Genomic DNA, 219,272 nt, shown 5'->3' on the forward strand with positions numbered 1-219,272 from the left:
CGCGGGGCTATGGAGGGGGGAGAGGCATCCCGGATCGCAGACCATGGCACGTTCCTTCGGCAGGTTGGCCCCGACCCACCATCGAGGCTATGGCCTCCGTCGCCGCGCTCGCGTCGGTCATGGCGTGTTAGATCGGGGCAGAAGATGTGACCAGGGAGGGTGAACGTGTGCGGCCGCTACGCCAGTACCACCACGGACAAGGAACTGCGCTCGATCTTCCACGTCGACGAGGTCGTCGGTGACGAGCTGCGCCCGTCCTACAACATCGCCCCGACCCAGCAGATCCGGGCGGTCCTCGAACGGGCACCCCGGGACGAGCCGGACGCGGCACCGGTCACACAGCTCAGGACGCTGACCTGGGGTTTGGTGCCCTCGTGGTCGAAAGAAGCCAAGCTCGGCCGCCTGATCAACGCACGCTCGGAGTCGGTGACCGAGCGCCCCTCGTTTCGGGCCGCGGCCTCGAAACGGCGGTGCTTAGTGCCCGCCGATGGGTACTTCGAGTGGGAGAAACGCGACGGCAAGAAGATCCCACATTATTTGCACGGCGACGGGGTGCTCGCGATGGCCGGCCTGTACGAGCTGTGGCGCGACCGTGCGCTGCCCGAGGACGACCCGAACGCCTGGCTGTGGACGGCGACCATCTTGACCCGGCCCGCCACCGATGCGCTCGGACGCATCCACGACCGCTGCCCGGTGGTGTTGCCGGCAACGTTCCAGGAGCACTGGCTCGACCCAACTCTTACCGACAAGGACGACGTCCAGGCGCTACTCGCGTCGGTGCCCGATCCGGTCCTGCAGACCTACGAGGTCAGTACCGCGGTGAATTCCCCGCGCAACAACGGCCCCCACCTGCTCGAGCCCGTGGCCTGACTCCTCAGCCGGATCGCGTTTCCCCGATCCGACGGGCGCCCCGACGACTTGCAACCTAACAATGTGAAATTGTAAAGTATGGGGCATGACGGAGGGCGCGCAGAGCAGCATCGGCAACCAGGCCGAGCCCACAGACACCGTGGTGTCGCAGCACACCGAGAACGGCTTCGGCACCTACGAGTGGGACCCCGAGCACGGCGTCGTGTTCCGCATGGACCTCGACCAGTTCGGCACGATCGGCGACGTCCCGATCAGCCAGTACACTCCGCCGCCCCCGCCCCCGTACGCACCGCTCAACCTCTCCTGAATCGGTCACACGCCCGCGCCAGCACCCACCCCCGGTGCTGGGGCGCACTGCATTTCGCAGCAACCGGCTCGCCGGGGCGCAGTGACCGATTGTGGTGGCGGTGGGTGCCGTGGGGTGCGAATCGAGGTCCCCGGACGTACCGGAACACTGGCCGGTGATGAGCGAGACGAACATGGGCCGGAAACACCTGCTCGCCAGACATGCCCGCCGTGAGCGGATTCGTCGGACAGGCCGCGGCAGCGGCAACTGACCTGGGAGAATGGGCGGTGGGTCGGGCCCCGCACCACCGGAGGGCCCATGTCTCGGTTTCTGCGCCTCGCCCTCGTCGCGTCCACCGCGGCCGCTGCCCTGTCCCTGACCGCGGCGCACGCACACGCCGCCCCAGCTCCGAGTGGGTGCGACATGCAGTTCTTCGCGGTCGGTGCCATGTCGACCTGTGCACCCGGATCGGTGAATACCCACCAATTGGAACTGGTGTGCGTCCCGTTTACCAATCTGACTTATCCCATCAACACCATCACCGTGTGGGGGCCGGAGGTGCCCACCTTCTTGCCCTCCATCGCACTGTGTCCGCCGCCCATCTACTTCGTGCTCGGCCCCCTGGGGGACACCCGGGTGCACACCCGATAGGACCAGCCCCCGGCTGCTCCTGCGCCCTACAACCGGCGAATGACCTGCGGAGATGACACGTCCCCGGAGTCGGTGCCCCCGATCGGCTGCGGCCGCCAGTAGGGTTCTGCCTGCTGTATCGAGACGTGAGAGATCGGGGAACTGTGGCGCGCAAGGTAGTTGTCGAACTGGTCGACGACATCGACGGAACCGTCTTCGGTGAGGACGGGGAGAGCATCACCTTTTCCGTCAACGGGGTGGACTACGAAATAGATTTGAAAGGCAAGCACGCCAGCAAATTTCACAAGCAGATCGGATTCTTCATCGAGCACGCCACCCGGGTCGGTGGCCGCAAACGACGCTCGGATCGTCCCGTCGCCCCGGACGCCCCGGTGCGGCGACGCGGGAACGGCAAGGAGATCCGCGCCTGGGCGGCCGAACAGGGCTACGAAATCTCCTCGCGCGGGCGCATTCCCGCCGAGGTGGAGCAGGCGTTCCAGGACGCCCACTGAACGCGAAGGAGCGTTGATGCGATCGCTGCGTAATCCCTGGTACCGGGCCTCGGTGCGCCGAGCGGCGAGCGAGCATTGGCTGACCACCGGCAGCCGGGGGTTACGTGGCATGACCGGTGAGCCGGTGGAACTCAGCGACACCGAGGCAGCTACCGTCCTCGCTGCCCTGGTCGAAACCACCGGTGGACGGTGGCCGGCCCACCCCGCGCGTATCGCCCGCACGCTCCGCCGGCTCGGCATCGACGGCAACACCGAGCAGATGGCCACTGCCATCACCGCTCTGGTAAGCGACCCGGACTGGTCCCACCGCGCCCGCGAGATCACGTCCAGCGCATCGGACTGGTAAGCCAGATTGGCTCAGTCACCTGGGGAGATGACATGTCCCCATCGACCGCAATCCGGGCCCGGCTATTGGCACAGGGAAGCTCTCTAGTCAGGCGTTCTCGCTCTGCTTGTTCGCCACTTCGCCGACTGCACTCTTGAGCCACCACCGGAGATTCCGCCTTCCGACCAATCGCGCGCCATCTCCGAACCGGCTTCGTTCCTGCGAAATGAACGGAACCGGATTGCCCTCGACCACAGGCTCTTGTGTCCAACGGTGCGGCGACCCGTAGATCGCATTGAGGGCGTCGCGGTCATTTCCCAGCTCTACCAGCTCATCTTCGGAGATTTCATGGTGATGGAGCGGATCGGGAGCACCCACAGTTCCTGCTCTACGATTGAGCTCCTCGTAGAGCCTGACCAGCTCGCCAGCAGCCTCTCCCACCTCGGAATGTCCGCGCAGACGTTCGATAAGGAAGGGCAGTACAGGGATGAGGGCCCTTCCTTCTGCGCGGTCGATCCAGTCATCTTCCCAACCGAGGGTTCCGTCGGGGCCTGTCTTTGGCTCCCCGAAGAGCTGACGTGCTCCATCGACCGTATATCCCTGGTCGTACAGTTCTTGGGCAGCGATCCACGACTGCTCGGGCATTTCACTCCTGTTCACTCTTGTTACGAGCTTCTCAGTCGGACAGTTGCGCGGTGTTTGGCGCGAAGCCAGTGAATCCGCTAGGTGACGGTTTCTCCAAGCACCCCCGCACGCGCTCGGGCGTGTCGCTCAGCCGGCGACGGACGGGCGGTGACGGCCGTGGGGTTGTCGCGATTCTGAAATCGGCGACGAGTTCGGCAAAATTGGGTTTGACCTGTGATGACGACAGGTCCCCGAGAAGGGATGAGGCGTTTACCGGAGTGCGCGCAGGTTCGATTGGGCGGTTGCATGCAGAATCCTCCGACTTCAGCTGGTCGCGGCGGTACATAGCGCCAAGTAGCCCGGCCCTCGATTTCGCACGAAACTAATGGATTCCATGAGTTATGCGTGCAATCCGCGAGTTTCTCGCAGATTCCGATACTTGCCGCCGTTGGGAGCGCATGTCTGCACCGTTTGACGCCCCAGTTCGGGATTCTTCACCGGACCACCTCTACGGGACTTCGCAGGTCAGCGAGTTCCAGTCATGGGACGACAATCGGAACGTGCCGGTGAGGGTTCCGCATCTGGCGCGGGCTCAGCGCCGGCTGACGTTACCCATGAGCAGTTCCAAGTCTGCGACTATCGACGCAGGGGAAGGCATTTTCTCGCTCTCGTCGCGCACACGTTTTGCGCCAGTCCTTAAGGAATCCGAGGCCAGGGTGCGGAGTGAGGCTGCCCCCTTGGAGTGGACACCCCTGACAATGGTTCCAGTAGAGCCAGGAGGGATGTCGAAGTGGGACGCCAGTCTCTGTACACGGAGGAATTCCGGAAAGACGCGATCGCGCTGTATCGCGCGGCCGACGGCCAGCGCACATACGCGGCGGTCGCCGCGGACCTGGGCATCAGTGGCGAAACGCTACGGACGTGGGTCCGCAAGGACACCGCCCGCAATGGACGCCCGGAGGCCCGCAGCACCGCCGGTGGGGAAACCCAAGCGGACGAGCTCGCGCGGCTGCGGGCAGAGAACGCCCGGCTACGCGGTGCCGAGAAGGAATGGCAGCTCGAACGCGACATCCTGCGCCGGGCAGCCGCGTATTTCGCGTCAATGTCATCCTGGAGAGGTCCGGTGGGATTCGCTCGGTATTTTGCTGCCCCGGTCCACGGCCTGGTGGCTTGTCTTGATGTGCGGTCCCACCGGGCCCGGAGGGTCGTTCGTGTGGCTTGATAGAAGCCTGCCGCTGATGCCCGATTGAGGCCTGCCCGCGAACGCACCGATCCGACGCCTACAGCCCGTCAACCGGATTGGAGTCGCCAGTTGATCGTGATCGGAGTCGACGCCCACAAATCCACCCACACCCTCGTCGCGGTCGACGACATCGGCCGTCAGGTCGGGCAGCGGACCGTCAAGGCCACCACCGAGGGTCATCTGTCGGCGATCGAGTGGGCCGCCCAGTGGCCGCAGGTGCAGTTCGCGCTCGAGGACTGCCGCCACGTGACTCGGCGGCTCGAATCGGATCTGCTGTCCCGGGGCCACGCGGTGGTCCGGGTCAAGACCCAGTTGATGGCCCTGCACCGGCGCAGCGCCCGCCAGCCGGGAAAATCCGACCCCATCGACGCCCACGCCGTGGCGATGGCCGCGCTGCGTGAGGAGAATCTGCCGATCGCCCAACTGGACGAATCCACCAGGGAGGTCAAGCTCCTGTCCGATCACCGACGCAACTTGGTCTGCGAGAGAACGAAACTCATCAACAGGCTTCGCTGGCACCTGCACGAACTGGACCCCGAATTGGTGATTCCCGTGCGGGGGATCCGGAGGTATCGCGTCATGGACGAGCTCGCCGAACGGTTGACCGCGTTCACCGGTGTGGTCGCCCAGATCGCGGGCGAACTCCTCGACCGGTGCCGGCAGCTGACCGGGCAGGTCAACGATCTCGAGCGCCAGATCCGTGACCGCGTTCGGCGGATCGCGCCGTCGCTGCTCGCGATACCCGGGTGCGGAGTCCTCTCCGCCGCGGTCATCATCGGCGAGACAGCCGACGCTCGACGGTTCCACTCGAAAGATGCCTACGCGAAGTTCAACGGCACCGCCCCGATCCCGGTCTGGTCGGCCCACGAGCGGGTCCGCCTCAATCGCGGTGGCAACCGTGCCGTGAACGCCGCGCTGCACGCGATCGCCACTACGCAGGTCGCCCGCGGCGGGCCGGGCAAGGACTACGTGGCCAAGTTGCAGGCAGCCGGGAAGACGAAGCGGGAAGCAGTGCGCCTGCTCCGCCGACGTGTTTCCGACCGGGTGTTTCAGGTCCTGCGCGTCCACGAGTCCGCGACCGGAAACGCCTCGGAATCATCGCTTTCGGCGGCGGCTTGACATAGAAGCATCAAAGAGGTGAAGTGAAGACCCGCCGCTGGGACTTCATCTCCGACCATCGCGCCGAGTTCGGCGTGCAGCGGCTGTGCCGGGTGCTGGGAACCTCCCGCTCCGGTTACTACCGGCACCTGCGCCGCAGCAAGCGCACGACCATCGCGGACACGTCGGCTCCGTCGGTGCCGGATCTGGTGATGCGAGACTTCACCGCTACGGCTGTCGATACCAAATGGTGTGGGGACATCACCTAATGGGTGAGTCGGACCAACGATCCGACACGCACAAGGCGACTGGCGGGAGGTCCCTGAGATTTTACCGATCCAGGCGCAGTCTGAGCAGTAAGCTGCTGGAAGGGGATCACTGCTGTGATGGCATCCGACTGTGTGAGAGGTCTGAATGTAGACGGTGACCCTGCCAGTCGCTGGGGCACGTGATCGGCTTGTGAGATGCCGCGCCGAAGAGCGCTTCTAGGTCGCCGCACAACCCCCGAGCTCACAGCAGAATACGCCGCTGGGCAGGAGGTTGTACATGAGCATCAACTGCGGGATCGATTGGGCCGAAGTGCATCACGATGTCGCCCTCGTCGACGAGAACGGCACCGTCGTCGCCCGGAAGCGCATCGACACCGGCACAGCGGGACTGACCGCGCTGCTGGAGGTAATCGCCGAGAGCGGAGGCGCACCCGGCACCACCCCTATCGCGATCGAAACCGACAAGAATCTACTCGTCGTGGCCCTGGTGGAAGCAGGATTCACCGTATACCCGATCAACCCCCGTGCGGTTGCCCGCTACCGCGAACGCCACGGACAGGCCGGCGGCAAGTCCGATCCGGGTGACGCCGCGATTCTGGCGAATATTCTGCGCACCGACCGAGCGATGCACCGTCCGATGCCGGCGATCAGCGAACACGGCCGGGCGATCAAGGCCCTCGCCCGTCAGCACCAGGAGGCGATCTGGGCGCTGTATCAGACCATCAGCCGACTACGTTCTGTATTGCTGGAGTTCTATCCTGGTGCACTGCAGGCATTTCCGAATTTGAAGCACCGCGCCGCGGTGGCGGTGCTCTCCGCGGCGCCCACCCCGGAATCGGGTCGAGCCCTGACCAGACGCAAAGTTGTGGCGCTCCTGCATCACAGTGGCCGACGCAACGACCCGAACCTGGTCGAGCGGATCCTGCGGGAGCTGAAGACGCCCGCGCTCCGGCAGCCGCCGCAGGTCGAGGAGGCACTCGGTCATGCTGTCACCGGCCTGCTCGCCGTCATCGCCTCGATGCAGCAGTCCGTGGACAGCCTGGAGAACGCGCTGGGTCGCGAATTCGACAGCCACCCCCTCGCACCGATCCTGCGGTCGGCTCCGGGTCTCGGTCCGATTCTCGCCGCCCGGGTCCTGGCCGAGGTCGGCGACGATCCTGCACGGTTCGCGACGGCGAACGGGTTGCGCGCGTTCGCCGGTACCGCGCCGATCACCCGCGCCTCGGGCCGATCGCACTACGTCAAGGCGCGAAAGGTCCGCAACAAGCGACTCGGCGACGCCTGCCACTGGTGGGCGTTCGTCACCCTCACCAAATCAGCGGGCGCACGTGCCCACTACGACAAACGGCGAGCCGCCGGCGACCACCACAACGCCGCGCTGCGCAACCTCGCCAACAAGCTCCTCGGACGCATGTGGTGGTGTCTGCAACACAACGAACCCTGGGACGACCACGCCGCCTGGCCCGACCATCAGATCACGTCTCAACCGGCGGCTGCTTGACATCTGACCCGCGTGGGATGTCTACATCCCCGTGGGATCCTCGTGGTTGTTCTTGGCCACGGTGATCGACATCTGCTCACGCCGGGTGGTGGGCTGGTCCATCGCCGACCACATGCGCACCGATCTCGTCACGGACGCGATCGAGATGGCGGTGCGCATCCGCGGCGGTGACGTCGGTGGCGTCATCTTCCACAGCGACCGCGGAACACAGTACACTGCAGCAGCTTTCGTCGATGTATGCCGCCGTCATGGGATCCAGCAGAGTCGGGGACGGGTCGGGTCAAGTTACGATAATGCTCTCGCCGAGTCGTTCTTCCAAGGACTCAAGAGGGAGTGGCTGCACGGACGGAGTTGGTCGTCGAAGTCGCAGGCACGGCTGGAGCTGTTCGAGTGGCTCTCGTACTTCAATCGACGTCGCCGTCACTCCGCCCTCGGATACCTCACCCCGGTGGAGTTCGAGCAACGACTGATCGCGTCGTCTACGCTGTCAGTCGCCGCATGAAATTCGGTGTCCACCTTCAAGGGGCAACCTCACACCGTCATGCCAGTGCCGGCCGGTGCGAGCGCACCACCGCAGGAACAACGCGATCCCGCCCGCATACGACCTGGTCGTCAACTCCGAGCCGTCGCGGCCGAACCGGACATGCCGCAAGAACGCATCCGCCTCGTCCACCACGGCCAGGTCCTCGTCGAGCACCGTCCAATACCGCACCCCGGACGGCAACCTCACCAGAAACGCCCACATCCTGATCTCCTCTCGTGGCAGGCATCTGTAGGACTACCAGCCACGAGCACCACAACCCGGGAGATCTGTTGCAAACCGGTCCGTGTCGCGGGACCTATGCAACGTCACACAACAACCCGGCTGACCCCAGAGAACTGTGCCGATGGTTGTGGTCATCCTTAAAGTCCTCGATCACCACCCGAGCTTCGAGCAGGCTTGTCCAGTGGTTCCGGTTCAGGCATTCCTTCCGCAAACGATTATTGAATGATTCGATGTGCCCGTTGTTCCACGGCGTCCCCGGTGGAATGTACGAAATCCCTACCCGATCCCTGCAGAACTGCTGCAGCACAGTTGAAATAAACTCCGGACCGTTGTCCATCCGCAGCACGACCGGTGGGCCGCCCCACAACGCGAATGCCTTGTCCAACTGGTCGGTCAACCGCTGCGCGGTGATCGAACGTTCGACGATGTTCAGCAGCGACTGCCTCGTGTGCTCGTCGATCATTGAGGCGATCTTGATCGCTTTCCCGTCGATGGTGGAGTCGAAGTGGAAATCCAAGCCCACACCACATGCGGGGCGTCGGCTTCGATCTGCGGGCACGAGCTGACACCGGACCGTTTGGTGGATGGTGAATCCGAACCTGAAGGCCTTCCTCCTTCCAGAGCCGGTGGACCTTCTTCTTGTTCACCACAGCGCCCTGATCGTGCCTCAGGTGCGCCCAGGCGCGATGGAAACCATGCAGCGGATGCGTGTGGGCGTATTCGCGTAGCGCCGCTCTCAGAGCGGCATCGGGGTCTGCTGGTGTCTGAGCGAGAGGTGTTCGGGCGTAAGTGGAGCGGGCGAGCCCAACCGCTCTGCATGCCAACCGCTTCGACATGCTCATCGTGGAGATGAGCATGTCGACCGCGCGGCGCTTGGCAGCTGGGCTCAGAATTTTCCCTTCGCTACCTCCCGCAGCGCGTGCTTCTCCAGCTCGGCTTCGGCGAGCAGCCGCTTGAGCTTGCTGTTCTGCTCGCGCGGCTCCTTGAGTTCCTTCGCTGCGTCGGTGTCCATACCGCCGTACTGGCGGCGCCAGTTGTACAGCGTCGCTGCCGACACCTCGAGCTCCGCAGCGATTTCCTCCTGCGCCTTACCAGCAGCAGTGAGCTCGTCGGCACGGCGCAGTTTGCGCAGGATGTCCTCTGCGGAGTTCCGCTTCCGTCCAGCCATGTTCTCCATCGTCCTATCCGCCCAGTTCACGGGCAACAAGACTCTAAAATAGAGTGGCCCCATTCACCGGGGACACGCCAATGGGACCGGACTCCGTTCTCGGTGTTACGGCGACGCGATCACCACCGTGTGGTGCACACACACTGCGGTTGCAGGGACGCCACCGCCGGACGCGGGGTGATGCCCTTGACCTGAGCCGACAGGGAGATCAGCTGACCGCCGACAGGGAGATCAGCTGTCCGCGCACCAGGAAACCACCTGTCCGCCTACAGGGATGCCCCCATGTCCCTTGACAACGGGTTCAACTAACGGGAGGGATCGATTATCGCCTTGATCGCAGAGCCTGATGCAACCGCATCCAGCGCTGACGCAGCTTCGTCGATCGAGTAGCGATGCGTGATAAGCCCGGTGAGCGGAAAGCGGTCTTGCATACGCGCCGCTAGTCGCATGGCCTGGTAATAGTGCTTCGGTTTGGGAAAGCTTGCAGCGCTGACCGTCATGTTCTTGACGACCAGCTCTCGCGGTGAAACCTCTCGTGTCCCGATAGCCCCCCACAGGCCCACAACGATGTAGCGGCCATGATTGCCAGTTAGGTCCAGGCCCTCGGGGAACGCTGGAAGCGCCCCGGCAGCTTCGACAACGATGTTTGGTCCCGATGGCCCGGATCGTTCCCAGATTTGATCGTGCCGCTGCTCAGGACTCAGGTCACTGAGCGACAGCGTAGTGGTGGCACCCATCGACTTGGCAACCTGAAGTCGTTCAGGGGATTGGTCGATGACGATAATCTCGCGAGCGCCGGCGACTGATGCGACCATACTGGCAGCAAGACCAACTGGTCCGGCTCCCTGAATTACTACTGTGTCCTCGATCCCGACCCCGCCACCTTGGTCGTAACCCATAATTGCAGTCGGAAGTGCACAACCGAGCGCGGCAAGCGCTTCGGGCTGAGCGCCGTCCGGGATTTTATAGAACGCCGTACCATTCGGTAGCCAAGAATACTGTTGGTAACTACCCCAGTTCGGCTTCTCGGCGTGCTCGAAAAAGGTTGAGTTTTGGCATGGTGTTTGCTCTAGTACCGAGCAGGAGTAGCAGCGATTACATAGCGCAATTGGTGCCCAGTAGACGAGATCGCCGACCTCGACGGGAACGCTCGCGTAGTCTGCGCTGACGCCAGCTCCGAGTTTGTAAATCCTTCCAACTCCCTCATGGCCGAGGATGATCGGGAAAGGCATCTCACCGGCTTCGCCAGTGACGATGTGGTTGTCACTGCCACACACGCCGCCGATCACGACCTCTACGAGAAGTCCACCCGGCTCTGGATCACTGACCGGCACCTCCCATGTCTCAATGCGATTAGTTTCGACCAGTACCGCTGCCTTGCCAGTAGCCATGATGTCTCCTGTCTCGGAATATATCGCCCGACGTCCCGGGCGTAAAGATGAATCGTTGAAGTAGTAATCATTCAGGGAGGGTCGATGACATCAGAACTTCGCCCATAACACGGCCACCGAGGTGTGTGCCGCGCCCCAAATGCTCGACGGCCCACTCCCTAGAGCTCAAAAACACCGGAGGATTCGTTACGATTGGATAATCGGGCATTCGGGTGCACAAGTATGTCCGGGAGTTAAGGTGCCATCAACTTTGTGATGGCGTTCGCGACCCGCTCCGCGTCGGTTACATGCGGCGAGTGTCCGCAATCCCACCGTTCGGAAGTCCATGCGGGATCCGCTTCAACTCGGGCAATAGTCGGTTCTCCATGGGCAATCATGAACCTCTCGCAACGAATGTAGTGCTTGCGGGCCACGGTCTCCCAAGCACCAGTCAGATTGACTGGATCGGTGAAGGCAGCCAGCGGGTGGGCGGTCATGCGCCGATTCACCCACGCAGCATCGTCCGGGTCGTCCACTCCGAAGCCAGCCGCATCGAACGGGGGACCTGCGGGCACGCGCCAACCATCTCCCAATTCGTTGGCCTGGGAAAGGAATAGGTCGGGGATGCCTTGCGTGTCACCCATAAAATCCAACATCGACTGTCCCGTTGTCGGAAGCGACGCGTCAAGGTAGAGGAGAGCCGCAATGCGAGCTGGTGCACGGTCGGCCACTGCGGTTATGACCGTCCCGCCCGCGCTGTGCCCGACCAGCACCACTTTTTCCAGTTCTTCGGCTGCCAGCAAACTCAAAACGTCTTTGACATGTGTATCAAACCTCACCTCAGGTGAAAGCAGATGCGCCCGGTCACCGAGACCAGTCAAGCTCGGCGTAAGAACGCGCCAACCTTGAGTACGAAGCGACTCCGCCACCCGCACCCAACACCATCCGCCTTGAAAGCCGCCGTGTACCAGAACCGCAACGGGCGTATGAGAACTCATAGGAAACCCTCCTCAACTTGATTGGATACTGAGCGCCGAACGCCTTCTGGGTCGAACACCAACGGCAGTGTCAACGGTCTCCGCGTCGACCCCTGTTGCACACCCATTTTTGCCTCGCTCGGCTGCACGGAAATCCCCGAACCGAAAGGTGGATATGTCATCGACAATCTCGAACTCTTTGCGTGCCAATGGCTGACCGTATCCGCCAGTCGAGGGGACCGTCGCGCAGATGTGTGGGTATTTCTTGACATCTGCCAGAGAAGCTCCATTGTCTTTCGCCTGCCATATTGTTGGAATTTGCGAGTCCTGATAAAGGACGAGAAACGGCGCATCCGGTAACAACCAGGAAGCGACTCATTTATGACCGTTGTACGATCCACTGGCAGCCACTTCCCACAGGAGACGTGCCCTTAGTCGGTGGTCCACCGCAGCGGAACCGAAGTCACGGAGCCCACGATGCCCGACTGATAACCCACCCTCGACGGATCGGCCACCTCGAATTCAGGAATATGCGCCAACCACTCTTCCAGCGTCACCTGAACCTCTACTCGAGCCAAATGCGCCCCCGCGCAATGATGCACTCCGTGCCCGAATGTCATGTGCTCGATTTTCTCACGCCCGAAGTCGACATCCATAGGGCACTGGTTATTCTGTTCCTCGAGTCCGTACAGCATGCTTGGCACCGCCACCATGTCGCCTGGTTTCAGGTCAACACCGTCAAGCTTGACGTCCTTTTTGATCAACCGGGCGTCGGTTACCAACGCGAAGCGCCGCAGCAACTCCTCGATAGCAGTCGGAATCAGCTGGGGGTCCTTCACGAGCGCGCGCCGCTTCTCGGGGTTCTCGGCCAAGAAGTGCATCATGAAACCAAGAAAATTCACCACTGTGTCCAGTCCGGCCAATACCAGAAGAGAACAGATCTTTAGGGCCTCGTCCTTCGTAATGGGACGGCCGTCGACCTTGCTTTGCACCACGATACTGATCGCGTCATTGCCAGGCTCAGCCGTGCGGGCATCGATGAAGGGGGACAGGTACTCGAAGAATTGATTCGTTGCCTCTGCCATGGTCATCGAGCCGTCAGGTCTGGTCATCTGATCCGCAATGTACTTCAGTCTCGGAGCATCGCTCGGCGGAAGGTCGATCATCGTGAGGAATACCTTGACGGGGAAGACTTCCGCGTACTCCTTTATGAAGTCGCAACTGCCGGCAGGTCGAATCTGTCGAACCAACTCCCTTGCTGACGACCGAATTTCGTCACCGATACCATCGACGATACGGGGGCCAATACTCGCGTTGAGAATTCGCCGGTAGGGGCGCTGTTCGGGCGGGTCCATCGACATGGGAATGAGAACATACTGTTCTCCCGCCTCGCGGGGCAGGAATGGGCATTTACTCGAAAAGTGCTCGTAGTCCGTGAGGATGTGCTTGACCAGCGATCCGCGCGTCGCGATCCAGTGTCCACCGTTATGGTGAGTCCACATCAGGTCATGCCCGCTGGATTCTTGCAGATGCTTCCACGCCTCTTGTAGACCCTGATCAATGTGGGGCGGATTGAACATGTCGAAATCAACGACACGTTCGGCCGGAACATTCGCCGGCAGGTCCTGTCCGGCTGCCGTAGTAATTGCTTCGGGTACTGTTCCCATTGTTCGCTCGCTTCCTGTGACTTCTAGCCTCTGATGTTGGACTGCTTCGCTTTTGTTGGTATGAGTAAAGTGTTCTACTTCAGCTGTTCTGTCGCGCTGGTCCATTTCTCTCAATGAGATTTGGATATGTTGGTACAGTGTCGCCACGGTTTCCGATGAAGGGCCGGGTTTTCACCCGATAAGCCATCTACCACTGGGTTGGCGCAATTTCCACGTTGATTCCGTCAAGATGCTCCTGCATTGCAATCTGACAGCTCAGCCGGCTGTTTTCTTCCACGGGAGATGATGCGCATTCGAGCATCTCACGTTCATTGGGATTCATTGGAGTGAGCTTGTCGAGAAACTGCGGATCCACGTAGACATGGCATGTTGCACAGGCGCCGCTGCCGCCGCAATCGCCGACGATCGAGCGGATTCCATGGCTGATCGCGGCTTGCATGAGTGTTGTTCCGGAGTCGATCGTCAGTTCATCCCGCTTTCCGTCAGGAGAGATGAAAGTTGCCTTTGCCATGACTGGTGTGCCTCCTATTTTCCAGCTGTGAAACTTGTGACTGGTGATGATGTCGAATTGGCGAGATCCCGCAATGAGAGATTGGGTTCTGCAAGAAGTTTTGCGGAGACGGGCACTCTTTCCGAGATGAGCTTTTTTGCGAAGTTGAAATCTGCAGGCCGGTTTATGGTGTCTACCGCCAAAATTCGGTCGCTAAGTAGGTAGAAAGCGCTGAAGGACCGATCTTCGGGTTTTCCGCGTAATACTAGAGAGTCGTATCCATCCGACAAACCGACCATTTTTAGATTTAAGTCGTATTGATCGGACCAGAACCATGGAGCGGCAATTGGACGAGTCGGTCTATTGCATAAGATTGCAGCGGCCTTACGCGCCTGCTCCAGGGCGTTGGGAACCGACTCTATACGAACGTAGCGTTCGTATAGATGGCTGTATTGGCGAACGCAATCTCCTACAGCCATGATGCTGGGATCCGTAGTACGAAGCTCATCGTCAACGATCACCCCGTCCTCCACCTCGAGCCCAGCTGTGTCCGCCAGCTCGCTATTTGGGATTAGACCAATGCCGACGATGACGAGATCCGCAGCTAGTCGTCTGCCGTCCGAACAGCGAACTGCTCTGATGTGGCCGCCTTCCCCAGGGGTGGTCTCCAATTCTTCCACCGCACAATTTGTCAGAATGTTGACTCCCGCCTCACGGTGAACGGCGGCATAGTAATCGGAGATAGGCTGCGCAGTGACGCGAGCAAGTACTCTGGACGCCGCCTCTATCGCAATCACATTCATACCGGCCCGTACGGCAGCCGCTGCGACTTCCAAACCGACGTATCCGGCGCCCACGATAACGACAGTCCGTCCGGGTCCCAACTTTCCTCGAAGTGCGTCAGCATCGGATCGAGTCCGGAGATAGTAGAGATTCTTCGGTTTTTCCGAAAGCGCTTCTGCGGCAGGTAGCGCCCGCGGCCGACCCCCTGTAGCGAGAACTAATCGGTCGTAGTCGATTTCGGTGCCGTCGGACATCGCGACTCTGCGTCTCTTGCGATCGATCTCCACCGCGCGATGGCCGGTGCGAAGAGTGACGTCGCTCTGCTCGTATGCCACCGCGCCACGCAGATGCAATGACGCGGCGGAAACCTCGCCCTTGAGGTACGCCTTCGAGAGAGGGGGGCGGTGGTACGGTTGGAAGTCCTCGTCACCCAAGAGCGTGATCGGACCGTCCCAACCGGCGCTGCGTGCAGCGAATGCAACTTCGGTCCCACCGCAGCCATTGCCGATGACAAGTAGGCGTTGGTTCGACATTTGGTGACCCTCTTATCTCGGTTCGGGGTGGTAGCAGACTGTGGCTTCTGGGATGTACCAGCCAATTGGGCGGGCTCACCGGAAGGGCTGTCCATCTTGTGACACACAACACTGTCTGCAAATAAGGTAACCATATTCATATTATCTTCGCAAGGGGTGCGTAGCTTCATGCACGATGTATGGGTAAGGCGTTGCCCTCTCGGAGTGTGCATGCGCGGTCTGCTGCCGGTTTATGTGTGGAGTGGGCGGCAGGCGCGGATGGACGGTCGATGAGTGAGGGTAGAGCCATGACCAAAGGCGAATGCAGCTCGCGATATATACGCCAGTACGCTGGCCACAGTGCGTGGGGCGAAAGTCGTTGGTGCAGAGGGAGTCCTGAGAATGGACGGACGGGTGCCGCAGCTGGGCGGTCGAAGCGCGACGGAACTGGATGTGACTCCCGAATTGGGGCCAGCTCCGATCGCATGGCAAGGCCCTACGGATGGCGGGTCGCCTCGGGAGCGGCAGGGTGGTCGCCACGGCGCCACGGGCGATGATGCGCAAGTGCATGTCGAACTGAATCTCGAGAGCTGGTCAACCAGACTACGAACTTGGTATAGCGTTCCGCGGCGACGGTTCGCAACTGCGGGTGCTCGTGGTTGGGATGTCGACGTCCTTGGTCCCGCGGCTCATCGTGCGTATCGCGGCTCACGACGCGTCCTCATCGGCGGGCGGACTCCAGACCAGGCTGAGGTCGAGGCTCAGAATGTAACAGTGTCATCGGACAGCTTCGACCGCTCTTCCTCGCAGACCAGGATGCGGATCGATGTGGGATCTTGGAAGGTTTCTCCGTCGGCTCGAATGACCTCTTTCACCTTCGGTTCCGCGAGGATGCTGAACAACACATTCAAGTCTTCCTTTGAGCGGAGTCGCATCTCGGTCACAACGTCGTACTCGAATTGTGATGGTTCGATGCCTGTTTCTGCTGACATGTAGGGGTGTTCTTTGACCGGATAGCTTCGCCTGTAGTCGATGAGCACGTCCTTGAGATAGTTCAAAGCTAGGGAAGCGTGGCGCTCGTAACGGTCCCTGAACTCCGCATGGGTGATATCGGGGCGGCGCTTGATCAGGATTATCAGTTTGACCATTGTATTTTCTCCCGTCCGAGACCCGCGGTCCGCGAGTGGTGTGGTGTGGCGCAAAGCACGTTCGAAATACTGTAAACATAATCATATTAGTTACGCAAGTGGGAAGCTGCCCGAGACCGCGGCGGGACCAGCCTGCATATGGACCCGAGTCCAAATACATGGCTGACTACGGGGGCGACCAACTCGGCTGTGCCCGGGCATCGCGGGGGAGTTTCGACGAACATCCGGAACGAAAACCGGAGGTCGTGTCGACTAGAGACCAGCGTGCTTGCCCTTTGAGCTACCCGGGAGACCGGGTGCAAGTCGAGATCGTTCTTGTTTCGTACGCCAGAGGATTGAGCACGGCTCAGACCTCTCAGGCGCTACGTTCAGGGGGTACTCCATGCGCGTTTCTCCGAAATCTATGGCGCGTCTACCTCGAGGAAGACCGTCTCGGGGATCGCTGACGAGGTGATCGAGAATAGGCAAGGACTGGCTGTCCGTCTGCCCGACGAAGGGTGTACACGACGCGATCTATGCTCTCATTGGTCTCGCTCTCGACGGACACGGTGGCATCCTCCGATTGTCGGCCGACACCGGCGAAGGGGCGGAGTTTGGAAGGAGCGCGCCGTCCATAGCCGGATGGTCGCCGCCCCAGATACCTCTCGCGTTGGCGACGGCACGTAAAACTGAACACGGTATGGCATCTCAAATTTGACCCTCTGTCCACCGATCCGGACTCGAGTCGAGCCAGGAGGGACGAAGGGATGTTGTCCGTGGAAGATGGGGCCGATATTCGCCGTCTGCATCGCAGCGAACGGTTGCCGATCAAGGCGATCGCCCGGATGATGGGGATCTCCCGCAACACGGTCCGATCGGCACTGGCCGCCGACGGACCACCGAAATATCGACGCGCCAAGTCAGGTTCGATCGTCGACGCGGTCGAACCCCGCATCCGGGAGCTGTTGAAAGAGTTCCCCACGATGCCGGCAACGGTAATCGCCGAACGGATCGGGTAGGAACACTCGATCCGGTCCTGCGCGGTCGGGTCGCCGAGCAGCGCCTGGTCTAACTGCCGCCGGATCCGGTTTCTCGTACCACCTACCTGCCCGGGTAGATCGCCAGTGCGATCTCTGGTTCCCTGCCTATCAGCCTCCCGGTCGACCATGGCCAGACCAGAACGCCGACGAAACTGCCGGTCTTGACGATCTGCGGGTCGAACGAGGCATTGAACCTCTTGGGTTTGATGTCGCCTCCGTTCTTGAGGGGTCGGCTTCGATTTTCTTCGCGAGGGAACTCGTCCCCCGCACGCGGGAGGTACCCCCACCTCGCCGCTGCTGACCTGCCAGTTCATCGACCGGATGCAGCACAAGGACACCGGGTCGAGTCGATCTGCGCCGTGCTCACCGAGCCTGGCATCAAGGTCGCCCCACGCACGTATCGGAACTGGCAAACCGCTACTCCGTCCCCTCGGACCGTCACCGATGCGCATCTGACGAACGCCCCGCGTGAGACTGCCGGCACCACCGAAGGGCCCTACGGTCGACGGACGATGACCGCACACTCGCGCAGGCTCGGCTACGAGGTTGCGGCATGCGCCGTCGATCGGTTGATGCGCGGTTAAGGGCTGTCCGGAGTCGTTCGGGGCCGCCCGCACCGCACCACCATCCCGCCGGAGCGAACAGCCGACGTGCCCCCGATCTGGTCGATCGCGACCTCACCGCCGAGGCCCACCGGAAATGGGTCACCGACTTCACGTATTGCCGCACGTGGGCAGGGTTCGTCTACGTCGCATTCGTGATCGACTGGTCCCGCGGGCGATCGTCGGCTGGCACGCCGCCACCGTCAAGGACACCGCGATGGTCCACCGCCTTGAAGGCGGCGCTGTGGCGACGTGACCACACCGGCCACCCGTCGGTGCAGGATTGATCCATCCTCCCCCGAGCACTTCGTGCCGGGCGGTACCCCAGCGATGCGGGCAGTCAGTACACGTCCATCTCTTTCGCGGAAACCCTTGTGCTGAAAAGGATCGCTGCATCTATCGGCAGTGTCGGAGATTGCCTGTAACTCGTTCAATCGCAGTCGTCTTGGATACGTCCTTCCGGACGAATTCGAGACGGTGTACCACGCTCACCTGTCGAGTCCACAACCGGAGCCGTCACCGATATAGGAGCGGCACGAAACCCGAGACGGTTCAATTCAGCGTTGACACCTGACAATGCTGCCGCGCTCTCTCGGCCACCGGACTGGTCATGACCACGACCACCCCGGGGTGTTCGCGCTGTCAACGACCCGGAATATTGGGTATGCAAAGTCGACACGCTCGCTTTATGACGGTCCCCTCAACCCGCTCGACCTATAGGCACTGCCCGGTCGAGTGCTTGGTGCGCTGATCTTGCGTTTGTGTCCATGGATCATGTCGGACAACGGGTAGATTTACTGTTGCTGATGTCGTATCGGTGATGGCACGACGGCCGCCGATGCATCGACGGAGTGCCGTCTCAGCGGAACGCGGGTGGTGAAGGTGTGATGGTTGAGGATGGTGGGTTGACGACACGGAGGGATGACGCTGCCATCGAGCGTGAGTTGAGTGGGGCTGGATTGACGGAGGCCTGCGAGATCGGCCGTGGCGGCTTCGGAGTGGTCTATCGATGTCTGCAACCGTCGTTGGACCGTACGGTCGCAGTCAAGGTCTTGACCGGAGCTATCGACGAGGAGAACAGGGCCCGGTTCTTCAGGGAACAGCGGGCTATGGGTCGCCTGACTGGCCACCCAAATATTGTCAATATTCTTCACGTGGGTTCCACGGCGAGTGGCCGACCGTACATCGTCATGCCGTACCACGCCTTGGACTCGCTCGACACGCTGATCCAGAACGACGGTCCCCTGAGCGCGGATCTAGTATTGAGACTCGGGGTCCGAGTATCGGGTGCTGTGGGGACCGCGCATCGACTCGGGATTCTCCACCGCGATATCAAGCCGGGCAATATCTTGCTCTCGAGCTACGGAGAACCGGCACTCACCGACTTCGGCATCGCACACATTGCGGGCGGTTTCGAGACAGCCAAGGACATGATTACGGCTTCGCCTGCCTTCACTGCTCCCGAGATCTTGAGAGGAGAATCACCGACCCCGGTCTCGGACATATACAGCATCGGCGCGACCCTCTTCTGTGCATTGACCGGGCACGCGGCCTTCGAGCGCCGGTCGGGTGAGCAGGTCGTCGCGCAATTCGTCCGAATCACGAAGAATCCGGCTCCCGACTTGAGGGAACACGGAGTCCCCGATGATGTGGCTGCCGCAATCGAACACGCCATGGCACGCGACCCCCGTGACCGTCCTGGAAGTGCTATCGAGTTCGGCGACGAGCTACGCGCCCTCCAAGCGCGGAACGGTCTCGACGTGGATGAGATGGCGCTGTTGAGGGAGGAGCAATCGGCGCCGCTCGGTCGACGCGACGCCGTGCCGACGGCGTCCAGCGAGGAGAGCTCAGGTCACCGAACCGCGCGTCAGAGTCGCGGGGGGAATCTCCCCTTGGAGTTGACCAGCTTCGTCGGCCGCCAGGGCGAGCTGTCCGAAGTGAAGCACATGTTCCACACCGCGCGTCTGGTGACGTTGACGGGTATCGGAGGTGTCGGGAAGACACGGCTCGCGTTGCGACTCGCCGCCGACATGCGAAGCGATTTTCCGCACGGTGTGTGGCTGGCGGAGTTCGGTGAAGTCTTGGACGAGTCGCTTCTCGTCGACGTGATCGCACGAGCCCTCGGCCTGAGAACTCGTCACGCTGAGCCTATGGACGAGGTTGTCGAGTTTCTGATCGACCGGAAGTTGCTGATCGTCCTGGATAACTGTGAGCACGTGGTTGCGCCGGTTGCGCGGTTCGTCGAGACCGTTCTTCGCACGTGCCCGGACATCAAGTTCTTGACCACGACTCGTGAGCCCTTGAACATTCCCGGCGAGTCCGTCTTGCGCGTGCCGTCCTTGAGCACCCCCGACGCCGATCACGAGCCCGCATTGATGGCATCGCCGCACTATGATGCGATCGCTCTGTTCGAGGAACGTGCCACCACAGCGGTGCCGGGTTTCGAGCTCTCCGACGACAATATCGACACCGTGGTGCGGATCTGCCGTCAGCTCGACGGCTTGCCGTTGCCCCTCGAATTGGCCGCAGCTCAATTGCGGGCGATGTCGCTCGATCAGATCGCTCAGCGGCTGAACGACCGATACAAGCTTCTCACCCATGGAAGCCGTGCGGCGCCGGCTCGTCAGCGCACCCTTCGGCTGTGTATCGAGTGGAGTTATGACCTCTGCACGCCGCTGGAACGGCAGATATGGATCAATCTGTCCGCATTCGTCGGTAACTTCGAACTTGATGCGGCGGAGTTCATTTGTGAGAAAATTGACCGAGATGAACTTCTCGACGGCGTATTCTCGTTGGTCGACAAATCGATCCTCATTCGGCAAGAGCACGGCCCTGCGGTGGGATTTCGGATGTTGGAGACGATCCGTGAATTCGGACAAATGAAAGCACGGGAGTCCGGCGACTATGCGACACTGCGGCGTCGTCATCATGACTGGTACCGACAATTAGTACTCGATGCCGAGCGCGATTGGATCAGTGTCCGTCAACTCGACTGGATCGCGCGACTTGGCAGGGAACAATCGAATCTCCGTGAAGCGATGGAGTTCGCGGTGTTCGAGCCCGACGAACGAGAGCAAGGGACCGCTCTCCAGATCGCGACGGCACTGTTTTCCTTCTGGCTCTCCCGAAACCTGTTTCGCGAGGGGAGGTATTGGCTCGATCGTGCCCTGGAAACGCGACCGGTGAGGAGGTCGGCGGACCGAGTCAAAGCTCTGTATGCCAACAGCGTGCTCGCAGACTTGCAGGGTGACGTGGCCGCTGGCTCGAATCTCATCGCCCAGGGCGAGATGCTGGTCGCCGAGATGTCGGACCCTGCCAGCGACGCTCGTATGGCCCACGCCAAGGGAATCCTTGCGCTCTACAGCGGCGACGTCGTGCAGGCCATCAACAGACTGGAAGACGCGCTCCCGGTGTTCTGTGAAAAGGATGACGTCGGCGTGCGAGTCTGGATTCTGATGTTGTTGGGATTGGCACACGAGTTGGGCGGCAACACGGAGCGGTCGATCGCGTGCCATCGTGAGGTGCTCGACATCACCGAATCGCATGGTGAGTCGGTCTTTCGCTCGTATTCACTATGGGGAATCGGCATTGCGGTCTTCCGGCAAGGAGATATTGTTCGCGCAAAACACTATCTGGAGGAGTGCCTGCGGTTGTGCCGTTTGATCGACGAGCCCCTCGTCACCGCCTTTTGCCTGGAGGGGTTCGCGTGGATAGCAAGTCGTAACCGAAACTTCGACCGAGCGGCGATGCTGTTAGGTGCCGCAGAGTCGTTGGGATCTGCGGTGGGAAGCTCCCCTCTACTATTTCAGGACCTTCATATCCACCACACCGAATGCGAGGCAGCGACCCGCAATAGCCTCGGCGAGACGGCCTTCAGTTCACGGCACCGTAAGGGATCACGGTTGGGTGCGGAAGACGCGATAACCTTGGCCATTACCGATTCCTGACCGGTATCGTCCACGCGGTTCGAGTACCCGCCGGCTGCAGGGCGCCGAGGACTGCCCGATACAGACGGAGTAAACCGGGCCCGGGCTTACTGACCGTACATTTCCCAAGTCAATGTCTGGTTCATGACCTTCGGGTGTTTACGCTCAAAAAAGGCGCGAGTCTCTTGCATGTGCTCGCTCATGGCATCACGTGCGCGATCACTGTCGCCGTCTTCGATTGCTTCACAGATTTGGTCGTGAATCACCGCAACGTGTTTGCGTGAGGCATGGCTGTAGACAACTCCCAACCGGGCGCCGTCGATGATCCAGTCGAGTGAGTTGAGAAAATAAGAGATCAGCGGATTCTGAGCCCCATCGGCGATCAGCTCGTGGAATCTGTGGTTCTCGTAGAGAAATGCGCTTTCGTCGGCGAGGCTCGCACGCATGGCGTCGACTGATTGGCGAAGTCCGTTGATCACCCGTTCGTCACCGTTCTGCGCGCAGAGGGCGGCGGCGATCGGCTCGATGTATTCACGAGTTTCCAGCACGGATCGAAAGGGGGTGTCCGAGAACTGCATCAGAAGGGCAAGCGTGCTCGCGAGGTGACGCGAGTCCGGTGATCCAACAGTAGGTCCGCCACCTCGACCCGGGCGGATGACGATCACGCCCTGCCGTTCCAAGATGCGCAGAGCCTCACGAAGTGTGCTTCGTGCGACCCCGAACATCTCGTACATGTCCGTTTCGATGGGGAGGGGGTCGCCGGCCTTCAGGCCCTGTTCTTGAATCATGTGCACGATGCGTTGAGTGATCATCTCAGCACGTTTCGGAGGCATTCCGGGCGGGCGTGTCAGAGGGGTGACGTCCCGGAAGAGTGGCAGGATCTGGGTGGCGGTCTCGTTGGAATCCACGGAGCGACTTCTGCGGGTGCGCGTGTCGGCCGTAGTCGTGGCCACCTTTTTACCTGCCATATGTTCATCATACATTTGGAACCCTGGTGTGCGTCGTTCGTGCCGCTCCGAGTCCCCACGCCGAAGGGTTGACGGGACGAATTCGCCGCTGTAAACATAGATATGTTATGCCTCTAACGGGTCCCGGTTGATCGCGGTGGACGTCAATAGACCCGCGGGCGTCAATCGAGCCGGGCAAATGATCAGAACCGACACATCGTCGCTGTCAGGTTCGAAAGGAGTCGGCATGTCAGGTTTTCGGCCGCATCCCCCACAATCGGGCCGGGACTGGGAGGTTGCCGACCCCAAGGTGCTGGCGCCGATGCTACTTGCGGGGAAGCACGCCGTGGTAACAGGTGCTGGAAGTGGAATCGGGCAGGGGATCTGCGTCCGCCTGGTCGAACTCGGTGCGACGGTGACGGGGATCGGTCGAACCGATTCCGCGCTCCAGAAGACAGCGGAACTGGCGGCGCATGCGCAGGGAAAGTTTCGATGGTTCACGGCCGATGTTCGAGACTGCGCCCGGGTGCGCTCAGTCATCGCCGAATCATCGGCCGAACTGGGCATGGATCTTCTCGTCAACAATGCGGGCGGCCAGTTTTACGCTGCGGCGGAAGAGATCTCCGACAACGGATTCAGATCCGTGGTCGACCTGAACCTCAACGCCGTCTTCACCGTGATCTCGGAAGCCAAGCAATTCCTCGCCCAGCGGGGTGGCAGCATCGTCAACATCTCCTTGTCCGGGATCGAGCGGGGGAGCGTGGGCCTCGCGCACTCGCTGGCGGCTCGCGCCGGTGTACTGGCGATGACGAAGACCCTTGCGCTCGAATGGGCTCACCTGGGCATCCGCGCCAACTGCGTGGCGCCGGGGGTGGTGATCTCGGACTCGTTGCCGGAGGCAGTGGCGGCATCCCTGCGTGATCGCGTGGTTCCCGAATCGGTGCCGGCCGGTCGGGCTACGCCGGTCGCGGACGTTGCCGAGCTCGTTGCTTTCATCGCAACCCCTGCTGGACGGATGATTACCGGTCAACTGTTGCAAATCGACGGTGCCGCTCATCTCGGGCGCGGACTACACATGATTGATGAATGGCCGCCGCGGGAGGGACGCGAATGAACCGCGACGCCGACCTCCTCGCCTTCGCCGTCAAGTGGCGACATTGGGGCGGGGGGAGTCGTTCCGACATCTTTGTCGAGTTCGGTATCTCGCCGGACCAGTACTTCAGGCGGCTTGCCCGCATACTCGACGGTGTCAAGGCACGCGAGTTGGCTCCCGATGTTCGAGAGGAGCTGCGGACAATCTGTCGGGCGCGCCGACCGGAGCGCGCTGCTCAACGAACTAGATGATTGATTCCTTGAACGGATCAGTGGTCGTAGGCGATCAATGATCGCTTGGCAGTGGCGCCGATGTTCCAGTTGTGCCAGATGCCGGCGGCCATCGCCAGCACACGCTGGGCGACGCGGGCGAACACCCCGTGCGTGGTACGGCCACCGTGTTCCTCCAGGCCAAGCTGCCCTTTCAACGTGTGGTTGACCGATTCGATCCACTGCCGTACCCCGCCGAGATTGCCGTTCTTGTACGTTTCGTCCTTACGGTCCGGGCGTAGCAGCTGCAGGCCCATCGCGGCGGTGGTGGCGGCGAACTGTGCGCCGGAAAAGCCTTTGTCGGCGAGCAAGATCTGCCCCGACCGAATCAGGTGATGATCGCGTTCGAGCAGCGCGGTCACCACCTCACGCTCACCGAGCTTCGGATTCGCCAGGCACCACATGATCGGCATCCCGTCGCCCGCACAGACCAGATACAGCTTCAGCCCCCAGTAGAAGCGCGAATGGGAAGCGCAATAGCCGTAGCCGGCGTGTCCGGCCAGGTCCGACCGTTTCACCGTTTCACGAGACATCCCGCAGGGCACCGGGGTGGCGTCGGTGATCCACAAATCGTCGAACCAGGATGGTGAGATCCGCGCCAGCGTCTGAATTGCCTTGCACAGCAACCCTCGTGCCGCCCTGACACGTTTGTTGTAGTCCGACTGTCCGGGAATGTAGGGAAACAGGGCACGCAACTCGACGCTGTGGTGGGCGTGCCGGATCCACCGGCGTTCACAATCGAACCCGAGCAGCATCTGTGCCACGGCCAGGGTGAGCAGTTCGGCATCGCTGAGCACGGGCCGCCGACCCCGACCGGAGCGAGGTTCGACGACATGATCGTCGATGAGCACATACAGTTCGGTCAGGAGGGTTTCCAGTTCTTTGGTCACGCTTTGATCTTGGAAACCCTCCGCCTACTCCTCCTCCGCGACACGCTTCAAGGAATCAACCATCTAGGTGACGACCCTGTCGGTGGGTTGATCCTGCACAGCCGGTTGTGCCGATACCGAACGCGGCACAACCGGCTGGCGGCGGCTCATCGCATCATGATGTCGACCACCCCCGTGACGGGGCGGCCCTCGGTGATCAGACTCCATGCATCATCCCGACCGGCGGCGACCGCGGTGCGGGTGAGCAACCGGTCCCACTGGTCGACAGATCCAAATTCCGAACGCCAGGCGAGCACCGGCAAGGTGTACCGGTGGAGGTCATGCTCGTGTGTCGTGCCGATGGCGCCGTGGACTTGATGGGCATTGCGGACCACGGTCGAGGCGGCATGCCCAGCGCAGGACTTGGCTACCGCGACGCTGAAAGCAGCGCTGGGTGTGTTCCATCCCTCTCGCTCGACTCGGGAGACCGCTGCGTCTGCGGCGGCGCGTGCGAGTGCTGTCTCGGTGGCGATTCCGGTGACGAGGCGTTGTACTGCCTGAAATTTGGACAGTGGCCGGCCGAACTGGACACGGCTGGACACGTGCTCGATCGACAGCTCGACGATCCGTTCCATCGCTCCGCACGTTTGCAAGACTCGGGCGAGAGCCCCTCGTAGGACGAAGGTTTCGGCGACGTGGTCCGGGACTGATGTCCAGGTTGCATTGTCGACATCGATTGTTACGCGGTCCCGGGGCTCGCCGGCAACATTCTGTACCGGGATGATGGTCGCCTGGTCTCTGGCTATGTCGGAAACCATCCACGTTGAGTCGGTACGGCGCAGGGCCACCAGGGATTCGGCGTCGCGTGCCCACGGAACCATGCTGGCCTTCCGCGTGTCGGTCAGCAGGAAGGCTGTTCGCAGGCGACCGTCGATGGGAAGGCCAGCCGTCTCCAGAAGCCAGCCGGCCAGCAGATCGTGCTCGGCGACGGGAACGTGCACGGCCGAGGCGGCTGCGGCTCCGAGCAGTATTGCGGCGGCGTGCCAGTCGGCGCCGCTTCCTCCATGGGACTCGCTGCCGGTCAAACGTGCCAGTCCGAGGTCGTCCAGTACTTTCCACAACTTGGGATCCAACACAGCGGCATCAGCCGAGGTGTGGATGGCGGTGCGGTGAGATATGAAGACCGATTCCATCATCTCGACGAGATCAGGATCGACCGTCGTGTGTGTATTCATCAGCGCAGTCCTAGCTCTCGTGCGACAACGCTCTCGAGAATTTCGTTGGTGCCGCCCCGCAGGGTGAAGCCTGGTCGTTGGACGATTGCCTGGTCGATGAGGTCGGCGAAACATCCGGTTTCGTAGGGGCTGACGTCGCGGTCTACGAGGACGTCCACGTAGTCTGCGATGTCGCCTTCGGCCGCGGTGCCCAACAGTTTGACCCCGGCGGCAGCGCTGTCCGCTCGCTCACCGCGGTGCAGGGCGCCGGCGACGGCGGAGGACATGTGGTGCAGTCCTGCGATTCGGGCGGTCAGACGCCCGAGGCCGCCGTTGCCCCGAATTGTCTGGGTGCGGACCTGTTCCAGCGTCTCGGCGAGCAAGCTGAAGGTCGACAGAAACCGCTCCGGACCGCTGCGTTCGTATGCGAGTTCGGACGTCACTTGCCGCCAGCCGTCCCCGATCCGGCCAAGCACCATGTCGTCGGGAACGAATACATCCTCGAGTAACACCTCGTTGAAGTGATGACTTCCCCCCATCGAGATGATGGGTCTGATTTCGACGCCGGGTGACCTCAGATCGATGATGAACTGGCTGAGACCGGCGTGGCGGGCGTCCGGATCCTTCGGCGAGGTCCGGGCGAGCGCGATGAACGCGTCCGCACGGTGGGCTCCGGACGTCCACACCTTGGTCCCGGTGACCATCCAGCCGCCGTCGACACGAACGGCTTTCGTGCGAACACTCGCCAGATCCGATCCGGAGTCGGGTTCACTCATGCCGATGCCGAAGAAGCACTCACCCCGCGTGATGGCAGGGAGGAAGCGGTGCTTCTGCTGCTCGGTGCCGAACTTCATCAGCGACGGAGCGATTTGCCGGTCCGCGATCCAGTGAGCCGCGACCGGGGCGCCCACAGCCAGTAGTTCTTCAGTCACGGCGAAGCGTTCCAGGTGCGACCGCCCGTGTCCTCCGTATTCGGTGGGAATGGTCATGCCGATCCATCCACGTTCGGCCAGCAAGCGCGTGAACTCGGGGTCCCATCCGGTGAGCCAGGTGTCGACTCCAGGTGTGAACACCGCGTCGTCGAGGCACTCACGGAGGAAGCCGCGCAGCTCGGCGCGAAGCGCAGCGTGGTCGTTCGGATCGTCGACGGCGGGCGGGATCAATCGAATCTTGCTCACCGGAGGCTCCTTCGGGAACGGGCCCGGCGCGCGCGGGGCCGGGCTGGCGACGATAGAACCTTCACGAGTGGCTCGCTGCCACCAGCGCGGTGAGACTGTTCAACCCGGCCTGGTACAAGCCGCCCACTGCCTGTGCCAACGCCGCGCCTTGCGCATCGTCGACAGCAGTGAACTGCGCGGACCACACGATCTTCGAACCGCCGTCGACTGTGGACTGCACCGCGAACCGCGCGGACATTGAACCGAGCACCAGCGGGCCGTCCAGGTAGTCATAGGTGTAGTAGTGCTCCGCGTCATCGTGCTGGGTGATTCGATCCCGGGCCTGGCCGGCTCCGGTGAGTTCGACGTACCGTACGTCGCCATCCATCCAAGACTTCCCCACTGAGGGAGACCAGTCAGCGATCGAGGCGGGGGCGCCACACAGCTCCCAGATCTCCCCGGCAGGCGTGGGGGAGAGGATGGTCTCCTCGACTGTCATCGGAACACTCATAGGTTTCATTTACCTTTCGTGACGGGTGATGGGGGCCATCGGCCACCGACTCGAGACCACTGCTCGCCTCTCGCGAGAGTGCAAAGGGGTCTGGCGCCGACACCGCTTGACGTTTAATATGACAAATATAATTAGAATATAGTTGCCTGGCAAGAGCGCGACGACGGTGTTACCCGTAGATGTGGTTACGCCGAGGCACTTCAGCACCGAAAGGAATGGGATCAATGGACCTCCAGCTTGACGGAAAGGTCGCGATCGTGACGGGCGCAAGCCGTGGACTAGGTAGGGCAGCGGCTCGAGCCCTGATAAGGGAAGGGGCGTCTGTACTGCTGGTGGCACGTTCGCGTGAGGCGCTGGAGGATCTGCACGGCCAATACCCCGACCACACGGCCGTGCAGACGTGCGACATGCGCGACATGGATGCCGTGGCGGCCCTCGCCGACACGGCAGTCGAGGTTTTCGGACGCCTCGACATCGTGGTAAACAATGCCGGTATCGCGCCGGCGGGGCGTTTCGAGGAGCAACCCCAGAAACTGTGGGATGAAGTTTTCGACGTCAACGTGCGTGCGCCCGCTGTACTGACCCGCGCGGCGGCACACCACCTCATTCCGCAGGGGTCCGGCAAGATCATCAACGTCGCCAGCACCTCCGGGATCAAGGGGAAGCCGACATTGGTGGCCTACTCCTCGTCCAAGGGCGCGCTCGTTCAGTTCACCAAGGCCCTCGCGGGTGAGTGGGCCAAAAAAGGTATCCAGGTCAACGCCATTGCTCCCGGCGCCTTCACCACGGACGCGCAGAGTGCCGTCACCGACTCGCCGGACGTGCTCGCCCGGCGGCTGAGAAAGATCCCGGCCGGCCGGATGGGTGACCCCGAAGAATTCGGTCCCCTTGTCGCATATCTGGCATCACCTCTGTCCGATTTTGTCACCGGTTCAGTCGCCGTCATCGACGGCGGCGAAGTCAGCCGGCTCTGAAAGGTCTCTGTCAATGATCATCGACGCTCATACCCACATGTGGCCGGATGCGGTGGCCAAACGCGCTCTGGCCGGATCGGTGCCGGATCTCGAACGCCGCGGTGACGGCACGGCGAACGGTCTCATGAAATCGATGGCCGCAGCGGGGATCGACCGCTCGGTCTGCCTCGCCGTCGCGAACGACGGTGCAGCCGTCGACAAGGCCAACAAGTTCTCCGGTTCGCTCGATCCCGACTACTTCATCGGATTCGGGTCCGTCCACCCCGACCTATCGGTCGAGGACAACATCAGCAGCCTCCGCAGGCACGGTCTGAAAGGGGTGAAGATCCACCCCTTCTTTCAGAAGTACGCTCTGGATGACCCGCGCATGGACCGCCTCTTCGACGCGATGCAGGGCGAGTTCGCCGTCATCATTCACATCGGTTCCATCTCGACCGCCAGCTCCGAGGGTGTCTGCAGTCCTGCGATGCTGGCAGCGCTGGTGCGCAAATTCCCCAGGCTCGACGTCATCGCCTGCCACTTCGGCGGCTACCGGCAGTTTCAGGCGGCGGTCGACACGGTCGTCGGGCTCCCGGTATACCTCGACACCTCGTGGCCACCGAGCCTCGCCGAGCTCAACCCGACCGATGTGCGGAAGGTGATCGAGTCACACGGTCCCGAGCGAATCATCTTCGCCTCGGATTGGCCGATGGCAGATCAAGGGCGGGAGATTCAGGCAGTCCGGCAGCTGGGCCTGCCCGAAAGCGATGTCGATAACATCCTGGGGTTGAATCTTGCGCGTTTGCTGAATATTTCGATCTGACCTGGGTCGAATCTCGACCTCTCGGTTCGAGCCCTGCCACCGGTACGAGGTGGGGCTCGGACCGAAGCCGTCTGGCGGGCGGGTGAATGGCCTCCGCGTCGGCTGCAGGCAGGAGTTGGCCATGTACAACCGATTTTCTTTGACCGGTCGGCAGGAGCCAAAGTGCCGACTCAGCTGAGGATTCCAACATCAAGTCTTTTCGGCAGGACCGCAGCCCTTGCGTAGATAATATGAATATGGTTACGTACTTTCAGTACGTGTTGTGCGTCACATAGCGAACTGTCCGGGCATGACTCAGAAGAGTCGGTCGGTCCTGATTTGGAGGTCATGGTGACAACCGCCACCGGTTTCGATCCGCTCGAATACCTGGTTCAGCAGAACCCTTACCCCTTCTACAAAGAACTGCGTCAGAACGCGCCGGTGCAGTACATCGAGTCGGTCGGTGCATGGGGAATCTTCCGGTATTCCGATGTGGAGAGCACCTTCAAGCATCCGGAAATCTATTCCGCCAAGGACTTCACTACCAACGCGTTCGGTGAGTTCGATCCCGTACCCGAAGTGAATTCCATCATCGCCACGGACCCGCCGGAGCATTCACGCGTTCGCCGCCTGGCCAACGCCGGCTTCCGCCCGGGTGCGATCAAGTCCATGGAGCCGAAGGTCGACGCTGTGGTCAACCGTCTGCTCGACAACCTGGAGGACAAGCGTTCGGACTTCGATCTTGTGTCGGATTTCGCCGCCTACGTTCCGGTCAACGTCACAGCCGACCTGCTCGGCGTCGAGGACCCGGACGTGCGGGAGAACTTCAAGCGCTGGACGATGGATCTGTTGAAGTCGCCCAGCCGCGGAGTCCTCCCCCAGGAGGAGATCGACCAGATCCGCAAGAGTGTCGCCGAGCTCCGTGCCTACTTCACCGAGCAGATCGAATACCGTCGAACCAATCCCGGGACCGACCTGGTCTCAGATCTTGTTCGCGCCGAGGAAGAAAGTCAGACTCTCACCGCTACCGAGATCCTGAGCCTGGTTGCCTTGATGCAGTTCGGTGGTTCCGAGACGCCGTCCCACCTGATCAGCTCGACGGTGTACAACCTGTTCACACACCCCGACATCCTGGCCGAGGTGCGGCGCGACCCGAGTAGAGCCCTGGCAGCAGTACAGGAAACTCTGCGTCAGAACTCGCCCGTGCAGATGGTCTTCCAGACCGCCGTGCGGGACGTCGAGGTCGCGGGTGTCACCATCCCGGCCGATTCCATGGTGTTCGCGTATATCGCGTCGGCCAACCACGACGACACGGTGTTCGACGAGCCGGAGCGGTTCATCCTCGACCGGCCCAATCTCAATAAGCATCTGTCCTTCGCCACCGGCGCCCACCACTGCATTGGTGCGCCGCTCGGCCGCATGATGTGCGCGAAGGCCGTCAGCGGGCTGCTGACACGCTTCCCTGATCTGCAGCCGCTCGAGTCGGATCCGCAGTGGATGCCGTCCTATTGGGTGCGGGGCCTGGCCGGGTACCGGTTCACTGCCTGAGTCGTCGGTCGCTGCAACAGCACTCATTTCATGCGTGCTGCTCGACTGCGGTCCACCGGCTCTGATCTCGTCGTCGAGGAAGTCCCGGACCCACCCCGGGGCCGGACCAGGTCGTGGTGAAGCTCGCTGCGTCCGGGGTGTGCCACTCAGGCGGCGCCGTTGACCGACGCCGGACTCACGGCCTACGGATCGATGCGTCGCCGTGACCGGCGCCGGAGGATTGGGTCAGTTCGCGATCAAGTACCCAAATGTCACCATCCAGAACGCTGGACCCGGGATGCCCTCCGCGCCGTACTTTCCGTGGACGCTCGGACACGACAACACCGGGCACGTGCAGGCGCTCGGGGACGGCGTGACCGGCCTCGACGTGGGGGATGCGGTCGCGGTATGGCCGGGGTGGGGTGATGGCACCTGCCGGATCTGCGGGACCGGCCATGAGCACATCTGCCCGAACGTCAGCTATGTCGGCGTGACCCCAGCCCAGGATGGGCGGACTACCTGCTCGTTCCCGCCGCCCGGCACCTCGTTCCGCTGGGAGACCTGGACCCCGTTGTCGGCTCTGACGCCGGCACGGATTGTCGCCGTCGACATCGACGCAAGCAAGCGTGAACACGCTGTCACGATCGGCGCCTCCATGGCGGTCGATTCCTCATCCGACGAGGCTGTCCGTCAGCTGTTGGACGTGTCCGGTGACGGCCTCGGTGTCGACGCGGTCATCGACTTCGTCGGAGTCGACAGCACACTCGCCCTCGCCCTCGCCGCTGGCGCCATCGCCCTCGTGGTGCCCTCGTTCTCGCCGGGATCGGCGGCGGCTATCTGTCGTTTGGCTACACGCGTCCGAACCAGGAAGTGCAGGTGAGTACGAGTTCGCTCGCGTCACACGCCGACCTGGCCGCGGTCATCAGCCTCTGGAAAGCACACGGAATCAACGCCGACGCCACGCGTTACAGTCTTGACGACGTCAACCAGGCCCTGCAGGACCTTGCCGAGCACAAGATCGCGGAGCGAGGAGTCCCCTGGTCATGTAAGCCGCCAGACGGAGGCTTCCGTCCTTCGTCGTCAGCGGCACTGGTCCGATCTCGCGCAGAGACGGACCGGGGCCGTTGCGATTTCAACGCGAGGTGCTTGCCGACCGAATCGTTCGGCAGCCGTACACAACCGGTCATCCGGAGGCAGCACGAAACGACCCGGGCTGGTGTTCACCGGCCCGGGTCGCGTGTCATCTGAGATCGTTCGGCGGTGTGCGCCCGTCGTTCGAGAGGTTCGCTGTCGACCACAGCGGACGACAGAATCGATCAGACGTAGAGCGCCAGTTCCTCGCCCTCGACGTCGACTTTGTAGACGCGGGCCCGGAGCTTGAGCTGCGGTGCGACGACTGACTTGCCGTCGGACAGGTTGAATTCGAACCCGTGCCAGGGGCACCTCACGATTTCGCCTTCGCGTCCCCAGTCGTAGACGTCGGGTGCGCTTTCGAGCATCATGCCGGTGGGGGCATTGGTGCACAGCGGCGCACCCTTGTGCGGGCAGGCGTTGCGCATCGCGTGAAAGGCGCCGCCGACATTGAAGACGGCGATGTCCACGCCGTCGATGTCGACGACGCGGCGGGTGTCGTCGGGAAATTCGTCCAGTTTGCCGATCACGTGGCGTGTCATTGTGGTGCTCCAGTCGTGCGGTGAGGCCGTTCCCGTCGACGGGAACGGTGGGAGGTAGGTGGTCAGATTCTCTCGATCAACGTGGCAGTGCCGAGGCCGCCGCCGCAGCACATCGTCACCAGTCCCCAGCGGGTGTCGGTGTTCTCCAACCGATTGACGATCGTGGTCAGCAGCCGAGCCCCGGTGGCACCCAGAGGATGTCCGATCGCGATGGCTCCGCCCCAGGCATTGACGCGGTCCATGTCGGGCCGGAATTCGCGCTGCCATGCCAACACCACCGATGCGAACGCTTCATTGATCTCGATCGCGTCGATGTCGTGGATGCTCAGATTGTTCCGGTCGAGGATTCGTGTGGTCGCCGGGATGGGGCCGGTCAACATGTCGACCGGGTCCACCCCGAGGACCACCTGGTCCACGACACGCGCACGCGGCCGGAGGCCGTGTTCCTGCGCGAAGTGAGCGCTGGTGAGCAGGACGGCGGCGGCACCATCCGAAATCTGCGACGAGTTGCCTGCCGTCACTTTTCCGTCGTCCGCGAAGACCGGTTTCAGTGCTGCGAGTGATTCGGTTGTGGCCCCTGCCCGGATGCCCTGGTCGGAGTCGATCTTGGTGCCGTTGACATCGATCGGGTGGATTTCCCGGGCGAGATGCCCGTCCCGGACGGCCGCGGCGGCGCGCTGGTGAGACCGGGCGGAGAATTCGTCCATTTCGGCGCGACTGATCTGATAGCGGTCGGCCAGACGCTCGGCGGCCACGCCCTGGGGAACTAGGGGGTACCGAGAGTGCAGTTCCTCGGTGAACGCCTGGCCCCACTGTTCCTGGGATCCCTGGTGCACGCGGAAACCGTTGCGGCCCATGTGCTCGATCCCGGCGGCGATCACTGCTCGATCGATGCCGGCCGTGATGGACGACGCCGCGTAGTGTGCGGCCTGTTGACCGGACCCGCAGCGGATGTCCACCGTCGTTGCGCCCGTCGTTGCCGGGAGACCCTTCTGCAACCATGCGGTTCGGGCAATGCCGGAGGACTGCTGCGCGATCTGGTTGGCGCATCCGGTGATCACGTTGTCGACGACAGCCGGGTCGATGCCCACACGGTGCAGGACGCCTTCGTAGCACTGCCCCAGCAGATCGGCGGGGTGGACGTCCCGCAGGACTCCCTTGTCGGCATGGCCACGGCCGACCGGGGACCGGACCGCATCGATGATGACGGCCTGATGCGCTGTGTCGCGGCTCATCGTCGCAGTCCTTCCTGCATCGTATCGCCGGCGAGGACGGTGCTCACGAGCGTCTTGGAGATACCGAGCCGGAGAATTTCCGAGGAACCCTCATAGATCCGCATCGGACGCGCCTGGCGGTAGAGTCGCTCGAGCTTGGAATCGCGAACCAGCCCGAAGCGGCCGGAAATTTGCACTGCGCGGTCGGTGATACGACCGGCGGTTTCACTGGCGACGAGTTTCGCCATGGAGCTGAAGTGCAGGGATGCGGCCGGGTCGACCCGGGCCATGTCGGCGGCCTTGTAGGTCAGCAGGCGGGCCGCTTCGAGTTCGGCCCAGGAGGCGCCGAGCATGTCGGCCACTGCGCCCAGCTTGGCCAGGGGACGCCCGAACTGCACGCGCGTCCCGGCGTGCCGGGCGGCCTCGTCCAAGGCGGCCTGGGCGAGACCGATCGATGCGCCGGCCACCGAGACACGGAACACCGCGAGTGTGGCGAGCACGTGCTCGAGTCCCTTGCCGATTTCCCCGATGCGGTTGCCCTCGTGGACTTCGACGTTGTCGAAGGCGAGCTCGGCAAGGATGTGGGGGGCGATGATCTCGGGCGTCGGGGTGAGGGTCAAACCGGGGGCGTCTGCCGGGACCAGGAACAAGCTCAGCCCCTGTCCCTCTTGTGCCAGAACGCAATAGAACCCCGCCGCACCGCCGTTGGAGATGAAGGACTTGTTGCCGTTCAGCACCAATCGTTCACCGTCTCGGTGTACCTCGGTGATGATGTTCTTCAGGTCCGAACCGGCCTCCTGCTCGGTGAGACCGAGGCCGGCGAGCACATCCCCGGAGGCAACCTTGGGCAGCCACTCGTCCCGGAGCGCGTCACTTCCCGCCCGCGCCAATCCGAAGCTCCCGATGCCCTGTAGTGCGAAGAGCGAATCCAGGTGCGCCGAGGTTCCCATGAGGACTTCACGCACGATGCACACGGCCAGGGGGTCGACCGAGTCGAATCGCCCACCCCAGCGGGCCGGTATGGTCAACCTCCACAGGCCGCTGTCGGCGAGAATCTTCCGCATGCCCTCGTGCACGGTGCTCATCGCGTCGGCTTCGATGGCGAATGGTTCGGCGGAGGCCGCGACCGCGATCGCCTCGTCACGTATCGCGAGATACTTCTGGTCTAGATCGAAAGACATAGTTTTCCTTGTCTGTCCGCCAACTACGGCGAGTACGTGCGGATCGTGATGCTCTCGTTGCTGTGCAACGACATTCACAGATCCAACTTGAGGCAACTGCCCTTGGCGCGTGAGACGCAAATCATCATGCACTCGCCGCTCTCACGCTCGCTCTCGGTCAGCACGACGTCATGGTGTTCCGGGATGCCCTCGAGTACGACGACTTCACAGGTCCCGCACGTGCCCTCTTCGCAGGAGGCGTCGACCATGACACCAGCGTCGGTCAACACCTCGAGAATGCTCTTATCGGACGGCACGGTCAGCGTCATGCCGGACTGAGCAAGTTCCACCTCGATCGCTCGGGCGTTCGCCAGATCCGGCAGATCGGCGCGGAATCGTTCCACATGTAATGCACCTGCAGGCCAGGTCGATTCGCAGAAGCTTTCGATCGCGGCCAGCAGCGGTTCGGGCCCGCAGCAGTACACCGCGGCCCCGGGAGCGGGGTTCGCCAGTTCGGTGGCCAGGTCGAGTAGCCCGTGAGTGTCCTGCGGGTGAAATGTGACCTTGTCGCCGTATCGGGCCAGCTCGTCCCGGAAGGCCATCGTCTCGAGTGAGCGACCACCGTATATCAGCGTCCACGGTGTACCCGACGCCTCCGCCGCTCGAATCATGGGCAGCATCGGAGTGATCCCGATACCGCCGGCCACGAACCGGTACGCGCTCGCAGGCTCGAGTGGGAAGTTGTTCCTCGGCCCCCGGCTCTTGACGCTGGTTCCTGTGGGCAGGTTGTCGTGGATGTAGTCGGAACCGCCCCGGCTGCTCGGCTCGCGCAGCACCGCAACAGTCCAGGTCTGCCGGTCGCCCGGATCCCCGCACAATGAATACTGTCTGGACAGTCCGTTGGCGAGATTCATCTCGACGTGTGCGCCGGGAGACCATGACGGAAGAAGTGCGCCGTCATTCGCCCGAAGATCCAACACCACGATGTCCGGCGTCAGTATCCGTCGGGTGTGGACAACGAGGTCGAGGTCGACTTCGGAGTCGTTCGCAGTCAGCATGACATTCATGGCTGTGGTATCCCACTCAGTTGATGCGGTCACCGTAGAACTCCCGTGGATTGTCGAACATGATCCGGCGCTGGAGATCCTCCGGCAGACCGGCGAGGGCATTTGTGGGGTCGTTGTAGTTCCAGTGCGGGTAGTCGGAACTGAACATCAGGACCTTCTCCGCGTTGATCATGTCCATCAGGGCAAGCAGGTGCTGCTTCTTGGGGGGCTCGACGAACGGCTGCGTCGTGAAACGCATGTTCTCGTTCAGGTACTCGCTGGGATGCCGCTTGACCCAGGGAATCTCGTCGCGCAGTCCGTACCAGTCGGCATCGAGCTTCCAGCTGAGTTCCGCGATCCAGGCGATACCACCTTCGGCGATGACGACCTTCAGCTCCGGGAAACGTTCGAAGACACCGTGACAGAGCAGGCTCGCGGTGTTGGCCTGATGGATCTGACCCAGCAGTGCGTGCCACTCGATGTAGTAGGTCGGGGTGCCGGCCATCCGGGGAGCGCGGGCGTAGACATTCTCGGTTCCGCTGGGGTGCACGCAGATGGGGAGTCCGTGCCGCTGTGCTGCCTCGTAGATCGGGTAGTAGTGCTTCTCGCCCATGAGGATGTCGTGCAGGGGCATGAAGATCTCGACGATCCCGGGTCGATCGGCCATCCGGTCGATCTCCTTGACGGCGAGCTCGGGGTCCTGGGGTGCGATGACGAGGCCGCCCCGGTACCTCTTGTCGAACTGGAGCCACCGCTCACACATCCAGTCGTTGTATGCCGACGCGATGGTGGCGGCGACCTGCGGATCGGGCATCGCTCCGATACCCAGCAGGTGTCCGGACAGGAGAATCGCCCGATCGATGCCGGCGCCGTCGAGTAGTTGCGCGGCGGTGAACGCCGGGTCGGTGGCCGGCGACATGCCGGGACGGGACGTGTCGCCGCGCATGCCTCCGGAGGAGTTGATGTAGAGGTAATCGAGAGGAAGGTGGAACTGCGACGCCACCGTGTGGCCGCCGCCCAGTCCGGCGCCGATGCGCTTCTGCCACGCCGTACTCATGTACGGCACCAGAGTCGCCAGCCCGTTCTCCATGTAGGGATGGACGTCGGAGTCGATGATCGCCAACGACTGCTTCTTCTCGGTGGCCTGTTGTGCTGCATACGCAGTGGTCATGGGCACTTTCCTCGCTTAGGCGGTGGGTCGTTAAATAGTGCTATGTTATCTACCTTACAGCCCGTCGATCGGGTTGTCGAGATCCGGGTCACAGCCGCAGGATGGGTAGCAGGGGATTGCGTATCGCACCGGCGCCACTGCGTCGTTGACTTTTAAAACATATCTATGTTAAATATGTTAAGTGTTACTTCCGTCACAGGAATGCACCTCATCTCACGCGAATCCGAGAGGTCCAGATGTCAACTACCGCCGCGACCGCTAACGAGTTCGACGTCACCGTTCCCGAACTCGACAAGGTGTTCATCGCCGGGGAGTGGGTAACGCCCACCGGTGCCGGGACCATCGACGTTGTCATGCCCTCGACCGAACAGGTCGTGGCCACGGTGCCCTCGCCCACCACGGCGGACGCCGACGCCGCGGTCGCGGCGGCGCGTGCGGCATTCGATCAGGGTCCCTGGCCGCACATGCCCGTCGAGGAGCGGGCGCGAATCTGCCGCACCTTCGCCGACGAGCTCGAGGCCCGGTTGGATGCGATGAACCGTGCCTGGATGTTCGAGTCCGGATACACCCGCGCGCACGGCGAGATGATCAACTCCGGTGCGGGCAGCGCGATCTGGGGACATGCGATCGACATCGCGCCTACCCTGCAATGGGAGGAGATCCGCAAGAACGCCACCAGTGAGGTGCTGGTCCAGCATCAGCCGATCGGCACGGTCCTGGCGATCCTGACCTACAACGGACCGGTGCCGCTGATGGGCATGAAAGTCATCCCGGCGCTGCTCGCCGGCTGCCCCGTGGTGGTGAAATTCGCGCCCGAGTCGCAGCTGACCTCGCGGCTGATCATGGACGCCGCCAAGGCCGCCGGGTTCCCGGTAGGGGTCATCAGTGGTCTCGCCGCGGAACTCGAGACCAGCAAGTACCTCGTTCAGCACCCCGGCATCGACATGGTCCACATGACCGGCGGCACCGCAGTGGCCAAGGAAGTGGTCCAGCAGACCTCGCAGCGCCTGGCGAGGACCGCCCTCGAACTCGGCGGCAAGTCACCGGCGATCATCGCCGACGACGTCGACATCGACGAGGTGCTGGCTACCCTCGTGCCCGGCGCCACCGGCGGCTGTGGGCAGGTGTGCGTCGCACTGTCGCGAATTCTTGTCTCCCGCAGCCGTTATGATGAGGTTGTGGCCAAGCTCGCCGAGGCGTTCGATGCGATCAAGGTCGGCGACCCCTTCGATTCGGACACCGATCTCGGTCCGCTGGCCAACAAGCGATCCGTCGAGCGGACCGAACGGATGCTGGCCAAGGCACTCGAACAGGGTGCGGTGGTTGCGGCCGGCGGTAAGAGGCCGGACGGTCTCGACCGCGGCTACTACTTCGCGCCGACTCTGCTGCGTGACGTCACCAGCGACATGCAGATCGCACAGGAAGAGGTCTTCGGCCCGATCACCGTCGTGATCGCCTACGATGACCTCGACGATGCGGTTCGGATCGCGAACGACACCCCGTTCGGACTTGCCGCGTCGGTCTATGCGCAGGACCGGGACAAGGCGCTCGAAATCGCGAAGCGCATCCGGTCGGGTGGAGTCGCGCTCAATCTCGCGGGTTGCTCGCTCACCGAACCCTTCGGCGGAGTCAAGCAGTCCGGATGGGGCCGCGAATGCGGCGCCGAGGGAATCCTCGAATTCACCGAGCTCAAGCAGATTCTGCTCAGCGGGGCCTACTCGGGATAGCGCCTCACACCAAAGAGAGTGGTGGGGAGAGTGGTGGGGAAGAGTCGGTGGACTCTTCCCCACCACTCTGGTGCGCCGTGGCCGGGACAGCCGGGACACCTGCCGCCGCAGGAAAAATCAACGCCCCGCATGAAAAGACCGTATCCATCCCGGGTGGGCGGATACGGTCTACTTGTGCCGGAGGAACGTCAGAGGCCGTAGAGTTCCCACGTCACCACCTGACGCATGACGGTCGGGAACTTCTTCTCGAAGTACTTCGCCGTCTCGACCATGTGGCGTTCCATTGCTTCCCCCGCTGCGGTCGGCTGGCCGGCTGCGATCGTCTGGCAGATCGCCTCGTGTACGGCGAGTACCGAACGACGAGCGGTCCTGGTGAACTGCACGCCCAGCGGCGCGCCGTCGAGAACCCAGTCGAGGGAGTTGGAAATGTACGTGATCAACGGGTTGTTGGCGCCGGTGGCCACGAGGGTGTGGAACTGGTGATTCTCGTGCAGGAACGTGGCCTCGTCGTCGATGTCGGCCCGCATGCTGGCCACCGACTCCTTCAGCGCGAGGACCGTCTGCTCGTCCCGGTGTACCGCGCACAGCGACGCGGCGATTGGCTCGATGTAACCCCGCAACTCTATGACAGAGCGAAACGTGGTCTCCGAGAACTGCATCAACAACGCCATGGTGCTCGCGAGATGGCGTGAATTGGGTGCGGCCACGATCGGCCCGCCACCGCGTCCGGGACGGATCTCGATCACGCCGAGAAGCTCGAGGATTCGCAGTCCCTCCCGGAGCGTGCTCCGGCCGACGCTGTGGGAGGCGCACATCTCCGTTTCCGTGGCCAGGGGATCACCGGGACGAAGACCGCGAGTCCGAATGTCCTTGACGATCCGCTGGGCGATCACCTCGGAGCGTTTCGGTGGCATCCGCGGCTCATAGGCCTGCGGTGTCATGTCTTTCACGTTGATGCCATTGCCATTGCCATTCGCTTCCAGCATCCGATGCTCCTTGGGCCTGGTGTCGCTGATGTAGCTGCGGGGCATCCGAGGGTCATTCCCTGCCATATACAGCTGACATATGCAGTGTTACTGCGATATTTTCCCGATTGGGGTACCTGTTGGTGCGCATGGCGCGGCCGGTCAGCGGCCGGTCCAGACTGGCCGCCGTTTCTCGGCGAAGGCCGTCGCGCCTTCGCGTGCGTCGGCGGAGTGACGAACCGGGTCGACAATGGCTTCTTGATGCTCGAATGCCTGATCGGTGGCCCAATTGCCGGACTCGATGATCACCTTCTTCGACGCCTGCACGGCCAGCGGTCCGTTGCCGCTGATCTCCTCGGCGAAATCGAGCGCAGTATCGAGGGCACGGCCCGGCGCTGCGATTCTGTTGACGAGGCCGTGTTCGGCGCACCACCGGGCGGTCAGACGCCGTCCGGTCAGGGCTGCCTCCATGGCAAGGTGATACGGGATGCGCGAGGGCAGTCGCAGCAGACCGCCGCCGGCGGCGGTGAGTCCGCGCTGCACCTCGGGGAGACCGAACACGGCGTCCTCGGCGGCTACGATGAGGTCGCATGACAAGGCGATCTCGAATCCTCCGCCCATGGCGGCACCCTCGACAGCGGCGATGAGCGGCGTATCGGGCGGTTTGCGCACCAGGCCGAATGGTCCACGCTTGTCGTCGACCGGGCGTTCGCCCGTGGCCCGGAAGGCTTTCAGGTCCATTCCCGCCGAGAAGTGGCCGCCCGCGCCGGTCAGCACGATGACACGGCAGTTCGGGTCGTCGTCGAGTGCGTCGAGGGCGCGGCTGATCGCCCGAGCGGTGGCCAGATCGACGGCGTTACGGGCCGCGGGCCGGTTGATCGTGAGGACGGCGACTCCGTCCATCGGGTTGTCGATCATCAGCGATGCGGGCGCCTCGGTGGTGCTCATCGCGGCGCCATCCGGATGGCGCCGTCGAGTCGAATCGTTTCACCGTTGATCATGGAATTCTCCATGATGTGGACGGCGAGTTCGCCGAATTCTGCCGGATCGCCGAGGCGGCTGGGGTGTGGGACGGACTGTCCGAGTTTGTCGCGCACGTTCTCGGGAAGCCGTGCGAGCAGCGGAGTGTCGAAGATTCCGGGTGCGATCGTGGCGACCCGGATCTGGTGGGTCGCGAGGTCCCGCGCGGCGACGATCGTCATGCCGACGACACCCGCCTTCGACGAAGCGTAGGGAATCTGCCCGACCTGACCCTCCCAGGCCGCGACCGATGCCGTCATCACGATCGCGCCGCGGTCGCCGTCGAGGGGTTCGTTGCTCACCATCCGGGCGGCACTGAGCCGCAGCACGTTATACGAGCCGATGAGATTGGTCTGGATGACTCCCGCATAGTTCCCGAGCGGGTTGGGTCGGCCTTCCTTGTCCAGGATGCGCATCGTATGACTACGTCCGGCGCAGTGCACCACCGCACGCAACGGGCCATGGGACTGCGCGGTGTCGAGCGCGGCCGACACCGTTTCCTCGTCGGTGACGTCGGCGGGTGCGAAGCTGGCCGCGCCACCGAAGCTCGCGGCCACCGCCTCACCGGCGGACGTGGGTAAGTCCAGGATGGTCACGTGCGCTCCCCGTTTGGCCAGTGCGCGCGCACTGGCCAAACCGAGGCCCGACGCGCCTCCGGTGACCAGCGCGGATGTCCCGTCAAGATTCATGAGATTCTCCTTCGTCTCGAAGCCCGGTCGACCCTGTTCGACAGAGTCAGAGACTTAACGTAGATAATATAAGCATCATTAAGACCGGTAGTCGAGACCCTGTTTGGTTACGAGGCAGTTCGGGCCGGCCGCGCGACCTACAAGCGTGCGAGGGGAATCGGTTTCCGAGAAGCTCTTCTCAACCACGATTAAATATGTCTATGATAACACCACATACTGTTTCAGGTGCATGACGTGTGCCGAACTGGCGAGGAGAAGTGACGTGGGCGAGACCCTGCTCGAGCGGGAGAAGGACCATCCCCAGGAAGTTGTCGCCGAACGCGACGGACGACGGATCATCATCATGGACTCCGCCCGCTGGGTCGACGGGCGGAACACCGACCGTGACGTCGTCCTGCCGGCGTCGTACATCGGCGTCCTTCCCGCACGCATGTGTGCCATCCACCGCCCCCGCGGCGTCATCGGGCACGACGCCTGCGTCGGCAAGGACGGGGCCGGGATCGCCGGACTCTGGTACCTGGAGGCACTGGGCATCCCCGCCGCCACCGCGGACGGCATGACCGTGGAAATGGGCAACGGACGCGACCTCTACGACAACGGCCTGATCTCCCATGTGAACTACCACGCCGAAAGCCTGGGCGTGGCAGTCGGGATGCCCGTTCGCGAAGCGGCCGAGCTCCTGCGCGACAAAGAGCTGACCGACACCACCGTCGGGAACAAGATCCGGCGCGAGATCGTCGAGGAGCTCGCGGACGGCCGCCGGATCGTCGTCACCGACTCCATCGTGTGGGCGCTGCCGGAGGACGCCGGCCGCAGCGTCATGGTGACCGCGGGCCACACAGGCCGCAGTGGCGCCAAGTTCTTGCTCGAGGCCGACCCATGGGCCTTCATCTGCCACGACGGAGGCATGTCGAAGAACGACTCCGGCATCGTCGGACTGCGCACCGCCGAGGACGCCGGACTGGCCGGCGCCTGCATCGACGGGCGCACGGCGCCGATCGGCGACGCCTTCCGCGGCTACCACGAAGGGCTGATCAGCGCCTGCAACGGCCACGCCCGCGACCGCGGCGTCACCATCGGCATGCCCGTCGCGGAAGCCGCGCACCTCCTGCTCGTCGGCGGCAGCTGATGGACATGCAACTCGAGCGGCCACTGCCCACCCCGAGCGAATTGACGGCGCCGTTCTGGGCAGCAGCCCGCGAGCATCGCCTGATCCGTCCCGTCTGCGACGACTGCTCCCGCAGCTTCTTCACACCCCAGTTGATCTGCCCCCACTGCCTCGGCGAAAAGTGGAGCTACCAGACCAGCACCGGCCGCGGAAGCGTCTACAGCAGCACCATCGTTCACCGCCCGCCGTCCCCGGCCCTCCCAGCACCCTACGAGCTCGCGATTGTCGACATGGACGAGGGCTGGCAGTTGCTCACGAACATCGTCACCACGCGGAACGAACCGACGCCGATCGGTGCACGCGTCGAGGTGACCTGGACCGAGATCGACGAGAACTGGACCTTCCCCGCCTTCCACACCACCGACACAGAGGACCTGCGATGAATATCGGACTCGCCTTCAGTAGAAACGCCCGCCGGGACCCACAGGCCCTCGCATGTTTCGCAGGCACCCGAGCACGCACCTGGGCGCAGGTCAACGATCGGGCCTGCCGCCTGGCGAATCTGCTCATCGACCGGTACGGGGTGGCCCGCGGTGACCGCGTCGCGGTGCTGGTCGCCAACCGCATGGAGGTGGTCGAACTCGTCGGTGGCTGCGCCAAGGCGGGCGCCGTCTACGTCGGTCTGAATTTTCGGCTGGGTGAGCCGGAGTACGCCGACATCTTCACCAACTGCACCCCGAAAGTCATTCTCGCCGACGCGGAGTTGGCCCCGATGGCGCGGCGGCTCACCGACGGCACCTCCGTCGTCGTGCTCGATATCGACGATCCGAGCCAGTACGACGAGCAGCTGAGCGCCTCGTCCGCCGCCGCACCACTCATCGAGCGGCAGGTGGGCCCCGGCGACGACTTCTGCATCGTCTACTCGAGCGGCACGACCGGTCGACCGAAGGGCATCCTCTTCAGCGTCGGCGCCACCCTGCAGCATGCCGCAGTGGCGGTAACCGAATACGAGCTGTCCGCGCAGACGCGGTGGATGATCGCCATTCCCCACAACTCCAGCATGCAGATCACCCTCGCTCCGCTCGCCCTCCTCGGCGGTGCGATCGGATTCGCGGACTCGCGGGGCTTCAAGCCCGCGCGGTTCGTCGACGACGTGCGAGCGAACGCGGTCACCCACACCTTCCTGGTGCCGACCATGCTGATTCGACTGCTCGAATCCGAGATCGACCGTGACGCGATCCCGACCCTACGGACGATCGGGTACGGATCCGCCCCCATCGCGCCGGACCGCGTCGCGGCCCTCGTCGAGCGGTTCGGCCCGATTTTCGTGCAGTTGTACGGCATGGCGGAAGTCGCCTCGATCGGCACCATGCTCCGCAAGAGCGACCACGCCGCTGCCGCGGCCGGTCGCCCGGAATTGTTCACCACCTGCGGAAAAGAGTCGATGGCGGTGATGGTGCGCCTGGTCGACGAGACCGGTGCCGACGTCCCCCCGGGCGAGCGCGGCGAGATCGTGTTCGGCACGCCGTACACCATGGTCGGCTACTACCGCGAACCCGAGCGGACCTCGGAGGTGCTCGTCGACGGATGGATGCATTCCGGTGACATCGGGCAGTGGACATCCGACGGTTATCTGAAGATCGTGGGCAGGAAGAAGGACCTCATCATCCGTGGTGGATTCAATATCGCGCCCACCGAGATCGAGAACGTGCTGACCCTGCACGAACAGGTGCGTGAGGCCGCCGTCGTCGGCCTCGACGATCCCGAATGGGGTGAGGCGATCGCCGCGGTCGTCGTCGCGAGTGGGGCGCAGGCACCGTCGGCGGACGAACTCATGCAGTGGTGCCGACAGCAGGGGCTCCCGAGCATCAAAGTTCCCGAACGGATCGAAGTGTGGCAGGATCTGCCGCGCAATGCGGTCGGCAAGATCACGAAAGCCCAAGTGCGAGAGAAGTTGGCTTCCCCGGCCGGTGTTGCATGACCACCGGCCATCCGTTCCACGACATCGCGGTCGTCGGCGTGGGAATGACCCAGCAGGCTCGGCGACTCGAGATGAACTCGCTGACCGCCAGTGTGCACGCCGCCAAGGCGGCCCTCGCGGACGCCGGGATAGACCGCACCGAGGTCGACGGCATCTGTGCCCGCTGGCCAGGACCCGGCGGCACAGTCTTCCAACCCGGATCGGCGGACTGGGCGGGACTGCTGGGAATCCCGGTGCGCTGGATCGGTGACACCTACCCGCAGGGCGTGCCTGCAGTCCTCGACGCCGCCGCGGCGATTGCGACGGGCCAATGCCACACCGTGCTGATCACCGGCGGACAGGCGGGGGTGATGACCGCCGAAGCCGGCCGTGTCGCCTCCTACACGCGTCCGGCGAACGAGTTCGTCGAGCCCTTCGGCTCGTTCACCACCGCACAGTTCGCGCTTGTGGCGCAGCGCTACCTGCACGAGTATCCGCATGCCCGGGAGGCGATGGCCGAAGTCGCCGCAACCATCCGCAACACCGGATCGGCCAATCCCGATGCCGTGATGGCCGGTCGCGGCCCGTACACCGCCGAGGACGTCCTCGCCGCCCCGAAGCTGGTGGATCCGTTCACCCGGCTGGAGGTATGCCTGGCCAACGAAGGCGCGGCCGCCCTGGTCGTGACCACGCTCGAGCGGGCCCGGGATTTGCCGTCGACGCCGGTGCGGATCCTCGGCGGCGGCGCCGAATGGATGCGCCAACAATATGTAGACCCACCCCGCTACGACGACGTGTGGATGATCGGCGCCGACGCCTCCCGCCGCGCCTACACCACCGCCGGCATCGAACCCCACGACCTCGACTTCGTCCAGTTGTACGACGTCAACTCCGCCGAGGTGCTCCGGCAGTACGAAGCCCTCGGCTTCTGCAAACAGGGCGAGGGCGGACCGTTCGCCCTCGACACCGGAATCGGCATCGACGGGGGACTGCCCACCTGCACCGACGGCGGCGTTCTGTCCTTCAGTCACATCGGCTGGGGCGCACCGACATTGAAGATCATCGAGGCCGTCCGGCAAATCCGCGGAGACGGCTGCAACAGGCAGGTACCCGGCGCACGAACCGGGTTGGTCGCCGGAGCCGGATCCGGCGCCCAGTACTACAACGTCCTCGTCCTCGGTGCCGCGGACTGACCGAAGACCGCGCGGACCGCCCCGTCGAGGTCGCCAGCCACGCCAGACCGAAGGAATCATCATGGCAGATATCGAATACGAGGTGGCAGATCACGTCGCCACCATCCGGCTCAACCGTCCACGGCGGAAGAACGCCTTCACCTTGGAGATGATCGACACCTGGGCGAACGCGCTGACCGAAGCCGAAGACGACCCGAATATCCGCGTCGTCGTCCTGACCGGGGCGGGCGGATCGTTCTGCTCCGGTGTCGATCTCGCGGTGCTCGACAGCATCGAACCGACACCCCTCGGCGCAAAGAACCTCCTGACCAAGCACGTGCACAAGGTTGCCCACGCGGCGGAGGCGCTCAGCAAGCCCTACCTGGCCGCGGTCTCCGGGGACGCGTTCGGTGCCGGGATGGACATGGCCCTGCTCGCCGATATCCGGCTGGCCTCCGAGTCGGCGAGGTTCTCCCAGGCATACATCCGGGTGGGTCTCGTTCCCGGCGACGGGGGATGCTACCTACTACCCCGGATCGTCGGCACCGCCACGGCCCTGCAGCTGATGTGGACCGGGAAGGTCGTCGCCGCACAGGAAGCGTTGTCCCTCGGACTGGTCAGCTCCGTCCACCCAGACGACCAGTTGGATGAGGCTGTACTCGCGTTTGCCACCGAGATAGCCCATCAGCCTCCGGTGGCGGTGCAGATGATCAAGCGCAGCGCGAAGCTGGGCGAGAAGCACGACCTGAGAACGGCTCTCGACCTCATCTCCTCACACCATGCCGTCGTCATATCGACCGAGGATTCCCGCGAAGCCCGGCGCGCCCTGGCCGAGAAGCGGCCGGCGTACTTCGTCGGAAGCTGACGACTTCGCGCCGAAAGTGTTCGAGGAGCCGCGGCGGTGTTCGGATGCGGAGGCGTCGGGACACGCGGGCGGGCAGAGCGCGATGCTCTGCCGGTTCCCGTATGTGTCCGGCGGTATCGCAGCTGACCCGAAGGTTCCGGCTGCAAGGGTTGACAACCCGGCCATCACAAGTAAATATAATTATATTAGATGTAGTTACGTGGATCACAGTCGGTCCGTCGGAAACACCGAAGACCCCTGAGCGCGGAACCCAACAGGAGGTTGGACATTGTCCGTCCAAGGCAGTCGTACTCACTCGAGTGCGGCTCGAACCGAGTCCCGCAAGAAACGCAAGGCACTGATCGCCGGATCGGTCGGTAACACCGTCGAATGGATCGACTGGGCGCTCTACAGTGCGCTCGCGCCGGTGTTTGCCACCCAGTTCTTCCCGCCTGCCGCACCTGGGGCGGGCCTGCTCGCGACGCTTGCCGTCTTCGCGGTCGGTTTCGTCATGCGCCCGGTCGGTGGTGCTGTCATCGGCGTCTTCACCGATCGCTACGGTCGCAAGAAGGGCCTGACGCTGACCATCGTGATGATGGCCGGCTGCGCCTTCGTGATCGCGCTGTGCCCGACCTACGAGCAGATCGGCGTGGCCGCACCGATCGTGCTTCTGCTGGCACGCCTGGTCCAGGGATTCTCTGCCGGAGGTGAATTCGGATCGTCCTCCGCACTACTCGTCGAATCCGCCACCGGGATGCGCCGCGCCTTCGCGGGGTCGTGGCAGCAGGTTTCGGCAGGACTCGGTGTGCTGATCGCTGCCGTGCTAGCCCTGGTGTTGACGTCCGCGCTGGAACCGGACGTCATGTCGTCCTGGGGTTGGCGGGCAGCCTTCATCGCGGGCGGACTCCTCGGCATGGTAGGTCTGTGGCTGCGTATCGGACTCGATGAGACCGACAGCTTCCGCACCGCGCAAGAAGAGGGCCGCATTCCGCGAAATCCCCTGACCGAAGTGTTCCGCAAGCACCCGGGTGCCGCGCTCCGCGTGATCGGGATGGCGGCCGCCGGCGTGCTGATCTACTACATCTGGATCAACTACATGCCGGGCTACGTCAGCGCGGTGATCGGCACAATGACACTGCAGACCGCACTGGTGGCGAACACGATCGCGTTGGCCTACTTCCTGTGCCTACTTCCCTTCGTCGGCATCATCGCCGACCGCATCGGGCGCAAACCGGTGATGTTGACCTTCGCAGTCGGCTTCCTGGTATTTGCATATCCGGCGTTCCGTCTGCTCGAGACCGGCGGCTTCTGGACACTGTTCGCCGTGGAGATCGTGGGCGTCACGCTGTTGGCCGGCTACGCCGGACTTATCGCGACGGTCATGGCCGAACAGTTCCCCGCCGAAGTGCGCACCACCGGAATCGGTTTTCCCTACGCCATCGCGGTGGCCGTGTTCGGCGGAACAGCCCCCTACACCACCACATGGTTGGCCACCAACGGTCTGCAGGACTGGGTATGGCTCTATGTCGCCGCGGCGGCACTGGTGGGCGTAATCGTGTACGCGCGGATGCCGGAAACCCGGGACCGCGTCCTGACATAGACCGAGGCCGCCCGGCAACTGGTCCGGGCAGTCCCCGCCGCACAGCACTGATCGGGCAGCTGCACGAGCACGACCCTTACCAGAGTGAGTTTTTCAGGACATGGGGAGCCGTCCCCACGTGTGAACGTGCCTGTAGACCGTGTCCGAAAGCCTTCCTTTTTCAGCGCGTCTCAGGTGGATGAAGTGGCGCGCGGGACATAATGTGACGTGTGGTAGATGAGTTGTCTCTGCGGTTGGTGTCGGATGCCTTGTGGGAGATCGCAATCGCCGAGACAGTGATCCCGCGAATCGGTGCGCCCCCGCAGGGCGGGGGCAGTGCACCGGTGGGTGATCGAGCGGTGTTCACCGCGAGCCGCCCTAACCCGACACAGATCAGCACACCCCCGACGCGGGCGGGGTGGGTGGTGCCGGACTGTGTGTTTCGCACCCCGAGGCCGCGGACCGCACACCGGAGCCCGCGGTCGACCGTCGGTGACACCCGGCCACGGCTGCGCGATGTCGGGAGCAGCCCTGGATCGGGCGGCGCTCGCGCCATTGCGCGGCAATATCTCGAGACTGTCGAGGGTCTCGCACGCCAATTTCAGCCACCGGACGAGATGGCGTTCGGCGTCCGTCCCGGCTGATTTCTCCTCTGCGAGGACGTTCACGGGCGACCAGGCTGTCAGGTCACGGCGGATCCGCCACCGCAGTTCAGCTTGATCGACAATGCAGGGCCTCCCGGTGGCCCGATCGTGGTCGGCGCCCGCCGAGTCGCCGGGGGCGGTGCGATGCCGCCGGGTATCCCTGCGCGGTATGGCCCCGAACATCTCGGGCCATTGGTGATAATCGAGGGCGCGGGCATCGGTGCAGGCGTCGCACAGTTCGGTGAGCGCGGGCAACGACGGCCGCCGGTGGGTGGCGAGGTGGGCGAGCATGTCGGCGCCGAGGTCTTCGGCGCGCGCGAAGACCTCGAGCCCATACCGGTAGCGCATGACCGCGGCGTTCTCCCCCGGTGGCCGGCGAGTGTGCGTTCGCGGCGGGGGAGCCCAGCGACAACTGCAAAGAATCGTTCCTCGGCTACGTGTGCTCTGCCCCTTGCTGCGGTGGCTGCGGCATCGCGGCGGTCGGGGGTGATGCCGTGCAGGGGAATCAGCGCTTCCCGGAACTCGTGCGCAGCGTAAGCGAGGTTCGAGGGGATCGAGGGGGTGGGCGCGCGTGCGCCTGGTTAGTCCAAGCGCCATGCCGGGCAGTCTAACCGGACCGGTAGGCCGCGATTGCGTTGCCGGCCGGCCGCGACCGTGCTTGCCGGTCGTGTGAGAACTCGCACCGCCGGCACCGGATTAACGTCAGCGCTGACGATGGTGGTGGTGGTGTCGTATCCGCCCCTTTGGATTGTCCTTTGACCAGCAGAATTGACACGTCCCGTGACTCAGGGCTTTCGGTGCGCTGGTAGTCTTGTCGCCGCGCTCCGACCCGGGAGATTCCTGAAGTCTGTCGTGGTCGGCTTCAGTAGTGGCAATGAGCTTGTGGCACAAGTGTATCCAAGTGTCACAGTCCTCCCCGGGTGGATCAACGGACTGGATTTCGCCCCCGGGCGCCGTTCTCGCGTTTGTGGGGCAACGGCGACCAGCTGTCTGTGGCAGGGGCCGGATGGAGACGGATGGAGGAACCCCAAGAGCGAGCAGCGTCGACGTGACTTCGAGGTCGCACCTGTCGGCGGGCGTGCAGACCGGACACCCACGGAAGCGGAACCCGCAGACAGTGGTCCGGCCTGGGGATCGCGGTCGCGCGTTCCCGCCGACGGGGCAGGGGCCCGAACCGAGCCTTCGAGGACCTAACGACGTGGGCTCTGCCCGCGCAGATGCTTGGCACCTCCCGGAGGTGCGAGTTCTTCTGGCGGGGAAGCTCCGCGCGACCGATACGGTGTTCCCCATGACTGACTGGGCGCAGCAAGCGCACACTCTCGTCGACGAGGTGCTGCGGTCGGCCGCAGCAAGCGCCGTTCGTGTCCGGATGGGGACTCGTCGACGTCATCGGCGTCACTGCCTACGATACCGGGGCACAGAGGACAGTCACCTTCCTGATGGATGCGGTGGACGGCCGGGGCGTTCGCGGACAGAGCATCGCGCTGGCCTCGGCCGACGCATCGAGCCCGGTCGAGCTGGTCTTCGACGGATGTGAGGTATCGCTGAACTCGGTGATGCACGTCGGGGGCACCGGAGGTTCCGGTCTCGCCCTCGCCGACCGGCTACTTCTGCGGATCAACGGCTCCCTTGGGCGGGGTCAGGCAGTGGTAGGAATGGTGATCTCAGCTCTGCCGTCGATGGCAGAGATTTAGGGGGTGGTCAACCCGTCGAGCACATGTCGGCGAAGCTGGCGCCGATCTGCTCGGCCGGAACACCACTATCGGGCTGGTACCAGCGATGCGACCAACTCACCATGCCCATCACCCCCTGAGCGATCACCGCCACCGGCAACTGCGAGGCGAACACACCGGACTCCATCCCGGCCCCGATCACATCCCGCACCGCCTGGAAATGCCGCCGACTCCACTCCTGCGTCCGGTCCCGCCACGCCTCGTCCTTGCTGGCCAACCGATCCGTGTCTTCTTGCAAGAACACGAAACTGCGGATAGTTCACCTCATACGAGCGCATCAACCCGATCAAGATCGCCCGCAACTTCGCCGCCGGCTCCCCCGCACTGTCACGAATCTGCTCGGCCATCTGCACATTCCCGAGGACCGCCTGCTCGACCACCATCTCGAACAGCTCTCTCTTGCTGCCCACGTAGTAGTACAGAGTCGCCCGGTCACTGCCGAACTCGGCGGCTATATCGGACACACTCGTGGCGTGAAACCCCTTCTCCCGAAACACATTCGCGGCAGCACGCAGCAATTGCTCGCGACGCACGTCGTAAACCTCCGACGACTCCTCGCGCGCGTTGCGGCGCCGAACGCCGATACCGCTGGGCTGGTCAGCCATTACGTACCCCTCCCCCAATGCCCTCGTTTGTAAATCAAAATTATAATAAATAGTTCGAGAGTTCGCACCCTACCGACGGCAAGATGAATCACCATTAGACGTTCCCCCCTTGATCGACTCCCGAAAGCTGCCCCGGCGGATCTCGGGCCACTTCGGTGCCGGGTCTGCTTACCGGTGATGTGTCGTCAGCCGGTCTGGCTGAGCGTCGAGCGGTGGTCGAGTGCGGTGGATGAGGGCTGTTCTGTGGCGTCTTTTCGCGAGGCTTTTGCAAGTCGATGCCTCGGCGACCCGGCGATTCTGCGGCACGGGGCGATGGGGACCGTCTTCGACCGCCCCTATGCACCGTCGACGATCGGATCTCTTCCGAGAATCACCTTCGGGCACGTCCGCCGGCTCGACGCCGTCGCGTCCCGCTTCCTGCGCGGACTCGCCGCTCGCGTCCCGGTGGTGGGGGCATCGACACTGGACGGGTGCTGGTCGATATCGACGATTTCATCATCGAAGTCCACGGTCACGCCAACAAGCGAACAAATCCACCTTCGACCCCACGCCGCTGGTCGCACCTGATGCAACCTCTAGCTTGAGTTTCCCCGCTATCTGATTGGTCGGCGTGTCTTCGACTGTGGTGCTTGCCTTTCGGTGCCATCGGCTGTATTACCTAGATATGGCTTCGATCGTGGGGAAGCGGCAGGGCGGGAAGACGTACTACTACCTGGTCGAATCGGCCCGTGTGGACGGCAAGCCGCGGATCGTCTCGCAGCAGTATTTGGGCAGCGCGGACGAGGTGATGGCGAAGCTGACCGGCGCCGAGCAGGGGCAGCCGGTCCGCACCCAGCACAAGGGGTTCGGGGATGTGGCGGCGGCATGGTCGATCCTCGACCGGCTCGGAGTGGCCGAGGTGATCGACGCGGTCGCGCCGCGCCGCTCGGATGCGGCGGTGTCGGTGGGCACCTACCTGGCGTTGGCCACCGTCAACCGGGTGGTGGCACCGCGATCGAAGGCGGCGTTCGCGCAGTGGTGGGCGGGCACCGCGGGCTCCCGGTGGGTCAAGGCGCCCGCCGCCGCGCTCGATCACCGCCGCTTCTGGAAGGCGATGGACCGCCTCGGCGAGGACGAACTCCGCCGGGTCGAGACCGAACTCGGCCGCCGCATGGTCACCGAGTTCGGGCTGGACCTGTCCGGGCTGGCCCTGGACATGACCAACTTCGCCACGTTCATCGACTCGGCCAACGAGGCGGCGCCGATCGCACAACGCGGCAGGGCCAAACAGAAACGCGTGGACCTGCGGCTGGTCGGGCTGGCGTTGGTGATCACCCGCGACGGCGGAGTCCCGATCGTCTCGCACCCGTACCCGGGCGATCGACCCGACGTCACCCAGTTCTCCGACGTCCTCGACGCACTGGTGACCCGCTACCGGGACCTGACCAACACGGTCGACTCGCTGACCGTGGTCTACGACGCCGGCCAGAACTCGACCGCCAACCACGCCCGCGTCGAGGACTCGGGCATCGGCTTCGTGGGCTCGCTGCCCCCGAGTGATCATCCCGAGCTGCTGGCCCTGGGCAAATCCCGCTACATCAGCGTCGACGAGGACCGCTATCCCGGCCTGACCTGTGTCGACACCGAAGTCCGCGCCCTCGGTGTCACCCGGCGGGCCGTGGTGACCCATTCGCCGAACCTGCACGCCAAACAATCCCGCGGATTCGACCAGACCCTGGCCAAGGTCCGCCGACAACTCGCCGAACTGCAGGCCACCCTCGCGCGCGGACGCACGCGCCGCGAGAAGGCCGCCGTGCAGGACGCGATCGACCGGATCTGCCGGCCCCGCTGGGTGCGCGAGGTACTCACCACCACCCTGACTGGGGACACTCCCGGCAGCCTGCGGCTGTCCTGGCGCACCGACACCAAGTCCCGGAAACGACTCGAACACCGGATCTTCGGCAAACGCATCCTGTTCACCAACCGTGAGCACTGGACCGCCGCCGAGGTCGTCGCCGCCTACCGGTCCCAATCCGAAGTCGAATCCGGCTTCCGGCAACTCAAAGATCCCGCCGTCGTCTCGTTCTCCCCGATGCACCACTGGACCGACTCCAAGATCCGCGTCCACGTCTTCTACTGCGTCCTCGCCCTCGCCGTGGCACACCTGATGCGCCGCCAGGCCGAACACGCCGGCCTGCACCTGTCCGTGCGCGCCCTGCTCACCGAACTCGCCGGCATCGAAGAAACCGTGCTGCTCTACCACGACGGCGGCAAGGGACGACCCCGCGCCAGCCGCATGCTCACCGACATGAACGACACCCAACACCGCCTCTACGAGGTGTTCGCACTCGACCGCTACGCCCCCACCCGATGATCCGAGACGACAGTTAGGTAATACAGCCACACCACCCCAAAATCCCTACTGGCCAGCACAAACGCCACCCAGGCGCGAGACAGCGGGGAAACTCCGGCTAGGGGACAGACCAGGTCTGCAGACCAAGAAGCTGATTAACTCGACAGAAACTTCACTGGCAGGGGCGCGCTGACCTGCTGCGTCAGGCTCTGGTGTGACCCGTTCGGCCTTACGAGAAACCTTGCGTGCGTGTACCACTCACAGATTTCAGGTCGACGGCGTGGGCCTTGCATCCCCGTCGGGAAGGCGGAGGCAATTCGTCAGCATCATGGCCATCACATCGGCCAGATCTTCGTCTGAGCGCGCCAGCGGACTGTCGGGAGCGGCGATGGCAAGGTAGACGCAGCGCTCGCATAAGGAGATCAGCGCGGCCGTGAGCATGTCGTCGCCGGGTTCCAGGGGACGCGCCTTGGCTAACCGTGCTGTCAGCGCGAGCCGAAAGCTTTCGTTGATCTCATTCCAGGTGTCGTGGATCTCTTGGTTGCTGTGCCATCCTTCGATCGTCGCCGAGAACAGGGTCGCGTGTTCGCGCCAACCTCGGAGTGTCTCCAGGCTCACGTGGCGCAGAGTGTCCTTCTCGATGGGGCCCTCCCCTTCGAAGAAGGGGTTCCAGCGCTCGTAGATCGTCCGGCCCATGTCGGCGATCAGGGCGGCGACGACCGAGTACTTCGTATCAAAGTGTGAGTAGAACGTGGGGCGGGACATCTGAGCGCGGTCGACGATTTCCTGGACGGTCAGGTCATCGAGTCGACGGATCGTTAGCAACTCGCGCACGGCGTCGATGATGGCCTGGCGCGAGGGTGCGGCCAACCGTCGCTGCCCGAGACGCTGGGGCAAAGTTCCGCTGTTGGCCTGGTTAATCACCTTATACACCCTATCCAATTGCGACATGACATGCGTCTCCACGAAGTAGAACACGAAACGGCAACCGGCCTGCGCATGAGTGCCGTCCACCGACGTTGAACAGGTTGGACGTCTTCCGCGGTTGCTCCGATGCGCCTGCATAACGTGTCTTTACGTGATCATTGACACATGACTTTACAGCTGTAAGGATTCACAGCAACGCGGGACTGCTCCCGCAACGACGCGGACGTGAGTGAGCTCAATGGGAAGTGTCGAGGTCGAGCAAGTCAGGGGAATCTGGCAGGGGCTGTTGACGGCGCTTGAGCCGGCGGAGATCCCGGACTGGTGCCGGGGCTACGAAGAGCTGTGTGACGGGTTCCCGTCCGGAGGAGTTCCTGCAATCAGTGCCAAATAGGGCTTGTGCTTCGCGTCACATCCGCTATATTCTAATTGAATCTACATTCGAAAAAAGCTCGCCGAGTCCGTCCCTGTGACACAACAACGCCGGTCGGCGCTCACCGCCTCCTCAAACCCACAGACAGAGAGGAACTCCGACTAATGACTGTTGCTTCTGCACAACGATCGCAGTCCGCCGAGTCCGCCCAGTCCGCACTCGACCGAGTCCCGCGTCAGCTCTACATCGACGGAAGATTCGTCGACGCCCAGTCAGGTAAGACTTTCGGAGTCGTTGATCCCGGTACGGGCCGCGAGTTGCTGCAGGTCGCCGAGGGTGATGCTGCTGATGTGGACCGTGCGGTGCTGGCTTCCCGTCGAGCCTTCGAGAGTGGGCCGTGGCGGGACATGACGACGATCGAACGGTCCCGGTTGATCTGGCGGCTGGGCGACCTCATCGAAGAGAACCTCGATACATTCGCCATCCTCGAGTCCTTGGATGTCGGAAAGCCACTGCAGGTTAGCCTCACCGGCGATATCCCCTTCGCGGCGAAGTGGTTCCATCACATGGCGGGGCTCGCCACTCGCATGGAGGGTACGACGGTGACGCCCTCGCTGCCGGGACGGTGGCAGGGGATGAGCCTGCGACAGCCTGTCGGTGTGGTGGGCGCGATCGTGCCATGGAATACCCCCCTGATCATCACCGCGTGGAAACTTGCGCCCGCTTTGGCTTGCGGCAACACCGTGGTTCTCAAGCCGGCGGAGGAAACGCCCCTCACGGCGCTCTTCTTCGCGTCATTGCTCGAGCAGGCCGGTCTCCCGGACGGCGTCGTGAATGTGGTGACCGGCTTCGGGCACACCGCGGGCGCGGCAATCGCGGCCCACGGAGGAATCGACAAGGTTTCGTTCACCGGGTCCACCGAGATCGGGAAGGAGATCGTCAAGGCTGCGACCGGAAACCTCAAGCGAGTCTCTCTCGAGCTGGGCGGCAAATCGGCCAACATCGTGATGCCTGATGCGGACCTGGAACTGGCGATACCGGGTGCTGCTACCGCGGTGTTCGCGAACTCGGGCCAGATCTGCACCGCAGGAACGCGGCTGTTCGTGCATTCGTCGATCTTCGACGAGGTCGTTTCCGGAGTAGCGGAACAGGCTCGCGCCATCAACGTCGGGCACAGTCTCGACCCCGACGTGACCATGGGCCCGGTGATCTCGGAGCGCCACCGCGACAGGGTGGTCAGCTACCTCGAATCCGGCTTCGAGGACGGTGCGGAAGCGGCAGCCGGCGGATCGGCCCGACCCGACGACGGTTACTTCATCGAGCCGACGATCCTGACCAATGTGCGACCGACCATGAAGGTGGTGCGAGAGGAGATCTTCGGTCCCGTCGTTGTTGCGCAGCGATTTGACACCCTCGCCGAAGTCATCGCGATGGCGAACGACACCGAGTACGGGCTCGCGGCCGGTGTCTGGACCACGAACCTCCACAGCGCTCACCGCTGCATTCAGGAGCTTCGCGCTGGCTCGGTCTACGTCAACACCTTCAACGTCGCAGACCCGAGCCTGCCCTTCGGAGGTATAGGGCAATCGGGCTGGGGGCGTGAGCACGGCGAGGGAGCGCTTGAACAGTACAGCGAGACCAAATCGGCGGTGATGTACCTCGGATGACCGGCGGCACCTGACAATACCCAGCGGGTGCGCGCCGCACACCCTGTAAAGCTGCTGTCGATTCACACACCATGAGCCACGGTAGCGGGCACCCACGAAAACTCATGTAAGGAAACCAAATGGCGGATCAGAACGGTATCGCAGACGGCGACCGGCGCACTATCGACTTCGACCATCACTCTCCGGAACTGACCGAGCGCGTCGAGGACCTCGGCGTCGGTCCGGCGCTCAGTGAGTTCCAAGCCAAGTGCCCGATCGCTTGGTCCACCGCACACGAGGGCTTCTGGCTCACCACCGGATACAAAGAGCTCAAGCGGGTGGCAATCGACGACAAGACCTTCTCCTCGGACTTCGACGTGAACCACGAACGTGGCGGCACGCCCGACAAGCCCGGATACCGTGGCGTCGGAGTCCCGCCGGTGAGCGTCGTGCCGTTCGGATTCCTCGAGATGGACGACCCCGATCACGCGCATATTCGGCGCGCCCTGACCCCCTGGCTTGGTCCTGAGGCGGCGGCGAACTGGGTGCCGGTCATCGAAGATCTGACCAACGCATTCATCGACGAGGTGATCGAGCGAGGTGAATGCGACTTCATCGACGACATCGCGTCCCCCATTCCCGCCGTGCTCACGATGATGATGCTCGGCACGCCGCTCGGGAAATGGAAGGAATGGGCCGAGGCGAACCACTTGCAGCAGTCTTCTTTCCCCGGCACCCCGCAGAAGCAGCGGTCCGAGGAACTGATGAACGACTTGGTCGCCGATCTGGCCGGCATCATCGCGGAGCGTCGGGCGAACCCGCCGGAAGGCGAGCCGAAGGATCTGCTGGGTGTGATGTGCCAGAATGAGATTGGTGGGCGGCTGCTCACCGAGCAGGAGATACTGCTGCACGCCGTGCTGATCGTCGGCGGCGGCGTCGACACCACCACCTCGGTCATGGGGGCCGCGATCAAGTGGCTGGCACAGCATCCGGGCGAGCGCACCAGATTGGCGGAGGACCCGGACCTGACCAAGACCGCTATCGAAGAGTTTCTCCGCGTCTTCCCCCCTGTCACGGGACTGGCCCGGACAGCGAAGTGCCCCGTGCAGGTCGGAGACCAGAAAGTTGACGAAGGCGATCGTGTGCTGCTGATGTACGCCGCGGCGAACTACGACCCGCAGATCTTCGACGAGCCACAAGAGGTCCAACTGGATCGGTGGCCTAACCGGCACACCACCTTTGGTCTGGGTGGCCACCGCTGCATCGGCCTGCACGTTGCGCGTGCGGTGTTCACGGTAGTGCTCCGGCAGGTGCTTGAACGTCTGCCCGACTACACCATCGACCACGAGAACGCCCAGATCTACCCTGACGTCGGCTTGAACCAGGGGTGGATCAGCCTTCCGATGAAGTTCACTCCGGGATCGAAGGTGGGCAGCGAGTTCAAGCCCTCCGATGCCGCTCCCACCGCGTCTGCCGTCAATGCTGCAGCTGGGATGAGCGACGCAATCGCAAATGCAGCGGATGAGGTGGTCCACTGATATGCGTATCGCGATCGACGACTCGCGCTGCCTGGGTCACACCATGTGCATAGTGGCAGCATCCGAACTGATTGAGATCGACCCGGTATCCGAGCACGCGAAGGTCAGGACTGCACATGTTCCCTCTGGACAAGAAGGCAGCGCGTGGATGGCAGCGAGCGGATGCCCGGAACAGGCGATCTCTGTGATCGAAGAGTAACGGCCCCACCAACTCACCGAGTGCTCAGTTTTAGGGTCGGCCCACCCTTGTAAGCCGACAAATGACCAATCGAAAACCTGATTCTGATCCAAATCGGGATCTTATAAGCCCCCGTTCGACAGATGGGTTCACCCGGTGGGTGCCCGAACGGCGGACGGGATTGAACGAAAGGGAAAGACAATGGGACGAGTGGAAAACAAGGTAGCCCTGGTCACCGGAGCCGGGCGAGGGCAGGGGCGCAATCACGCGCTCCGGCTGGCAGAACAGGGCGCGGACATCATTGCTCTCGATGCCTGCGTCGACTACGCCAGCATGAACTACGGCATGGCCACCGAACAGGACCTCGAGCAGACCGCGAAATTGGTCAAGGCGACCGGACGTAAGGTCATCACTCGACGCGTCGATACCCGCAACCTCGAGGGCCTCAAGCAGGTCGTGTCCGAGACCGTCGCCGAGCTCGGCAAGCTCGACATCGTGTGCGCCAACGCCGGCATCTTCTCCGCTCAGCCTTGGGACGCGGTGACACCCGAGGTGTGGCGCGACACGATCGATGTCAACCTCACGGGCACCTGGCACACCTGTGTGGCTGCCATCCCGCATCTGCTCGAGAACGGTTCGGGGTCGATCATCATCACCGGTTCGACTTCGGGCGTCAAGGGACAGCCGTACTTTCAGCCCTACGTCGCCGCAAAGCACGGTGTCGTGGGCCTTATGAAGTCTTTTGCGAACGAGCTGGCACCGAAGAATATTCGTGTCAACGTCATCCACCCCACCGGTGTGGATACCCCGGCCCTCGCTGGCGTGGGTGGACTCGACGGACTGTTGCAACTCGACCCCCATCAGGGGCCCTGTTTCGTGAACGCAATGCTCGTCGACATGGTCGAGGTCGACGACATCTCCAATGCCGTGCTGTACCTCGCTTCCGACGAGACCCGGTATGTCACGGGTACAGAACTTCGCGTGGATGCCGGCAACCTCGGTCGATAACCCGTTCGCTCATCCGGATTCGAATACTGTTGCAGCATTGACACCTTGGGTGCGAGTGCGTGGTATCCCTGTGCGCTCCCCGATGTACCGCGCATGCGCACTCCACACGCGCATGCGCGGTATTGACGGCATCTCTGGGTTCGGTCTTCATTCAGAACATCTTGATAGGAACTCCTGTGACCTACCTAATTACCCAAGCATGCTGCAACGACGCATCCTGCGTATCGGTCTGTCCGGTGAACTGCATCCACCCAACTCCCGACGAGCCGGCGTTCATGTCCGCCGAAATGCTGTACATCGACCCCGACACCTGCATCGAATGCGCCGCCTGCGTCGACGAGTGCCCCGTCGACGCCATCAAACTCGACACCGACCTCGCCGAGTCCGATTCGCGATACCTGACCATCAACGCGAGTTACTTCGAGCAGAACCCCATCGATCCGGACGACTTTCCCATGGAGCCGAAATCGCGGCGCGGCGACTTCTCGGGTCTGAGAGTCGCGATCGTCGGATCCGGTCCGGCGGCCAGCTACGCGGCGGCCGAGGTGCTGCGGCATCGCGGCGCCGAGGTCGACATGTATGAACGGCTCCTGACTCCCTACGGCCTGATTCGCTCGGGGGTCGCCCCCGACCACCAGGGGACGAAGGCCATCACCGCCTTGTACCGCGACACTATGAGCAAACCGTCCTTCCATCTGCACCTCGGGATCGAGATCGGCCGCGACCTGTCTCACCTCGAGCTGCTCGAACATCACAGTGCGGTGATTTACGCCGTGGGCGCATCGGGTGATCAACGCTTGCGAATCGACGGTGAGGATCTCCCGGGAAGCCATGCTGCCACTGAATTCGTGGCCTGGTACAACGGGCACCCCGACTACGCGGACGCGGAGTTCGACCTCTCCGGTGAACGTGCCGTCATCGTCGGTAACGGTAACGTGGCTCTCGACGTCGCCCGCATCCTGGTGAGCGATCCGGACGCTTTGGATCGGACCGATATCGCCGATCACGCTTTGTCGACGCTGAGGAACAGCAATATTTGTGAGGTGGTGATCCTGGGTCGGCGTGGTCCGGCGCAGGCCGCGTACACCAACTCGGAATTCCATGCACTTACCCAGCTGCCGGGCATCGATGTCGTTGTCGACCCGCGCGAGGTCACCCTCGATGAACACACCCGGGCGCTGATCGACGGAGGAGACGCCTCGGCGGCGGTCCGGCTGAAGGCCGAACTCGCCGCGGAACTAGGCCAGAGGGCGGTGGCCGACGACCGCAAGAGGATCGTGTTCCGTTACCTGGTGTCACCGACGGAAATCGTCGGCGACGCCCGGGCTACCGGCGTGCACGTGGTCCGAAACTCGTTGGTACTCGACGATGCTGGTGTTGCTCGGGCAGTTGCCGGTGAGGACGGCGAGTTCATCGAAGCCGGCCTGGTCCTGCGGTCCATCGGATACCGCGGAACCGGAATAGCGGACGTGCCGTTCGATCCGAAGCGCGGGGTGATTCCGAACGCGAACGGCCGGGTGATCGACCCCGGAAGCGGCGACGTGGTCGGCGGCGTATACACGACTGGTTGGATCAAGCGTGGGCCTTCCGGCGGGATCGGTACCAACAAAAAATGTGCGAGGGACACCGTTGATCTGCTGCTCGACGACTTCGGCAACGGAAGGCTCGGCCCCGTCACCGCACGCGGGGACCTCGAGACCCTGATCGCCGAGCGCCAACCCAAGGCGGTTGACTTTGCCGGCTGGAACCGGATCGATACCGCCGAGCGCCAGGCCGGTGGGGAACGCGGACGGCCTCGTGTCAAGTTCGTCAGCCTCGAGTCCATGGCGGAGGCGGCCCGCGCCATCGACTCTGCGAGTGCCCGATAGGACTACCGCACCGTGAGACGAATCCGTGCTGGCGACTACGCGAGGCTGAGACAGCGACGCACCACTGATACGGATGTGCGCGTCGCTGTTTGGCGAGTCGACCTGAGGGCGGCTCGGACGAACCTTGGTGTAACGCGCACCGGTGTTCTTTCACTTCCCACCCGTCCCGAAGTCGGCGAGAGTGCGCAGCGCCCCAGGGCCGCCGCCACAGCTCCCTATGACGTAACCTGCGCTGCCGCAGCGAGGCCGCCTCCGGTAGGTCTCCACGAACGGAGGCATCTCCGCCTTGTGGGGCACGTCTCACTTTGCTAAATTTCAAGAAATTGAAAATAGATTAATTTGATGTTGTGGCTCGCGACAAGCAGTCACCACCCCTCATCGCCGTTTGCCGCTTGTACGGCCTGCACCGACCAGGTGCAGTCGACACACAATCTCAGGAGGCCGCATGTCCGTGGATGAACCCACTATCGTGCGAGCAGATGGCCCGCTCGACGCGGGCAGTTCGACAGCCGGCTCCGTTAAGGCGAGGCGGGCAGTTATTGCAGGTGCACTGGGTACCCTGATGGAGTACTACGACTATGGCCTGTATGGATTCATGGCGGTCATCATTGCGCCGCTCTTCTTCCCGAGCTCGGATCCGACCGTTTCGCTGCTGGCGACATTGGCTGTGCTCGGAACCGGTTATGTCGTTCGTCCGCTGGGTGGAATTTTCTTCGGCATCCTCGGCGACCGGAGGGGCCGACGGCTTGCACTTGTCTGTACGGTTGTGGGAATCAGCGCAGCATCTGCTGCGATCGGAATGCTGCCGACGCATGCGCAGATCGGGATCTTCGCGCCGATTCTGCTCATCCTCGCGCGTCTGGTGCAGGGTTTCAGCGCGGGAGGAGAACTCGCCGGTTCTGCGACGTACATCTCCGAATCCGCGCCCCCGCGCCGGCGAGCTTTCTACGCTTCCTTTAACCTGTCCGGACTTGCACTAGGGTTCGCGACAGCTGCCACCACCGCCGGTGTCGTATCAGCACTGACAACCCCGGAACAAATGTCCTCTTGGGGATGGCGTATCCCCTTCCTGATCGCGGTGCCCCTCGGAATTCTGGCGATGTGGGCACGAAATAAGCTCGAGGACACCCCCGAGTTCCGCGAGATGGCCGAAAATGACGAAGTGGTCAAGTCACCTGTCCGCGAGGTCATTCGAAAGAATCCATTCGAGGTGCTCAAGGTGGCTGGAGTTTCCTTCGCCATGAACGGTGCAGGGAACATCGGTCTGATCTACATGTCGGTCTACCTCGTCAAGAACGTCGGATTCAATGCCGGGAGTGTCTATTGGCTGGCTGCGATCGTTATCGGATCGGTGGCGCTCATTGTTCCTTTGGCTGGCACGCTTGCGGACAGCTGGGGTCGGCGACCGGCAATGGCGATCGGTCTGATCGGCTTCCTTGTGCTGAGTTACCCGGTAATGCTTGTCATGGAGAAGACGTCGAGCCTCGTTGTCGCGGGTCTCGCGTATTTCGTTTTCATGGTGCCCTGGGCCTTTCTGCAGGCCCCTGCAATGCAGGCGTTCACCGAGATGTTCCCGCGCCGCTATCGGTACACCGGCGTCGCCTTGGGCTTCAACATCGGCACCGTGTTGGTGGGAGGCACTGCCCCGTATCTGGCGGCCCAGTTCGCCGAGTGGACAGGCAACCAGCAATCCGCGGCCTTCGTGGTGATGACCGTCTGTGGCATCGGGTTGATTGCGCTGTTGCGTATGCGCGAAACAGCTCGTGACAAGCTGCCCGTGTAGCACTACGAAAGAGCGGACCGGGTCCGGGCATCAAAGGGACCCGGTCCGCTCTATGTCGGCCGTCGGCGATGATGGGAACGCATCATCTGTGGCGCCCACAAGGAGTGGCCGCGAAAACCGCCGCGAGTGGGGGTGGACTGCGCCCGAATCGCGAGATCTGGCTGAAACTTATCCGAGGATTGGATGAAATGGAACGAGTCGACGTACGGACCGATCGGCCCTTCGGGGTCGGGATCGTCGGCCTGAGCGCACGCGGTGGCTGGGCGGCCACCGCACACGTGCCCGCGATCGAGAACGTGCCCGGCCTCGAACTTCGGGCACTGACGGCGAGCTCACCCGCATCGGCGGCACAGGCGGGGGAGAAGTTCGCCGTGCGACCCCACACCGACGTCTCGGCGCTCGCGCAGGACCCCGAGGTGGACCTTGTGGTGATCGCCGTCAAGGTATCCACCCATAAGCGGCTGGTCGAGCCCGCACTGTCGGCGGGCAAGATGGTCTTCTGCGAGTGGCCGCTGGGAAACGGAACCGCCGAAGCGAGAGGGTTGACCGAGCAGGCGGCGTCCTCGGGCGTCCGTACGTTCGTCGGGTTGCAGGCACGGGCGACCCCGGCGATCCGTTACCTGCGTGACCTGGTCGCAGACGGGTACGTCGGGCGGGTGCTGTCCACCACGCTCACCGCGTCCGGCATCTCCTGGGGCGACCAGACCCTACCTGGCAAGACCTACCTTCTCGATCGCAACGAAGGCGCCTCGATGTTGACCATTCCGGCCGCCCACACCCTCGACGCCCTCCAGTTCGTCCTCGGTGATTTCGAGAGCATTCAAGCGACCACCGCCATTCGTCGTCGGCAGGTCCGAATGGGCAACAATCCCGGCGAGCTGCACACCAAGACGGTGGCCGATCAGGTCGTGGTCCAGGGTCTGGTCGGCGACGGCGCGGTCGCCGTCACCCACTTCCGCGGCGGCCGAAGCCGAGGTACCAACTTTCGCTGGGAAATCAACGGCACCGACGGCGACATCGTCATTCACGGCGATGCCGGGGCATTCCTCGAGTACGGCCAGCTGCACCTGTTCGGTGCGCGTGGAGAAATGCCCGAGTTGGCGCCGTTGCCGACACCGTCCAGCTACATCGACGTTGCCGCACTCCCCGAACACGGGAGCGACGCCTTCACGGTGGCCCATGCCTACGCCCAGATAGCCGGCGACATCGCGAACGGAACATCACTTGTTCCCGATTTCGCGCACGCACTCCGGCTGCACCACTTCATCGACTCGATCGAGGGATCGGCCGAGCGCGGGGTGCGGTTGAGCCTGTAGGGAACGACACCGGCGCGCGGCGTCCGCACTCGCTTAAACCCCAAGTCAAAGGCGCACTGTGACGTGGGGTCAAACGCGGATACGACGAGTGCGTGCCGTCGGGGTCAGCGCGAACAGGCGACAGGGAAGCCACGTGCAAAGACTCAGAGGCCACCCATTGCCCGGAAGGATCGGCGGCCTGTTTCTAGGCGGACCGGCAACCTACGAGATCATCGAGTCCGACCACCGGAAGATCGTGCAACCTCGCGAAATTCAGCAAGTCCGAACCGTGGCTCATCGAGACAGACGGCGCCGAACCCACGATCTGCGCGGTCACCGCGACGGGCTCACGGCCTGCCAGAGCCAACAGCTGAAGCGAGGCTCGCTCGATCGTGTCCGGGAAGCCGAATGGGACATCCACGCAGAAAGGCACGACGTGGCCCGGTCTGGTGAACGAGGAGGGCGTGGACTTGGAACTCGCGAGCGCCCGCGCCGTGCAGGCCCGATCGGATGCCGAAATACCCGTGGTGGTTCCCTCCACGACGTCCACCGTGACCCGTTGGCCCGGGCCGTACGTTGCGGTTCCCTGCATGATCGGGATGTGTAACTCGTCGCACCGCGATTCGGTCAAGGCAACCTGCACAAATCCCGACGAATACCGGACCGCGAACGACATCGCCGCCGACGAGACGTCACCCGCGAAGATGACCAGGTCCCCCCGATTAGGCAGGCCGGCGCTGTCGCACACGATGACGAATCGGCCGGCCGCAAGTCTGTCCACAGCGCACTGGACACGAGCCTGCGAAACCCCGTCGAGAACCGGGACCAGGCCTCGGGGATCCTTTTCGATGCGCTCGTCTCTGTCGCCCTTCGATGCGGCAGAGCTCGCCACGAAGCCTGTTGGTGCAGCCACTGCGGACTCCTTCCCGTGCGATCGGTATCTGTAGGCCCCGTCAGCGACCACCTTGCGGATCGTCGACAACGGACTAATTTTTAATTCATCTTAAAGAATCCGACGATGCGACGCAAGGGTCGTTCACGGTTGCAAGTGTGGCCACCGATGGGCATTATGTGGGGATTCACGGCGGCAGCGAAGAAGCTGCGCCCATCGGCCCCGGCGCGGCACTGACCCGAGTTGCCGCGGTTGTGCGACCCGCGGCACGAGTGGGCCTGTTGCGCGCTGCATATTTTCATTTAAAATAAGCAGATGGCAAAGCGACGAACGAGCGGACGCGACGCGGAGCCGGATGGCGCGAAAGCCGTTCGGACGCGACGGCGGATTCTGGAAGCGGCGGCAGAGGTGTTGGCCGAGAAGGGGTTCGCCGGAACCCGTCTAATCGACATTGCCGAGGTGGCAGAGGTTCAAGCGCCCGCGATCTACTACTATTACGAGTCGCGTGAAGCGCTGATCGAGGCCGTCGTGATGGAAGGCACCAGGAACGCCACCATCCAGGTCGAAATAATCCTCGGCGAGTTGACGGACGCCGATCCGGTCGCCCGGCTGTTGGCCGCAGTCGAGGGGCATCTGCGCGTCGCGATGCACGGTTCCGCGTTCACCCTCGCCAGTATCCGCAACTCCGGCCAGCTTCCCGACGACATGCGCGCCCGCAAGCAGGTGGAGGAGACGAAGTACGGTCGAATCTGGCGAGGGCTCGTCGCTGATGTCGCGGACGCGGGGCTGCTCCGTGCCGACCTGAACCCGGTTGCCGCGCAGATGCTCATCATCGGGGCGATGAACTGGTCACCGGAATGGTGGACACCGAAGCTGGCCTCCCTTGACGAGGTGGTCGACACCGCCAAGGCGTTGATCACCGGCGGGCTGTTGACCGCGAAGAACGATCAACCGGCGTTGACACCCTCCCGCTGATACGCGGCCCCGGACTCTAGGGCCTCGGCGGCCGGGCCGACGCCCCATTCCTCGAGGACTTCTGCGGTGTCTGCGCCGGCCATCGGAGCCGACCGATGTACGTGGCCAGGGGTGACGGAAAAACGCGGACTAGGTGCAGGCTGAATCACTCCGTCCATCTCGATGAACGCCTGGCGGGCGTTCGCATGTTCGTCGTCGAAGGCTTCGCGCAGACTCAACACCGGCTCCACACAAGCGTCGGTGCCGCTGAATACCTCGGTCCACTCGGCCAAGGTGCGGGCTTTGATTCGTTGGGCGATCACCTCCCGGAGCTCGTCCCAGCGGTCCCGGTCGTGCTGCGCCGGCCGGTCCTCGGGAAGCTCGGCCAGGCGGGCGAACTCCGCGTAGAACTTTGGCTCGATCGGAGCCACCGTCAGATGACCGCCGTCGGCGGTCTGATAGACGTCGTAGAACGGCGCTCCTCCGTCGAGGAGATTCGCCGCGCGTTCGTCCCGCCAGCCACCCGCGGCGAGCATGCCGTAGATGAGCGTACCGAGATGCGCCGTCCCGTCACTGATCGCAGCGTCGACGACCTGTCCGGTACCGGTCTGTGTGACGTGATGCAAGGCGGCGAGGACACCTGTCACGAGATACATTGCGCCACCGGCGTAGTCGCCGAGTAGGTTGAGTGGGACGCTCGGGGCTCCGGCGCCGCCGATGGCGTGCAGCAGCCCGGTGCCGGCGATGTAGCCGAGGTCGTGGCCGGCGGTGTGCGCTTTCGGGCCGTGCTGGCCCCATCCGGTCATGCGGCCGTAGACGATGCGAGGGTTTCGCGCGAGGGCGCTCTCGGGTCCCAGCCCGAGCCGTTCGGTCACCCCGGGGCGGAAGCATTCCACCACGACGTCGGCTTGCTCGATGAGCCCGAGGGCGATCTCGATGCCGCGCGGATTCTTCAAGTCCAATACGAGAGAACGTTTGCCGCGGTTCACCACACTGCGGCCGTCGTCCTCCACGTCGGTCAGGTCGGCGACCCGGTCGATGCGCACCACATCGGCACCGAGGTCGGCCAGCAGCATGGTCGCGAAGGGCGCCGGCCCAATCCCGCCGAACTCGACGACTCGCACCCCCGCCAACGGGCCGGGGTGTGAGGATGTTTGCTTGCGAAGACTCATGATCGAGTCCTTTCAGTTGGAGGAGCGGGACTCAGACCTAGCTTTCATTCTTAATTCATGTTAGAAAAGATGCAAGTCATCCGATCGAAGGAAGGGGCGTCATGGGCGACGCACAGACCGAGAACTCCACCGTCGAGCAACTCGGCCAGACCAACGGCAATCACAGCGGCAAGGACGAGGGTCCTGATGTTCTCGTCGAGAAGGACGGCAAGGTCGGCAAGCTCATCCTGAACCGGCCGGAGCGGCTGAACGCCCTCAGCGTGTCGATGATGCGGGGAATCGAAGCCGGGCTCAAGGAATTCGATGCGGACGACAACATCTCCGTCGTGATCATCAAGGGCGCCGGCCGAGCCTTCTGCTCGGGCATGGACATCCGTGAGGTCGCCGACCAGCACCTGAACGTCACCGCACACGAGGATCGTCAGCACACCGACAAGCTCGGCCTGTGGTTCCACCACACCTTCTGGGAGTTCCGGAAGCCGGTCATCTTGCAGCTACACGGCTACTGCTACGCGGGAGCCTGTTACTTCCTCGGCGTCACTGACCTCGTGGTCGCCGCCGATGACGCGATGATCGGTGCGCCCGAGAGCAAGTCTTTCGGACTCGAACCCAGCCTGGGTATGTGGCCGCTGACGTTGGGCCCCCGCTGGACGAAGGCGCTGCTGTTCACCGGTGACGCGCTCGACGGCGCGACGGCGGAACGCATCGGCATGATCAACAAGGCAGTGCCCGAGGATGAACTGGACGAATACACGGACTGGCTGGCGAAGAAGATCGCGCTGACCGAGATGCCGATCCTGGCGCTGCATAAGCAGACCGTCAACATGGTCTACGACATCATCGGCTTCTACCCGATGCTCAAGGCAGGCATGATCTTCGACCATATGGAGCACCGCGAGGAAAAGTTCAACGAACTGCTCCGTCGAGTCAAGGAAGACGGCGTCAGGCCCGCCCTGGAATGGATCTACGGCCCCACCGGCGGCATCCTGACCAAGGGCGCACCATCGTTCCTCGACGGTCCCGAGGGGGAGCGGCGATGGCTGGAAAGTCAAGGGCGAGACGCGTGACCACGGCAGATTCCGCTCCACCGTTACTGATCGAGCGACGAGACGACGTCCTCTGGCTCACCTTCAACCGCCCCGACAAGCACAACGCCCAGAACGCCGCCATGCTCGAGGTGTTGCGCGATGTGCTGCGGGACGCCGCGCAGGACCGGGAACTGCGTGCTCTCGTCATTCGCGGCGCGGGCCGTTCCTTCACCGCCGGCCACGATCTGCGTGAAATGGTCGTCAACGAGGACTATGCCGCAGCCATCGAGACCGCCGAAGGCCGCCGCCAGTGGGAACTGCGCCTGTTCGTCGAACCGGTGCAGCTGCTGCAGGACCTGCCGGTCCCGACCATCTGTCAGGTCCAAGGGAATTGCCTCGCAGCCGGTTTGATGTTCGCAGCTGCCACGGACCTCGTCGTCGCCGCCGACGACGCCATCTTCGGATCCCCGATCATTTCCGCCATGGCACTCAACGACGCCGAGGTGCCGCACTTCGCGTGGCGACTGGGCGAGCGCCGGGCGAAGCAGGCGCTATGGCTCGACGAGCGGCTGACCGCCGAGCAGGCAGAGCGGATCGGCTTCGTCAACTGGGTCGTTCCCGTCGACGAACTGGACGCCAAGGTGCAGTCGGTCGTGGACCGGCTTGTCACCATTCCTCGGGAAACCCTGGAGCTGTCCAAGGCGAGCTTCACTTTCATGGAAGAGCGGCGCGGCCGCCGAGACTTCGCCGCCTATCACTTCGCCAGCCACTCCTTCAGCCACCAGACACACGTGGCTCGAGAGGTCGCGAAGAGCCGCGTCGAGACCGTCCGCTCGGGGGCATCGCCGGTGCAGGGCAGCCAGCGCGGACCCGGCATCACTTAACCGCACTGACAGCTCCGCGGATGGCGGGCAGATCGGGCCCGCCATCCGCACAGACTCTGCACACCGATGAAGCGAGTCGTGCCGAGACGACACCGTCCACCCAACACTGAAGGGATGAGATTTCTGTGAGCTCGATGACCAAGGAATTCATGGCGTTGCAGATGTACGCGGAATACGCGCATCGTGTCGACGACGGCCGGATCAAGGACTGGTCTCAGATCTTCGCCGCGGACGGCGTCATGGCGGTTCGGGGGGAGGAGCACGTCGGTCCGGACGGGATCTACGCGTATCTGACCAAGGCACGCGTGGACGGTGAGCCGAGCACGGCACGGCATCTGATCACCAACGTGCGTGTCGATGTCGACGGCGATACGGCCGACATGCGTGCCGATTTCACGCACGTCCGGGTGGCCGACGGATCCGCCACCACCGAAATGGTCGGTGCTTACCGAACCCGGATGAGGTGGGAGGACGAGGAGTGGAAGTTCGTCCGCCACGAGGTCAGTTTCCTGCTGGACTTGCCGACGAACTGAACATCACCGGCGTCTGTCCCGCCGGTAGTTCGCGCGCATTGTCGCGCCACCGCGGCGCCTCAGCCGGGCTTTCCGCGGCGGTTGTTGATGTGCGCTGGCGACTGTGCGTGTCGGACGATAGTGGCTGCGGCCGGGGGAGTGTCCGAACACACGAATTGGAGATTGTGGTGGATGAAGCTGGAACCATAGGCCTTCCCTTGGAGGGAATCGTCGTAGTCTCGGTCGAGCAGGCCGTCGCTGTGCCTTTCGCGTCCCGGCAGCTGGCCGACCTCGGGGCCGAAGTCATCAAAATCGAGCGTCCCGAGGGCGGCGACTTCGCCCGCGACTACGACGACGTGGTGGAGGGTCTTTCAGCACACTTTGTCTGGTTGAACCGCTCCAAGAAATCGGTCTGCCTCGATCTGAAGACCGCTCAGGGGCGGCAGGCCCTCGACCGCCTCCTGGACCGCGCGGACGTCTTCTTGCAGAATCTCGCCCCAGGGGCGATGGAGCGTCTGGGCTTCGGGCCGGCTGCAGTCCGTGCGAGTCGGCCCGGTCTGATTACCGGTGATCTGTCGGGTTTCGGTGCCGGTGGTCCCGACAGTGATCGCCGTGCCTACGACCTTCTGATCCAGTCCGAAGCGGGTCTGCTCGATGTGACCGGCAGCGCGACCAGCGTGGCCAAGGTCGGCATCCCGGTCGCGGATATCGCCGCCGGAATGTATTTGTTCAGCGGTGTTCTGACGGCCCTGTACGAGCGCACCCGTACAGGGGAGGGGCGGCAATTGAGCCTGTCGATGCTCGAGTCGCTAGGGGAGTGGATGGGATTTCCCTTCTACTACGGGCGGTATGCAGGCGCGGCACCGACGCGGGCGGGCGCCTCACATGCATCCATCGCTCCATACGGTCCGGTGCAGATCGGTGACGGGCAGCGCATGGTCATCGCCGTGCAAAACAACCGCGAGTGGGCCCGCTTCGCCGATATCGTCCTGGGCGCGGCGCCGCTGGCTGTCGACGACCGCTTCGCTACCAACTCGGCCCGGCTTACCCACCGGGACGAACTTCTCACCATTATCGAGGAACGGCTGGCGCAGCTGACCTCGGAGCAGGCAGCACGATTGCTGGACCAGGCGCAGATCGCGCACGCACAGCAAAGTCCGCCGCAGCGACTCGCCGACCATCCTCAGCTCCTCGCCCGCGACCGTGTGCGGCAGATCGACTCGGAGGCCGGCCCGTTGGTCGCCCTCGAGTCACCTACCGGCGCCGGTGTGTGGCCGACCAGAATGGGCCGAGTTCCAGCGCTCGGCGAAGACACCGAACAAGTTCTCTCCGGACTGGGACTCGTCTCCCAAGCGCCGTTCACCTCGTGAGTCGAAGGGCCCGGAAACTCGTTTCCCGCGAATCGCGGGTGACAATGGCGCAGCCGACGTCGTTGCCCCATACCCGACCTACCGACAAGTGCTGAGGACACGAGCACGCGGAGGTGTCTGGTCCTCAACAACACCGAATTCACCAGCGGCAGAGGAGGTAGACCTTGACATCTGCACCGCATATTGGCCGGACCATCCGAGGAATAGATGAGATGGAACGTGTCGACCCACATTCCAACAAGGCACGACCGATCGGAATCGGCATCGTCGGCCTCAGCGCACGCGGGGGCTGGGCGGCCCTCGCACACGCTCCCGCGATCGAGAACGTGCCCGGAGTCGAGCTACGAGCACTGACTGCGAGCTCGCCGGAATCGGCGGCGCAGGCGGGGAAGAGATTCGCCGTACCCCACCACACCGATGCCGCGGCGCTCGCACACGATCCCGACGTGGATCTGGTGGTGATTGCCGTCAAGGTTTCCAAACACAAGGACCTGATCGAGTCGGCGCTGGCTGCCGGAAAGATGGTGCTCTGCGAATGGCCGCTGGGTAACGGATCCACAGAGGCCAGGCAGCTGACCGAGCAGGCCTCGACCCTGGGGATCCGGACCTTCGTTGGAATGCAGGCCCGGGCGACGCCCGCGATCCGCTACTTGCGTGACTTGATCAGAGAAGGGTACGTGGGCGAGGTGCTGTCAACAACACTGACCGCGTCTGGCGTCTCCTGGGGAGATCTGACCTTTCCTGAGAAGACATACTTGCTCGACCGCGAGGAGGGCGCCTCGCTGCTGACGATTCCGGCAGCACATACTCTCGATGCGGTGCAATACGTCCTCGGCGACTTCGCGACCATCCAGGCGACTACCGCCATTCGCCGCAAGCAAGTCAGAATGCACCGCCGTCCTGACGAGCTGCATCTGAAGACTGTGGCCGACCAGATCGCCGTCCAGGGCGTGCTCGACAGCGGAGCTGTCGTCGCCACCCACTTCCGTGGGGGCACAAGTCGTGGCACTGACTTTCATTGGGAAATCAACGGCACCAAGGGCGACATCATCGTACGCGGGGATGGTTACGCCGGGGCATTCCTTCAGTACGGTCAGGTGCATCTTGTCGGTGCCCGCGGCGACGAATCCGAGCTGACTTCGCTGCCTACTCCGGACAAGTACATCAAGTTGACGTCGCTCCCCGAGCATGGAAGCCACGCGTTCACAGTCGCCCACGCGTATGCCCAGATAGTCGACGATGTCGCGCACGGAACATCAGTGGTTCCGGATTTCTCCCACGCACTGAGTTTGCATCACTTCATCGACTCGATCGAGGAATCCGCCGAGCGGGGTGTACGGGTGGAACTGTGATCTGCGGGCGCGCGCGGTTGAGGAAAGCTACGGTGCTGAGGGTCCCAGCCAGTGCAGTGGTCGTGGTGGCGACTGCATTTGCCGCCTTCTTTGCGCTCGACCTGAAATACGGCCCGCTCGGCCGTGCCAGTTCGGGCGACTGATATGCCGATCGGACCCGAATCCGATCGGCATATCGGCTCTCACGGACACAATCTGGGCTGCACTGAAGTTGGCCTTCGATGTTCACAAGCACCACGCCGTGATAGCGCTGTTGAGCTGGCTCGCCGCCTCCCATTGCACAAAGTGCCCGCAATCGCGCAGTAGGAATGGCCCGATGTGGTCGGGAAACACCAGCGCAGCCATTCGGTCGAAGTCGGGGTACATGACAACGTCGGAGGTGCCGAACAGAATCATCGTGGGCGTTTTGTTGGGGAACGGCATCAGCATCGGCTCGCTCAGCCGTCGTTCGTTGAGCAGGCTCTCGTAAAACCCGAAGCCGGCGCGCAATTGGTCCGCGTCAGCGAACGGCTCAGTCATGAAATCCACTGCCGCGGAATCGAACGCACCTGGGTGAGCCCACAGCCGTGACTCGTAAAAGGCGGCGATGTAGCGGCGACGCATCCGCGCAGTGCACAATTCGGTCACTAGTGCGTCCGCGTCCAGGGCCTGCCGCCGAAAATAATCGCCCACTTCGTGAGGCGGTCGCGTCGCCAAGTCCGACATATTGGCCTTGTCGTAGGGCAGCTTCGTGTTGAATATGATCGCCTTATCTACGAATCCTGGGTATCGCGCACTGAGGTCTTGAATGATCGGGCCGCCGAGATCACCGCCGACCGCCACCACCGAGTTGTGCCCGAGTTCGGTGACCAACGCGTGCAGGTCCCGGCTATGGCTGGGAACATCGTGAAACCCGTCCGGACCAGACTCTGAGGAGCCGTGACCTCTTAGGTCCGGAACTACCACCTCAAACCCAGCTCGTGCAAGCGGTTCAATGTTACGCCACCACACACGCTTGGTTTCCGGCCAACCGTGGATCAGAAGAAGCGGGGTGCCGCCGCGCCCTTCATGTATGAAGGTCTGGCGGAACCCGCGGACGCGGGTACACCGCTCGGTAAATTTGTTCGGATCGGTATCGCCCGAGTTCATGAACTCTCCTCTGCGACCCTTGGCCGGCGAGGTGGATGGACAAGTTCAAACTGCCAACTCTGAAATCGCCACTGTCCCTCAACTCTTAGGAACTGACCGGTGTAAAAGCCGAAGGCCAGATGGCGTCGACCCTCTGACCAAATCGCTGCGATGCCCTTGAATTCGCCGTGGGCGCGATCGCCGTTGAGCGTGATCGAGTCATTGGTCAGGTAGTGGATGACATGGGGCAGCGACGCTTGAAGGTCGGCAAATACGTCTCTGATCTCGTCTCTGCCCCGTGCTGGTTGTGAGCGTTGCGGAATCTTGTATGTCGCATCGTGACAGAAGAGGGAGGCGAGGTGGTCAGGGTCGGCATGGCTGGGCCCATCCCACCCGCCGTCACATCCTCGCTGGTAGGCCGCGGCCAACGCGCGGATGGTCTCCCTGTCCTGGTGTTCGCACACCCACTGCTCAACCGTAGCGAACCGGGCGTCGCTCATGACGCTGTCCCGGCTAGCAGGCCTTCCCTCACCGAATCAACATCGTCACCGGCGACGATCGCGGCTCGCAAACGCATGACCATCGGGGAATTCAATCCCAGTACGCCCACAAGCTTTGGGCCACTGCTATACAGTGCGACGAACTTGTCTCCACTGCCGATGATTTCGACATCATCGCTGCGCGTTCCGAGGAACTGGATCCGATTGCCATACCAGTCGGACCAGAAGTACGGCACGGTCTGGAATGACTCGGCCGTCTCGCGAGCAGCGTTGCATCCGGCCCAGATGCCCTGTTCGGCCGCGCTCGTCCAGTGCTCGAGCCTCATGAGCTCGTCACCGAACAGGGCATTCGGCCAGCGAGCGACGTCTCCGGCGGCGTACACGTTCGGCGCGGCCGATAACGTTGCGTCACAGACGACGCCGTTGTCCAAGGTCAGTCCGGAGCCCTCGAGCCACCCGGTCTGCGGACGCGACCCGACCCCGACGACTACGGTGTCGGCGGTGAGCCGGCTTCCGTCGGCGAGATCGATGTCGACACTGCCACCGCTCTCGGTGATCGCCGCCACCCGCACTCCCGTGGCGAGGGTGACCCCGTTCGCGGCGTGTACGCCGGCCAACGCACGCGCGACCGCGGTTCCCAGCGCCGGCACCAAGGGGGCCTCCGCGGCCTCGAGAAGTGTGACCTCGAGGCCACGTTTGACGGCAGCCGAGGCGATCTCGGCGCCGATGAAGCCTGCGCCGACCACGGCGAGTCGGCCGCCCTGGTTGAGGCGGCGGCGCAACGCGACGGCGTCGTGCCAGGTCCGCAAGGACAGAATGCGGTCGGAGAACTTAACACCGGGCAGCGGAATCGGACTCGAGCCAGTGGCGATGACCAGCCGGGAATAGGCGAGGGTCCGCTGGTTGGTTGTGATCACCGACCGATCGAGGTCCAGGCCGGTCGCCCGTTCGCCGAGCGCCAGGGTGACCCCGAGATCGGTGACCAATTCCGCTTCGGTCCGGAAGGGTTTGAACTCCACGGGGGCACCGTCCGCGAGGACCGCTTTGGACAGTGGGGGCCTGTCATAGGGCAGGACGGGTTCGGCACCCAACAGTGTGATCGGACCGCCCCACCCTTCGCGGCGTGCCGCTTCGACGGCACGCAGACCGGCCAATGACGCGCCCACCACGATCAGGGGGTGTTCGTGCTTCACTCGACTCTCCTTAGTCCGAAATGCTGAGAGCTTCGGTGGGGCACGCGTAGACGGCGTTCTGAACCGCTCCGCGCACATCTTCACCAGGCTCGGAGTCGGCGACGACCATGGTCCCGTCGTCGTCGAGTTCGAACACCAGGGGGACCAGTGAAGCGCAGATGCCCAGATTTTGGCACCGGCCGTGGTCGACGTTGACCTTCATGAGGTAGCTCCTGTTGCTGTGCTGTGCGGCACGGACTCGGCGAACCGGGCCATCAAATCGGTGATCGTGCTGTGAAAATGCACGAGTCCCGGCTCGTTGCGGCCGTAGACCAATGCGGCCAGCGCTCCGCTGGCGAGGGAATCCTGGCTCTGCTGAGCCTGGGGGAAATCCTCGTCATTGGTGATGTTGATCGCGAAGTCGAGGTTCTTACGCCAGTAGTTCCACGACTTCTCGGAGTGCGGCGGCTTCGGGGCGTAGAGGGTGGCGTCGAGGCGGCACTGGTCGGGGGTGGGCCCCGGGAACATCTTCCACAGCTCGATGTGGTCTTGCTGGTGGACCAGCACGGTGTTCGGTGGAAGCATGTGCAGCACGGTGGCGTGCGGCAGGATCGACCGGTCCTCCTCGGGTGTATCCACCAGCTTGGTGATGGTCGAGCGCACACCGCACACGCGTGCGGACGGGCCGAACGAGTCGAACAGGCCGGGCGAGGAGAAGTACCAGGGTCCGATGGAACCCTTGTGCAAGGCGAAGATGTGGTAGCTCTCCAGGAACGTGTCCATGACGAACTTCCAGTTCAGCGGAATCTGGAGGGTGCGTGATTCCACATGCGACCAACTACCGAGGTCGAAGTGGTCGAGTTCGGCCCCGATGCTGCCCAGGAGATCGTCTGGCGTCACTTTGACCGCTTCGTCTTCTGCGCTCAGCGGTGTGACGAACAGAAGGCCGTGCTTCTCTTCGACGGGGAGTGAGCGCAGACCGAGCAGGCCGTTGTCGCAGTCGGAGAATCCGTCGGCGGCCAGTGGCTGACCGAGCAGACGCCCGTACGCGTCGTAGGTCCAGGCGTGGAACGGACAGGTCACGTTGCGGCCACCGTGATGGCCTCGTCCTTCGGCGAATACGCGGGCACCGCGGTGGCGACACGCATTGACCAGCGCCCGCACGTTGCCGTCCTCGCCGCGGATGAGGATCAGGGGGATACCGGCCGCGTCGAAGCTGACATAGTCTCCAGGCCCCTTCAGATCGGCGGACAGTCCGGCGATCAGTGGCATTCCTCGGAACAGGGTGGCCCGCTCCCGCTCGGCTTCTGCCGGCGAGGTGTAGTGCGCGGCCGAGCCCCGGTAGGTCTTCTCCGCGAGATCGGTTGTCCGGCGGCGTTGTAGATCGAAGAAGCGATCCACCAGTGCTGCCTGTGTCGTTTTGTTCATAAGTTCTACCTCCCGGATTTATTTTAAGCTATATTAGAAGATGCGTCGAGGGGCGCGGTAAAAACATTCAAAGACACGGAGAGGTGGCAACATGACCGCCGCAAACAAAGGGGCCGTCGTCATCGGCGGCAGTGGTGGAATCGGAACCGCCATCTGCCGACGGCTGGCGAATGACGGCTACGACATCGGGCTGACCTTCCGGAGCCGCGAGGCTTCCGCGGCCACGGCCGCAGAGGAGGTGCGCGCGGCCGGCGCAACCGCCCACACACGCCAGCTCGACCTCGGTGACCACGCGGCCGTGCAGTCGACGCTCGATGATCTGGCCGAATCGTTGGACGGCATCGACCTCGTGGTCTACGCCGCCGGACCCTATCTGCCGCAGCTGCACGTCAGCCGGCTCGCCCCCAAGGAGTACCTCGCCCAGCTCGAGCAGGACGCCGGCGGCGCCTACGCCGTGGCGCACCATGGTCTGCCGCACCTGCGGCAGACGAAGGGATCGTTCCTGAGTATCTCGACTCCGGCGGTTCGCCGGCACGCCGCGAAAGACATTCTTTCCTCCGCCCCCAAGGCGGCGATCGAGGCGCTGGTCCGCGCAATCGCTGTCGAGGAAGGCCGATTCGGTGTCCGGGCCAACGCGGTGGGCGTCGGCGTGATCACCGCGGGAATGCACCAGAAGCTGATTGACAACGGCGATTTCAGCGCCGAGCTGCTCGAGGTCGCCCGCAAGAACATTCCCCTCGGTCGATTCGGCTCCGCCGACGACATCGCCGAAGCCATCGCCTTCCTCGCCTCCCCACGAGCGGCATGGATCACCGGTCAGGTCCTCGACGTCGACGGCGGGTGGTCCGCATGAGCACCGTCTCCTACCCCGACCTGCGTGACAAGGTCGCGATCGTCACCGGCGGCGCGTCGAACATCGGCCGCGGCATCGTGCTCGCGTTCGCCGACCAACAAGCGAAGATCGTGATCGTCGACCTCGATGTCGACCAGGCCGAACGGACCGCTCAAGAGGTCAAGGCGCGGGGCACCGAAGTGGTGATCGTCAGCGGGGACCTCAGCAAGCCCGAGGTCGTTCAGAACTCGATCGAGACCGCGCAGTCGACGTTCGGCCGGATCGATGTACTCGTCAACAATCTCGGGTGGCAGCGGCCAGCCTGGTTCACCGAGCTCGATTCGGCCACCATCGACCGAACGATCGCGCTGAATCTGCGCGCCACCATCGACATGTGCCACGCGGTGCTCCCGGTGATGATCGAACAGGGCGCCGGATCGTTGATCAACATCTCCTCGGATGCAGCCTTCAGTGATGTGAAACAGTCGGTCTACGGGGCAACGAAGGCCGCGATCATTTCGCTGACCAAATCCCTGGCGAAGGAGACCGGTCGATCGGGCATCCGAGCCAACGTCGTCGCACCGGGTCTTGTCACCCCGCCGGGGAACGAGTGGGTTGGTGACAACAGCCTGTGGGCCGGGGACAAGCCGGTCTTCGACGAACGCGGCTTGCAGGCCGTGCTCAAGGGCATCCCGTTGCGCCGGATGAGCGAACCGGGCGATATCGCCGCGGCGGTACTCTTCTTCGCCTCGGACCTCGCCGCCCGCCAACTCACCGGGCAGGTCCTCAGCGTCTCCGGTGGCTACGCCATGCCGTGCTGAGCTAGGCGCACCAGCAGCTACTCCGAAGCCAAAAAGGGAAGAATGATGACCTCGATCGAAGACCGTCGAGCAGCGATCGCGCAGCGGCATCCGGTGTGGGTGCCCAAGACGGTATCCGCGCACTTCGCCGATCTTGCAGCTCAATACCCGGACCGGCCTCTGGTCATGACCGCGGACCGGACCTGGACGTACGCCGAGACGGTGTACTGGGCACGCTCGATTGCCAAGGGTCTGATCGCTCTCGGACTCGAGCGTGGCGAACACGTCGCGGTGGTAATGGCCAACTACCCCGAACTCACTGCGCTTCGCCTGGGGATTGCTTTCGCGGGCGGTGTGACCGTGCCGATCAACACCATGCTCAAGCGGGATGAACTCGGATACCTACTGCGCCAGTCGGATTCGGCGCTGCTCATCACGATGGACACATTCCGTCAGGCTGACTACCTGGGCATGCTCGACGAACTCGGCGCCGGGTGGGAGCGCAACCCCGCGGTGTTGTCTCCGGCCCTGCGCAAGGTCGTGGTGTTCGGTTCCTCCGACCGGACGGTCACCAAGTTCGAAGAAGTCGCCGAGCTCGGACGGTCGGTCACCGACACCGAACTGGACCGGCGTCACGCGCAGGTGGGCGCCGACGATCTAGTCGACATCGTCTATACCTCGGGCACGACGGGACTGCCCAAGGGGGTCATGCTCACTCATGACAACGTGATGCGGTGCTCGTTCTCGGCGTGTCTGGCCCGGGCCATGGAAGACGGTCGCAGACTGGTATTCGCCCTTCCTCTGTATCACAACTATGCCCACATCGAGGGGTTCATGGCGATGAGCTGGGTGGCGGGTGCGATCGTGCCCCAGATCCAGTTCGACCCGGTGGCCACGCTCGAGGCGATCGAGCAGTTCGCGGTCAACGAGCCGCTCTTCGTGCCCACGATGACATTGGCCATCCTCGAACATCCCCGGTTCGGGGAGTTCGACCTCACCAGCCTGACGGCGGTCATGTCGGCGGCCGCGCCGGCGCCGGTGACTCTGTGGGAGGAGATCTGCCGTGCGTTCGGAGTGACCGAGGTGACCACCGCCTACGGTCAAACCGAGCTTGCGTCGTCGGCCGCCTACAAGCGCCCGGAAGATCCGCTGGTGCTCCTGACCGAGACGGTCGGCCGCCTCAAGCCCCGCAGCGTCGCTGGTTCCCCGGAGCTTGACGGCCGAGTGGCCGAGTACAAGACCATCGATCCCGCCACCTTGCAGTTCCTGCCCGACGGGCAGGAAGGTGAGTTCGTGGCCTGCGGGCCCGAGCGGATGCGGGGCTACTACAACATGCCCGACGAGACAGCGGAGGTGTTCCTGCCCGATGGTTGGATGCGGACCGGCGATCTCGGCTACATCCGCCCGGACGGCAACCTCGTCCTCACCGGTCGTAGCAAGGAGCTGTACAAATGCGGTGGTGAACTCGTGGCCCCGAAGGAGATCGAGGAACTACTCACCTCACGCAGTGACGTGAGTCAGGCGTACGTTGTCGGCGTCCCCGATGTGCGGATGGGCGAGGTCGGCTGCGCCTACGTCGTGCCCACGGCCGGTGCGACGTGGACCCCCGATGAACTGATCGAATTCTGCCGAGAACGCCTTGCCCGCTTCAAGGTCCCCCAGCAGGTCGTCAAGATCGGGGCCGCGGACCTGCCGACGACGGCGACCGGAAAGATTCAGAAGTTCCTCCTCGCCGATCGCGCTCGCAAAACCACCTTCGTGTAAATCGAAACAGGGAAGAGGCTGATGCGGTAATGCTCGATAAGGAACACCCGAGAGTGGACGTCGAGAATCTGATCGGCCGCCGAGCCACCGGCCGCTGGGAACGGACCTCCGTCGGAGACTTCTTCGAACGGGTGCGCTGGAGCGCTCCGGACAAGGAAGCGGTCGTCGGACGTCCGGGCAGTTACGCCTACCCAGGCAACGATCGCCTGACCTACCGGGCCGCCGACGAGCTCGCCAACCGGATCGCCAACGCCCTACTCGGCGCCGGTCTGCACGCGGGTGACCGAGTGCTCTTCTTCTGCGAGAACTCGGTGGAGGCCTATATCGCGAAGTTCGGCGTCGCCAAGGCCGGTCTGGTCTGCGCACCCGTCAACCCGCGCATCGCCCCCGATGTACAGGCACACATCATTGATGTGCTCAAGCCTGCCTTCGCCTTCGTCGATGCCGAGCTCTGGGCCACCGGTGAGGCGGCGCTGACCCAGGCCGGCATACCCGGTGCGGTTATTCCCATTGGCGGCAAGGACATCCCCCAGGGCTGGATCGAGTTCTCCGACTTCATCGCCGACGCCGCGGTAGACGAGCCCGACGCGGAGATTGCCGGCGACGACATCTGGGAAATCATCCCGACCTCGGGAACTACCTCGATGCCCAAGTGCGTGATGCTCTCCCACAACCTCGCCTACCTCAATGCCTACGCCCACGGCATGTCGCACACGCGTGGGCTCACCACCGAGAGCGACCTGAAGATCGTCAGTCTCCTGCCGGTGATCTACCATGCTGCCGACCACAGCCACAGCTTCCCTGCGTACCTCACCGGTGGCACCTTCATCCTCGGTCGAAAGGTCAACGCAGACGAGCACGCTGCGGCGGTTTCGCAGGAGAAGGCCACCGCGTTGTACGCCGGCTCCTCGCAGTTCCTCGACGAGTTGGTCGCGACCGTCCGCACGGATCCCCAACGCTACGACCTGACGTCGCTGACCTCCATTCTGTGGGCATGGGCGGCGATCTCGCCCGAAACGGCCGCCGAACTGAACCGGGTGTGCGACGGCGTACAACTGGTGGAGATCCTCGGCCAAACGGAGTCACTGTCCTCGACGCGGTTCCGGCCCAACCTGTGGCCGGAGGTGCATCGCGCCACCGCGCCGGCCGTCAACCATGTGGGCCTTCCCAACCCGTTGATGGCTGCTGCCCTGATGCTTCCCGATGGCGAACTGGTCCCGTTCGGTGAGTCCAATCGACCCGGCGAAATCGTCTACCGGTCACCGGTGATCTCAGCAGGCTACTACCAAGATCCCGACGCCACCCGGGAGTCCCTTCGGCACGGCTGGTTCCACTCCGGCGACGCGTGTGCCTACGACGAAAACGGACTGCTGGTGATGCTCGACCGGTACAAGGATGTCATCAAGTCCGGCGGAGAAAACGTCTCGAGTCTGCGGGTGGAATCGCTCATAGCAGCGTACCCAGCGGTAGACCGTGTCGCAGTGATCGGCCTCCCACACCCGCGATGGGTGGAGGCCGTCACCGCGGTGGTCGTTCCGACAGCGGGAGCGACCCTCGACGTCGACAAGCTGATGGCCTACTGCAGAGAGGTGCTCGCCGGCTACGAGCGGCCCAAACGGATCGTGCTGGTGGACACGCTCCCGGTGTCGGTCGGCAGCAAGATCAGAAAGAACGTCCTTCGCGAGCAATACGCCGACCTGTTCGCCGACGAAATATATGAAGGGGCCCGATGACCTCCCGATCCAGCAACGCAACAGTGGACATGCTCCGTTCCGGACTTCGGATCGCGGGCCATCTCGCCGAGGAGACCGTCCAACGACCCAAAGCGCACTCCGCCGAGGAGCTTCCGCGGTCGGTCGCCGGCATCACCACCGAGTGGCTGACATCGGTCCTATGTCAGAACGCCCCCGGCGCCGAGGTGATCGATTTCGGGTTCGCCGACGGCAGCCGCGGCACCCACGAACGCCGACGCATCCTGGTGATGTACAACGCGGAGGGCATACGTGCCGGTCTGCCGGCGAGCGTGTTCACCAAATCACTACCCTCGCTGGTGACCCGAATGCTGGTGGGGTTCATGGGACATGCCCGCTACGAGATGCTCTTCTACAAGAAGATCCGGCCCTCGCTCACCATCGAGACGCCGCAGTGCTTCTACTCCGCCTCGGACAAGAAGACACTGGCCGCGCTGCACGTGCTGGAGGACGTCGTCTACACCAAGGGCGCACGGTTCCTCGACGAGCGCACCTATATCGACAAGGCCATGGCCGAAGGCATGGTCGAACTCCTCGCCGGCCTGCACGCCACCTTCTACGACGATCCGAGGCTCGACACGGAGCTGAAGTGGCTGATCGACTTTCCGACCTGGATCGAGAAGGGCGTCGAGCGCGTCCATACCGACCACTTCAGCGACAAGGCGATCGCCAAGGCCAGACACGTCATCCCGGCCCGGCTGTACCAGCGACGCGACGAAATCTGGCCGGCCACCATGAAGGGGCTCGCGGTGCACCGCACCGAACCCGGCACGGTAATCCATTCCGACGTGCACATCGGCAACTGGTACGTCACCGACACCGGCCAGATGGGCCTGCTCGACTGGCAGGTCCTCACCCGCGGACACTGGTCGAGGGACCTGGCCTACGCGTTGTCGACGGCCCTGACCGTGGAGGACCGGCGCAACTGGGAACACTCACTGATCAGTCGCTACCTCGAGGTGTTCGAGGCACGCACCGGCACCAGACATTCCCCGGACCAGGCGTTCATCTGGTACCGCCAACAACTGTTCCACGCCCTGCACATGTGGACCCAGACGCTGTGCCACCCACGGCTGCAACCCAACTCGCAGCGTGACGAGATGACCTACGAACTGCTTCGGCGGATCACCACCGCCATCGACGACCTCGATGCGCTCGACGCATTCGAGTCCCCGATCGCCGCGGGACCGGCGTCGTGACCGGCGATCTCAGCGGGCGCGTCGCGCTGATCACCGGAGGCTCTCGCGGCATCGGAAAGGCGATTGCCGCCAAGCTCGCCGACGCCGGCGCGCAGGTAGTCATTGCCTCCCGCAAGGCGGAGGTGTGTGCCGCCGCAGCACAGGAGATCGGGCACGGCTGCGGGTGGATCGCCGCGAACGTGGGCTCTCCGGAGGACGCCGAACGCAGCGTGACCCAGGTCGTCGAGCAGTACGGCGCGGTCGACATCCTGATCAACAACGCGGCCACCAACCCCTATCTCGGCCACACGATCGAGATCGACCTGCCCCGGTGGCAGAAGGTCCTCCAAGTCAACCTCACCGCCCCTCTGGTGTGGACTCAGCTCGCCTGGCAACAGTCGATGCAACAGTCCGTGACGCAGTCGGCGGTGCTCAACGTCAGTTCCGTCGGAGGATATTGGACCAGTCCGGATCATGGCGCGTACGACGTCAGCAAGGCCGCTCTGATGCACCTCACCAAGCAGTTGGCAGCGGAGCTCGGCCCTGCAGCCAGGGTCAATGCACTCGCTCCCGGCCTGACCCGCACCGATTTCAACACGGGCCTGTTCGAACAGGACGGCGCCGAAGCTGCGATCGCAGCCAAGTACCCGCTGAAGCGACTCGGCACCGTCGCCGACATGGCCTCGGTCGCGCACTTCCTCGTCTCCGACGACGCCGGTTGGATCACCGGCCAGTCCCTGCTGGTCGACGGTGGCGGTATCTACGGGTTCGAACGCACCGGATAGCCCACAACCCACAGCAAACTCTTCGAGAAATGGTGATTCGATGACCAACACCCACACGCCGGCACCGGCCGGTACCCTCGCCCTGGAACATCGGTTCGACATCCAGCAGGTGCTCCACCTGTATGCGCACCTGATCGACGCAAAATCCTGGAACGAACTCGACCGGGTCTTCAGCGACGACGCGACCTACGACATGAGCACCGTCAAACTCGGTGTCTACGAAGGTCTCAGCGCGATCCGTGGACAACTCGCCTCGATGGACCACCCCGACGCACACTTCTCGCTCGACCACGTCATAGGGGAAGCCCGGCGCAACGGTCTGGTGCCCGTCCGCTCCAAGTACTTCGTCCGACTCAAAGACCGCACCATCATGGATGGCTTGTACGACGACCGGTGCATCCTAACTTCAACCGGCTGGCGAATCCGATCCCGGCAGATCCTCCGAACCGGGTCCTCCTGCCCGCTCTGACAGGCGTCCTCACCCTGGTCGACCACCGTCGCGGTCGTTTGATCCGTGTCATCTAAAGCGGGTTTGGTATCGCCCGCGCCAGATCGAGTTCCCTGCGGTCCTCGGCGAGCCGACACTCGATGGTCACCGCCGCCATCGACCGCAGCAGCGCAGCAGTCGCGCCATGGAGGCCGGCTTCACCGAGGCGACCCAAAGTCGGGACCAGGTCCCGAAGGATCGGCCGCCAGCCGTACCGGTCGACCGCGCCCACGCACGGTAGGCGCACCGCACACGCGCATTTCTCCTGTGAGGCAACGATCCTCTCCATGCGCGAATCTTTGATGAGTCGACGTAAAGGATTGACCAGTGAAATTACTTATTTTACAATAGATTTTATTGAAATTGGTCGCTGTCGAACGCGGCGACCAACAATCGCGGATGAGGACCTATGTGCGGCAAAATGATTGCAAGAACGATCTGCGGCGGGATTCGTACAGATTGCGGGCCAGTGGCCTGGTCTGGTCAGACGAGAGCGATGAGTCGATGACGAACACCGAGGCTTTAACGACCAAGCCTGTCGCAATCGTGACCGGTGGCGGTAGTGGGATTGGCCGAGCGACCGTGCTGCGCCTACTCGCCGATAACTACAGAGTTGTTGTTGCAGACCTCAACGTGGACGGCGCTTCGGAGACTGTCAAACTCGCCGATGCTGCCTTCGAATCGGGTCGTGTTATCGCGGTACGAACAGATGTGCGCTGCGAGGAGGACATCGCAGCAATGATTGCTGCGGCGACAGACGGTTTTGGTCGACTTGACACGCTGGTGAACAACGCAGGGGTCGGTGGAGCATTCGGTCCTGTCTCCGAGGTGCAGGCGCCGGACTGGGACTTCACCTTCGATGTGTTGGTGCGCGCCGTCTTCCTTGGCATCAAACATGCTTCAAAAGTGATGGAGGACGGCGCGAGTATTGTCAACGTCGCGTCTGCCGCGGCATACAGTGGCTGCTTTGCGCCGATGGCATACACCGCAGCGAAGGCAGCGGTCCTCAGCCTGACGCGGTCGGCGGCTGTCGAACTTGCACCTCGACTGATCCGGGTCAATGCTGTGTGCCCGGGCGCCGTGCGTACACCACTACTCGAGGCCGGTCGTGGCGAGGAGCTTGATGCTTTGCTTCCGTTGGCCCAGCCGCTTCCACGGTGGGGGCGCCCTGAAGATATCGCGGACGCAATTGTGTATCTCGCCGGACCTGGGGCGGCGTTCGTGACTGGTGAATCTTTGGTCGTTGACGGTGGATTGGTGGCAGCGGGTCCCGGACCCGACTTCCAGTCCCATTTGGGCACTGACCCACGCAAGCGTGGACTTACCGGCGTCAACCGGGGGACCTCGGGGGAGCGCAGCGTGGTTCACAGTCGAGCGCAATAGGAGCGTCTCATATGGGTGGCTCTGGCAGTCTGAAGTGACCCCGGTCGGGCGACGTTCGCTAGATTCCGCCTCCGACCAGGCGACCTCGTCGCCATCGGAGAGGCGACCGCGGAACCACGCAGCTTTACGTTGCCTTCGACAGCGCTAGACGATATGGAGTGACGCACGACTTGTCGTGAGCTCGCTCCCGTTGCGGCGGGATGTCCCTCGGTCCGATGAAAGGTGCGCCCGGCGCGGGGGACGATCTCAACGTCGTTCATGCTCGCTGCGCTGCGCGAGTTCACCCCGATTGTCCGCCGGATGTGTTGCCTGCGCGGGGTGAGCACCTTGACCGGTTTCGCGTTGGCGGTGGAAATCGGTGACTGGAATCGGTTCACCGGCAACACCATCGGCTCGTTCGTCGGATTGGTGCCCTCGGAGTACTCGTCCGGTTCGTCCGGGGTGCAGGGATCGATCACCAAGACCGGCAACACCCACGCCCGACGGCTCTTGGTGGAAGCTGCCTGGCATCACCGGCCGCGCTATCACATCGGGGCAGTGATGCGGTCCCGGTGGGATCAGGCACCGGCCGCGGCCCGCGCCCGAGGCGACGAGGGCAACCGTCGCCTGCACCAGCGGTGGGTGGGGTTTCTCGAACGCAGCAAACGCCCCGTGATAGCGAACGTGGCCATTGCCCGGGAACTGGCGGGCTGGTGCTGGTCTCTGGCGGTGATGGACTGCTGAGGTCACCCCCCCTGGTCTGCTTCGCCGACGAGCTCCAGTGGTGACGGCGCGTGGATCGACCCGCGACACAACTATGAGCAGGCCGTCGAGGCCGACGCTCGACCTTAGACACGCGGATGCGATCCAGCCGAAAAACCGTCCTGCGGTAACCAACCCGCGTATATCAGTCTGACCGCGCGTCGCATATCGACACGCTCACCACTGGGACTTGTCGATGAAGTGCAGAGGCGCCTCCAGGGTCGCTCCCCGGAGGCGCCTCACTCTGCCCTCTTGACAGACTTCTCTACATATCAGTTGTGGGGCCGGGTCAGCCCGTTGAGGACAGCGGTGTGGTCGCGTTCGATTCCCAGGGACGAATCGGTGCAGGTGCGGCAGATCGTCCGAGGAGACGGCCGCCATCCAGGAGCCCAGACGGTCGCCGTGGCGGCCGGTCAGCATCTCGGCAAACGAGGTGACGTGCGCGTCGGTGATCTCGAGGGGCTGGCAGATGGCGAGAACTTGTTTGAATCCGAGCCGCTCGTCGTCGGTGAGGTCCTCGGGTCCGGTGCAGCATCCACGAGATGACGCGCCGAACCTTCGGGATTTTCGGTGCGGCCGTCGGGGCGGCACCGACCTCGCGGAACGGGCGGAGGTAGTCGCGGACGGTGGCGTAGCTGCCGCGATAGCCCAAGGCCCGGATCTCGTCGAAGAGGGTGAGGGCGGTCGTGCATCCGTCGTTCCATCGCCCGTGCAGATGCTCGGTGAATTCGTCCAACACGGTGCGCCGGCCTGCCCGCGGTGTGGCCAGCCGTTCGTCGACGCTGCCGGCGCGGTAGTACCGGCGCCACGGTTTCGTTGGCGAGTCCGAGCCCGCGCTGGATCGGTTTGATCCCCTTGCCCTGGGCCTTGAGCGCGGCGACCGCCTCGTAGCGGCGCTGGGCGCGGACGACGAGGACGGATTGTTCTCGGCGTGCGGTGTGCGCCTGTTCGGCGGCCCGCCGAAGGTCCTCCGCGGCGGTGCGTTCGATGATGGGTTCGGGGTCGACTGCGGCGTTGGCGCGGAGGCAACCTGTGCCGTCGCAGGGCGAAGTCGTCCACACCGGGGACTTCCACCGGCCCCGATGCCGGGTCCGGAAGTGCACGGACCAGTCGTAGCAGGGTGCTGCGTCCGACATGCGCGCCCATCCGCTGTCGCCAGTCGGGCTCCGGCGCGGTCGGCGAGCGCCAGCCCGATCCTTTCGAGGATTCCCCGCAGCAGCGGGGTACGTCGTGCATATCGCGTGGTCACACCTTCGATCTGCTCCGCGAAGGTGTGGCGGTCACAGTCGGTGGTCAGGCACAAGGAAGCGCCGCACGCGTTCGTATCGGCTGTGCACCCATCGGAGGTGTCCGCAGGCCGGGCAGGACGCCGACAGTGCCAGTTGGGAAGCGCGAATGCTCACCCCGCACCAGTGACATCGATGGAATCGATCGCGACACACACCAGGTGGGGAAGCGGAACACGCAGGTCACAACAGCTTCCGGAACACCAGCAAGATCATCTCCCGCGCATTCCACGTCTCACCGGAACTACACGCCGCCACGATGGACCATCACGGAAAGTGGGCCAGAACCAGATCGAGTTGACAGAGCCACCGGTTGGGTCGTGGCCGGTATGAGGCGTGCCCGCAATCCCATCGAGCACCAGATCGATACCCAATGAGGGCAGCTCTTAGTCTGGACTGACAACCTCGGGATTCTTCCGATAGTCAGAGACGGTCACCCACGCCCTCACCGACATCGACGTGGTTTACCTCGGTCAGGCGACGGCATGGGAGCTGCATTGGCAGCACAGGACGATTGATAAGGAGATGCAATCGGTAGTCAGTATCGGGGCTGTACTGCCTGTGGGATGGAGGAGAGCATCTCAATGTCTGTGGTGGACAATCTAATATCCAACGCTGCGAAGTTTTCGTCGATGCGGTGACGCTTCGTGGTACCCGGGATGGGAATGACGCTGTCATCAATTGCAAGAAGCCAGGCGAGGGATATCTGGGCCGGGGTAGCGTTGTGGCTGCGAGCTACGTCAGCGATGACATCGACGATCCGCTGATTCTTCGACATCGCATCTTTCGAGAACCTGGGATTGCTCGAGCGAAAATCATCGTTACGAAATTCAGTTTTCGATGAGAATGTTCCGGTGCGGCGATGCATTGTTCGACCGAGACCTCGCACAGCCCGATATTGCGAGTCCGGGGTTCTTGCATTCGCGGCACCTTAGTTTTAATATGAATTAGAAATAAAAACGAAAGGGCGGTAATGCCATGCACGTAGGGAACGGCACTCATCGACGGGGATGGGATTTAATGGACGGACGTGGCGAGCGCACGGCAGGTGCTGCAGTCGTTACCGGCGCCGCGGGGGGAATTGGCCAGGCAATTGCGCATCAGCTTGCGAAGCAAGGACACCATGTACTTGTTGCAGACATCGATGCTGAGGGCGGGGCTTCCGTTGTCGACTCGATTGTGACGGGTGGGGGCACGGCGACCTTCGTTCGTGTGGACATGGGCGAACCGTCAGAAATCAGTGAGCTGATGGCATCGGCCGCCGATCTCGAGGGCGGACTGCGAGTCCTTGTCAATGGCGCCGCAGCGACGCGTGCTATTGATCTCTTCGATGTGACAGTTGAGGACTGGAATCAAATGCTGCAGCTCGACGCCCGCGGAACGTTTCTTGCGTTGCAGTCAGCGGCACGGCACATGCGAGACGGTGGTCAGGGTGGGTCCATCGTCAATATCGCATCCATCGGCGGCAAGGGTTGGAAGGAAACATCCAACATTGCTTATGCGAGTTCGAAGGGCGCGATAGTCGTGATGACGAGAGTTGCAGCGAATCGGCTCGGTAGACACGGCATCCGGGTCAACTCGGTCTGCCCTGGTATGACGCGAACGGCGATGATGGAGGGGTGGTTGCAGGGCCGCGCGGCACGTGAGGGACGCGACATCGATGACCTTTTGCGAGAACTAGCGCAGGGGGTCCCGTTGTTGCGCATCAACACCCCGGAGGACATCGCGGCGATTGTCGGGTTTCTTGCGTCTGAGGCTGCGCGTACGATCACCGGCCAGTCTGTCAATGTTGACGGTGGCCTAATGTGGGACTGACCGTTGGGTTTTAGGCGTAAGGGCTGCGGGACACTCCCTCGCCGGGATGCGTACGCAGCTGTATCGGCAGACCCTCGCGGGCGGCGCGAGATCACTCGTCCCCGGCCCCGCGTGGGGCACCACGCGAGGGCCGCGCTGTTCAACTGACTTTCCTGCTGCACGAAATGTCCGCAATCACGGAGCAGGGAGGGACCAACATGGTCCGGGCGTACCCTGGTGACAATCTTGTCGAAGTCAAAATGCGTTACCGCGTCCGACGTCCCGCGTCAGAAATTCGTGAGATTCAGCGAGGGAAGCGCCGTTCTCCTCGGCGGTCGTGTGCCGGACGAACGGCTTGGGTCGTCGTTCCAGGTCTTGATCTCGTTGCGAACGTCTTTCTCCAGTGCTGCAACGCTTTTGTGTACACCACGCGGAGCAGCTGATCGGTGAGGGCGCGGACGACCCGGTCGAGCTTCGTCGACAAAGCCGTCGAGGCATCGGTCGACGAAGCGCCCGCGCCATTTTTTGACCGTGTTGGCGGATATCCCCCTTGCGCCGTCGTCGACCACGAAATGCGCCGGCACCGCAGAGTCCGTCGCGATGCTGCTGCCCGTCAATCGCCGGCTCCGACACGGCAGCCGACCACATTGCCGTCGTACAGGACGCGGCGGCATAGCCGGCCGTCCGATCCCGGCTACGGGTCGGCAGTCCTGACCCTCGCCTAAGACGCCGACGGGACGGCCCGCGACGCCGCCTGTGTCGCCGAATTGACCGGCCTGCTCGATCTCTCGGGCCGGCCGAAAGGGATGCGGGTGATCGTACGGACGGAACGACCGCGGACTGGTGCGGAACTGTGGTTCATCGATACCGACGGGCTGCGCCTGACCGCGTTCGTCACGAACACCTCTCGTGGTCAGTTGCCGGATCTGGAGTTGCGGCACCACCGCGCGCCCGTTGCGAGAACCGCCTCCGAACCACGAAACGAACTGGCCTGCAGAACCTCCGCTGCGCGGTTTCGACCAGAACCGGATCTGGCTGGCGGTCGTGCAACTCGCGTGCGAGCTGACGGCGTGGACACAGATGCTCGACCTTCGACACCGATCCGGTGCGGCGGCCGGAACCCAAAAGCCTGCGGCTGCGGATCCTCTCGATCGCAGGGCGTATAGCCCGGCACGCCCGCCGAATCCACCTGAGGCTGTCCGCCTGCACCACCGGGGACTCGAACCGAACGCGTTACTGCGTTCCCGGCACCGACTTGATCTACCTCAACCCGACCCACCGACACGAAAGGGAAACCCACATTCGGGGCCGTGGACCACAGCGCCACTCGGCCGCGTCGGGCCGCTGTGCTCACGGCCGATCACCGGTTCCCGATCGAGGCTAATCGGCACCCACCCCAACCGGTATCGCTTTACAAGCGATATAAGAGACAATCGGTAGTCAGTATCGGGGCTGTACTGCCTGTGGGATGGAGGAGAGCATCTCAATGTCTGTGGTGGACAATCTAATATCCAACGCTGCGAAGTTTTCGTCGATGCGGTGACGCTTCGTGGTACCCGGGATGGGAATGACGCTGTCATCAATTGCAAGAAGCCAGGCGAGGGATATCTGGGCCGGGGTAGCGTTGTGGCTGCGAGCTACGTCAGCGATGACATCGACGATCCGCTGATTCTTCGACATCGCATCTTTCGAGAACCTGGGATTGCTCGAGCGAAAATCATCGTTACGAAATTCAGTTTTCGATGAGAATGTTCCGGTGAGAAAACCGCGACCTAGGGGGGAGAACGCAAGGAATGCCGCACCTGCACTATGGCACCATGGAAGTACCTCGTCGAGCGCGCCGCGTTCCCAGATAGAGAGCTCGCTCTGAACCGCGGCGACCGGATGGATTTCGGCTGCGGCGATGCATTGTTCGACCGAGACCTCGCACAGCCCGATATTGCGAACTTTGCCAGCGGCTACGAGCTCCGCCATCGCGCCCCACGTCTCTTCCAGTGGAACATCTGGATCCACCCGGTGCAGCATATAGAGGTCAATGTGGTCGATGCCGAGTCGCCGCAGCGATCCGTCGCAGGCATTTCGTATGTGTTCGGGTCGGCCGTCGTGTGCCGAGAAGGCGGTATCCGAGGGAACAAGTCCGCCCTTGGTGCTAATTACCGCATCGTCGCGTCGAGTGCGTAGAACCTTGCCTATCAGCTCTTCGTTCGTGAAGGGCCCGTAAAAATCGGAGGTGTCGAGTAGCTGGATCCCCGTGTCGAGTGCGTGGTGAAGTATCGCTTCTTGGTCCACGCTATGTTCGTCGGCCGACGTGTAGGCCCACGACAGGCCCATACATCCGAACCCGATCTCCGTTACTTCGCGGTCCCCAAGTTTCCTGGTCATGTGTGATTCCCCAATCGAGTTGTGTGTGGAGTGTTCCACTTTCGTAAGCTGTGGTCATTGAATGTTTCGGCGGGTGTCTTGCTGTGTGATCGGTGGATGTGGTCAGCACCGTTCCGTTCGTCGATCGCCGTCTGGGCTGCCTTCGCTTTGGTGGATGCCCCACGTCGCAGTGCCCTGCAGAAACCCGTGATCTTGCCGGCGGACCTTGGCCCGTCCGCGGCGTTGCGGCAGGAAGGCCACGAGGCCCGCGCTCAGCGCCAGGAGGGCGGCGCCGAGAAGCGCTACGCGGTACCCCCCGGCGATGTCTCCGCCGCTCAGCACTTGGGAGAACGCGGCCAGGAAACTGACCGCCAAACCGCCGCCGACCTGACAGCCGGCATTGAACAGCGCGCCCGCAAGCCCGGCTTCATCAGGACCTGCTACGGAGAGTGTAGCGACGTTCAGGGAGACAAAAGCTGCCGCCTGACCGGTCACTACCAGGGTTAGGACCACAACTACCACCCACGGTTGGGCAAGCGCCGGTATCGCGAGACAGGCAATGGACAGTGCGCACATCATGCAGCCGATGAGTATCAGCGTCGAGGGGCGGGCCAACCGCGGCAGCGCCACGCTCGCCGTACGCGATCCTATAGCGGCGCCGATCGCCAACGGCGCCATGACAAGAGCGGCCGTGGTCGCGCTCAGCCCGAGCACCTCTCGAAGCATGAGCGCGGCGAAGTAGTACGCGCTCACCCAGGCGCCGTACAGAAGAGTCGTTGATCCGACATTCACTGCGAAACCTGGGCGCGACCAGATCTCAATCGGCATGATCGGGGATCGGGATCGGGACTGACCCATGACGAACGCTGCCAAGACGCAAATCCCAGCGAGCCCTGCGCCCAGGGTCGACAGCTGAAAGCCCTGTTTGGCGCCGATGGTTACGGCATAGGCCAGCAACATCAATCCCGCCGCGCTGAGGACGCTCCCCCAAATGCTCACGCGGTGGAGAGAGCGCTTGCGGCGCTCTACCAGAGCGACGGTGAGGACAGTGAGAAGTGCAGAGATCCCGCCGAGCGCGGCGAACAGCCATCGCCAGCCGACAGTGTCTGCAGCGAGGCCGCCGAACGCCAAACCCAACCCGAAACCGACTGCACCGGAGCCGGCGAATGCCGCCAACGCACGTGAGCGAGCGGCAAGTTCCTGGTGTGTGGTCGCGATGATGCCCAACGCTGCCGGAACAGTGAGAGCCGCTCCGATCCCCTGCGCGATACGAGCACCGATCATGACGGTGCCCGTGGGAGAACACGCTGCGAGGAGCGCCGACACGGCTGCGACAGCGTAGCCGACCGCCAACATTCGTCCTCCGCCGAATACGTCGGTGAGTCGACCTCCCAGTAACACGAATCCGGCGAATGCGAGCGCGTATCCGGAGACCATCCAGGACTGACCGACCGCGCCGAAACCGAGATCGGCGGACAGTGGCGAAACCAGAAGGGGAGCGACTCCCATGTTGAGGGCACTCAAGAACTGGGCTGCACACGCCAGCAGAACTGCAGCTCCAGGAGCGCGAGACCAAGGTAGCGAGGCGGGGGTCATCACAAACACGTACTATTTCATTTAAAGTAGATTAAGGAAAGGTGGTTCGATGTCCATTCGGTTCCGTGGAAGCGAGGATCTCGCGCTGACAGCGGATGTCGACGGCCCCTGGGGTGGTCCGGCCGTACTGCTGCTGCACGGCGGAGGCCAGACCCGGCACGCCTGGCGGAAGGCGGCGAGCGCCCTGGCTGCCGCGGGTTTTCTGGCGGTCAGCGTCGATCAGCGCGGTCACGGCGACAGTGACTGGTCGCCCAGTGCCGACTACCGCATCGACGCCTACGCCGACGACGTCCGCGAGATCTGCCGTCAGGTCGGTCGCCCGGTCAGTCTCATCGGCGCCTCTCTCGGGGGACTGTGCTCGATTCTTGCTGCGGGAGAGGAGCCCGACATCGACTGTGCCGCACTGGTGCTCGTCGATGTGACTCCCCGGCTCAGCGTCGAGGGCCGCCGGAACGTCCTGGCCTTCATGGGAGCGCACATCGGCGGATTCGAATCCGTCGACGCGGCAGCGGCCGCGGTGTCCGGCTACCTCAAACATCGCCCCAAGCCGGCTGATGCCAGCGGACTCCGCAAGAATCTGCGCGAGGGTTCCGACGGGCGGCTCTATTGGCACTGGGATCCCTCCTTCATCGGCTCGAGGCGGATCGGCGTCGAGGATGCCGACGCCGATCGCCTCGAGCGCGCCTTGCTCGGTGCCCAGGTGCCCACGCTTCTCGTGCGCGGCGGAATCAGCGACTTGGTCTCGGAGGAGCATGTCGAGCATTTTCGCCGTGTCGTGCCGGAAGCGGAGTACGTGAATGTTCCCGGCGCTGCTCACATGGTCGCCGGTGACTCCAATGACGTCTTTGCCGCGAGTGTCGTGGAGTTCCTGACGCGCCGTGTCGGTGGTAGACGAGGGGTCTGATCGAAGTTGCGAGTCCGGGGTTCTTGCATTCGCGGCACCTTAGTTTTAATATGAATTAGAAATAAAAACGAAAGGGCGGTAATGCCATGCACGTAGGGATGGGAGTTTTCTTCCAGGGGTTGGATCAGAACCTCAACGACCAAGAGTTGGTCACCCAGCAGCTGAGTCTGGCGGACAACGCCGAGGGCCTCGGTTTCCAGTCGATCTGGACGGCCGAGCACCACTTCACGGACTACCACATGATGCCGAACCCGGCGCAGTTCCTCACCTACATGGCAGCGCGCACCAAGACGGTGAGGCTGGGCACCATGGTGATGGTGGTTCCGTGGCACGATCCCATTCGGGTTGCCGAAGAGCTTTCCTGGTTGGACGCCGTCTCCGGTGGGCGCACGGTGCTGGGCATGGGCCGAGGGCTCGGGTCGATCGAGTTCGACAACTTCCGGTTGGAGATGGGGGAGTCGCGGCAGCGTTTCGTCGAGTACGCGACCGCTATCTCCAACAGCCTCGAATCCGGCTGGATCGAAAGTGACGGCGAACTTTACAAGCAGCCCAAGGCTGCCATCAAGCCGGCGCCGTCGACGACCTTCCGCGGTCGCACCTACGCCTCGGCAGTCTCGCCGGAGTCGGCGAAGATCATGGCCAAGCTCGGCTACGGACTGATGCTCATCGCCCAAAAGCCGTGGAAGACAGTGGTCGAGGAGACCCAGCAGTACCGCGACCTCTTCGTCGAGATCAACGGCCACGAGCCGCCGCAGCCGGTGCTGGTCAACTACACGACCGTGCACGAGGACGCCGAGCGTGCGCAGGAGATGCACGACGAGTTCACCATGGCGTACGCCCGTTCGACGGTCGAGCACTACGAATTCACCAACCCGCGGCTGCAGACCGTCAACGGCTACGAGTACTACGCCGGCCTGTCGAAGAACATCGAGAAGCACGGGCTGGAGAAGTTCAACAAGTTCCTCGCAGATCTGCAGATCTCCGGCACCCCGGAGAGCGTTCTCGAGCAGACCGTCGAACGGGTGCGGGCACTCAACGCCGGCGGCGTGATCAATGTGCTCGCCTACGGCGGAATGTCACGTCAGGTCGCCGAGGAGCAGACCGCACTCTACGCAAGCAAGGTGCTGCCTCGCCTGCGGGAGATCGACACCCACCGCGACATCTGCGTCCCGTCGGTCCCCATGGCCACGGTCGGCGGCTGACCCGTCCATCACCTGGACACCCAGCGCGTGGGCCGCGTGGCACGCCTGCACCGCGCGGCCCACGCCGACGAGGAACCGAGGAGAGCAATGAGCGACATCGCAAACGCCACGGCGGCGTCGGAGATCGATCCGGGAACGTTCCGCAACGTCCTCGGCCATTTCCCCACCGGAGTCGTCGTCATCACGGCGATCGACGACGGTGAGCCAGTGGGGATGGCGGTCGGAAGCTTCACCTCGGTCTCCCTCGACCCTCCACTGGTCGCCTTCCTCCCAACGAAGTCCTCGACCAGCTTTCCCCGAATCCGTTCGGCCGGACGTTTTACGGTCAACGTCATCGGCGCCGCGGACCAAGAACTCGTCCGCAACTTCGCGATCTCGAGGGCGGACAAATTCGCCGGCGTCGAGTGGACACTCTCCGGCGGCGGGTCCCCGATCCTCGACCGAGCCGTCGCCTGGATCGACTGCGACATCGAGACCGTCGACGAGGCCGGTGACCATTTCATCGTGGTAGGCCGGGTCCTCGACCTCGCCATCGGCACCGGTGAAGGTCCACTGCTGTTCTTCCGCGGGGGCTACGGTCGATTCGATCAAGGCTTCCGAACCGCACCCGGGCGCTCCGATCTGCTGTCACCGCTCCGTTATGTCGACAAGATCAGAGATCTGCTCGTCACCACCGCGCAGGAACTCGGCGTCGAGTGCTTCGCCAACGCCGTCGTCGGTGAGGAACTGGTGATCGTCGGTAGCACCGGTGAGCCCACCCATCCGATCGGGCTGAGCCGAATAGGGCAACGCATGCCCCTCGTCGCACCCCTCGGCGCCGGTGCCATCGCCTGGAGCGAACCCGCTCAACAGGAGCTGTGGATCCAACAGGCTCGTCTGACTGCCGCGGACCGCACGGCCGCGACGGCGGCGCTGCACCGAGTTCGGCAACGGGGATGGTCCGTCGCACTGGCGACAGACGGGTTGCTGGCGCTCGAAGCCGCGGTCGGCCGTCAGGGCCCCGACATCCTCGACGGCCGGTGTGCCGACGAGGACGCGATGAAAGCCGCACGCAACATCGACATCAGCAGCCACGACCCCGAAACAATCGACGATTCGACCGTCTATCGAGTCCGCAACGTGAGTGCGCCCGTTCTCGGCTCTGATGGCCGCCTGCTGCTGCTTTTGAGCCTGTATGGACTCCCGCGAGAGGTCACCGGTGCCGAACTCCGTCAGTACCTCGATCGGTTGTGCGCGACAGCCGCCCAGTCGGCCGAACTGATCCGAGAGACCTCCGGGGGGCACGTCGAATAGTCGAGAACGCAGCAGCACCGCCGCGCAGTCTTTCCTCCGACACACCTTCTCACCTCCGGTCATCACCTGTGTTCTGCAGGTGATGGTCGACTTCGCTCGAGAAAGGCTCTTCCTCACATGCCCACTTCAGTGATCGTCGCCGGTGCCCGTACCCCGATCGGCCGACTGCAGGGCGCACTTGCCGGGTTCTCCGGCGCCGACCTCGGCGCCCTCGCCATCGCGGCGGCGCTCGGCAAGGCCGGTATCGCTCCCGACCGTGTGCAGTACGCGATCATGGGACAGGTCCTCACCGCCGGCGCCGGGCAGATGCCGGCCCGGCAGGCTGCCGCGAAGGCCGGGATCCCGATGAGTGTTCCGTCGCTGAACATCAACAAGGTGTGCCTGTCGGGGGTCGAGTCGATCATCCTCGCCGACCAGTTCATCCGGTCCGGCGCGTTCGACGTGATCGTCGCCGGCGGCATGGAGTCGATGAGCCAGGTACCGCATCTGCTGCCGAACTCCCGCAACGGGTTCAAGTACGGCGATGTCACCCTCGTCGACCACATGGCCCTCGACGGATTGCACGACGCGTTCACCGATCAGCCGATGGGACTGCTCACCGAGGCGGGCAACGACAAGGACGTCATCGCCCGCGAGGACCAGGACGCGTTCGCAGCCCGCTCGCACCAGCTGGCAGCCAAGGCCTGGGACAACGGCGTCTTCGACGACGAGGTCGTCCCCGTGGAGATCCCCGCCCGCAGGGGTGAGAGCACCTGGCTGCGCCGCGACGAAGGCATCCGCCCCGACACCACCGCCGAAACCCTGGCGCGGTTGCGTGGCGCGTTCCGGGACGGCGGCACCGTCACCGCGGGGAACGCGTCGACGATCAACGACGGCGCCGCCGCCGTGGTGGTGATGAGCAAGGAACGCGCCGAGGCCGAGGGGCTGACCTGGCTGGCCGAGATCGGCGAACACGGCATGGTCGCCGGACCGGATTCGGGTCTGCAGTTCCAGCCGTCCGGTGCCATCACGAAAGCCTGTGATGCGGCCGGTATCTCGCCGAACGAGCTGGATCTGATCGAGATCAACGAGGCGTTCGCCGCCGTGGGGATCGCCTCCACCCGCGAACTCGGCGTCGACCCAGACCGGGTCAACGTCAACGGCGGTGCGATCGCCCTCGGTCACCCCATCGGCATGTCCGGCGCCCGCATCACCCTGCACCTCGCGCTCGAACTGCAGCGCCGCGGCGGCGGCACCGGCGCCGTCGCCCTCTGCGGCGGCGGCGGACAGGGCGACGCCCTAATCCTGCGCGTCCCCTGACATTTCGCTCACCACACTGCCGTAACCATATTCGAGGAGAACCTGTGAAGATCCAAGGAGCCGTCGCTGTCGTCACCGGCGGAGCATCCGGACTCGGCAACGCCACCGCCCGGGCCCTGCACAAGCGCGGCGCACAGGTCGTGCTGCTCGACCTCCCGTCGTCCGACGGGGAAGTGGCCGCCAAGGAGATCGGGAAGGGCGCCTACTTCACGGCCGCCGACGTCACCTCCGCAGAGGACGTGGCCTCGGCGATCGACTTCGCCGCGTCGCTCGGCGACCTCCGCGTGGTGGTCAACTGCGCGGGTATTGCTACGCCCGGCAAGGTTCTCGGCAAGGCCGGCGCCATTCCCCTCGCGGACTTCGAACGCGTCGTCCGCATCAACCTCGTCGGCACGTTCAACGTCCTCCGCCTCGCCGCCGAGAAGATCGCCCAGACCGAACCCGTCGACGGGGAACGCGGCGTCATCATCGACACCGCCTCCGTCGCCGCATTCGACGGCCAGATAGGTCAACCCGCCTACGCCGCGTCGAAGGGCGGTGTCGCCGCGATGACACTGCCGATCGCCCGCGAACTGGCCCGCCACCTCATCCGCGTCGTCACCATCGCACCCGGAATCTTCGAAACGCCGATGGTGGCCGGGCTTCCCGAGGAGGCGCAGAAGTCCCTCGGACAGCAGGTGCCGCACCCCTCCCGGCTCGGCAAGGCCACCGAATACGCCGCCCTCGCCGCGCACATCATCGACAACGCCATGCTCAACGGCGAAACCATCCGCCTCGACGGCGCCATCCGCATGGGCCCCCGCTAGCCCATATCCCAGCCGAACACCTCGTCGCACGAAAGGGACGCCCTCTATGCCTGCCTCCGTGAACTATCAGGACAAGCTCGCCGTCCTCAACCTCGGTGACGGTGAAAATCGCTTCTCCCAGGCCTGGCTCGACACGGTCGAGGAACTACTCGACGATGTCGAGCGGACACGTGCACAGGCACTGGTGACCACCGCAACCGGGAAGTTCTACTCCTACGGCCTCGATCTGGACTGGATGACCGGCAATGCCGACCAGGTGGAAGGGTATTTTAAGCGTGCGCAGGAGTTGTTCAGTCGAATACTGACCTTCCCCATGCCCACGATCGCCGCCATCAACGGACATGCCTTCGGAGCCGGTGCAATGCTCGCGATCGCTCACGACTACCGGGTGATGCGCGCCGATCGTGGATACTTCTGTTTCCCAGAAGTGGACGTTCACGTCCCCTTCACCCCCGGAATGGCCGCGCTGATCCAAGCCAAGTCGACCCCGGCCGCCGCGATCACCGCGATGACCACCGGCCACAGGTACGGCGGAGCCGAAGCACACACCGTCGGCTATGTCTATGACACCGCGGATGAAGAACACCTCGTCGAAACCGCAATCGATCTGGTCAGGCCGCTTTCTGGGAAAGATCCGGGCACCCTCGGCGCGATCAAGTCCACCATGTTCGCCTCGGTGGTCGCCGCCCTCCACCAATAGCGGCACAGCTTCCGTTCGTACGCAACAAGGCTCAGGCCACCGCACGGCTTGACCTTGCCGGAAATGCGCGAGCAAGATCAATTGCCACTGTGGTCCACAGACGGCTCACACACCACTCCGGCGATGCTGAGCTCGAGTCACCGGCACGATATTCTGAGGGCAACATCAGGAGTGAGCGCATGTTCGTCCCACCCAGAGGTCCCGGGAGACGCCTCGAGCACCCCGACACCACCGGTGAAGCTGTCCGCACCATGGCCTGACACCGACCCGTTCGCAACTCAATGGGACCTGGCCACGGCGGTCACGAGCGAGCTCGAATCAGCCGGATTCGAGGACGCCCAGCCGATCGGACAGGGTGGGTTCGGAGTCGTCTACCGCTGCACGCAGCCCTCATTGGACCGTTCCGTGGCAGTCAAAGTCCTCACCGCTCCCCTCGATGAGGACAACACTGCACAATTCTTCCGGGAACCCCGCCGCTACCTCGGCCTCGACGTGCTGGCCCGGTCCCGCGGCACCCAAACAACACCCGAACCGACCGAGGAGGCGACGGCGTCAACCCCACCTCACCTCGGGGAGTCGCCGCGCAGATCACGAGGTCTTCGAGGTTGCGGGCGGACTGGTCGCGCACTCCCAGGGCTGCGGCTATTCAATTGCGACACCGCGCTACCACGGCTGAGTGGTGATCCGGGCGGCCTCGGCGGCTCAAGTGGCAACAAATCACTCAGCGTTCTCAAACCCGGTGGGAAGATCACCTCCATTTCCGGTCCGCCCGATCCCAGTTTCGCGAAAGAAGCCGGATTGAACTGGATCGTGCAACAGGCGATGCGCCTGCTGAGCTTCCGAATCAGAAGGGCAGCGAAACGACGCAAGGTGACCTATTCGTTCCTGTTCATGAAATCGAGTGGAGACCAACTCCGCCAGCTCGCGTCCCTCATCGATGCCGGCACCATACGCCCGGTCATCGATCAGATCTTTCCCCTCGAATCGACCAAAGACGCATTGACGTACGTCGAACAGGTCCGCGCCCAGGGCAAGGTCGTCGTCAAGGTCGGATGACGATGTCATCGGAGGCTGGTGACGGCCAACTTGCGGCGCTCATCGATTCGATCTCCGTCGCTGAGGACCAGGGACCTGTTTCCTCGATCACCGGGCTGTCCATCACCGCTCCGCGAGCTGATGGAACCCGGAGAGGCAACCTCCGATGGCGCCCTTCGGTGTCATTTGCAGGACGCGAGTTGGACGCCACCGCGGACTTCGAGTCCGGTCAGGGTGGTGACGAGCCGGTCGAGGACGTCGTCGTAGATGTCCGGTGCAGGAACAGGCGGGAGAGCCTGCGGTGCAGCTCTGGCCCTGCCGGTGTACGCGGTCGAGAGCAGTAGCTGGTCGATGAAGTCGTCGTTGATGTCGACGTCGGGGAAGACGATCGACGGGTTTGCCACCCAGTTCGAGGGATACGGTGTTTACGTACTCCACCTGCCAGTATAGGATTTCTTATAGGAGGTGGAGCGATGACAGTCACGATGAACGCCGACGAACTGGTTGCCGACCTGGGTCGCGAGAGGGCCCGCGAGGTGGCCGCCCACATCGCCTACCTACGGCGGCTCCGTCAGCTCCACGAGCGCGGCTACACGCAGATGAAGTTGGCGACGCTCGTCGGGGTCAGCCAGCCGACGATCAGCGAGATGCTCCGTCGGGCGCGAGTCAACGCACCAGACGTGCGCCCCGGCACACACGGCGGCACCCCTTATGAGATCGCGGCCCGCTACGCCGCCGGCGAGCTCGACCGGGACATCGCTCTGCGTGAGCTGACCACCTGGCGCTACGAGCGGCCCGCCGAACCCAACCCGATCCCCTGGGCCAACGACGGCGCACCGGTTGTCGAGGGCGGTTTCAACAACCAGGTCGGGCGCGCACTGCGCGACGGTCTGCTGACCGACGAGGACTACGACGCCGTGCTCGACGCCCTGGCGGACGACTGACCTGTGCTGACACCCGACGAGATCGAGCACCGCCGCGCGTTCCTCGCCTCACTGTCCACCGCGGACGGCCCGCTGCACCCGGACGCCGCGTACGCGTCGGTGAACAACCGGAGGTGGTTCCGCACGATCGACGGGGTACCCACCCCGACCGCCCGCCGAACGCAGCTGCACGAGCGGATCCTCGAACAGTGGCGGGCCGCGAACCCACATGTGGTGACCGAGCTGTCCGCGATCCTGCTCGCGGGGCCACCGGGGGCCGGCAAGTCCTCCACCCACGAACGGTTGTTCCACGGCCACGACCAGCGGCAATGGCGCGAACTCGATGCCGACGTATTCAAGCGCTACCTGCTCGAAGCAGCAGAGGAAGACGGCACCCTGCAGGCGTTGCTGCCGCCGGACCTGCGGGTCGCCCCGGGGCAAACGAGCAGGTTCTACCCACTCGAGTTATCCGCGCTCGTGCATCACGAGTCCACCAGGTTCCTGTTCACAGCCGCCGAGCGTGAGGCCGTCGACCGGGGAGAGAATCTCATCGTCGACGGCACCCTGGCGTGGAAGCCGCACGCCGAACGCCTCGTCGCCGGCCTGGCCGAGGCCGGGTACCGAATCCAGGTGGTCGACGTCGAAGCCCCGAAAGACGTGGCAGCCGAGCGGATCGTGGCTCGGTGGCGGCGCGGGTTCCTCCAGGCCCTCGACGCCCCAGCGGACCCCGAGCGCCGTCTCGGTGGGCGGTGGGTGCCCGTGACCGCCCTCGACAGACTGTTCACCGAGTTCCGGGCCCCGGACAACACGCCGCTGCACGGCAAGTCGGTGACCGAGGTCAACGCACGCGAGGTCAGCGAGGATCACACCGCCGTCACCCGGTACGACCTGTATCGCACCACGTCGGCCGATGCCGCCGCCGAACACGTCGAACGCCATGAACGGCTCGTCGAGGGCGGCGAACTCACCCCGGTCCCGTTGCCCGAAACATCCTCTCGGCCAACGAGCGTCAGCGCCGACATACCGGATGCCCACGAAACGCTGGCAGACCGCCCGCCGGGACGAGTCGGCCGGCCACCTACCGAAAACAGCAGCTCCGCTGCTCCCGATCCTGGCCAGGAAACCTCCCGAGACCTCGACCTCTAGGGGACCTATGGCCCATATGGGGTACCAGAACTTGTAGCGGCGCCGTGAGGCAGTGGACAAGGCTCGACCTGATGCCGATGGACCCGCGATCCCTCGACTCGGCCGCACTCACCATCGCCGAATCCAACGACGTGCTGACCGCCCCGGGCGCCTTCTACGAGGTAGTCAAGGTCCTCGACGAGGTCCACCACCTGAAATTCGTCGGTGCGGGCAGCGCCCGGCTCCAAAGGCACAGGTCAGGCATAGGTCGTTGCACCGTGGCGTGGAGGGGAAATCCACGAGGCTGTTGACACTGCCGGTAAGTCGATGCAGCGCGAAAACGACATCACACCTGAAGTAGGGCGGGAGAGCTACGATCCCATTCTGGCGAGGACTGCGACATCAACCGTGAAGTGTCATTCACGTGGATGACATTGCGGGGCATCATCGGTGGTCCGAGGCGCGTCCTCAAGTCCCACGCACGCGGCCGTGCGACCCGCGCAACCTGGGTCAGGCTGGCCGACAACGTCGCATGTAATGATTTCGTGGTCGCCGAGGATACTCGGATGGCTTTAATTCCATTGAGTACGTATGCCGACCACGCGGCACCGACAAGGGGATAACGAGATGGTCAGCCTTCACGAAGGGGTCGATCGGGGTCGACTGTGGCATTAACCGAACTACCCGCATTCGTTCCGGGTGCAGATGGGCACGAAGTCCTTCCGCCCGGACGCTGGACTTGCACGCCGGATGCGTTCAACCGTCGGTTCGTTCTCGGCCTAGCCGACAGCGCTCGCCGTAAGGAGATATTCGAGGACTTCGTGACGTACCGCGATATGCAGCTCGGGCACGGCCTCAAGGTGCTGTCGTACTGGATCGACGGCAGTTTCACATCATCGAAACTCAATCCTGGCGACATTGACATAACCGCACTGATCGATGGTGTCGCCTCCGCGCCAACCGCGGGATACGACGACTGGGTGAACCCTGCCGACAAGTGGAAGACTCTGGTTCATCCGCTCGTTGGCCGCACCATCAACGTCGATGGTTACGGGATCGTGAAGGCACCGGACGGTACGCCTGCAGCGAATACCTACCGCTCGATGCGCGGATACTGGGATGATTGGTGGCAGCGCTGCCGCTCAACCGGTGAAGAGATGTCCAAGGGTTACGTGGAGGTGGTGTTCTGATGGCCGCAGACCACGAACTCTTCGAGATTCAGCAAGGGCTCGTGGCTCTCGGGCGGGCAACACTCGCGTCCGATGACTGGATGCAGAAGTCCAACCTGGAGTCCGCTCGTAGTTTGCGAGCTCTCGTCCACGAGGCATGGATGCCGTACCGCACCGGTGTACTCGCGAGGTTCCACGACGGCGCGGTCTCTGGCCACACGGCCCCCGCCTATCAGGTTCTGCGTACAGCCTATGAGTTCAACGACGCTGTCATCGCAGTGTCGAACAAGATGCTCGACCAGCCATATCGTGAGATCAATGACGCAGTACGTAAGCGCTTGGGTCTTCTGATGCGTCCGGTTCTAGCCGGTTCTGTGCAGGTTGACTTGGTCTGTCCGATACCGGGAATCGACGAAGATGCTGAGTTGCCCAATGAGTCGACAGGGCAGGGCATGATGCCAGAACTTACAGACCTCGAATCAAAGGGGGCTGTTGCACTCCATCGTGTCCTTGAGGTCCTGCGCGCGTCGACCTCGATGTCCGACCGGTCCCAGCTCTCGGCATACTCGGACATCATCGGGTCGGATGGGTGGCGAAAGGTTGCGCGGCTGGCAAATCGCTGTGTCGAGGCTGATTTCACCATCGACTTCAGCTCGCGGACTGACCCCAACGATTGGTTCTCGTTCGCGCCCGCACACGCGGCTGCACTAAAGACTTTCATCAAGGAAAGGTCTCTCACGAAAGTAGAGGTCGAATACACCGGCCTCTGGCAAACGGCGAGCAGCGTGCGAAGTTGGTTCGACCTTGAGACAGACCTTAAGCAACGTATTAGCGGTACTGTTCCGCGAGACCTCGTCCCGGCGTCGATGCAGCTGTTGGATCAGCGGGTACGGGCGATCATTGCCGAAACGACCAACCCGGACGACGATCAAGAGGCACCGAAGGTGAAGCGGACACTCGTCCGACTCGAGCCAATGGACGGCGGCGACACCCCCGGGAGTGATAGGAGCAAGCCTCACATGTGGTGATGGGGCGTAGACCTCGATCACCGCTGATCAATGACGCTCCGCGCTTTCTTCATCACCCTCGAGCTGCCGGGCGAGGATGCCTATGTCGGCGCGCACTTCGATTCCTGGTCCAGCACCGGTAATCTGGCCGGGGAGGCGGACCGGTTGACCGCGGACGACCTGGTCGCGGAGGGTGTTCCTGTCCGTGCAGGTCGCCCCGACGGCGGCGCGGGCGATCCTGTACACCGAGGCGGAGGTGAACGCCCCTTCTGACGGCGATAGGCCCGGATCGGGACCTGGTTCGACGAACCGGCCCCGCTGACCCCGGGATGGCCCGCCTGGGACCTGGAAACGGCCCTATGGGCGCTGCCGGGGATCGGCCAGACGAAGGCAACCAAGCTGATCGCCCGCAAACGTCCCCGGCTGTACCCGATCTGGGACTCGGTGGTCAGTCAGGTCCTGGGCACCGAGCGAGCACATCTGAACCCTGTCCGGGAGGCCCTCCGCGCCGACGACCGGGCATTGCATCACCGGTTGCTGTCGATCCGGGAGGAGGCCGGCCTCCCCGAAGAGATCTCAGCGCTCCGCGTGTTCGATGTGATCGCGTGGATGGACGGCAAGAACCGCGGCCTGGGAGAGCGTTCTGACCAGGAAAGATGACACGTCCCGGTGGGATCTTCGAGAGGTGCACGAGGAAGATGCGCATGCGGATGAAGTTTCACGAGCAGCTCGACGAGCTGACAGACCGTCTGGCGTCGATGTGCCGCCTGGCCGGGGATGCGGTCCAGGTGGCGACCGAGGCCCTGGTGCTGGCTGACCTGCCCCTTGCCGAGCGGGTGTTCGACCTCAACGAGCAGATCGAGGAACTGCGCGGTCCGTGCGAGGACCTGGCGATGGCGCTGCTGGCGTTGCAGGGCCCGGTGGCGCGTGATCTCCGTCAGGTGGTCACCGGTGTGCACCTGGTGACGGATCTGAGCCGGATGGGCGGGCTGGTGCAGCATATGGCCGAAAGCGTCTGGGTGTGGTCACCTGAGTTGGCCCCAGTCAGGCCACTGATCGGAACGAATTCTGGCCCCGGCTGAGGATGCCGGTGGTCCGCGATCGGGTGGTGCGGCGTGTCGGCACGAATCTTGGCCCCACCCGGGTTCGGATCTCCTCGTTGGACGTGTTTCAGCGAGGAGGACCGGTGAAGAGATCGGGTACGCGGATGGAGTTGTTCGAGCAGATCCGCCGTGATCGGCGGGATTCGGAATTGTCGATTCGGGAGTTGGCCCAGCGGCACGGGGTGCATCGGCGCACGGTGCGGCAGGCGTTGGCCTCGGCGGTGCCGCCGCCGCGCAAACCGTATCGCCGCCGGGTGCGACCGGCGATCGACGACTGGGCCGAGCTGATCGATTCCTGGCTGGTCGCCGACCAGCAGGCACCGCGCAAGCAGCGGCATACCGCGCGGCGGGTGTGGCAGCGGTTGGTCGCCGAGCACGGGGCGACGATGTCGGAAGCGACGGTCACCTGGTATGTGCGCCGCCGCCGCAGCGAGTTGGGGCTGGTCGAGATCGAGATAATGGTGCCGCAGACCCATCTGCCGGCCGCCGAGGCGGAGGTCGACTTCGGGGAGGTCTACGCGGTCATCGGCGGGGAGATGACCAAGTGCTGGATGTTCGTGATGCGACTCTCGCACGCCGGACGAGCCTGCCACGTGGTGTTCGGCACCCAGGCGCAGGAGGCGTTCTTCGAGGGACACGTGCGGGCCTTCGACTGGTTCGGTGGTGTGCCGCACCGCATCCGCTACGATAACCTCAAACCCGCTGTGGTGCGGGTTCTTCGGGGCCGAGACCGGGTCGAGTCGGACCGATTCGTCGCCCTACGCAGCCACTACGGCTACGACTCGTTCTTTTGCATCCCCGGCCAGGGTGGCGCCCACGAGAAGGGCGGCGTCGAGGGCGAGATCGGTAGATTCCGGCGCCGGCACATGGTGCCGGTGCCGAAGGTGGCCTCACTGACCGAGCTCAACGAGAAGGTCGCCGCCGCGGACCTGATCGATGGCACCCGGGTCATCGGGGGCCGACCGGTCACGGTGGCGGCCGCGTTCGCCGACGAGCAACCCCTGCTGCTTCGGCTGCTTGCCGAGCCGTTCGACTGCGCTCGACTGTTGTATGCGCGGGTCGACACCCATGCCCGGGTGTCGGTGCGGCAGAACTTCTACTCCGTGCCCGCCCACTACGCGGGCCGCCGGTTGCCGCTGCGGCTGAGCGCTGGCCGGGTCGAGGTGCTCGACGGGTCCCGGGTGGTCGCCGGCCACGACCGTGCCTTCGGCCGGTTCACCGAGGTCCTCACCCTCGATCACTACCTCGAGGTGCTGATCCGCAAACCCGGTGCCCTGCCCGGGGCGACCGCGTTGACGCAGGCCAAGGCGGCCGGGGCGTTCACTGAACCATCCCGAGTCTGATGCACACAGTGTTATTTGTGTGCGACCGGTTGATCGGCACGGTGTGCAGCGTAGTATTTGGCCTCGTACTCGGTGGGCGGGATCCGCCCAAGCCGGTGCATCAGTCGGTCGGTGTTGTACCAGTGCACCCACGCCGAGGTGGCCTCCTCGACGTCGCTGACGGTGCGCAGCGGCCCGATGCGGAACGGGGAGTCGGCGGCGATGCACTCGGCCTTGTAGAGCCCGACCGTCGTCTCGGCGAGGGCGTTGTCGAAGGCGTCGGCCACCGACCCGATCGACGGCAGCAGTCCCTGCAGGAACAGGGTCTCCCCGAAGCGCAGAGCCGTATATTGCGACCCCGCGTCGCTGTGGTGAATAGTGCTTCCGCGCAATGGGTTACCTTGCATCGCCCGCAAGGTGCAGGCCTGGTTCACCGCCCGCTGCACGAACGCGGTCTCCTTCGACGTCGACACCTCCCAACCGACGATCGTGCCGGCGAACGCATCGATGACGAACGCCGTGTACGCGAAGCCGGACACCATCCGGACGTACGTGAAGTCCGCGACATAGAGCGCGTCGGGCCGATCGACCCGGAAGTTCCGGTCGACCAGATCCGGCGGCCGCGGCGCCGACGGCTCCGGCATGGTGGTGCGGACTCTCTTCGCCCTGCTGGCACCGCGCCACCCGTTGACGCGCATGAGCCGTTCGACGGTGCAGCGGGCCACCTCGATGCCCTGACGGCGCAGGTGGGCCCACATCTTCAAAGAGCCGTACAGCGACTCCGGCCTGCGTCGACCGTGCTCGTCACGCTCGACGTAGTACGAGGCCAGCACCGCGGTGATGGTGGCGTCCCACAATGCCCGTTTCGACAACGGCCGGCTGCGCCAGGCGTAGAAGGTTCTCGGGGCGATCGTGCACCCGTGCTCGGTGAGCACCCGGCAGATCGGTACGACCCCGAACTGATCGCGGTGTTCGGCGATGAACCGGCAGATCACTTGCGTGGCGGGTCGCACTCCCGCGCGAAGAAAGACGTTGCAGCCTTCAATATTTCGATGGTCTTCTCCAGCTCGGCGTTCTTCCTCCGTAAAGCCCGCAGTTCGGCCTCAGCCTCCGATGCCGACGTAGCCGGGGTGCCGCCGCCGGCCGCTTCGGCCTTACGGACCCACACCCGCACCGTTTCCGTCTTCAGTGACATCCGCTCGGCGATCGTACGGATCGCCTCGTACTCCGAGGCGTACTCGTCACGGTGTTCGAGGACCAGGCGCACGGCCTTCTCCCGCACCTCGGCTGGATAGACATTCGGCATAAGGATCACCTTCCCAAGAAAGAAGGTGTGCATCAAACTCGGGACGATTCACACCGCCAGCCACCAGGGGTACTGGGACATCGCCCGCAAGCTGCTCGGTGACCGCGCCGGCACCCGCGCCCTGATCGATGTGCTGCTCGCGCACCGCAGCCTGGCCCCCGAAATACTGCACCAGGCCCTCGACCGGGCCATCGAGTCCCGGTGCATCGATCCCCAACTCGTTCTCATCGACGCCCGCCGGCTGGCCCGCACCGATTCCTCGACCGCGGTCCCGATCGGCGTGCTCACCCGTTACGACCGGCCCGTTCCGTCGTTGACCGCCTACGACGCCCTGCTCACCGGAAGCTGAGTGCCCAAAAATGGTTTCTTCCGACACCGCAGCCCAGGCCGCGATCGGCGCGGCCACCCGCGAACTGCATCTGCCGACCATCCGGACCGAAGCGGTCCGGATCGCCGAAATCGCTGCCCGCGAACAACAATCACATCTGGCGTTTCTCGCCGAAGTGCTCTCCGCCGAGGTCGACGACCGCACCGAACGCCGCCGGGCGCGCCGGCTCAACGACGCGAAGTTTCCGCGGATCAAACGGCTCGCCGACTTCGATGTCGATGCCGTTCCGGGGATCTCCGCGGGCACACTCGGGCATCTCGCGGCCGGCGGATACCTGGACGCCGGGGAGCCGGTCGTGCTGCTCGGTGACTCCGGCACCGGCAAATCACACCTGCTGATCGGGCTCGGCCTGGCCGCCTGCGAGCAGGGCCGCCGAGTCCGCTACATCACCTGCGCTCAGCTGGTCAACGAACTCGTCGAGGCCGCAGACGAACGGATCCTCTCCCATGTCGTCGCCCGCTACGGGCGCCTGGATCTGCTGCTGCTCGACGAACTCGGCTACGTCCAAATCGACCCCCGCGGAGCGGAAATGCTGTTTCAGATCATCACTGAACGGGAGGAGCGTGCAAGTATCGGGATCGCGTCGAATCTGCCGTTCTCGGAGTGGGGCACCGTCTTTCCCGATCCTCGCCTGCCCGCGCCGCTCCATGTCATACCCACAGCATACCACCCCACCCCACACACGCCCAAAACAATCGAAAATCTTTGAAACGCCCAAATCTATTGATCGACAACAGATTACGAACCTTACAACCTTACGTTTGTGCATAACATACGTAAAAACTTATTCACCAATTGATTACCCAAATATGTTGTAAATCAACAGCTTTCAAAAACGGCTCAAAACGGGGCGAAACGGACACCGGCGCCCCCGCCGACACCCCGGCGCCGGCACTACCCCGACACGTCGCCGGCGCCCCCGCATCACAAACCGGGGACATGTCATCACACCAGGTCACAGCACCATTACGGCCCCGCACGGCACACGGCCCGACCCCGGAAATCGGGTGCGGGCCGTGCACGGAGAGAGGCGAACTAGGCTGCCGGGTCCAGCCAGGGCCGATCGTCACGGCCCTCCACATAGACCCCGCCGGGCGGACCCTCGAGCAGAGTGAGCAGCAACTCACGCGCCGCCGGAGAGGCACCGGCGAGCATCTCGTCCCGGTGCTCGGTCCAGTCGTCCCAGTCCCAGCCCGAACCGGCATCGATGCAGCTCTCGACTGCCTCGACAGGCTCACCGTCCACGAACACCCACACGCTGGTCGGCCCATCCGGATCGCGGACGATCACTGCCTCCACCGTCACGCCTGCGCCGCCCTCGTCACCGTGTAACCGAGCGACTCCGCCAACAAGTGCAACAGATCATCCGCCGACGGCAGGGCGGCCCGGTCCATCCGATCCCGAATCGCGTTGCACTCGTCCTTGTCCTCGCACATGCACTCACTGTTGCGGGCACCGTCCTCGAGGCCCGAGTCCAGCCCACAGCCGTCCACCGTCACCGGATCGAGCACCCACCGATCGATGCCGTCCCAGTCGCGCATCAAGTAGACCCAGATCGATTCCTCGATGTAGTGGGTGCCGCGATTGAGGGCGCGCTCGCCCTGACACATGTAGACCTCGGCAGGGGTGGGAATATTCGTGTTCGTCGTCGTTGTCATCGTGAGGTTTCCTTCCAACGTCAGTGGTTCACGGTGGGCGCGAACACCGCACCGGTCAGCAGGGCATCCTTCTGGGCGTCAGACAGACCCACCGTCGCTCCAGTGCCGTCATGGGCCGCGAACACCACAGCCCCGCAGAACGGCTGCCAGATCGCCCCGTGGGCGCGCGCAATCACCGTCGCCATCAGATTCACCTGGGCATCGGCCTGGATCGCGCCCTCGTCATCGACCCACATATCCAGATCCCGGCCCAGCCGCACCACGTCGAACCAACGACACCCGATCGCAGACCGGATCGCCGCCCCGGTGCTCACCCCCGCCCCGAGGTCGATCACCTCGGGACGGCCGTCCACACCGATCCGCACCGCCTGCGCGGTCAACGTGCTGGTGGCGCTCATGCCTGCACCCCCAGCACCGAGAAGCCGTCCAGCTCGAGGCCGTGGCGGCGGAACCCACCGATCCGGCGGCCCAACGCCCGCGCCACCATCTCCCGGTCCACCTCGTCTTCGGCGATCTCGCCGGACCGGGCCGACACCGTCACCGTCACCTTCGCGGTGATGGCTACCTCGCACTCCACCGTGAACTCCCGGCTGCGCGGCGGCAGACCGTGCTCCTCCATGAACCGATCGAACTCGCCGCACAGGTTGTTCTCATCGGCCCAGTTCCCCGCATCGCGTGCGACGTGTTCCACCCAGTCCGCGTGCGCCTTCTGGTTGGCCTGCAGGTGCTCACGCAGCCACGCCACCTCCCGGCGATCGCGCATCGCCTCCGCCAACGACGTGGCGATCCGCTCCCACCACACCGGCACCGGGCGCTGCAACGAGGCCACCACCACCTGATCCGGGCGCACCCGGCCCTGCCACACCGGCGCATCCGGCGAGAGCGGCACCAACGCCACCGACACCAGACGCTTGTCCTCGGCAACACCGTTCACCGACAACGCCGCCACGTCGGTGCGGTCCGCGACCAGCCAGCCAGCCGTCCACGCCTCACCCTCCCGCACCTCCACGAACACCCCATCCGCCGGGAACACCCCACCGGCAGGGGCGGCTACACCCGCCCCGCTCGTCACGTTCTCGACAACTGCAACGTCCACAGACATCACAACTCCAAACCCCCGGACAACACCCCGGGCTCACCGGAGCGGAAAGGTGGTCAACCCCCTCCGCCCCGCATCAATTGGGACACCGAAAACATAGCCCACCCCACCGACACAAACAACCCGAAACACACTGCACAACAAACGAATTCGAGCCGTACACCGCTCATAAAAACACTCCAGAATCAAGCCTCTAGAGCCCTAAAACGCCACCTACCCATCCCGTGCCGGGGCACGGGATGGGTAGGTGTTCGAATGCGAGCTCCGTGGGATTTCGGCGAGCCCGAATCCGGCAGCCGAGATCGACCACCTGGGTCCCCAACGGTCGAGGAGGCCAGGTCGGTAAGACTTAGCCGGAACACTGCGAATGGAGTGCTATGGACCTGACCGACCCTGAGTACGCACTGGCATGGCCACGCGAGGTTTTCGTCGCTGAGGCAAACGCCATGATGAAAGCTGAACGGGAACGTACATCGTTCCGCGCCAACTACGAGCTGCTTCTCGAAGAAGCGTTCGTGGGAAAGGCGCCGATGATGGACTATTCGGCCTCGCCGAAGTCGACGTTCGCTCGCAGACCGCAACCAGACCCCTGGGACGACCCGTGGTCGACCAAGACCACCCCCGACATCCCGATCGTGTCCGAGCTGGTTCGCCGTGCCGACGAATTGGTACATCCGCGAGCTAGGCGACCGTACTTCTCTCGCCGAAACGGGACCGCCCCGGCGACGGATCCGAGGCCCCCCGGAGAGCCCGATTGGGCTTCCGCGAAGGTCCGCTTCAGCGAGTTCATCACGCGGTGGCAAGCAATCGGATACTTCGGCGAGGTTTACCCGGATGGCTGCGACGACGTCCGAAGCGATCTGATTGTGAGTCTGGATGAGAAGCTCACTGACCTTTACGGAGAGCAGCCCCCACCGTTGAGGCACAGCGAAACCGATGGTTGGAGCGACGAAGAGCTTTGTGACCTCGTCGAACTACTCCACGATCTCGCGGCGCGGCCACGGGACCGCTGGTACCACGACTACGAAGACCACTTCCACTATTCCGACCACTCCATCCGCACAGGTCAGATGCTCTATCGAATCCGTGTGAACGACCTCTTGGCCGCCGCGAACTTGCGCTTCCGCCTGGCCAGCGATGGTGAAGACGTCGGCCGTCTGGTCACAATCACCGATGATTCGCGTGCCGAGTTGCTCGTTCGTGTCGCCGAACAGCCGACGAATCGCCTGACGGACCAGGTCGGCCATGCGATCGCGCTGTACAGGTCGCGCCAGTCCACACGCGAGGACAAGATCTCGGCGATCCGAGAATTGATGGCAGTGCTCGAACCCGACCGCTACACCGTTCTCAAGGGCACTGCTGCGGAGAAAGACAACGAGAGCTTGTTCCTGATTGCGAATCGCTACGCAATCCGCCACAACAAGGACGACCAGCTACGCGACTACAACCACGCGTTCCTCGATTGGGTGTTCTGGGCTGCGCTGGCGATGGTGCAGCTATGCAAGGAAATGAAAGCCGAATCCGCAGCACAACGTACGTAAACGCCCATTACCCCACCAGCGGCGCTCATCAGCTTCCGTACATCCCCGTAGACAACCACCCGCACCAGGAGACGCAATGACGGACAACACCGAGCAGGACGTGGACGATTTCACCGTGGCCCGAGCAACCAAGTTCATCTCGAAGATCGTGAACGATGAACTGGGACGCCGCCTAGATAGTCCATTCCAGGACTTCGCGCTGATGGACATGGGGACCGATGAGGAGTGGTCCGAGATCCTCGGCCTCGGTTTGGGCCCCTATCTGACCGAGCTGATCGCGAAAACCGGCGTGTCAGGGCTGGACGAGAAATACCCGGCAATGGCTGCGAGCAGGGCGCAGATGAGCGTCAGCAGCCTGCCGGCAGAGTATTTGAGTCTGGACTTCGACCCTGAGCCCGAGTATCTGGCTGTGGCGTCGGAGATGTTCGATGCAGCTTTGCAGGGCGGGGATACCGAGGCGGTCCAAGCGAAAATCGCGGTCCTCGACGGCGACGGTCAGGCCAACGTGATCCTCAACGCCATCGCGCTCTTCACAGTTCTCGCCAAGGTGTTCCACCAACTGGCAAGCGGGGTGGTGGCAGACGAGGATTCTTCGCCCAGCACGTCGCCCGGATCAGATCGCGGGTAGCAGAACTCGCGATCTGCGGGCCGGGTGCATGTACGGCGGCCGCAACCCCATCTCACCCTCGCCGCCGGTCCGCACGTCGCCGACGTCGTGCAGGCAGGCCGGTGGGGCGGTGCGGCCCAGGCTGCCGTCGGGGTGCAGGTGCGCGAACTCCCAGCGGTCGGCGGCCAACTCTTCGGTGATCTCCCAGGACAGGACGTGGCCGTGGCCGGCCCCGCGCTTCTTTCCGATCGAGACGATGGGCGCGAGCAGCTCGGCGACCGCGGCAGGGTCGCCGACCGCTCTCCACACCAGGTGCCGGCACACGGTCAGCGGCAGCGGCATCACCCGCGAGCGGTAGCGGCCCTGGCGTTCGGACACCAACGCCGGCAATTCCGCCGACATCTGGTCCAGGGCCTGCTGATCCGGGCGGGCGGACCAGTACTGCACGTGCGGACCGGGCACCTCGTCCTCCGGGTAGGCGAATGTCGCCGCCCAATGCCACCCGTCGGCGCCGTCGCCGGTGCAGCGGGCCAACGGCAGGCCCAGGTCCTCCGGCACGGTGTCGGGGCTGTAGGGCGGGTAGTCGGCGCCGGCCGCGCGTGCGGCGGCCTTGGTGTTCTCGCGGATCTCCGAGGCGAGGAGGCCGTCGAGGCTGATCCCCCACGGCACCGCGTGCGCGACACCTGCGGCCATCCGGGCACGGATGACCATCGGCATCATTCCCGCAGCGATCTGAAGGGTCATGCCGGGAGTGAGAGCAGGGTTTCCAGGGCCTCATCACGTCGTGCGGCGACGATCTCCCGCCAATCGACCACCGGGTCACCTCCGGTGCGGGCGGTGAGTGTGGTGGCGATCTGGCCGTGCCCGATCCCCGTGCGCCCACCAAGCCATCCGATGCGGGTGAACTCGTCCAGGACATCGGCGACGAACGCGTGGTCGAGATCGGAGCCGCGGACCAGTTGTACCCACGACTCGAACCGCGTCCCGGGGGCGAGGGTTTCAATGTCGTACCGCATCACCGGCGATCCCGACCGACCCGTCCCGGCATCGGGGTCGACGGTGGTGCCGGCATGGCCGGCGGTCACGTCGTCGAGGTGCGAGTAGGACTCGAGGGCTTCGATGTCGAACCGGGACGGGATCGGACCCTGATACTCGCGGCGCAGGATCGGGGCGGCTTCGGTGACGATCGGCACCACATGCCCGACGCGCAGGCAGCCGTCGATCGGCGCGGCGCCGACAGCGCCGCCGAACACGCTCAGCTGCGGGATCAGCTCCCGGAGTTGGTGCAGGCGGCGGCCGGTGACCGGTTCCGCCTGGGTTTTCACGATCGCGCCGCCGTTGCGGAGAGTGTGCGCGACCGCCAGCGGCAACTTTCCCTCGTAGCCCAGGACGTCGCGCAGCAGCTCCTCGCCGATCCGGCGCAGCACGCCGCGGAAGGAGTTGCCGGAGATCACCGGGACCAGCTCGACCGACCCGTCGGGCTGGATGATCTTCATCCTTCGGCCGATCGCGGTGGTGCCGATCAGCTCCCCGCGGTGCGAGATCGGCGACCGGGCGGTCATCTCGATCTCCCACACCCGAGACACGGTCACGACGCCAACCCGTGCTCGATGCGGGCGGCACGGACCGCGTCGGCCACGATCCGCGTCCGCAGCGTCAGCGCCGAGGTCTGATCGCGCATCACCTGCAGCACCGGCCGCGCCTCGCTCGTGAGCAGGATCGCCAGCTCGCCGCGTTGCTCGTCGCTGCGCGGGGCTGATCCGAGCCGGGCGGCCGAGGCGGTCCACCACTGGTGCAGGTTGATGCTGTTGTAGGTGGCCAACCGGATCCGGGTGGGCAGCAGGTTGTCCCAGTAATCGCCGCGGCGGGCGGCCACCCAGTTGCGGTCCGACCAGTCGATTCCGTAGTGCAGCAACAACACCAACCGTTCCGCCGTCACCGCAGCGGGGTCGGTCAGCGCCGGAAGTTGTGGAACCGCGGCCAGCCAGCGGTCGGTCACTGAAAGTTCGTTCTCCCCCGACATATTCATCACCGCAGATCCTAGAGAACTCGAGGTGTTTTCTCGAGTCCACCGGGCGCCGGTGGCCGGGGCTCTGGGGTCCCGGCCACCGCGACAGCGTGACCTGTGCGAGGTCTGCGGGGGTGCCCCTACTGCATCCAGATGAAGGCGGCCAGGAGGATCGTGTGCACCCCGACACCGATCAGGAACACCAAGTACTGGCCCCAGTACGCCCCCCGAAGCTCATGCTCGTTGATACTGAGCCACGCTGCTGAGCCGACGGGGAGCGCGTGATAGCGGGCGAGTGCGCGGCCGCACCGGTGTTCCTGAACGTAGAAGCCGAACGCAGCGGCGCCGAGGGCGGTGGACAGGACGAGTTCGAGCATGGGGAACTCCTCTGAGACTGGGTGATGCCGGGTTGCATCGCCCATACCTCAGCGGACGGGTTCTCCACCCCCGATCCCCACAGCGGCGTTTAATCCTCTGAGCTGCCGAAACAAGCCGTCCAGGTGGTGATCTATGCCTGTCGGGTGGCGCGCAGCCCGACCTCCCACCACGGGTCCGCACGGCGCCATGGGGTCAGTCGGGGCCAGTCGTCGAAAACCTGCGGCCACCGGTCGGCGGGGAGGCGGCGCAGCACCGCATAGGGCGGGGCATCGTCGCCGAGCATGGTCTCGGTGAACCCGTGGCCGCGGAGCCTGCTCATCACCTCAAGACGGGCGGCGTCGTCGGCCCGCCACTTCAAGTGGGCGTCATCGACCGTGACCATGCCCCAACGTGCGTCCGGGAGCAGGTGCTTGCGCCCTGGCCGCAGCGGCACGATCACCGCCGTGCCAGCGTCAATCGTGGTGGAGAGCACCTGGTGTAGCAGCGAGGGGTCCGCCGATCGCAGGGTCGGGGGCTTCTGGGTGACGATGTGGGCCTCGATACGCAGCGGCCGGTGCCGATACACCCACACGCACGCTTCGCACAGGCGGCGGCCGGCCAGGTTCGTCCACGACTCGTACCCGGTGAACCTCCGTGATACGACCTGCCCGACCGGACTCATCACCGCGGTGGTCAGGCCGCAGCGCGCGCACCCAGCCACGCGGGTATCAGGTGAGCCGGCCACGTCAGGGATCCCGACGGCGGCGGTGTACGCAGCCCACACCACATCGATGGGGGCGGCGATGGTCATGGGCGGCACCGTAACCTGCCAGCTGTGGTGAACGCACCGGACCCCGGCCTAGACCTGGCGATGCTCCGCGGTCTGCGGGCACCGTCGGCGAAAGCCTGCCCGAGCGCCGTCGCCGACATCCTGACCCGGATCGAGGCGCACCTCGCGCAGCATGACGGGTACGTCGCGTTCTCCGGCGGCAAGGACTCCCTCGTCGTCCTCGACCTTGCCCGGCGCGTCGAACCGGATGTGCCGGTGGTGTTCTTCGACTCCGGCCTCGACTACCCCGAAACCTACGACTACCTCACCGAACTCGCCCACACCTGGCAGCTGGACCTGCACCGCATCCCCACCGACCCACCGCTACTGCAGGTGCTCGCCGACTCCGGGCTCTGGGATCATTCCGCCCCCACCGACGGTGCGGCCGCGAGGGTGGATCTCCACCACGTCCTGATCGCTCAACCCGCCCGTCGCGCCCACTCATTGCTGGGGCCGGGTGAGCTGTGGGGTGTGCGGGCCGACGAATCCGCCGCCCGCCGGCACCTCTACACCCGAGGTGGCCGCCGAGACGGCATCACCACCCGCGGCGACGGCACCACCGCGTACGGGCCGATCTGGAACTGGACCACCGAGGACGTCTGGGCGCACGTCGCCCGACATCAGCTGCCCGTGAACCCCGTCTACGCCAAACTCCGTGAGCTGGGTGTCCCCGCGCAACAGCACCGCCTCTCCCACCTGGTCGACGGTAGCCACCTCGATCGCGGCCGGCTGACCTGGCTACGCCGCGGCTGGCCTCCGCTCTTCGAGGAACTCGCCGACGTGCTCCCCCGCATCCGTCAACTGGTGTGACTCTCTGTTGCTAGGCCCCGCCAGCATGCGCGACCCGCTATGGCGTATCGGCGCTGGCCACGGAATTCACGTCGAAGCCGGTGGGCCACTGTGTCGCATTGTCATGCTTGATTCCGGTCAGTTGGGCTGCACCGAGATCCGTGTGACGAAGATCCGCGCCGGAAAGGTCCGCGCGGGAAAGGTCCGCCGCCCCGATGTAGGCGTATCTCAGGTCGGCGTCAGACAGGTTCGCCCCAGCGAGGTTGACCGGCCCGATCACGGCGTACTTCAGGTGTGCCTTCGTCAAATTCGCCCCGTCCAACTTGGCATAGGAAAGATCGCCGTCAGCTGACCTGTCGCACATCACAGCGCCAACGAGTTTCGCCCTCACCAGGATTGCGTTCGACAGTTCTGCGGTGATCAGATTCGTTTGCGTCATGTCAGCGTCGGTCAGGTCGGCTTCCCACAGTCGAGCGTGGGCGAGATTGCAGCCAGGCAGTTGGGCACCGCGCATGTTGGCTTCCGTCAGATGGACACCTTCGAGCATCGGGCCGAGATACACGGTGTCCCCGCGAGGAGGTCGTGGAGGTGCATTCTTCGACCGCATGGAATCTTCGAGCTGATCGGTGAAGCTGTCACGCAACCGCACGTCGACACCCAGCACCGAGCGGGCCAGGTTCGCCCGCACGAGCGAGACGCCCATCAGGTCCATGTGGACCAGCTCGGCGCGGCTCAAATCCGCTTCCTCCATGTCCGTCCCGCTCAGGTCGAATCGATAGCGACGCCAGCTCGGCCGGCCCGAATCCCCGGAACGCAGCCGAGAATGGATCGCCGCGACAATCGCCGTTCGCACATCGAGTTCACGACGGTCCATGTGCACGTTCTCCGCACGTAGATAGGCGCACAGTAGATCTATGCAGACTTGCGTTTCGCCGTGCCGGCCTGCCGACTTCCAGTCGTCGGCGAGTGACGCGAGACCGTAAACTCCGGCGAGCCGAATCGCAGGGTTGTCGTGGCCGAGCTGTTCCGCGGCCGTGCTGTACCGCTCGTGCAACGCGCTGACACGCTCGTTGTCGAGGGTTTCTTCGGTCGAACGCTGCTTGCGATACGCAATCAGCGCCGCCCCTCCGAGACCGGAGACACCGAGAAGCGTCGCCGAGGTCCGCGCGGCGTTGAACAGCTGGTCGCCTGTGGCATCGTCCAGGAATCCGAACGGCGTATACGGCTGGCGAGTTTGCAGCCACAGCAGGTAATAGAAGACACCGATCACGGCGAACGCCCAGGCAGTGGTACCCCAGATCACAAGCGTACGTAGGCGCATGCCCCATATCGTGCCGGACAGCCCGACGTCGGTAGACGGTGGCACCCACCGGTCACGCCAACTCGGGTCGGCCCTTGTCGTTGGTGAACAGTCCCATCGCGTATCCCTCATTCCTCGGTGCTATCCCGAAGCTGCACGATCATCCGCTGGCCGATGCTGCTGTCCGCGCGACGATAGCGCCCCTCACCGGCCGAGATCACCTCGAACCGCATCCCGCGCGGCAACAGGTGCGCAGTGTCCTGTCACGCGCGAACGCTAGTCGGCGTCACCGGAATATTAGCGGGACTGACCTGCGGACATGGCATGTCCCCCAGGGGCAGTGACGGGAACTACGCGAAGCGGTCTGGGCGACCGCTCAGGGACGGAATCAGGTCGATGCCGCGCGGAGAATGGAAGCAGGCGTCTCGGGGTCGGAGAATGCCTCGTCCACCATGCGCAGTGCGGGGACGACGACCGTCGCCTCGATATGGTCGATGTGTTCGCACGTCCACCCGGTAATTCCCTCCGGACCCTCGGATTCCGGTCCGAAGAAGCGGTCGATCCCTGCATCGCTGTAGCCCCAGTCGATGAGATCGTTCCGCGTGCACCATCTGTCGCGCGGCTCGGTGACAGTGATCAGATAGGTGGTGGTACCGCCGACCACGTTCCCGTTCTCGTCGAACGCGCCGCCGCTATTGCTGGCGGTGAGTCCAGGGGCCTTGTCGCGGATTTCGTCCTCGGTCGCCGGCCGTTGATACACGTGCCACTCGCCTTTCTAGCGTTATCGCAATTTGTGGCTATAGTCGGATCACTGAATATGCACAGGATGAGCCGGAGGCGTCACCCCTTCTCGGGGTTGGTGTCTCCGGTTTCTTCTTTCGCGCGGAGCTCGGCGCCCAGTCGTAGTTTCAGCTCGCGGCGGGCACGCTGCTTCGGTGTCTCCTCCGGCTCGGGTTCATCGTCGACCGGCCGGAACGTCGCCCGTCCCAGCTTGATGTCCGGATGGACCACGAGCTCGGGGCGGCCCTTGTCGTCGGTGAACAGTCCCATCCTCATTCCCCTCATTCCTCGGTGATGTCCCGCAGCTGCACGATCATCCGCCGGCCGATACTGCCGTCAGGGCGACGGTATCGCCCCTCCCCGGCCGAGACCACCTCGAGCCGCATCCCTCGCGGCAGCAGGTGCGCGGTGTCGTCGACCGTATCCGAGCGGCCCAGATACATACCTCGGCCGGTTTCGATCTCGAACACCACATCCCGATCGCCCAGCGTTCCATCGAGCTCGTGAGCGGCGTGGGTGGCCATCGTGTGCCGGTCGAAATCCAAGCGGGATCCCGGCTGCAGGGTCGCGGGCAGATTCGCCGCCTGCTGCGGCACCGCGTGCGGGAGGGTCACCGCGCAGTACAGGATGTGGCCGCGGTCGTTGAACCGTTCGGCGGTCTGAATGGCCCGGTCCACCCGCTGGACCTGGGAACGCATCTTCTCGTCGAGTTGCTGCGCGTCACCGCGCGCCGCGGACAGTGCCTCGCCGACGGTCTTCCACCGGTCCGGGTCGCTGACCAGGTCCTGCACGCCGGTGTAGCCGACCTTCGGCAACTGCGACTGCGCCTTGTGCTTGTTCACCGACCGCACCTTGCGTTGGCGCGAACTCGGCGGCTGGCGAATCGAATCCGGGATCGGCAGCTCCCGGCGTTTACGCTCGGACACCTCGGGGACGGTCGCGCGGGGGAAGGCGCGCTCGAGGTCCTTGCGGGCCCGGGTGAACTCCGCGTCCTCGACCATCCGGTCCAGCTGGCGTGCACCGTCGCGCTCCTGGGCGCGGTCGTCGTAGGTGGTAGCCGACCGATAGCCGGCGGGCTTGGCCGCCGGCGTGGTGCTGGTGCCGGCCTCCGGATCCAGACGGGTCGGCGGCGCATCCGGGCTCACGTTGTACGCCACCAGATCCCCTCCCGCTGCGTCGAACACGCCCCAGATATGACGAAGCGTGGCAGGCATTAGTGTCCCAATTGACGGCCTGCCACGCTCGGACCCGACCACAAGGCGGGTCTACCGCGGAAGAAGCAAACCGGTGACCAACCAGCAACTCGCTCCCACGCGTGCTTTCGACGTTTCCGCCGAACACACACCAGCATACCGAAACGCACTGCGCTACTGCGGTCGACGGTGCATTGAGGGCCGCTACTTCGGCGGATCGGATTAGGCGTTCCGCTGGACGTGCCACCGGTTCGCTCCCACCACGCCGATAACATCGGTCCGTGAGTCTCACGGAAACGCCCTCGAACTACGCCGCGATCGCGCGACAACTCGTCAGTATCTGGGATGAATGCCTCGAGGACGGCTCGTTCACGGTGATCAGCGGCGGACCGTTCGATCCTGCGAAGGCTACCCGGGTGCTGTCGCTCGCCCATCACGTGCGCCGACTGGCAGTTGCTGCCCTCGATGACATTGACTCCGACGGCGTGCTGGTCTCGATACCGACTATCAGGGCGTGCTTCGAGTGCTCGATCACCGCCATGTGGATAGCCCAGTCCGCGGACGGAGTCCAGGCGTGGCTCGCGCAGGAACCTGCCACCCGACGAGCAATTCGAGCCTCTCTGCGCAAAGCGGACAGCCCGGAACTCCGCGAGGTGGCCGCCAAGGTCGCAAGTATCGAGCCCCTCGGGATCGAATCGTCGTCCGGCACGCAAGCCGACGCTTTTGCGGAGATGACCAACGATCTCGAACGGGGTCGCGATCTGTACGTGATCTACCGTTTCCTGTGTGGCTTCAACCATGCCTCACCAATGCTGACCGACCAGTACCTAGCGCTCGACGAGTCGCCCGGATCGAACGGTTACGAGTTCGTTCCTGAACCTGAGGAACCCGACCAGGCACCGTTCATCCATTTCATCGCTTGTTCGATGCTGTGGGCACTGTCCGCGGTTCGCTTCATCCAGAAGGACCGACGGTCGCTCCGGTCGCAGCTCCGCACCGCCGCGCAAGAGCTCGGGGCGCCCACCGAGTACCAACTCACTGCACAGGCCAGGGCCCGGCAGGACGGATTGAAGTGGGGTGGTCCGAAGAAACTCACCGCCAAAGACGTCCGATCCGCAGCAAAAGCGAAAGGACTCGAATACGCCCTCAGCCCAGGAACGGCCACCAGTACACCAGCGCATCATGTCTGGGCAGTTACGGACATCGGCACGACTATGGCGACATTCGCGACCATCGAGGACGCCGCTACGCACATCCGCAACCACTCGAACTGATCCACCAGGACGCTGGACCAAGGCCGCGCGTCGCATCAAAATCCTCGAAGACCGCTCCCGAGGCCGCATCGGCCCAGAACCACCCCGCGGCGAGCACGCCTTGCCAACGTGCCTATGCCCCCGCCCTGCGGTAAGGCGCACCATCGGGCGGGAGGTCGTCAAACCCTTCTTAGCTCGATCTCTGTGCCACCGGCCCCTGTCGATGGTGTCGCGCGATGCGGGGACGCCGTGGCCGGTGCACCCCGACGTCGCTCAATGTGTCGGGTATCCGCGCGGCCACCGCCTCTCGCAGCCCCCGTACCCCGAGCTCGGACAAACCGTCGAACGAATGCGCACGGACACCGCGGGATCGTAGTGCGCCCACGATCTCCGATTCGTCGTCGACGAACGCCGACAACCACCGCCCGACCGCCCGACAATGGCCAGCCTTGACCTCGACGGCCGGCCGGACATCATCACGTGAGCGGCACAACAACGCTCGCCCTTGCGGAAATCCGTGCTCGCCGAGCCACACCCGGGTCTGCCCCGCGCACGAGACCGGCCGGGTCGTCGAGTACACCGGAACAAATCCCAGACCGGCCACCGCCTCCACCAGGTCCCGTCCCGGCTCGACCACTGCCGCTTGCCCGACATGTTCAAAGAACCGCTGCCATGCCCGCCGGCGACTCCCCTCCGAGTCGCCGGCCAGGATGTGAGCGAATTCCGACAGGTCCGCCAGCCCACCATCGATGTCGAACATCACCACCCGCTCACTACCGCTCACCTCCCCGAGCCTAACCACCGCGTCGGCCAACACCCCGGCGCCACGCCCGGACCGACACAACCGCGCGTACGCGATCCACCGAATGGGTATCCGAATATTGTTGCTACAAAGGTTGATTCAGTCTTCGCGTTCGCTGTCGTACTACCACGCGCATCTGCTCGTTGCCGCTGTTCGACCCATTCGGTTCAGCCAAGGCCGCCGTGACGGCCTCGGCTCGGTGCGATCAGGACTGCCGGCCCTGCTTCTGCTCGATGATCCAGGCCGCGATTTGAGCACGGGAGGTAAATCCCAGCTTGGAGAATGTGTGCTCGACATGCCCCTGCGCGGTGAGTTGCGAAATGACGAGCCTGTCGGCGATCGACTTCTTGGTGAGGCCCTCGGCGACAAGTTCGACTACCTGCTGTTCCCGACGGGTCAGACTCGTAGGTCCCGATCCCGCGCAGTTGCTGACCGCGCCCGCCGACACCCCCACACCCCGGCGCGCCGACCCTCCGACAGTCGCCGGCACCCCCACATCACAAACCAGGACATGTCGTCACAGCAGGTCACAGCCCCCGATCGTCGCCACGAGCAGACGAGAAGAGCTCGGTCGCCATTAGCAACCAGCAGCCCGATTTTCGCGAAGACCAAGCCCCTCGGCCAACTTCCAAGGCGACAGACGGTGCGAGACCTACCGCAACAAGACCTCGCCCGCGGACCAAATGGCGTTCCAAGAGGCGGTCCTCACTCGATCCAGGTGCCGATTCCCTAATTTCGTAGTACAGAATCCCTATTTCTGTAGTACAGTATTGGTGTGGCGATCGAATGGACGAGCAGCGCAGACAAGCACGGCATCGACCGCGACGACGCGTTGCACGCGATCGAGAACGCCGTCTACGTCGAGCAAGAGTTCGACGAACCACGCGTTCCCGGCCACTCGAAGCCTTGGCTCTTCATCGGCCCTCCGCGCACACCTGGGGGTTCGTTGCTCGAAGTCATGGTGGAGATCGTTCCCCCGCGGGGGATGGTGGTTTTCCATGTGATGCAGGCGCGGCAGAAGCATCTCCACCGCATGAAGGACCAGCCGTGACCGCCCGATCCCCGGTTGCGCAGGCATCCGGTCCAACCACATTCGAAGAGGTGACATACCGATGAACAGCAACGATAAGAACTCCGATTACGACGAGCTCGCCGAGTGGGCCGAGCACGAGATGACGCTGCCGAAGAACTCGGCAACCGCCAAGCGGGGCGCCGAGGCCGCCGCAGCAGGGCGCGAACTGCTCGAAAGGGTGGGCGCCGGCCGTCCGTCCTTGGCCGGCGCCAGCGGCGAATCACCCAAGCGGCAAGTCCGACTGCCGGCGCCGCTGAGCAACAAGCTCGACGAACTCGCCGAACGCCAGCACCGCAAGCCCAGCGAACTGATGCGTGAGGCCGTCGAAGAGTACATCCAGAGGCACTCCGCCTGACCACAAACCAGGCCGCGACCGACCCGTAACAGCGGAGGCGGTCATGCGGGAGGTGAAAATTTCGATTCGCTCTGCCCTCGGCCCTCGCTTCGGTGAGCCACCGCGCAGCACACCGCGCGTCGCCACGGACACGAATCATCCACGGGGACAAGCTATCCCTCAGGTAACGGCGTTATACACTCGCGGCCGCTGCGGCGGTTTCATGCCAAGTGGCTTGGGCAGCCGTGACCATGTTCGACCAGGGCAGACGACACGTCCCTCCCGCCACAGCAGTGGTTTGCGCGACGCCCGACGGAGTTGCGTGTGCCATTCCCTCTATAGATGCACTCAAGGTAGCGTGCAGCCGAACGGGTCACATTAGGCAAAGAACGCTCGTGACGAGCAACACGCCCAGTGGAGAGGCTGCTGCGCCCAGTCACAGATTGGACATCAAGAACAATGGCGGTAGTTCACGAAGATCGGCCCGAATATCCAGACCCGGAGGGGGACTTCGATCGTGAACTGGATGAGAGGCAGAACGAGTCAACGCGCTTGCCTTCCGGAGAAGATGTCCAGCGCCGTGTGCTGCAGGTTTCCGAGTGCTACGTCGGTGGCGATCTAGATCGACTGGTCGAAGGATGCAAGGCACTCGACATCGAACCTGACAATCCGTTTGGCGGACCCGACATTTACGAATGGGCCGATTCGGTCAGACGCACTAGCAGCACAGGCGGTTGGGTAGTTGCCGCATCACTCTACCGGCGGGGAACTGAACGAAAGTGGATGGATGACATCGCTGCCGACCTGCCAGAGGATTTCGATCGGGTTCGGCTCAAAGCGATATCGCCGATCCCGAGCGTGGTAGTCCTCCTAGCTACGTTTACCCTCTCCGACGTATCGGCCAATGCCCTGAACGATGAGCTGAACACGAACAGATATTTGCGCATCGACACCGTCGGCAGAGGTCTTCGCCACCACACTGCGTTTCATCGCAAGCAAGCAGCGATTGCGCAAGAACGCACGCGTGTTCGCGAAGCGGCAAGCCAGTGGGTTGCCCGTGTCTTCCCTGGCACGATGATCGCCGACTTCAAAAAGGCATCGCTGCCTGCGATTGAAGTCATCACGACAAAGCTTGCGGCGCCTTTCACCCGACCTCAGTTGCCGGACGTACCGGTTGAGGAGATCAGCAGCCATCTCGAGGACTACCGATACTTGCTCTCCATTGATGTTGAGGGAGACGCCTATACCGGCTCTTCTACGCCCGACTGGAAGATTGCTACTTCCTTCAGACCCGATGACGATCCGTGGACGATAGTGTGCGGCCACAAGCTCACCGTCGATGAATCCCCACGCGACGGCGTTACCTTTGGCGGGCCCTACACCGACGACCACTTCATCGAGAACCGCTTCGGCGGACTCATGGTGCGATGGGCGATCAAGTGCCTCATCGAATGCTACGAAGGAACGATAGCGCAGCTTCGCGATGACTTGGCGCGCAATCCAACAAGAGAGAAAAGCAGGTGGAACTTCATCAAACAGGTCGGCCAGAACGCCTTGCGCACAGAGACCATCGACTCGTTGGAGCGCGCGAGCAAACTTTTGAGCAACACGATCTTTGATGCCACGATTGTCTCGAATGAGGTTGGCAAGTGGGTCTCCAACGATCGCCGCTGGACCTATGAGCTTGATGAATACAAACAGATTCATGACTGGGGTGACGGTCAGGTTGACGAGTTCTTCTTCGACAAGATGCTGAGGACGTCGCTCGAAGACCGCGCTGAATGGTTTGGCGAGACCATTCCGCTGCTCAGGTCAGAGCTGGAACTGCGAGCATCGATCGAGTCGACGGCCGCCAATTTCCGGCTGCAACAGATCGCAATGGTCTTGGCGATCCTTGCAATATTCATCTCGGTAGTCGCCATCGCTATGCCGAGTTAATTACCACACGACGGGCGCGGCACTTTCTCGCCGGGGCGGCACCCAGAGGCCCAGAGCGACAGTTTCGCATCCTCCTGCGACTCAGATGAGAAACGGACGGCGATGCGTGAAATCGACTACCGCGGCGGCGACGGAACCCGCTTGTTCGCCGCCGCATGCGGGAGCGGCCCGGTCGTCGCACTGCTGCACGGCGGTGGCCCGGATCATCACAGCTTGCTGCCGATGGCGAAGCGTCTCGAAGACCGGTTCACCGTTGTTGTCCCGGACGTGCGGGGATACGGCCGCTCGGTGTGCCGGGATCCGGCGCTGCACACGTGGAGTCGCTACGCCGACGACGTGATCGCCCTCCTCGACCACCTGGGCGCGTCGGAGGCGGTGGTCGGCGGGACCGGCCTGGGCGGCACCATCGCCTTACGCGCCGCTCTGGCCTTCCCCTCACGCGTGCGGGCGGTCGTGGTGATCAGCGCCGAGGATATCGAGGACGACGAGGCGAAACTGGCCGAAACCGCGTTGATGGACCGCTTCGCCGAGCGGGTGCGAGGCGACGGTATCGAAGCGGCGTGGGAGTTGTTCCTTCCCCACCTGCAACCGCTGATCGGGAACCTGGTGCGCTCGGCGATACCGCGTGCCGATCCGGGGAGCGTCGCCGCCGCGGCCGCCATTGGGCGTGACCGCTCGTTCCGCACGCTCGACGAACTCGGTGCGATCGACGTTCCGGTGCTCATCGTCCCCGGCGCCGACGAGCGCCATCCGGCCGAGCTCGCCGAACGGATGAGCGCGACAATCCCGCATGCGACACTCGCGCGGAACGTGTCGTTCGACGCGCTCGAGACGGCGGACGATCTCGCCGACGCCGTCGTCCCGCTGATCCGCCGATTCCTCGACAACTGAGGCCATTACCCGTCCCCGTGCGTGCCCGAGCCACGTTCGTCCGACAGGCGCACCCTGGGGCGTCGCGGCTCGGCACTGGCACCACCGCTCAGCGGTGCCCGGTCTGCGGGCCCGGGGTGGATCGGGCTTGCCGTGTCGTGGGTGGCCGTGTCCGGCCCTCATGCCTCGATGGCACTGGCTACCTGGTCCTGGACCACGAAGCTGGCGCGGGTGTGGATGGGTGCGCCCGGGCGCCGGATATAGGGCACGACGCGGAAGTCGTTGCGCCACAACCGGTGGTCCAGGTCGACGCGCACGTATCCACGCTGCGCGTTGAAGAACTTCATGTCGGGATTGGCGGCCAGCAGACGGCGCCCGGTGTCATTCATGTCGGCGCCGTCGCCGGCGGAGGTGATCGACGTTCCCGAGAATTCCGACGCGACGACCGATGATTGCGGGTCGGCGTAGTCCCGGCGCAGGTCGGCGACGATGTTCTGGTGACGGTCGCCGGTGATCACCACCAGGTTGCGGACGCCGCGATCGGCTGCGGCGCCGAGGACGGTGTTGCGATCGGCGACGTATCCGTCCCACGAGTCGGAGGACACGACGGTGTCCGGGCCGGGGTCGTTGTCGGTCTGGCCCATCGCCACCTGATTGCCGATGATCTGCCAACGGGCCGGGGAGCCGGTGAATCCGTTGAGCAGCCAGTTACGTTGCTGTGCACCCAGTATCGTGCGGTCGGTGTCGAGCCGGTCGGCGCAGTCCGCGGTGACGTTTCCCCCGCAGGCCTGCCGGTCCCGGTATTGCCGGGTATCGAGCGTGGTGAGCTCCGCGAGATCACCGAACCGGTAGCGGCGGTGCAGGCGCATCCCCTCCCCGGAAGGCAGTTGGGTGAGCCGTAGCGGCTGGTGCTCGTACAGCGCCTGGAAGGCGGCAGCGCGGCGGCGGCGGAACAGTGCGGAGATTCGGTAGATATCGAAGCCCAGTCCCGGTGAATCGGCGGCCCAGTTGTTGTCGACCTCGTGATCGTCCATGGTCACGATCCAGGGAAACGCTGCATGGGCGTCGCGCAGCGGCTGCTCGGCTTTGTACTGGGCGTAGTGCAGCCGGTAGCTGGGCAGATCGACGGCTTCGCCGCGGTCGACTCCCATCGACATTCCCTCGCGGCCGCGCCTCCACCCGCGCTCGTAGATGTAGTCGCCCAGATGGACGACCAGATCGAGGTCCTCGTCGCTCATGTGCTCGTATGCGGTGTAGAAGCCCGAACTCCACGACTGGCAGGAGGCGAACGCGAACCGCATCCGCGCGGTGGGCTGCCCCGGAGCCGGGGCCGTGCGGGTCCGGCCCACCGGGGAGATCGCCGAGCCGGCACGGAATCGGTAGAAGTACCAGCGAGCGGGCTCCAAGCCGTGGATCGCCGGGTGCACGCTGTGGGCGAGTTCGCGGGTCGCGACCGCCGTACCGCGCGTCACCAGCTGCCGGAAGCTCTCGTCGTGCGCGACTTCGTATTCGACGGTCACCGGATCCCACCCCATGCCGCCGCGCCCGCCGGGGGCAAGGGGATCCGGTGCCAGGCGGGTCCACAGGACGACACCATCGGGTGTCGGATCTCCCGATGCCACACCGAGTCCGAACGGGTCTCCTCGCCACTGCGGCGCGGGCAACGGGGCGCTGCTCACCGCGGACGTACCCACCAGCAGCGCAGCCGATCCGGCCACACCTACTCGCAACAACTGCCGACGGGAGAGGGCCATACACCACGGTATATCCAGGCTCCGATCGGCGAGCCGGGCCCGGCCGATGGGCGACCCGGACGGGGTGTGGCCACCCTCTCCACCCTGAGTCCGAGAGCACCCGAGACGGCGACGGTACGGGCCGCCGGTAAGCGCACGTCGCGCACTTTCAGAGTGTTCTGAAGACGCTGTGCTCGCCGGCCGCGGAAGCGACTGCCCCGGATCTGGTCGACCTGACCCGTGAGGGATCCGCCCTCACGGTGGAAGGATGTTCGACCTGCCGGAACCGCATGCGGGACGCGGCCTGCCGCGCCCCGCATCGTTTGGACCTGACTACCGCCGGGGCGAAGTCCTAGTCGGCTCCCCAGGTCGCCGAGACGCCGCGGTCGCGCAGCCACTGGCTCGGGTCGAGCCGGTTGCCGCCTGCGTCCGAGACCTCGAAGTGCAGGTGCGGACCGGTCGACTGACCCCGGTTGCCGACGGTGGCGATCTGCTGACCCGCCGCGACCCGCTGGCCGACGTTGACGATGAACTCGTTGATGTGGCCGTACACGGTGACGGCGCCGTCGTCGTGGCGTACCCGCACCCACAACCCGAACCCGGAGGCCGGGCCCGCGGAGATGACCTCACCGTCGGCCGCGGACTGGATCGGGGTGCCGATCGGGGCCGCGATGTCGATGCCGCCGTGGTGTGCGCCCCAGCGGGGGCCGTAACCGGAGGACAGCGTGCCGGACACCGGCTGCACGGCGCGGGCCTTGAGCGGAGCGGGGGTGCCCGGGTTGACCGGTCCGGGCGTGCCGGGTGCGGGCGGTGCGGCCGGGAGGTCGGGCAGCTCGATCGCGGGCAGCTGAACACCGGCGGGCAGCAGGCCCGGTGGGATCTCGAGCGGGCGGGCGGCAGCGGACCCGGCGCCGAACTGCGCGCCGCCGATCAGGATGGCACCGGTCGCCGCGGCGACGGTCGCGATCTTCACGCGGCTGGTGATGGAATTTGAACGATCTGCCGTCCTGCGGTGTTTCGCCACAGTGTCTTACCTCGTCTTCGTTGGCTGGCCCGCGCTCGTGAGATTCGCGGCCTCGGACCCCCGTCGAGAAGGAAAGTAACAAAACGATATCGACCGCACAATCGTGACCTAATCGATATCTAAATATGATCTTGCTCGAATAAGAGCACGTCAGGGATCCGAACCCGGCCAATCTCTCCATCACGGGCAGATAACGACACTGGGACCGCGTCTCGGACACCCCGTCGAGCGGCACCGCGCAGGGCCGAGAAAACCGGCGCTGACCTCGACATTCGAGGGGTCGGCGACGGCGCGCAAGGCCGGCGCGACGACATCCCGCGCCGCGACGCGGGCCGCTTCACGGCCCGCCGGCAGCCGACACGCCGCCGACCACGGCAGATGTGATGGACGCCACATAGCCGGTCGTGTCCAGCGGGGCACTCGGACGGACGAGGGACCGGCGCGGCGATCCCGTCACCACGGCACCGGCGCACATCGCCGCGTCACATCGCCCTCGTCATCGACGAGTGCACGAGGACTGGAACCGGCGTGGGGTGGGAGCCGGGCCTGCCGACTCCCACCCCACGGTGTGGTGTCAGTGCTGCTCGAGGACTGGTTCCACCGCCGTGTCCGGCTGGGCCGTGCGCATCGACACGGCGATGACGCCCGCACCGGCCAGGGCGATGACGGCGGCGCCGATGAAGGCGGCGGAGAATCCGTTCGTCAGCTCGGGGAGGTCGCCGATCTGGTTGGCCCCGAACGAGGCGGCGACGGCGGTCATGGCCGCCAGACCGAGCGCCGAGCCGACCTGGTAACTGACGTTGACGATGCCCGACGCCAACCCGCCCTCCTCCGGACGGGCGGCGGAGATCGCCGTGCCCAAGGAGGGAATGAAGGCGAGCGACATACCTGCCGCGGCGACCAGGGAAGCCGGCAACACGTCGACCCAGAAATTGCCGGTGGGCCGCACCAAGGCCATCCACCCGAGCCCGATCGCGAGCACGATCAAACCGGTCACGATCATCGGTTTCGCCCCGAACCTCTGCATCGCCCGCGGCGCGATGACGATCATGCCGAGCATGATCAATGTGGTCATCGGCAGTAGTGCTGCGCCGGCGGGGAAGGCGCTGTACCCCAGGACCTGCTGCAGGTACAGGTTCAGGAAGAACCACATCGGGATCCACGCCGCACCGAGCAGCAACTGGGCGACGTTCGCTGAGGCAAGGTTGGGGGCGGTGAAGATCCCCAAACGCATCAGGGGTTCGCGGCGCCTCGACTGGATCAGTACGAACGCGCCCAGCAGCACCGCGGAAACGGCGAGGTACCCCCAGGTTTGACCCGCATCCCAGCCGACCTCGGGGGCCCGGACGATGGAGTAGACGGCAAGCGCCAGGCCGGCAGTGACGGTCAGTGCGCCGATGATGTCGATCGAACCGGATCGGACGGGGGCGTTGGGCATCAGCAGCGGTGTCGCGGCGAGTGCGATGATCGCGATGGGGATGTTGATGTAAAACACCCACGGCCAGCTGAGGTATTCGGTGATCACCCCACCGAGGAACACACCGGCGGTGCCGCCCGCGGGCGCGGCGGCGCCGTAGACGGCGAGGGCTTTGGTCAATTCCTGCTGGGTGGAACCGAACAGCATCATCAGCAGAGTCAGCGCGGAGGGCGCGATCAGAGCGGCGCCGGCGCCTTGAACGGCGCGTCCGGCCAGCTCGGTGCCGACGTTGCCGGCGGCGCCGGCGGTGATCGATCCGACGAGCAGAACCAACCAGCCGGTGGCGAAGATGCGTCTGGCGCCCCACAGGTCGGACAGGCGACCGCCGAGCAGGAGTAGTCCACCGAAGGCGATGACGTAGGCGTTGAACACCCAGGTCAGGTTCTCCTGGGAGAAGCCGAGGTCGGTCTGCATTTTCGGTAGCGCAATGCCAATGATGGAGGTGTCCATGATGACCATGAACTGGGCTGCGGCGATCAGCGCCAGCGCCCACCACTTGCGTGTGGATGAAGCCTGAGTGGACATGACGATCCGTCCTTACGGGTAAGGGGTATCTATCGGGATGTGGGCCAAACGAAGTGCAGTGGCGCTGCCTACCCCCAACATCGAGGCCTCATCCCTTGGGGCACTGCAGGCATCATGGCGCCGCTGGATCTTTCGGGTCGATACCCGCCCTCTGTGCACATCGTTGCCCTCCTGGAGGCTGCTCGAACTCTCTGTGGATAATTCGATACCATAGGGGGGTATAGTAGAGGGCGCAAGAGGCACCCTGATGTCGCCGAAACCGTTTCGGCCGCAAGCCCGGCCGTGCCGCGGCAAGACGTCCGGTGGATGGCCGTTCGAGCCCCTTCTGATTTTCATCAGGGGTCCAAGGCGCACCATCGGGGGGTATGCAGCAAGGGGGCGGGTACGGCAACCCCTGGCATTGCATACCATAGGGGGGTATGGTAAATCTGTAGATGGGTCGCGACGACCTCGATCGAACTCCGAACGAACCGAAGAAAGAAGGACATCGATGAGCACCACCACCGTCACCGTCACCGGAATGACCTGCGGCCACTGCGTCTCCTCGGTCCGCGAGGAGATCGGCAACATCCCCGGCGTCACCGCCGTGGATGTCGACCTCGCCAGCGGCCGGGTCGATATCGACTCCGACACCCCGATCGAGCAGGCAGCGCTCGCCCAGGCCGTCGACGAGGCCGGCTACCAGCTCGCCGGCTGACCTGCCGAAACTCGAGACCCGGACAGGAGATTCCCCACGATGAACGCATCGTCGAAGTTCGCCGGATTCACCGTCGGCCTGGCCGCGGTCTTCGCCCTCGCCCTCGGGGCCGGGGCCGCCTTCGGTCCCGAGGACGCCGCACCGGCAGACACGCACGACACCTCAACTCACGACGCCGGATCCGTGTCCACCTCGGACGCACCGGCCGCCGATCAGACACCTGGAGGACTGATGGTCACCGACAGCGGTTACACCCTGGCACTGGACACCGCGCAGGTTCCCGCCGGCGCCGACGTGCCGCTGCGGTTCCGCATCCTCGGTGCCGACGGGCAGCCGGTCACCCGCTACGTCGACAGCCACGACAAGCAACTGCACCTGATCGCGGTGCGCCGCGACATGGCCGGCTTCCAGCACGTGCACCCGGCACTCGACGCCGCCGGAACCTGGAGCGTGCCGCTCGATCTGACCCGCGCCGGGGCGTACCGGGTGTTCGCCGACTTCACCCCCGCCGGCGGTGACGGCCTGACCCTGGGCGCCGATCTGCAGGTCGCCGGCGCCTACGATCCGCAGCCCCTGCCCCCGGCGGCGGCTTCGGCCGTGGTCGACGGTTACACCGTCACCTTGGGCGGCACCCTCACCCCAGGTCAGGCGTCGAAGGTCACGCTGTCGGTGAGCCGGGACGGGCAGCCCGTCACGGATCTGCAGCCCTACCTCGGGGCGTACGGGCACCTCGTTGCCCTGCGGGCCGCCGACCTCGGCTACCTGCACGTGCACCCGGACGGCCACCCCGGCGACGGGGTCACCACGCCCGGTCCGGGTATCGACTTCTTTGTCACCACCCCGAGCGCGGGCGACTACCGCCTGTTCCTGGACTTCCAGCACGATGGAGTGGTGCGGACCGCCGAGTTCACGCTGACCGGCGGGCAGACCCCCGCCGCGGTTCCCGCCGCCCCGGAGCCGATGCCCGCCGGGCACGGACACTGACCTACCACCACGCCCCGAGAGGAGGAACGATGAATCCCGTCACGCAGCACCCGACCGCCGACGGCCAGGTCGAGCTCGAAATTGGTGGCATGACCTGCGCCTCGTGCGCGAACCGGATCGAGAAGAAGCTCAACAAGCTCGACGGCGTCACCGCCACGGTGAACTACGCCACCGAAAAGGCACGCGTCAACTACGTCGGCGATGTGTCGACCGAGGATCTCGTGGCCACCGTCGAGCAGGCCGGCTACACCGCCAAGGTCCCCACGCCACCCTCCGCCTCCACCGGCACCGACGCCCCCGCCGCAGAGCAGGACCCGACCGCATCGTGGCGCCAGCGGCTGCTGATATCGCTGGTGCTGTCCGTGCCGGTGATCGCCATGGCCATGGTTCCGGCCCTGCAGTTCCCGAACTGGCAGTGGCTCTCACTGACCCTCGCCGCCCCCGTGGTGGTGTGGGGTGCGTGGCCGTTCCACAAGGCCGCCTTCACCAACCTGCGGCACGGCACCTCCACCATGGACACCCTCATCTCCATGGGCACCATCGCCGCCCTCGGCTGGTCGCTGTACGCCCTGTTCTGGGGCACCGCCGGAATGACCGGCATGACCCACCCGTTCGAGCTGACCATCTCCCGCAGCGACGGCGCCGGCAACATCTACCTCGAGGCCGCCGCCGGCGTCACCACCTTCATCCTCGCCGGCCGCTACTTCGAGGCCCGCTCCAAGCGGCGCGCCGGTGCCGCCCTGCGGGCCCTGCTCGAACTCGGCGCCAAAGAGGTCTCGGTGCTGCGGAACGGCGTCGAACAGCGCATCGGCATCGATCAGCTTGCCGTCGGGGACGAGTTCGTCGTCCGCCCCGGGGAGAAGATCGCCACCGACGGTGTCGTCACCGAAGGCTCCTCCGCGGTCGACGCGTCGATGCTGACCGGCGAATCCGTGCCCGTCGAGGTCGGACCCGACGACCAGGTCGTCGGCGCCACCGTCAACGTCGGCGGCCGGATCGTGGTCCGCGCCAACCGAATCGGATCGGACACCCAGCTTGCGCAGATGGCGAAACTCGTCGAGGACGCCCAGACCGGCAAGGCGCAGGCCCAACGGTTGGCCGACAAGATCTCCGGCGTCTTCGTCCCGATCGTCATCGCCCTGGCCGTTGCGACGCTCGGCTTCTGGATCGGCACCGGCGGCGGAGTCGCGGCCGCATTCACCGCCGCCGTCGCGGTGCTGATCATCGCCTGCCCCTGCGCCCTCGGGCTGGCCACCCCGACCGCGTTGATGGTCGGCACCGGCCGCGGCGCCCAGCTCGGCATCCTGATCAAGGGACCCGAGGTGCTCGAATCGACCCGCCGCGTCGACACCGTGGTGCTCGACAAGACCGGCACCGTCACCACCGGCAAGATGACCCTGCTCGATGTGATCACCGCCGACGGCGAAGACACCGCGCAGGTGCTGCGCCTGGCCGGGGCCCTCGAGGACTCCTCCGAGCACCCCATCGCCCAGGCCATCGCCAAGGGCGCACGCGACAGGGTCGGCACCCTGCCCCCGGTGGAGCAGTTCGCCAACATCGAGGGCCTCGGCGTGCAGGGCATGGTCGACGAGCACGCGGTGGTCGTCGGACGGGCCCGGTTGCTCGCCGACTGGGCGCAGCATCTGCCCGCCGGTCTCGACGCCGCCATGGCGGCGGCCGAATCGGAGGGCAAGACCGCCGTCGCGGTCGGCTGGGACGGGCGGGCCCGCGCGGTGCTCGTCGTCGCCGACGCGGTGAAGGCCACCTCGGCCGAGGCGATCACACAGCTGCGGAATCTGGGTCTGACGCCGATCATGCTCACCGGCGACAATGCGGCCGCTGCCCGGGCGATCGCCGATCAGGTCGGCATCGACGAGGTGATTGCCGAGGTGCTGCCCGCGGACAAGGTGGACGTGGTCAAGCGGCTCCAGGATCAGGGCAAGGTCGTCGCGATGGTCGGCGATGGTGTCAACGACGCCGCCGCCTTGGCGCAGGCCGACCTCGGTCTGGCTATGGGCACCGGCACCGACGTGGCGATCGAAGCGAGTGATCTGACGCTGGTCCGCGGTGACCTCCGTGCGGCGGCGGACGCGATTCGGTTGGCCCGCAAGACGCTGGGCACGATCAAGGGCAACCTGTTCTGGGCCTTCGCCTACAACGTGTCCGCCCTGCCCCTGGCCGCCGCCGGGTTGCTCAACCCGATGCTGGCCGGTGCGGCGATGGCGTTCTCGTCGGTGTTCGTGGTCAGCAACAGCCTGCGACTACGCCGGTTCAAATCCCTCGCCGGATAACCGCGGGCAGGAAAGCATCCAGGGTGTGGGGTGGGCGGCGCGTGCAGACGCCCACCCACCCCAAACCCCTTCACCCTGTGCAGTCCCGAAAGGAGAGGACCATGTCCTCGGTGACAACAACGCTGATGCGGTTCACCTGGCATCCCGCGACCCGGGCGGTGGCCAGGTGCGCGGTGATGTGCGCCGCGGCGGCGGTCGGCCGACGACTCGACGGCCCGACCCCGCCGCCACATACCCCGGGCGGGCATAATCGGGGGTGCTCGACATGATCGTCGGATACCAGGAGGACACCATGGCCACCACTCCCACCCCCGCGGCCACCCAGGCGCCCGCCGAGACCGACGGACACGACCACGCCGCGCACGGCTACATCACCGAAAAGGACGCCTACCTCAAGCGCCTCAAGCGCATCGAAGGCCAGGCCCGCGGACTGCAGCGGATGGTCGAGGAAGACAAGTACTGCATCGACATCCTCACCCAGGTCTCCGCGATGACCAAGGCATTGCAGGCCGTCGCCATGGGCTTGCTCGAGGACCACCTCAGTCACTGCGTGGTCGACGCCGCCGTCGCCGGCGGTCCCGAAGCCGAAGCGAAGATCAAAGAGGCCACCGACGCGATCGCCCGGCTCGTCCGCTCCTGAGACGAGCCGAGCTCACCCGTTGTAGTCCAGCCGGGACATCATGCCCGGTTCCTGATGATCCGTTGTGGCAGTAGATCATCCAGTGTCCGCGACCAGCCCCAGCTGTGTGAGAGCGTATCGGCCGAACGATGTGTCCGTGCCGGTGCATGGAATGCCCATCGTGGCCAAGTTCGTGAATGTCAGGTGGGGCCCGTCGACCTTCACGGATCGTCAATGGGGCTGGGTGTGATCGTAGGGGCGATCGTTGATGGTCCAGGCGTAGCCCTTTGCCCAGAGATCGGCCGCCAAGATGACCTCCTGTGAAGCCCCGTTCGTGTACCACCCATGACCACGCACGAACCCTCTGCTGGGGATCCCCAGACGTGCATGCTGAGCGTGGATCTTGGGCCATGGGGCGTGGCGGCCGCCTGGTGGGTGGGGCGAAGGTCGCGCACCGTAGCACCGTCGCGAAGCTCTGCGACACGACGAAGGCCCCTCCAAATGGGAGGGGCCGTTCGTGGGTCATGGGCGTGCAAAGCTGGAAACCGCTTGGCGGGGCTGCCTACAGGGGTCCTTACGCCCCGGAGACCTCCCGACCTCCTGCACGACCACTTCCCTCGGCTACTGCCTCGGGCACCACATCATGTCGGTCAGTGTTGTCAGCAAACGACATATGCGCCTGACGTGGCGCCTCAAACAGGTTGTTCACGGGCCGAGACGGCGCGCGCGACGGATGTGGCAGTTCTAGCCGAGTATCGCCTCACATGGGCGGCATAGTCATCATCGGCGGCATTATGCCCATCATGCGCATACACATCATCATCATGTCCATCATGGTCATTCCCATTCTCCTCACCTCCTTCTCGGATCGGGTGGCGGTGTCGTGGCTACATCGGGCGGTGGGTCTCGTCGAGAGATCAGTGCAGGGCCGATGACCGGTCACCGCCTCAACTGTCGTAGTCGAGGCGGGTCATCATCCCTGACTCCTGGTGGTAAGCGTTGTGGCAGTGCAGCATCCAGTCACCGGGATTGTCGGCGACCAGGTCCACCGCGACCGAACGCATCGGCGGCACGATGACGGTGTCCTTGCGCGGGCCTGGGGTGCCGTCGGGTTTGACGACCCGGAAGGTGTGCCCGTGCAGGTGCATCGGATGCCACATCATCGTCATGTTCGTGAAGGTCAGGCGGGCATATTGGCCTTGCCGGATCGTCAATGGCTCGGTCTGGTCGTAGGGGCGGCCGTTGATGGTCCAGTCGTAGCCCATCATGTTCCCGCCGAGATCCGCCGCGAGGTTCACCTCCGGTCGCCCCGGGGGGAGCAGGACGGTGTCGGCGGCGACGAAGGTGTCCACGGTCCCGACCCGGCCGTCGAGTTCGCGGGGCTGGAATGCCGGGTCGGGTGCGGCGCCGGCGCCGGTGCGCAGCAAGGCTAGGGCGTGCGCGTTCTTGCCTTCGGCCGCCGCGACAAGGGGGAAGATCCCGTCCCCGGCGGTGACGATCACGTCGTAGCGTTCACCCATGCCGAGCAGGAGGGCGTCGACGTCGACCGGGGTGATCGGGTAGCCGTCGGTGTGGGTGACGGTCATGGTGTGCCCGGCCAGGGCGATGCGGAAGGCGGTGTCGGCGCCGGCGTTGATGATGCGGACCCGCAGGCGCTGGCCGGGTGTGGCTGTGAACGTCGTCGGTGCGGTCGGGAGTCGCCCGTTGATCAGGTAGTGCGGGTAGACGATGTCGCCGGCGTCGCCGCCCAGGAGGCTGCTGGTGCCCACCCCGTTCGACGTCGCACTCGAGGTGGGGGCGCCGGATCGATCCGAGCCACCGCCCATTCCTCCCATCCCGGGCATGTTCCCCATGCCGCCTGGTCCGCCCATCGATCCCATCCCACCCGATTGCAGGTTCGAGAGGATCTGCCGGGGGCCGGGGCCGATACCGTCGGTCCAGTCGTCGAGGACGACGATCCATTCGGCGTCGTATTTTCCGGGTTCGTTCGGGTCGTCGACGATGACGGGCAGGTATAGCCCGTAGTCGGTGTCGAGGCCGACGTGCGGGTGCGCCCAGTAGGTGCCCGCATGCGGCACCGAGAAACGGTAGGTGAAGCGTTGACCCGGTCCGATGTCGGGGCTGGCGGGGCTGGCCCCGTCCATGTCGTTTCGCAGCGCAATGCCGTGCCAGTGCACCGAGGTCTCGTGGTCGAGGCCGTTGGTAAGGGCGACAGCGACCTCGTCGCCGACGTTGGCCCGAATCGTCTTCCCGGGAACGGTGTTGCCGTAGGCGAGGGTGCGCACCTGTATCCCGCCGAGGTCGATGTCGGTGGTCTGCGGGGCCAGTACGGCGTCGACGGTGCGGCCGGTGTGCGACCGTGCCGCCTCGGCCGCCGAGACGGCGTTCGCATCGACCGGATGAGGTCCGGAAAACGGTGATCCGCGGGTACAGGCAGACACTGCGAGGCCGCCCAGTCCTGCGGCGGCGGCGAGGAGGAAGGTGCGCCGACTCAGTCCGGCACCGTACTCAGGCACGTCCGCCCCCTATCCTTTCCAGGCCCTGAGCAGATCGCTCACGTGTCACTGCCGGGCGCGCAATTCGTCCCTACGGAGGCGGTATTCTCCGGCGTCGATCTCACCTCTAGCGAATCGTTCGTCGAGAATTTCCCGGGCCCGAGAGTCGGGATCGAAGGGCGCGGTGCGGTCCGTGCGCATGCTGCGGAACAGTGCCAACACCCCGGCCACAACCAACCCCCAGAACGCAACCATAACCACGACCATCAGTACCCAGCCGCCCCAGCCCATTCCGTCGTTCCACCACATCATGGCTGTTCACCTTTCGTTGCTCTCCAGCGTGGTGTCGGATCGCGGTGAATCGATGAGGGTTCTGTGTAGTTTTCCTGAAGATATGGGCAGTTCAGGGTGACCCGCACCGGACCGGGAGGACACCGGCGACGATGGAGACCATGAACCACACGCCACACCTCCCGCCCGACAGCGCCGCCGGATATCGGGCCTTGGTGGTCGACGACGAGCGCCCGCTGACCGCGGTCGTCGCCAGCTACCTCGAACGGGAGAACTTCGAGGTCGCCGTCGCCTACAACGGCGTCGATGCGCTCGCTCGCGCCCGGGAAATCGACCCCGACGTCGTGGTCCTCGACCTCGGGCTGCCGGGCATGGACGGAATCGAGGTGTGCCGGGCACTGCGGACGTTCTCCGATGCCTACGTGGTGATGCTGACCGCCCGCAACGCCGAAATGGACACCATCATCGGATTGTCCGTCGGCGCCGACGACTACGTCACCAAACCGTTCAGCCCCCGGGAGCTGGTGGCCCGCATCCGCGCCATGTTGCGACGGCCCCGGAAGGCCCCGGCATACGAGACGCCGCCCACCGCGCCGGGCGGGAGTGAGGCACCCCCGCGGGTATTCGGGGCGATGAGGATCGACGTCGCGGGCCGGGAGGTCCATCTCGGCGACCGCCCGGTGGTATTGACCCGCACCGAGTTCGACGTTTTGGCGGCGTTGTCGTCCCGGCCGGGTATGGCATTTAGCCGGCGCCAGTTGATCGAGGCCGTGTGGGGGGAGTCTTGGGTTGGTAACGAGCACCTCGTGGATGTGCATGTCGGCCACCTGCGCCGCAAATTGGGAGACGACCCCGCCGCGCCCCGGTACGTCACCACCGTCCGCGGCATCGGGTACCGGATGGGGACCGGGCAATGACCTCGCGTCAGGTTCGCCCGGGCACCGTCGGCCTCGGTCCGGTGCACAGCCGTGGCCCCGGCCTCGGCGTGCGGCTGCTGCTGGCGCAATCGCTGGTCCTGGTTGCGGGCGCCGCCACCTGTTGGGTGGTCGCGGTGTTCGCCGGCCCCCCACTGTTCCGCGAGCACCTGCACCGCGCCGGGGTACCGGCCTCGTCCGACGAGCAGTTCCACGCCGAGCAGGCGTACCGCTCCGCCACAGCCATTTCCCTGGCGGTCGCCCTCGGAGTGGCCTCCCTGGCCGCGTTGATGGTGACCTGGTATTTCAGTCGGCGCCTGCAACGGTCGTTGACCGAGGTGTCGTCCGCGGCGACCGCGGTGGCCAATGGGCGCTACGCCATTCGGGTGACTCCCCCGCACCTGGGGGACGACTTCGACGCACTCGCCGAGGCGTTCAACCGGATGGCCGCCGGGCTCGAATCGGTCGAGACCACCCGTCGCCAACTCCTCGGGGACCTCGCCCACGAAATCCGCACCCCGGTGTCGGTACTCGAGGCGTACATGGAGGCACTCGAGGACGGGGTCGAGACCTTGGATGCCGACACAATCATCATGCTGCGCGACCAGACCCGCAGGCTGGTCCGTTTCTCCGACGATGTCCGCAGTCTCTCCCATGCGGAAGAGAGCCGGACCTCGATCGAGCCCACCTCGGTGGACCCCGCCGCACTGCTCTCGACTGCGCTCGCCGCCGCGGCGGACCGCTACACCGCGAAGCAGGTGTCACTGACCTCTCGGGTTCCCGCGCACCTTCCCCGCCTGTGGGCCGACCCGGAGCGGCTCGGCCAGGTGCTGGGCAACCTGCTCGACAACGCCTTGCGGCACACCCCCCGGGGCGGCCGGGTGGAGGTGACCGCGCAACAGCGACCCGAGCTGCTGGTGATCGAGGTGACCGACACCGGCGACGGGATCTCCGCCGAGCACCTTCCGCACCTGTTCGAGCGGTTCTACCGTGTCGATGCGGCACGCGACCGCGAACACGGCGGCGCCGGGATCGGACTGGCGATCGCCAAGGCGCTCGTCGAGGCGCACGGCGGCCACATCACCGCCCGCAGTGACGGCCCCGGAACTGGCAGTACCTTTACCATCACCTTCCCCCTCCGCCCGGATCAGCGATGAGGAAATACTCGGTGCCCGCGATCGCCCGGCACCGGCTCGCGCACGCCCGCAGCGCGAGCCGAGCGGACGGAGCGCGGAAACTGTCTATGTGGTCACGAGCACCGGCTGCGCCGGACTCTCATCGCGCTCACCCCGGGCCGGCGATTAGCTATTAGCCGATGTTCCCATCCGCGGCGAGGCCGCCGTGTACATCATGTGCGGTCGGGTCCGGGCTGACGGCAGTGTCCGCCACGTCGATGCGGCGGCGGGCGATCTGGTGACGATCACCGCGGCGCGTCCTCCCCAGGTCGAGGCGGTGACCCGCGTCAGTCCTCGTGCTCACCGGCGCGAAACGTTCCTGATGCCCCGGGGAGGGCGCGCTGAGGGTGGATCAGGTGGGTGGGTCGGCCAGGGAGTATCCGGCCTCGTCGACGGCGTGACGTACCTGCTCGAGCGGCAGTGGCCGGCTGCTGGTGACCCTCACCCGTGAGTCGCCACCGGGAACCAGGTCGATGTCGACGTTCGTCACTGCATCGAGACGGTCGAGTTCCTCGGTGACCGCTTTCACGCAATGCGCGCAGGTCATGCCGGAGATGTGGTAGCTCGCGGTGGTGCTCACTGCGTTCTCCTCGGACGAGGTCATCGTCGGGTGTTCGACTCCACGAAGCCGGGGTGTCACAGCGAGGCCAGGATGTTCTGCATCGTGGTGATTTCCTGCTGTTGGGTGTCGGCGATGGTGCGTGCCATCGCGACGGCGTCGGGATATTGACCGGAGTCGATTTCGGTCTGCGCCATGGCGATCGCGCCCTGGTGATGGGTGATCATCTGTGTGAGGAAGAGCCGGCTGGCGTCCACGCCCTGAGCATTCTGCAGTGCGGACATGTCCTCGGCGGACATCATTCCGCTCATTCCCATCCCGCTATCGCCCGGCATCTCCATGCCCGGCATCGACATCGGCATGCTCTGACCCGGAGTCATCATCCCGGACGTGGACATCGGCATGCTCTGACCCGGAGTCATCATCCCGGACGTGGACATCGGCATGCTGGACTGTCCCCACTCGGTCAACCAGCCCTGCAGCCGCTCGATCTCCGGGCCTTGAGCTGCCTTGATCTGATTCGCCAGATCGGTCACCCGGGGGTCGATACCGTCCTTGGCAAGCACGACATCGCTCATCTCGATCGCCTGCGCGTGATGCGGAATCATCTGCTGCGCGAACGTCACGTCCGCCTGGTTGTGGGTCTCGGCGGAGGCCGTCGTGGCGGTGACGCTCGCCGCGGTATTGCTCTGCGTGGCCTGATCGTTGTTGGAGTTGCTACAGGCGGTCAACGCGACTAGAGCTGCAACCGTGGCTGCGCTGGCGGTGAGGGACTTCTTCTTCATGACAGGGGAATTCCTTTCTCACAGTGCACACACATGCTCATCACGCGAGACGTCGGGCAGTTGTGCAGTGGGGGCCAAGCGTTCACGCCCGCACTCGCCGGAAATCGCGCGAGGCCGTCGAGCTCCATGACCTTGGCGGCCTGACAGATTCCAAGCACCTGGGCGCGCGCCGGCTCGGCGGGCTGGCCGGGTCGCCAATTCTGCGCCATGCCCTTCGATGACAGATTTGCAGTCAGGACCGCACGAGACGTGCGATGGCGTTGGAGGCCTCTGCGATCTTCACGTCGGCCTCGACGCGATCGCCGGCCGCGGCGGCATCGGCCACACAGTGGCTGATGTGCTCCTCGAGCAGGCCCAGCGCCACGGCCTGGAGGGCCTTGGTCATCGCGGAGATCTGGGTGAGGATGTCGATGCAATACTTCTCTTCGTCGACCATCCGTTGAAGGCCGCGGGCCTGTCCTTCGATGCGCCGCAGGCGCGCGAGGTAGGCACCCTTGGACTGGATGTGGCGATGGCTGGCCTCGGGGGGTTCGGTGCTCACTGCCGACTCCTCTCGCCAGCCCGCGTTCTCCACCTCCCAATATACCCTCCTCCGGTATAATTGGTGATTGCGGCCGCAGGGGCCGATTCAGCGGCCGAGTCGCCGGTGGTGGATCGCTCACCGCACGCCGCGGGCGCACAATCCCGGTCGGTTTTCGTCGGCACTGCGACACATCCACTCCTTGCCTTATCCCACCTCGATCAACCCGACGGCGCCCTGCACCCGTCTCTCGTTCAAGACTGTCAGTTCATTGCCGGTTCAGGCCGAGGATTTCTGTGAAGATTCGCTGAAGAAGCTTTACCTCCATGGCGGGTGGTGGCGCGGCGACGCGCAAATACGAGCGGCTGGGCACCGACCGTCACGTCGTTCGATGCGAGGATTGGCACCTCACCTCGGACAAATTCATCCGAACGCTGTTCGGCGACAATCTCATCGGATTGGCGGCAGATCAGTGCGACGGGCAGACTCCTGCGGCCGACGTCATGTCGGTGGCCGTTCGGTATCAGAGCTCGCTGACACCGCGGGTGAGTAAGCAGACGCCCGGCCGTCCTGGATCGGTACGGTCGTGGCACAGAGATTCGGGGCCAATATCCGCGATCGCGGCAGCATCACCCGGTCATCCCTGCAGCCGACGACCCCCGGTAGTCACCAGTAATCACCGGAATCGGCGGTTCAAATCTTCCTCGGTGATCAAACGATAGATGACGTACAGCGAGAACCACGTGATGAGCAAAGCAGCGAAAACCAACAAAACCTCGTAGAAGAGGACCACGATCCCATCCTAGAACGTGGCCGCGGGCGACGAAATCGGCTGGCGCGTGCCTCCCGGATTGAAGTGCAGATGACCAGACCTCCAGGTCGGGTCGGGGCGGGCAAATCCTGCCCAATTCGACCGAGGAAGCGGTAGTGGTTTCGGCGTCTTCACCAACACTCGATGACCCAGACTATTGAGGTGGTGCGCGAACGAGTCCGGTTGGGCGGTGAGTTCGGGCGCGCAAGCTCGCCGCGCTGTCCTCGTCGACGCAATTACAGTGTCACTATGACAGCAGCGGCACGTGCCGGTCCTGCGGACAGCTCGGCTACCGGCTGTGACGGAGTTCTCTCGCGGTGCGACCGGTCTCGGCTGGCCCGAACCCGGCGTCGAGGTTGTGATGCTCACGGGTGACAACGACGCCACCGCGCGACGAATCCCCGGGCAGCCAGCCGAGACGGCCATCGACCAAGCACAGAGCGGCCGATCCTGGTGTGGAGGGGCGCAGCCGACCCCGCCGGGGAGCTGGAATCTGGTCTATGACCGGTTCGACCTCGCCCAGGAAGCAACCCGGGAGGCGCTGTGCACGCTGGGGAACGGGTATTGGGCCACCCGCGGCGCGGTACCCGGAAGCACCGCCGACGCAGTCCACTACCCGGGCACCTACCTGGCCGGAATCTACAATCGACTCACCACCGCCCTCGATGGGAACACCGTTGAGACCGAACATTTGGTCAATGCCCCGGACTGGACTTTCCTGACCGTCCGCGTCGGAGACGGTCCGGTTCTGTGTCCGGGATCGCCAGAGATGCTCAGCTACCGCCAGGATCTTGATCTGCGTACCGGTGTGCTGACTCGCACCCACCGGTACCGCGACACTGCGGGCCGCACGACCCGGGTCACCTCCCGGCAGTTTCAGTCTCTGACCGAAACCCATCTGGCCGCACTGGAGCTCATCCTCGAAGCCGAAGACTGGTCCGGTGAGATGACCGTCGAGTCCGCCGTGAACGGAGCGGTGGCAAACCGCAACGTGGCAGCGGACCGTGCGCTCGCCCACGAACATCTGGTCCCGGTTCGCTCCGTGGAACTGGACGGTGAAACGGTGCTGTACGAGGCGGTGACCAACCAGTCCCGGATCAGCATCGCGACTGCGGCACGGACCCGCGTGGGCGCCACAGACACGGTCGTCGACCGCCGGCTGATCGCCGAACGGGCCCGCGCAGGGCACACCATGACGCTCAGCCTCGGCCGCGGCATCCCGGTCACGCTGGAAAAGATTGTCGCCGTGGCGACTTCCCGGGATCGCGCCGCCTCCACGGCCGCCCTGGACGTCGGCAACCGGATCGGCCGGGCACCCGGATTCGGGGAGCTGCTCGGCGCCCAGGAAAACGCCTGGGCCGCACTGTGGGAGCGGTTCGGGGTCGACCTTGAGACGGGTACGCGGCAGTCGCTGGCGCTGAATCTGCACATCTTTCACGTACTGCAAACCGTCGCGGCAGCTGACACAGACCTCGATGCGGGCCTGCCCGCGCGGGGACTGCACGGTGAGGGCTACCGCGGCCACATCTTCTGGGATGAACTCTTCGTCTATCCCATGTTGACCTTGCGCCGGCCCGAACTGACGCGCTCCTTCCTGCTCTACCGGTACCGGCGCCTGGACGCGGCCCGCGCGGCCGCCCGCGCCGACGGCCTGAACGGTGCAATGTTTCCCTGGCAGTCCGGCAGCGACGGCCGGGAGGAAACCCCCGCCGAGCTCTTCAACGTCCGCAACGGGGTGTGGATGGCGGACAACTCCCGCAGGCAGCGGCACGTCGGATTGGCCGTGGCCTACAGCGTGTGGCAGTACTTTCAGGCCACGGCCGACACCGGGTTCCTCGCCGAGTACGGTGCCGAAATCCTCGTGGAGGTCGCCCGACTTTTCACCAGCCTGGCCGTTCACAATCCCGCGGATGACCGATTCGACATCAGTGGCGTGATGGGACCGGACGAGTACCACGACGGGTACCCGGACGCACCGGGTCAGGGTCTGCGCAACAACGCCTACACCAACGTGCTGGCCGCCTGGGTGCTCGCCCGGGCCGAGGACGCGGTGGACCTGCTGGCCTGTCGCGACTGCGACCCGCTCTGGCGCCGGTTGCAACTGAAGCCAGAGGAGCCCGCACACTGGAACCGCATCAGCAGGCGACTGCGCGTACCCTTCCACGACGGTGTCCTCAGCCAGTTCGAGGGCTACGAGGCGCTGGAGGAATTCGACTGGGACGCCTACCGGGCGCGCTACGGCAATATCGGCCGACTGGACCTGATCCTGCAGGCCGAAGACGACACCACCAACAGGTACCGGCTCTCCAAACAGGCCGATGTCCTGATGCTTTTCTACCTGTTCTCCGCCGAAGAACTCCGCACCGTGTTCGAACGCCTCGGGTACACGCTGCCGCCGGAACTCATCCCCCGTACGGTCCAGTACTATCTCGCGCGCACCAGCCACGGCTCGACCTTGAGCAGACTGACCCACGGCTGGGTTCTGGCCCGGACCGACCGGCCACGATCGTGGTCGCTGTTCGAGCAGGCTCTGGAGGCGGATCTGGCCGACACCCAGGGCGGGACCACTCATGAAGGTGTCCACCTCGGAGCCATGGCTGGAACCGCCGATATGGTGATCCGTTGTTACGGCGGGGTGGAAACCCGGCAGGACGCCCTCTGGCTTCATCCGGTCCTGCCCGCCGAACTGACCGAGGCGACGTTCCGGTTCAGTTATCGGGGACAACCGATCAGCATCGGCCTGACCCAGGACCGGGCGCGGATCCGACTGTATCCCTGCTCGGCCGGACCGGTCCGGCTCTGCGTCGAAGGAATCGAGAAGACGCTGACCCCCGGCGAGGTCTGGGAAGTAGACCTGCCGTCGGCGGCGGCCGCCCACGCACTGCCCGAACCTGGCGCCGACCCTACCGCTCCGATGTTGCGGGACTAACTGAGCCGACCCATGCGTCGCCGGCTACCTCCCCCGCCCTGGCCGTCACCACGGTGGTCCGGGAGCGTCGGGATCCTTTGCGGATGCCCGGTCGTGTCCGGAGCCGGACGGATGGATCGGCTCGGCGAGCAGGGTGAGCAGCATATCGATCACCATGGCGGTCATCGAGCCGAGGCCAGTCAGCTCCGGACTCGGCGGGTCCGGTACACCGTCTCGGTCATGACCTGGATGGGTGAGCTGTCGCAGCGGCACGTCATGGACCGAGGTGACTTCGGCGAGGTTGACCGGTCGGGTGTACTCCGGGCGAGCGGACCAACCGAGCACGGGGGTGACCAAGAACCTGGTCTCTGGCTCGGCGAGTGCGGGCAGCACGCCGAGGATCTGCACGCTGCCCGGGTCCAGTCCGATCTCCTCGCCGGCTTCCCGCAAGGCGGTAGCCACCGGGCCGTCATCCTGCGGGTCCCGGACGCCGCCGGGAAACACGCGCCGGCCAGGGTAGTCCCGCAGGTCCGGAGCACGCGTGGTGAGCAGTATCTGCGGGCCAGTAGGTCCATCGGTGAGCAGCACGAGCACCGCAGCGGGCCGGAGCGTGATCGGCTTCGGCGGCGGTGGCTCGTACTGCCGGTAGCGGCGGATTGCTGCCGCAAGCCGGGCGGCCCACTCCGGGAGGGTCTGCGAGGATGACGGTTGGTCACCGGGCGGGTCACCGGGCGAGTCCTGGCTGTCGGCGCTGGTCCAGCCGATCAGCCCGGACCGCACGTTGAGCGTCGCGATACCGGGAGCGGTGTCCGGCGAGGCGACCACCCGGGTCTGCTGCCCCAGACCGGGGTGACCGAACAGGGCGCGGGCCGAGCGGTGCGGGGCGGGGTCGCCGCTTCGGGCCCAGTCGGCGGGGTTGTTCGCCAGGGCGATGATGGCCTGTCCCGAGCCGACCAGGTGCGCGACCTGACCGGTGAAGGGCGCCAGGCTCTCGCTCATCGCCGGCACCAGCACCAGGTTGGCTCCGGTCTCGGCGAGGGTGTGCACCGCCTCCGGATTGAGCAGGTCCCGGCAGATTGCGATCACGAGATGCCATCCGTCGGCGGTGACGTACACGCGCAATTCCGGCCAACCCTGCGGCTGAATGTCCTCCAGGATCGGCTGCTCGGCGGGCGAATGTTTGTCGTGTGTCAACGGCTGGTCGTGCCCGCGGACCCAAGCGATGGCGGTATTGCGCCGCCGAGGCGGCGAACCATCGACGTGATGGTAGCTGCCGGCGACCAGGAGCCGGGGGCCGTCCTCGCGGCGGACCCAGTCCTGCAGGTGTCGGGCCAGCGACTCGGTGACGCACAGTTCGGGCAGCACGATGATGGAGGCACCAGCGGCGGCGGCCCGGCCGATGAGCTGATCGAGGTGGCGGCGCTGCCGATCGAGGTCTGTCGGCTGCACCGGGAAGGTCGGCTGCGTCGAGTCGCGGGGCAGAGTGAATTCGGTCAGGGCTCGGTTGGGGTGGCAGGTGGCAACGATCGTGTCGGCGGTGACCAGACCGGGCAGGGCGTCGAAGAGGCTGTAGTCGAACACGATCCGAAACTGTGTCACCCACCCTCCGGCCAGCCGGACCCGGCGAGTCTCATCCAGCCGGTTCGCCAGCCGCCAGGGTGGCGAGGTGGGCCGCATGTCCATCACTGCGCGGATGTCGGGGCCGCCCAGAGGAACTGGATCACCCACCCCGGGCTGGTAGGGGCTGCGTCTGCGGAACGACTCGGTGACGCACTGCCGATAGTGGTCGTCGAGGTACTGCGCGAGCGCGTGAGCGATCACCACCGGTGCCGCCCCGTCGACCGGTCGCAGCGCTTCGGCCAGGGTTTGGCGAACCGGCGCGTCCAAGGTCGCGGCAGCCGGGCCGGACCCGACTGCCGTACGGAGCGGGGCGAGCACGTTCGCGACCGTCGCCCGGATGCCCGGGGAGCCCGCCTGCGCCCACAGCACACGATGCTCATCACGACACAGGTGCAGCAGGTGGGTCAACGTCACCAGCGGATCCGGCTCGTGGTGGACCGCCTCGCGCAGAGCCGCCAGCCGCTCGGCGGGGGAATGCAGTTGAGCCACGCACGGTGTGCACGGCTCACCACCCGGGTCGAATCCATTTCCGATCCCTGCCGGTCCGGATCCGGCCGCGCGGGATCGGTCGCGGCGAGTCATGCCGATACCCGGAGCATGTGGACTACGACCACGCGCGGCGTGGTCACCGCGTCCGGTCGCGGACTGGCGAGCGTTGGCGAAGCCTGTTCCACAGTCGCCCTTTCTGATCAGAGGTGGCCGAGTCCCAGTTTGATGCAACAGGAAACATCTGCGGGCGACCGCGGACACGGCCGGCACGTGTACGCGGCCGTCAAAGTTCGACAGTCGGGATGCTATCGATGGTGCGACATGCCACCGAGATGTGCGCCGTGATCTGCGGAGGCAGTACTGCACCTGTCGCCATGGAGCGAGAAGATCGTGGTCTGTCACTCGTCGATATGCCTGCGGGCAAGCGAACCAGCCGCTGTTCTCCGATGACCTGTTGCCGGCGGGTGCTCGACGTGACTTCTACCTGACTGCAGGGGTTTCCCGTCCCGGTCGGACGATCAGTACCGGGCAGGTGGCGTGGTGGACGATCTGGGTGGACACCGACCCGAGAAGCAGTCCGGTGAACCCTCCCCGGCCGCGGGAGCCGACGACAAGCAGGTCCGCATCCTGGGCGGCCTCTAGTAGAACGGAGGCGGGAAGCCCCTGGAGGACCTCTCCGCTGATGTGGACGCCCTCGGTGGGAACACCTTTCAATGCTTCGCTCTGGGTCTGGTGTGCGACGCGCTCGAACGATTGGTGCTCCCAGATCAGTCCGTCCATGCCGGTCGCCGCGGTCGGATACTGCCACCCGGTCACCACTCGTACCTGGCCGTGGTGCAGACGGGCTTCGGTCACCGCCCATTCGAGGGCGGTCAGCGACTGGGTCGACCCATCCACGCCGACCACGACTTGAAATATGTCGTTGCTGCTCACCCGCTGCGCCTTTCTCTCGGTTCTAGGCATCGCGTCCTCGAGCATGGTGATTGCCTGCGAGCCGTCATCTCAGTGCGCGTTCGAGCGGGTTCTTCGTCACCTGAACGAACAGGGCGTTCGGCTCTCTCTCGTGCACCATGGTATCGACGTGTTTCCGCCACGGTCGGTCCTTTCCGTCGCCTCTCACTGCTCGGCGGTGGAGACCGGTCCGGGGCCACCGCCGGCAGGCGGTGCGGCCGGGGCCCATTGCCAGTGGGTGATCTCGGGCATGTCCTCCCCGTGGGTGCGGATGTACTGGCGATGTTCGATCAGCTTGTTCTTCAGGTGCTCACGCGGGTGCGCCGAGATGCGGTGGAGACGGGGGACGCGGTCGATGACGTCCATCGCCAGATCGAAGCGGTCGATCTGGTTGAGCACGCACATGTCGAACGGTGTCGTCGTGGTCCCCTCCTCCTTGTAGCCGCGCACATGGAAGTTGTGATGGTTGGTGCGGCGGTAGGTCAGTCGGTGGATCAACCACGGATACCCGTGGTAGGCGAAGATCACCGGCCTGTCCACGGTGAACAGCGCGTCGAAGTCCGCCTCCATCAGCCCGTGCGGGTGCTCCCGATGGTCCTGCAGCCGCATCAGATCGACCACATTGACCACCCGGATCCTCAGGTCGGGGAACCACTCCAGCAGGATCTGGACGGCGGCGAGCGTCTCCATCGTGGGCACGTCCCCGGCGCACCCGAGCACCACATCCGGTTCCACACCGCTGTCGGTGCTGGCCCAGTCCCAGATCCCGATTCCTTTGGTGCAGTGGGTAATCGCCGCGGCCATGTCGAGGTACTGCAGCTGCGGCTGTTTCCCGGCGACGATGACGTTGACGTATTGCCGGCTGCGCAGGCAGTGGTCGGCCACCGACAGCAGTGTGTTGGCGTCCGGCGGGAGATATACCCGGATCACGTCGGCCTTCTTGTTCACCACGTGATCGATGAATCCGGGATCCTGGTGTGAGAACCCGTTGTGGTCCTGGCGCCACACGTGCGAGGTGAGCAGGTAGTTCAGCGAGGGGATGGGCCGGCGCCACACGATGCCGTTGGTGGTGCGCAGCCACTTGGTGTGCTGGTTGAACATCGAGTCGACGATGTGGATGAACGCCTCGTAGCAGGAGAACACGCCATGCCTGCCGGTGAGTAGATACCCTTCGAGCCATCCCTGGCAGGTGTGCTCGGACAGGATCTCCATCACACGTCCGTCGGGGGCGAGGTGATCGTCATCGGGTTGGGTGCGTGCGTTCCAGGTGCGGTCGGTGACCTCGAGCACGGCACCGAGCCGATTCGAATTGGTCTCGTCCGGTGCGAACATCCGGAAGGTGGACATGTTCTCACGCATCACATCCCGCAGGAAGGTGCCCAGTATCCGGGTGGACTCGACATTGCCGGTGCCCGGCACTTCGACCGGCACCGCGTAGTTCCGGAAGTCGGGCATCGCGAGGTCGCGGATCAGTGGCCCGCCGTTGGCATGCGGGTTGGCGCTCATGCGTCGAGTGCCGAGCGGGTGCAGGTCCCGGATGTGGGCTGCGGGGGCGCCGGAGGTGTCGAACAGTTCCTCGGGCCGGTAGCTGCGTAGCCACTGCTCGAGGATCTTGCGGTGGCCGTCGTCGCGGGCGTTGGTGAACGGGACCTGGTGTGCGCGCCAGGAGCCCTCGACCTCGAGTCCGTCGACTTCCTTCGGGCCGGTCCAACCCTTGGGGGAGCGGAGCACGATCATTGGCCAGCGGGGGCGTTCGGTGTGGCCGTCGCGTCGGGCGCGCCGCTGGATTTCGGCGATCTCGTCGAGGCTGCGGTCCAGCGCTGCGGCGAATGCCTGGTGCATGTACTCGGGTTCGGTGCCTTCCACGAGGATCGGTGTGTGACCAAATCCGCGGAGCAGTTCGTCGAGTTCTTCGCGGTCGATCCGGTCGAGCACGGTGGGATTGGCGATCTTGTACCCGTTCAGATGCAGGATCGGCAGTACCGCGCCGTCACGTCGCGGATCGACGAACTTGGTGGAATGCCAGCTGGCGGCGAGCGGACCGGTCTCCGCCTCGCCGTCCCCGACCACCGCGGCGACGATCAGGTCCGGATTGTCGAACGCCGCCCCGTAGGCGTGGGACAAGGAGTATCCGAGCTCGCCGCCCTCGTGAATCGATCCCGGCGTCTCCGGTGCGACGTGGCTGGGAATGCCGCCGGGGAAGGAGAACTGGGTGAACAGCCTTTTCATCCCGTCCTCGTCCTGCGTGATGTCGGGGTAGACCTCGCTGTAGGTGCCCTCGAGCCACGCGGCGGCCACCGGTCCCGGGCCGCCATGACCGGGTCCCATCACGTACATCATGTTCAGATCGCGCGCAGTTATCGCCCGGTTGAGGTGGGCGTAGATGAAGTTCAGTCCCGGCGTGGTGCCCCAGTGGCCGAGAAGCCGGGGCTTGACGTGCTCGGGACGGAGCGGTTCGCGGAGAAGGGGATTGCCCATCAGGTAGATCTGACCCACCGACAGGTAGTTCGCCGCCCGCCACCACGCGTCGAGGTCGCCGAGCTCCTGATCGGTCAAGGAGTCTGCCGGAGCTGCTGATTCGCGTACGGCGTCCATGGCGCTCCTCGTCGTCGACGAATGATTCGCTCGAGGTCACCGCTCACCGCGGACCTGTTGGTGTGGGCTCGGGCGCCGGACGGGTCGCTGCGGGGTGTGGTTCCGGCGGGGTGGGCAACTTGAGTCGTTTGAGCATCAGGGCGTTGACCGCGACGATGAGGCTCGAGCCGGACATCGACAGGGCGGCGATCTCCGGGCGCAGCACCAGGCCCAGTGAGGGTTCGAAGACCCCGGCGGCGATCGGCAGGGCGATGACGTTGTAGCCGACCGCCCATCCGAGGTTCTGCCGCATCTTGCGGAGGGTGCCTCGCCCGATCCGCAGGGCTATCGGCACGTCGAGCGGGTCCGAGCGCATCAGCACCAGGTCGGCGGTTTCGATCGCGACGTCGGTGCCGGCACCGATCGCGATGCCCAGGTCCGCCTGGGCCAGGGCGGGGGCGTCGTTGACGCCGTCACCGACCATGGCGACCTTCTTGCCGGCACGCTGCAGTTCGGCGATCTTGGCGGCCTTGTCGCCGGGCAGCACCTCGGCGATGACGGTGTCGATGCCCAGCTGCCCGGCGATGCGCGCGGCGGTGGCCTCGTTGTCGCCGCTGAGCATGACCACCTCGACGCCCAGGTCGTGGAGGGCGGACACCGCGTCGGCGGAGGTTTCCCGGGCGGCATCGGCCAGCGCGATCACCCCGACCCCGCGGCCGTCGACGGCCACCAGCACCGCGGTACGCCCGGTCGAGGCCAGCGAGTCTCGCCGGTCCATCAGGACACCGAAATCGACGTCCTCGGCGACCATGAGCTTGCGGTTGCCGACCGCGACCCGGCGGCCCTGCACCTCGGCGGTGGCACCGTGCCCGGGCACGCTCGAGAACTCGGCCAAGGGCAGTTGTGGGATCGCGCGTTCGGCGGTGTAGCGGACGATCGCGCCGGCCAGCGGGTGCTCGGATTCGCGTTCGACCGCGGCGACGAGGGCGAGGAGTTCGTCCTCGCCGATACCGTCGGCGACCACGTCGGTGACCTCCGGCTCGCCCTTGGTCAGGGTGCCGGTCTTGTCCATCACCACGGTGTCGATGCGCGCCGAGGTTTCCAGTGCGGTGGCGTTCTTGAACAGCACCCCCCGCTGTGCACCGAGGCCGGTGCCGACCATGATCGCCGTCGGGGTGGCCAGGCCCAGCGCGTCGGGACAGGTGATGACCACGACGGTGATCGCGAACAGCAGTGCCATCTGCACGCTCTCACCCGCCAGGAGCCACACCAAGAACGTGCCGGTGCCGCCGATCAGGGCGACCAGGACCAGCCAGAACGCGGCCCGGTCGGCGAGTCTCTGCCCGGGCGCCTTGGAGTTCTGGGCCTCCTGGACCAGGGCGACGATCTGGGCGAGAACGGTGTCGGAGCCGACCTTGGTAGCGCGGGCCCGCAGGGTGCCGGTGGTGTTGATCGAGGCGCCGATCACCTGCGATCCGGGTGTCTTGGTCACCGGCAGACTCTCGCCGGTGACCATGGACTCGTCGACCTCCGAGCTTCCCTCCTCGACCGTGCCGTCGACCGGGATCTTCGCGCCCGGGCGGATGAGCAGCAGATCCCCGGCCATGACCTCGGCGGTGGGGATCTCGACCGGTTCCCCGTCGCGCAGCACCAGCGCCATCGGCGGGGCGAGCTCGAGTAGGGTACGGATCGCGTCGTTCGCGCCGCCGCGGGCGCGCATCTCGAACCAGTGCCCGAGTAGCACGAACGCGGTCAGCACCGTGGCGGCCTCGTAGAACACCTCACCGCCGCCGGTGAGGGTAATGACGGCGCTGTAGAGCCAGCCGGTCCCGACGGCCACCGCCACCAGCACCATCATGTCGAGGGTGCGCGCCTTGAGCGCCCGGTAGGCGCCGTCGAAGAAGATCCAGGCCGAGTAGAAGATCACCGGGATCGACAGGATGAAGGAGAAGACGTCGTCGCGCAGACCGAACGGTGCGGCCACCGTGAATCCGAGGACGTCGCGGCCGATCGGGGACCACAGCAAGATCGGGATCGACAGCACCGCGGCAACCAGGAAGCGGTTGCGCATGTCCCGGACCATGTCGTCCATCGACATCCCGGCATGACCACCGCCGTGGCCCATCGTCTCCTGCGGCGACCGTCCAGCATGGCCCTCATGGCCCTCATGGCCCGCCGGTGCGGCGGGCGGACCGGGCGGCGGGGCGTGGTGGAGGTGCGCGGCCAGGGCGGCCGGCTCGGACATCGGGTCGCACACGTGATCGGGCACCGACCGTCCCGCGCAGTGATAGCCGCAGTCACGCACCCACTTCGACAGTTCGACCACCGACGTCTTCGCCGGGTCGTAGGTGACGGTGGCGGTCTGGTTCACGGCATTCGCCTCGACGGAGGTGACTCCCGCGCGACGGCGCAGGGTGGCCTCGACGGACGCCGTCGAGCTCGCCCAGTTCAGTCCACCCACTTCGAGCACGGTGGTTCGGTTCATTCGCTGTGGCACCTTTCGTTGTCGCGGCACCGAGCCGTCATCGCCCCGCTCGAGCAGCACTGACTTCAGCTGGTCATGGTGTTGATCTACCGACCAACTGGGTTGATGGAGGGGGCGTCAAGGACGGTGTTCTCCGCCCATCGAAAACATCATCACCGCCATCATTCCCACGCACGCCAACGCGAACACGATGCCGCCGATTCCGACCGTTCCGGTGAGCACCAGCGCACCGGCGATAAGCAGCATCGGGACGCAGCAGGCGACCATCATCCAGCGGTGACGACTGTGACCACCTGCGCCGTGACGCTCGCCATGCTCGTCATGTCCGCTGTTGTCGCCGATATAGGGCTCACGCCGATCATCATCGGTCATGACGTTCCGCCCTTCAACGATGCCGGGACATGCCCCAGCCTCTGATACAGCGGGCAATGGCCGGTCGACCCGGTAACCACCAGATCCAGTCCGGCCAGGATCAACAGCACCGCTAGTACCATGACCACGGCCGTTGCCCCGCCCGCAATCAGGAAAACCCCGCCAACCACGCCGACCCCGCCGACGAGGATTCGGGCGATCCGCTCAGCCGGGGTGACATTGACACTCCATCTCTGCGTCATCACTGCTCCTCGATGTCTGATCAAACGCTTGCTGAAGCTCGGGATACACCTGCCAGCCACTGTTCGGTCAAGTCCGAGCCTGCCCCCACCCGGTATGGCTTGGCTGGTTGTTTGGTGAAGATTCGATGAAGAAGCCACGCGCAGAGACTCGAGCCGAGGCCCCTGTCGACGTGGCGACCTCAGGTTCCCGCCGATGCGACGGCCTCCATGTACGACGGAACTGTCAGCGCCCGTCCTGCCGACCACTGACCGAATTCCCCCAGCATGCGCGGATCTCGACAGCCACTCGCCACGCATGCAGCGAGCGAACCCTGGCCGTCTCTTCGCTGCTACGAACAGAGATCGCCGACGTCGGCGGCACAGTACCGCCCCACGTCGTCATCGGGACTCCCGCATTCTCCGTGTGGGACCTGTCCTTTGCGGTCATGTTCTCGTTGCCCGCGTTCGTCATCGGCCCTGCGCGCGCACCGGCGACACCGCTCCCGACAACCCGGCGCCGACCCAACAGCCAAGTCGCTTGGACTGGTTGCGCCCCGGCGAAACACGGCCAACACCATGGCGGTTGAGCCGACTACCGGCGGGGCGGGTACCTCCACCCGCGCCGCCGCCTCGTTCGTCAGCCGCAGCAGCAGCCGCCGGCATTGCCGACCAGGGGCAGTGCGTGACCGGCCGCCGCCTCGCGTTCCGCCGAGACGACTTCGTACCCTGCCTCCGAGATAGCCTTCGCGACAGCAGAATCGGTCGGCGTACCGGTGCTGGTGACGGTGCCCGCCTGCAGGTCCACCGCCACCCCGGTCACGCCGGGAACGGAACCGACCGCAGCCTTCACCGTCGACACGCAGTGCCCGCAGGTCATTCCCTGGACTGTGTATGTGGTGGTAGTCATCGATATTCACCTTTCTCGAACGCTTCGATGAGCGTTCCATACCTTAGGATATACCCATACGGTGTATTGGTAAGTTCAGACCAACGTGTGCTCATCGCGCCCTTCCGGTCCACCCCGCGTCCGGCTGGATCGTCAACAGCGGAACGGCCGTCCCCATTTCTCGCCTAACGCTCGGCGAGGGGGTGACGAGCACGATCGGAAACCTGCATCTGCAGCTCGGACCTGGAGCAATTCATGGTGAGCGGAATTAGATGCGTGTGGATTCGTGCCGCTGACGCGAGCCGTCGATAAGTTGCGTAGACAACGGCGCGCACGTGGGTGTGGGTGAACTCCGGAAATCGTCTAGACAGCACGCCCGCGATGGAATCCAGCTCGATCACTGCGACGGGAGGCAGCTGGGCGACCGTCGGCGTCGGCACCGCCTCCAACGCCGCGATGTTTGCATCCGAAGACGCCGGCGTTGCCATGATCAGCTCCTGAATCGAAACGCTGTTCCGTCCTGCCGCATTGTCGAGCTTCACCCAGCCACGCCGACCCCGCCGATGATGATTCGGGCGATCCGCTCGGCCGGGGTGACGTTGACACTCCACCTCTGCGTCATCACTCCTCCTCAAGGCCTGATGGACGGTGCGGAATTCCGGTTCACTCGATGCCACTGTCCGATCGAGTCCGAGCCTGCCTCCACCGGATATGGCTTGGCTAGTTGTTCGGTGAAGATTCAATGAAGAAGTCACGCGCAGAAGACTCAAGCCGAGGCCGCGGCGGTCACGCACCCAGCCGAAGGCGGAACACATTCGACGAAGCACTACCCCGTAGGGGTATAGTTGGGTGGTGGTATTCGAGTTGGGAAGGGATTGACGCATGACGACCCGGATCACGGAGCCCGGTGGTCGACAGCACGATGTCGTGCTGTCGATCGGGGGAATGACGTGCGCGTCGTGTGCGGCGCGGATCGAGAAGAAGCTCAACCGGATGGACGGCGTCACCGCCACCGTCAATTACGCGACCGAGAAGGCCAGGGTGACCTTCGCCGACCGGGTGGCCCCCGAAGATCTTGTGGCGACGGTGGAGGCGACCGGATACACCGCCACCCTCCCCGTTTCCCCCGCGGACGCCGCCGGGGGGACGGCGGCCGCCCCCACGGAACCGGACGAGGCCGCCGAGTGGCGGCAGCGGCTGATCGTTTCGACGGTGCTGACCGTGCCGGTCGTGCTGGTGTCGATGATCCCGGCGCTCCAATTCGACAACTGGCAGTGGCTGACCTTGACCCTCGCCTCCCCGGTGGTGGTGTGGGGCGCGCTGCCGTTCCACCGCGCCGCCTGGGCGAACCTGCGGCACGGGGCCGCCACGATGGACACCCTCATCTCCGTCGGTGTCACCGCCGCCTACCTGTGGTCGCTGTGGGCGCTGTTCTTCACCCACGCCGGGATGACCGGCATGCGGATGAACTTCGACCTGCTCACCACCGGCAGCACCGAACCGCACATCTACCTCGAGGTCGCCTCCGCGGTGACCACCTTCATCCTCGCCGGCCGCTACTTCGAGGCCCGCGCGAAACGGCAGTCCGGGGCCGCGCTGCGCGCCCTGCTCGACATGGGCGCCAAGGACGTCGCCGTGCTCCGCGGGGGATCCGAGATCCGCATCCCGATCGGCCAACTCGCCGTCGGCGATGTGTTCGTCGTCCGGCCCGGGGAGAAGATCGCCACCGACGGATTCGTCACCGCGGGCACCTCCGCGGTCGACGCGTCGATGCTGACCGGCGAACCGGTCCCCGTCGAGGTCGGGCCCGGCGACAGCGTCGTCGGTGCAACCGTCAACGCGGGCGGGCGGCTGGTCGTGCGCGCCACCCGGGTCGGCGCCGACACCCAACTGGCGCAGATGGCGCGGCTGGTGACCGAGGCGCAGAACGGGAAAGCGCAGGTCCAGCGCCTCGCCGACCGGGTGTCGGCGGTGTTCGTGCCCATCGTCATCGGGCTCGCACTGCTGACCCTCGCGGTATGGCTGCTGACCGGGAATACGGTGACGGCGGCGTTCACCGCCGCGGTCGCGGTGCTGATCATTGCGTGCCCGTGCGCGCTGGGGTTGGCGACGCCGACCGCGTTGCTCGTCGGCACCGGCCGCGGCGCCCAGCTCGGCATCTTGATCAAGGGTCCGCAGATCCTCGAATCGACCCGCCGCGTCGACACGATCGTCCTGGACAAGACGGGCACCGTCACCACCGGCCGGATGGCCGTCGTCTCGGTGCACGCCACCGAAGGGGTGTCCGACACCGAAGTCCTGCGTCTGGCGGGTGCTCTCGAGCATGCCTCCGAACACCCCATCGCCCGTGCGGTCGCCGCCCGCGCCGCCGAGGCAGGCCCGGTGCCGGCGGTCGAGGGCTTCGAAAACCACGGCGGCCGTGGGGTATCCGGTGTCGTCGAGGGGCACGCCATGCTGGCCGGCCGGGACAGCTGGCTGCGCGATGAGTGGGCGCTCACCGCCCCCACCGCGCTGCAGCTCGTTGTCGACGAGGCCGAAACGCAGGGACGCACCCCGGTGTGGATTGCGTGGGACGGGGCGATCCGCGCGGTGATCGTCGTCTCCGACACCGTCAAGGACACCTCCGCGGCGGCGATCGGTGAACTTCGTGAGCTCGGCCTCTCCCCCGTGCTGCTCACCGGGGACAATCACCGCGCTGCGCAGAGCGTCGCGAACCAGGTCGGGATCGAGGAGGTGATCTCCGAGGTCCTGCCCGCGGACAAGGTCGACGTGATCAAGAACCTGCAGGACCAGGGGCGGGTGGTGGCGATGGTCGGCGACGGCGTCAACGACGCCGCCGCCCTCGCCCAGGCCGACCTCGGCCTGGCCATGGGCACCGGCACCGACGTCGCGATCGAGGCCTCGGACCTGACGCTGGTGCGCGGTGACCTGCGGGCCGCCCCGGACGCGATCCGTCTGGCGCGCGCCACCCTGCGCACGATCAAGGGCAACCTGTTCTGGGCGTTCGCCTACAACGTCGCGGCCCTTCCGCTGGCGGCGCTGGGCCTGCTCAACCCCCTGATCGCTGGGGCCGCAATGGCCTTCAGCTCGGTGTTCGTGGTGAGCAACAGCCTGCGACTGCGCCGGTTCACCCCCACCCGGTAACAACACACGTGCCGATCGCCGGCGCCGAGCTACGCCGGGCGCGATCGACGCGATCACATGCCCAACCCGCCACGCACGGGGGTGGCGGGGGCCCGGTGGAACAACCACCCGGCCAGTGCGGTGAGCGCGAGCACCCATGCCAGCGCCGCCAGCAACGGCCCGACCTCGTCGAACCGTGCGGTCAGCCCGCCGTCGAGCAACACCCGCATCGCACCGTATCCCGGTAGGCCGTGTCCCCAGGTCGCCGGTTCCGGCCGCAGCATCGGACTCTGGCCGATCCCGATGTCGAGAAAGGGCACCAGAAAGGCGATGAACACCCCACCCACGCGCCCGAAGATCGGCCCCAGGCAAAACCCGAGCAGCCCGTAGGTCACGGCCATGAGCAGGTTCCCGCCGCCGTAGACACCCCATTGCCGGGCATCGAACACCGTCGCGGTCACCATCAACGACGAGACGGTCACCAGGGCGGCGGCGATCCCGATCATCGTCAACCGCACCCCGAGCAGGAGAGGAAAGGGGAACCCGGCCAGGGCCAGTCGCCGATCGCCGGCGCGGGCGTCGAGCCCGATGAACAGCCCGGCCAACGCCGCGAGCGAGGAGACCGCGATCGGGGTCATCGTCCCGGCATGCACGTCCGGCAGCCAGAACACCTGCATCACCGCTCGGCCGCCCTCGATGAGGGAGAACATGCCGGACTCCTGCGCGGTCATCGCCTTGGCCAGCACGATGAACACGATCGGCACGACGATCAGCAGCACCCACAGCACCGGGTTGCGGCGGTAGTCCCGCAGTCCCATCCGCAGCCCGGCCGAAAACTGAGCCCACCCGGAACCGGAGGCGGTTCGCCGCCGCGTCAACCGGACCGCACCGACGGTCGCGGTGATGACGGCGGTGCTGACGATCAGCGCCGCGAACATCCACACCAGTGCCCAGCCGAGGTCCCCTATCCGGCCGCCGTGCCGGGACGGAATGTCCACCATCCACAGCGTGACGAAATGCGTCGGGAACCACCGGGTTTCGATGCGATCGGCGGAGCCGACGGCGGGGCCGAAGAACACGTCCAGAATCCAGACGAACAAGATGAGGACGGTGCCGTTGACGGGGTTGCGCACCAGCGCCCCGACCAGGGCGCCGATCGCCAGATAGATCACGGCGAACATCAGGGTTCCGGCGATCGCCCGGCCGGGGTCGTCGATGCCGGTACGCGCGGCCAGGGCGAGCAAGGCTGTCAGGGAAACCAACGCTGCCAGGACCAGTCCGGTCCCGAGCCGGGCCGCGACCAACCGCATCGGCGCAAGGCCCGCCGACACCAGCCGCCGATCGGCGGCGCGAGCCGCGCTGATCTGGAAGAACATGGCGATACCGGCGAGGAATCCCGCCGCCCAGCCGGCGGTCGCGGTTTCCACCGCGGGCCCGCCCGCCCCGCCGAGCAGTTTCGCGGCATCGGCCATCGATCCGGCCGCAACGATCACGAACACGACCGGGACCAGCACCAGCACCAGCACGTTGACGGGGTTACGGGCGTAGTCGGTCAGGAATCGGTGGATGAGCAGTGAGACCGCGCCCGGCGCTCTCGGCAGGTGATCACCGGCTTTCATCTCGCCGCCGCCGTCCCGTTGTGCAGGTCGACGATGCGGTCGAATCGGTGCTCGTCGGTGACGAAGTGACTGATGATCAGCACCGAGCGCCCCGTTCGGCGGCGCTGCGCCACCAGTTCCCAGAACCGCAGGTAGGTGTCCCAGTCGAAACCGGAGTACGGCTCGTCGAGCAGCAGCACCTCCGGGTCCGCCAGCAACGCCAACCCGAGGTTGAGTTTCGCGAGGGTACCGCCGGACAACCGGTCGGCGCGGGTGTCCGCGTAGCGCTCGAAGCCGAGCGCGCTGTAGAGCGCCCGGCGGGCGCGTCGCTCCTCGGCCGGGGCCATCCGGTAGGCGCAGCCGAACAACTCGAAGTGTTCGTCGCAGGTCAACCTCTCGTAGACCACCGGCTGCTGCGGGCAGTATCCCAGCCGCACCGAACGGGTCACGGTGCCGGCGTCCGGCCGGTACTCGCCGACGAGAATCTTCATCAACGTCGACTTCCCCGAACCGTTCTCCCCGGTCAGCCCGACCACCTCACCCGGCTGCAGCACCAGATCCACGCCCCGCAGTACCCGGGAATCGCGGCGGGCTGGCCACCACCCCTGCCGGAAGCTCTTCTCGATTCCTTCGGCGGTCAGCACCGCGGTCACCGGCGTCGGCTCCGCGGATCCCGAACTGTTCATCTCGCTCCTCGGAACACGTGCGGTGATCAGCTGGACGTCAGCGCCACCGCGTCAGGCGTTGTGCACACCACCGGCGGCCGGCACCAGAAGGCGGCGGTGGGGGTGTCGAATCAGACGCCGTGACGTCGAGTTCGAGGTGGCCACCCCTTTCCGTCACACGACATCAACCCGGACGAGTGCGCCGCCTGATCGCACTCTCCTCGGGTTGTGACCCGCCGATTCCTCAACTCAATACTGTGCGGGCGCCGGGCGCACTCGACCGGTCTCCTTCTTCAACGAATCTTCACAAAACCCTCACCGATTTGCGGGGGTTCGCCGCCGACACTCGGCAACGAACCGACGCATAAACGGGTTAGGCCCGCGGAAGGGTCGCGGCCGACGCTGACTGCGCAAGACCGTTCGAGTGCACGTCCCCGCGCGCACGGCACCGAGGGTGTCCACCAGGGACCGAGCTGTGCAGGAAAGGAACGCAATGAGCCTGGGTAAACGTCTCGCGCTGATCTTCAAGGCGAAGGCCAGTAAGGCTCTCGACCGTGCCGAGGATCCGCGGGAAACGCTGGATTATTCGTATCAGAAGCAACTCGAGATGCTGCAGCAGGTGCGCCGTGGCCTGGCGGACGTGGCGACCAGCCGCAAACGCCTGGATCTGCAGGCCCAGCAGTTGCAATCCCGGGTCGGCACCTTGCAGCAGCAAGCGACGGCAGCGGTCGCTGCGGGCCGCGACGATCTGGCCCGGGAGGCTCTGACCCGCCGGTCCGCGGCGCAGCAGCAGCTGGCCGAACTCGCCCCGCAGCAGGCGGCGCTGCAGGCCGAACAGGACAAACTCGCCGCGGCCTCACAACGTCTGCAGGCGAAGGTGGAAGCGTTCCGCACCCGCAAGGAGACGATCAAGGCCAGCTACACCGCGGCCGAGGCCGAAACGAGGATCGGGGAGGCGGTCTCGGGGATCAGCGAAGAGATGAGCGACGTCGGACTGGCCATGCAACGCGCGGAGGACAAGACCGCCGAGTTGCAGGCCCGCGCCGGGGCCATCGACGAACTCCTCGCCTCGGGGGCCCTCGAAGACGCCACCGGCCCGGCCAAGGACGACATCGCGGCCGAACTGGAGAAGATGTCCTCTCAGTCCGACGTCGACGAGGAACTGGCGCACCTGAAACGAGCATTGCCCCCCGCCTCGCGAGCCGCGCTGCCGGGCAGCAGCGCGGACACCCCGTCGCCGTCGCCGCGCGAGGCCGGCCCCGGATCACCGAAGGAGGAACGGTCGTGATCGTGCGCATCCTGGGCGAGGGCCAGCTCGACGTGGCCGAAGACCACCTCGCGGAACTGAACGAATTGGACGCCGGCCTGTCCGAAGCGGTTACCGCTGGCGACGAACAACGATTCCAGCACGCCCTGAGCACCCTGCTGGACCGGGTGCGGGCCGCCGGCACGCCCGTCGCCGACGACTCGCTGTCCGTGTCCGACGTCATCCTCCCGGCCCAGGAAAGCAGCCTGGCGGAGGTGCGCGCCCTGCTCGGCGAGGAAGGTCTGATTCCCGGGTGAGACCATGAAGAGCCGTTTCCGGCCCGATCGCGGGCTGACCCGCCGCATGCTCTGGACGACATTCCTGCTGGGTCTGATCTATGTCGTGTTCACCGCCGTGCTCATCGCGCTGCTGCGAAGCGCATTTCTGGCGGTCGTGATCGCCGGCGGACTGTTGTTCGCCCAGTACTGGTTCTCCGACCGCATCGCGCTCTACGCGATGCATGGCAAGATCGTGACCCCCGATCAGGCGCCCGAACTCCACGGGGTCATCGACAGGTTGTGTTCGCTGGCGGACATGCCCAAACCGGCCGTGGCGATCGCCGAGGTCGATGTGCCCAACGCATTCGCAACAGGGCGCAGCCCCACCCGGGCGGTGGTCTGCGTGACCACGGGCATCCTGCGTCGCCTCGACACCGAGGAACTCGAAGGGGTACTCGCACACGAACTCTCCCACGTCGCGCACCGTGACGTGGCGGTGATGACCATCGCCTCCTTCCTGGGTGTGCTGGCCGGGCTGATCACCCGGTTCACCCTGTACGCCGGCTTCTTCGGCGGCTTCGGTGGCGGCCGCGGACGCAGCAACGGGGAAGGCGACAATACCGGCCTCATCCTGCTGGCAGTCGTGGTGGTTTCCGCGGTCGTCTACGCCGTCTCGTTCCTGCTCACCCGGGCGCTGTCTCGGTATCGGGAATTGTCGGCGGACCGGTCCGGCGCGCTGCTCACCGGCCAGCCGTCGGCGTTGGCGTCGGCCCTGACCAAGGTCAGCGGCGAGATGGCGGCCATCCCCACCCGGGACCTACGCCAGGCCGAGGCCTTCAACGCCTTCTTCTTCGCCCCCGCCCTCGCCAAGGGGTTCAGCCTCTCCTCGCTCTTCGCCACCCACCCGCCGCTCGATCGCCGGCTCGCACAGCTGGGCGACATCGCCCGCCAACTCGGACAGGAGTACTAGACCCCATGGGCTTCCTCGATGCGCTCCTCGGCCGCTCCACACCGGTGCCGCCCAATCTGGACCAACTCTTCGCACTGCCCGCTGCCGCGGTCACCCTGCAGGTCGGCACCCGGTTCCACCCCACCGGCACCGGCGCGGTCTGCTTCAAGGCCGCCGAAGGCGGCGGCTTCGCCCAACTACGGGAGGAGGTCGACGGGCTGCTCGCCCTCGACGGAGGCAAATACAGCGAGCAGACCGACACCTACGGATTCTCCTGGCTCATCCGCCGCACCGCCCCCGACGATCTCGAAGGCCTGGTGACCGATCTGCACACCGTCAACAGCACCCTCGTCGACGCCGGGTTCGGGCCGACACTGCTGTGTACCGTCATCGCGTTCACCGACGGCACCCGACCGCTCGGCCTCGTCTACCTCTACAAGCGGGGCAGCTGGTACCCCTTCGCCCCCGCCGAGGCCGATCGACGCGACAACAGCCTCGAGCTACAGATCACCTCGGCCATCGAGAACGATCTGCGGGTAGAGAAGGATCTCACTCGCTGGTTCCCGCTCTACAACGCGCCCGGGCTCTGACCCGGCACAAACCATGGAGCACATGGCATCAATCCCCCGCTGTACGCGCCTATCCCACAGAGTGTCGCCGGGGCATACAACGCTTCCATCCACGTACATGAGGAGAGGTCATCGTGATGTATTGGTACGGCAGTGATCCCGGCGGCTGGGGCTATTCGCTGATGATCATCGGAATGGTGTTGTTCTGGGGGCTACTGATCACCGGCATCGTAATGCTGGTCCGATATGTCGGGCGCGAGGCATCGTCGCCCACCCACCTGCCGGTGCTCCACACGGCGGAGCAGTTGCTCGCCGAACGATTCGCCCGCGGTGAACTCGACGAGACCGAGTACCGCAGCCGTTTGGCGACGCTGCGCGAACAGGCACCGCAATGACAGCAACCACGTCGAGCGGTGCTGTTTGCGCTCTCAAGAGCTCTTTGACGAGTCCGAGCCGGTGCTCACTTTCTGCCGCCCGGGGTCATCGTTCCCGCTAGCACGAGGTGTCGGCGTCGACCGAGCGCCGGGCCGAACCGGTGCGACCAGAACTCAATCCGTGGCATTCGACGGAGATCGTTACACCGGCCAGCCAGATACAGGACTCGTTGTATACACCGACGGTGATGGACGTTCGTGAAGGTCTCGAATCAGGCAAGACGGTGAGGAGGCAGGCGGTGAAGGCACAGGCTTGCATTCCAGGTCTCCCTCAGCATTTCCAAGGTTCGGTGCTGGTTCGTCATGATCGGGCTGATCACCACCTGCAGTGGCCACGATGACCGCCGGCACCGGTTCGGCGGGCGTTGCGGAGCTTCGGCGTGCGCCGAAGCCGTGGCGACTGTTGTGGATCACCGCCACGTGGGGAGCCTGTTTCGTGGCTATTCGCTGGGGGCTTCGGGACTCGTCGCTGTTGTGGTTCGCCGCCCTGCGCGCCTTGGTGGCAGGGGTGTGTCTGGTACTGGTCGCCGAAGTTCAGAGTCGGCCCAGGCCGCGTGGGTTCCACGCCTGGCTATTAATCACGGTGTTGGGCCTGGTCAACGTGACGGTCGCGTTCGCCGCAATGTTCGCCGGAGTATCAGGACTGGCGACCGGCACCGCAGCGGTGCTCGCCAACGCCCAACCATTGCTGATCTTGTTGCCGGCGTGGTGGTTGTACGGCGAAGCAGTGACCGTCCAGACGGCAGCGGCGTTAGCGATCGGGTTCTCTGGCCTGTTGGTGGTGGCGGTGCCTGGGGGCGGTGGCAGCGGAGCGCTGTTGTCACTGCTGGCCGCGGCCGCGATCACGGGCGGCACGCTGTTGTCGCGGCGCCTTGCGGGTTTGGATGTGCTCGCGGCCAGCGGTTGGCATTTCGTGATCGGCGGAGTTGCGTTGGCGGTATGGGCGGCAATGGTCGAGGGCCCCCCTGTAATCAACTGGACCCCCCGATTCATTGCGGTACTGGCGTTTCTGTCGTTGGTGGGTACGGCCGCCGCATTCGTGGCCTGGTTCACCGAAACCAGGCACTGCCGGCTGGACGCGCTGAGCGCGTGGACATTCTTGGCGCCGGTTGTCGGAATTATCCTGGGATCCTTACTCTTTGGAGAATGGCCTACGGGATGGTCCGCGGCGGGTTTGCTCGCCGTACTGGCATCGATGTGGATCGTTTTACGGCCACGACCGGAGCGTTCGGGAACGTGACACGGCTCCTCGGGTCAGTACGTTTCCGTCAGCATCGCCGGTACGCGCATGTTCTGTCATTTCGCGTGGACCGAACCCCTACGCTCATGGAACCTGACCCCGATATCTCTATCTGGATATCTGAACAGGTGAGCAGGTTCCGATCGATCCGGCGCCTCCATCCTGGCGTGGACCGTCGGCGGTGTCAGGGAACGCTGAATCGCAGTTGATCGAATCGACTGTGTCCGCCGAATAGCGCCCGACTCACCCACCCACCGTTGCGGGTTCAGCGCTGCACGATCATCACGCCACCGGTCGGCCGATGAACCTGCCCGCTCACGGATGTCATAGCGGGGCGAGTGCGCCGATCTGGGCTTCGATCGCCGCGTGAAAGTGCGGACAGGACGCGATGTCGTCGTGATCGCAGTCGAGCGCACAGTCGATCAGGGCGAGCGAGGCCTGCGCGCGGGCGATCCGCCGGGCCAAAGCGTCGCGGTGTCGCCCGAGAATGGCTGTGCGCCTCACCGGGTCGTCGGTGTCGAACATCTCCCGGATGTCGTCGAGACCGAAACCGGCCTCCTTCGCGCGCAAGATCATCGCCACCGCGTACACATCCGACTTCTCGTATCGGCGGCGCGAGCCACCTTCTCTCGCCGGGTGCAGCAACCCCACCGTTTCCCAGTGGCGCAGTACGTGCGTGGCGATCCCGAACCGCTCGGCGACCTCACCGATGCTCCAGGAGCGGCTGTCGTCGCTTGACTTCATGTCAACATGAAGTCGCATCCTGGCTGTCATGTCAACCACCAACACCGCCCCCGACCCCGAGGCCCTCGTCGCGCTCCTCGACGTCATCGACAACTACCCCGGTGCCGCGGCGCTGCGGGCACGATCGATCGAACTTTTGGCCGCCCCACCTGGGGCGGTGATTGTGGACGTGGGCTGCGGCGCCGGCCGCGCCGTCGCCGAGATGGCCGAGCAGGGATGGGATGGTCTCGGGATCGACCTGGACGAGCACATGCTGACCATCGCCCGCAGGCGGTGGCCGCACTGCCGATTCGAGAAAGCGGATGCAGCCGAGCTTCCGCTGGCCGATCACTCGGTGCAGGGATACCGGGCGGAGAAGGTCTTTCACGACATCGCCGATCCCACTGCGGCGCTCACCGAGGCGCACCGGGTGCTCGCTCCGGGCGGGCGCATCGTCCTGATCGGGCAGGACTGGGACGGATTCTTCATCGACTCCGATCACCCCGAGCTCACCCGAATCATCGTCCACGCCCGCGCCGACACCGTCGCCGCACCCCGCGCTGCCCGCCGTTACCGCAACCTCCTGCTCGACACCGGCTTCACCGACGCCCAGATCGAAGTTCACACCGGGGTGTTCACCAACCACACGCTGCTGCCGATGCTCACCGGCATCGCCCACGCCGCAGCCGCTGTCGGCGCGATCACGTCCGAGGAGTCCGAGGACTGGATCGGTGACCAGACTCGCCGCGGGCAGGCGGACCGAGGTTTCGTGGCGATTCCGCTGTTTCTCGCGCACGCCGCGCGGCCCTGAGATCACACCCCCACCGGCGGCGGGGTGCAGAGATCGCGGTCAGCGCTGCGGCCGCAATCCGGCCAGGATGATCGTGACGAGCCGGTGCACGGCGGCGGGTGAGTCGAGTCCTTCAGCCGCGGCGACCGCGTGCAGCACGTACCAGGTCAGCTCATCGGCGGTGGCGTCGTCGCGGACCTCGCCCACTCCCGCCGCGTCGGTGAGCAGGTCGCGGACGAACGCGTGCAAATGTTGCTGTGCGCGGGCCACGTGGTCGCCGCGGTGCAGCCCCGCCGCGATCGCACCGGTGTGATGATGCGCGAGGATCTGCGCGTACGCCTCGAGCACCGCCGCCAGGCGGGCGCCGGGGCCGGCGGTGCGGTCGCGGACCTCGGCGAGATGGTGCAGGTGGCCGGCGATCTGGCGCTCGTGCCAGGCGGTGAGGATGGCGTCGACGTCGGGGAAGTACTTGTACAGGGTGGCTCGCCCGATCCCGGTGCGCTCGGCGATCTTCGACATGGTCACCGCCGCGAGCCCGGATTCGGCCACCACTGCCGCGGCGGCGTCCATGGTCGCCTCTCGCACCGCCTGGCGATGCGAGGCGATGGTCTCGTTCCACAGCTTGGGCACCCTCGAAGTATACGCAACGCCGCGCTATCGACAACATGCCTTGGTATGTGACAGTGTGTATCACAAAAGTTGTCTTGTGTATGAGGGAGCTGCCGCCGATGACCGATCCCACTCCCACCCCGCCGCCCCCGCACCGCGGAGCCGGCGGCAGCCCCGAGCACCGGACGCCGCGCTGGGTGAAGGTGGTCGGCATCGTCGTCGGCCTGCTGCTCGTGCTGGTCGTCGCCGTGATGCTGTTCGGTAGCGGCAACCACGGTCCGGGCCGGCACATGTCCGCCCCCGCCACCGTGGTGCACCCGGCGACCGGCTTCGACGCCGGCCGCACCCTGCCGGAGGCGCTGACCGGGCCGATCGCACTGTGACGATGTCGCCGACGGTGCGCACGCTCGCGCGGACCGTGCACATCGGGGCCTCGGCGGGCTGGCTCGGTGCCATCGTCACGTACCTGGTGGTGGCCGCGGCCACGCTGATCAGCTCCGATCCGGACCAGGTGCGCGGGGGCTATCAGGTGATGGCGATGCTCGCCGACGCGGTGCTGGTGCCGTTGGCGCTGGCCTCGCTGGTCACCGGGTTGATCTGCTCGCTCGGCACAGCGTGGGGCTTGCTGCGCCATTACTGGGTGCTGTTCAAGCTGCTGCTGAACATGGCCGCCACCGTGGTCCTGGTGCTCTACACCCGCTCGATCGAGTACGCCGCGACCGTCGCGGCGCAGCCGAGCTGGTCGCAGGCCGACCGGGATCTGCTGCGGGACCCGACCCACCTCGTGCATGCCACCGCCGCCCTGATCGTGGTGCTCGCCGCGCTGGTGCTGGCGGTGTACAAGCCGCGCGGGATGACCGCATACGGGCACCGGAAGGCGCTGCGGAACCGGGCGGCGGCCAGTACGTCGACATAAAGTCGCGCCCTGCTCGAGACCGGGGGCGGTTACTCTGCGAGGGTTTCGAGTAATGCCTTGAGGTTTCGGAGGTTGGCGGCGAAGTCTCTGCGCAGGCTTGCGGCGACCACCCGGTCAGCGAGGGCGAACAGTCCCTTCTGCTCCATCCGCATGTGGCAGCTGAGCCGGGTTCCCTCGGCGGTCTCCTCGGTCCGGTACGTCACCTCGAAGCGGCTCGGTCCGGACGCACCGGTGAACGTGATCTCCGCGTTCGGCTCGTAGCGGGCGTATTCGTTGATCAGGTCCAGCTTCCGACCCAGAAACTTGCGGACGACAACATGTTTGGTGCCCACCCCGGGTGGTCCGTCGGTGATCCGGCGGACCTGCTCGAGTCCGTTCTGCCAGCGGGGTGCGTTGGTCTGGTCGGCAATGAAGGCGAAGACCTCGCCGATGGGGCGTTCGATGACGATGCTGCCCTCGACGTCGATCATCACGACCACCGTCCCTTTCCACCGCTGCTATGCAGCTGCACGCGCTCTGCCGATTGTCCGTCCGGTTGCGGAGAAGGAAGAACAGCGGTCAGCTCAGTCGAGTCCGACGATGGAGGCGCCGCGCTTGGCCAGCCACTTGACGGGGTCCACGATTTCCCCGTCCGGGTCTTCGATTTCGAAGTGCAGGTGCGGGCCGGTGGAATTGCCGCGGTTGCCGACGGTGGCGATCTGCTGTCCGGCCTTGACCCGCTCCCCCACCTCGACCAGGTTGTCGTTGTTGTGGCCGTAGGTGGTGATGGTGCCGTCATCATGCCGGATCCGGACCCACAGTCCGAAACCTTGGGCGGGTCCGGCGTCGATGACTTCACCGTCGGCGACGGCGACGATCGGTGCGCCGAGGGTGTTGGCGATGTCGATGCCTTCGTGGCCGCGTCCATCCCCCATGGTGGCGGTGACGGTTCCCGCGCTGGGTGCCACGAATTCTTTGGTGCCGGGGCGATTCCAGGTGCGCGGCTGCTGCGGAGCCGCGGCGCCGCCCTCGGTCTCGTCAGCACCGGTCTCGTCAGCACCGGTCTCGTCAGCACCGGTCGCGTCAGCACCGGTCGCGTCACCGGTCGCGTCGTCGGCGGTCCCGTCGGTGTCGGTGCCGTCGTGGGTGGGGGATCCGCCGGTGTCCGCCTCGGGTGAAGGGGCCTCGGTGTCCTCGGCGCCCTCGGGGTCGGGGTGCTCGCTCTGCGGACCGGCGGCGGCCTCGGCCTCACCGGTTTCGGCACCGGTGCCGGCGGTCTGCTCCTCGTCCGGGTTCGGAGCGGTGGCCTCGGCGAGCGCCGAGTCGGGTGCCGCCGCAGCCTCGGCCGGCTCGGTGGCGTGGTCGAAGGTGCCAGGACCGGAGGATTCGGAGACATCGCCCAGTTCGAGTGCGGCGAGCAACCTCGGCGCGATGCCGCCGTCGACGGTGCCGAGTTCATCGGCGCAGGCGCCGAGCACCTCCGCGGCGGCGGACCCGGTCGCGGAAAATCCGCTCAGGCATCCGGCGAGCAGGTGCTGGGCCTCGAAGGCGTCGGCGAGCGAGCCGTTGGCCTCGGCGTTTCTCAGGCTGGCGGCCGCGATGTTCGCGACGGTCTGCCAGCGGCTGGGATCGACCACCACCACGTCCGGCTGTGCCGCGTCGGCGACCATGGTGACCGCGTCGGCCAGCGCCGCGGCCAGCGCGGACGACGAATCCGCGTGGCCGGGATGGGCGGCCGAGGCGGGCGGGGCGGCGATGACCATCACGGCCGCCGCCGTGGAGGCGCCCAGCGCCAGGGTGGGCAGTCTTCTCGTGCAGGCGGTCAGCGTTGCTGTGGTGATGCCGCGCATCGCAGGTCCCTTCTGAGCAGTCACGCCGCGTATTCGGCGGTGAGGCAGATAAACGGACCGGCGCGACAAGTCAAGACGACACGCCGTAACGCTAATGCACTTCCTTCACTTCTGTGTCGCTATTCACTTGTTTCTCATCGTTCCCACCAGGGTCAGATGGGGAGGACGACGGCGGTGACGAACTCGTCGCGGATCCAGGCGACGAACACATCCCACGCCCCGGTGAGCAGGGCGAGCCCGACCACGACGAGGGTCAGGCCCCCCAGGATTTGGAGGGTGCGCGAGTGCCGCCGCAGCCAGCCGACACCGCGGACGGCGGCGGTGGAGCCGAAGGCGAGCAGGATGAAGGGCAGGCCCAGTCCCAGGCAGTAGGCGACGATCAGGGTGACACCGCGGGCGGCGGTGGCGCCCTCGGTGCCGGCGGCCACCGACAGCACCCCGGCGAGGGTGGGACCCAGGCACGGTGTCCAGCCCAGCCCGAACACGGCCCCGAGCAGTGGGGCGCCGGCGAGGTGGGAGATTCGCCGCGGATGCCGGCGGGTGTCTTTCTGCAGGGCCGGGATCGCGCCGAGGAAGGCCAGTCCCATCACGATGGTGACCACGCCGCCGAGGCGTTGGAGCAGTTCCCGGTTGAGCTGGAGCATGCTGATCGCCCCGAACACCGAGGCGGTGGCCAGGGCGAAGACGACGGTGAAGCCGGCGACGAACAGGATCGCGGCGCCGGTGACCCGCCAGCGGGTGGTCGTGCGTACCCCGGTCCCACCGCCGCGCGCGGACTCGGTTTCCGCGCCGGTGAGTCCGGCGAGATACGACAGGTAGCCGGGCACGAGGGGGATGCAGCACGGGGAGGCGAAGGAGATCAGTCCGGCCAGCGCGGCGGCGCCGAGGGCCAGCAGCATCGGCCCGGTGGCGGCGGCGGTCTGGAAGCTCGATCCGAGTTCCTGGGCGAGCACGCTCATGTCGGGTCTCCCGACTCCGCCGCGACGCGTTCGATGACCGGTTGCAGGTCCTCGGTGAGCAGCGCGCGCAGGAACACCGCGGCGACCCGGTGGTGGCGGTCGAGGACGAGGGTGGAGGGGATGACGCTGGTGGGATAGCTGCCGCCCAGGGCGAGCAGGGTGCGCATGGGTGGGTCGTAGAGGGAGGGGTAGGTGACGGCGTTGTCGACGACGAAGTCCTGCGCCTTGTCGCGTTGGGGGTCGCGGACGTTGATGCCGAGGAACGCCACCCCGAGTCCCGCGGTGGCGGTGTAGGCGCGTTCGAGGTCGTCGGCCTCGCTGCGGCACGGGGCGCACCATTGGCCCCACAGGTTGATCACCACGACCTTGCCGCCGTAGTCGGACAGTGACACCGGTTGGTCGGTCATCAGGTCCGGGCCGGACAGGGCGCCGATGGTGCCCCGGGTCTGGGGTGGGTCGTAGAAGATGTCCGTCTGCCCTCCCGGGGCGACGAAGTCGAACGTGCCACCCTGGGCGACGGCGTCCGCGCCGGTGCTACAGCCGGCCGCGGTGAGCAGAGCTGCGCAGACGGCGGCGAGGGCTGCTCTCCGGCGAATCGTGTGCCGCTGCGGCATCGGTGTGGTCATGGCATCAAGTCGCTGACGGCTCGGTGGAGCTGGGCGGGGTCGTCGAAGGTCGCGGGCGTGGTGATGCGCGCAATCGATCCATCCGGGCGGAGCAGGAAGCTCAGCGGCAGCACCGGCGGTGCGGCGAGTGCGGCGCGGAGGGCGGCGGCATCGGTGTCACCGAAGGACGGATAGTGCGCCCCCAATTCGGTGAGCAGCGCGAGCGCGGCGGTGGAGCTGTCTTCGACATCGATGCCGACCACCCGGATCGCGTCCGGGGTGTGTGCGTAGGCCTCGAGGACGGGGATCTCCTCCCGGCAGGGCCCACACCAGGAGGCCCACACATTGATCAAGGTCGGCTCACCGCTCAGGGCGGCACCGAGATCGACCTCGGTGGCCCCGCCGAGGCAGCGGGCGGTGATTCCTTCCAGCGCTCCGACGTCGGCGGTCTCCGGCATGGTCTCGGCCTTTGCGGTCGGACACGGCTGTAGCGCTGCTGCGGCGGCGAGTCGGCCCAGTTCGGCCTGGTCGCTTCCGCGGCCCGCCGCGATTGCGGTGGGCGGCCCGGTGGAGGGATCGTCATCGTTTTGGCGTGGCCAGAGCGCGACGATCAGAACAGCGATCACCGCCAGAACCGGCACAAGCCAGCGAACTCCGACCGGCATGGGGCGGCTCATCTCGCGATTCTCTGAATCCGGAAGACTCTCAATCGATTACGAGGGCATCATCATCGAGCACATGTCACACATCTGACACATCTGGCCGCTCATCATCATCATCTGACAGTCCCACCACGCCTGCAGATTGCTCATCATGTCCAGCATTGTTTTCACGTCTCCTCGTCGTCTCGCATCGGTTTCCGACTTCAATATACGTACTACGTACGTAGATAGTAGAAAAGGGTGTTCTGCGACGTCACCGCAGGTGAATGCCCGACGGAGGTGCGGGAAGCCTGGCCGGGACGTCGTACGCTGGGACGACGAAGACGGTGGGAGGGCGCGATGCGGGTGCGCGGGTTCGGAGAACTCGAAGCGGTAGTGATGGAACGGCTGTGGGATCGAGAGGGATCGACCACGGTCCGTGAGGTGTTCGACGACATGGCCCGGGGCCGCGAGATCGCCTACACCACCGTGATGTCGACGATGGACAACCTGCACCGCAAGGGATGGCTCGAACGCGAGCGCAGCGGCAAGGCCTTCCGGTACTGGCCCACCCTGACCAGGGAAGAGCACAGTGCCCGGCTGATGCGTGAGGCCTTCCACTCCGGCGGCAGGTCCGATGTGGTCTTGACCCACTTCTTCGAGCAGATGAGCGAGGAGGAGGCCGCCGGCCTACGGGTGGCGTTGCAACGCATGGCCACCGACGAGGACGCCGCCCAATGATGAGCGCAGCGGCCTGCTTCCTCCTGTTCATCGGGCTCGTCGCTGTCCTCGGCCCACCGGTGTTGCGGCGCCTCACCCATGGCGGCCTCGCGCCGCGTCTGGGTGTGATCGCCTGGTCGGCGGCCATCGCCGCCGTGGTGCTCTCGTGGGCGATGGCCGCACTGCTGGTGGTGGTCGACCTTCTCCGGTATCGGGCTCCCGGTGAGTCGATGCTCGGGGCCTGCCTTGCCCGCCTGCAGGAGAGCATCGGCGGTGTCGACACCGCATTCGAGGTGGCCGGAGTCGCGGCGGCCACCGCAGTGGTGTCGATCACCGCGTGGATCACCGGCCGACTCGCTATCGGGCTGATGCGGCTGCGTATCCGCACCCACGATCACGCCCGCCGGGCCCGCCTCATCGGCCACCAGGTGCGCGGTGTCGACGCCGTGGTCATCGACAACCCCGAGCGCGTCGCCTACTGCGCCTCCGGGCGACCGCACGCCGTGGTGATCACCACCGCCGCCCTCGCCGCACTCGATGACCGGCAGGTCCAGGCGGTCCTCGCCCACGAACGCGCCCATCTGGCCGGGCACCACGCTCAGATCCTGGCCGTCCTGCGCGTGCTCGCCGCCTCGTTGCCCGGGATGACCCTGTTCACCGCCGGTGCGGTGGAGGTCGGCCGCCTGCTGGAGATGTGCGCGGACGACCGTGCCGCCCGTGCGCACGGCTCGCGGGCCCTGCTCTCGGGGCTGCTCGCGTTGTGCGCTCCGGCCCAGGTTCCCGACGGGGCCCTCGGCGCCGGCAATATCGCCCTGCTGGACCGGGCCGGACGACTGGCGTCACCCCCGCGGCGGGCCGAGAAGGTGCGGGTGTGCCTGCTGTCGGCAGCCGTGGTCGCGATGGTGACCGCCGCCCCGCTCGCGTTGGCTGTCCTCGAGGTGACCGGAACCATGTGGTGCCTGCCGATGGCTTCCTGACCAGTGGATATCACCCTAGGGAGGCACTGGTGGCCGCCGATCACCTGGACCGGCGCCCAGGTACGCGCTGCTACAGTCGGGAAATTGTGACGGCCCTTGCGATACGCCCCCCGCGTATGCGGACGGTTATTGCGGTCGCCGCTGCCCTCTATCTGCTCGCCCACACGATCGCCCAGTGCGGGATCTTTCTGGCGCACGGTCACCAGGGTGAGGACGTGCACGTCTCCTCGTCCACGACCTCGCTGCCCGCCGAGGAATCCGCTCCCGGGCACGCGCACATCGATGACGGATCGACCCACCTGTCGCACGAGGCGCACAGCGTCGTCGCCATGCCCCGCTCCGACAATCCGCTGCGCCCGCTGACCGTCGCCGCGGTCGTCGCGATCGCCCTGGCCGTGGTGCTGGTGCTGATGTCGGTGCCGCTGACCCCGCGGGCGCCGCCGGATCTACCCATTCCCATCCGGCACGGCCGGACCGTTCTGAACGAACTCTGTATCAACAGGTGCTGATCAGCAGCCCGCAGGCCATCTGAGGACTTTGGTCCTCGTGGCCCAGCTCGTGCTGCCCACCACTCACTTACTGCCGTCGTCGCAGTCAGATACAGGGATTACTCATCATGAACAGTGCTGTTCCCTCCACCCTCGTTCCGCCGTCCGCCGGCCACCTGCTGACCACCGCCGGCCGTTGCCCGCAACCGAGCACCATGGTCGGCAACACTCCCGTCCTGTGGATCGGGGAACCGTTCGCCGACACAGGCCGGGGCTTCTGGGCGAAGCTCGAAGGCAGCAACCCCGGCGGGATGAAGGACCGCCCCGCCCTGCACATGGTCGAGAAGGCCAAGGCGCGCGGCGACCTCGCACCCGGGGCGATGATCATCGAATCCACCAGCGGAACCCTCGGGTTGGGTCTGGCCCTGGCCGGAATCACCCATCACCATCCCGTCACCCTGGTCACCGACCCCGGCCTGGAGCCGATCGTGCACAACATGCTCGCCGCCTACGGCGCCCACGTCGAGTTGGTCACCACACCGCATCCCACCGGCGGCTGGCAACAGGCCCGGCGGGAGAAGGTCCGCGAACTCCTGGGCGCCCATCCGGGGTCGTGGTGCCCGGATCAATACACCAACCCGGACAACGTCGACGCGTACGAGTCACTCGCCCTCGAGCTCGTCGCCCAGCTCGGCCGCGTCGACACCCTCGTCTGCTCGGTGGGCACCGGCGGACACTCCGCCGGCGTCGCCCGCGTGCTGCGCCAGTTCTGCCCCGACCTGAAACTGGTCGGCGTCGACACCGTCGGATCGACCATCTTCGGGCAACCCGCCAGTACCCGGCTCATGCGCGGGCTGGGCTCGAGCATCTACCCCGACAACATCGACTACCCCGCCTTCGACGAGGTGCACTGGGTGGCCCCCCACGAAGCGGTCTGGTCCTGCCGGACCCTGGCGGCCACGCACCACGCCAGCGGCGGCTGGAGTGTCGGTGCCGTCGCCCTGACGGCGGGCTGGATCGCCCGCACCAGCCCGCCGGAGACCCGGGTCGCGGCCATCTTCCCCGACGGCCCGCAGCGCTACTTCGACACCATCTACAACGACGACTACTGCTCCGAGCACGGCCTGCTCGACGCCAACCCGCCCACCGAACCGGCGACCATCGACCACCCGACCGACCACGTCGTCCAGTCCTGGACCCGGTGCGCCACCGTGGTCGACCCCACCGAGAGCGCTTCATGAAGAACCTTCTGACTCAGTTCCGCAGCTTCGACCGGCCCAGCCAGGTGCTGATGGTCAACCAGTTCTCCATCAACGTCGGCTTCTACATGCTGATGCCGTATCTGGCCGGGTACCTGGCCGGTCCACTGGGACTGGCGGCGTGGGCGGTCGGGCTGGTGCTGGGCATGCGGAACTTCTCCCAGCAGGGGATGTTCCTGCTCGGCGGCACCCTCGCCGACCGGCTCGGGTACAAACCCCTCATCGTCGCCGGTTGCCTGCTGCGGGTCGCCGGTTTCGTCCTGCTCGCGGCCGTGGAATCGTTGCCGGCGATCCTGCTGGCCTCGGTCGCCACCGGGTTCGCCGGGGCGCTGTTCAACCCGGCCGTGCGGGCCTATCTGGCCGCCGACGCCGGGCCCAGGCGGGTCGAGGCGTTCGCCACCTTCAACGTCTTCTATCAGGCCGGCATTCTGCTGGGCCCGCTGATCGGGCTCGCCCTGACCACCCTCGATTTCCGGGTCACCTCGCTGGCGGCGGCCGCGGTCTTCGCCGTGCTGACGATCGTGCAGATCTGGGCGCTGCCCGCGCATCGGGCCGAGACGGCCGCGGCCAAGACGTCAGTGCTCGAGGACTGGCGCGTGGTGGTGGCCAACCGGCCCTTCGTGCTGTTCGCAGTGGCGATGATCGGGTCCTACGTGCTCTCGTTCCAGATCTATCTGGCGCTGCCCCTACAGGCTGCGGTGGTGGTCGGGGACGACCGGTCCGACACCGCGCTGGTGACCTCGCTGTTCGTGGTGTCGGGGGTGGTGGCGATCGCCGGGCAGCTGCGGATCACCTCCTGGTTCTCTCACCGGTGGGGTTCGGCACGCAGCCTGGTCGTCGGGATGGCCATCATGGCGCTGGCCTTCCTTCCGCTGATCCTGCTGCCCAGCCCGGCCGCCCTCGGCGGGTGGGCCGCCGCCGGTGCCCTGGTGCTGACCGCCGCCCTGTTGGCCGTCGGCACGGCGGCGGTGTTTCCGTTCGAGATGGACACCGTTGTCGCCCTGTCCGGTGGCAGGCTGGTCGCCACCCACTACGGCTTCTACAACACGGTCGTCGGGGTCGGCATTCTGCTCGGCAACCTGGGCACCGGCGCCGTCTTCGGGATCCTTCGCGACGCGAACCTGGGGGCGCTGATCTGGGTTGCCCTGACCGTCGTCGGGGCGGTGTGCGTGACCGCCCTGTATCTACTCGACCGGTCCGACCGGCTCTCCCCACCCCCGGCCGAAACCGCGGTGCCCGAGGACGACGAGGTACCGGCCGCCAGCTGATAGCGAGAGCGTGCGGCCATCGCCGAGCCGGACGGGTCGGTGGGGACGAAGCTCGGCTGGTGCCGCGTGGTCTCCGGGACGGTTGGGTCGATCTCCCGCAGCTTCGTCATCTCCGTAGTGGAGCGGGGAGATGCGCCGTGAGCCGTGCCACCAGATCGACCACACGACAACCGGTGACAGTCCTGTCGCTGTAGCCGATCCTCGGCCCGGGTCGTACCGGCCGAGGATCGGCTCACGAGGTCAGGACGAGGAGCCAATCGTTGCGACCATCGGCATTCGCACCTGGCGTGGTGAAGGTTGCCGACATGGGGACGGGGCGCCTCCCGCCGGACGTCGGATCTATCCACGTTGCGCGAGCCCCGGGGGCCATCGCCGAGGTGGTCACCGAGATCGTGCGTTGGGTAGGCAGGTAGATGACTGCCAGGTGGCCGTCCGGAGTCCTTGCGGCTGTCACGTAGTCGTTCTCCAGGACGTCCTTCGCCTCGTCGGTCTGCAGTTCCGTGCCGCGTCCCGCGGTGACCAGCTCGTTCGCGGTGTCCGGCACCAGCTGCCACCACGCAAGCGTCGAGAACAGGGTTCGCAACTGCGTGATCTGGGTGAGCGCGCGGGTCGACAACCGCTGCTCCCACCCGTCGTGGAACTCCCAGTCGTCACTGCCGACGAACTCGCCGGCCGCGCCGGAGGTGAGCGCCCAGAGCACCTGCCGGCGAAGGGTCTCGTCCGTGGTCGGTGGTGTCTGCGGATGGTTGTTCTCGCCTTCGTAGTTGGCCTCGCCGAGGACTGCCGGGATCGCCGGCTGCCGTCGGTAGGCGTCCAGCATTGCTTCATAGGTCGGGGGGTAGGTGTACACGAAGTTCCAGTCGACACGCCGTGCCCAGTAGGGGTTCTGGGTGGAGATCGACTGGGGATTGAGCTGCATTGTGAACGGTCGGCCGTCCCCCGCCTCGCGGACGCCGCGCATCATCGCGTCGATGCAGTGGTCGACGTCGCTGCCGCGTGCCGGGTCCTCGCTGGACGAGACGTAGTCGCCCCCAGACATCCAGACGATGTTGGGCAGGTCACGAAAGCGCTGTGCCACCTTGACGCCATAGCTGTGGCATTGCGCGATCGACTTGGGGACGAAGGAATGTCCGATGGTCCAACCGTCGATCGGGTAGAGCATGACCGTGATGCCGTGGTCGGCGGCTATCCGCAGGTACGCGGTCACCCGCTCCCAGTACGGCTCCTGCCACTGGAGGATGTCGCCGTTCACGAAGGGGACCAACCCATCGAACGTTGCGCCGTCATCGCTGGGCGCGCCGTTGCCTGTCGCCCCGATCAACGAGACGATGGCCGCGTTGAAGCCCTGCCTCCGGCGGTCCGCGAACCACAGCTGGGCCTGCTGCGGCGACAGTCTGGTCATCAGAGTCCAGGGGGAGTCGCCTTGCAGCAGGATCGGGCTGCCGTACTGATCGAGGAAGTAGCGACGACTGGGACTCACGGAGGTCACGAACGGCGGTCCTTCCGGTCTTGCTTCGCTGCCGGGAGCGGGCGTCGGCCAGGGCTCGAGTGGACTGCTCGCCGTGCCGGGGATGCTCATGCGCTGGCCTTGGTTGAATTGCCCTTGGTGAAGATGCCGCCACAGCACGTACGAACCGCTCGCGCTCACCACGAGTACCACTGCCAGGAGTGCAGGCCCCAGGATTCGCCAACGGCGGCGTCGCGTCGATCGCGGTGGTGGCATTATGTCGTCGCACCCTTCGGAGCGTCCCGCTCACCCCGGACGCCGGCAGAGATCTCCGTCCAGCGCCCCGCACGCATCGCCGAAGCGGCCGTTACAACGCTATCTCCAGATCATCGTGATGTACATGCTGCTGGCTGCCGCCACCGTCGCCACGGCCCGCCCCGCCGAGCACGCGCTGTCCGACCCGACGGCGACCCCTGGCGTTGAACCCAACACTGTCCGGAATGACGTGGTGCCAGCTGCCGCGCCTCGGTTGGGTGATTGGGTAAGACGGAACGGAACAGTTTGTCGGTGCTGCTGTTGGCCGCAACCACGCTGTGCGGCTGCGATGGTTCGATTCGACGGCGCACATGCCGCGGGCGCCGACACGCTCGGCCGTGGTGGCGTTATGGTTCGCGGTCGGGCTCGCCTCGACTTCGGTCCGCGCCTACGCCGGTGTGATGATCTGGACGGCGTGGCGTCCTCGTCACCGCGCGGCATGTGCCGCACTTGTCGGCTAGGCCGCCACTAGCCGTGAGATTCCGCCGCGGGCTTCGGATCCCTGCATCAACGCGCTGGTCAGACCCCACCCCCACCCATCTACTATTTAACTACGTAGATTGGGGTGGGCTCTCGGCCAGGTCCCATGCCTCGTCGGCGCTCGAACAGGAGTTGTGCATGATCGAACAGTTCCCCTCCCCCGCCCGCCTGTCGCGTCGGAATTTTCTGGTGCTGGCAGGCCTGGGTGCGGCCGCGACTGTGACCGCGTGCAGCAGCGGCGGCACCCCACCGGCTACCCCGTACGTCAGCCCGGACTCGACGGCCGTGAAGGCGGCGGAGCAGGTCCGCCGAACCAACATCGGGACCGGGAACACGGTCACGGCGTCGCTGAAAGCCGGCCCTACCCGGATCGATCTGGGCGGTGTCCAGGTCGACACCTGGGCCTACGACGGCCGGATACCGGGCCGGGAAATCCGGCTGCGCCGTGGGGATCTGCTGCGCGCCGAGCTGACCAACGACCTGCCCGCCGAGTCCACCATCCACTGGCACGGTCTCGCGCTGCGCAATGACATGGACGGGGTACCCGGGCTGACCCAGTCCGCCATCGCCCCCAGCGCTCCGTTCACTTACGAATTCCTCGCCCCCGACGCCGGTACCCACTGGTTCCACCCGCATGTCGGGATGCAATTGGACCGGGGTCTGTACGCGCCGGTCATCGTCGAAGATCCCGCCGAGGGCGCCGACTACGACCTCGAGGCCGTCCTGGTCCTCGACGACTGGCTCGACGGGGTGGCCGGACGCACCCCCGACCAGCAACTGGACACCCTGCGCCGGGACGGGATGCCGATGAGCGGCATGGGAATGGACCATGGCGGCATGAACGGCATGGGCGCCGCGACCGATCCCGCCAACCCGCTGGGCGCCGACACCGGGGACGTGGACTACCCCTACTACCTGATCAACGGCACCCTCGGCGCCGACCCGTTCGCGGTGCGGGCCCGCCCCGGGCAACGCGTGCGGTTGCGGATCATCAACGCCGGGGCGGACACCCCGTTCCGCCTCGCGGTCGGGGGCCATCAACTGACTGTCACCCACAGCGACGGGTATCCGGTGCAGCCGGTTACCGGGTCGTCGCTGCTGATCGGCATGGGTGAACGCTTCGATGCGATCGTCACTCTCGGCGACGGGGTCTTCCCTATCGTCGCCTCGGCCGAGGGCAAGCAGGGTCAGGGTTTCGCGGTGATCCGTACCGGGGCCGGGCGGACACCGGACGCGGCCGTCCGCCCCCGCGAACTCGACGTCCCGCCGATCACGGGCCTGCAGTTGCGTTCGCGTGAGGAGGTTCGGCTCGACCGCCGTAACCCGGACCGGGTGCACGAGCTGATGCTGGGCATGGACATGTCCGGGTACCGGTGGACGATCAATGGCGCCACCTACGATCAGCACACCCCGCTCGAGATCGCCGAGGGGCAGCGGGTGCGGCTGCGATTTGTCAACCAGACCATGATGTTTCACCCCATGCACCTGCACGGGCACACCTTCCAGGTCGTCGACGACCACGGCGCCGGTGCCCGTAAGGACACCACGCTGGTGCTGCCGAATCAGACGGTCGAGGTGGACCTCGACGCGGACAACCCCGGTCAGTGGCTGGTGCACTGCCACAACCTCTATCACGGCGAGGCCGGGATGATGACCACCCTGTCCTACACCGAATAAACAACCGCCGCAACGATATCCGCCCCAGCACGCGGGCGGCCAGCTTCGCTGCGACCCTCCCCTCTTCTCATCCCACCGAGCACAGAACGAGACCCTCATGCCTGCCAATCGGATCACCCGCACCCTGCTGCCCGCCGGGATCGCCGCCCTGCTCGTCCTCGCCGGCTGCTCCTCGCGAGCCGAGGAGACAACGAAACCGGACGCCGCCGTCCCGGTGGTGGATTTCAGTTCCGAACTGTCCCACCTGCACGGACTGCACGTGGGCGCCGACGGCACCGTGCTCGCCGGCACCCACACGGGCATCTTCGCCATCGACACCTCCGGCGCGACATCCCGTGTCGGCGGGTCCGATGACGACTTCATGGGGCTGACCGGCGTACCGAACAGTGACAACGTCTACGCCTCCGGCCACCCCGGCCCCTCCAGTTTCGCCGCCAACCCACTGGGACTGCGCACCAGCACCGACGGGGGCACCAGCTGGGTGGACCGGTCCCTGGCGGGGCAGGTCGATTTTCACGCCCTCACCACGGACGGCAGGGTGCTCGTCGGGTTCGACGGCACCGACGGGCTGCTCGTCTCGACCGACGGAGGCACCACCTGGACACCGGGCGCGTCGCTGGTCGCCGCCGCACTGGCAATCAACGCCAGTGGGGTGTGGGCGGTGACCCCGGCGGGTCTGGAACACAGCACCACCGCCGCCCGCTCGTTCTCGCCCGTGCCGAACGCCCCACAACTGGTGATGATCGCCGGCGCCGGGGATGCGCTGTGGGGTATCGACGAGGACGGGTACGCCTGGCGCAGCCGCGACGGGCAGGACTGGCAGAAACGCTCCCAGGTCGGCACCGTCGACGCGATGACCGCAGCCAACTACGACACCGCCTACGCCGCCACCTCCCAGGCGCTCTACACACTGAACTGACCGGCATGTCCACCCTCGCTCGCCGGCTGATCCGTGGCCTCGTCCTGCTGCTGGTCTTGGCCGCGCTCGCGGGCGCCGGGGCGGGGGTGAGCAGTGCCCATCCCACCCTGCTGTTCACCGTCCCCGGATCCGACACCGCGGTCTCCGACCCACCGCAGGCGATCACGTTGATGTTCAACGAGCCGGTCACCCCCGGGGCGGCCGCGATCATCCTGCACGACAACGCCGGCCGCGAAATTCCCATGGGGACCGCCGAGACCGTCCGGGACGGGCGTGTGCTCACCGCCCGCCCGGTCGGCACCTTGGCGCAGGGCACCTACACCGTGCGCTGGCGGGTGACCGGTACCGACGGAGACCTGGTCGAGCAGGACTTCCGGTTCGCCGTCGGTCTCGCCTTGACCGGCGATGGTAGCGAGGTCGAGGGGCAGTCGACGTCCTGGACAGACACCGTACTGCGGTGGCTGCTGTTCCTCGGGCTCGCCATCGCGCTCGGCGGTCTGGCCGCCGAACGTGTCACCACCACGGCCCGGACCGAGAATCCGGCGCTCCCGGTGGTGCGGTCCCCGGTGGTGCCCGGTGCTCTCGTCGGCCTTGTCGGTGTCCTCGGTCTCGGCGCGGCACTCGCCGGATCCGCGGGCGAGGTGAGCGTGCTGTGGCAGGGACGGGCAGGTCTCGTATTGCTCACGGAGGCCGCCGGATTGGTCCTGGCCGTCGCGGTGGCAGCGGCCGGCCGCCGGGGGTGGGCGGCCGCTGCGCTGGTTCTGGTCGTGGCCGCGGAGGGGCTGCGCTCGCACGCCAACGTCGCCGCACCCGGGTGGGGCGGCGCCGTCACCGCGGTTCACCTGGCGGCCGCCGCGATCTGGGTGGGCGCGCTGCTGCACACGGTCCGCGCGGTGCTTCTCTGGTGGGGCGAGCGCGCCGCCGTGCGGTGGGTGTTGGCGGGATACACCCGGCTGGCGGTGTGGACCTTCCTGATCGTGGTGGCCACCGGCACCGTATCCGCCCTGCTGCTGATTCCGCTCGCCGCACTGTTTTCCACCACCTATGGTCAGCTGCTGGTGGTCAAGCTGGTGTTGGTCGCCGCCGCCTGCGGGTGGGCGCTGGCGGCGCGGCTGTCGCTGCGTACCCCGAAGCGAACTGCCCTGGTTCGGCCGAAGATTCGCGCCGAGAGCATCGTGTTGATCGCGGTCCTGGCGGTCAGCGCCACCCTGGTCTCCACCACCCCGTCCGGCAGCTCCCAGCAACCAGGCCCCCCACCGCCGGTGGGTCCGGTCCTGTCCCTGGGCGCGCTGGCCGGGCAGGTCGGAGTCTCCGTCGCCGCCAGCGACGGGCAACTGGTGGTGCGGCTGTCCACCCCGCGCCGCGGCGACTACTACGCCCCCGAACCGGACCAGGACTTCACCCTGACCGGGCGGATCGACACCGCCGAAACCGACGGCGCCGCACTCTCCTTGCTCGGATGCGGCCCGGGCTGCTTCGTCGCACCGGCCACCTGGCGGGGCGGCGACAACGTGCTCACCCTCGGCGCGACGGCGCAGGGCTGGCAGGGCGGCACGGTCAGCCTGCTCGTGCCCTGGCCCACCCGGCCCGGGGGCGACGACCTCGCCCGCGCCGTCGCCGCCACCCGCGCCGCGGGGGACCTGACGGTCTACGAGAGCGTCACCAGTGACACCACCGGCCCGGTGCCCGAGCCGCAGCGACTCGACCTGCCCGCCGACTTCTTCCTGGCGCAGGAACCGTACGCCGATGGCACCGCCCCGATCGCCGTCCGGCTGCCGCACCAGGGCGGGGCCGTCAGGCTGGCCCTCGGCTACCCGGCCGCCGGAATGAACGTGCTGCTCACCCTCGACAAAGCCGGACGCATCGGTGAGGAAACGCTCACCGACACCAAACATCTCGTCACCCGCAGATTCCTCTACCCGGAGCGCGGCGGTGGATGAGCGGCCAGGCGGCCCCGTTGTCTCGGGTTACCGCCCGAGCGAGCAGATGAAGCAGGTGTCGGTCCCCTCGAGAGGGCCCGTCAGATCTTTTCACCGGCGCCGGGTCAGTAACATCATGGCTGTGAAAGCGCTGGGTGCGACGCCGACGATGCAGCACCTGCTGCGGGTGGCCGCTGTCGTGGCGGTGCTGGTCGGTGTCCTCCTCATGCATTCCTCCCCACTCCTCGACCACACCGGGGGGCACGCCACCGAATCGGCGCACGATTCCGGTGGGCACGGCCACTCCCACGAGGCCGCGGAACCGATGGCCCTCGGTGATCTTCCCGTCGCACTGGCCGGGACAGGATGTGAGGGCACGGACTGTGACGACCATACGGGCCTGCATCTGTGCATGGCCGTGGTGACGATCGCCGCAGCGTTGGTCATCGCCCGGTGGTACGCCACTGCCGCCGCCGGCGAGGCCGCAGTGCACGGTCTGCGGGCACCGCTACCCATTCGGGCCGGCCGAGCGCCGCCGTGGACCACTCCGACCCTCGCACAGTTGTCGGTGTTGCGGGTGTGACAGGTGCCCCACTTCAGGTGGGTCACCTACGCAGACGTGTCTTGGGCACGCCTGCTTCACCTTTCACATACCGACCTTTCGAGGAGTCCTATCCATGTGGTCTTTGCGTTCCCCCCGTGCCAAGTTCGTTCTGTCGGCCGCGGCCGTGTCCGGAGTGCTGGTCCTCGCCGGCTGTAGCGACAACAGCGGCGGCGGACACGACATGAGCCAGATGTCGAACAACACCTCGGGCACCACGTCGAGCAGCTCCACCACCGCAGCGGCGGAGACGAGCGCCTTCAACAACGCCGACGTGATGTTCCTGCAGATGATGTACCCCCACCACGCGCAGGCCGTCGACATGGCGGACATGATCGAGGGCCGCTCCACCAATCCGCAGGTACTCGACCTCGCCAAAAACATTGCCGCAGCCCAGGGACCGGAAATGGAACAGATGACGGCGCTGCTCGCACGGCGGGGCATGGCTGTCCCCTCAACGGATGCCAGCGGCGGCATGAGCGGAATGAACCACGGCGCCGCGAGCGGCACGGCCAACGGCGCCATGAGCGGGATGATGACGCCGGAACAGATGACCGATCTGGCCGGCAAGAGCGGAGCCGACTTCGACACCGCCTGGCTGAACATGATGATCGAACACCACACCGGTGCCATCGAGATGGCTCAGACCGAACTCTCCGACGGAGAGAACGCCGACGCCAAGCAATTGGCCAACGCGATCATCGGCGCTCAGCAGGCGGAGATCACCACCATGAAGGCACTGCTGCCACAGAACTAGTCCGGTGAGGGTGGGACCGCTCCCCTCGCGGTCCCACCCTTCCCCACCGCCGCACGCACGGCGTGCACACCCCTTCTTCTCGACCCCGCTTCGCTGCCGCCTCGTCGGTATGGAGGAACTCATGAACACTCGCTCACCACGGCGAACTCCGATCCTGATCGCCCTGGCGATCCTGATCGCGGTGCTGGCCGCCTGCGCCCCGTCCGGAACCGGATCATCCTCGCCGAGCGGTGGCGCTAATCCGGCCACCGCGGCAGCCCCCACCATCACCCTCGTCCCTGCCGATGGAACCGACACGGTCAACCCCGCGGACCCGGTGTCGGTCGAAACCACCGGTGGCACCCTCGAATCGGTCACGATGACCAACAACGAAGGACGGGTCATCGATGGCATCTTCACCCCCGACCGCATCGCCTGGAAGCCCGGTGCCGCGCTGGGGTACGGCAAGACCTACACCATCACCGCGGCTGCGGTCGGGGACGACGGAACCCGCACCGAGCGAACCAGCACCTTCTCCACCGTGCAACCGGGCAACCTCACCAAACCGACCTTCGTCACCTCCGGCGGCAACCTCCTCACCGACGGCGGCACCTTCGGCATCGGCATCGTCCTCGTCACCCACTTCGACGAACCGATCACCGACCGGGCCGCCGCCGAGAAGACCCTGACCGTTGAGACCTCACCGCCGGTGCAGGGGTCCTGGTATTGGGCCGACGATCAGAACGTGCACTGGCGCCCGCAGAACTATTACACCCCCGGCACGACAGTGACCGCCCGCGCGAACGTCTACGGCGTCGACCTCGGCGGCGGCCTGTTCGGGCAGGAGGACGCGCAGACCTCGTTCACCATCGGCGACGCGCATATCTCCGTCGCCGACGACACCACCAAACAGATCACCGTCACCAACAACGGCGCCCTCGTGCGCACCATGCCCACCTCGATGGGCATGGGCGGCAGCGAAACCATCAACGGGCAAACCCTGACGTTCTGGACTCAGCGCGGCATCTACACCGTCATCGACAAGGCCAACCCCGTGATCATGGATTCCTCGACCTACGGGCTCCCGGTCAATTCCCGCCTGGGATACAAGGAAACCATCAACTACGCCACCCGTATCAGCAACGACGGCATCTACCTCCACGAACTCGCCGACACCATCTGGGCCCAGGGAAACACCAACGTCTCGCACGGGTGCCTGAACCTCAGCCCCGACAACGCCCGCTGGTTCTACGACTTCTCCGTCCCCGGCGACATCGTCGAGGTCCGAAACACCGGCGGGGAGCCGCTCGCGCAGTGGCAGAACGGGGATTGGAGCGTGCCGTGGGATCAGTGGCTGGCCGGAAGCGCGTTGGCGTGATCCCTCCGATCTGGCATCCGCGGACCTACACCGGCCACGCTGCCGCCGCGGTGGCGGGCTCGGACGATGAGCGCTCACGGCGTGAGGATGCCGACCCGAGCGCGCCCGCCGATGACATATCCCCCAGGTTCCCGCGTCGCGGCACCCGGCGGGTGCCGCTGATCCTGCGCGACCGGAGAGTCCTCGCCGCCGCGGCAGTGCTGACCGCGCTGGGGGTGGCAGCCGTCCTCCTTCCCCGCCCGTCGATCTCCCAGATGCGCGACTGGGCGGAGTCAGTGGGGCCGGCATTCGTGTTGGTGTTCTTCCTGACCCAAGCCTTGCTGACGATCGCCCCGGTTCCCCGAACGGTGTTCACCCTCAGCGCCGGACTGCTATTCGGTCCCGTAACCGGCATCACCTTCACGATCGCCGCAACGACGATCGCCGCCGTGCTGGCGCTGCTGCTGGTGCGCGCGCTCGGACGCACGGCGGTCGAGGCGCGACTGTCGCACCCCGCGGTCCAGGCGATCGATGCCCGCCTGGCCCGGCGCGGGTGGCTGGCGGTCGGGTCCCTACGGCTCATCGCGCCGGCGCCCTTCGCATTGGTGAACTACTGCTGTGCGCTCTCATCGGTGCGAGTGGTGCCGTACACCGTGGCCACAGTGGTGGGAATCCTGCCGGGCACCGTCGGGGTGGTGCTGCTCGGCGACGCGTTGACCGGGCAGACGAATCCGGCGCTGATGGTGGTCACCACGATCTGCATCGCCATGGGAGTGGCGGGATTGCTGGTCGACACCCGCTTCCCCGTGTCACCGGCCTCGGACGCACCGTAGGCGGTCCGGCCCACGGCGGCACGCGCGGAAACTGCGGATCGGTATACGGCGATGTGGCACAGGGATTTCGAGTCACCGCCCCGAATCGAGCTGGGCGCTCTCGCACACGGTCCGGCCATCTACATGCAGAGGATGGCGGAGTGCGGAATCACACCCGGACCCATATACCCCGAGGGGTATATGGAGAAACGTTCACGGAAGGACCCACCATGGTTGGCGACGACGAATCCATGGTTGCGCCATTGTCGATTCGAACACGGTGCGGCGTTGCCGAGGTGGGGTACGCGGATGCGATGTTCCCGGAGGGGTCGAGCCGGATCACGTCGGAGTCGTGCAGACGGGCGAGGACGTGTTCTGCGGAGCGGTCGAACTCGGCAGCGACAGCGGTGAGGTCCGCGGCTGTCGGCGCCCGACCGTGAGCGGCGAAGGCGCGCAGGATCGCGTGGTGGACCGCCTGCTCGGCCGGGTCGGCCCGGTCGCGCGGCACCACGCCACCCGCCGAGCCCGGCGGACGGCGCGCAACAGTCGGCCGTTGCCTGTGGGTCCGCGGCAGCGATGGGGGGCGGTTCGAGTCCGAGTGCGGCTCGCAGCGCAGCGACCGACGGCGACCCGTCAATGCCGCCGGCCTCGGTCCGGTAGAGGCGGCAGGACACGCCGGGGACCTGGCCGGGGGTGGCGAAGGGGTCGTGGCCGGCGACGAGCAGCGTGGGTGAGCCGGTCATCCCGGCCACCGATGCCGTGGCCTGGTCGTCGATCACTCGATGGGTGATCTCGACGTCGAGCGCCTGGCCGGCGGTGGCCTGCCGGATGCGTTCCACGAGAACAGGCACGTTGGGGCAGTCGGGGATCTGCAGAATTTCCAGTTTCATCGGTGATCTCCATCGTCGTCGTGCAGGGTGTGCAGCAGCGGGCAGCAGCGGTCGCTGCGGGGTCGTTCGCAGGTGTCGACCAGCTGGGACAAGGACCGTTGCATGCGTTGCAGGTCGGCGATCCGCTCGGCCAGCGCGGCCATCCTCGCTTCGGCCAGAGCGCGCGCCGCGTCACAGTCCTCGGGCCCGCCCTCGGCCAGGTGCAACAGCTCCTGGACCTCGTCGAGGCTGAACCCGTGGTCTTGGGCTCGTTTGATGAACCGGACCACCGCCGCCGCGTCGGGCGGGTAGGCCCGATACCCCGACGGTGACCGCGGTGGTTGCGCCAGCAGGCCCCGGCGTTCGTAGTACCGCAGCGTCTGGACGTTCACTCCGGCGCGGGTCGCCAGCTCACTACTGCGCATGCCGCCATTCTGGACCCTGTACCCAGGTACAGGGTCAAGTTAGCTTTCGATCACCGGGATCGTCGGTCCTACAGCTGCCGGCTTCTCGGGCGGCTGCCGCGTTCGAGATTGCGGTAGATGGTCTTGCGGTACCGAAGGTTTCGGTGATCTGCATCTCCCGTGCCTCGAGACCTGCAGCTCGGTCATGCTCGGCGCCCGGCCGCCGACCCGCCCGCGGGCCCGGGCTGATTCCAGGCCCTCGAGAGTGCCTTCGCTGATCAGGTCCGCGAACATCTCGTCCATCGTAACGATGACGTGGAACAGGAGTGGAACAGGAACCGCCGGGCGGGGGGGTGTCAATGCGCCCTGTTTGAGCACGATCAGGTCGGTGCCGCGCTCGTCGAGCTGGGCGGTGAGTTCGGTCATGTGCCGCACCGACCGAAATGGCCGCGACAGCCGGGTGATCACCAGTTCGTCGCCGCGGCGCAGGTACTCGAAGCACCTGTCCCACTCCGGGAGCCGGGCCAGTTTCCCCGAAACCTTGCCACCCAAATTCGTTCGCAGCCGGCCGCGGTGAGCGCATCGATCTGGGAGTAATTACTACCGGAACCCCTGGTCGCACGGCGATTGCCGCAGCTCGACGCGCGGCAGCCTGGTGATCAGATCGGTGTCACGAAGCTGCTGACGAACTCGGAGCGGTCTCCCGCCTGCCCGACCGGATCGGCCGGCGGTTCGCGCGGGCCCTCGACGCGACCACCCCGGTGTTCCACGAGATCAACTACCTCGGATCGTGCATGGCAGCGACCGTGTTCAACCGCCACCGGATGGGCTGGCACTGCGACCGCGTCATCGCCAAGCTGCAGCGCTCCCTGACGAAGGAATCGGACGCCGCATTGCGCCGCGGCATGCACTTCCCGCAGCGCTGGGATCCGTTCTTCGCCGACTTCATGACCCTCGAGCAGGTATACCGATACCCGGGCAAGCATTTCGATTTCCACCGCGACCAGCTCATCCTCGGCTGATGCCCCGTCCACGGACTGGAGGAGTAGACGCCGTTCACATCGCTCGCGGTCCCTTGATGGCGTGTCGGACAGCATCTCCTGGGTCGGCCGACGAGGGACTCGGTGTGGGGGTGGGGTGGCATGCGCCCTCGGAGGTGAAGGGGTAGCTCAGCTGGCGGAGGTAGCCGGTCGGGTAGTCGGGTTCGGCGGCCATCCCGAGATGGTCGCTGGTGAAGCGGCGGGCCGGGTCGTAGGAGTAGGTGCGCAGCAGGTGATCCCAGATCAGGGTGAACAGGCCGAAGTTGACGTCGCCGACGCCGGCCCATTTGAGGTGGTGGAAACGGTGGCCGGCGTTGAGGGCGAGGACATATCTGGCGGGCCCGACACGGTAGTCGGCGTTCGAATGCTGCAGCAGCAGTTGGATCGCGACGGCGAGCGCGAGGACGGAGGCGACGTCGACGGGCAGCCCGAGCAGGATCAGCGGGGCGACCCCGGCGGCCATTTCGACGGTTTGGTGCAGGGGATGTTTCATCAGCCCGTTGAGGCCGTAGAAGCGGGTGACGCTGTGGTGGACGGCGTGGAACCGCCACAACACCCCGATCTTGTGGCTGGCCAGGTGCACCAGGGTGATCCCGAGGTCGGCGATCAGGATCGCGGCGAGCACCTGCAGGAGCAGCGGCCACCGATCCGGCCAGATCCCGGGGGCAGGCACGATCGCGGCCAGCGCCGGGATCGCGGCGACGCTGGCCAGGATGAGGGTTTCGTTCACCGCGACGTGGATGCGGTCCCGGGTGGTGTCCTGGTGGTCGGTATTCCACTCCGGGTCGTAGGGAATGACCCGTTCGACGAGGAACGACGCGCCGATCGCGGTGGCCAGCACCAGCAGCAGCAGGATTTTCGGAGCACCGGCGGCGGTGAGGGCGAACCCGATGCCGTTGAGCCCGATCAGCAGGAACGGTGCGTACCCGTAGCGGGCCAGCTGGTGCACCGGGGTGTGGGTCGTGGTGGTGGGCATGGATTGATCGTGGCCGCCGAGACCGGGTGCGGGCTTGAACGATTCGGCTACCGGGGTGGGTCGGTGTCCCAGGTGACGGTGCGGCTCAGCGCCGAGGGGGGCAGCCCGAAGATGTCCCGGCAGGTGCGGGTCAGGTGGGCGCTGTCGGCGAATCCGGCGGCGTGCGCGGCGGTGGTGAGGTCGCGTCCGGCCCCGACCTCGGTGACGGCGATCATCAGGCGGGTCCAGAGCACGTAGCGGCGCAGCGGCAGCCCGACCTGCGCGCCGAACAGGTGGGTGAGCCGGCTGGTAGACAGACCCACCCGGGCGGCGAGGTCGGTGGTGGTGACCGGTCCGGCGGCGACGAGCGCGGGCAGCAGCGCCAATGCCGCGGTCACCGACGGGTGCCGGGCCGGTGGAGCGGGTGCGGAATCCGGGACCAGCGCGCCGACCACGGCGGCGACCAGGGCACCGAGATCGCCGTCGACGGTGGCGGGTGCGGGCAGTGGTGGTCCGCCGGCCCAGCCGTATCGGTGGGCCCGGTGACCGGCGGCGCGGCCGGCCGCGGAGTCCGGGTCGAGGAACACCACCACGCCGTGCGCGGCGCCGGTCTCGATGTGGTGCGCGGTGTCGGGTGGCACGACGACCTGGGTGCCGCAGTGCCGGGCCCCGGATCCGTCGGCGACGGTGAGCGGTGTGTCTGCGGTCATCACCTGCACGGCGTGGTGCGCGTGGCTTGTGGTGGTCCCGATCGACCCGGCGAACGCGAGGATCCCGGGCCGGATCAGGGCGCCGCCGCGCCAGCGGGTATCGGTCATGTCAGCGCCTCGAACAGGCGGCCGATCACCCCGGATTCGAGCAGGATGATCACGCCCAGGCCGATGAACACCGCGGGCACGAGCCAGTGCTCGACCCGCTCGAGGGTGGCGATGACCTTCTTGTGGGTACCGAGCAGTCTGCCGGCGGCGCACCAGAGCCCGACGCAGACCAGGAACACGGCGATGGTGACCGCGGTCTGCGGCGCACCGAGGGTGCGGAAGACCGGGGTGTAGACGGCGATGTTGTCGGCGCCGTTGGCGATGGTGATGGCGGCGACACTGGCCAGCCCGGTCGCCACCACCGCGGGTTCACCGTAGCCGTTGCCGCGCAGGCCCCGGATCAGTCCCCAGATCCCCAGCGACAGGGGCAGCAACCCCAGCAGCCCGACCCAGTCCTCGGGCACGATCACCAACCCCAGGGCGGCGACCACACTGATCGCGACGAGGGTGATCAGGCCGAGGTACTGGCCGGCGACGATCTGCCACGCCCGCGGCCGACCCTGGCTGGCGGAGGCGACGAACAGCACGGTCAGCACGACGATGTCGTCGATGTTGGTGCCGGCGAACATCGCCACCGCCGCGGCGACGGTGCCGATCACCCCCGCCCCCGGCGGCGGCCGCGGGGCGGCCGAATGTCGGCGGCCGTCATCGTGTTCCGGTGAGGCGGGCCAGGTCGGCGGGCATCGGCATCGGGGTTCTCAGTCCGGCGCGGGTGCGGCCGGTGTTGCCCTCGGGGTAGCGGCCCAGGGCGGAGTCGGGGGCGGCGACGATGATCCGCACCACCTGCCCCAGTGCCTCGCGGCGATCGCGTTGCCGCAACGCCAGGGTGAGCATGGCGATGTGGTTGCGGGTGTGCGGCCACGGGTAGGGCTGGGACAGGATGTGCGCCCGTTCGAGATGCGCCCACCGCGCGTTGTCGTCCGCCGTGTCGCGGGCGGCGGCCATCTCCGCGGTGTAGGCGGATCGGATGCGATCGGGCATGGCGGTCATGTCGCACTCTCCTTCGCGGGCGTGGGATCGGCGGGGGCGTGGGTGGACTCCCAGAGCAGTGATGCGATGAGCAACACGACACCGCAGGTGAGGTAGGTGTCGGCGAGGTTGAAGGTGGGCCACCAGCCGGTGTGGAAGTAGTCGGTGACCTTCCCGTCGACGGCGCGGTCGATCACGTTGGCGGCCGCTCCGGCGATGATCGCCGAGAAACCCACCGTCCCCACCAGCGAACTGGTGGGGACGGTGCGCCACGCGTAGATACCGACACCGAGGGTGAGGGTGGCGGTGACCGCGAGGACGATCCAGGCCGGCAGCTGGTCGCCGACGCTGAACGCGACACCGCTGTTGTACGCCAACTTCAGTTGCAGCAATCCCAGGTCGACGGTGCGATCATCGGAAAGTTCGCGGCGCGCAACGGGTTCGACCAGCAGTGCGGCGGCGGCGAGCGCGACACCGAGAACCGCAAGAACCCGCCGCGACCAACCCGTGCGGGTCGATCGAGCCGCTGTCTCGCTCATGTGCGGGCCTCGACCTTCCCCGCCGCCGGGGCGGGTACCGACCCGGTGGTGAGGGCCTGGGCGCGGCCAGCGCGGACACCGTTGGCGATGACCACGATCTCGGCGAGCTCGTGCACCAGGACCACGGCGGCCAGGCCGAGGACCCCGAACAGGGCCAGCGGCATCAGGACGGTGATGATCGCCAGCGACAACCCGACGTTCTGCAGCATGATGCGGCGTGAGCGGCGGGCGTGGGCCAGGGCCTGCGGCAGGTGCCGCAGGTCCTCACCCATCAGGGCGACGTCGGCGGTTTCGATGGCCACATCGGTGCCCATCGCGCCCATCGCGATACCGAGATCCGCGGTCGCCAGGGCGGGGGCGTCGTTGACACCGTCGCCGACCATCGCCGTCGACCGCCGGCCTTGCAGGTCGTCGATGATGCGGGCCTTGTCCTCCGGGCGCAGGTCCGCGTGCACCTCGTCGATCCCGACATCGGCGGCCAGGGCGCGGGCGGTGCGCTCGTTGTCGCCGGTCAGCATCGCCACGTGGTAGCCGTCGCGGTGTAGCCCGGCGACGACCTCGACGGCCTCGGGGCGTAGCTCGTCGCGGACCGCGATGGCACCGAGCACCAGGCCGTCGCGTTCGATGAGCACGGCGGTGGCTCCGGCGTGCTGCATCCGCTCCACCTGGTCGGCCAGGGGGCCGGGCTCGATCCAGCCCGGTCGTCCGAGACGGACGGCGGCGCCGTGCAGGCGCCCGGTCAGGCCGGCGCTGGTGACGGACTCCACGTCCTCGGCCGGGGCGTAGTCGTCGACGGCGGCGAGGATCGCGGCGGCGAGGGGGTGTTCGCTACGCGCCTCGAGCGCCGCGGCCACCGCGAGCACCTCGTCGCGGGTGGCACCGTTCGTGGTGGCGACGTCGATGACGACCGGCTTGTTGCGGGTGAGGGTGCCGGTCTTGTCCAGCGCGATCCCGCGGATGCGGCCGAGGGCCTCGAGGGCGGCGCCGCCCTTGACCAGGACACCGAGTTTGCTGGCGGCGCCGATCGCGGCGACGACGGTGACCGGGACGGCGATGGCCAGCGCGCACGGGGAGGCGGCCACGAGGACGACGAGCGCGCGTTCGATCCACACCCGCGGCTCACCGAGCAGGCTGCCCACCGCGGCGATGATCGCGGCGGCGACCATGATCGTCGGGACCAGGGGTTTGGCGATCGTGTCGGCGAGGCGCTGGGCCTCGCCCTTGCGGGACTGTTCGGCCTCGACGATCTTCACGATCTTGGCCAGCGAGTTGTCCTCGGCGCCCGCGGTCACCTCGACCTCGAGGACGCCGGTGCCGTTGATGGAGCCGGCGAACACCTCGTCGCCGGGGCCGGCCTCGACGGGCACGGATTCGCCGGTGATCGCCGAGGTGTCGAGCGCGGTGCGGCCGGCCCGGATGGTGCCGTCGGTGGCGATCCGTTCCCCGGGTTTGACGATCATGATCTCCCCGAGCGCCAACTCGGCCGGTGGCACCGTCTGCTCACGGCCGTCGCGGATCACGGTGGCGGTGTCGGGGACCAGGGACAGCAGCGCGCGCAGGCCGCGGCGGGTACGGGTGACCGCGTACTCCTCGAGGCCCTCACTGATCGCGAAGAGGAACGCCAGCATCGCGGCCTCGCCGACCTCGCCGAGGATCACGGCGCCGACCGCGGCGATCGTCATCAGGGTGCCGACGCCGATCTTGCCCTTGGCCAGCCGCTTGAGGGTGGAGGGGACGAAGGTATACCCGGCGACGGCCAACGCGAGAGCTTCGAGCGCCAACGTCACCGGATCGGGTCCGCCGACCCAGCCGACGATCAACCCGGCCAAAAGCAGCACCCCGGCGGCGGCCGCGGCCCGGATCTCGGTGATCTGCCACAACTTTTCCGGTTCGTGCTCCTCCTCGCCCTCGGGGCGGGGTTCGTCGTGGCCGCAGCCGCAGGCGTCGCTCATGCGGACACCCCCGGGCCGGTACCGGCGTCGGTGCCGTAGTTCGGGCACAGCGCCACCGCGTTCCCGGTGGCGGCGAGCAGGGTTTCCGCCGACGCCAGCAGGTCCAGCAGCTCCGGGCGGGTCAGCGAGTAGAACACCTGCCGGCCCTGCGGGCGACCCTGCACCAGACCACAGTCCCGCAGGCACGCCATGTGCGCCGACACCGTCGACTGCGCCATCCCGAGCTCACCCACCAGGTCCGCCACCCGCGCCTCCCCGTCGGCGAGGCGCCGCACGATCGCCAGCCGGGTGCCGTCGGAGAGGCTGTGGAACAACGCCACCGCCGCATCCAATGTCGAGCCGGTGCCGGAGACCAGGCACCCATCACTATCAATCGTCATACGGCGATGATAACGTATTCGATAGTTACATCGCTCGTCGGCGATGATATCGCCATCGTCGGGTTCATCGGTGGAGGAGCGGCTCATGAGCACACCCGAACGCCGCCGGTGGTGGGCGTTGCTGCCGCTGACGCTGGCGGTCCTGACCCTCGGCTTCGACATCACCATCCTCAACGTGGCGCTGCCCACCATCGCCGCGGATCTCGGTGCCGGCACCGCGGAGCTGCAGTGGATGGTCAACGCCTACGTGCTGGTGTTCGCCGGCCTGATGCTGCCGTGCGGGGCGCTCGGCGACCGCTACGGTCACCGGCGGTCGATGCTGGCCGGGCTGGCCCTGTTCGCGGCCGGCTCGCTGGTGGCGGCGGCGGCGCACACCGCGGGGCCGGTGATCGCGGCCCGCGCGGTGATGGGTCTGGGGGCCGCGGTGCTCACCCCGATCGCCCTCGCGACGCTGCCGGTGCTGTTCCCCGAGCCCCGCGAGCGGGCGAAGGCGCTGTCGGTGGTGATCGCCGCGATGGGTGCCGGCATCCCGCTCGGCCCGCTGATCGGCGGCTGGCTGCTCGACCACTACTGGTGGGGGTCGATCTTCCTGATCAACGTGCCGGTCGCGGCGGCCGCGCTGGTGGCCACCGCGTTGCTGATCCCCGAGTTCCGGGACCCGGACCCACGCCCGGTCGACGTCCTCGGCGCCGTGCTGGCCACCACCGGGCTCGTGGCCGTGGTCTACGGGGTGATCGAGGCACCCACCCGGGGCTGGACCGATCCGGTCACCGTCGCCGCCCTGGCCGGGGGCGCCGCGCTGGTGGCGGTGTTCGTCTGGTGGCAACGACACACCCGGCACCCGATCATCGACCTGCCCCTGTTCGGTGAGCCACTGTTCGTCTGGGGCAGCGTCGCCGCCGCGCTGGCCAGTTTCGCGCTGCTCGGGCTGCTGTTCGTGGTGCCCCAGTACCTGCACCTGGTCGGCGGCTACGACGCCTTCGGCACCGGACTGCGGTTGCTGCCGGTCATCGGCGGCATCGTCGTGGGCGCACCGCTCGGCGAGCGCCTCGCCGCGCTGTGCGGTGTCCGCGTCCCGGTCGCCGGCGGACTGCTCCTGGCCACCGCCGGCCTGACCCTCGGCGCCACCACCGACGCGGCCACCGGCTACCCCCTGACCGCCACCTGGCTCGCCGTCACCGGGGCGGGCGTCGGAGCGGCACTGGCCCCGGCCGTCGACGCCGTCCTCGGTGTCCTGCCCCCCGAACGGTCCGGCTCCGGCATCGCGATCACCATGACCTTCCGCTACGTCGGCGGCGCCTTCGGGGTCGCCGTGCTCGGCAGCCTGCTCGCCGGGCACCACGCCGCCACCCCGGTCGACGCGTTCCTGGACGGCCTGACCACGGTGCTGCTGGTGAGCGCGGCCGTCACCGCCACCGGTGCGGCCCTGACCGCGGCCGCCCTGCCCCGCCGCGGCGCGCCGACGGCGATCGGTCCCGCCCACACCTGACCGGCCACGTCACCACCGGCGCGCAACCCCCAAAGTCTCAACCTCAGATTGAATGTTGCGCCTGCTGTGACTAGAGTGGCCTGAGTGATCAAGACCGGCGGGCGCCGGTCGCAGGGGCCGCTTCTGGAGCGGATGCTGTTCGGAGAACAAGACATTCGTCCAGCTCCACGCACCAACCTCGCACGGTCCGATGTTCGGGAAACTGCAACCGAGGAGTGCCCTTGTACCGCCGCCGGAGTCCTTCACTCGTTGTCGCGGCAATCGCGGCAGTGGCCGTCGCCAGTCCCGTCGCGGTCTACGGCCTCACCAGCACCCCGGCCGGAGTGCGCTCGGCGAACGAGTCCCAGGCCACCACGGTATCCACGCAGATCGCCCAGGTCGCCCTGTCCCAAATCCCGGACATCGTGATCCCCCTGAAGGAACTGACCGGCCTGAACCTGCCCGACGTCAACATCGGCGATCTCCGGAACATCAAGCTTCCCGACACGATTGAGATCCCGAGCAACCTGCAGCTGCCCGGCGGCCTCCAGCTGCCGAACCTGCAGATCCCACTGAAGGTGCCCGCGCCCGGTGACGTGTCCGATCCGAGGCTCGCGCCGCCCGCCGATCAGCAGCCCGGCGCGGTCGTGAAGGAGTTGACCCGCGACGTCCCGTTCAGCATGGTGGCGCTCACCTCGCAGACCGCGGCCTCCGCCGAGTCGAAGGTGCGCGCGTTGCAGGCGGACGGCACCTGGGGACAGTGGCTGTCCCCAGACACGATCGACACCCGGCGCACCGACCAGGCCGCCGCAGGCGGCAAGGTCGCCACCGAGCCCGTGTACGTCGGCCTCACCAAGGCGATCCAGATCCTCACCCCGCTCACGAATCAGGCGGCCGCGGCCGTTCCGGGACTTCCCGCCGTCCCGGCGACACCCGGGGAAGCGCTGGTCCCCGTCCCCACACCCGCCCCGGCACCGGCTCCCGCGCCTGCGGGCGCGGCGCCGCTCGGGTACACCCCCGCCTCGGTCAACACCCCCCTGCGCGGGCAGCCCGCGCAGACCGGCAACGACGACGTCACCGCCGTGCTGATCGAACCCGGCAGCGGACCCGGCGACGCCACCCTCGGCGACATCGCGAGCCCGCTCGACAGCGGCGGTCCCAAGGTCATCAGCCGCCAGCAGTGGGGGGCCGACGAGTCCATCCGCTGCCAGGACCCCGACTACGACGACTTCATCGGCGGCGCCATCGTGCACCACACCGACGGCAGCAACGACTACTCGAAGGCCGAGTCCGCGGAGATCGTCCGCGGAATCTACGCCTACCACGCCCAGACACTCGGCTGGTGCGACATCGGCTACAACGTCCTCGTCGACAAGTACGGCCAGATCTTCGAGGGCCGCGCCGGCGGTCTCGACCGTCCCGTCCAGGGCGCCCACGCCGGCGGGTTCAACGAAAACACCACCGGTATCGCGATGATGGGCAACTTCTCCTCGGAGGATCCGCCGCAGGCCACGATCGACTCGGTCGGCAAGTTCCTCGGCTGGAAGCTGGGCAAGGCGGGCCTCGACCCGCTCGGCCACACCACCATGTACTCCGAGGGCACCGAATTCACCCCCTACGCGCAGGGGGAAGCGGTCGACCTGCCGATCATCTTCGCGCACCGCGACGTCGGCAACACCAGCTGCAACGGCGACGCCGGGTACCGGCACATGGACGAGATCCGGCAGATCGCCGCGGCCCACCTCGACGGCGGCAACGCCTCCCTCGCGTCGGGTGCACCGGCGAGCGACACCCCGGCACCATCCGGCGATGGCGATACCCCGGCGCCGTCCGGCGGTCCCGGCACCGACGCCAGCTCGAGTCTCGGCGCCGGAATCCCGGCCCTGGTCACCGAACTGCTCCGGCTCACCGACCCGTCCCCGGTCGCACAGAAATGGGTCGCCGAGGGCGGCGACACCGGCAGACTCGGCCCGGCGATCACCGGACTGCTGCAGGCCAAGGCCGGCAACAGCGCCGCGAAGTTCACCCACGGCGCCGTCTACACCTCCACCACCGGCGTGTGGTCGGTGCTCGGCGAAATCTTCAAGACCTGGCAGAACCTCGGCGCCGACACCGGCGAAATCGGCCTGCCGACCTCCGACGAGTACCCGATCCCCGGTGGCCGGCGCGCCGACTTCGAGAACGGCTCCCTGATCTTCAACGAGCTCACCGGCATCGTCACCACGGTCCTCAAGACCTACAACGACGCCGACGCACCAGTGCCCCCGCTGCCGTCGGTCGCTGATCCCGCGCAACTTCCGCCCGCCCCGGCTCCGGTCGAACCTGCCCCGGCTCCCGCACCCGCGGGCTGACACGCCGCTTATCGCGCCCCGAACGCCGAGGGGTCGCAGTGCCGGGCGCTGTCCCGATCGTCATCGGTCCCGCCGTGCGCGGCGCCCGGTCAGGCCAACGCCAGAAACAGCTTCTCGAGCTCGGCTTCGGTCATCGGCTCGGCGTTCTCGGCGGTGTTGCCGGTCAGGCACTCCCGCAGACCGGAAGCGACGATCTTGAACCCGGCCCGGTCCAGCGCCCGCGACACCGCGGCCAGCTGGGTGACCACGTCCTTGCAGTCACGGCCCTGCTCGATCATCGAGATCACCCCCGCGAGCTGTCCGTGCGCCCGCCGAAGCCTGTTGAGCACCAATGCCACACTGTCGTCGTCACCGACCATGACGAATCCTTCCATGAAAGAAATAACCTGCCCCAGGCTACCCCCCGGGGTATATGAGTGGCCGCGCCGGCCGCTCGCGAGTGCGGGTCAGCGCAGCACGAGCACCTCGATCAGGACGAGACCGGCCACCGCGACGATCAGGACGGCGAACCACCGCTGCAGCCGGGCCTTGTCGACGTGCCCGCCGTACCGGCCCGCGAGAAGCGACCCACCGACGGCGGTCACGCTGAACGCCGCCACCAGCGCCCAGTCCAGGCGCAGATGACCGAGGTAGGCGATAAGCCCCGCCCCGGAGTTCACGGCGACGATCAGCAGTGACGTCCCCACCGCGACGGCCATCTGCACCCCGAGCAGCAGGACCAGGGCGGGGATGATGAGGAAACCGCCGCCCACCCCGAACAGCCCGGTCAGAAAGCCGACACCGAGTCCCGCCGGGACGGAGCGGGATGTGCAGCGGCGCCAGTCGATGGCCGAGGCGCCGTCTGCGCGGCAGGCGGTCCCGACGCTCTCGGTGCTCGACAGCATCCGGATCGCGGAGGCGATCATCACCACCGCGAACCCTCCCATCGTGACCGCGGGCGGCAGCAGCCGGTTCACCGCGCTGCCGGCGAAGGCGGCCGCGACACCGGTGATCGCGAAGACCGCCATGACCCGCCACTGGATCTGCCCCGCCCGGATCTTCGGTGCGGCCCCGAACAGCGAGGCGGCGCCGATCACGAGCAGCGACATCGGCACCGCCTGCTCGAGCGGAATCCCGAGCCCGTACACCAGGCCCGGGACGGCAAGGATCGATCCGCCGCCACCGAGGAGGCCGAGCAGGATGCCGATGACGGCCCCGAGCGTCAGGGCCAGCGCAATCGTCACCGGCTCCTCCTCGGGAGTCGAAGAGTCATCTCGTGCCCGGCGGCGCGGGGTGGGTGTGTAGTGGTCAGCGGCGGAAGAGGGAGCCGAAGAACCCGGCCCGCGGCACGGTCTCGGAGGGCACCGCCGCACAGGAGCAGGACTCGGATGCCGGCACCGACTGCATGACATCGTCGACGTGCCGGCCGCAGCCTCCCCAGGTCGTTTTTCCGCATCGGCGGCACTCGACGGGATAACACATGATCAGTCCTCCTGGTAAAAATCAAGGGTGTTGGTGCAACCCCGGTATGTCCCGGGGAGATTCTGTGCGGCGCAGCCGCTTCCGGCACCGCCACACCCGCCGCCGGGTTCGGGCGCCGGGCACATCGGGTGTGCGGGAGAGCGGAGAAGGTCAGGCCGGCGTCGACTGGTCGGCCCAGGCGTTGTAGCCGCCGACGAGGTCGCTGACCTGCTCGATCCCGTGGGCGCGGAGCAGTGAGGCGGCGACGCTCGACCGCCATCCGCCGGCGCAGTGCACCACGATCGGCTTGTCGCCCGGCAGGTCGCCGACGCGGGAGCGCAGCTGCGGCAACGGGATCGGCACCGATCCCGGAATCACACCGAAGTCGCGTTCGCCGGGATTGCGGATGTCGATCAACGTGATCGCGCCGTCGGCCAGCAGGCTGTCGAGTTCGGGGACGGTGGTCCGCGGCGCTGTCCGGACGAGATCGGCTAGCCCACCCGGGAACGTCCCGTCGGCGGCGGTGTTGAAGTAGCCGATCACCGCGTCGGAGCCGATGCGGGCCAGCCGCATGGCCGCGTCCTGCTCCTGCCCGGGGTAGGTGATCAGCACGATGTCCTCACCGATGTCGGCGACCATCCCACCGGTTTCGGCGAACCGGCCGTCGAAACCGACGTTCACCGATCCGCGCAGGTGCGCGGCGGTGAAATCGGCGACGCTGCGGGCATCAAGCACCCGGACCCCGGCCGTGAGCGCGGCACGCAGCTTGGCCGCGGTCACCGCGGGAACCCGGCGGTGCTGATCGAGGACCGGGCGAGCGGCCTTGTTCAGGGCGGCATCGACCGCGAAGTACGCCGGCGCCGCCGGTTGGCCGTCGGTGATCAAGGCGACGAAGTCCGCTTCGCTCATCGGCTGCACCGACGGATTGGTGCGGCGCTGCTCCCCGATGGTCGAGGTCAGCTCTGCCGACAGATTCTTCCCGCAGGACGACCCGGCGCCGTGCGCGGGCAGCACCGTCACCGCATCCGGCAGCGGCAACAGCACCCGATGAATGGTGCGGTACATCGCGCGGGCCAGGTCGGTGGTGCTGCCGCCCCCGAGATTGGCCAGGTCCGGGCGGCCGACATCGCCGATGAACAGTGAATCCCCGGTCAGCACCGCGGCAGGGACCGCGCCCGGGGTCTCGCGCACCAGCAGGCTGATCGACTCCCAGGTATGCCCCGGGGTGGCCAGGACCTCGAGGTCGACCTCGCCCAGTGAGAGATGCTCGCCGTGCGCCAACCGGCGGATCGGGTACTCGGTCTGCGCCGCATCCCCGAAGCCGATCCAGCCGCCGGTCGCCTCCAGCAATTCCAGGTGCCCGGAGACGAAGTCCGCGTGGAAGTGGGTGTTGATCACGCCCTCGATGGTCAGCCCATACCGGCGCGCGTCGTCGAGGTACTCGGTGACGTCCCGGCGTGGGTCGACCACGACCGCCCGACCCGTCGCTTCGTCGCCGATCAGGTACGACGCGTGCGACAGGCATTCGATGTAGTACTGCTCGAGAATCATCCGCTCTCCTCCTGGGCAGGGAACTTCACTGCGATACGACCAGGCTGCCTGATACCCCCTGGGGTATGCAAGTACCCCGTGGGGTATCTAACAAAGGTGGGTGCCGCGGCGACTTCCGCGGCAGACTGGATAGGCAACCGCGGGCAAGGAGGTCGCCATGGCCGATCAGTGTCCGGTCGATCGCACAGAAATCGCCGCCGACCTCGAACGCGCCCGCCGGGCGCTGCACGAACTCCTGGGCAGCGCCTCGCCGGGGGATTTCGACCGCCGCTCGAACGGCACCCGCTGGACCAACGAACAGCTGCTGTTCCACATGGTGTTCGGCTACATGGTGGTACGCCGACTCCTGGTGCTGGTCCGAGCGTTCTCCCGGCTGCCCGACCCGATCGGCCGCGGATTCGCCCGCGCCCTGGACACGACAACACCGGTGTTCCACGAGATCAACTACCTCGGATCGTGCGCGGCGGCGACCGTGTTCAATCGCCGCCGGATGGGCCGCCAGTGCGACCGCGTCATCGGCAAGCTGCAACGCTCGCTGGCGAAGGAATCCGAGACGAATCTGCGGCGCAGCATGGCATTCCCGGTGCGCTGGGATCCGTTCTTCACCGAGACCATGACCCTCGAACAGGTCTACCGGTACCCGGGCAAGCACTTCGACTTCCACCGCGACCAGCTCACCCTCGACTGACCCCACCGACTCCTCGGCTACCGCGTTCACCGTATGTTCGCTTGCTTACTAATTAGACGTCTGTCAATATCGACGTATGTCGAAACAAGAGGTGTCGGAGAGCGGTGCGTGTTGCTCGCCGCTGGTACGGGAACCGCTGACCGAGGACTGGGCCGGGGATCTGGCCCGGATGTTCAAGGCGCTCGGTGACCCGGTACGGCTTCGGCTGTTGAGCCTGGTCGCGTCCCATGCCGGCGGTGAGGCGTGCGTGTGCGACATCTCCGAAACGTTCGATCTGTCCCAGCCGACGATCTCGCATCACCTGAAAGTCCTCCGGTCGGCGGGGTTGCTGGACTGTGAACGCCGCGGCACCTGGGTCTACTACTGGGTGATCCCCTCCGCGCTGCAGCAGCTGTCCGCCGTGCTGCTCACCGAGAGCGGACCGGTCGTCCCCTCCGCGGCGTGCGCGGCGGAGGTACCGGCATGAGTGAGGTAACCACCACCGATCACCCCGCCGTTGTCGGCAAGCTCTCGACCCTCGACCGGTTCCTGCCGGTGTGGATCGGCGTCGCCATGGTCGCCGGTCTGCTCCTGGGCCGGATGATCCCCGGGCTCGGCGACGCGCTGTCCGCCGTCGAGATCGATGGCATCTCGCTGCCGATCGCCCTCGGCCTGCTGATCATGATGTACCCGGTGCTGGCGAAGGTCCGCTACGACCGGCTCGACACCGTCACCGGCGACCGCAAGCTCCTCATCGGCTCACTGGTGCTGAACTGGGTCCTCGGTCCGGCGCTGATGTTCGCCCTGGCCTGGCTGCTGCTGCCGGATCTGCCCGAGTACCGCACCGGCCTGATCATCGTCGGCCTGGCCCGCTGCATCGCCATGGTGATCATCTGGAACGACCTCGCCTGCGGTGACCGCGAGGCAGCCGCCGTGCTGGTCGCGATCAACTCGGTGTTCCAGGTGATCATGTTCGCCGTCCTCGGCTGGTTCTACCTCTCGGTTCTGCCCGGCTGGCTCGGCCTCGAGCAGACCACCATCGACACCTCGCCGTGGCAGATCGCGAAGTCGGTGCTGATCTTCCTGGGCATCCCGCTGCTCGCCGGCTACCTGACCCGCCGCTTCGGCGAAAAGGCCAGGGGCCGCACCTGGTACGAGACAAAGTTCATCCCCCGGATCGGGCCGTGGGCGCTGTACGGGTTGCTGTTCACCATCGTGATCCTCTTCGCCCTGCAGGGTGAGCAGATCACCTCCCAGCCGTGGGACGTCGTCCGCATCGCGATCCCGCTGCTGGCGTACTTCGCGATCATGTGGGGCGGCGGCTACGCCCTCGGCGCGGCGATGGGACTGGGTTACGAACGCACCACCACCCTGGCGTTCACCGCCGCGGGCAACAACTTCGAACTCGCCATCGCCGTGGCCATCGCCACCTACGGCGCCACCTCCGGGCAGGCGTTGGCCGGTGTCGTCGGCCCGCTGATCGAGGTCCCCGTCCTCGTCGGCCTGGTCTATGTGTCCCTGGCGCTGCGCTCCCGCTTCACGACCGCCGGAAAGGTTCTTTCCTCGTGACTTCGAAACCCAGCGTCCTGTTCGTCTGTGTCCACAATGCCGGCCGCTCCCAGATGGCCGCCGGATTCCTCGCCCACCTCGCCGGTGACCAGATCGAGGTCCGCTCCTCCGGATCCGCCCCGGCCGATCAGGTGAACCCGGCCGCCGTCGAGGCGATGGCCGAACTCGGCATCGACATCAGCGCCGAGTCCCCGAAGATTCTCACCGTCGACGCGGTGCAGGCCTCCGACGTGGTCATCACCATGGGCTGCGGTGACACCTGCCCGGTCTTCCCCGGCACCAGCTACCGGGACTGGGTCCTCGAGGATCCGGCCGGCCGCGGCGTCGACGCGGTCCGCCCGATCCGCGACGAGATCAAGGCCAAGGTCGAGGCGCTGATCGCCGAACTCGTCCCCGCCACCGCCTGAACCGGGTGACCACCATGAGTAAGCCCTCCGTGTTGTTCGTGTGCGTGAAGAACGGCGGCAAGTCCCAAATGGCCGCCGGGCTGATGCGCAAAGCAGCCGGCGAATCCGTCGATGTGTACTCCGCCGGCACCAAACCAGGCACCGCTGTCAACGCGTTGTCGGCGGAGTCGCTGCTCGAGGTGGGGGTCGACATCACCGGGGAAACCCCGACACTGGTCGCCCCGGAGCTGGTCCGGGACGTCGATCTGGTGGTCACCCTGGGCCGGGAGGCCCGCGTCGACCCGGTGGAGGGCACCCGGTTCGAGAACTGGGACACCGATGAGCCGTCCGAGCGCGGCATCGACGGCATCGAGCGGATGCGCCTGGTCCGCGACGACATCACCGCCCGCGTCACTCGGCTCGCCGACCAGCTGACCAGCTGACCACAACCGAATCCTGAACCGCCCGAGGAGCAACCGTGTCCACCATCGAAGTTTTCGAACCCGCCCTGTGCTGCAACACCGGTGTCTGCGGTGACGACGTCGACCAGGCGCTGGTCACCTTCTCCGCCGACCTGGACTGGGTCCGCTCCCAGGGCGGGGACATCGCCCGATTCAACCTGGCCAGCGAACCGCTCGCGTTCGCCGAGCGCGAACCGGTCAAGGCGTTCCTGCAGGTCTCCGGATCCGAGGGGCTACCACTGGTGCTCGTCGACGGGATCACCGCGATCACCGGCCGCTACCCGGACCGTGCCCAGCTTTCCAAGTGGGCCGGCATCAGCGCCGACACCACCACCGCGGCCGCGGCTCCGGCCGGGATTGCGATGCTCGGGCTCACCGACACCGCCGACGCCGGGTCCTGCTGCGCCCCCACCGACACCAGCGGCACCAGCTGCTGCTGAAAGGCTCTGAACCGCTCATGAAGTTCCTCGACACTCCGCCCCGCTTCCTGTTCTTCACCGGTAAGGGCGGGGTCGGGAAGACCTCCATCGCCTGCGCCACCGCCATCTCCCTGGCGCGCGCGGGTAAGCGGGTGCTGCTGGTGAGCACCGACCCGGCCTCCAACGTCGGGCAGGTGTTCGGGCTGACCATCGGCAACACCGTCACCCCGGTCGCGGCCGTCCCGGGCCTGTCGGCCTTGGAGATCGACCCCGAGCAGGCCGCCGACACCTACCGGGAACGGATCATCGGACCGGTGCGGGGGCTGTTGCCGGAGAAGGAACTGGCGTCGATCACCGAGCAGCTGTCCGGGTCGTGCACCACCGAGATCGCCTCGTTCAACGAATTCACCGCCCTGCTCACCGACCACGACACCGTCACCGGGTTCGACCACGTGCTCTTCGACACCGCCCCCACCGGGCACACCATCCGGCTGCTGCAACTGCCCGGATCGTGGACCGACTTCCTCAACGAGGGCAAGGGCGACGCCTCCTGCCTGGGCCCGATGTCCGGGCTCGACAAGCAGCGCAGCATCTACGAGGGCGCCGTCGCCGCCCTCGCCGACCCCCAGCGGACCCGCCTGGTGCTGGTCGCCCGGGCGCAGCGGTCCCCGCTCGCCGAGATCGCCCGCACCCACACCGAACTCGCCGACATCGGGCTCACCCGCCAACACGTGGTGATCAACGGTGTCTTCCCCACCCCTGAGCCCGGGGACGAGCTGGCCGCCGCCATCTACCTGCGGGAGCAGGCCGCGCTCGCCGACCTGCCCACCGAACTGGCCGGGCTGCCGCTCGACCTGGTCGAGCTCAAGGCCACCAACATGGTCGGCATCGCCGCCCTCGACACCCTCATGACCCCGAACTCCGCAGCCGCACCGACGGTTCCGGCTCCCGAGGTGATCGTGCCGCAGGCGCCGCTGTCCGCGCTGGTAGACGAACTCGCCGACGACGGGCACGGGTTGATCATGTGCATGGGCAAGGGCGGGGTCGGCAAGACCACCCTCGCCGCCGCGATCGCCGTCGCCCTCGCCCAGCGCGGGCACCAGGTGCACCTGACCACCACCGACCCGGCCGCCCACCTGACCGACACCCTCGACGGGCACCTCGCGGGCCTGCAGGTCTCGCGGATCGACCCGGCCGAGGCCACCGATCAGTACCGGCAGCGGGTCCTCACGACCAAGGGCGCCACCCTCGACGAGCAGGGCCGCGCCACCCTGGCCGAGGACCTGGCCTCGCCGTGCACCGAAGAGGTCGCCGTCTTCCAGGCCTTCTCCCGGATCATCCACGAATCGCGGCGCCGGTTCGTCGTCGTCGACACCGCCCCCACCGGGCACACCCTGCTGCTGCTCGACGCCACCGGGTCCTACCACCGGGAGATCGCCCGCCAGATGGGTGACAACTCGAATTTCACCACCCCGTTGATGCGGTTGCAGAACCCGGAGGAGACGAAGGTCCTGCTGGTCACCCTCGCCGAAACCACCCCCCGCCTCGAGGCCGAAGGCCTGCAAGCGGACCTGCAGCGCGCGGGGATCGAGCCGTGGGCGTGGGTGGTCAACAACTCCCTCGCCGCCGCCCATCCGACGTCGCCGTTGCTGCGGCAGCGGGCCGCGACCGAACTGGAGGAGATCGGCGCCGTCACCGCAGCGTACCCGCGGGTCGCGGTCGTACCGATGCAGGCAAGCGAGCCCATCGGTGCAGTGGCGCTCCGCGCGCTCACCGCGGCAGGCGAGGCGGTACCGGCGACCTGACACTCGGCTGCCTTGTCCTGCCCGGGGTGAGCAGCATTCCGCGGCCCGTACCCTTGCCCCATGTCCGCTGATCCAGGCAGCATCCGCACCGACAGCCACCAGGCGCTGCCGAACCTGGCTGTACAGGATGCTTCGGCGGATCCCCACATCATCACAGCGGCGGCGCGCACCGGAACGGACATCGAGCTGCAGATTCACACGTCCATCGCACCGTTCGACGTCGCGGCCGAGCAGTGGTTTCCCGCGGCGGCCGGGTTCGCCGTTACGGTCATCGTGCACACCGTCGACGCGCAGACGGGCGTGCCGCGGTATCTGCCGCCCGCGGAGGCTGCCGAGTGGGCGCGGGCGATCTTCTCAACCGTTGACAACGCGCAGGGGTACTTCCTCGGCGCCGTCGACCCAGGCACCGGCAGCCATCGACGCGGGCAGCTCGCATACCGCCTCTACGTCGACACCGACCGTCAGGCGATTCCCGTTCCTCGGCAGGTGGTCACCTGCCCGCATTACCAACTATCGGCCATCGACGGCAGAGCCGAGATCACCATTCCCACGACGGCCTGACCCGGCAGGTCGGCCGAGAGCTGGACCACGGTCTGCGGGCTTCGCTTCCTCGGGTGTTCGATCTGCACGCCCTCCGAAGGGTGCGACCTTGAAGTCACGTCCACGCTGCTCGCTCATGCGGTTCCTCCATCCGTCTCGATCCATCCCCCCTTGCCACAGACAGTCAGTCGCCGCTGCTCTGAATACGAGAACGGCGCCCTGGGGCGGAATCGAGTCGGTTGTTCCACCCGGGGACGCGTGCAGCACATGGATACAGTTGTGCCACAAGCTCATTGCCACTTCTGAAGCCGACCACAACAGACCTCAGGAATCTCCCGGGTGGGAGCGCGGCGACCACACTACCAGTGCACAGATCCCGGAGCAGGGGGACGTGTCATTTCTGCTGGTCACGCGAATTTCTGGCTGGCTGCGACGTCGATCGCCATCGCCGGAACCGAGGTCGTATCGGTCAGGTTGCAAGTCGTCGGGGCTCCCGTCGGATCGGGGAAACGCGATCCGGCTGCGGAGTCAGGCCACGGGCGTCAGTAAGTCCGGTCCGTTGTTGCGCGGGGAATTCACCGCGGTACTGACCTCGTAGGTCTGCAGGACCGGATCGGGCACCGACGCGAGTAGCGCTTGGACGTCGTCCTTGTCGGTGAGGGTTGGGTCGAGCCAGTGCTCCTGGAACGTCTCCGGCAACACCACCGGGCAGCGGTCGTGGATGCGTCCGAACGCATCGGTGGCCGGCCGGGTCAAGATGGTCGCCGTCCACAGCCAGGCGTTCGGGTCGTCCTCGGGCAGCTCACGGTCCCGCCACAGCTCGTACAGGCCGGCCATCGCGAGCACCCCGTCGCCGTGCAAATAATGTGGGATCTTCTTGCCGTCGCGTTTCTCCCACTCGAAGTACCCATCGGCGGGCAACAAGCACCGCCGTTTCGAGGCCGCGGCCCGAAACGAGGGGCGCTCGGTCACCGACTCCGAGCGTGCGTTGATCAGGCGGCCGAGCTTGGCTTCCTTCGACCACGATGGCACCAAGCCCCAGGTCAGCGTCCTGAGCTGTGTCACCGGTGCCGCGTCCGGCTCCTCCCGCGGCGCCCGCTCGAGGACCGCCCGGATCTGCTGGGTCGGGGCGATGTTGTAGGACGGGCGCAGCTCGTCACCGACGACCTCGTCGACGTGGAAGATCGAGCGCAGTTCCTTGTCTGTGGTGGTACTGGCGTAGCGGCCGCACACGTTCATCCCTCCTGGTCACATCTTCTGCCCCGATCTAACACGCCATGACCGACGCGAGCGCGGTGACGGACGCATTAGCCTCGGGGGTGGGTCGGGGCCAACCTGCCGGAGGAACGTGCCATAGTCTGCGATCCGGGGCGCTTCTCCCCCTTCCATATGCCCTGGTTGTGGCCGTTCTGGGGTGTCCTGTTTCCCTATGCGAATCCCGCCAACCCCGGGATGTGGCCGCCGTTCTGACCCCTGCGGACCGCACTGGCCGGAATATCACCCGGCACCTGGTCGTTGAAGAGGCTGACGGTGGCGGGACATACCCCGGGTACCACATCAGAATCGTCGCTGCGAGCGACCACTTGCCGAGAGGCGATATGACCGGCACCGTCTTCCTGACCGGGTAAGACCTACATTGCGTAGAGTTCCTGGGAAGGAAACGAAGCCGCTGTCACCGGGGAAGGCGACAGCGGCTTCTCTTCGCTCGCACCACGCGCTATCCGAAGCCATCCATTCCCGAAAGCCCGGAATGGGGACGTACCACACCGAGTCCCCGAGCAACCACCACACGAACTCCTGCAGCGACATCATTACTACTCCTCCTCAGCTGAAGACGTCTTCTACGATTCGGGCACGAAGACCCCTTCCGGGTCGAGATCGGGTCGTTGCCCCTTGTACGAGGGGTGCCGGAGTCCTCCGGGCCCGTACTCGCGGACATCTATGTCCACCACCACAATCGGGTCGACCCACCGCACTACACCGCGCTGTTCCGCGGCCGCGGCCGTGAACTCGGCCGCGATCGGGCTGGTGGGACGTTCGAGGGCGGCCAGTTGCTCACCCAGCTGCCGGCGCCCAGCCTGAGTAAAGCCGGTCCCGACATGCCCTACATACCGGAGTGCGCCCCGGTCGTCGTAGGCGCCGAGGACGAGGGCGCCAACCATGTTGCGCTGCATCCCGCCGGCAGGAATCCACCCGAGCACCAAGCAGCTCACCCGCGTACGGATCAACACCTTCCGCCACGCCCGGGTACGCTGACCGGGTAGATAGATCGACGAAACACGTTTGAACACAGCACCTTCCATACCCGATCTGCGGACCGCTTCGAGCATGACAGCACCCTCGACGCCTTCCCAATGTGGCGGGACCTGGATGGGGAGACCGGCGCCCTGGAGTTGGTGACCGAGGTCGGTGAGGGCGACGCGGCGATCGAGGTACGGGGCACCCATCAGGTCGTCCCCGTCGAGCCGGAGCACATCGAACGGGAGGAAGGTGACCGGTACCTGCCGTTGCAGTGCGGTGGTCGGGCGCAGGGTGTTCATCCGCTTCTGCAGGCGGGCGAACGACGGCTTATCTTCAGCTCCGAATCTGACTCAGGCATGTAGGCCACGTAGGGTCCGAGCGATGTGGCTGACAAGTATCGGAGGGGTGTGAGGCACGTTGGGGACATTAGAACTGTCCGATCCGAGTTTCCGGGCGGAGCGGGCGGTATTGCCGTCGGACGAAACGACGGTGTGGGTAATCGTTGATCGGGAGTACCGGTTGCACTCGGAAGGCTGTGCGTTCTTGTCCGGCTTGCGCAGCCTCGACCGGTCACCAAACACCGAACGCGTCTATGCCGGCCGGACCGCTCTCTACCTGTCCTACTGTGCAGCGGCCGGATTGAATTGGTCGCACATCTCCGTTCCCGCTCTCACGGGGTTCTTGCACTGGCTGGCCGAGACGCCACTCGCTCCTCGCGGAAGGAAGCCGAAACTGCAGCGACGTTATCGTTCCGAGAGTTCCGCGAATGCCGTCGTCACCACGGTGTACGAATTCCTGCGATTCGGTGGTAGGTACGGGTGGGTGCCCACCGAGGTGATCGATCGCCTGACCGAACCGAAGTTTCTGCGGTTCCTTCCACCGGGTATGGACCCCGGAGAGAACGACCAGCATCGAACGGTACGGACCAAGACGGTCAGGTATCGGGTCGCCGAGGCCGGATACGAATGGTTGGCAACCGACCAGGTCGAGGTGCTGCTCCGTCTCGCCCGCAATGCTCGCGATCGTTTCCTGATTGGGTTGATGAGTTGCACCGGGATGCGGATCGGTGAAGCCCTCGGGATGCGACGGGAGGATGTACACCTGCTGTCCGACTCGCGCGCCCTGGGCTGTCAGATCCGCGGTCCGCATGTCCACGTTCTGCGTCGGCGTCGAAACACCAACGGAGCACTGGCTAAAACTCTCCACCCGCGGTCGATTCCTGTCACCGCCGATGTGGTCGGTCTCTATGCCGAAGCCCAGTTCGAACGGGACAAGGTCCCCGCGGCCGCCGAATCCGACATGGTATTCGTGAACCTGTTCCGCGGGACAGTCGGACGGGCGATGACCTATTCGTCAGCAAAGGACCTGTTCGATCGCCTCTCCGCCGAGGCCGGGTTCGCCGCGCGCCCCCACATGCTTCGCCACGCGGCCGCGACCCAATGGATCCGATCAGGTGTCGATCGAGACGTCGTCCAGGCCCTGTTGGGACATGTCTCGGCGAGTTCGATGAACCCGTACCTCCATGCCAGCGACACCGACAAACGCGCCGCCATCGAGAGGGTCGCCGCACGACACGAGGATGCGCAGTGAACACAGCCGCAGTTCCGATGGACGCGGGGGCGACCGCAGCCCAACAGCACCGTAAGTCAGTGACATGGCAGGACTGGCTCGAACAGCAGATCGTGCACGACTGGCGACCCGGGGAGTGGGACCCGCAGTCGTTGGTGTTCACCGGCGACTACGACAATCCACACACCGCGGTGTCCAAATGCCGGACCGTGTCGTGCACGGCGGGCGTCCTCAACCACACCGGACGGTTATGCCGCCGATGCGGTAAGGCGCTGCGCGCCAGCGGCCTGGATGTCGAGACTTTCGTGGCCACCCACGTTCCGCCCCAACGGAACCGGGGATACATCGCCGAGACCTGTAAGGTGCCCGGCGGGACAGGCGGATGTCCCAGAACAGCGCAATCACGAGGCCTGTGCCGCAGCCACTTCAGCCAATACTGGAGCTACACCCGGCGCCATCCGGACATCGACATGGACGAGTGGCTCCGTTCGAGACCCACACCGCTTTCAGCGCTCCCGCCCTGCCGTGTCCCCGGCTGCGGACAGCAGCAGTTCGCAGCCACGATTGAGCTGTGTATCTACCACCATCGTGCGTGGCAGGCGTACCGCCGTGTCGAGAAGCTTCCCGTCGCAGTACCGACGCCCGTGCGATTGTCCTGGATCGAACGGCAGACTCCTTACCTGACCGGTGCTCAGTTCTCGTTGCGACCGCTCGGCCCGACTCTGCGCGTCGAGATCATGTACGTATTGCAGCATCGCGATCAGAACCTCAAAAGAGTGAATCCCGGCGCGACGCGGTGGATCATCGACGAACTGCACGAACATCTCGATCTTCGAACCGGAACGTGGCTTTCGGTCGACTTCCAGACGCTGGTGAAGCGGTGGACCAACGCCGACCTCAAGGGACATGTTCGATACTGGGATCGAGTTCTGCGACTTTCCTACGACGCGTTCCGCGGCGTCGACCCGCTGGCCACCCAACATCTGGAGAGAGCCACGGTGAGCCTGGGCTGGCGGCACCGGGCGACGGGCACACGCATCGACAACAATCTTGTTGCGGTCGAACAGATTCGGCAGCGATGGTTCCGCCAGGTCCTCACCGCATGGGTCCGCCATGCCGACCCAACCACCACATTCCGCGACACTGTCCGAGCATGTGTGGTGGCGTCGGACGCGCTCGCAGCCAGACCGCACTGTGGCGAGGATCCCACGGCACTGGGTTTGGCGGATATCGATGCCGTCGTCGAGGCGATCCGCACCGCGAATCGACTCGACGGCCAACCCGCGGGATACCAGTACCGGCAGACCCTGATGACCAGGCTGTTCGCCGTGCTCGAGTTTGGCCGTGTCAACGGACTGATGGACTCGATCCCCGGTGGTTTCACACGTCAGCGCCATCACCAGCTCCGCAAGGACCGCTCAGGTGACGAAACGGGCAAGGCGATCCCTGAGACGGTGATCCAGCAACTCGACGGGTACCTGCCGCGAATGGGCAACGGGATCGCCCACGGCGCTCTTGCGCCGGCCGACGTCGATGCGATGTTCCAGACCGTCTACATCATTCTGCGAGACACTGGCCGCCGACCCCAGGAACTCTGCACGTTGTCGTCGGATTGCCTTCAAGTGGACGGTAGCGACTTCGTGCTGGTCTGGGACAACCACAAGTCCCGCCGGATGCGTCGGCGCTTACCGATCCTCCGCCAAACCGCCGACGCGATCCGCACGTGGCAGGCACGCGCCGAACAGCTACCAATTCCCGAGGTATCCAGGCCTTACCTGTTTCCCTCCATAACCACCAACAGCCGCAACTTCCACATGCACGTGCGCTCATTGGCCAGTGCGATACGGTCCTGGGTCGACGACCTACCCAGCCTGGACTCCGACGTCGCCGGTGACGACGGTGTCCCCGTTCCGTTCGACCGCAGTCTGATCTATCCATATGCGTTCAGGCATTCCTACGCTCAGCGGCACGCCGATGCCGGAGTGCCCGTCGACGTCCTGCGGGACCTGATGGACCACCGATCGGTCGAAACGACCATGGGCTACTACGCCATTTCGCAGAAACGTAAACGCGAGGCGATAACAACGATGCGCCTGACGGTCACCGACCGCACCGGCACACCCGCACCGATGTCGTCGGCCACCGCCTACCAAACACGCGCGGTCGCTGTCCCCTTCGGCAACTGCATCGAGCCCAGCAACGTCAAGGCCGGCGGCAAAGGCTGCCGACTCCGATTTCAGTGCGCAGGCTGCGGCTTCTATCGGCCCGATGCCTCCTACCTGCCTGCCATCGAAGACCACATTCGATCTCTCAAGGCCGACCGTGAGGCGGCACACGCCATGGACGCCGACGAATTCGTCATGCGCAACCTCACCGACCAAATCGACGCCTTCACCGCCATTGTGGCCATGATCAAAGACATGCTCGAGACGATGCCTCCGGACGAGCGTGAGCGAATCGAGGACGCCAGCCGCGTGCTCCGCAAGACCCGTGCGGCCGAACACCGAAAACTACTGCCCCTGACCGTGACCCGCCGAGAGAACCCCACCGAATGACCACCCGAACCCCTGCCGATGTTCTACGTGAAGCCCGCCGCCGCGACAGCCAAGAGAAGCGCGCCCGCGCACTCGCCATGATCGAGCGAATGCTCCAGGAGAACGAGCCGATCACCTTCGCCGCAGTCGCAAAAGCCGCCAACGTCTCAACCTGGCTCGTCTACGCACCCGGAGTGCGCGAGCACCTCGATCAGGCACGTCGACAACAGGCGGACCAGCCCTCGCGGGCAACTGCTCGAGGCCAATCCGCCAGCCCCGCCAGCCTGCGCACCGACCTGGAACTCGCCCGAGCGGAAATCAAACGTCTGCGTACAGAACTCGATACCACTCGGGATGCGCTGCGACGTCAGATCGGTCAGCAACTGGAGGGCCCAGACGCGACCGCACTGCAGCAGCGCGCCCACGAGCTCACTGTCGAGAACCAGGCTCTACGCAGCGACATGGACAGGGCGCGCTCCGCGCACGACGCACTCGCCGCGAAGCTCGCGGAAACCGAGGAAGACCTCATCGCCGCCCGTTTGGGCCTGCGCCGCATGATGCGCACCAATAGCTGACCAGCGCGAACCGTCGACCCTGACGATTTGGCGGAAGCCACGAAACTTACGTGCCTCACATCGCTCCATAGCGTCCTCCAGGGCGAATACTTGACAGCCAGTGATAAGAGGGCCGGCCACCGGACGACAGGGCGACGACCTCGCCGTCAAGGACGATGCGGCCGCGACCGCCGAAGGCTTCGGTCAACGCCTCGGTCACCTCCGGGTACGAGGAGGTGACCGTGTTGAGATTACGGGTCCACAGCACCGGCCGATCGTGGCCGCCGATCGAGGCCAGGATGCGGCAGCCGTCGTACTTCATCTCCGCGGCCCAGCGGTGCTCGGTGTCCTCCGGCGGCGGCCCGGGGGTGGCCAGCATCGGCGCAATCAGCCGATTCCCAGCTCCGCTCATCGGACGCTCCCGGTCTCGAGGGACCGCGAAGGGGGTCAGGGCAGGCGTTCGTCCACACGTGCCATCGCGGTGTCGGCGAGGTGCGCTGTCCACGACTCCAGCTCACGTTTGCCCACTCGCATCACGGTACCGGCGATCACGGCTCCCACCAGGGCCCCGAGGAGAAAACTGGCCGGGCCGAGCGCGGCCGCGGCGTAGTCCATCACGATGCAGGCGCCACCGACCCCGAGGATCGTCGCCACCACACCGGTCAGGAACACCGGCGGCCGCCAGGATCCCTAGCGTCAGCCAGCTTTCGATGCTCATGAAGTCCCCTTCTCGACGTGACACGAAATGGGGGACGTGTCATTTCCCCAGGTCAATTGCATGAGTTGACCGATGCTCCGCTCTCCCCTATTCGGGTTCGGAGTGGGGCGGGCCGAGGCGCACGACCTGGGTATCGTCGGCGGGCGTCTTGGTGGTCGGGTCGAGCAGGACCGTTCGGCGGCGGGCGAGAGCGTCTTGGCTGAGCGCTGGCGCGAAGATCAGTTTCTTGCGTCGTGCGGTGTCGCTCTCGATGGCTGGCGTGGTGGCGGCCAGTGGTAGCAGGTCCTCAGCGCGATGCAGTCGCGACGCCAGCGGCGGAGGGTTGTCCGCGGGGTTCATGCCCGTTCGTGAGAGGCGTGTGAGTTCGTTGACGCGAGCGAAGAGGGCATCGGTGACCGCGGTGCGCCACGGTTCGTCGATGACACGGTTGGCGGGAATCGGGGCGTTGCGATCGTTGGGGGTCATCTCTGCTCCTTGGGTAGTTGCACGGGTGGTCGTGGTCGACGAGCTATGCAGGTGCGGCGAGTTCGGCCACCCGTTGCAGTCTCATCTCCGAATCACAGTGGCTACCAGACTTCGCCGATCAGTAGGACGGTGACCAGGGCGTGGTCTTCGCGGTTCACGGTTGCCGTCGAGCTCCCGAGAAGGCTCTTGAGCAGTCCTGGGTCTTGGTGGACCTGATCGGTGAGGATGGTTGTGGTGTGCGAGGTGTTAACCGGGTGCGCATCGGCACCGAGTTCCTGGTGCATCGTCGACACCGCGGCGTCGAGCGCGTTCGTCAGGGCTTCCGGGACGGTTGTGGCCGTGGCCCATCCCCAGAAGGCGGCGCGTTTCATCGGTCGGTGTCCATCGGCTCGGGCCGTGCTGCTTTCTTCGTCACGAGTGCGACGGTCACGACCAGGATCACGGCGCTGAGCAGAGCGGCGGCTGCGGCGGCTCCTCGCTGAATTACCGTTGCGTCCGTTGAGGTCAGTGCGCTCAGCAGCATCGTTGCGCACCCAGCCAATGCGAATGCGGCCACCCAGTTCATAAAGGCACCGCTGTGCAGTCGCCGAAGCGATGGTGTGGTGAGTACGGCCGGGACGAGGCCGCTGTAGAAGAGAGCGTTCATTGTTTCCTCTTGTGACTGCGGGTGGTCAGGGCTTGAGCCCATAGCTTTCGGGTGCGCAGGGGCGCTTTTCGAGTCTGTCGGTTGAGATGGTGATCCGTGCTAGTCCCCCTATCGCACCGGGTATTCATGCACCCGAACGGCCGCGGAGGCAGCGTACCCAGCGCCACTGACCACCTCGAGAACGTCATCGTGCAGTGCACCAATGCTCAGCCCCGCGGCGAGCGCCTGCGAGCCGAGGGCGTACGTACGCGACTGCGGGTCGTAGACAGCTTGTGTCAGGTACCAACTGGTGCCGTTGGGCTTCCCGAATAGGCCCTCGAAATACTTGTTGTGCCTGAGGCCGGTGTTCGGATCGACGGTGGTGACATCGGTAGCCCCGCGGACCGAGACCAGCGCGAACAGGTTTGCACCGGAACCCGGTTCGGCCAGATCCTCGAACGGAGTGATCGTGGCTCCGCGGTCTGGGTGGCTCGGAGAGGTATGCAGATGGCCGACGACTTGAACTTCTCGGCCGTCGATCAGGGCGCGGTAGTCGCGGCGAGGGGTGCGTGTGTCGTTGCGGTCAGGCATCGGTGGCCTCCTCGAGAAGTTGATCGATCCGGACTGTCTTGCGGCCGCGGCGGTGTGCGCGGGCGAGGTTGTTGTACACGCGGGCGCCGAGTCGTACCTGGCCGAGCATCCGGAAGATTCGCCAGTCGGCCAGATAGCCGGCGTCGCGGGCGCCTTGTTTCGCCGTGGTGATCTGGTGGCCGAGCAGTTCGATGATGCCGACCAGGTCCTCTTTGTCCCTGGCCAGCCACATCTGACGGGTGATGTGGCCGTTCCAGGGTTCGACGCGGGGGCGGTTGTCCCAGTCGGGCGGGAAATACTCGTTCACCGTTCC

General features: G+C 65.6%; 210 protein-coding genes, 16 pseudogenes and 1 other annotated feature. Of the genes and pseudogenes, 125 read left to right on the forward strand and 101 right to left on the reverse strand.

What is annotated here, in order from left to right:
* Positions 1 to 165 precede the first annotated feature (165 nt).
* The 5 genes from CJ179_RS47620 to CJ179_RS47640 all read left to right on the forward strand — a co-directional run bounded on the left by CJ179_RS47620 (position 166) and on the right by CJ179_RS47640 (position 2,644).
* Complete coding sequence (locus CJ179_RS47620; protein ID WP_095866286.1) at positions 166 to 870, forward strand: SOS response-associated peptidase; 705 nt, start codon at positions 166 to 168, stop codon at positions 868 to 870.
* A gap of 85 nt (positions 871 to 955) precedes the next feature.
* The gene (locus tag CJ179_RS47625; protein WP_095866155.1) at positions 956 to 1,177 is read left to right on the forward strand and encodes a hypothetical protein; all 222 of its coding nucleotides are present in this window, start codon (positions 956 to 958) and stop codon (positions 1,175 to 1,177) included.
* A gap of 297 nt (positions 1,178 to 1,474) precedes the next feature.
* Entirely contained in the window at positions 1,475 to 1,807 is a 333-nt protein-coding gene (locus CJ179_RS47630; protein WP_095866156.1) for a hypothetical protein, read from the forward strand.
* A gap of 143 nt (positions 1,808 to 1,950) precedes the next feature.
* On the forward strand, positions 1,951 to 2,298 hold the full coding sequence (locus CJ179_RS47635; protein ID WP_095866157.1) for an Lsr2 family protein: 348 nt from the start codon (positions 1,951 to 1,953) through the stop codon (positions 2,296 to 2,298).
* A gap of 16 nt (positions 2,299 to 2,314) precedes the next feature.
* Complete coding sequence (locus CJ179_RS47640) at positions 2,315 to 2,644, forward strand: hypothetical protein (RefSeq protein WP_179377947.1); 330 nt, start codon at positions 2,315 to 2,317, stop codon at positions 2,642 to 2,644.
* Between the two features lie 87 nt (positions 2,645 to 2,731).
* Here CJ179_RS47640 and CJ179_RS51965 read toward each other — a convergent pair whose 3' ends face one another.
* A complete protein-coding gene (locus CJ179_RS51965) occupies positions 2,732 to 3,268 on the reverse strand; it encodes a hypothetical protein (protein ID WP_257016304.1) in 537 nt (178 codons plus the stop codon).
* Between the two features lie 769 nt (positions 3,269 to 4,037).
* Between CJ179_RS51965 and CJ179_RS47650 the strand changes: the two are divergent.
* The 5 genes and pseudogenes from CJ179_RS47650 to CJ179_RS47670 all read left to right on the forward strand — a co-directional run.
* Positions 4,038 to 4,345, forward strand: a pseudogene (locus tag CJ179_RS47650) (transposase); the annotation flags it as partial.
* A gap of 214 nt (positions 4,346 to 4,559) precedes the next feature.
* The gene (locus tag CJ179_RS47655; protein ID WP_061698414.1) at positions 4,560 to 5,609 is read left to right on the forward strand and encodes an IS110 family transposase; all 1,050 of its coding nucleotides are present in this window, start codon (positions 4,560 to 4,562) and stop codon (positions 5,607 to 5,609) included.
* Between the two features lie 17 nt (positions 5,610 to 5,626).
* A pseudogene (locus CJ179_RS47660) lies at positions 5,627 to 5,854 on the forward strand (IS3 family transposase); the annotation flags it as partial.
* Between the two features lie 280 nt (positions 5,855 to 6,134).
* Complete coding sequence (locus tag CJ179_RS47665) at positions 6,135 to 7,358, forward strand: IS110 family transposase (protein ID WP_061698415.1); 1,224 nt, start codon at positions 6,135 to 6,137, stop codon at positions 7,356 to 7,358.
* A gap of 22 nt (positions 7,359 to 7,380) precedes the next feature.
* Positions 7,381 to 7,860 (forward strand): annotated as a pseudogene (locus CJ179_RS47670) (IS3 family transposase); the annotation flags it as partial.
* Here CJ179_RS47670 and CJ179_RS47675 read toward each other — a convergent pair.
* The 8 genes and pseudogenes from CJ179_RS47675 to CJ179_RS47710 all read right to left on the reverse strand — a co-directional run bounded on the left by CJ179_RS47675 (position 7,846) and on the right by CJ179_RS47710 (position 16,239).
* Positions 7,846 to 8,103 (reverse strand): hypothetical protein, encoded by a 258-nt coding sequence (locus CJ179_RS47675; protein WP_061698416.1) that lies wholly within the window; start codon positions 8,101 to 8,103, stop codon positions 7,846 to 7,848. The pseudogene CJ179_RS47670 and the gene CJ179_RS47675 overlap by 15 nt on opposite strands.
* A gap of 94 nt (positions 8,104 to 8,197) precedes the next feature.
* A pseudogene (locus CJ179_RS47680) lies at positions 8,198 to 9,292 on the reverse strand (IS3 family transposase).
* A gap of 305 nt (positions 9,293 to 9,597) precedes the next feature.
* Positions 9,598 to 10,683, reverse strand: a complete 1,086-nt coding sequence (locus CJ179_RS47685) for a zinc-binding dehydrogenase (RefSeq protein ID WP_061698418.1) — start codon at positions 10,681 to 10,683, stop codon at positions 9,598 to 9,600.
* A 233-nt stretch (positions 10,684 to 10,916) separates the two neighbouring features.
* Positions 10,917 to 11,660 carry an alpha/beta fold hydrolase gene (locus CJ179_RS47690; RefSeq protein ID WP_063886821.1) on the reverse strand — a complete coding sequence of 248 codons (744 nt, stop codon included), beginning with the start codon at positions 11,658 to 11,660 and terminating at the stop codon, positions 10,917 to 10,919.
* Between the two features lie 410 nt (positions 11,661 to 12,070).
* A complete protein-coding gene (locus CJ179_RS47695) occupies positions 12,071 to 13,306 on the reverse strand; it encodes a cytochrome P450 (protein WP_063886822.1) in 1,236 nt (411 codons plus the stop codon).
* Between the two features lie 187 nt (positions 13,307 to 13,493).
* Positions 13,494 to 13,817, reverse strand: a complete 324-nt coding sequence (locus tag CJ179_RS47700) for a 2Fe-2S iron-sulfur cluster-binding protein (protein ID WP_082833353.1) — start codon at positions 13,815 to 13,817, stop codon at positions 13,494 to 13,496.
* 14 nt (positions 13,818 to 13,831) lie between these two features.
* Positions 13,832 to 15,112, reverse strand: coding sequence for an NAD(P)/FAD-dependent oxidoreductase (locus CJ179_RS47705; RefSeq protein ID WP_082833354.1), 1,281 nt, complete (start codon positions 15,110 to 15,112; stop codon positions 13,832 to 13,834).
* 740 nt (positions 15,113 to 15,852) lie between these two features.
* Entirely contained in the window at positions 15,853 to 16,239 is a 387-nt protein-coding gene (locus CJ179_RS47710) for an EthD domain-containing protein (protein WP_061698421.1), read from the reverse strand.
* Between the two features lie 746 nt (positions 16,240 to 16,985).
* Here CJ179_RS47710 and CJ179_RS53575 point away from each other — a divergent pair.
* Positions 16,986 to 17,428: pseudogene (locus CJ179_RS53575) on the forward strand (IS21 family transposase); the annotation flags it as partial.
* 1,319 nt (positions 17,429 to 18,747) lie between these two features.
* Positions 18,748 to 21,807 carry a protein kinase gene (locus CJ179_RS47725; protein WP_082833359.1) on the forward strand — a complete coding sequence of 1,020 codons (3,060 nt, stop codon included), beginning with the start codon at positions 18,748 to 18,750 and terminating at the stop codon, positions 21,805 to 21,807.
* An 86-nt stretch (positions 21,808 to 21,893) separates the two neighbouring features.
* On the opposite strand, the gene CJ179_RS47730 is transcribed toward CJ179_RS47725, so the two are convergent.
* Positions 21,894 to 22,754, reverse strand: a complete 861-nt coding sequence (locus CJ179_RS47730; RefSeq protein WP_218834943.1) for a FadR/GntR family transcriptional regulator — start codon at positions 22,752 to 22,754, stop codon at positions 21,894 to 21,896.
* 178 nt (positions 22,755 to 22,932) lie between these two features.
* On the opposite strand from CJ179_RS47730, the gene CJ179_RS47735 reads away from it, so the two are divergent.
* Together CJ179_RS47735 and CJ179_RS47740 are read left to right on the forward strand one after the other, a co-directional pair.
* Positions 22,933 to 23,847: an SDR family NAD(P)-dependent oxidoreductase gene (locus CJ179_RS47735; protein WP_218834944.1), complete on the forward strand. Its 915-nt coding sequence runs from the start codon at positions 22,933 to 22,935 to the stop codon at positions 23,845 to 23,847.
* Positions 23,844 to 24,077, forward strand: a complete 234-nt coding sequence (locus CJ179_RS47740; protein WP_061698448.1) for a DUF3263 domain-containing protein — start codon at positions 23,844 to 23,846, stop codon at positions 24,075 to 24,077. The genes CJ179_RS47735 and CJ179_RS47740 overlap by 4 nt, the downstream gene beginning before the upstream one ends.
* A 17-nt stretch (positions 24,078 to 24,094) precedes the next feature.
* Here CJ179_RS47740 and CJ179_RS47745 read toward each other — a convergent pair whose 3' ends face one another.
* From CJ179_RS47745 to CJ179_RS47760, 4 genes are all read right to left on the reverse strand, one after another.
* Positions 24,095 to 24,985: an IS982 family transposase gene (locus CJ179_RS47745; protein ID WP_095861532.1), complete on the reverse strand. Its 891-nt coding sequence runs from the start codon at positions 24,983 to 24,985 to the stop codon at positions 24,095 to 24,097.
* Positions 24,986 to 25,131: 146 nt separating this feature from the next.
* Entirely contained in the window at positions 25,132 to 26,199 is a 1,068-nt protein-coding gene (locus CJ179_RS47750) for an acyl-CoA dehydrogenase (protein ID WP_061698426.1), read from the reverse strand.
* Positions 26,199 to 27,356: an acyl-CoA dehydrogenase family protein gene (locus CJ179_RS47755; protein WP_061698427.1), complete on the reverse strand. Its 1,158-nt coding sequence runs from the start codon at positions 27,354 to 27,356 to the stop codon at positions 26,199 to 26,201. The genes CJ179_RS47750 and CJ179_RS47755 overlap by 1 nt, the downstream gene beginning before the upstream one ends.
* A 61-nt stretch (positions 27,357 to 27,417) precedes the next feature.
* Positions 27,418 to 27,855, reverse strand: a complete 438-nt coding sequence (locus tag CJ179_RS47760) for an SRPBCC family protein (protein ID WP_082833357.1) — start codon at positions 27,853 to 27,855, stop codon at positions 27,418 to 27,420.
* Between the two features lie 215 nt (positions 27,856 to 28,070).
* On the opposite strand from CJ179_RS47760, the gene CJ179_RS47765 reads away from it, so the two are divergent.
* The 4 genes from CJ179_RS47765 (at position 28,071) to CJ179_RS47780 (ending at position 32,008) form a co-directional block, all read left to right on the forward strand.
* Positions 28,071 to 28,820 (forward strand): SDR family NAD(P)-dependent oxidoreductase, encoded by a 750-nt coding sequence (locus tag CJ179_RS47765; protein WP_061698429.1) that lies wholly within the window; start codon positions 28,071 to 28,073, stop codon positions 28,818 to 28,820.
* Complete coding sequence (locus tag CJ179_RS47770; RefSeq protein ID WP_218834945.1) at positions 28,711 to 29,622, forward strand: amidohydrolase family protein; 912 nt, start codon at positions 28,711 to 28,713, stop codon at positions 29,620 to 29,622. The genes CJ179_RS47765 and CJ179_RS47770 overlap by 110 nt, the downstream gene beginning before the upstream one ends.
* Positions 29,623 to 29,952: 330 nt before the next feature.
* Positions 29,953 to 31,149: a cytochrome P450 gene (locus CJ179_RS47775; RefSeq protein ID WP_179377950.1), complete on the forward strand. Its 1,197-nt coding sequence runs from the start codon at positions 29,953 to 29,955 to the stop codon at positions 31,147 to 31,149.
* A 202-nt stretch (positions 31,150 to 31,351) separates the two neighbouring features.
* The gene (locus tag CJ179_RS47780) at positions 31,352 to 32,008 is read left to right on the forward strand and encodes an alcohol dehydrogenase catalytic domain-containing protein (RefSeq protein ID WP_061698432.1); all 657 of its coding nucleotides are present in this window, start codon (positions 31,352 to 31,354) and stop codon (positions 32,006 to 32,008) included.
* 436 nt (positions 32,009 to 32,444) lie between these two features.
* Here the strand turns inward: CJ179_RS47780 and CJ179_RS47785 are convergent, their stop codons facing one another.
* The 5 genes from CJ179_RS47785 to CJ179_RS47805 form a co-directional block, all read right to left on the reverse strand.
* Positions 32,445 to 32,801: a Rieske (2Fe-2S) protein gene (locus tag CJ179_RS47785; protein ID WP_061698434.1), complete on the reverse strand. Its 357-nt coding sequence runs from the start codon at positions 32,799 to 32,801 to the stop codon at positions 32,445 to 32,447.
* 62 nt (positions 32,802 to 32,863) lie between these two features.
* Positions 32,864 to 34,036, reverse strand: coding sequence for a thiolase family protein (locus tag CJ179_RS47790; protein WP_061698435.1), 1,173 nt, complete (start codon positions 34,034 to 34,036; stop codon positions 32,864 to 32,866).
* A complete protein-coding gene (locus CJ179_RS47795) occupies positions 34,033 to 35,196 on the reverse strand; it encodes an acyl-CoA dehydrogenase family protein (protein WP_061698436.1) in 1,164 nt (387 codons plus the stop codon). The genes CJ179_RS47790 and CJ179_RS47795 overlap by 4 nt, the downstream gene beginning before the upstream one ends.
* A gap of 74 nt (positions 35,197 to 35,270) precedes the next feature.
* Entirely contained in the window at positions 35,271 to 36,233 is a 963-nt protein-coding gene (locus tag CJ179_RS47800; RefSeq protein WP_061698449.1) for a PDR/VanB family oxidoreductase, read from the reverse strand.
* Positions 36,234 to 36,258: 25 nt separating this feature from the next.
* The gene (locus CJ179_RS47805; protein ID WP_061042860.1) at positions 36,259 to 37,392 is read right to left on the reverse strand and encodes an amidohydrolase family protein; all 1,134 of its coding nucleotides are present in this window, start codon (positions 37,390 to 37,392) and stop codon (positions 36,259 to 36,261) included.
* 236 nt (positions 37,393 to 37,628) lie between these two features.
* On the opposite strand from CJ179_RS47805, the gene CJ179_RS47810 reads away from it, so the two are divergent.
* Positions 37,629 to 39,119, forward strand: a complete 1,491-nt coding sequence (locus CJ179_RS47810) for an aldehyde dehydrogenase family protein (protein WP_061698437.1) — start codon at positions 37,629 to 37,631, stop codon at positions 39,117 to 39,119.
* A gap of 188 nt (positions 39,120 to 39,307) precedes the next feature.
* Here CJ179_RS47810 and CJ179_RS47815 read toward each other — a convergent pair whose 3' ends face one another.
* The 3 genes from CJ179_RS47815 to CJ179_RS47825 form a co-directional block, all read right to left on the reverse strand.
* A complete protein-coding gene (locus CJ179_RS47815; protein WP_061698438.1) occupies positions 39,308 to 40,105 on the reverse strand; it encodes a FadR/GntR family transcriptional regulator in 798 nt (265 codons plus the stop codon).
* A 141-nt stretch (positions 40,106 to 40,246) separates the two neighbouring features.
* Positions 40,247 to 41,032, reverse strand: a complete 786-nt coding sequence (locus tag CJ179_RS47820) for a crotonase/enoyl-CoA hydratase family protein (RefSeq protein ID WP_095866160.1) — start codon at positions 41,030 to 41,032, stop codon at positions 40,247 to 40,249.
* On the reverse strand, positions 41,029 to 41,793 hold the full coding sequence (locus tag CJ179_RS47825; protein WP_061698440.1) for an SDR family NAD(P)-dependent oxidoreductase: 765 nt from the start codon (positions 41,791 to 41,793) through the stop codon (positions 41,029 to 41,031). Before CJ179_RS47825 ends, CJ179_RS47820 begins: the two co-directional genes overlap by 4 nt.
* 262 nt (positions 41,794 to 42,055) lie before the next feature.
* Between CJ179_RS47825 and CJ179_RS47830 the strand changes: the two genes are divergently transcribed.
* The 8 genes and pseudogenes from CJ179_RS47830 (at position 42,056) to CJ179_RS47875 (ending at position 50,794) form a co-directional block, all read left to right on the forward strand.
* Positions 42,056 to 42,922, forward strand: coding sequence for a hypothetical protein (locus CJ179_RS47830; protein WP_197487852.1), 867 nt, complete (start codon positions 42,056 to 42,058; stop codon positions 42,920 to 42,922).
* Positions 42,922 to 43,344 carry a Zn-ribbon domain-containing OB-fold protein gene (locus CJ179_RS47835; protein ID WP_063886824.1) on the forward strand — a complete coding sequence of 141 codons (423 nt, stop codon included), beginning with the start codon at positions 42,922 to 42,924 and terminating at the stop codon, positions 43,342 to 43,344. Before CJ179_RS47830 ends, CJ179_RS47835 begins: the two co-directional genes overlap by 1 nt.
* On the forward strand, positions 43,341 to 44,882 hold the full coding sequence (locus CJ179_RS47840) for a class I adenylate-forming enzyme family protein (protein ID WP_061698442.1): 1,542 nt from the start codon (positions 43,341 to 43,343) through the stop codon (positions 44,880 to 44,882). The genes CJ179_RS47835 and CJ179_RS47840 overlap by 4 nt, the downstream gene beginning before the upstream one ends.
* Positions 44,879 to 46,054: a thiolase family protein gene (locus tag CJ179_RS47845; protein WP_061698443.1), complete on the forward strand. Its 1,176-nt coding sequence runs from the start codon at positions 44,879 to 44,881 to the stop codon at positions 46,052 to 46,054. Before CJ179_RS47840 ends, CJ179_RS47845 begins: the two co-directional genes overlap by 4 nt.
* A gap of 61 nt (positions 46,055 to 46,115) precedes the next feature.
* Positions 46,116 to 46,898 carry an enoyl-CoA hydratase/isomerase family protein gene (locus CJ179_RS47850; RefSeq protein WP_095866161.1) on the forward strand — a complete coding sequence of 261 codons (783 nt, stop codon included), beginning with the start codon at positions 46,116 to 46,118 and terminating at the stop codon, positions 46,896 to 46,898.
* A 268-nt stretch (positions 46,899 to 47,166) separates the two neighbouring features.
* Positions 47,167 to 48,477 (forward strand): MFS transporter, encoded by a 1,311-nt coding sequence (locus tag CJ179_RS47855; RefSeq protein ID WP_061698445.1) that lies wholly within the window; start codon positions 47,167 to 47,169, stop codon positions 48,475 to 48,477.
* Between the two features lie 209 nt (positions 48,478 to 48,686).
* Positions 48,687 to 48,827 (forward strand): annotated as a pseudogene (locus CJ179_RS47860) (IS5/IS1182 family transposase); the annotation flags it as partial.
* Positions 48,828 to 50,461: 1,634 nt separating this feature from the next.
* On the forward strand, positions 50,462 to 50,794 hold the full coding sequence (locus CJ179_RS47875; RefSeq protein WP_095866162.1) for a hypothetical protein: 333 nt from the start codon (positions 50,462 to 50,464) through the stop codon (positions 50,792 to 50,794).
* Between the two features lie 7 nt (positions 50,795 to 50,801).
* Here the strand turns inward: CJ179_RS47875 and CJ179_RS53580 are convergent, their stop codons facing one another.
* Together CJ179_RS53580 and CJ179_RS53585 are read right to left on the reverse strand one after the other, a co-directional pair.
* Positions 50,802 to 51,077: a hypothetical protein gene (locus CJ179_RS53580; protein ID WP_257016315.1), complete on the reverse strand. Its 276-nt coding sequence runs from the start codon at positions 51,075 to 51,077 to the stop codon at positions 50,802 to 50,804.
* Between the two features lie 199 nt (positions 51,078 to 51,276).
* Positions 51,277 to 51,438 (reverse strand): annotated as a pseudogene (locus CJ179_RS53585) (TetR family transcriptional regulator); the annotation flags it as partial.
* A gap of 279 nt (positions 51,439 to 51,717) precedes the next feature.
* Here CJ179_RS53585 and CJ179_RS47885 point away from each other — a divergent pair.
* Positions 51,718 to 51,962 (forward strand): annotated as a pseudogene (locus CJ179_RS47885) (IS1380 family transposase); the annotation flags it as partial.
* 140 nt (positions 51,963 to 52,102) lie between these two features.
* Positions 52,103 to 53,791, forward strand: a complete 1,689-nt coding sequence (locus tag CJ179_RS47890; protein ID WP_095864304.1) for an IS1634 family transposase — start codon at positions 52,103 to 52,105, stop codon at positions 53,789 to 53,791.
* A 246-nt stretch (positions 53,792 to 54,037) separates the two neighbouring features.
* Here CJ179_RS47890 and CJ179_RS47895 read toward each other — a convergent pair whose 3' ends face one another.
* On the reverse strand, positions 54,038 to 54,784 hold the full coding sequence (locus CJ179_RS47895) for a TetR/AcrR family transcriptional regulator (RefSeq protein ID WP_179377951.1): 747 nt from the start codon (positions 54,782 to 54,784) through the stop codon (positions 54,038 to 54,040).
* 447 nt (positions 54,785 to 55,231) lie between these two features.
* On the opposite strand from CJ179_RS47895, the gene CJ179_RS47900 reads away from it, so the two are divergent.
* From CJ179_RS47900 to CJ179_RS47930, 7 genes are all read left to right on the forward strand, one after another.
* Positions 55,232 to 56,734: an aldehyde dehydrogenase family protein gene (locus CJ179_RS47900; RefSeq protein WP_095866164.1), complete on the forward strand. Its 1,503-nt coding sequence runs from the start codon at positions 55,232 to 55,234 to the stop codon at positions 56,732 to 56,734.
* Between the two features lie 317 nt (positions 56,735 to 57,051).
* On the forward strand, positions 57,052 to 58,251 hold the full coding sequence (locus CJ179_RS47905; protein ID WP_179377952.1) for a cytochrome P450: 1,200 nt from the start codon (positions 57,052 to 57,054) through the stop codon (positions 58,249 to 58,251).
* A gap of 1 nt (position 58,252) precedes the next feature.
* Positions 58,253 to 58,450, forward strand: coding sequence for a ferredoxin (locus tag CJ179_RS54345; protein WP_179377953.1), 198 nt, complete (start codon positions 58,253 to 58,255; stop codon positions 58,448 to 58,450).
* A gap of 180 nt (positions 58,451 to 58,630) precedes the next feature.
* Positions 58,631 to 59,437 carry a mycofactocin-coupled SDR family oxidoreductase gene (locus tag CJ179_RS47915; RefSeq protein WP_095866166.1) on the forward strand — a complete coding sequence of 269 codons (807 nt, stop codon included), beginning with the start codon at positions 58,631 to 58,633 and terminating at the stop codon, positions 59,435 to 59,437.
* A gap of 176 nt (positions 59,438 to 59,613) precedes the next feature.
* Entirely contained in the window at positions 59,614 to 61,305 is a 1,692-nt protein-coding gene (locus tag CJ179_RS47920) for an FAD-dependent oxidoreductase (protein WP_095866167.1), read from the forward strand.
* Between the two features lie 445 nt (positions 61,306 to 61,750).
* Complete coding sequence (locus tag CJ179_RS47925; RefSeq protein ID WP_095866168.1) at positions 61,751 to 63,088, forward strand: MFS transporter; 1,338 nt, start codon at positions 61,751 to 61,753, stop codon at positions 63,086 to 63,088.
* Positions 63,089 to 63,276: 188 nt separating this feature from the next.
* A complete protein-coding gene (locus CJ179_RS47930; RefSeq protein ID WP_095866169.1) occupies positions 63,277 to 64,404 on the forward strand; it encodes a Gfo/Idh/MocA family protein in 1,128 nt (375 codons plus the stop codon).
* Between the two features lie 184 nt (positions 64,405 to 64,588).
* Here the strand turns inward: CJ179_RS47930 and CJ179_RS47935 are convergent, their stop codons facing one another.
* Positions 64,589 to 65,296, reverse strand: coding sequence for a 3,4-dihydroxy-2-butanone-4-phosphate synthase (locus CJ179_RS47935; RefSeq protein ID WP_179377954.1), 708 nt, complete (start codon positions 65,294 to 65,296; stop codon positions 64,589 to 64,591).
* Between the two features lie 294 nt (positions 65,297 to 65,590).
* Here CJ179_RS47935 and CJ179_RS47940 point away from each other — a divergent pair, with 294 nt between their 5' ends.
* Complete coding sequence (locus CJ179_RS47940) at positions 65,591 to 66,250, forward strand: TetR/AcrR family transcriptional regulator (RefSeq protein ID WP_095866171.1); 660 nt, start codon at positions 65,591 to 65,593, stop codon at positions 66,248 to 66,250.
* Here the strand turns inward: CJ179_RS47940 and CJ179_RS47945 are convergent.
* Positions 66,223 to 67,401 carry a CaiB/BaiF CoA-transferase family protein gene (locus tag CJ179_RS47945; protein WP_095866172.1) on the reverse strand — a complete coding sequence of 393 codons (1,179 nt, stop codon included), beginning with the start codon at positions 67,399 to 67,401 and terminating at the stop codon, positions 66,223 to 66,225. The genes CJ179_RS47940 and CJ179_RS47945 overlap by 28 nt on opposite strands.
* A 101-nt stretch (positions 67,402 to 67,502) precedes the next feature.
* Here CJ179_RS47945 and CJ179_RS47950 point away from each other — a divergent pair, with 101 nt between their 5' ends.
* From CJ179_RS47950 to CJ179_RS47970, 5 genes are all read left to right on the forward strand, one after another.
* On the forward strand, positions 67,503 to 68,468 hold the full coding sequence (locus tag CJ179_RS47950) for an enoyl-CoA hydratase/isomerase family protein (RefSeq protein ID WP_095866173.1): 966 nt from the start codon (positions 67,503 to 67,505) through the stop codon (positions 68,466 to 68,468).
* Positions 68,438 to 69,313 (forward strand): enoyl-CoA hydratase-related protein, encoded by an 876-nt coding sequence (locus CJ179_RS47955; protein ID WP_257016319.1) that lies wholly within the window; start codon positions 68,438 to 68,440, stop codon positions 69,311 to 69,313. The genes CJ179_RS47950 and CJ179_RS47955 overlap by 31 nt, the downstream gene beginning before the upstream one ends.
* Before the next feature lie 134 nt (positions 69,314 to 69,447).
* A complete protein-coding gene (locus CJ179_RS47960) occupies positions 69,448 to 69,846 on the forward strand; it encodes a nuclear transport factor 2 family protein (protein WP_095866175.1) in 399 nt (132 codons plus the stop codon).
* A gap of 167 nt (positions 69,847 to 70,013) precedes the next feature.
* Positions 70,014 to 71,195: a CaiB/BaiF CoA-transferase family protein gene (locus CJ179_RS47965; protein ID WP_257016320.1), complete on the forward strand. Its 1,182-nt coding sequence runs from the start codon at positions 70,014 to 70,016 to the stop codon at positions 71,193 to 71,195.
* Positions 71,196 to 71,407: 212 nt separating this feature from the next.
* A complete protein-coding gene (locus CJ179_RS47970; RefSeq protein WP_095866176.1) occupies positions 71,408 to 72,547 on the forward strand; it encodes a Gfo/Idh/MocA family protein in 1,140 nt (379 codons plus the stop codon).
* Positions 72,548 to 72,772: 225 nt separating this feature from the next.
* Here CJ179_RS47970 and CJ179_RS47975 read toward each other — a convergent pair whose 3' ends face one another.
* The 5 genes from CJ179_RS47975 to CJ179_RS47995 are packed head-to-tail and all read right to left on the reverse strand — an operon-like array spanning position 72,773 to position 76,754.
* Positions 72,773 to 73,675: an alpha/beta fold hydrolase gene (locus tag CJ179_RS47975; protein ID WP_095866177.1), complete on the reverse strand. Its 903-nt coding sequence runs from the start codon at positions 73,673 to 73,675 to the stop codon at positions 72,773 to 72,775.
* Positions 73,672 to 74,154 (reverse strand): nuclear transport factor 2 family protein, encoded by a 483-nt coding sequence (locus CJ179_RS47980; RefSeq protein WP_095866178.1) that lies wholly within the window; start codon positions 74,152 to 74,154, stop codon positions 73,672 to 73,674. The genes CJ179_RS47975 and CJ179_RS47980 overlap by 4 nt, the downstream gene beginning before the upstream one ends.
* A complete protein-coding gene (locus CJ179_RS47985; protein WP_257016322.1) occupies positions 74,151 to 75,347 on the reverse strand; it encodes an NAD(P)/FAD-dependent oxidoreductase in 1,197 nt (398 codons plus the stop codon). Before CJ179_RS47985 ends, CJ179_RS47980 begins: the two co-directional genes overlap by 4 nt.
* 10 nt (positions 75,348 to 75,357) lie before the next feature.
* Positions 75,358 to 75,549 (reverse strand): ferredoxin, encoded by a 192-nt coding sequence (locus tag CJ179_RS47990; RefSeq protein WP_095866180.1) that lies wholly within the window; start codon positions 75,547 to 75,549, stop codon positions 75,358 to 75,360.
* Entirely contained in the window at positions 75,546 to 76,754 is a 1,209-nt protein-coding gene (locus tag CJ179_RS47995; protein ID WP_095866181.1) for an SRPBCC family protein, read from the reverse strand. The genes CJ179_RS47990 and CJ179_RS47995 overlap by 4 nt, the downstream gene beginning before the upstream one ends.
* A gap of 91 nt (positions 76,755 to 76,845) precedes the next feature.
* Between CJ179_RS47995 and CJ179_RS48000 the strand changes: the two genes are divergently transcribed.
* The 7 genes from CJ179_RS48000 to CJ179_RS48030 are packed head-to-tail and all read left to right on the forward strand — an operon-like array spanning position 76,846 to position 84,333.
* A complete protein-coding gene (locus CJ179_RS48000; RefSeq protein ID WP_095866182.1) occupies positions 76,846 to 77,607 on the forward strand; it encodes an SDR family NAD(P)-dependent oxidoreductase in 762 nt (253 codons plus the stop codon).
* On the forward strand, positions 77,604 to 78,407 hold the full coding sequence (locus CJ179_RS48005; RefSeq protein ID WP_179377957.1) for an SDR family NAD(P)-dependent oxidoreductase: 804 nt from the start codon (positions 77,604 to 77,606) through the stop codon (positions 78,405 to 78,407). Before CJ179_RS48000 ends, CJ179_RS48005 begins: the two co-directional genes overlap by 4 nt.
* A gap of 45 nt (positions 78,408 to 78,452) precedes the next feature.
* A complete protein-coding gene (locus CJ179_RS48010) occupies positions 78,453 to 80,150 on the forward strand; it encodes an AMP-binding protein (protein WP_218834946.1) in 1,698 nt (565 codons plus the stop codon).
* Between the two features lie 53 nt (positions 80,151 to 80,203).
* Positions 80,204 to 81,883: a class I adenylate-forming enzyme family protein gene (locus tag CJ179_RS48015; protein WP_218834947.1), complete on the forward strand. Its 1,680-nt coding sequence runs from the start codon at positions 80,204 to 80,206 to the stop codon at positions 81,881 to 81,883.
* Entirely contained in the window at positions 81,880 to 83,100 is a 1,221-nt protein-coding gene (locus CJ179_RS48020) for a phosphotransferase family protein (protein WP_095866186.1), read from the forward strand. The genes CJ179_RS48015 and CJ179_RS48020 overlap by 4 nt, the downstream gene beginning before the upstream one ends.
* Entirely contained in the window at positions 83,097 to 83,864 is a 768-nt protein-coding gene (locus CJ179_RS48025) for an SDR family oxidoreductase (protein WP_095866187.1), read from the forward strand. The genes CJ179_RS48020 and CJ179_RS48025 overlap by 4 nt, the downstream gene beginning before the upstream one ends.
* 40 nt (positions 83,865 to 83,904) lie before the next feature.
* Entirely contained in the window at positions 83,905 to 84,333 is a 429-nt protein-coding gene (locus CJ179_RS48030; protein WP_095866188.1) for a nuclear transport factor 2 family protein, read from the forward strand.
* 52 nt (positions 84,334 to 84,385) lie between these two features.
* Here the strand turns inward: CJ179_RS48030 and CJ179_RS48035 are convergent, their stop codons facing one another.
* Positions 84,386 to 84,640, reverse strand: a complete 255-nt coding sequence (locus CJ179_RS48035; RefSeq protein WP_095866189.1) for a hypothetical protein — start codon at positions 84,638 to 84,640, stop codon at positions 84,386 to 84,388.
* Positions 84,641 to 84,708: 68 nt separating this feature from the next.
* Between CJ179_RS48035 and CJ179_RS48040 the strand changes: the two genes are divergently transcribed.
* From CJ179_RS48040 to CJ179_RS52415, 3 genes and pseudogenes are all read left to right on the forward strand, one after another.
* Positions 84,709 to 85,734: an SDR family NAD(P)-dependent oxidoreductase gene (locus CJ179_RS48040; RefSeq protein ID WP_257016330.1), complete on the forward strand. Its 1,026-nt coding sequence runs from the start codon at positions 84,709 to 84,711 to the stop codon at positions 85,732 to 85,734.
* A gap of 261 nt (positions 85,735 to 85,995) precedes the next feature.
* Positions 85,996 to 86,457: pseudogene (locus CJ179_RS48045) on the forward strand (transposase); the annotation flags it as partial.
* 270 nt (positions 86,458 to 86,727) lie between these two features.
* Complete coding sequence (locus tag CJ179_RS52415) at positions 86,728 to 87,021, forward strand: hypothetical protein (RefSeq protein WP_143549072.1); 294 nt, start codon at positions 86,728 to 86,730, stop codon at positions 87,019 to 87,021.
* 1,278 nt (positions 87,022 to 88,299) lie between these two features.
* Here the strand turns inward: CJ179_RS52415 and CJ179_RS48055 are convergent.
* Positions 88,300 to 88,629, reverse strand: a complete 330-nt coding sequence (locus CJ179_RS48055) for an aldo/keto reductase (RefSeq protein WP_095866191.1) — start codon at positions 88,627 to 88,629, stop codon at positions 88,300 to 88,302.
* A gap of 152 nt (positions 88,630 to 88,781) precedes the next feature.
* Here CJ179_RS48055 and CJ179_RS48060 point away from each other — a divergent pair, with 152 nt between their 5' ends.
* Complete coding sequence (locus CJ179_RS48060; RefSeq protein ID WP_179377958.1) at positions 88,782 to 89,576, forward strand: SDR family NAD(P)-dependent oxidoreductase; 795 nt, start codon at positions 88,782 to 88,784, stop codon at positions 89,574 to 89,576.
* 476 nt (positions 89,577 to 90,052) lie between these two features.
* A pseudogene (locus CJ179_RS48065) lies at positions 90,053 to 90,759 on the forward strand (transposase); the annotation flags it as partial.
* A gap of 236 nt (positions 90,760 to 90,995) precedes the next feature.
* Here CJ179_RS48065 and CJ179_RS48070 read toward each other — a convergent pair.
* Together CJ179_RS48070 and CJ179_RS48075 are read right to left on the reverse strand one after the other, a co-directional pair.
* Positions 90,996 to 91,937: an aldo/keto reductase gene (locus CJ179_RS48070; protein WP_095866193.1), complete on the reverse strand. Its 942-nt coding sequence runs from the start codon at positions 91,935 to 91,937 to the stop codon at positions 90,996 to 90,998.
* A 102-nt stretch (positions 91,938 to 92,039) separates the two neighbouring features.
* The gene (locus tag CJ179_RS48075) at positions 92,040 to 93,512 is read right to left on the reverse strand and encodes an MFS transporter (protein WP_257016369.1); all 1,473 of its coding nucleotides are present in this window, start codon (positions 93,510 to 93,512) and stop codon (positions 92,040 to 92,042) included.
* A 49-nt stretch (positions 93,513 to 93,561) separates the two neighbouring features.
* Between CJ179_RS48075 and CJ179_RS48080 the strand changes: the two genes are divergently transcribed.
* From CJ179_RS48080 to CJ179_RS48110, 8 genes and pseudogenes are all read left to right on the forward strand, one after another.
* Positions 93,562 to 94,416 (forward strand): alpha/beta fold hydrolase, encoded by an 855-nt coding sequence (locus CJ179_RS48080; protein ID WP_095866195.1) that lies wholly within the window; start codon positions 93,562 to 93,564, stop codon positions 94,414 to 94,416.
* Between the two features lie 98 nt (positions 94,417 to 94,514).
* Positions 94,515 to 95,618 carry an LLM class flavin-dependent oxidoreductase gene (locus tag CJ179_RS48085; protein ID WP_218834949.1) on the forward strand — a complete coding sequence of 368 codons (1,104 nt, stop codon included), beginning with the start codon at positions 94,515 to 94,517 and terminating at the stop codon, positions 95,616 to 95,618.
* Between the two features lie 87 nt (positions 95,619 to 95,705).
* Positions 95,706 to 96,911 carry a flavin reductase family protein gene (locus CJ179_RS48090; RefSeq protein WP_095866197.1) on the forward strand — a complete coding sequence of 402 codons (1,206 nt, stop codon included), beginning with the start codon at positions 95,706 to 95,708 and terminating at the stop codon, positions 96,909 to 96,911.
* A 117-nt stretch (positions 96,912 to 97,028) separates the two neighbouring features.
* On the forward strand, positions 97,029 to 98,210 hold the full coding sequence (locus tag CJ179_RS48095; protein ID WP_095866198.1) for an acetyl-CoA C-acetyltransferase: 1,182 nt from the start codon (positions 97,029 to 97,031) through the stop codon (positions 98,208 to 98,210).
* 44 nt (positions 98,211 to 98,254) lie between these two features.
* Positions 98,255 to 99,016: an SDR family NAD(P)-dependent oxidoreductase gene (locus CJ179_RS48100; protein WP_095866199.1), complete on the forward strand. Its 762-nt coding sequence runs from the start codon at positions 98,255 to 98,257 to the stop codon at positions 99,014 to 99,016.
* Between the two features lie 46 nt (positions 99,017 to 99,062).
* Entirely contained in the window at positions 99,063 to 99,716 is a 654-nt protein-coding gene (locus CJ179_RS48105) for an enoyl-CoA hydratase-related protein (protein ID WP_095866200.1), read from the forward strand.
* Positions 99,717 to 99,950: 234 nt separating this feature from the next.
* A pseudogene (locus tag CJ179_RS53590) lies at positions 99,951 to 100,190 on the forward strand (hypothetical protein); the annotation flags it as partial.
* Positions 100,191 to 100,208: 18 nt separating this feature from the next.
* On the forward strand, positions 100,209 to 100,772 hold the full coding sequence (locus CJ179_RS48110; RefSeq protein WP_257016371.1) for a zinc-binding dehydrogenase: 564 nt from the start codon (positions 100,209 to 100,211) through the stop codon (positions 100,770 to 100,772).
* A gap of 161 nt (positions 100,773 to 100,933) precedes the next feature.
* On the opposite strand, the gene CJ179_RS48115 is transcribed toward CJ179_RS48110, so the two are convergent.
* Complete coding sequence (locus CJ179_RS48115; RefSeq protein ID WP_257016333.1) at positions 100,934 to 101,155, reverse strand: hypothetical protein; 222 nt, start codon at positions 101,153 to 101,155, stop codon at positions 100,934 to 100,936.
* Between the two features lie 69 nt (positions 101,156 to 101,224).
* On the opposite strand from CJ179_RS48115, the gene CJ179_RS51970 reads away from it, so the two are divergent.
* From CJ179_RS51970 to istA, 9 genes and pseudogenes are all read left to right on the forward strand, one after another.
* Positions 101,225 to 101,695 (forward strand): XRE family transcriptional regulator, encoded by a 471-nt coding sequence (locus CJ179_RS51970; RefSeq protein WP_095866202.1) that lies wholly within the window; start codon positions 101,225 to 101,227, stop codon positions 101,693 to 101,695.
* 3 nt (positions 101,696 to 101,698) lie between these two features.
* Positions 101,699 to 102,820: a zeta toxin family protein gene (locus CJ179_RS48125; protein ID WP_095866203.1), complete on the forward strand. Its 1,122-nt coding sequence runs from the start codon at positions 101,699 to 101,701 to the stop codon at positions 102,818 to 102,820.
* Between the two features lie 71 nt (positions 102,821 to 102,891).
* Positions 102,892 to 103,110, forward strand: coding sequence for a hypothetical protein (locus CJ179_RS48130; RefSeq protein ID WP_143549073.1), 219 nt, complete (start codon positions 102,892 to 102,894; stop codon positions 103,108 to 103,110).
* A gap of 354 nt (positions 103,111 to 103,464) precedes the next feature.
* Positions 103,465 to 103,989, forward strand: a complete 525-nt coding sequence (locus CJ179_RS48135; RefSeq protein WP_143549074.1) for a hypothetical protein — start codon at positions 103,465 to 103,467, stop codon at positions 103,987 to 103,989.
* Positions 103,989 to 104,996 (forward strand): hypothetical protein, encoded by a 1,008-nt coding sequence (locus CJ179_RS48140; RefSeq protein WP_095866206.1) that lies wholly within the window; start codon positions 103,989 to 103,991, stop codon positions 104,994 to 104,996. The genes CJ179_RS48135 and CJ179_RS48140 overlap by 1 nt, the downstream gene beginning before the upstream one ends.
* Positions 104,997 to 105,026: 30 nt before the next feature.
* Positions 105,027 to 105,248: a hypothetical protein gene (locus CJ179_RS48145; RefSeq protein WP_257016335.1), complete on the forward strand. Its 222-nt coding sequence runs from the start codon at positions 105,027 to 105,029 to the stop codon at positions 105,246 to 105,248.
* Positions 105,249 to 105,341: 93 nt separating this feature from the next.
* Entirely contained in the window at positions 105,342 to 105,635 is a 294-nt protein-coding gene (locus CJ179_RS48150; protein ID WP_257016373.1) for a DUF6308 family protein, read from the forward strand.
* A gap of 44 nt (positions 105,636 to 105,679) precedes the next feature.
* Positions 105,680 to 106,009, forward strand: a pseudogene (locus tag CJ179_RS48155) (phosphate uptake regulator PhoU); the annotation flags it as partial.
* A gap of 152 nt (positions 106,010 to 106,161) precedes the next feature.
* Positions 106,162 to 107,421, forward strand: coding sequence for an IS21 family transposase (gene istA / locus CJ179_RS48160; RefSeq protein ID WP_257016337.1), 1,260 nt, complete (start codon positions 106,162 to 106,164; stop codon positions 107,419 to 107,421).
* Between the two features lie 11 nt (positions 107,422 to 107,432).
* On the opposite strand, the gene CJ179_RS48165 is transcribed toward istA, so the two are convergent.
* A protein-coding gene (locus CJ179_RS48165) for an IS3 family transposase (RefSeq protein ID WP_095866208.1) occupies positions 107,433 to 108,706 on the reverse strand; the annotation gives its coding sequence in 2 pieces (ribosomal slippage) (positions 107,433 to 108,430 and positions 108,430 to 108,706; 1,275 coding nt in all).
* Positions 108,303 to 108,434 (reverse strand) — a sequence feature (AL1L pseudoknot). (Overlaps the previous gene by 132 nt.)
* A 25-nt stretch (positions 108,707 to 108,731) precedes the next feature.
* Between CJ179_RS48165 and CJ179_RS48170 the strand changes: the two genes are divergently transcribed.
* On the forward strand, positions 108,732 to 109,055 hold the full coding sequence (locus tag CJ179_RS48170) for a hypothetical protein (protein WP_095866209.1): 324 nt from the start codon (positions 108,732 to 108,734) through the stop codon (positions 109,053 to 109,055).
* A 10-nt stretch (positions 109,056 to 109,065) separates the two neighbouring features.
* On the forward strand, positions 109,066 to 109,803 hold the full coding sequence (gene istB, locus CJ179_RS48175; RefSeq protein WP_257016341.1) for an IS21-like element helper ATPase IstB: 738 nt from the start codon (positions 109,066 to 109,068) through the stop codon (positions 109,801 to 109,803).
* Positions 109,804 to 110,129: 326 nt separating this feature from the next.
* Here the strand turns inward: istB and CJ179_RS48185 are convergent, their stop codons facing one another.
* From CJ179_RS48185 to CJ179_RS48200, 4 genes are read right to left on the reverse strand one after another with little or no spacing between them, the layout of a single operon-like run.
* On the reverse strand, positions 110,130 to 110,399 hold the full coding sequence (locus tag CJ179_RS48185; RefSeq protein WP_095866210.1) for a hypothetical protein: 270 nt from the start codon (positions 110,397 to 110,399) through the stop codon (positions 110,130 to 110,132).
* On the reverse strand, positions 110,396 to 110,752 hold the full coding sequence (locus CJ179_RS48190) for a hypothetical protein (RefSeq protein WP_095866211.1): 357 nt from the start codon (positions 110,750 to 110,752) through the stop codon (positions 110,396 to 110,398). The genes CJ179_RS48185 and CJ179_RS48190 overlap by 4 nt, the downstream gene beginning before the upstream one ends.
* A 20-nt stretch (positions 110,753 to 110,772) precedes the next feature.
* Entirely contained in the window at positions 110,773 to 111,150 is a 378-nt protein-coding gene (locus tag CJ179_RS48195) for a DUF3846 domain-containing protein (RefSeq protein WP_095866212.1), read from the reverse strand.
* Positions 111,147 to 111,854 (reverse strand): hypothetical protein, encoded by a 708-nt coding sequence (locus CJ179_RS48200; protein WP_257016342.1) that lies wholly within the window; start codon positions 111,852 to 111,854, stop codon positions 111,147 to 111,149. Before CJ179_RS48200 ends, CJ179_RS48195 begins: the two co-directional genes overlap by 4 nt.
* A gap of 374 nt (positions 111,855 to 112,228) precedes the next feature.
* Here CJ179_RS48200 and CJ179_RS48205 point away from each other — a divergent pair, with 374 nt between their 5' ends.
* Both CJ179_RS48205 and CJ179_RS48210 read left to right on the forward strand, forming a co-directional pair.
* Positions 112,229 to 113,392 carry a hypothetical protein gene (locus CJ179_RS48205; protein WP_095866214.1) on the forward strand — a complete coding sequence of 388 codons (1,164 nt, stop codon included), beginning with the start codon at positions 112,229 to 112,231 and terminating at the stop codon, positions 113,390 to 113,392.
* 76 nt (positions 113,393 to 113,468) lie between these two features.
* Positions 113,469 to 114,020: a hypothetical protein gene (locus CJ179_RS48210; protein WP_095866215.1), complete on the forward strand. Its 552-nt coding sequence runs from the start codon at positions 113,469 to 113,471 to the stop codon at positions 114,018 to 114,020.
* Here CJ179_RS48210 and CJ179_RS48215 read toward each other — a convergent pair.
* The 5 genes from CJ179_RS48215 to CJ179_RS48235 form a co-directional block, all read right to left on the reverse strand.
* Positions 114,006 to 114,743 carry a hypothetical protein gene (locus CJ179_RS48215; RefSeq protein WP_095866216.1) on the reverse strand — a complete coding sequence of 246 codons (738 nt, stop codon included), beginning with the start codon at positions 114,741 to 114,743 and terminating at the stop codon, positions 114,006 to 114,008. The genes CJ179_RS48210 and CJ179_RS48215 overlap by 15 nt on opposite strands.
* Positions 114,740 to 115,591: an RAMP superfamily CRISPR-associated protein gene (locus CJ179_RS48220; RefSeq protein ID WP_095866217.1), complete on the reverse strand. Its 852-nt coding sequence runs from the start codon at positions 115,589 to 115,591 to the stop codon at positions 114,740 to 114,742. The genes CJ179_RS48215 and CJ179_RS48220 overlap by 4 nt, the downstream gene beginning before the upstream one ends.
* Positions 115,588 to 116,028 (reverse strand): hypothetical protein, encoded by a 441-nt coding sequence (locus tag CJ179_RS48225; protein WP_373560199.1) that lies wholly within the window; start codon positions 116,026 to 116,028, stop codon positions 115,588 to 115,590. Before CJ179_RS48225 ends, CJ179_RS48220 begins: the two co-directional genes overlap by 4 nt.
* 119 nt (positions 116,029 to 116,147) lie before the next feature.
* Positions 116,148 to 116,384, reverse strand: a complete 237-nt coding sequence (locus CJ179_RS48230; protein ID WP_095866219.1) for a hypothetical protein — start codon at positions 116,382 to 116,384, stop codon at positions 116,148 to 116,150.
* Between the two features lie 131 nt (positions 116,385 to 116,515).
* Positions 116,516 to 117,175, reverse strand: coding sequence for a hypothetical protein (locus CJ179_RS48235; RefSeq protein WP_095866220.1), 660 nt, complete (start codon positions 117,173 to 117,175; stop codon positions 116,516 to 116,518).
* Between the two features lie 24 nt (positions 117,176 to 117,199).
* Here CJ179_RS48235 and CJ179_RS48240 point away from each other — a divergent pair, with 24 nt between their 5' ends.
* Positions 117,200 to 118,003 carry a phosphoadenosine phosphosulfate reductase family protein gene (locus CJ179_RS48240; protein ID WP_218834950.1) on the forward strand — a complete coding sequence of 268 codons (804 nt, stop codon included), beginning with the start codon at positions 117,200 to 117,202 and terminating at the stop codon, positions 118,001 to 118,003.
* 37 nt (positions 118,004 to 118,040) lie between these two features.
* Here CJ179_RS48240 and CJ179_RS48245 read toward each other — a convergent pair whose 3' ends face one another.
* The 4 genes from CJ179_RS48245 to CJ179_RS48260 all read right to left on the reverse strand — a co-directional run bounded on the left by CJ179_RS48245 (position 118,041) and on the right by CJ179_RS48260 (position 121,219).
* A complete protein-coding gene (locus CJ179_RS48245) occupies positions 118,041 to 119,252 on the reverse strand; it encodes a pentapeptide repeat-containing protein (RefSeq protein WP_257016344.1) in 1,212 nt (403 codons plus the stop codon).
* Positions 119,253 to 119,670: 418 nt separating this feature from the next.
* A complete protein-coding gene (locus CJ179_RS48250; protein WP_095866222.1) occupies positions 119,671 to 120,042 on the reverse strand; it encodes a hypothetical protein in 372 nt (123 codons plus the stop codon).
* Between the two features lie 80 nt (positions 120,043 to 120,122).
* The gene (locus CJ179_RS48255) at positions 120,123 to 120,332 is read right to left on the reverse strand and encodes a hypothetical protein (protein ID WP_041813653.1); all 210 of its coding nucleotides are present in this window, start codon (positions 120,330 to 120,332) and stop codon (positions 120,123 to 120,125) included.
* A gap of 11 nt (positions 120,333 to 120,343) precedes the next feature.
* Complete coding sequence (locus CJ179_RS48260) at positions 120,344 to 121,219, reverse strand: hypothetical protein (protein WP_095866223.1); 876 nt, start codon at positions 121,217 to 121,219, stop codon at positions 120,344 to 120,346.
* 317 nt (positions 121,220 to 121,536) lie between these two features.
* On the opposite strand from CJ179_RS48260, the gene CJ179_RS48265 reads away from it, so the two are divergent.
* Entirely contained in the window at positions 121,537 to 122,529 is a 993-nt protein-coding gene (locus CJ179_RS48265; protein WP_095866224.1) for a hypothetical protein, read from the forward strand.
* 169 nt (positions 122,530 to 122,698) lie between these two features.
* On the opposite strand, the gene CJ179_RS48270 is transcribed toward CJ179_RS48265, so the two are convergent.
* Together CJ179_RS48270 and CJ179_RS48275 are read right to left on the reverse strand one after the other, a co-directional pair.
* A complete protein-coding gene (locus CJ179_RS48270) occupies positions 122,699 to 123,292 on the reverse strand; it encodes a hypothetical protein (protein ID WP_257016345.1) in 594 nt (197 codons plus the stop codon).
* Positions 123,293 to 123,515: 223 nt separating this feature from the next.
* Positions 123,516 to 123,728, reverse strand: a pseudogene (locus CJ179_RS48275) (response regulator transcription factor); the annotation flags it as partial.
* Positions 123,729 to 124,085: 357 nt separating this feature from the next.
* On the opposite strand from CJ179_RS48275, the gene CJ179_RS48280 reads away from it, so the two are divergent.
* From CJ179_RS48280 to CJ179_RS48295, 4 genes are all read left to right on the forward strand, one after another.
* Positions 124,086 to 124,361 carry a hypothetical protein gene (locus CJ179_RS48280; protein WP_095866225.1) on the forward strand — a complete coding sequence of 92 codons (276 nt, stop codon included), beginning with the start codon at positions 124,086 to 124,088 and terminating at the stop codon, positions 124,359 to 124,361.
* 61 nt (positions 124,362 to 124,422) lie between these two features.
* The gene (locus CJ179_RS48285) at positions 124,423 to 124,737 is read left to right on the forward strand and encodes a ribbon-helix-helix domain-containing protein (protein WP_054247528.1); all 315 of its coding nucleotides are present in this window, start codon (positions 124,423 to 124,425) and stop codon (positions 124,735 to 124,737) included.
* 438 nt (positions 124,738 to 125,175) lie between these two features.
* Positions 125,176 to 126,654 carry a hypothetical protein gene (locus CJ179_RS48290; protein WP_143549075.1) on the forward strand — a complete coding sequence of 493 codons (1,479 nt, stop codon included), beginning with the start codon at positions 125,176 to 125,178 and terminating at the stop codon, positions 126,652 to 126,654.
* Between the two features lie 102 nt (positions 126,655 to 126,756).
* Positions 126,757 to 127,545, forward strand: coding sequence for an alpha/beta fold hydrolase (locus tag CJ179_RS48295; protein WP_095866227.1), 789 nt, complete (start codon positions 126,757 to 126,759; stop codon positions 127,543 to 127,545).
* A 158-nt stretch (positions 127,546 to 127,703) separates the two neighbouring features.
* Here the strand turns inward: CJ179_RS48295 and CJ179_RS48300 are convergent, their stop codons facing one another.
* From CJ179_RS48300 to CJ179_RS48310, 3 genes are all read right to left on the reverse strand, one after another.
* A complete protein-coding gene (locus CJ179_RS48300; protein WP_095866228.1) occupies positions 127,704 to 129,278 on the reverse strand; it encodes an alkaline phosphatase in 1,575 nt (524 codons plus the stop codon).
* A gap of 331 nt (positions 129,279 to 129,609) precedes the next feature.
* The gene (locus CJ179_RS48305) at positions 129,610 to 130,281 is read right to left on the reverse strand and encodes a M23 family metallopeptidase (RefSeq protein WP_095866229.1); all 672 of its coding nucleotides are present in this window, start codon (positions 130,279 to 130,281) and stop codon (positions 129,610 to 129,612) included.
* A gap of 574 nt (positions 130,282 to 130,855) precedes the next feature.
* Complete coding sequence (locus CJ179_RS48310) at positions 130,856 to 132,283, reverse strand: MFS transporter (RefSeq protein ID WP_095866230.1); 1,428 nt, start codon at positions 132,281 to 132,283, stop codon at positions 130,856 to 130,858.
* 490 nt (positions 132,284 to 132,773) lie between these two features.
* Here CJ179_RS48310 and CJ179_RS48315 point away from each other — a divergent pair, with 490 nt between their 5' ends.
* The 5 genes from CJ179_RS48315 (at position 132,774) to CJ179_RS53595 (ending at position 137,809) form a co-directional block, all read left to right on the forward strand.
* Positions 132,774 to 132,980 (forward strand): heavy-metal-associated domain-containing protein, encoded by a 207-nt coding sequence (locus tag CJ179_RS48315; protein ID WP_054246308.1) that lies wholly within the window; start codon positions 132,774 to 132,776, stop codon positions 132,978 to 132,980.
* Positions 132,981 to 133,019: 39 nt separating this feature from the next.
* On the forward strand, positions 133,020 to 133,964 hold the full coding sequence (locus CJ179_RS48320) for a hypothetical protein (protein ID WP_095866231.1): 945 nt from the start codon (positions 133,020 to 133,022) through the stop codon (positions 133,962 to 133,964).
* Between the two features lie 29 nt (positions 133,965 to 133,993).
* Positions 133,994 to 136,255 carry a cation-translocating P-type ATPase gene (locus tag CJ179_RS48325; protein WP_095866232.1) on the forward strand — a complete coding sequence of 754 codons (2,262 nt, stop codon included), beginning with the start codon at positions 133,994 to 133,996 and terminating at the stop codon, positions 136,253 to 136,255.
* A gap of 292 nt (positions 136,256 to 136,547) precedes the next feature.
* Positions 136,548 to 136,895 (forward strand): metal-sensitive transcriptional regulator, encoded by a 348-nt coding sequence (locus CJ179_RS48330; protein WP_054246320.1) that lies wholly within the window; start codon positions 136,548 to 136,550, stop codon positions 136,893 to 136,895.
* Between the two features lie 782 nt (positions 136,896 to 137,677).
* Positions 137,678 to 137,809, forward strand: coding sequence for a hypothetical protein (locus CJ179_RS53595; protein WP_257016351.1), 132 nt, complete (start codon positions 137,678 to 137,680; stop codon positions 137,807 to 137,809).
* A 12-nt stretch (positions 137,810 to 137,821) separates the two neighbouring features.
* Here the strand turns inward: CJ179_RS53595 and CJ179_RS48335 are convergent, their stop codons facing one another.
* Entirely contained in the window at positions 137,822 to 139,390 is a 1,569-nt protein-coding gene (locus tag CJ179_RS48335) for a multicopper oxidase family protein (protein ID WP_095866233.1), read from the reverse strand.
* Between the two features lie 45 nt (positions 139,391 to 139,435).
* Positions 139,436 to 139,681 (reverse strand): SHOCT domain-containing protein, encoded by a 246-nt coding sequence (locus tag CJ179_RS48340; RefSeq protein ID WP_095866234.1) that lies wholly within the window; start codon positions 139,679 to 139,681, stop codon positions 139,436 to 139,438.
* A 131-nt stretch (positions 139,682 to 139,812) separates the two neighbouring features.
* On the opposite strand from CJ179_RS48340, the gene CJ179_RS48345 reads away from it, so the two are divergent.
* Entirely contained in the window at positions 139,813 to 140,577 is a 765-nt protein-coding gene (locus CJ179_RS48345; RefSeq protein WP_054246302.1) for a response regulator transcription factor, read from the forward strand.
* Entirely contained in the window at positions 140,574 to 141,731 is a 1,158-nt protein-coding gene (locus CJ179_RS48350; protein ID WP_095866235.1) for a cell wall metabolism sensor histidine kinase WalK, read from the forward strand. The genes CJ179_RS48345 and CJ179_RS48350 overlap by 4 nt, the downstream gene beginning before the upstream one ends.
* Before the next feature lie 151 nt (positions 141,732 to 141,882).
* On the opposite strand, the gene CJ179_RS51980 is transcribed toward CJ179_RS48350, so the two are convergent.
* The 4 genes from CJ179_RS51980 to CJ179_RS48365 form a co-directional block, all read right to left on the reverse strand.
* The gene (locus tag CJ179_RS51980; protein WP_164709518.1) at positions 141,883 to 142,053 is read right to left on the reverse strand and encodes a hypothetical protein; all 171 of its coding nucleotides are present in this window, start codon (positions 142,051 to 142,053) and stop codon (positions 141,883 to 141,885) included.
* Positions 142,054 to 142,101: 48 nt separating this feature from the next.
* Positions 142,102 to 142,329, reverse strand: a complete 228-nt coding sequence (locus CJ179_RS48355) for a heavy-metal-associated domain-containing protein (RefSeq protein WP_373560200.1) — start codon at positions 142,327 to 142,329, stop codon at positions 142,102 to 142,104.
* A 56-nt stretch (positions 142,330 to 142,385) separates the two neighbouring features.
* The gene (locus CJ179_RS48360; RefSeq protein WP_095866236.1) at positions 142,386 to 143,093 is read right to left on the reverse strand and encodes a DUF305 domain-containing protein; all 708 of its coding nucleotides are present in this window, start codon (positions 143,091 to 143,093) and stop codon (positions 142,386 to 142,388) included.
* A 232-nt stretch (positions 143,094 to 143,325) separates the two neighbouring features.
* Positions 143,326 to 143,634 (reverse strand): metal-sensitive transcriptional regulator, encoded by a 309-nt coding sequence (locus CJ179_RS48365; RefSeq protein WP_283293343.1) that lies wholly within the window; start codon positions 143,632 to 143,634, stop codon positions 143,326 to 143,328.
* 1,088 nt (positions 143,635 to 144,722) lie between these two features.
* Between CJ179_RS48365 and CJ179_RS48370 the strand changes: the two genes are divergently transcribed.
* Positions 144,723 to 147,353, forward strand: coding sequence for a glycoside hydrolase family 65 protein (locus CJ179_RS48370; RefSeq protein ID WP_240482803.1), 2,631 nt, complete (start codon positions 144,723 to 144,725; stop codon positions 147,351 to 147,353).
* Positions 147,354 to 147,398: 45 nt separating this feature from the next.
* Here CJ179_RS48370 and CJ179_RS48375 read toward each other — a convergent pair whose 3' ends face one another.
* From CJ179_RS48375 to CJ179_RS48410, 8 genes are all read right to left on the reverse strand, one after another.
* The gene (locus CJ179_RS48375; RefSeq protein WP_257016352.1) at positions 147,399 to 149,441 is read right to left on the reverse strand and encodes an NUDIX domain-containing protein; all 2,043 of its coding nucleotides are present in this window, start codon (positions 149,439 to 149,441) and stop codon (positions 147,399 to 147,401) included.
* Between the two features lie 480 nt (positions 149,442 to 149,921).
* Positions 149,922 to 150,374, reverse strand: a complete 453-nt coding sequence (locus CJ179_RS48380) for a universal stress protein (protein ID WP_063786598.1) — start codon at positions 150,372 to 150,374, stop codon at positions 149,922 to 149,924.
* Positions 150,375 to 150,557: 183 nt separating this feature from the next.
* The gene (locus CJ179_RS48385; RefSeq protein WP_054246297.1) at positions 150,558 to 152,987 is read right to left on the reverse strand and encodes a phosphoketolase; all 2,430 of its coding nucleotides are present in this window, start codon (positions 152,985 to 152,987) and stop codon (positions 150,558 to 150,560) included.
* 43 nt (positions 152,988 to 153,030) lie between these two features.
* Positions 153,031 to 155,451 carry a cation-translocating P-type ATPase gene (locus tag CJ179_RS48390; protein WP_054246296.1) on the reverse strand — a complete coding sequence of 807 codons (2,421 nt, stop codon included), beginning with the start codon at positions 155,449 to 155,451 and terminating at the stop codon, positions 153,031 to 153,033.
* Positions 155,452 to 155,568: 117 nt separating this feature from the next.
* Positions 155,569 to 155,823 carry a hypothetical protein gene (locus tag CJ179_RS48395; protein WP_082359745.1) on the reverse strand — a complete coding sequence of 85 codons (255 nt, stop codon included), beginning with the start codon at positions 155,821 to 155,823 and terminating at the stop codon, positions 155,569 to 155,571.
* Positions 155,820 to 156,065, reverse strand: a complete 246-nt coding sequence (locus tag CJ179_RS48400) for a DUF2892 domain-containing protein (protein ID WP_054246295.1) — start codon at positions 156,063 to 156,065, stop codon at positions 155,820 to 155,822. Before CJ179_RS48400 ends, CJ179_RS48395 begins: the two co-directional genes overlap by 4 nt.
* Before the next feature lie 616 nt (positions 156,066 to 156,681).
* On the reverse strand, positions 156,682 to 156,951 hold the full coding sequence (locus CJ179_RS48405; protein WP_179377961.1) for a heavy-metal-associated domain-containing protein: 270 nt from the start codon (positions 156,949 to 156,951) through the stop codon (positions 156,682 to 156,684).
* A 164-nt stretch (positions 156,952 to 157,115) separates the two neighbouring features.
* Positions 157,116 to 157,472, reverse strand: coding sequence for a three-helix bundle dimerization domain-containing protein (locus tag CJ179_RS48410; protein ID WP_095866240.1), 357 nt, complete (start codon positions 157,470 to 157,472; stop codon positions 157,116 to 157,118).
* Positions 157,473 to 157,812: 340 nt separating this feature from the next.
* Between CJ179_RS48410 and CJ179_RS48415 the strand changes: the two genes are divergently transcribed.
* On the forward strand, positions 157,813 to 160,074 hold the full coding sequence (locus tag CJ179_RS48415; protein ID WP_054246293.1) for a cation-translocating P-type ATPase: 2,262 nt from the start codon (positions 157,813 to 157,815) through the stop codon (positions 160,072 to 160,074).
* A 53-nt stretch (positions 160,075 to 160,127) separates the two neighbouring features.
* Here CJ179_RS48415 and CJ179_RS48420 read toward each other — a convergent pair whose 3' ends face one another.
* Positions 160,128 to 161,672 carry an ABC transporter permease gene (locus CJ179_RS48420; protein ID WP_095866241.1) on the reverse strand — a complete coding sequence of 515 codons (1,545 nt, stop codon included), beginning with the start codon at positions 161,670 to 161,672 and terminating at the stop codon, positions 160,128 to 160,130.
* The gene (locus tag CJ179_RS48425) at positions 161,669 to 162,337 is read right to left on the reverse strand and encodes an ATP-binding cassette domain-containing protein (RefSeq protein WP_095866242.1); all 669 of its coding nucleotides are present in this window, start codon (positions 162,335 to 162,337) and stop codon (positions 161,669 to 161,671) included. Before CJ179_RS48425 ends, CJ179_RS48420 begins: the two co-directional genes overlap by 4 nt.
* Positions 162,338 to 162,809: 472 nt before the next feature.
* On the opposite strand from CJ179_RS48425, the gene CJ179_RS48430 reads away from it, so the two are divergent.
* From CJ179_RS48430 to CJ179_RS48455, 6 genes are all read left to right on the forward strand, one after another.
* Entirely contained in the window at positions 162,810 to 163,604 is a 795-nt protein-coding gene (locus CJ179_RS48430; RefSeq protein WP_095866243.1) for a PspA/IM30 family protein, read from the forward strand.
* Positions 163,601 to 163,879, forward strand: a complete 279-nt coding sequence (locus CJ179_RS48435; protein WP_054246289.1) for a hypothetical protein — start codon at positions 163,601 to 163,603, stop codon at positions 163,877 to 163,879. Before CJ179_RS48430 ends, CJ179_RS48435 begins: the two co-directional genes overlap by 4 nt.
* Positions 163,880 to 163,883: 4 nt before the next feature.
* Positions 163,884 to 164,810: a zinc metalloprotease HtpX gene (htpX, locus tag CJ179_RS48440; protein ID WP_054246288.1), complete on the forward strand. Its 927-nt coding sequence runs from the start codon at positions 163,884 to 163,886 to the stop codon at positions 164,808 to 164,810.
* A 5-nt stretch (positions 164,811 to 164,815) separates the two neighbouring features.
* Positions 164,816 to 165,379 carry a hypothetical protein gene (locus CJ179_RS48445; protein WP_054246287.1) on the forward strand — a complete coding sequence of 188 codons (564 nt, stop codon included), beginning with the start codon at positions 164,816 to 164,818 and terminating at the stop codon, positions 165,377 to 165,379.
* A 116-nt stretch (positions 165,380 to 165,495) separates the two neighbouring features.
* Positions 165,496 to 165,753, forward strand: a complete 258-nt coding sequence (locus tag CJ179_RS48450) for an SHOCT domain-containing protein (RefSeq protein ID WP_082359743.1) — start codon at positions 165,496 to 165,498, stop codon at positions 165,751 to 165,753.
* A 376-nt stretch (positions 165,754 to 166,129) separates the two neighbouring features.
* Entirely contained in the window at positions 166,130 to 167,032 is a 903-nt protein-coding gene (locus tag CJ179_RS48455; RefSeq protein ID WP_054246317.1) for a DMT family transporter, read from the forward strand.
* 324 nt (positions 167,033 to 167,356) lie between these two features.
* Here CJ179_RS48455 and CJ179_RS48460 read toward each other — a convergent pair whose 3' ends face one another.
* Entirely contained in the window at positions 167,357 to 167,776 is a 420-nt protein-coding gene (locus tag CJ179_RS48460; protein ID WP_054246285.1) for a MerR family transcriptional regulator, read from the reverse strand.
* A 28-nt stretch (positions 167,777 to 167,804) separates the two neighbouring features.
* On the opposite strand from CJ179_RS48460, the gene CJ179_RS48465 reads away from it, so the two are divergent.
* A complete protein-coding gene (locus CJ179_RS48465) occupies positions 167,805 to 168,566 on the forward strand; it encodes a methyltransferase domain-containing protein (RefSeq protein ID WP_095866244.1) in 762 nt (253 codons plus the stop codon).
* A 39-nt stretch (positions 168,567 to 168,605) separates the two neighbouring features.
* On the opposite strand, the gene CJ179_RS48470 is transcribed toward CJ179_RS48465, so the two are convergent.
* The gene (locus tag CJ179_RS48470; RefSeq protein WP_095866245.1) at positions 168,606 to 169,175 is read right to left on the reverse strand and encodes a TetR/AcrR family transcriptional regulator; all 570 of its coding nucleotides are present in this window, start codon (positions 169,173 to 169,175) and stop codon (positions 168,606 to 168,608) included.
* A 98-nt stretch (positions 169,176 to 169,273) separates the two neighbouring features.
* Between CJ179_RS48470 and CJ179_RS48475 the strand changes: the two genes are divergently transcribed.
* A complete protein-coding gene (locus CJ179_RS48475) occupies positions 169,274 to 169,537 on the forward strand; it encodes a hypothetical protein (protein ID WP_095866246.1) in 264 nt (87 codons plus the stop codon).
* Positions 169,538 to 169,539: 2 nt separating this feature from the next.
* Entirely contained in the window at positions 169,540 to 170,070 is a 531-nt protein-coding gene (locus CJ179_RS48480; protein WP_179377970.1) for a DUF2269 domain-containing protein, read from the forward strand.
* 29 nt (positions 170,071 to 170,099) lie between these two features.
* Here the strand turns inward: CJ179_RS48480 and CJ179_RS48485 are convergent, their stop codons facing one another.
* The 5 genes from CJ179_RS48485 to CJ179_RS48505 form a co-directional block, all read right to left on the reverse strand.
* Positions 170,100 to 170,540: an SRPBCC family protein gene (locus tag CJ179_RS48485; protein ID WP_095866293.1), complete on the reverse strand. Its 441-nt coding sequence runs from the start codon at positions 170,538 to 170,540 to the stop codon at positions 170,100 to 170,102.
* A 93-nt stretch (positions 170,541 to 170,633) separates the two neighbouring features.
* Positions 170,634 to 171,899, reverse strand: a complete 1,266-nt coding sequence (locus CJ179_RS48490) for a M23 family metallopeptidase (RefSeq protein ID WP_095866248.1) — start codon at positions 171,897 to 171,899, stop codon at positions 170,634 to 170,636.
* Between the two features lie 152 nt (positions 171,900 to 172,051).
* Positions 172,052 to 172,858 carry a cytochrome c biogenesis CcdA family protein gene (locus CJ179_RS48495; RefSeq protein ID WP_095866249.1) on the reverse strand — a complete coding sequence of 269 codons (807 nt, stop codon included), beginning with the start codon at positions 172,856 to 172,858 and terminating at the stop codon, positions 172,052 to 172,054.
* Positions 172,855 to 173,484, reverse strand: coding sequence for a TlpA disulfide reductase family protein (locus tag CJ179_RS48500; protein ID WP_257016356.1), 630 nt, complete (start codon positions 173,482 to 173,484; stop codon positions 172,855 to 172,857). The genes CJ179_RS48495 and CJ179_RS48500 overlap by 4 nt, the downstream gene beginning before the upstream one ends.
* Positions 173,481 to 174,140 carry a TlpA disulfide reductase family protein gene (locus tag CJ179_RS48505; protein WP_306454281.1) on the reverse strand — a complete coding sequence of 220 codons (660 nt, stop codon included), beginning with the start codon at positions 174,138 to 174,140 and terminating at the stop codon, positions 173,481 to 173,483. Before CJ179_RS48505 ends, CJ179_RS48500 begins: the two co-directional genes overlap by 4 nt.
* A 324-nt stretch (positions 174,141 to 174,464) precedes the next feature.
* Between CJ179_RS48505 and CJ179_RS48510 the strand changes: the two genes are divergently transcribed.
* From CJ179_RS48510 to CJ179_RS48530, 5 genes are all read left to right on the forward strand, one after another.
* Complete coding sequence (locus CJ179_RS48510) at positions 174,465 to 174,845, forward strand: BlaI/MecI/CopY family transcriptional regulator (protein WP_054246277.1); 381 nt, start codon at positions 174,465 to 174,467, stop codon at positions 174,843 to 174,845.
* Positions 174,842 to 175,801: a M56 family metallopeptidase gene (locus CJ179_RS48515; RefSeq protein ID WP_257016358.1), complete on the forward strand. Its 960-nt coding sequence runs from the start codon at positions 174,842 to 174,844 to the stop codon at positions 175,799 to 175,801. Before CJ179_RS48510 ends, CJ179_RS48515 begins: the two co-directional genes overlap by 4 nt.
* A gap of 116 nt (positions 175,802 to 175,917) precedes the next feature.
* The gene (locus tag CJ179_RS48520) at positions 175,918 to 176,310 is read left to right on the forward strand and encodes a hypothetical protein (protein WP_095866251.1); all 393 of its coding nucleotides are present in this window, start codon (positions 175,918 to 175,920) and stop codon (positions 176,308 to 176,310) included.
* A gap of 107 nt (positions 176,311 to 176,417) precedes the next feature.
* Positions 176,418 to 177,530, forward strand: coding sequence for a PLP-dependent cysteine synthase family protein (locus tag CJ179_RS48525; protein WP_095866252.1), 1,113 nt, complete (start codon positions 176,418 to 176,420; stop codon positions 177,528 to 177,530).
* Positions 177,527 to 178,816 (forward strand): MFS transporter, encoded by a 1,290-nt coding sequence (locus tag CJ179_RS48530; RefSeq protein WP_095866253.1) that lies wholly within the window; start codon positions 177,527 to 177,529, stop codon positions 178,814 to 178,816. Before CJ179_RS48525 ends, CJ179_RS48530 begins: the two co-directional genes overlap by 4 nt.
* Before the next feature lie 232 nt (positions 178,817 to 179,048).
* Here the strand turns inward: CJ179_RS48530 and CJ179_RS48535 are convergent, their stop codons facing one another.
* Entirely contained in the window at positions 179,049 to 180,305 is a 1,257-nt protein-coding gene (locus CJ179_RS48535) for a DUF4038 domain-containing protein (protein ID WP_179377963.1), read from the reverse strand.
* An 891-nt stretch (positions 180,306 to 181,196) separates the two neighbouring features.
* Between CJ179_RS48535 and CJ179_RS48540 the strand changes: the two genes are divergently transcribed.
* The 7 genes from CJ179_RS48540 (at position 181,197) to CJ179_RS48570 (ending at position 189,100) form a co-directional block, all read left to right on the forward strand.
* Entirely contained in the window at positions 181,197 to 182,735 is a 1,539-nt protein-coding gene (locus tag CJ179_RS48540; protein WP_095866255.1) for a multicopper oxidase family protein, read from the forward strand.
* 97 nt (positions 182,736 to 182,832) lie between these two features.
* Complete coding sequence (locus CJ179_RS48545; RefSeq protein WP_095866256.1) at positions 182,833 to 183,654, forward strand: F510_1955 family glycosylhydrolase; 822 nt, start codon at positions 182,833 to 182,835, stop codon at positions 183,652 to 183,654.
* 5 nt (positions 183,655 to 183,659) lie between these two features.
* A complete protein-coding gene (locus tag CJ179_RS48550) occupies positions 183,660 to 185,594 on the forward strand; it encodes a copper resistance protein CopC (RefSeq protein WP_095866257.1) in 1,935 nt (644 codons plus the stop codon).
* Positions 185,595 to 185,709: 115 nt separating this feature from the next.
* The gene (locus tag CJ179_RS48555) at positions 185,710 to 186,156 is read left to right on the forward strand and encodes a DUF6153 family protein (protein ID WP_095866258.1); all 447 of its coding nucleotides are present in this window, start codon (positions 185,710 to 185,712) and stop codon (positions 186,154 to 186,156) included.
* Positions 186,157 to 186,250: 94 nt separating this feature from the next.
* Positions 186,251 to 186,931: a DUF305 domain-containing protein gene (locus CJ179_RS48560; RefSeq protein WP_095866259.1), complete on the forward strand. Its 681-nt coding sequence runs from the start codon at positions 186,251 to 186,253 to the stop codon at positions 186,929 to 186,931.
* 121 nt (positions 186,932 to 187,052) lie between these two features.
* The gene (locus CJ179_RS48565; protein ID WP_095866295.1) at positions 187,053 to 188,288 is read left to right on the forward strand and encodes an Ig-like domain-containing protein; all 1,236 of its coding nucleotides are present in this window, start codon (positions 187,053 to 187,055) and stop codon (positions 188,286 to 188,288) included.
* 152 nt (positions 188,289 to 188,440) lie between these two features.
* On the forward strand, positions 188,441 to 189,100 hold the full coding sequence (locus tag CJ179_RS48570) for a TVP38/TMEM64 family protein (protein ID WP_095866296.1): 660 nt from the start codon (positions 188,441 to 188,443) through the stop codon (positions 189,098 to 189,100).
* 865 nt (positions 189,101 to 189,965) lie between these two features.
* Here the strand turns inward: CJ179_RS48570 and CJ179_RS48580 are convergent.
* The gene (locus CJ179_RS48580; RefSeq protein ID WP_095866260.1) at positions 189,966 to 190,373 is read right to left on the reverse strand and encodes a MerR family transcriptional regulator; all 408 of its coding nucleotides are present in this window, start codon (positions 190,371 to 190,373) and stop codon (positions 189,966 to 189,968) included.
* 39 nt (positions 190,374 to 190,412) lie between these two features.
* Entirely contained in the window at positions 190,413 to 190,904 is a 492-nt protein-coding gene (locus tag CJ179_RS48585; RefSeq protein WP_179377964.1) for a recombinase family protein, read from the reverse strand.
* A 149-nt stretch (positions 190,905 to 191,053) separates the two neighbouring features.
* On the opposite strand from CJ179_RS48585, the pseudogene CJ179_RS48590 reads away from it, so the two are divergent.
* Positions 191,054 to 191,374 (forward strand): annotated as a pseudogene (locus CJ179_RS48590) (DinB family protein); the annotation flags it as partial.
* 34 nt (positions 191,375 to 191,408) lie between these two features.
* On the opposite strand, the gene CJ179_RS48595 reads toward CJ179_RS48590, so the two are convergent.
* From CJ179_RS48595 to CJ179_RS48625, 7 genes are read right to left on the reverse strand one after another with little or no spacing between them, the layout of a single operon-like run.
* Positions 191,409 to 192,368: a sterol desaturase family protein gene (locus CJ179_RS48595; protein ID WP_095866262.1), complete on the reverse strand. Its 960-nt coding sequence runs from the start codon at positions 192,366 to 192,368 to the stop codon at positions 191,409 to 191,411.
* 47 nt (positions 192,369 to 192,415) lie between these two features.
* A complete protein-coding gene (locus tag CJ179_RS48600; RefSeq protein ID WP_095866263.1) occupies positions 192,416 to 193,165 on the reverse strand; it encodes a helix-turn-helix domain-containing protein in 750 nt (249 codons plus the stop codon).
* A complete protein-coding gene (locus CJ179_RS48605) occupies positions 193,162 to 193,764 on the reverse strand; it encodes a cadmium resistance transporter (RefSeq protein ID WP_095866264.1) in 603 nt (200 codons plus the stop codon). Before CJ179_RS48605 ends, CJ179_RS48600 begins: the two co-directional genes overlap by 4 nt.
* 46 nt (positions 193,765 to 193,810) lie before the next feature.
* Complete coding sequence (locus CJ179_RS48610) at positions 193,811 to 194,155, reverse strand: DUF3703 domain-containing protein (protein WP_095866265.1); 345 nt, start codon at positions 194,153 to 194,155, stop codon at positions 193,811 to 193,813.
* Complete coding sequence (gene lspA / locus CJ179_RS48615; RefSeq protein WP_095866266.1) at positions 194,152 to 194,673, reverse strand: signal peptidase II; 522 nt, start codon at positions 194,671 to 194,673, stop codon at positions 194,152 to 194,154. The genes CJ179_RS48610 and lspA overlap by 4 nt, the downstream gene beginning before the upstream one ends.
* The gene (locus tag CJ179_RS48620) at positions 194,670 to 196,625 is read right to left on the reverse strand and encodes a cation-translocating P-type ATPase (RefSeq protein WP_095866267.1); all 1,956 of its coding nucleotides are present in this window, start codon (positions 196,623 to 196,625) and stop codon (positions 194,670 to 194,672) included. Before CJ179_RS48620 ends, lspA begins: the two co-directional genes overlap by 4 nt.
* On the reverse strand, positions 196,622 to 197,005 hold the full coding sequence (locus CJ179_RS48625; RefSeq protein ID WP_095866268.1) for a helix-turn-helix transcriptional regulator: 384 nt from the start codon (positions 197,003 to 197,005) through the stop codon (positions 196,622 to 196,624). Before CJ179_RS48625 ends, CJ179_RS48620 begins: the two co-directional genes overlap by 4 nt.
* Positions 197,006 to 197,090: 85 nt before the next feature.
* Between CJ179_RS48625 and CJ179_RS48630 the strand changes: the two genes are divergently transcribed.
* Together CJ179_RS48630 and CJ179_RS48635 are read left to right on the forward strand one after the other, a co-directional pair.
* Positions 197,091 to 198,494: an MFS transporter gene (locus CJ179_RS48630; RefSeq protein ID WP_095866269.1), complete on the forward strand. Its 1,404-nt coding sequence runs from the start codon at positions 197,091 to 197,093 to the stop codon at positions 198,492 to 198,494.
* A gap of 269 nt (positions 198,495 to 198,763) precedes the next feature.
* Positions 198,764 to 200,824 (forward strand): N-acetylmuramoyl-L-alanine amidase, encoded by a 2,061-nt coding sequence (locus CJ179_RS48635; protein ID WP_373560201.1) that lies wholly within the window; start codon positions 198,764 to 198,766, stop codon positions 200,822 to 200,824.
* An 89-nt stretch (positions 200,825 to 200,913) separates the two neighbouring features.
* Here CJ179_RS48635 and CJ179_RS48640 read toward each other — a convergent pair whose 3' ends face one another.
* The 3 genes from CJ179_RS48640 to CJ179_RS48655 form a co-directional block, all read right to left on the reverse strand.
* Positions 200,914 to 201,183, reverse strand: a complete 270-nt coding sequence (locus CJ179_RS48640; RefSeq protein WP_095866271.1) for a metal-sensitive transcriptional regulator — start codon at positions 201,181 to 201,183, stop codon at positions 200,914 to 200,916.
* 87 nt (positions 201,184 to 201,270) lie between these two features.
* Positions 201,271 to 202,047 (reverse strand): sulfite exporter TauE/SafE family protein, encoded by a 777-nt coding sequence (locus CJ179_RS48645; protein ID WP_095866272.1) that lies wholly within the window; start codon positions 202,045 to 202,047, stop codon positions 201,271 to 201,273.
* A gap of 388 nt (positions 202,048 to 202,435) precedes the next feature.
* On the reverse strand, positions 202,436 to 203,815 hold the full coding sequence (locus CJ179_RS48655; RefSeq protein WP_095866274.1) for a rhodanese-like domain-containing protein: 1,380 nt from the start codon (positions 203,813 to 203,815) through the stop codon (positions 202,436 to 202,438).
* A gap of 157 nt (positions 203,816 to 203,972) precedes the next feature.
* On the opposite strand from CJ179_RS48655, the gene CJ179_RS48660 reads away from it, so the two are divergent.
* The 8 genes from CJ179_RS48660 (at position 203,973) to CJ179_RS48695 (ending at position 209,683) form a co-directional block, all read left to right on the forward strand.
* The gene (locus CJ179_RS48660; RefSeq protein WP_095866275.1) at positions 203,973 to 204,503 is read left to right on the forward strand and encodes a DinB family protein; all 531 of its coding nucleotides are present in this window, start codon (positions 203,973 to 203,975) and stop codon (positions 204,501 to 204,503) included.
* 76 nt (positions 204,504 to 204,579) lie between these two features.
* Positions 204,580 to 204,969 (forward strand): helix-turn-helix transcriptional regulator, encoded by a 390-nt coding sequence (locus CJ179_RS48665; RefSeq protein ID WP_095866276.1) that lies wholly within the window; start codon positions 204,580 to 204,582, stop codon positions 204,967 to 204,969.
* On the forward strand, positions 204,966 to 206,051 hold the full coding sequence (gene arsB / locus CJ179_RS48670; protein ID WP_095866297.1) for an ACR3 family arsenite efflux transporter: 1,086 nt from the start codon (positions 204,966 to 204,968) through the stop codon (positions 206,049 to 206,051). The genes CJ179_RS48665 and arsB overlap by 4 nt, the downstream gene beginning before the upstream one ends.
* Complete coding sequence (locus tag CJ179_RS48675; RefSeq protein ID WP_095866277.1) at positions 206,048 to 206,458, forward strand: arsenate reductase ArsC; 411 nt, start codon at positions 206,048 to 206,050, stop codon at positions 206,456 to 206,458. Before arsB ends, CJ179_RS48675 begins: the two co-directional genes overlap by 4 nt.
* A 14-nt stretch (positions 206,459 to 206,472) precedes the next feature.
* The gene (locus CJ179_RS48680; protein ID WP_095866298.1) at positions 206,473 to 206,880 is read left to right on the forward strand and encodes a low molecular weight phosphatase family protein; all 408 of its coding nucleotides are present in this window, start codon (positions 206,473 to 206,475) and stop codon (positions 206,878 to 206,880) included.
* Between the two features lie 35 nt (positions 206,881 to 206,915).
* Positions 206,916 to 207,338 (forward strand): arsenite efflux transporter metallochaperone ArsD, encoded by a 423-nt coding sequence (gene arsD / locus CJ179_RS48685; protein WP_095866278.1) that lies wholly within the window; start codon positions 206,916 to 206,918, stop codon positions 207,336 to 207,338.
* A 17-nt stretch (positions 207,339 to 207,355) separates the two neighbouring features.
* Complete coding sequence (gene arsA / locus CJ179_RS48690) at positions 207,356 to 209,122, forward strand: arsenical pump-driving ATPase (protein ID WP_095866279.1); 1,767 nt, start codon at positions 207,356 to 207,358, stop codon at positions 209,120 to 209,122.
* Positions 209,123 to 209,182: 60 nt separating this feature from the next.
* Entirely contained in the window at positions 209,183 to 209,683 is a 501-nt protein-coding gene (locus tag CJ179_RS48695) for an N-formylglutamate amidohydrolase (RefSeq protein ID WP_095866280.1), read from the forward strand.
* Positions 209,684 to 210,190: 507 nt separating this feature from the next.
* Here CJ179_RS48695 and CJ179_RS48700 read toward each other — a convergent pair.
* Together CJ179_RS48700 and CJ179_RS48705 are read right to left on the reverse strand one after the other, a co-directional pair.
* Entirely contained in the window at positions 210,191 to 210,895 is a 705-nt protein-coding gene (locus tag CJ179_RS48700; RefSeq protein WP_095866299.1) for an SOS response-associated peptidase, read from the reverse strand.
* Between the two features lie 608 nt (positions 210,896 to 211,503).
* Positions 211,504 to 212,238, reverse strand: a pseudogene (locus tag CJ179_RS48705) (DNA ligase); the annotation flags it as partial.
* 208 nt (positions 212,239 to 212,446) lie between these two features.
* On the opposite strand from CJ179_RS48705, the gene CJ179_RS48710 reads away from it, so the two are divergent.
* From CJ179_RS48710 to CJ179_RS48720, 3 genes are read left to right on the forward strand one after another with little or no spacing between them, the layout of a single operon-like run.
* Positions 212,447 to 213,493 carry a tyrosine-type recombinase/integrase gene (locus tag CJ179_RS48710; RefSeq protein ID WP_179377966.1) on the forward strand — a complete coding sequence of 349 codons (1,047 nt, stop codon included), beginning with the start codon at positions 212,447 to 212,449 and terminating at the stop codon, positions 213,491 to 213,493.
* Positions 213,490 to 216,027, forward strand: coding sequence for a site-specific integrase (locus tag CJ179_RS48715; RefSeq protein WP_095866282.1), 2,538 nt, complete (start codon positions 213,490 to 213,492; stop codon positions 216,025 to 216,027). Before CJ179_RS48710 ends, CJ179_RS48715 begins: the two co-directional genes overlap by 4 nt.
* Positions 216,024 to 216,581, forward strand: coding sequence for a DUF6262 family protein (locus CJ179_RS48720; protein WP_218834951.1), 558 nt, complete (start codon positions 216,024 to 216,026; stop codon positions 216,579 to 216,581). The genes CJ179_RS48715 and CJ179_RS48720 overlap by 4 nt, the downstream gene beginning before the upstream one ends.
* Before the next feature lie 103 nt (positions 216,582 to 216,684).
* On the opposite strand, the pseudogene CJ179_RS48725 reads toward CJ179_RS48720, so the two are convergent.
* The 7 genes and pseudogenes from CJ179_RS48725 to CJ179_RS48755 form a co-directional block, all read right to left on the reverse strand.
* A pseudogene (locus tag CJ179_RS48725) lies at positions 216,685 to 216,972 on the reverse strand (hypothetical protein); the annotation flags it as partial.
* Between the two features lie 35 nt (positions 216,973 to 217,007).
* Positions 217,008 to 217,232, reverse strand: coding sequence for a hypothetical protein (locus CJ179_RS48730; protein ID WP_257016363.1), 225 nt, complete (start codon positions 217,230 to 217,232; stop codon positions 217,008 to 217,010).
* A gap of 133 nt (positions 217,233 to 217,365) precedes the next feature.
* Positions 217,366 to 217,743, reverse strand: a complete 378-nt coding sequence (locus CJ179_RS48735; RefSeq protein WP_257016364.1) for a hypothetical protein — start codon at positions 217,741 to 217,743, stop codon at positions 217,366 to 217,368.
* A gap of 101 nt (positions 217,744 to 217,844) precedes the next feature.
* Positions 217,845 to 218,114: a hypothetical protein gene (locus CJ179_RS48740; protein ID WP_073365841.1), complete on the reverse strand. Its 270-nt coding sequence runs from the start codon at positions 218,112 to 218,114 to the stop codon at positions 217,845 to 217,847.
* The gene (locus CJ179_RS48745) at positions 218,111 to 218,389 is read right to left on the reverse strand and encodes a hypothetical protein (RefSeq protein ID WP_095866284.1); all 279 of its coding nucleotides are present in this window, start codon (positions 218,387 to 218,389) and stop codon (positions 218,111 to 218,113) included. The genes CJ179_RS48740 and CJ179_RS48745 overlap by 4 nt, the downstream gene beginning before the upstream one ends.
* Before the next feature lie 108 nt (positions 218,390 to 218,497).
* Positions 218,498 to 218,959, reverse strand: a complete 462-nt coding sequence (locus CJ179_RS48750; protein ID WP_257016365.1) for a hypothetical protein — start codon at positions 218,957 to 218,959, stop codon at positions 218,498 to 218,500.
* Positions 218,952 to 219,272, reverse strand: a 321-nt coding sequence (locus CJ179_RS48755; RefSeq protein ID WP_257016367.1) for a hypothetical protein, incomplete at its 5' end; no start/stop codon positions are given. The genes CJ179_RS48755 and CJ179_RS48750, both read right to left, overlap by 8 nt.

The organism is Rhodococcus sp. ACS1 (assembly GCF_002300155.1).
GTDB lineage: Bacteria > Actinomycetota > Actinomycetes > Mycobacteriales > Mycobacteriaceae > Rhodococcus_F > Rhodococcus_F koreensis.

What these genes read in the sequence shown, in the direction of transcription:
- CJ179_RS47625 (WP_095866155.1), top strand. Translation starts at nt 956, where the DNA reads ATGACGGAGGGCGCGCAGAGCAGCATCGGCAACCAGGCCGAGCCCACA.
- CJ179_RS47630 (WP_095866156.1), top strand. Translation starts at nt 1,475, where the DNA reads ATGTCTCGGTTTCTGCGCCTCGCCCTCGTCGCGTCCACCGCGGCCGCT.
- CJ179_RS47640 (WP_179377947.1), top strand. Translation starts at nt 2,315, where the DNA reads ATGCGATCGCTGCGTAATCCCTGGTACCGGGCCTCGGTGCGCCGAGCG.
- CJ179_RS51965 (WP_257016304.1), bottom strand. Translation starts at nt 3,268, where the DNA reads ATGCCCGAGCAGTCGTGGATCGCTGCCCAAGAACTGTACGACCAGGGA.
- CJ179_RS47665 (WP_061698415.1), top strand. Translation starts at nt 6,135, where the DNA reads ATGAGCATCAACTGCGGGATCGATTGGGCCGAAGTGCATCACGATGTC.
- CJ179_RS47675 (WP_061698416.1), bottom strand. Translation starts at nt 8,103, where the DNA reads ATGTGGGCGTTTCTGGTGAGGTTGCCGTCCGGGGTGCGGTATTGGACG.
- CJ179_RS47685 (WP_061698418.1), bottom strand. Translation starts at nt 10,683, where the DNA reads ATGGCTACTGGCAAGGCAGCGGTACTGGTCGAAACTAATCGCATTGAG.
- CJ179_RS47690 (WP_063886821.1), bottom strand. Translation starts at nt 11,660, where the DNA reads ATGAGTTCTCATACGCCCGTTGCGGTTCTGGTACACGGCGGCTTTCAA.
- CJ179_RS47695 (WP_063886822.1), bottom strand. Translation starts at nt 13,306, where the DNA reads ATGGGAACAGTACCCGAAGCAATTACTACGGCAGCCGGACAGGACCTG.
- CJ179_RS47700 (WP_082833353.1), bottom strand. Translation starts at nt 13,817, where the DNA reads ATGGCAAAGGCAACTTTCATCTCTCCTGACGGAAAGCGGGATGAACTG.
- CJ179_RS47705 (WP_082833354.1), bottom strand. Translation starts at nt 15,112, where the DNA reads ATGTCGAACCAACGCCTACTTGTCATCGGCAATGGCTGCGGTGGGACC.
- CJ179_RS47710 (WP_061698421.1), bottom strand. Translation starts at nt 16,239, where the DNA reads ATGGTCAAACTGATAATCCTGATCAAGCGCCGCCCCGATATCACCCAT.
- CJ179_RS47725 (WP_082833359.1), top strand. Translation starts at nt 18,748, where the DNA reads ATGGTTGAGGATGGTGGGTTGACGACACGGAGGGATGACGCTGCCATC.
- CJ179_RS47730 (WP_218834943.1), bottom strand. Translation starts at nt 22,754, where the DNA reads ATGGCAGGTAAAAAGGTGGCCACGACTACGGCCGACACGCGCACCCGC.
- CJ179_RS47735 (WP_218834944.1), top strand. Translation starts at nt 22,933, where the DNA reads ATGATCAGAACCGACACATCGTCGCTGTCAGGTTCGAAAGGAGTCGGC.
- CJ179_RS47740 (WP_061698448.1), top strand. Translation starts at nt 23,844, where the DNA reads ATGAACCGCGACGCCGACCTCCTCGCCTTCGCCGTCAAGTGGCGACAT.
- CJ179_RS47750 (WP_061698426.1), bottom strand. Translation starts at nt 26,199, where the DNA reads ATGAATACACACACGACGGTCGATCCTGATCTCGTCGAGATGATGGAA.
- CJ179_RS47760 (WP_082833357.1), bottom strand. Translation starts at nt 27,855, where the DNA reads ATGAAACCTATGAGTGTTCCGATGACAGTCGAGGAGACCATCCTCTCC.
- CJ179_RS47765 (WP_061698429.1), top strand. Translation starts at nt 28,071, where the DNA reads ATGGACCTCCAGCTTGACGGAAAGGTCGCGATCGTGACGGGCGCAAGC.
- CJ179_RS47785 (WP_061698434.1), bottom strand. Translation starts at nt 32,801, where the DNA reads ATGACACGCCACGTGATCGGCAAACTGGACGAATTTCCCGACGACACC.
- CJ179_RS47790 (WP_061698435.1), bottom strand. Translation starts at nt 34,036, where the DNA reads ATGAGCCGCGACACAGCGCATCAGGCCGTCATCATCGATGCGGTCCGG.
- CJ179_RS47795 (WP_061698436.1), bottom strand. Translation starts at nt 35,196, where the DNA reads ATGTCTTTCGATCTAGACCAGAAGTATCTCGCGATACGTGACGAGGCG.
- CJ179_RS47800 (WP_061698449.1), bottom strand. Translation starts at nt 36,233, where the DNA reads ATGCTGACTGCGAACGACTCCGAAGTCGACCTCGACCTCGTTGTCCAC.
- CJ179_RS47805 (WP_061042860.1), bottom strand. Translation starts at nt 37,392, where the DNA reads ATGACCACTGCGTATGCAGCACAACAGGCCACCGAGAAGAAGCAGTCG.
- CJ179_RS47810 (WP_061698437.1), top strand. Translation starts at nt 37,629, where the DNA reads ATGTCAACTACCGCCGCGACCGCTAACGAGTTCGACGTCACCGTTCCC.
- CJ179_RS47815 (WP_061698438.1), bottom strand. Translation starts at nt 40,105, where the DNA reads ATGCTGGAAGCGAATGGCAATGGCAATGGCATCAACGTGAAAGACATG.
- CJ179_RS47820 (WP_095866160.1), bottom strand. Translation starts at nt 41,032, where the DNA reads ATGAGCACCACCGAGGCGCCCGCATCGCTGATGATCGACAACCCGATG.
- CJ179_RS47825 (WP_061698440.1), bottom strand. Translation starts at nt 41,793, where the DNA reads ATGAATCTTGACGGGACATCCGCGCTGGTCACCGGAGGCGCGTCGGGC.
- CJ179_RS47835 (WP_063886824.1), top strand. Translation starts at nt 42,922, where the DNA reads ATGGACATGCAACTCGAGCGGCCACTGCCCACCCCGAGCGAATTGACG.
- CJ179_RS47840 (WP_061698442.1), top strand. Translation starts at nt 43,341, where the DNA reads ATGAATATCGGACTCGCCTTCAGTAGAAACGCCCGCCGGGACCCACAG.
- CJ179_RS47845 (WP_061698443.1), top strand. Translation starts at nt 44,879, where the DNA reads ATGACCACCGGCCATCCGTTCCACGACATCGCGGTCGTCGGCGTGGGA.
- CJ179_RS47850 (WP_095866161.1), top strand. Translation starts at nt 46,116, where the DNA reads ATGGCAGATATCGAATACGAGGTGGCAGATCACGTCGCCACCATCCGG.
- CJ179_RS47890 (WP_095864304.1), top strand. Translation starts at nt 52,103, where the DNA reads ATGGCTTCGATCGTGGGGAAGCGGCAGGGCGGGAAGACGTACTACTAC.
- CJ179_RS47900 (WP_095866164.1), top strand. Translation starts at nt 55,232, where the DNA reads ATGACTGTTGCTTCTGCACAACGATCGCAGTCCGCCGAGTCCGCCCAG.
- CJ179_RS54345 (WP_179377953.1), top strand. Translation starts at nt 58,253, where the DNA reads ATGCGTATCGCGATCGACGACTCGCGCTGCCTGGGTCACACCATGTGC.
- CJ179_RS47915 (WP_095866166.1), top strand. Translation starts at nt 58,631, where the DNA reads ATGGGACGAGTGGAAAACAAGGTAGCCCTGGTCACCGGAGCCGGGCGA.
- CJ179_RS47925 (WP_095866168.1), top strand. Translation starts at nt 61,751, where the DNA reads ATGTCCGTGGATGAACCCACTATCGTGCGAGCAGATGGCCCGCTCGAC.
- CJ179_RS47930 (WP_095866169.1), top strand. Translation starts at nt 63,277, where the DNA reads ATGGAACGAGTCGACGTACGGACCGATCGGCCCTTCGGGGTCGGGATC.
- CJ179_RS47940 (WP_095866171.1), top strand. Translation starts at nt 65,591, where the DNA reads ATGGCAAAGCGACGAACGAGCGGACGCGACGCGGAGCCGGATGGCGCG.
- CJ179_RS47945 (WP_095866172.1), bottom strand. Translation starts at nt 67,401, where the DNA reads ATGAGTCTTCGCAAGCAAACATCCTCACACCCCGGCCCGTTGGCGGGG.
- CJ179_RS47950 (WP_095866173.1), top strand. Translation starts at nt 67,503, where the DNA reads ATGGGCGACGCACAGACCGAGAACTCCACCGTCGAGCAACTCGGCCAG.
- CJ179_RS47955 (WP_257016319.1), top strand. Translation starts at nt 68,438, where the DNA reads ATGGCTGGAAAGTCAAGGGCGAGACGCGTGACCACGGCAGATTCCGCT.
- CJ179_RS47960 (WP_095866175.1), top strand. Translation starts at nt 69,448, where the DNA reads ATGACCAAGGAATTCATGGCGTTGCAGATGTACGCGGAATACGCGCAT.
- CJ179_RS47970 (WP_095866176.1), top strand. Translation starts at nt 71,408, where the DNA reads ATGGAACGTGTCGACCCACATTCCAACAAGGCACGACCGATCGGAATC.
- CJ179_RS47975 (WP_095866177.1), bottom strand. Translation starts at nt 73,675, where the DNA reads ATGAACTCGGGCGATACCGATCCGAACAAATTTACCGAGCGGTGTACC.
- CJ179_RS47980 (WP_095866178.1), bottom strand. Translation starts at nt 74,154, where the DNA reads ATGAGCGACGCCCGGTTCGCTACGGTTGAGCAGTGGGTGTGCGAACAC.
- CJ179_RS47990 (WP_095866180.1), bottom strand. Translation starts at nt 75,549, where the DNA reads ATGAAGGTCAACGTCGACCACGGCCGGTGCCAAAATCTGGGCATCTGC.
- CJ179_RS47995 (WP_095866181.1), bottom strand. Translation starts at nt 76,754, where the DNA reads ATGAACAAAACGACACAGGCAGCACTGGTGGATCGCTTCTTCGATCTA.
- CJ179_RS48000 (WP_095866182.1), top strand. Translation starts at nt 76,846, where the DNA reads ATGACCGCCGCAAACAAAGGGGCCGTCGTCATCGGCGGCAGTGGTGGA.
- CJ179_RS48005 (WP_179377957.1), top strand. Translation starts at nt 77,604, where the DNA reads ATGAGCACCGTCTCCTACCCCGACCTGCGTGACAAGGTCGCGATCGTC.
- CJ179_RS48010 (WP_218834946.1), top strand. Translation starts at nt 78,453, where the DNA reads ATGACCTCGATCGAAGACCGTCGAGCAGCGATCGCGCAGCGGCATCCG.
- CJ179_RS48020 (WP_095866186.1), top strand. Translation starts at nt 81,880, where the DNA reads ATGACCTCCCGATCCAGCAACGCAACAGTGGACATGCTCCGTTCCGGA.
- CJ179_RS48030 (WP_095866188.1), top strand. Translation starts at nt 83,905, where the DNA reads ATGACCAACACCCACACGCCGGCACCGGCCGGTACCCTCGCCCTGGAA.
- CJ179_RS48035 (WP_095866189.1), bottom strand. Translation starts at nt 84,640, where the DNA reads ATGGAGAGGATCGTTGCCTCACAGGAGAAATGCGCGTGTGCGGTGCGC.
- CJ179_RS48055 (WP_095866191.1), bottom strand. Translation starts at nt 88,629, where the DNA reads ATGCATCGCCGCACCGGAACATTCTCATCGAAAACTGAATTTCGTAAC.
- CJ179_RS48060 (WP_179377958.1), top strand. Translation starts at nt 88,782, where the DNA reads ATGGACGGACGTGGCGAGCGCACGGCAGGTGCTGCAGTCGTTACCGGC.
- CJ179_RS48070 (WP_095866193.1), bottom strand. Translation starts at nt 91,937, where the DNA reads ATGACCAGGAAACTTGGGGACCGCGAAGTAACGGAGATCGGGTTCGGA.
- CJ179_RS48075 (WP_257016369.1), bottom strand. Translation starts at nt 93,512, where the DNA reads ATGACCCCCGCCTCGCTACCTTGGTCTCGCGCTCCTGGAGCTGCAGTT.
- CJ179_RS48080 (WP_095866195.1), top strand. Translation starts at nt 93,562, where the DNA reads ATGTCCATTCGGTTCCGTGGAAGCGAGGATCTCGCGCTGACAGCGGAT.
- CJ179_RS48085 (WP_218834949.1), top strand. Translation starts at nt 94,515, where the DNA reads ATGGGAGTTTTCTTCCAGGGGTTGGATCAGAACCTCAACGACCAAGAG.
- CJ179_RS48090 (WP_095866197.1), top strand. Translation starts at nt 95,706, where the DNA reads ATGAGCGACATCGCAAACGCCACGGCGGCGTCGGAGATCGATCCGGGA.
- CJ179_RS48095 (WP_095866198.1), top strand. Translation starts at nt 97,029, where the DNA reads ATGCCCACTTCAGTGATCGTCGCCGGTGCCCGTACCCCGATCGGCCGA.
- CJ179_RS48105 (WP_095866200.1), top strand. Translation starts at nt 99,063, where the DNA reads ATGCCTGCCTCCGTGAACTATCAGGACAAGCTCGCCGTCCTCAACCTC.
- CJ179_RS51970 (WP_095866202.1), top strand. Translation starts at nt 101,225, where the DNA reads ATGACAGTCACGATGAACGCCGACGAACTGGTTGCCGACCTGGGTCGC.
- CJ179_RS48130 (WP_143549073.1), top strand. Translation starts at nt 102,892, where the DNA reads ATGCCGATGGACCCGCGATCCCTCGACTCGGCCGCACTCACCATCGCC.
- CJ179_RS48140 (WP_095866206.1), top strand. Translation starts at nt 103,989, where the DNA reads ATGGCCGCAGACCACGAACTCTTCGAGATTCAGCAAGGGCTCGTGGCT.
- CJ179_RS48145 (WP_257016335.1), top strand. Translation starts at nt 105,027, where the DNA reads ATGACGCTCCGCGCTTTCTTCATCACCCTCGAGCTGCCGGGCGAGGAT.
- istB (WP_257016341.1), top strand. Translation starts at nt 109,066, where the DNA reads ATGGTTTCTTCCGACACCGCAGCCCAGGCCGCGATCGGCGCGGCCACC.
- CJ179_RS48190 (WP_095866211.1), bottom strand. Translation starts at nt 110,752, where the DNA reads ATGACAACGACGACGAACACGAATATTCCCACCCCTGCCGAGGTCTAC.
- CJ179_RS48195 (WP_095866212.1), bottom strand. Translation starts at nt 111,150, where the DNA reads ATGAGCGCCACCAGCACGTTGACCGCGCAGGCGGTGCGGATCGGTGTG.
- CJ179_RS48200 (WP_257016342.1), bottom strand. Translation starts at nt 111,854, where the DNA reads ATGTCTGTGGACGTTGCAGTTGTCGAGAACGTGACGAGCGGGGCGGGT.
- CJ179_RS48205 (WP_095866214.1), top strand. Translation starts at nt 112,229, where the DNA reads ATGGACCTGACCGACCCTGAGTACGCACTGGCATGGCCACGCGAGGTT.
- CJ179_RS48210 (WP_095866215.1), top strand. Translation starts at nt 113,469, where the DNA reads ATGACGGACAACACCGAGCAGGACGTGGACGATTTCACCGTGGCCCGA.
- CJ179_RS48215 (WP_095866216.1), bottom strand. Translation starts at nt 114,743, where the DNA reads ATGACCCTTCAGATCGCTGCGGGAATGATGCCGATGGTCATCCGTGCC.
- CJ179_RS48225 (WP_373560199.1), bottom strand. Translation starts at nt 116,028, where the DNA reads ATGAATATGTCGGGGGAGAACGAACTTTCAGTGACCGACCGCTGGCTG.
- CJ179_RS48230 (WP_095866219.1), bottom strand. Translation starts at nt 116,384, where the DNA reads ATGCTCGAACTCGTCCTGTCCACCGCCCTCGGCGCCGCTGCGTTCGGC.
- CJ179_RS48235 (WP_095866220.1), bottom strand. Translation starts at nt 117,175, where the DNA reads ATGACCATCGCCGCCCCCATCGATGTGGTGTGGGCTGCGTACACCGCC.
- CJ179_RS48255 (WP_041813653.1), bottom strand. Translation starts at nt 120,332, where the DNA reads ATGGGACTGTTCACCGACGACAAGGGCCGCCCCGAGCTCGTGGTCCAT.
- CJ179_RS48285 (WP_054247528.1), top strand. Translation starts at nt 124,423, where the DNA reads ATGAACAGCAACGATAAGAACTCCGATTACGACGAGCTCGCCGAGTGG.
- CJ179_RS48290 (WP_143549075.1), top strand. Translation starts at nt 125,176, where the DNA reads ATGGCGGTAGTTCACGAAGATCGGCCCGAATATCCAGACCCGGAGGGG.
- CJ179_RS48295 (WP_095866227.1), top strand. Translation starts at nt 126,757, where the DNA reads ATGCGTGAAATCGACTACCGCGGCGGCGACGGAACCCGCTTGTTCGCC.
- CJ179_RS48300 (WP_095866228.1), bottom strand. Translation starts at nt 129,278, where the DNA reads ATGGCCCTCTCCCGTCGGCAGTTGTTGCGAGTAGGTGTGGCCGGATCG.
- CJ179_RS48310 (WP_095866230.1), bottom strand. Translation starts at nt 132,283, where the DNA reads ATGTCCACTCAGGCTTCATCCACACGCAAGTGGTGGGCGCTGGCGCTG.
- CJ179_RS48315 (WP_054246308.1), top strand. Translation starts at nt 132,774, where the DNA reads ATGAGCACCACCACCGTCACCGTCACCGGAATGACCTGCGGCCACTGC.
- CJ179_RS48320 (WP_095866231.1), top strand. Translation starts at nt 133,020, where the DNA reads ATGAACGCATCGTCGAAGTTCGCCGGATTCACCGTCGGCCTGGCCGCG.
- CJ179_RS48325 (WP_095866232.1), top strand. Translation starts at nt 133,994, where the DNA reads ATGAATCCCGTCACGCAGCACCCGACCGCCGACGGCCAGGTCGAGCTC.
- CJ179_RS48330 (WP_054246320.1), top strand. Translation starts at nt 136,548, where the DNA reads ATGGCCACCACTCCCACCCCCGCGGCCACCCAGGCGCCCGCCGAGACC.
- CJ179_RS53595 (WP_257016351.1), top strand. Translation starts at nt 137,678, where the DNA reads ATGCGCATACACATCATCATCATGTCCATCATGGTCATTCCCATTCTC.
- CJ179_RS48340 (WP_095866234.1), bottom strand. Translation starts at nt 139,681, where the DNA reads ATGATGTGGTGGAACGACGGAATGGGCTGGGGCGGCTGGGTACTGATG.
- CJ179_RS48345 (WP_054246302.1), top strand. Translation starts at nt 139,813, where the DNA reads ATGGAGACCATGAACCACACGCCACACCTCCCGCCCGACAGCGCCGCC.
- CJ179_RS48350 (WP_095866235.1), top strand. Translation starts at nt 140,574, where the DNA reads ATGACCTCGCGTCAGGTTCGCCCGGGCACCGTCGGCCTCGGTCCGGTG.
- CJ179_RS48360 (WP_095866236.1), bottom strand. Translation starts at nt 143,093, where the DNA reads ATGAAGAAGAAGTCCCTCACCGCCAGCGCAGCCACGGTTGCAGCTCTA.
- CJ179_RS48385 (WP_054246297.1), bottom strand. Translation starts at nt 152,987, where the DNA reads ATGGACGCCGTACGCGAATCAGCAGCTCCGGCAGACTCCTTGACCGAT.
- CJ179_RS48390 (WP_054246296.1), bottom strand. Translation starts at nt 155,451, where the DNA reads ATGAACCGAACCACCGTGCTCGAAGTGGGTGGACTGAACTGGGCGAGC.
- CJ179_RS48395 (WP_082359745.1), bottom strand. Translation starts at nt 155,823, where the DNA reads ATGACCGATGATGATCGGCGTGAGCCCTATATCGGCGACAACAGCGGA.
- CJ179_RS48400 (WP_054246295.1), bottom strand. Translation starts at nt 156,065, where the DNA reads ATGACGCAGAGATGGAGTGTCAATGTCACCCCGGCTGAGCGGATCGCC.
- CJ179_RS48405 (WP_179377961.1), bottom strand. Translation starts at nt 156,951, where the DNA reads ATGACTACCACCACATACACAGTCCAGGGAATGACCTGCGGGCACTGC.
- CJ179_RS48415 (WP_054246293.1), top strand. Translation starts at nt 157,813, where the DNA reads ATGACGACCCGGATCACGGAGCCCGGTGGTCGACAGCACGATGTCGTG.
- CJ179_RS48420 (WP_095866241.1), bottom strand. Translation starts at nt 161,672, where the DNA reads ATGAAAGCCGGTGATCACCTGCCGAGAGCGCCGGGCGCGGTCTCACTG.
- CJ179_RS48425 (WP_095866242.1), bottom strand. Translation starts at nt 162,337, where the DNA reads ATGAACAGTTCGGGATCCGCGGAGCCGACGCCGGTGACCGCGGTGCTG.
- CJ179_RS48430 (WP_095866243.1), top strand. Translation starts at nt 162,810, where the DNA reads ATGAGCCTGGGTAAACGTCTCGCGCTGATCTTCAAGGCGAAGGCCAGT.
- htpX (WP_054246288.1), top strand. Translation starts at nt 163,884, where the DNA reads ATGAAGAGCCGTTTCCGGCCCGATCGCGGGCTGACCCGCCGCATGCTC.
- CJ179_RS48445 (WP_054246287.1), top strand. Translation starts at nt 164,816, where the DNA reads ATGGGCTTCCTCGATGCGCTCCTCGGCCGCTCCACACCGGTGCCGCCC.
- CJ179_RS48450 (WP_082359743.1), top strand. Translation starts at nt 165,496, where the DNA reads ATGTATTGGTACGGCAGTGATCCCGGCGGCTGGGGCTATTCGCTGATG.
- CJ179_RS48455 (WP_054246317.1), top strand. Translation starts at nt 166,130, where the DNA reads ATGACCGCCGGCACCGGTTCGGCGGGCGTTGCGGAGCTTCGGCGTGCG.
- CJ179_RS48460 (WP_054246285.1), bottom strand. Translation starts at nt 167,776, where the DNA reads ATGAAGTCAAGCGACGACAGCCGCTCCTGGAGCATCGGTGAGGTCGCC.
- CJ179_RS48465 (WP_095866244.1), top strand. Translation starts at nt 167,805, where the DNA reads ATGTCAACCACCAACACCGCCCCCGACCCCGAGGCCCTCGTCGCGCTC.
- CJ179_RS48475 (WP_095866246.1), top strand. Translation starts at nt 169,274, where the DNA reads ATGACCGATCCCACTCCCACCCCGCCGCCCCCGCACCGCGGAGCCGGC.
- CJ179_RS48480 (WP_179377970.1), top strand. Translation starts at nt 169,540, where the DNA reads ATGTCGCCGACGGTGCGCACGCTCGCGCGGACCGTGCACATCGGGGCC.
- CJ179_RS48485 (WP_095866293.1), bottom strand. Translation starts at nt 170,540, where the DNA reads ATGATCGACGTCGAGGGCAGCATCGTCATCGAACGCCCCATCGGCGAG.
- CJ179_RS48490 (WP_095866248.1), bottom strand. Translation starts at nt 171,899, where the DNA reads ATGCGCGGCATCACCACAGCAACGCTGACCGCCTGCACGAGAAGACTG.
- CJ179_RS48495 (WP_095866249.1), bottom strand. Translation starts at nt 172,858, where the DNA reads ATGAGCGTGCTCGCCCAGGAACTCGGATCGAGCTTCCAGACCGCCGCC.
- CJ179_RS48500 (WP_257016356.1), bottom strand. Translation starts at nt 173,484, where the DNA reads ATGACCACACCGATGCCGCAGCGGCACACGATTCGCCGGAGAGCAGCC.
- CJ179_RS48505 (WP_306454281.1), bottom strand. Translation starts at nt 174,140, where the DNA reads ATGAGCCGCCCCATGCCGGTCGGAGTTCGCTGGCTTGTGCCGGTTCTG.
- CJ179_RS48510 (WP_054246277.1), top strand. Translation starts at nt 174,465, where the DNA reads ATGCGGGTGCGCGGGTTCGGAGAACTCGAAGCGGTAGTGATGGAACGG.
- CJ179_RS48515 (WP_257016358.1), top strand. Translation starts at nt 174,842, where the DNA reads ATGATGAGCGCAGCGGCCTGCTTCCTCCTGTTCATCGGGCTCGTCGCT.
- CJ179_RS48520 (WP_095866251.1), top strand. Translation starts at nt 175,918, where the DNA reads ATGCGGACGGTTATTGCGGTCGCCGCTGCCCTCTATCTGCTCGCCCAC.
- CJ179_RS48525 (WP_095866252.1), top strand. Translation starts at nt 176,418, where the DNA reads ATGAACAGTGCTGTTCCCTCCACCCTCGTTCCGCCGTCCGCCGGCCAC.
- CJ179_RS48530 (WP_095866253.1), top strand. Translation starts at nt 177,527, where the DNA reads ATGAAGAACCTTCTGACTCAGTTCCGCAGCTTCGACCGGCCCAGCCAG.
- CJ179_RS48540 (WP_095866255.1), top strand. Translation starts at nt 181,197, where the DNA reads ATGATCGAACAGTTCCCCTCCCCCGCCCGCCTGTCGCGTCGGAATTTT.
- CJ179_RS48545 (WP_095866256.1), top strand. Translation starts at nt 182,833, where the DNA reads ATGCCTGCCAATCGGATCACCCGCACCCTGCTGCCCGCCGGGATCGCC.
- CJ179_RS48550 (WP_095866257.1), top strand. Translation starts at nt 183,660, where the DNA reads ATGTCCACCCTCGCTCGCCGGCTGATCCGTGGCCTCGTCCTGCTGCTG.
- CJ179_RS48555 (WP_095866258.1), top strand. Translation starts at nt 185,710, where the DNA reads ATGGCTGTGAAAGCGCTGGGTGCGACGCCGACGATGCAGCACCTGCTG.
- CJ179_RS48560 (WP_095866259.1), top strand. Translation starts at nt 186,251, where the DNA reads ATGTGGTCTTTGCGTTCCCCCCGTGCCAAGTTCGTTCTGTCGGCCGCG.
- CJ179_RS48565 (WP_095866295.1), top strand. Translation starts at nt 187,053, where the DNA reads ATGAACACTCGCTCACCACGGCGAACTCCGATCCTGATCGCCCTGGCG.
- CJ179_RS48580 (WP_095866260.1), bottom strand. Translation starts at nt 190,373, where the DNA reads ATGCGCAGTAGTGAGCTGGCGACCCGCGCCGGAGTGAACGTCCAGACG.
- CJ179_RS48595 (WP_095866262.1), bottom strand. Translation starts at nt 192,368, where the DNA reads ATGCCCACCACCACGACCCACACCCCGGTGCACCAGCTGGCCCGCTAC.
- CJ179_RS48600 (WP_095866263.1), bottom strand. Translation starts at nt 193,165, where the DNA reads ATGACCGATACCCGCTGGCGCGGCGGCGCCCTGATCCGGCCCGGGATC.
- CJ179_RS48610 (WP_095866265.1), bottom strand. Translation starts at nt 194,155, where the DNA reads ATGACCGCCATGCCCGATCGCATCCGATCCGCCTACACCGCGGAGATG.
- lspA (WP_095866266.1), bottom strand. Translation starts at nt 194,673, where the DNA reads ATGAGCGAGACAGCGGCTCGATCGACCCGCACGGGTTGGTCGCGGCGG.
- CJ179_RS48620 (WP_095866267.1), bottom strand. Translation starts at nt 196,625, where the DNA reads ATGAGCGACGCCTGCGGCTGCGGCCACGACGAACCCCGCCCCGAGGGC.
- CJ179_RS48625 (WP_095866268.1), bottom strand. Translation starts at nt 197,005, where the DNA reads ATGACGATTGATAGTGATGGGTGCCTGGTCTCCGGCACCGGCTCGACA.
- CJ179_RS48630 (WP_095866269.1), top strand. Translation starts at nt 197,091, where the DNA reads ATGAGCACACCCGAACGCCGCCGGTGGTGGGCGTTGCTGCCGCTGACG.
- CJ179_RS48640 (WP_095866271.1), bottom strand. Translation starts at nt 201,183, where the DNA reads ATGGTCGGTGACGACGACAGTGTGGCATTGGTGCTCAACAGGCTTCGG.
- CJ179_RS48655 (WP_095866274.1), bottom strand. Translation starts at nt 203,815, where the DNA reads ATGATTCTCGAGCAGTACTACATCGAATGCCTGTCGCACGCGTCGTAC.
- CJ179_RS48660 (WP_095866275.1), top strand. Translation starts at nt 203,973, where the DNA reads ATGGCCGATCAGTGTCCGGTCGATCGCACAGAAATCGCCGCCGACCTC.
- CJ179_RS48665 (WP_095866276.1), top strand. Translation starts at nt 204,580, where the DNA reads ATGTCGAAACAAGAGGTGTCGGAGAGCGGTGCGTGTTGCTCGCCGCTG.
- arsB (WP_095866297.1), top strand. Translation starts at nt 204,966, where the DNA reads ATGAGTGAGGTAACCACCACCGATCACCCCGCCGTTGTCGGCAAGCTC.
- CJ179_RS48680 (WP_095866298.1), top strand. Translation starts at nt 206,473, where the DNA reads ATGAGTAAGCCCTCCGTGTTGTTCGTGTGCGTGAAGAACGGCGGCAAG.
- arsA (WP_095866279.1), top strand. Translation starts at nt 207,356, where the DNA reads ATGAAGTTCCTCGACACTCCGCCCCGCTTCCTGTTCTTCACCGGTAAG.
- CJ179_RS48695 (WP_095866280.1), top strand. Translation starts at nt 209,183, where the DNA reads ATGTCCGCTGATCCAGGCAGCATCCGCACCGACAGCCACCAGGCGCTG.
- CJ179_RS48720 (WP_218834951.1), top strand. Translation starts at nt 216,024, where the DNA reads ATGACCACCCGAACCCCTGCCGATGTTCTACGTGAAGCCCGCCGCCGC.
- CJ179_RS48735 (WP_257016364.1), bottom strand. Translation starts at nt 217,743, where the DNA reads ATGACCCCCAACGATCGCAACGCCCCGATTCCCGCCAACCGTGTCATC.
- CJ179_RS48740 (WP_073365841.1), bottom strand. Translation starts at nt 218,114, where the DNA reads ATGAAACGCGCCGCCTTCTGGGGATGGGCCACGGCCACAACCGTCCCG.
- CJ179_RS48745 (WP_095866284.1), bottom strand. Translation starts at nt 218,389, where the DNA reads ATGAACGCTCTCTTCTACAGCGGCCTCGTCCCGGCCGTACTCACCACA.
- CJ179_RS48750 (WP_257016365.1), bottom strand. Translation starts at nt 218,959, where the DNA reads ATGCCTGACCGCAACGACACACGCACCCCTCGCCGCGACTACCGCGCC.